The sequence below is a fragment of the Parapedobacter composti genome, assembly GCF_900112315.1.
GTDB classification, from domain to species: Bacteria; Bacteroidota; Bacteroidia; order Sphingobacteriales; family Sphingobacteriaceae; genus Parapedobacter; species Parapedobacter composti.
This window is the reverse complement of sequence record NZ_FOLL01000002.1, coordinates 115343-346028: the sequence shown is the minus strand read 5'-3', so window position 1 is coordinate 346028 and position 230686 is coordinate 115343. Positions and strand designations below refer to the sequence as shown.

General features: G+C 49.7%; 210 protein-coding genes, 6 tRNA genes and 1 pseudogene (2 of these 217 cut by a window edge). 113 read left to right on the top strand and 104 right to left on the bottom strand.

The window, feature by feature from the left end:
- Positions 1–503 carry the 5' portion of an L-threonylcarbamoyladenylate synthase gene (locus BM030_RS04570; protein WP_244518673.1) on the bottom strand. It extends 88 nt beyond the left edge of the window, so only the first 503 of its 591 coding nucleotides appear in the window; the start codon lies at positions 501–503; its stop codon lies off the left edge, out of view.
- A gap of 3 nt (positions 504–506) precedes the next feature.
- A complete protein-coding gene (locus BM030_RS04565; RefSeq protein WP_090971591.1) occupies positions 507–1325 on the bottom strand; it encodes a 2,3,4,5-tetrahydropyridine-2,6-dicarboxylate N-succinyltransferase in 819 nt (272 codons plus the stop codon).
- A 98-nt stretch (positions 1326–1423) separates the two neighbouring features.
- On the opposite strand from BM030_RS04565, the gene BM030_RS04560 reads away from it, so the two are divergent.
- Entirely contained in the window at positions 1424–1828 is a 405-nt protein-coding gene (locus tag BM030_RS04560; RefSeq protein ID WP_090971589.1) for an RNA-binding S4 domain-containing protein, read from the top strand.
- Here the strand turns inward: BM030_RS04560 and BM030_RS04555 are convergent.
- From BM030_RS04555 to BM030_RS04535, 4 genes are all read right to left on the bottom strand, one after another.
- Entirely contained in the window at positions 1825–2577 is a 753-nt protein-coding gene (locus BM030_RS04555) for a hypothetical protein (protein WP_090971587.1), read from the bottom strand. The two genes, BM030_RS04560 and BM030_RS04555, sit on opposite strands and share 4 nt — an antisense overlap.
- A gap of 314 nt (positions 2578–2891) precedes the next feature.
- On the bottom strand, positions 2892–3383 hold the full coding sequence (ribH, locus tag BM030_RS04545) for a 6,7-dimethyl-8-ribityllumazine synthase (protein WP_090971583.1): 492 nt from the start codon (positions 3381–3383) through the stop codon (positions 2892–2894).
- Between the two features lie 22 nt (positions 3384–3405).
- Positions 3406–4086, bottom strand: coding sequence for a tetratricopeptide repeat protein (locus BM030_RS04540; RefSeq protein ID WP_090971581.1), 681 nt, complete (start codon positions 4084–4086; stop codon positions 3406–3408).
- Between the two features lie 81 nt (positions 4087–4167).
- On the bottom strand, positions 4168–6087 hold the full coding sequence (locus tag BM030_RS04535) for a polysaccharide biosynthesis protein (protein WP_090971579.1): 1920 nt from the start codon (positions 6085–6087) through the stop codon (positions 4168–4170).
- Between the two features lie 166 nt (positions 6088–6253).
- Between BM030_RS04535 and BM030_RS04530 the strand changes: the two genes are divergently transcribed.
- The 3 genes from BM030_RS04530 (at position 6254) to BM030_RS04520 (ending at position 9431) form a co-directional block, all read left to right on the top strand.
- The gene (locus BM030_RS04530) at positions 6254–7465 is read left to right on the top strand and encodes an alanine dehydrogenase (RefSeq protein WP_090971577.1); all 1212 of its coding nucleotides are present in this window, start codon (positions 6254–6256) and stop codon (positions 7463–7465) included.
- A gap of 15 nt (positions 7466–7480) precedes the next feature.
- Complete coding sequence (locus BM030_RS04525; RefSeq protein ID WP_090971575.1) at positions 7481–8392, top strand: alpha/beta hydrolase; 912 nt, start codon at positions 7481–7483, stop codon at positions 8390–8392.
- A gap of 151 nt (positions 8393–8543) precedes the next feature.
- Positions 8544–9431, top strand: a complete 888-nt coding sequence (locus tag BM030_RS04520; RefSeq protein ID WP_090971573.1) for a glutamate--tRNA ligase family protein — start codon at positions 8544–8546, stop codon at positions 9429–9431.
- Position 9432: 1 nt separating this feature from the next.
- Here BM030_RS04520 and BM030_RS04515 read toward each other — a convergent pair whose 3' ends face one another.
- The 9 genes from BM030_RS04515 to BM030_RS04475 all read right to left on the bottom strand — a co-directional run bounded on the left by BM030_RS04515 (position 9433) and on the right by BM030_RS04475 (position 17206).
- Positions 9433–11004: a M28 family peptidase gene (locus tag BM030_RS04515; protein ID WP_090971571.1), complete on the bottom strand. Its 1572-nt coding sequence runs from the start codon at positions 11002–11004 to the stop codon at positions 9433–9435.
- 22 nt (positions 11005–11026) lie between these two features.
- Positions 11027–11467 (bottom strand): ribose 5-phosphate isomerase B, encoded by a 441-nt coding sequence (gene rpiB, locus BM030_RS04510; RefSeq protein WP_090971569.1) that lies wholly within the window; start codon positions 11465–11467, stop codon positions 11027–11029.
- Positions 11468–11478: 11 nt separating this feature from the next.
- On the bottom strand, positions 11479–12366 hold the full coding sequence (tatC, locus tag BM030_RS04505; RefSeq protein ID WP_090971567.1) for a twin-arginine translocase subunit TatC: 888 nt from the start codon (positions 12364–12366) through the stop codon (positions 11479–11481).
- A 70-nt stretch (positions 12367–12436) separates the two neighbouring features.
- Positions 12437–13777, bottom strand: coding sequence for an acetyl-CoA carboxylase biotin carboxylase subunit (accC, locus tag BM030_RS04500; RefSeq protein WP_090971565.1), 1341 nt, complete (start codon positions 13775–13777; stop codon positions 12437–12439).
- Between the two features lie 31 nt (positions 13778–13808).
- Positions 13809–14285 carry an acetyl-CoA carboxylase biotin carboxyl carrier protein gene (accB, locus tag BM030_RS04495; protein ID WP_090971563.1) on the bottom strand — a complete coding sequence of 159 codons (477 nt, stop codon included), beginning with the start codon at positions 14283–14285 and terminating at the stop codon, positions 13809–13811.
- An 80-nt stretch (positions 14286–14365) separates the two neighbouring features.
- Entirely contained in the window at positions 14366–15361 is a 996-nt protein-coding gene (locus BM030_RS04490; protein ID WP_090971561.1) for a beta-ketoacyl-ACP synthase III, read from the bottom strand.
- Between the two features lie 9 nt (positions 15362–15370).
- Positions 15371–16309, bottom strand: coding sequence for a phosphate acyltransferase PlsX (gene plsX, locus BM030_RS04485; protein ID WP_090971559.1), 939 nt, complete (start codon positions 16307–16309; stop codon positions 15371–15373).
- Between the two features lie 162 nt (positions 16310–16471).
- Positions 16472–16663 carry a 50S ribosomal protein L32 gene (rpmF, locus tag BM030_RS04480; RefSeq protein WP_090608039.1) on the bottom strand — a complete coding sequence of 64 codons (192 nt, stop codon included), beginning with the start codon at positions 16661–16663 and terminating at the stop codon, positions 16472–16474.
- A 9-nt stretch (positions 16664–16672) separates the two neighbouring features.
- Positions 16673–17206 carry a YceD family protein gene (locus BM030_RS04475; protein WP_090971557.1) on the bottom strand — a complete coding sequence of 178 codons (534 nt, stop codon included), beginning with the start codon at positions 17204–17206 and terminating at the stop codon, positions 16673–16675.
- 162 nt (positions 17207–17368) lie between these two features.
- Here BM030_RS04475 and BM030_RS04470 point away from each other — a divergent pair, with 162 nt between their 5' ends.
- Entirely contained in the window at positions 17369–18220 is an 852-nt protein-coding gene (locus tag BM030_RS04470; protein ID WP_090971555.1) for a dienelactone hydrolase family protein, read from the top strand.
- On the opposite strand, the gene BM030_RS04465 is transcribed toward BM030_RS04470, so the two are convergent.
- Positions 18201–18878 carry an epoxyqueuosine reductase QueH gene (locus BM030_RS04465; protein WP_090971553.1) on the bottom strand — a complete coding sequence of 226 codons (678 nt, stop codon included), beginning with the start codon at positions 18876–18878 and terminating at the stop codon, positions 18201–18203. The two genes, BM030_RS04470 and BM030_RS04465, sit on opposite strands and share 20 nt — an antisense overlap.
- Before the next feature lie 125 nt (positions 18879–19003).
- Between BM030_RS04465 and BM030_RS04460 the strand changes: the two genes are divergently transcribed.
- Positions 19004–20080, top strand: a complete 1077-nt coding sequence (locus BM030_RS04460; protein WP_139215811.1) for a PQQ-dependent sugar dehydrogenase family protein — start codon at positions 19004–19006, stop codon at positions 20078–20080.
- A gap of 13 nt (positions 20081–20093) precedes the next feature.
- Here the strand turns inward: BM030_RS04460 and BM030_RS04455 are convergent, their stop codons facing one another.
- Positions 20094–20948, bottom strand: coding sequence for a transglutaminase-like domain-containing protein (locus tag BM030_RS04455; protein ID WP_090971549.1), 855 nt, complete (start codon positions 20946–20948; stop codon positions 20094–20096).
- 75 nt (positions 20949–21023) lie between these two features.
- On the opposite strand from BM030_RS04455, the gene BM030_RS04450 reads away from it, so the two are divergent.
- From BM030_RS04450 to BM030_RS04420, 7 genes are all read left to right on the top strand, one after another.
- The gene (locus BM030_RS04450; RefSeq protein ID WP_090971547.1) at positions 21024–21503 is read left to right on the top strand and encodes a hypothetical protein; all 480 of its coding nucleotides are present in this window, start codon (positions 21024–21026) and stop codon (positions 21501–21503) included.
- Between the two features lie 113 nt (positions 21504–21616).
- Positions 21617–22546 carry an ATP-binding cassette domain-containing protein gene (locus BM030_RS04445; protein WP_090971545.1) on the top strand — a complete coding sequence of 310 codons (930 nt, stop codon included), beginning with the start codon at positions 21617–21619 and terminating at the stop codon, positions 22544–22546.
- Between the two features lie 10 nt (positions 22547–22556).
- Complete coding sequence (locus tag BM030_RS04440) at positions 22557–23279, top strand: ABC transporter permease subunit (RefSeq protein WP_090971543.1); 723 nt, start codon at positions 22557–22559, stop codon at positions 23277–23279.
- Complete coding sequence (locus BM030_RS04435; RefSeq protein WP_090971541.1) at positions 23276–24823, top strand: GldG family protein; 1548 nt, start codon at positions 23276–23278, stop codon at positions 24821–24823. The genes BM030_RS04440 and BM030_RS04435 overlap by 4 nt, the downstream gene beginning before the upstream one ends.
- Positions 24807–25739 (top strand): DUF4340 domain-containing protein, encoded by a 933-nt coding sequence (locus tag BM030_RS04430; protein ID WP_090971539.1) that lies wholly within the window; start codon positions 24807–24809, stop codon positions 25737–25739. The genes BM030_RS04435 and BM030_RS04430 overlap by 17 nt, the downstream gene beginning before the upstream one ends.
- Before the next feature lie 165 nt (positions 25740–25904).
- Positions 25905–28610, top strand: coding sequence for a zinc-dependent metalloprotease (locus BM030_RS04425; protein WP_090971537.1), 2706 nt, complete (start codon positions 25905–25907; stop codon positions 28608–28610).
- A gap of 409 nt (positions 28611–29019) precedes the next feature.
- Positions 29020–30456, top strand: a complete 1437-nt coding sequence (locus BM030_RS04420; protein WP_090971535.1) for a hypothetical protein — start codon at positions 29020–29022, stop codon at positions 30454–30456.
- Here the strand turns inward: BM030_RS04420 and BM030_RS04415 are convergent, their stop codons facing one another.
- Positions 30457–31611 (bottom strand): BamA/TamA family outer membrane protein, encoded by a 1155-nt coding sequence (locus tag BM030_RS04415; protein WP_090971533.1) that lies wholly within the window; start codon positions 31609–31611, stop codon positions 30457–30459. It lies immediately after the preceding gene.
- 211 nt (positions 31612–31822) lie between these two features.
- Here BM030_RS04415 and BM030_RS04410 point away from each other — a divergent pair.
- The 15 genes from BM030_RS04410 (at position 31823) to BM030_RS04340 (ending at position 46215) form a co-directional block, all read left to right on the top strand.
- Positions 31823–31895 (top strand) — tRNA-Thr (locus BM030_RS04410).
- Positions 31896–31902: 7 nt separating this feature from the next.
- Positions 31903–31986: transfer RNA gene (locus BM030_RS04405), tRNA-Tyr, on the top strand.
- A 77-nt stretch (positions 31987–32063) separates the two neighbouring features.
- A tRNA-Gly gene (locus BM030_RS04400) sits at positions 32064–32136 on the top strand.
- A gap of 79 nt (positions 32137–32215) precedes the next feature.
- Positions 32216–32287, top strand: a tRNA-Thr gene (locus BM030_RS04395).
- A 65-nt stretch (positions 32288–32352) separates the two neighbouring features.
- Positions 32353–33540 (top strand): elongation factor Tu, encoded by a 1188-nt coding sequence (gene tuf / locus BM030_RS04390; RefSeq protein ID WP_090971531.1) that lies wholly within the window; start codon positions 32353–32355, stop codon positions 33538–33540.
- A 79-nt stretch (positions 33541–33619) separates the two neighbouring features.
- Positions 33620–33690 (top strand) — tRNA-Trp (locus BM030_RS04385).
- A gap of 14 nt (positions 33691–33704) precedes the next feature.
- Positions 33705–33899 carry a preprotein translocase subunit SecE gene (secE, locus tag BM030_RS04380; RefSeq protein ID WP_090971529.1) on the top strand — a complete coding sequence of 65 codons (195 nt, stop codon included), beginning with the start codon at positions 33705–33707 and terminating at the stop codon, positions 33897–33899.
- 16 nt (positions 33900–33915) lie between these two features.
- Positions 33916–34461 (top strand): transcription termination/antitermination protein NusG, encoded by a 546-nt coding sequence (gene nusG / locus BM030_RS04375; RefSeq protein ID WP_090971527.1) that lies wholly within the window; start codon positions 33916–33918, stop codon positions 34459–34461.
- Between the two features lie 187 nt (positions 34462–34648).
- The gene (rplK, locus tag BM030_RS04370; protein WP_090971525.1) at positions 34649–35092 is read left to right on the top strand and encodes a 50S ribosomal protein L11; all 444 of its coding nucleotides are present in this window, start codon (positions 34649–34651) and stop codon (positions 35090–35092) included.
- Between the two features lie 22 nt (positions 35093–35114).
- Positions 35115–35813 carry a 50S ribosomal protein L1 gene (gene rplA, locus BM030_RS04365; protein ID WP_090971523.1) on the top strand — a complete coding sequence of 233 codons (699 nt, stop codon included), beginning with the start codon at positions 35115–35117 and terminating at the stop codon, positions 35811–35813.
- A gap of 2 nt (positions 35814–35815) precedes the next feature.
- Positions 35816–36337, top strand: coding sequence for a 50S ribosomal protein L10 (gene rplJ / locus BM030_RS04360; RefSeq protein ID WP_090971521.1), 522 nt, complete (start codon positions 35816–35818; stop codon positions 36335–36337).
- A gap of 75 nt (positions 36338–36412) precedes the next feature.
- Entirely contained in the window at positions 36413–36793 is a 381-nt protein-coding gene (gene rplL, locus BM030_RS04355) for a 50S ribosomal protein L7/L12 (protein WP_090971519.1), read from the top strand.
- A 171-nt stretch (positions 36794–36964) separates the two neighbouring features.
- On the top strand, positions 36965–40774 hold the full coding sequence (gene rpoB / locus BM030_RS04350) for a DNA-directed RNA polymerase subunit beta (RefSeq protein WP_090971516.1): 3810 nt from the start codon (positions 36965–36967) through the stop codon (positions 40772–40774).
- A 34-nt stretch (positions 40775–40808) separates the two neighbouring features.
- Positions 40809–45089, top strand: coding sequence for a DNA-directed RNA polymerase subunit beta' (rpoC, locus tag BM030_RS04345; protein ID WP_090971514.1), 4281 nt, complete (start codon positions 40809–40811; stop codon positions 45087–45089).
- 154 nt (positions 45090–45243) lie between these two features.
- A complete protein-coding gene (locus BM030_RS04340) occupies positions 45244–46215 on the top strand; it encodes a tRNA modification radical SAM protein MnmL/YtqA (RefSeq protein ID WP_090971512.1) in 972 nt (323 codons plus the stop codon).
- On the opposite strand, the gene BM030_RS04335 is transcribed toward BM030_RS04340, so the two are convergent.
- Positions 46179–46643, bottom strand: coding sequence for a pyrophosphohydrolase domain-containing protein (locus BM030_RS04335; protein ID WP_090971510.1), 465 nt, complete (start codon positions 46641–46643; stop codon positions 46179–46181). The genes BM030_RS04340 and BM030_RS04335 overlap by 37 nt on opposite strands.
- A gap of 60 nt (positions 46644–46703) precedes the next feature.
- Positions 46704–47438: pseudogene (locus tag BM030_RS04330) on the bottom strand (pseudouridine synthase); the annotation flags it as partial.
- Positions 47439–47934: 496 nt separating this feature from the next.
- On the opposite strand from BM030_RS04330, the gene BM030_RS04325 reads away from it, so the two are divergent.
- A complete protein-coding gene (locus tag BM030_RS04325) occupies positions 47935–48744 on the top strand; it encodes a lytic transglycosylase domain-containing protein (RefSeq protein ID WP_090971506.1) in 810 nt (269 codons plus the stop codon).
- 3 nt (positions 48745–48747) lie between these two features.
- On the opposite strand, the gene BM030_RS04320 is transcribed toward BM030_RS04325, so the two are convergent.
- Positions 48748–49410 (bottom strand): outer membrane lipoprotein periplasmic chaperone LolA1, encoded by a 663-nt coding sequence (locus tag BM030_RS04320; protein ID WP_090971504.1) that lies wholly within the window; start codon positions 49408–49410, stop codon positions 48748–48750.
- A gap of 16 nt (positions 49411–49426) precedes the next feature.
- Entirely contained in the window at positions 49427–52024 is a 2598-nt protein-coding gene (locus tag BM030_RS04315) for an FtsK/SpoIIIE family DNA translocase (protein ID WP_090971502.1), read from the bottom strand.
- Between the two features lie 166 nt (positions 52025–52190).
- Here BM030_RS04315 and BM030_RS04310 point away from each other — a divergent pair, with 166 nt between their 5' ends.
- Positions 52191–52928: a DUF4397 domain-containing protein gene (locus tag BM030_RS04310; RefSeq protein WP_170845631.1), complete on the top strand. Its 738-nt coding sequence runs from the start codon at positions 52191–52193 to the stop codon at positions 52926–52928.
- A gap of 175 nt (positions 52929–53103) precedes the next feature.
- Here BM030_RS04310 and tyrS read toward each other — a convergent pair whose 3' ends face one another.
- Positions 53104–54387, bottom strand: coding sequence for a tyrosine--tRNA ligase (gene tyrS / locus BM030_RS04305; protein ID WP_090971498.1), 1284 nt, complete (start codon positions 54385–54387; stop codon positions 53104–53106).
- 123 nt (positions 54388–54510) lie between these two features.
- Here tyrS and BM030_RS04300 point away from each other — a divergent pair, with 123 nt between their 5' ends.
- The 3 genes from BM030_RS04300 (at position 54511) to BM030_RS04290 (ending at position 57584) form a co-directional block, all read left to right on the top strand.
- Positions 54511–55194 carry a hypothetical protein gene (locus tag BM030_RS04300; protein WP_090971496.1) on the top strand — a complete coding sequence of 228 codons (684 nt, stop codon included), beginning with the start codon at positions 54511–54513 and terminating at the stop codon, positions 55192–55194.
- Between the two features lie 72 nt (positions 55195–55266).
- Entirely contained in the window at positions 55267–56973 is a 1707-nt protein-coding gene (locus BM030_RS04295; protein WP_090971494.1) for an amino acid permease, read from the top strand.
- A 215-nt stretch (positions 56974–57188) separates the two neighbouring features.
- Positions 57189–57584, top strand: coding sequence for a T9SS type A sorting domain-containing protein (locus BM030_RS04290; RefSeq protein ID WP_211657531.1), 396 nt, complete (start codon positions 57189–57191; stop codon positions 57582–57584).
- Between the two features lie 44 nt (positions 57585–57628).
- Here the strand turns inward: BM030_RS04290 and ispG are convergent, their stop codons facing one another.
- From ispG to BM030_RS04265, 5 genes are read right to left on the bottom strand one after another with little or no spacing between them, the layout of a single operon-like run.
- A complete protein-coding gene (ispG, locus tag BM030_RS04285) occupies positions 57629–59623 on the bottom strand; it encodes a (E)-4-hydroxy-3-methylbut-2-enyl-diphosphate synthase (RefSeq protein ID WP_090971490.1) in 1995 nt (664 codons plus the stop codon).
- A 36-nt stretch (positions 59624–59659) separates the two neighbouring features.
- Positions 59660–60277 (bottom strand): RDD family protein, encoded by a 618-nt coding sequence (locus tag BM030_RS04280; RefSeq protein WP_090971488.1) that lies wholly within the window; start codon positions 60275–60277, stop codon positions 59660–59662.
- 3 nt (positions 60278–60280) lie between these two features.
- Positions 60281–61228, bottom strand: a complete 948-nt coding sequence (locus BM030_RS04275; RefSeq protein ID WP_090971486.1) for a LiaF transmembrane domain-containing protein — start codon at positions 61226–61228, stop codon at positions 60281–60283.
- Positions 61229–61240: 12 nt separating this feature from the next.
- Positions 61241–61813, bottom strand: a complete 573-nt coding sequence (locus BM030_RS04270) for a PspC domain-containing protein (RefSeq protein WP_090971484.1) — start codon at positions 61811–61813, stop codon at positions 61241–61243.
- 11 nt (positions 61814–61824) lie between these two features.
- The gene (locus tag BM030_RS04265; protein WP_090971482.1) at positions 61825–62544 is read right to left on the bottom strand and encodes an SDR family oxidoreductase; all 720 of its coding nucleotides are present in this window, start codon (positions 62542–62544) and stop codon (positions 61825–61827) included.
- A gap of 147 nt (positions 62545–62691) precedes the next feature.
- On the opposite strand from BM030_RS04265, the gene BM030_RS04260 reads away from it, so the two are divergent.
- The 4 genes from BM030_RS04260 to BM030_RS04245 are packed head-to-tail and all read left to right on the top strand — an operon-like array spanning position 62692 to position 65525.
- On the top strand, positions 62692–63426 hold the full coding sequence (locus tag BM030_RS04260; protein WP_090971480.1) for an MlaE family ABC transporter permease: 735 nt from the start codon (positions 62692–62694) through the stop codon (positions 63424–63426).
- 19 nt (positions 63427–63445) lie between these two features.
- On the top strand, positions 63446–64198 hold the full coding sequence (locus BM030_RS04255; protein ID WP_090971478.1) for an ABC transporter ATP-binding protein: 753 nt from the start codon (positions 63446–63448) through the stop codon (positions 64196–64198).
- Between the two features lie 45 nt (positions 64199–64243).
- Positions 64244–65146: a class I SAM-dependent methyltransferase gene (locus tag BM030_RS04250; RefSeq protein ID WP_090971476.1), complete on the top strand. Its 903-nt coding sequence runs from the start codon at positions 64244–64246 to the stop codon at positions 65144–65146.
- A gap of 22 nt (positions 65147–65168) precedes the next feature.
- Positions 65169–65525, top strand: a complete 357-nt coding sequence (locus tag BM030_RS04245; RefSeq protein ID WP_090971474.1) for a cupin domain-containing protein — start codon at positions 65169–65171, stop codon at positions 65523–65525.
- Here the strand turns inward: BM030_RS04245 and purU are convergent.
- From purU to BM030_RS04230, 3 genes are all read right to left on the bottom strand, one after another.
- Complete coding sequence (purU, locus tag BM030_RS04240) at positions 65494–66336, bottom strand: formyltetrahydrofolate deformylase (RefSeq protein ID WP_090971472.1); 843 nt, start codon at positions 66334–66336, stop codon at positions 65494–65496. The two genes, BM030_RS04245 and purU, sit on opposite strands and share 32 nt — an antisense overlap.
- A gap of 7 nt (positions 66337–66343) precedes the next feature.
- Complete coding sequence (locus tag BM030_RS04235) at positions 66344–68224, bottom strand: DNA topoisomerase IV subunit B (RefSeq protein ID WP_090971470.1); 1881 nt, start codon at positions 68222–68224, stop codon at positions 66344–66346.
- A gap of 68 nt (positions 68225–68292) precedes the next feature.
- Positions 68293–74334 (bottom strand): alpha-2-macroglobulin family protein, encoded by a 6042-nt coding sequence (locus BM030_RS04230; RefSeq protein ID WP_090971468.1) that lies wholly within the window; start codon positions 74332–74334, stop codon positions 68293–68295.
- 369 nt (positions 74335–74703) lie between these two features.
- Between BM030_RS04230 and BM030_RS04225 the strand changes: the two genes are divergently transcribed.
- The 9 genes from BM030_RS04225 (at position 74704) to BM030_RS04185 (ending at position 87802) form a co-directional block, all read left to right on the top strand.
- The gene (locus BM030_RS04225) at positions 74704–75309 is read left to right on the top strand and encodes an RNA polymerase sigma factor (protein WP_090971467.1); all 606 of its coding nucleotides are present in this window, start codon (positions 74704–74706) and stop codon (positions 75307–75309) included.
- A gap of 94 nt (positions 75310–75403) precedes the next feature.
- On the top strand, positions 75404–76642 hold the full coding sequence (locus BM030_RS04220; RefSeq protein WP_090971464.1) for a FecR family protein: 1239 nt from the start codon (positions 75404–75406) through the stop codon (positions 76640–76642).
- Between the two features lie 267 nt (positions 76643–76909).
- Complete coding sequence (locus BM030_RS04215) at positions 76910–80245, top strand: TonB-dependent receptor (protein WP_211657530.1); 3336 nt, start codon at positions 76910–76912, stop codon at positions 80243–80245.
- A gap of 27 nt (positions 80246–80272) precedes the next feature.
- Positions 80273–81886, top strand: coding sequence for a RagB/SusD family nutrient uptake outer membrane protein (locus BM030_RS04210; protein WP_090971707.1), 1614 nt, complete (start codon positions 80273–80275; stop codon positions 81884–81886).
- A gap of 70 nt (positions 81887–81956) precedes the next feature.
- Positions 81957–83108, top strand: coding sequence for a SusE domain-containing protein (locus tag BM030_RS04205; RefSeq protein ID WP_211657528.1), 1152 nt, complete (start codon positions 81957–81959; stop codon positions 83106–83108).
- A gap of 23 nt (positions 83109–83131) precedes the next feature.
- The gene (locus tag BM030_RS04200) at positions 83132–84316 is read left to right on the top strand and encodes a glycoside hydrolase family 76 protein (protein ID WP_244518671.1); all 1185 of its coding nucleotides are present in this window, start codon (positions 83132–83134) and stop codon (positions 84314–84316) included.
- A gap of 25 nt (positions 84317–84341) precedes the next feature.
- On the top strand, positions 84342–85499 hold the full coding sequence (locus BM030_RS04195) for a glycoside hydrolase family 76 protein (protein ID WP_090971458.1): 1158 nt from the start codon (positions 84342–84344) through the stop codon (positions 85497–85499).
- Between the two features lie 41 nt (positions 85500–85540).
- Positions 85541–86074: a gluconate 2-dehydrogenase subunit 3 family protein gene (locus tag BM030_RS04190; protein ID WP_244518668.1), complete on the top strand. Its 534-nt coding sequence runs from the start codon at positions 85541–85543 to the stop codon at positions 86072–86074.
- Positions 86075–86086: 12 nt separating this feature from the next.
- Entirely contained in the window at positions 86087–87802 is a 1716-nt protein-coding gene (locus BM030_RS04185) for a GMC oxidoreductase (protein WP_090971457.1), read from the top strand.
- Positions 87803–87808: 6 nt separating this feature from the next.
- On the opposite strand, the gene BM030_RS04180 is transcribed toward BM030_RS04185, so the two are convergent.
- The 4 genes from BM030_RS04180 to BM030_RS04170 are packed head-to-tail and all read right to left on the bottom strand — an operon-like array spanning position 87809 to position 90862.
- Entirely contained in the window at positions 87809–88309 is a 501-nt protein-coding gene (locus BM030_RS04180; protein WP_090971455.1) for a cupin domain-containing protein, read from the bottom strand.
- A gap of 57 nt (positions 88310–88366) precedes the next feature.
- Positions 88367–88528, bottom strand: coding sequence for a FeoB-associated Cys-rich membrane protein (locus tag BM030_RS19620; protein WP_139215808.1), 162 nt, complete (start codon positions 88526–88528; stop codon positions 88367–88369).
- Positions 88529–88531: 3 nt separating this feature from the next.
- Positions 88532–90616, bottom strand: a complete 2085-nt coding sequence (gene feoB, locus BM030_RS04175) for a ferrous iron transport protein B (protein WP_090971453.1) — start codon at positions 90614–90616, stop codon at positions 88532–88534.
- Positions 90617–90619: 3 nt separating this feature from the next.
- A complete protein-coding gene (locus BM030_RS04170) occupies positions 90620–90862 on the bottom strand; it encodes a FeoA family protein (protein WP_090971449.1) in 243 nt (80 codons plus the stop codon).
- A gap of 179 nt (positions 90863–91041) precedes the next feature.
- Between BM030_RS04170 and BM030_RS04165 the strand changes: the two genes are divergently transcribed.
- A complete protein-coding gene (locus BM030_RS04165; protein WP_090971447.1) occupies positions 91042–92937 on the top strand; it encodes an ATP-dependent DNA helicase in 1896 nt (631 codons plus the stop codon).
- Between the two features lie 46 nt (positions 92938–92983).
- Positions 92984–95869: a DEAD/DEAH box helicase gene (locus tag BM030_RS04160; protein WP_090971445.1), complete on the top strand. Its 2886-nt coding sequence runs from the start codon at positions 92984–92986 to the stop codon at positions 95867–95869.
- Here the strand turns inward: BM030_RS04160 and gltX are convergent.
- Positions 95850–97382: a glutamate--tRNA ligase gene (gene gltX, locus BM030_RS04155; RefSeq protein ID WP_090971443.1), complete on the bottom strand. Its 1533-nt coding sequence runs from the start codon at positions 97380–97382 to the stop codon at positions 95850–95852. The genes BM030_RS04160 and gltX overlap by 20 nt on opposite strands.
- A gap of 91 nt (positions 97383–97473) precedes the next feature.
- Between gltX and BM030_RS04150 the strand changes: the two genes are divergently transcribed.
- The 4 genes from BM030_RS04150 (at position 97474) to BM030_RS04135 (ending at position 101843) form a co-directional block, all read left to right on the top strand.
- Positions 97474–98691 (top strand): sensor histidine kinase, encoded by a 1218-nt coding sequence (locus BM030_RS04150; RefSeq protein WP_090971441.1) that lies wholly within the window; start codon positions 97474–97476, stop codon positions 98689–98691.
- The gene (locus tag BM030_RS04145; RefSeq protein WP_090971439.1) at positions 98672–99178 is read left to right on the top strand and encodes a DinB family protein; all 507 of its coding nucleotides are present in this window, start codon (positions 98672–98674) and stop codon (positions 99176–99178) included. Before BM030_RS04150 ends, BM030_RS04145 begins: the two co-directional genes overlap by 20 nt.
- A gap of 332 nt (positions 99179–99510) precedes the next feature.
- Complete coding sequence (locus tag BM030_RS04140) at positions 99511–100788, top strand: sugar MFS transporter (protein WP_090971703.1); 1278 nt, start codon at positions 99511–99513, stop codon at positions 100786–100788.
- 203 nt (positions 100789–100991) lie between these two features.
- Positions 100992–101843, top strand: coding sequence for a DUF2911 domain-containing protein (locus tag BM030_RS04135; RefSeq protein ID WP_090971437.1), 852 nt, complete (start codon positions 100992–100994; stop codon positions 101841–101843).
- Between the two features lie 64 nt (positions 101844–101907).
- Here the strand turns inward: BM030_RS04135 and cdaA are convergent, their stop codons facing one another.
- The gene (cdaA, locus tag BM030_RS04130) at positions 101908–102690 is read right to left on the bottom strand and encodes a diadenylate cyclase CdaA (RefSeq protein WP_090971435.1); all 783 of its coding nucleotides are present in this window, start codon (positions 102688–102690) and stop codon (positions 101908–101910) included.
- A 53-nt stretch (positions 102691–102743) separates the two neighbouring features.
- Here cdaA and BM030_RS04125 point away from each other — a divergent pair, with 53 nt between their 5' ends.
- The gene (locus tag BM030_RS04125) at positions 102744–103469 is read left to right on the top strand and encodes a pyridoxine 5'-phosphate synthase (RefSeq protein ID WP_090971433.1); all 726 of its coding nucleotides are present in this window, start codon (positions 102744–102746) and stop codon (positions 103467–103469) included.
- Positions 103470–103474: 5 nt separating this feature from the next.
- Here the strand turns inward: BM030_RS04125 and lepB are convergent, their stop codons facing one another.
- The 5 genes from lepB to BM030_RS04100 all read right to left on the bottom strand — a co-directional run bounded on the left by lepB (position 103475) and on the right by BM030_RS04100 (position 108241).
- Complete coding sequence (gene lepB, locus BM030_RS04120; protein ID WP_090971431.1) at positions 103475–104899, bottom strand: signal peptidase I; 1425 nt, start codon at positions 104897–104899, stop codon at positions 103475–103477.
- Between the two features lie 32 nt (positions 104900–104931).
- Complete coding sequence (gene dapB, locus BM030_RS04115) at positions 104932–105681, bottom strand: 4-hydroxy-tetrahydrodipicolinate reductase (RefSeq protein ID WP_090971429.1); 750 nt, start codon at positions 105679–105681, stop codon at positions 104932–104934.
- Positions 105682–105770: 89 nt separating this feature from the next.
- The gene (locus BM030_RS04110; protein WP_090971428.1) at positions 105771–106517 is read right to left on the bottom strand and encodes a DUF5683 domain-containing protein; all 747 of its coding nucleotides are present in this window, start codon (positions 106515–106517) and stop codon (positions 105771–105773) included.
- Positions 106517–107437, bottom strand: coding sequence for a ParB/RepB/Spo0J family partition protein (locus BM030_RS04105; protein WP_090971425.1), 921 nt, complete (start codon positions 107435–107437; stop codon positions 106517–106519). Before BM030_RS04105 ends, BM030_RS04110 begins: the two co-directional genes overlap by 1 nt.
- A 6-nt stretch (positions 107438–107443) precedes the next feature.
- A complete protein-coding gene (locus tag BM030_RS04100) occupies positions 107444–108241 on the bottom strand; it encodes a ParA family protein (protein WP_090971423.1) in 798 nt (265 codons plus the stop codon).
- A 185-nt stretch (positions 108242–108426) separates the two neighbouring features.
- Here BM030_RS04100 and BM030_RS04095 point away from each other — a divergent pair, with 185 nt between their 5' ends.
- Positions 108427–108948: an NADPH-dependent FMN reductase gene (locus BM030_RS04095; RefSeq protein WP_090971420.1), complete on the top strand. Its 522-nt coding sequence runs from the start codon at positions 108427–108429 to the stop codon at positions 108946–108948.
- Positions 108949–108975: 27 nt separating this feature from the next.
- Here BM030_RS04095 and BM030_RS04090 read toward each other — a convergent pair whose 3' ends face one another.
- The 3 genes from BM030_RS04090 to BM030_RS04080 all read right to left on the bottom strand — a co-directional run bounded on the left by BM030_RS04090 (position 108976) and on the right by BM030_RS04080 (position 113017).
- On the bottom strand, positions 108976–111021 hold the full coding sequence (locus tag BM030_RS04090; protein WP_090971418.1) for a M16 family metallopeptidase: 2046 nt from the start codon (positions 111019–111021) through the stop codon (positions 108976–108978).
- Between the two features lie 31 nt (positions 111022–111052).
- Positions 111053–112390, bottom strand: a complete 1338-nt coding sequence (locus BM030_RS04085) for a M16 family metallopeptidase (protein ID WP_090971416.1) — start codon at positions 112388–112390, stop codon at positions 111053–111055.
- Positions 112391–112789: 399 nt separating this feature from the next.
- A complete protein-coding gene (locus BM030_RS04080; protein ID WP_244518666.1) occupies positions 112790–113017 on the bottom strand; it encodes a helix-turn-helix domain-containing protein in 228 nt (75 codons plus the stop codon).
- A 139-nt stretch (positions 113018–113156) separates the two neighbouring features.
- On the opposite strand from BM030_RS04080, the gene BM030_RS19810 reads away from it, so the two are divergent.
- Positions 113157–113324: a hypothetical protein gene (locus BM030_RS19810; RefSeq protein ID WP_170845629.1), complete on the top strand. Its 168-nt coding sequence runs from the start codon at positions 113157–113159 to the stop codon at positions 113322–113324.
- 118 nt (positions 113325–113442) lie between these two features.
- Positions 113443–114687: a dipeptidase gene (locus tag BM030_RS04070; protein WP_090971413.1), complete on the top strand. Its 1245-nt coding sequence runs from the start codon at positions 113443–113445 to the stop codon at positions 114685–114687.
- Here BM030_RS04070 and BM030_RS04065 read toward each other — a convergent pair.
- A complete protein-coding gene (locus BM030_RS04065) occupies positions 114684–116129 on the bottom strand; it encodes an arylsulfatase (RefSeq protein WP_090971411.1) in 1446 nt (481 codons plus the stop codon). The two genes, BM030_RS04070 and BM030_RS04065, sit on opposite strands and share 4 nt — an antisense overlap.
- Before the next feature lie 18 nt (positions 116130–116147).
- Positions 116148–117374, bottom strand: coding sequence for a glycosyltransferase family 4 protein (locus BM030_RS04060; RefSeq protein WP_139215807.1), 1227 nt, complete (start codon positions 117372–117374; stop codon positions 116148–116150).
- Between the two features lie 53 nt (positions 117375–117427).
- Here BM030_RS04060 and BM030_RS04055 point away from each other — a divergent pair, with 53 nt between their 5' ends.
- Positions 117428–117778 (top strand): hypothetical protein, encoded by a 351-nt coding sequence (locus BM030_RS04055; RefSeq protein ID WP_090971701.1) that lies wholly within the window; start codon positions 117428–117430, stop codon positions 117776–117778.
- 12 nt (positions 117779–117790) lie between these two features.
- Here BM030_RS04055 and BM030_RS04050 read toward each other — a convergent pair whose 3' ends face one another.
- Positions 117791–118558 (bottom strand): DeoR/GlpR family DNA-binding transcription regulator, encoded by a 768-nt coding sequence (locus BM030_RS04050; RefSeq protein WP_090971407.1) that lies wholly within the window; start codon positions 118556–118558, stop codon positions 117791–117793.
- Between the two features lie 334 nt (positions 118559–118892).
- Between BM030_RS04050 and BM030_RS04045 the strand changes: the two genes are divergently transcribed.
- The 17 genes from BM030_RS04045 to BM030_RS03970 all read left to right on the top strand — a co-directional run bounded on the left by BM030_RS04045 (position 118893) and on the right by BM030_RS03970 (position 137821).
- Positions 118893–122126 carry a SusC/RagA family TonB-linked outer membrane protein gene (locus BM030_RS04045; protein WP_090971405.1) on the top strand — a complete coding sequence of 1078 codons (3234 nt, stop codon included), beginning with the start codon at positions 118893–118895 and terminating at the stop codon, positions 122124–122126.
- Between the two features lie 13 nt (positions 122127–122139).
- A complete protein-coding gene (locus tag BM030_RS04040) occupies positions 122140–123927 on the top strand; it encodes a RagB/SusD family nutrient uptake outer membrane protein (RefSeq protein ID WP_090971699.1) in 1788 nt (595 codons plus the stop codon).
- A 40-nt stretch (positions 123928–123967) separates the two neighbouring features.
- Complete coding sequence (locus tag BM030_RS04035) at positions 123968–125224, top strand: BACON domain-containing protein (RefSeq protein ID WP_170845628.1); 1257 nt, start codon at positions 123968–123970, stop codon at positions 125222–125224.
- An 87-nt stretch (positions 125225–125311) separates the two neighbouring features.
- On the top strand, positions 125312–126871 hold the full coding sequence (locus BM030_RS04030) for a calcineurin-like phosphoesterase C-terminal domain-containing protein (RefSeq protein WP_170845627.1): 1560 nt from the start codon (positions 125312–125314) through the stop codon (positions 126869–126871).
- Between the two features lie 243 nt (positions 126872–127114).
- Positions 127115–128383, top strand: a complete 1269-nt coding sequence (locus tag BM030_RS04025; RefSeq protein ID WP_090971400.1) for an MFS transporter — start codon at positions 127115–127117, stop codon at positions 128381–128383.
- A 33-nt stretch (positions 128384–128416) separates the two neighbouring features.
- Entirely contained in the window at positions 128417–129427 is a 1011-nt protein-coding gene (locus BM030_RS04020; RefSeq protein WP_090971398.1) for a 2-hydroxyacid dehydrogenase, read from the top strand.
- 2 nt (positions 129428–129429) lie between these two features.
- Complete coding sequence (locus BM030_RS04015) at positions 129430–130875, top strand: FGGY-family carbohydrate kinase (protein ID WP_090971397.1); 1446 nt, start codon at positions 129430–129432, stop codon at positions 130873–130875.
- Positions 130876–130878: 3 nt separating this feature from the next.
- Positions 130879–132312 (top strand): FGGY-family carbohydrate kinase, encoded by a 1434-nt coding sequence (locus tag BM030_RS04010; RefSeq protein WP_090971395.1) that lies wholly within the window; start codon positions 130879–130881, stop codon positions 132310–132312.
- A gap of 2 nt (positions 132313–132314) precedes the next feature.
- Positions 132315–132911, top strand: coding sequence for a histidine phosphatase family protein (locus BM030_RS04005; RefSeq protein ID WP_090971393.1), 597 nt, complete (start codon positions 132315–132317; stop codon positions 132909–132911).
- A gap of 19 nt (positions 132912–132930) precedes the next feature.
- A complete protein-coding gene (locus BM030_RS04000; protein ID WP_211657527.1) occupies positions 132931–133818 on the top strand; it encodes a glycerophosphodiester phosphodiesterase family protein in 888 nt (295 codons plus the stop codon).
- A gap of 57 nt (positions 133819–133875) precedes the next feature.
- The gene (locus BM030_RS03995) at positions 133876–135207 is read left to right on the top strand and encodes a DEAD/DEAH box helicase (protein ID WP_090971391.1); all 1332 of its coding nucleotides are present in this window, start codon (positions 133876–133878) and stop codon (positions 135205–135207) included.
- Complete coding sequence (locus BM030_RS03990; protein WP_139215806.1) at positions 135204–135452, top strand: hypothetical protein; 249 nt, start codon at positions 135204–135206, stop codon at positions 135450–135452. Before BM030_RS03995 ends, BM030_RS03990 begins: the two co-directional genes overlap by 4 nt.
- Before the next feature lie 33 nt (positions 135453–135485).
- On the top strand, positions 135486–135836 hold the full coding sequence (gene gldC, locus BM030_RS03985) for a gliding motility protein GldC (protein WP_090971695.1): 351 nt from the start codon (positions 135486–135488) through the stop codon (positions 135834–135836).
- A gap of 52 nt (positions 135837–135888) precedes the next feature.
- Positions 135889–136296, top strand: coding sequence for an EVE domain-containing protein (locus tag BM030_RS03980; RefSeq protein ID WP_090971387.1), 408 nt, complete (start codon positions 135889–135891; stop codon positions 136294–136296).
- A 56-nt stretch (positions 136297–136352) separates the two neighbouring features.
- The gene (locus tag BM030_RS19615; RefSeq protein WP_170845626.1) at positions 136353–136526 is read left to right on the top strand and encodes an ATP-binding protein; all 174 of its coding nucleotides are present in this window, start codon (positions 136353–136355) and stop codon (positions 136524–136526) included.
- Positions 136527–136644: 118 nt separating this feature from the next.
- Positions 136645–137559: a 3-keto-disaccharide hydrolase gene (locus BM030_RS03975; protein WP_244518663.1), complete on the top strand. Its 915-nt coding sequence runs from the start codon at positions 136645–136647 to the stop codon at positions 137557–137559.
- A 49-nt stretch (positions 137560–137608) separates the two neighbouring features.
- Positions 137609–137821: a hypothetical protein gene (locus BM030_RS03970; RefSeq protein ID WP_090971385.1), complete on the top strand. Its 213-nt coding sequence runs from the start codon at positions 137609–137611 to the stop codon at positions 137819–137821.
- A 31-nt stretch (positions 137822–137852) separates the two neighbouring features.
- Here the strand turns inward: BM030_RS03970 and BM030_RS20150 are convergent, their stop codons facing one another.
- The 7 genes from BM030_RS20150 to BM030_RS03940 all read right to left on the bottom strand — a co-directional run bounded on the left by BM030_RS20150 (position 137853) and on the right by BM030_RS03940 (position 142865).
- Positions 137853–138785: an OmpA family protein gene (locus BM030_RS20150; protein WP_244518661.1), complete on the bottom strand. Its 933-nt coding sequence runs from the start codon at positions 138783–138785 to the stop codon at positions 137853–137855.
- A complete protein-coding gene (locus BM030_RS03960) occupies positions 138743–138952 on the bottom strand; it encodes a DUF11 domain-containing protein (protein WP_090971381.1) in 210 nt (69 codons plus the stop codon). Before BM030_RS03960 ends, BM030_RS20150 begins: the two co-directional genes overlap by 43 nt.
- 7 nt (positions 138953–138959) lie before the next feature.
- The gene (locus tag BM030_RS19800; RefSeq protein ID WP_170845625.1) at positions 138960–139097 is read right to left on the bottom strand and encodes a hypothetical protein; all 138 of its coding nucleotides are present in this window, start codon (positions 139095–139097) and stop codon (positions 138960–138962) included.
- Between the two features lie 256 nt (positions 139098–139353).
- Positions 139354–139878, bottom strand: a complete 525-nt coding sequence (locus BM030_RS03955; RefSeq protein ID WP_090971379.1) for an acyl-CoA thioesterase — start codon at positions 139876–139878, stop codon at positions 139354–139356.
- 16 nt (positions 139879–139894) lie between these two features.
- Complete coding sequence (locus tag BM030_RS03950) at positions 139895–140812, bottom strand: SDR family oxidoreductase (protein WP_090971377.1); 918 nt, start codon at positions 140810–140812, stop codon at positions 139895–139897.
- Between the two features lie 33 nt (positions 140813–140845).
- Entirely contained in the window at positions 140846–141799 is a 954-nt protein-coding gene (locus BM030_RS03945; RefSeq protein WP_090971374.1) for a M20/M25/M40 family metallo-hydrolase, read from the bottom strand.
- 61 nt (positions 141800–141860) lie between these two features.
- Positions 141861–142865: a glycoside hydrolase family 43 protein gene (locus BM030_RS03940; protein ID WP_090971372.1), complete on the bottom strand. Its 1005-nt coding sequence runs from the start codon at positions 142863–142865 to the stop codon at positions 141861–141863.
- Between the two features lie 140 nt (positions 142866–143005).
- Between BM030_RS03940 and gnd the strand changes: the two genes are divergently transcribed.
- Complete coding sequence (gene gnd, locus BM030_RS03935; RefSeq protein ID WP_090971370.1) at positions 143006–144460, top strand: decarboxylating NADP(+)-dependent phosphogluconate dehydrogenase; 1455 nt, start codon at positions 143006–143008, stop codon at positions 144458–144460.
- Between the two features lie 77 nt (positions 144461–144537).
- On the opposite strand, the gene BM030_RS03930 is transcribed toward gnd, so the two are convergent.
- From BM030_RS03930 to BM030_RS03915, 4 genes are all read right to left on the bottom strand, one after another.
- A complete protein-coding gene (locus BM030_RS03930) occupies positions 144538–145188 on the bottom strand; it encodes a lipoprotein signal peptidase (RefSeq protein WP_090971368.1) in 651 nt (216 codons plus the stop codon).
- Positions 145189–145194: 6 nt separating this feature from the next.
- Complete coding sequence (locus tag BM030_RS03925) at positions 145195–145581, bottom strand: TraR/DksA family transcriptional regulator (protein WP_090971366.1); 387 nt, start codon at positions 145579–145581, stop codon at positions 145195–145197.
- A gap of 4 nt (positions 145582–145585) precedes the next feature.
- Positions 145586–148999, bottom strand: a complete 3414-nt coding sequence (gene ileS, locus BM030_RS03920; RefSeq protein ID WP_090971364.1) for an isoleucine--tRNA ligase — start codon at positions 148997–148999, stop codon at positions 145586–145588.
- 185 nt (positions 149000–149184) lie between these two features.
- Positions 149185–149532: a HesB/IscA family protein gene (locus BM030_RS03915; RefSeq protein WP_090971362.1), complete on the bottom strand. Its 348-nt coding sequence runs from the start codon at positions 149530–149532 to the stop codon at positions 149185–149187.
- Between the two features lie 103 nt (positions 149533–149635).
- Between BM030_RS03915 and BM030_RS03910 the strand changes: the two genes are divergently transcribed.
- The 3 genes from BM030_RS03910 (at position 149636) to BM030_RS03900 (ending at position 152333) form a co-directional block, all read left to right on the top strand.
- A complete protein-coding gene (locus BM030_RS03910) occupies positions 149636–150172 on the top strand; it encodes a DUF7935 family protein (protein ID WP_244518659.1) in 537 nt (178 codons plus the stop codon).
- Between the two features lie 63 nt (positions 150173–150235).
- Positions 150236–151507, top strand: a complete 1272-nt coding sequence (gene glyA, locus BM030_RS03905; protein ID WP_090971361.1) for a serine hydroxymethyltransferase — start codon at positions 150236–150238, stop codon at positions 151505–151507.
- A 238-nt stretch (positions 151508–151745) separates the two neighbouring features.
- Positions 151746–152333, top strand: coding sequence for an RNA polymerase sigma factor (locus BM030_RS03900; protein WP_090971359.1), 588 nt, complete (start codon positions 151746–151748; stop codon positions 152331–152333).
- A 2-nt stretch (positions 152334–152335) separates the two neighbouring features.
- Here BM030_RS03900 and BM030_RS03895 read toward each other — a convergent pair whose 3' ends face one another.
- The 11 genes from BM030_RS03895 to BM030_RS19795 all read right to left on the bottom strand — a co-directional run bounded on the left by BM030_RS03895 (position 152336) and on the right by BM030_RS19795 (position 160412).
- Positions 152336–152944, bottom strand: a complete 609-nt coding sequence (locus tag BM030_RS03895; protein ID WP_090971357.1) for a 2'-5' RNA ligase family protein — start codon at positions 152942–152944, stop codon at positions 152336–152338.
- A gap of 109 nt (positions 152945–153053) precedes the next feature.
- The gene (locus BM030_RS03890; protein ID WP_090971355.1) at positions 153054–153599 is read right to left on the bottom strand and encodes a GNAT family N-acetyltransferase; all 546 of its coding nucleotides are present in this window, start codon (positions 153597–153599) and stop codon (positions 153054–153056) included.
- A 288-nt stretch (positions 153600–153887) separates the two neighbouring features.
- Entirely contained in the window at positions 153888–155219 is a 1332-nt protein-coding gene (locus tag BM030_RS03885; protein ID WP_211657526.1) for a retropepsin-like aspartic protease, read from the bottom strand.
- A 72-nt stretch (positions 155220–155291) separates the two neighbouring features.
- Positions 155292–155900 (bottom strand): Crp/Fnr family transcriptional regulator, encoded by a 609-nt coding sequence (locus BM030_RS03880; RefSeq protein WP_090971351.1) that lies wholly within the window; start codon positions 155898–155900, stop codon positions 155292–155294.
- 110 nt (positions 155901–156010) lie between these two features.
- Entirely contained in the window at positions 156011–156637 is a 627-nt protein-coding gene (locus tag BM030_RS03875; RefSeq protein ID WP_090971349.1) for an NAD(P)-dependent oxidoreductase, read from the bottom strand.
- 68 nt (positions 156638–156705) lie between these two features.
- Positions 156706–157464 (bottom strand): helix-turn-helix domain-containing protein, encoded by a 759-nt coding sequence (locus BM030_RS03870; protein ID WP_211657525.1) that lies wholly within the window; start codon positions 157462–157464, stop codon positions 156706–156708.
- Positions 157465–157471: 7 nt separating this feature from the next.
- On the bottom strand, positions 157472–157897 hold the full coding sequence (locus BM030_RS03865; protein ID WP_139215804.1) for a VOC family protein: 426 nt from the start codon (positions 157895–157897) through the stop codon (positions 157472–157474).
- A 210-nt stretch (positions 157898–158107) separates the two neighbouring features.
- The gene (locus tag BM030_RS03860) at positions 158108–159073 is read right to left on the bottom strand and encodes an extracellular catalytic domain type 1 short-chain-length polyhydroxyalkanoate depolymerase (protein WP_090971342.1); all 966 of its coding nucleotides are present in this window, start codon (positions 159071–159073) and stop codon (positions 158108–158110) included.
- Positions 159070–159444 (bottom strand): hypothetical protein, encoded by a 375-nt coding sequence (locus tag BM030_RS03855; RefSeq protein WP_139215803.1) that lies wholly within the window; start codon positions 159442–159444, stop codon positions 159070–159072. The genes BM030_RS03860 and BM030_RS03855 overlap by 4 nt, the downstream gene beginning before the upstream one ends.
- A 126-nt stretch (positions 159445–159570) precedes the next feature.
- Complete coding sequence (locus BM030_RS03850) at positions 159571–160131, bottom strand: DUF7010 family protein (protein ID WP_090971338.1); 561 nt, start codon at positions 160129–160131, stop codon at positions 159571–159573.
- Between the two features lie 137 nt (positions 160132–160268).
- Entirely contained in the window at positions 160269–160412 is a 144-nt protein-coding gene (locus tag BM030_RS19795) for a hypothetical protein (RefSeq protein WP_170845623.1), read from the bottom strand.
- A gap of 153 nt (positions 160413–160565) precedes the next feature.
- Here BM030_RS19795 and BM030_RS03845 point away from each other — a divergent pair, with 153 nt between their 5' ends.
- Positions 160566–161567, top strand: a complete 1002-nt coding sequence (locus BM030_RS03845; protein WP_090971336.1) for a sensor histidine kinase — start codon at positions 160566–160568, stop codon at positions 161565–161567.
- Positions 161564–162325, top strand: a complete 762-nt coding sequence (locus BM030_RS03840) for a LytR/AlgR family response regulator transcription factor (protein ID WP_090971333.1) — start codon at positions 161564–161566, stop codon at positions 162323–162325. The genes BM030_RS03845 and BM030_RS03840 overlap by 4 nt, the downstream gene beginning before the upstream one ends.
- Before the next feature lie 995 nt (positions 162326–163320).
- Here BM030_RS03840 and BM030_RS03830 read toward each other — a convergent pair.
- The 5 genes from BM030_RS03830 to BM030_RS03810 form a co-directional block, all read right to left on the bottom strand.
- Positions 163321–163394 (bottom strand) — tRNA-Asp (locus tag BM030_RS03830).
- Positions 163395–163463: 69 nt separating this feature from the next.
- Positions 163464–164537 carry a peptide chain release factor 1 gene (gene prfA, locus BM030_RS03825; protein WP_090971329.1) on the bottom strand — a complete coding sequence of 358 codons (1074 nt, stop codon included), beginning with the start codon at positions 164535–164537 and terminating at the stop codon, positions 163464–163466.
- A gap of 130 nt (positions 164538–164667) precedes the next feature.
- Positions 164668–164997 (bottom strand): DMT family transporter, encoded by a 330-nt coding sequence (locus tag BM030_RS03820; RefSeq protein WP_090971327.1) that lies wholly within the window; start codon positions 164995–164997, stop codon positions 164668–164670.
- A gap of 78 nt (positions 164998–165075) precedes the next feature.
- Positions 165076–165657, bottom strand: a complete 582-nt coding sequence (locus BM030_RS03815) for a Crp/Fnr family transcriptional regulator (protein WP_244518657.1) — start codon at positions 165655–165657, stop codon at positions 165076–165078.
- Positions 165639–166394, bottom strand: coding sequence for a UDP-2,3-diacylglucosamine diphosphatase (locus tag BM030_RS03810; RefSeq protein WP_090971323.1), 756 nt, complete (start codon positions 166392–166394; stop codon positions 165639–165641). Before BM030_RS03810 ends, BM030_RS03815 begins: the two co-directional genes overlap by 19 nt.
- A gap of 67 nt (positions 166395–166461) precedes the next feature.
- Between BM030_RS03810 and BM030_RS03805 the strand changes: the two genes are divergently transcribed.
- Both BM030_RS03805 and BM030_RS03800 read left to right on the top strand, forming a co-directional pair.
- Positions 166462–168618 (top strand): prolyl oligopeptidase family serine peptidase, encoded by a 2157-nt coding sequence (locus BM030_RS03805; protein ID WP_090971321.1) that lies wholly within the window; start codon positions 166462–166464, stop codon positions 168616–168618.
- A 9-nt stretch (positions 168619–168627) separates the two neighbouring features.
- Positions 168628–168915: a GNAT family N-acetyltransferase gene (locus BM030_RS03800; protein WP_244518655.1), complete on the top strand. Its 288-nt coding sequence runs from the start codon at positions 168628–168630 to the stop codon at positions 168913–168915.
- Between the two features lie 20 nt (positions 168916–168935).
- On the opposite strand, the gene BM030_RS03795 is transcribed toward BM030_RS03800, so the two are convergent.
- The 10 genes from BM030_RS03795 to BM030_RS03750 all read right to left on the bottom strand — a co-directional run bounded on the left by BM030_RS03795 (position 168936) and on the right by BM030_RS03750 (position 179229).
- The gene (locus BM030_RS03795) at positions 168936–169988 is read right to left on the bottom strand and encodes a TerC family protein (RefSeq protein ID WP_090971319.1); all 1053 of its coding nucleotides are present in this window, start codon (positions 169986–169988) and stop codon (positions 168936–168938) included.
- Between the two features lies 1 nt (position 169989).
- The gene (locus BM030_RS03790) at positions 169990–170961 is read right to left on the bottom strand and encodes a polyprenyl synthetase family protein (protein ID WP_090971317.1); all 972 of its coding nucleotides are present in this window, start codon (positions 170959–170961) and stop codon (positions 169990–169992) included.
- A 45-nt stretch (positions 170962–171006) separates the two neighbouring features.
- Positions 171007–171570, bottom strand: coding sequence for a DUF3109 family protein (locus tag BM030_RS03785; protein ID WP_090971687.1), 564 nt, complete (start codon positions 171568–171570; stop codon positions 171007–171009).
- Positions 171571–171579: 9 nt separating this feature from the next.
- On the bottom strand, positions 171580–172380 hold the full coding sequence (locus BM030_RS03780; RefSeq protein WP_090971315.1) for a DUF3108 domain-containing protein: 801 nt from the start codon (positions 172378–172380) through the stop codon (positions 171580–171582).
- A 2-nt stretch (positions 172381–172382) separates the two neighbouring features.
- On the bottom strand, positions 172383–172898 hold the full coding sequence (locus BM030_RS03775; protein WP_090971685.1) for a DUF2480 family protein: 516 nt from the start codon (positions 172896–172898) through the stop codon (positions 172383–172385).
- A gap of 71 nt (positions 172899–172969) precedes the next feature.
- A complete protein-coding gene (locus tag BM030_RS03770; protein ID WP_090971313.1) occupies positions 172970–175081 on the bottom strand; it encodes a peptidylprolyl isomerase in 2112 nt (703 codons plus the stop codon).
- A 170-nt stretch (positions 175082–175251) separates the two neighbouring features.
- A complete protein-coding gene (gene lptC, locus BM030_RS03765; protein WP_090971311.1) occupies positions 175252–175833 on the bottom strand; it encodes an LPS export ABC transporter periplasmic protein LptC in 582 nt (193 codons plus the stop codon).
- Between the two features lie 19 nt (positions 175834–175852).
- Entirely contained in the window at positions 175853–177184 is a 1332-nt protein-coding gene (locus BM030_RS03760; protein WP_090971309.1) for a BamG family beta-barrel-assembly machinery protein, read from the bottom strand.
- Between the two features lie 138 nt (positions 177185–177322).
- Entirely contained in the window at positions 177323–178303 is a 981-nt protein-coding gene (locus BM030_RS03755; RefSeq protein WP_090971307.1) for a DUF6427 family protein, read from the bottom strand.
- Positions 178304–178377: 74 nt separating this feature from the next.
- A complete protein-coding gene (locus BM030_RS03750) occupies positions 178378–179229 on the bottom strand; it encodes a UDP-2,3-diacylglucosamine diphosphatase (RefSeq protein WP_090971305.1) in 852 nt (283 codons plus the stop codon).
- Between the two features lie 136 nt (positions 179230–179365).
- On the opposite strand from BM030_RS03750, the gene BM030_RS03745 reads away from it, so the two are divergent.
- On the top strand, positions 179366–179533 hold the full coding sequence (locus tag BM030_RS03745) for a hypothetical protein (protein ID WP_211657524.1): 168 nt from the start codon (positions 179366–179368) through the stop codon (positions 179531–179533).
- 7 nt (positions 179534–179540) lie between these two features.
- Here the strand turns inward: BM030_RS03745 and BM030_RS03740 are convergent, their stop codons facing one another.
- Positions 179541–180323, bottom strand: a complete 783-nt coding sequence (locus tag BM030_RS03740) for an MBL fold metallo-hydrolase (protein WP_090971301.1) — start codon at positions 180321–180323, stop codon at positions 179541–179543.
- Between the two features lie 134 nt (positions 180324–180457).
- Between BM030_RS03740 and recJ the strand changes: the two genes are divergently transcribed.
- Genes recJ through BM030_RS03710 form a run of 6 tightly spaced genes read left to right on the top strand, consistent with a single transcriptional unit; the run spans position 180458 to position 188141 of the window.
- Entirely contained in the window at positions 180458–182158 is a 1701-nt protein-coding gene (gene recJ, locus BM030_RS03735; RefSeq protein ID WP_090971299.1) for a single-stranded-DNA-specific exonuclease RecJ, read from the top strand.
- 24 nt (positions 182159–182182) lie between these two features.
- Positions 182183–182917: an LPS export ABC transporter ATP-binding protein gene (gene lptB, locus BM030_RS03730; RefSeq protein WP_090971297.1), complete on the top strand. Its 735-nt coding sequence runs from the start codon at positions 182183–182185 to the stop codon at positions 182915–182917.
- Between the two features lie 5 nt (positions 182918–182922).
- Positions 182923–184437, top strand: coding sequence for a GH3 auxin-responsive promoter family protein (locus tag BM030_RS03725; RefSeq protein WP_090971294.1), 1515 nt, complete (start codon positions 182923–182925; stop codon positions 184435–184437).
- Between the two features lie 52 nt (positions 184438–184489).
- Complete coding sequence (der, locus tag BM030_RS03720; protein ID WP_090971291.1) at positions 184490–185791, top strand: ribosome biogenesis GTPase Der; 1302 nt, start codon at positions 184490–184492, stop codon at positions 185789–185791.
- 18 nt (positions 185792–185809) lie between these two features.
- Positions 185810–187273, top strand: coding sequence for a cysteine--tRNA ligase (gene cysS / locus BM030_RS03715; protein WP_090971289.1), 1464 nt, complete (start codon positions 185810–185812; stop codon positions 187271–187273).
- A 4-nt stretch (positions 187274–187277) separates the two neighbouring features.
- Positions 187278–188141: a Cif family virulence factor gene (locus tag BM030_RS03710; protein ID WP_090971287.1), complete on the top strand. Its 864-nt coding sequence runs from the start codon at positions 187278–187280 to the stop codon at positions 188139–188141.
- A gap of 59 nt (positions 188142–188200) precedes the next feature.
- Here BM030_RS03710 and BM030_RS03705 read toward each other — a convergent pair whose 3' ends face one another.
- Positions 188201–189568, bottom strand: coding sequence for a peptidylprolyl isomerase (locus BM030_RS03705; protein WP_090971285.1), 1368 nt, complete (start codon positions 189566–189568; stop codon positions 188201–188203).
- Positions 189569–190414, bottom strand: coding sequence for a hypothetical protein (locus BM030_RS03700; RefSeq protein ID WP_090971284.1), 846 nt, complete (start codon positions 190412–190414; stop codon positions 189569–189571).
- A gap of 282 nt (positions 190415–190696) precedes the next feature.
- Here BM030_RS03700 and BM030_RS03695 point away from each other — a divergent pair, with 282 nt between their 5' ends.
- From BM030_RS03695 to BM030_RS03685, 3 genes are read left to right on the top strand one after another with little or no spacing between them, the layout of a single operon-like run.
- Entirely contained in the window at positions 190697–191869 is a 1173-nt protein-coding gene (locus tag BM030_RS03695; protein WP_244518653.1) for a Gfo/Idh/MocA family protein, read from the top strand.
- A gap of 40 nt (positions 191870–191909) precedes the next feature.
- A complete protein-coding gene (locus BM030_RS03690; protein ID WP_090971282.1) occupies positions 191910–192965 on the top strand; it encodes a sugar phosphate isomerase/epimerase family protein in 1056 nt (351 codons plus the stop codon).
- A 4-nt stretch (positions 192966–192969) separates the two neighbouring features.
- Positions 192970–194082 (top strand): lactonase family protein, encoded by a 1113-nt coding sequence (locus BM030_RS03685; RefSeq protein ID WP_090971280.1) that lies wholly within the window; start codon positions 192970–192972, stop codon positions 194080–194082.
- Here the strand turns inward: BM030_RS03685 and mnhG are convergent.
- Genes mnhG through BM030_RS03650 form a run of 7 tightly spaced genes read right to left on the bottom strand, consistent with a single transcriptional unit; the run spans position 194079 to position 199831 of the window.
- Positions 194079–194480 carry a monovalent cation/H(+) antiporter subunit G gene (gene mnhG / locus BM030_RS03680; protein WP_090971278.1) on the bottom strand — a complete coding sequence of 134 codons (402 nt, stop codon included), beginning with the start codon at positions 194478–194480 and terminating at the stop codon, positions 194079–194081. The genes BM030_RS03685 and mnhG overlap by 4 nt on opposite strands.
- A complete protein-coding gene (locus BM030_RS03675) occupies positions 194477–194749 on the bottom strand; it encodes a cation:proton antiporter (protein ID WP_090971275.1) in 273 nt (90 codons plus the stop codon). The genes mnhG and BM030_RS03675 overlap by 4 nt, the downstream gene beginning before the upstream one ends.
- Positions 194746–195222 carry a Na+/H+ antiporter subunit E gene (locus tag BM030_RS03670; protein WP_090971273.1) on the bottom strand — a complete coding sequence of 159 codons (477 nt, stop codon included), beginning with the start codon at positions 195220–195222 and terminating at the stop codon, positions 194746–194748. Before BM030_RS03670 ends, BM030_RS03675 begins: the two co-directional genes overlap by 4 nt.
- Before the next feature lie 11 nt (positions 195223–195233).
- Positions 195234–196751, bottom strand: a complete 1518-nt coding sequence (locus tag BM030_RS03665; RefSeq protein ID WP_090971271.1) for a proton-conducting transporter transmembrane domain-containing protein — start codon at positions 196749–196751, stop codon at positions 195234–195236.
- Positions 196748–197104 carry a Na+/H+ antiporter subunit C gene (locus tag BM030_RS03660; protein ID WP_090971269.1) on the bottom strand — a complete coding sequence of 119 codons (357 nt, stop codon included), beginning with the start codon at positions 197102–197104 and terminating at the stop codon, positions 196748–196750. The genes BM030_RS03665 and BM030_RS03660 overlap by 4 nt, the downstream gene beginning before the upstream one ends.
- Position 197105: 1 nt before the next feature.
- Positions 197106–197519, bottom strand: a complete 414-nt coding sequence (locus BM030_RS03655; protein ID WP_090971267.1) for a Na+/H+ antiporter subunit B — start codon at positions 197517–197519, stop codon at positions 197106–197108.
- A 2-nt stretch (positions 197520–197521) separates the two neighbouring features.
- Positions 197522–199831 (bottom strand): putative monovalent cation/H+ antiporter subunit A, encoded by a 2310-nt coding sequence (locus BM030_RS03650; protein WP_090971681.1) that lies wholly within the window; start codon positions 199829–199831, stop codon positions 197522–197524.
- Positions 199832–199925: 94 nt separating this feature from the next.
- Between BM030_RS03650 and BM030_RS03645 the strand changes: the two genes are divergently transcribed.
- From BM030_RS03645 to BM030_RS03590, 12 genes are all read left to right on the top strand, one after another.
- Positions 199926–200885: a D-2-hydroxyacid dehydrogenase gene (locus tag BM030_RS03645; RefSeq protein WP_090971264.1), complete on the top strand. Its 960-nt coding sequence runs from the start codon at positions 199926–199928 to the stop codon at positions 200883–200885.
- A 30-nt stretch (positions 200886–200915) separates the two neighbouring features.
- Positions 200916–201998: a metallophosphoesterase gene (locus BM030_RS03640; RefSeq protein WP_090971262.1), complete on the top strand. Its 1083-nt coding sequence runs from the start codon at positions 200916–200918 to the stop codon at positions 201996–201998.
- Positions 201999–202112: 114 nt separating this feature from the next.
- On the top strand, positions 202113–202652 hold the full coding sequence (locus tag BM030_RS03635; RefSeq protein WP_090971260.1) for an RNA polymerase sigma-70 factor: 540 nt from the start codon (positions 202113–202115) through the stop codon (positions 202650–202652).
- Positions 202653–202754: 102 nt separating this feature from the next.
- A complete protein-coding gene (locus BM030_RS03630; RefSeq protein ID WP_139215801.1) occupies positions 202755–203288 on the top strand; it encodes a hypothetical protein in 534 nt (177 codons plus the stop codon).
- Between the two features lie 343 nt (positions 203289–203631).
- Entirely contained in the window at positions 203632–204801 is a 1170-nt protein-coding gene (locus BM030_RS03625; protein ID WP_090971255.1) for a FecR family protein, read from the top strand.
- A gap of 240 nt (positions 204802–205041) precedes the next feature.
- Complete coding sequence (locus tag BM030_RS03620; protein ID WP_244518651.1) at positions 205042–208641, top strand: SusC/RagA family TonB-linked outer membrane protein; 3600 nt, start codon at positions 205042–205044, stop codon at positions 208639–208641.
- An 8-nt stretch (positions 208642–208649) separates the two neighbouring features.
- Entirely contained in the window at positions 208650–210137 is a 1488-nt protein-coding gene (locus BM030_RS03615) for a RagB/SusD family nutrient uptake outer membrane protein (RefSeq protein WP_090971677.1), read from the top strand.
- 25 nt (positions 210138–210162) lie between these two features.
- Positions 210163–211020 (top strand): zinc-binding metallopeptidase, encoded by an 858-nt coding sequence (locus tag BM030_RS03610; protein ID WP_090971252.1) that lies wholly within the window; start codon positions 210163–210165, stop codon positions 211018–211020.
- A gap of 163 nt (positions 211021–211183) precedes the next feature.
- Entirely contained in the window at positions 211184–212455 is a 1272-nt protein-coding gene (locus BM030_RS03605) for a DUF4302 domain-containing protein (RefSeq protein ID WP_170845622.1), read from the top strand.
- Positions 212456–212471: 16 nt separating this feature from the next.
- A complete protein-coding gene (locus BM030_RS03600) occupies positions 212472–213785 on the top strand; it encodes a DUF4302 domain-containing protein (RefSeq protein ID WP_090971248.1) in 1314 nt (437 codons plus the stop codon).
- A gap of 80 nt (positions 213786–213865) precedes the next feature.
- Positions 213866–214177 (top strand): hypothetical protein, encoded by a 312-nt coding sequence (locus BM030_RS03595; protein WP_139215800.1) that lies wholly within the window; start codon positions 213866–213868, stop codon positions 214175–214177.
- A 26-nt stretch (positions 214178–214203) separates the two neighbouring features.
- The gene (locus tag BM030_RS03590; RefSeq protein WP_090971244.1) at positions 214204–214596 is read left to right on the top strand and encodes a hypothetical protein; all 393 of its coding nucleotides are present in this window, start codon (positions 214204–214206) and stop codon (positions 214594–214596) included.
- Positions 214597–214602: 6 nt separating this feature from the next.
- On the opposite strand, the gene acs is transcribed toward BM030_RS03590, so the two are convergent.
- Positions 214603–216522 carry an acetate--CoA ligase gene (gene acs / locus BM030_RS03585; RefSeq protein WP_090971242.1) on the bottom strand — a complete coding sequence of 640 codons (1920 nt, stop codon included), beginning with the start codon at positions 216520–216522 and terminating at the stop codon, positions 214603–214605.
- A gap of 106 nt (positions 216523–216628) precedes the next feature.
- Here acs and BM030_RS03580 point away from each other — a divergent pair, with 106 nt between their 5' ends.
- Positions 216629–217513, top strand: coding sequence for a UbiA family prenyltransferase (locus BM030_RS03580; RefSeq protein WP_090971240.1), 885 nt, complete (start codon positions 216629–216631; stop codon positions 217511–217513).
- On the opposite strand, the gene BM030_RS03575 is transcribed toward BM030_RS03580, so the two are convergent.
- Together BM030_RS03575 and rsmA are read right to left on the bottom strand one after the other, a co-directional pair.
- The gene (locus tag BM030_RS03575) at positions 217499–218464 is read right to left on the bottom strand and encodes an NAD(P)-dependent oxidoreductase (RefSeq protein ID WP_090971238.1); all 966 of its coding nucleotides are present in this window, start codon (positions 218462–218464) and stop codon (positions 217499–217501) included. The genes BM030_RS03580 and BM030_RS03575 overlap by 15 nt on opposite strands.
- Entirely contained in the window at positions 218461–219240 is a 780-nt protein-coding gene (gene rsmA, locus BM030_RS03570) for a 16S rRNA (adenine(1518)-N(6)/adenine(1519)-N(6))-dimethyltransferase RsmA (RefSeq protein WP_090971236.1), read from the bottom strand. The genes BM030_RS03575 and rsmA overlap by 4 nt, the downstream gene beginning before the upstream one ends.
- Positions 219241–219274: 34 nt before the next feature.
- Here rsmA and BM030_RS03565 point away from each other — a divergent pair, with 34 nt between their 5' ends.
- The 5 genes from BM030_RS03565 (at position 219275) to miaA (ending at position 223680) form a co-directional block, all read left to right on the top strand.
- On the top strand, positions 219275–219496 hold the full coding sequence (locus BM030_RS03565; protein ID WP_090971234.1) for a DUF2905 domain-containing protein: 222 nt from the start codon (positions 219275–219277) through the stop codon (positions 219494–219496).
- A 61-nt stretch (positions 219497–219557) separates the two neighbouring features.
- Entirely contained in the window at positions 219558–220613 is a 1056-nt protein-coding gene (gene pdxA / locus BM030_RS03560) for a 4-hydroxythreonine-4-phosphate dehydrogenase PdxA (RefSeq protein ID WP_090971232.1), read from the top strand.
- Positions 220614–220693: 80 nt separating this feature from the next.
- On the top strand, positions 220694–222100 hold the full coding sequence (locus BM030_RS03555) for a CCA tRNA nucleotidyltransferase (RefSeq protein ID WP_090971674.1): 1407 nt from the start codon (positions 220694–220696) through the stop codon (positions 222098–222100).
- A gap of 81 nt (positions 222101–222181) precedes the next feature.
- Positions 222182–222766, top strand: a complete 585-nt coding sequence (locus BM030_RS03550; protein WP_090971230.1) for an IS1096 element passenger TnpR family protein — start codon at positions 222182–222184, stop codon at positions 222764–222766.
- Positions 222767–222774: 8 nt separating this feature from the next.
- On the top strand, positions 222775–223680 hold the full coding sequence (gene miaA / locus BM030_RS03545; protein WP_090971227.1) for a tRNA (adenosine(37)-N6)-dimethylallyltransferase MiaA: 906 nt from the start codon (positions 222775–222777) through the stop codon (positions 223678–223680).
- Here miaA and BM030_RS03540 read toward each other — a convergent pair.
- The 3 genes from BM030_RS03540 to BM030_RS03530 form a co-directional block, all read right to left on the bottom strand.
- Entirely contained in the window at positions 223667–224737 is a 1071-nt protein-coding gene (locus BM030_RS03540) for a branched-chain amino acid aminotransferase (RefSeq protein WP_090971225.1), read from the bottom strand. The two genes, miaA and BM030_RS03540, sit on opposite strands and share 14 nt — an antisense overlap.
- 78 nt (positions 224738–224815) lie before the next feature.
- Positions 224816–225148: a YegP family protein gene (locus BM030_RS03535; protein WP_090971223.1), complete on the bottom strand. Its 333-nt coding sequence runs from the start codon at positions 225146–225148 to the stop codon at positions 224816–224818.
- 255 nt (positions 225149–225403) lie between these two features.
- Positions 225404–227671, bottom strand: coding sequence for a WG repeat-containing protein (locus BM030_RS03530; protein ID WP_170845621.1), 2268 nt, complete (start codon positions 227669–227671; stop codon positions 225404–225406).
- A 108-nt stretch (positions 227672–227779) separates the two neighbouring features.
- Here BM030_RS03530 and BM030_RS03525 point away from each other — a divergent pair, with 108 nt between their 5' ends.
- Positions 227780–228412, top strand: a complete 633-nt coding sequence (locus tag BM030_RS03525; RefSeq protein WP_090971218.1) for a hypothetical protein — start codon at positions 227780–227782, stop codon at positions 228410–228412.
- A gap of 13 nt (positions 228413–228425) precedes the next feature.
- Positions 228426–229016, top strand: coding sequence for a hypothetical protein (locus tag BM030_RS03520; RefSeq protein ID WP_090971216.1), 591 nt, complete (start codon positions 228426–228428; stop codon positions 229014–229016).
- Between the two features lie 5 nt (positions 229017–229021).
- Here BM030_RS03520 and BM030_RS03515 read toward each other — a convergent pair whose 3' ends face one another.
- The 3 genes from BM030_RS03515 to BM030_RS03505 form a co-directional block, all read right to left on the bottom strand.
- Positions 229022–229312 carry a hypothetical protein gene (locus tag BM030_RS03515; protein WP_090971214.1) on the bottom strand — a complete coding sequence of 97 codons (291 nt, stop codon included), beginning with the start codon at positions 229310–229312 and terminating at the stop codon, positions 229022–229024.
- Between the two features lie 10 nt (positions 229313–229322).
- Positions 229323–229859: a hypothetical protein gene (locus BM030_RS03510; RefSeq protein WP_079716443.1), complete on the bottom strand. Its 537-nt coding sequence runs from the start codon at positions 229857–229859 to the stop codon at positions 229323–229325.
- A gap of 116 nt (positions 229860–229975) precedes the next feature.
- Positions 229976–230386 carry a hypothetical protein gene (locus tag BM030_RS03505; RefSeq protein ID WP_079716442.1) on the bottom strand — a complete coding sequence of 137 codons (411 nt, stop codon included), beginning with the start codon at positions 230384–230386 and terminating at the stop codon, positions 229976–229978.
- A gap of 118 nt (positions 230387–230504) precedes the next feature.
- Here BM030_RS03505 and BM030_RS03500 point away from each other — a divergent pair, with 118 nt between their 5' ends.
- Positions 230505–230686 carry the start of a WG repeat-containing protein gene (locus BM030_RS03500; protein WP_090971212.1) on the top strand. The gene runs 2218 nt beyond the window's last position, so 182 of the gene's 2400 nt are visible here — the first part of the coding sequence; the start codon lies at positions 230505–230507; its stop codon lies off the right edge, out of view.

The following is a 230686-nucleotide window of genomic DNA, read 5'->3' as shown; positions in this document are numbered from 1 at the left end:
TGGGCGATGTAGTTTACCCCATTGGTGATCTCTTGGGCGATTTCGCTGAAGTTGCGGGGTGCTGGCTGCCCGCTTATGTTGGCGGATGTGGATACGATGGGCTTGCGGAAACGTTGCAATAGGGGCGTGCAAAAAGGGTGGTTAACAATGCGGATTCCTATACTTCCGTCGTCGGCCAGCAGGTTTGGCGCCAGGTTTTTGGCACCGGAATAAACAATGGTAAGCGGTCGCTCCGTGTATTCAATGAGCTGATACGCTACCTCGGGGACTTCACTTACATAGCTCTGCAGCTTGTTTTCACTGTCAAGCAGGACGATGAGGCTTTTGCTCTGCGCCCGGCCTTTCAATTGATACACCTTATCCACGGCCTCGGCGTTGGTTGCATCGCAGCCGATGCCCCATATGGTGTCTGTGGGATATAGGATAAGGCCCCCGGCATGCAGGATGTCAAGGGCTTTGTCAATGTCCGAACGTAGGGCGGTAGCGTGCATCTTGTTGTTCATCGGTTAAACCGCTACGTTATGTTCCCGCAGCGCGTCATTGAGTGATGTCTTTTTGTCGGTGGATTCTTTCCGTTTGCCGATAATCAGTGCGCAGGGTACCTGGTATTCGCCAGCGGGGAATTTCTTCGTGTATGAACCGGGGATAACTACCGACCGGGCAGGTACTACGCCCCGGTATTCCACGGGTTCCGGGCTGCTTACATCAATAATTTTGGTGGAGGCGGTGAGTACAACATTGGCGCCCAACACGGCTTCGGCCTCTACGTGTACACCTTCAACTACGATAGCCCGTGAACCAACGAATACATTGTCTTCGATGATTACGGGTGCTGCTTGCACGGGTTCCAGCACGCCGCCGATACCTACACCGCCGCTCAGGTGCACATGTTTGCCAATCTGAGCACATGACCCTACGGTGGCCCACGTATCAACCATGGTGCCTTCGTCTACATAAGCACCGATATTGACATATGACGGCATCATGATAACACCTTTGGCAAGGTAAGCGCCGTACCGTGCGATACCGTGGGGCACTACCCGTACACCCAATTCCTTGTAATTGGTCTTTAGCTTCATTTTGTCATGGAAGACAAATGGCCCTGTTTCTACCACTTCCATCTGCCGGATAGGGAAATAAAGAATAACGGCTTTCTTTATCCAGTCGTTTACGTGCCAGCGGGATCCAATGGGTTCTGCCACCCGGAGTTCGCCGCGGTCTAATTGCTGAATGACCGTTTCAATGGCCTCTTGGTATTCCTTGTATTCCAAAAACTGCCGGTTATCCCATGCAGCTTCAATGAGTTTCTGCAATTCCTTAATCATGTTTGATTGGCGTATTAAGATTATATGATAGCCGCAAAGAAAATAAATTTTGCCGACTTCTACCGGGTTAACGGGTGTAAAAATCCTAACTTTGCATCATGGCTGCCGATAGTGATAAACTGCGTATAGATAAATACCTTTGGGCTATCCGGATTTTTAAGACCCGGAGCTTGGCCACGGAGGCCTGTAAGGCGGGGCGGGTAAAACTCAACGGGCAAAGTGTTAAGCCCTCTGCAGTGGTGAAAATGGGGGATACCTATCACATACAGAAAGGTGTCGAAAAGAAAGTGGTGAAAGTAACGGGGTTGCTTGACAAACGGGTGGATGCGAAAACGGCAGCGGGTTTCTATGAAGACCTTACGCCCGTGGAAGATACGTATGGCTTTAAGGCGGCGTTCAACGCACCGGTACTTAAGCGGGACAGAGGTACGGGACGGCCGACGAAGAAAGAGCGCAGAGAAATTGATGGCTTACAGAGCGACTGGTGGGAGGAGGACGATTAGGGCCGCTCGAATTTTTGGTCTTCGATGTTGACAAGGGCCGCCGCAAGCGGATAGGTAACGCTTGCTGACGTATCGCTGCTGATAAAGCGGGTGGGCAACACTAGCCCTCCGCCGATATCCTTGAATCCATCGACAGAAAACTCGTTGGATGAGCCATTTGGCCTCCACTTTTGAATTTGCCCGGTTTGGGCATCCACATATAGCTGGCCTGCTACGCTGGCTGAAAAAACAGTTTTCGGGTTTTTGATATTGACCATGGTGAACCGCTGGGTGCCCACCAGCTTTTCATCGCCCACCTTTACCGAAACCTGATCGCCGTCAAGGGCTGTCGGTAGAAACAACAGGTAGGCATCGCGCTTGAATTCTTCTGCCGCTTCCTTGATAATATCTTCTGTGACGCGCGGATTGTTGAGCTGTACGCCGTTGATATAAGCGGTGCCTTCATGGGTACGGATATTGAACAAGGCAATTACGGTTTCGTCGTCAGTGGTGACACCCTCAAAACGGCAATTACCCGTCTGCTTATCCCAGAGGTACCGGCGTTCGCCTTGTACAAAAGAACCCTTTTGCCCGCCGGTACAGCTGAACATAAAATAACGGGCTTGCTGCCAGTTGTCTTGGCCGCCAATCGCTTCCCAGAGTTTGGTGGTTATCTCAGGTTGGCTGACTTGGCCATTGGCACATAGGGCGGCGGCTGTAAACAGCGCCACAAGCAGGTTTAGTTTGACTTTTATGGTACTGTGCATCATCGCTATCACGTTGTTTTCCGGTTAGCTGATAGGGCAGCTATACTGAAAAGGATAAAATATGCATGGTATCGCGGATTGACTGTTTGTATGTATAATAACAACTGTATACTAACAACTATCGGGCCCGTTTTGTTTTTGGATACGTATTGTACGCAGGACAGGTTTTTTTTGAACAGGACTGCATCGCTGCCATCGAAAGGATGAAAAAAGCAAGAGCGATTGTGAGCGTCCTTTTCATATTCGTTGTATTTGTTTTGCCGTCGATAATCGAACAAAGTTAGTGCCGAAAACGCCGCTATCCAAATTATCTGAACTTACTGGTTCTTAGCACTCAACGCGGCCATCTGGATAGCAGTAACCGCAGCTTCGGTGCCTTTATTCCCGTGTTTTCCCCCGGCCCGGTCTAACGCCTGTTGCAGGTCATCTGTTGTCAGAACGCCGAAGATGACCGGTTTATTGTGCTTCAGGGCTACTTGTGTAATGCCATTGGCTACCGCTGAACAGATGTAATCGAAATGTTTGGTTTCTCCCTGAATAACGCAGCCGAGGCAGATAACCGCGTCCCATGCCTGATTACGCAGCAGTATATCTGCGCCGCTGGTTAACTCATAGCTGCCCGGTACTTGCATTACATGGATATTCTCTTCGAGCGCTCCGTACTGCTTAAGTGCTGTGTAGGCACCATCCAATAGGTTGCCGGTTACGCTGGCGTTCCACTGGGATACGACAATGCCGAACCGGTAAGGTGCGGCCGATGCGACCTCCATGTGCGAGAAATCCGATAAGTTTTTATTGATACTGGCCATTCCGGTGCGCTTTACCGCTCAGTTATAGTTGTGCTTCGGCCCGGGCAATGTAGGTTTCTATAGACGTAGCTTCATGGCTTTCCGGGAAATCCGATTGAATACGTTTATACACCGCAAGTGCCTGTTTGTAATCATTCTGTGCTTCATACACCAACCCCAGCTTTTTGAGCAGTAATGGTGACGTGAAGGTGTTGGTGTTTTTATCTGCAGCTTTTTTGTAGTATGAGGCGGCTTTCTTGTAGTCTTTCAGTTCGGAGTAAGCATCGCCCAACATGCCGATAACCAACGGATCCAAGATGGTGCTGCCGGTATTGCTGTACTGCTCAAGCGCATTGATGGCTTCCTGGTATTTGCCCTGACGGAGGTATAAACCACCCAGATAAGCGTTAGCAATGTTAGCCGACTTCGTGTTCTGATATTCGGCGGCTATTTCTTTGAAGCCTGGATAAGAGCCATCTCCATCTATTGCCCGTTGCTGCAGGGAATCTATCGTAGCATACATTTCAGGCTTGAAGAGTTGATCGGCAGCGGCTTCGGCCCTCGGCGCCAGGTAAAACCGCTGGTAGCCGATATACAATAGCACCAATACCAAGATGCCCCCGACAATGAAAACCAGGCTTTTTTGGTTTTCCAGAATGAAGTTGCCGCTTCCCTGTGTTTTTACAGGGGCTTCAGCAGTTTTATGTTTTTGATCAGTTGACATTGCTGTTCTTAATTCGGATTGCAAAAATACACTTTTACATTTGATAAACAAGGTGGATACAGGCTTTTTTGCAACGCCTTTTCAGATAGCAATGTTTTTTTGCCGCGTTTCGTCCAATTCTTCGTAGATGGAGTTGTTGCTTTTGAATTCAGGTACCAATTGCTTCATTTTCAAGACGATTTCCCGTTGATTCTGATCCTTCGCTTTTTTTATTAATTGGTTGACTTCGGTTTCCACCTGCTCGAAATCGTATTCTCTTACTTGAGCGATCATAATCTTATGGTGGTGGGTGGGAAGGGTGTTTTCCAGATCATTGAGTAGCTCTTCGTAGAGCTTTTCGCCGGGCCGGAGGCCGGTATATTCAATGTTGATATCTTTGTTGGGGCTGAAGCCAGACAGCTTGATCATCTTTTTGGCCAATTCGGCAATTTTTACCGACTTGCCCATGTCGAAGACATAGATTTCGCCACCTTTGCCCATGGAACCGGCTTCCAGCACCAGTTGGCAGGCTTCCGGGATGGTCATAAAATAACGGGTTATCTCCGGATGGGTTACGGTGACCGGGCCGCCTTTTTCGATTTGGGCCTTGAACCGGGGGATGACCGAGCCGTTTGAGCCCAGTACATTGCCGAACCGGGTGGTGATAAAGCGGGTGTAGGATTTGCCGGAGCCTCGGCTTTGTTGGGCGAGGTGGTTGAAGTAGGTTTGTACGTAGATTTCGGCGATGCGCTTGGACGCACCCATGACATTGGTGGGATTAACGGCCTTGTCGGTTGAAATCATCACAAATTTCTCGACACCGTAAGCGACAGCCAACTGGGCGAGAAGCTGGGTGCCCATGATGTTGGTGCGTACGGCTTCTACAGGATGGTTTTCCATCATGGGCACATGTTTGTATGCAGCGGCGTGGTATACGTAATGGGGTTTGAACGTGCGGAATAGTGCTTCCATGCGTTCTTTGTCTCGAATATCGCCGATAAAGGCATGATAAACCTGATTTTTCTGTACGTCTTCTAGTTCCAATTGTAAGTCATGGAGCGGGGTTTCGGCTTGATCAGTCAAAATAATGAGCTGGGGGCCGTATTTCCCCAACTGGCGTGCAATCTCGCTGCCGATGGAACCCGCAGCTCCGGTAACCAATATGCGTTTACCGCTTAGCTGTTGACGGATGGATTGGTTGTCTATCTGAATGGGCTCCCGCTCCAGCAAATCTTCAATCCGCAATTTCTGAATTTGATCAGGTCTGATTTCTCCATTTATTAGGCGGTGTACCGGAGGCATGGTCAGCACCTTGATGTCATGTTCCAAGCAAATGTCTACAATGGCCGCCTTTTTATCAACGGGAATATTATGGGTGGATATAATCAGCTCGTCCACTTTGCCCTGAGCAATTAGCCGTTTAAGGTAATCAGTGCGGTAGATGCGGACGCCGTCAATGATTTTGCCTACCTTTTGCGGGTTGTCGTCAATGAAGCCGACAACCATGTTAATTGAGTTATGGTCGTGGTCCAGCGTCCGCTTGGCGGCGATACCCAAATCGCCGGCACCATAGATGATGGTCTGCTTCCGTGTCGTTTTCATGTTTTTGACATACAGGAAGAACAATTTGACCATCGAACGGTAAGTGATCAACAGCAAGAAATTCATCAAACCGTACGCCACCAGCAGCGAGTTGGATAGCAGTGGAATGCGATTGAAGGCAATCAGGATAGTATTCAGCAAGAACAGTATGGTCAGACAATGCAAAACAGATAAAAGAATGCGTATGGAATCAAGCGCACTGGTATACCGAACGATACCTGCAAACATCTTCAGCCGGAAAAAAACGGCAGCGCTTACTACCAATACCACCAGCAGCTTACGGCTGAAATCTGCCGAGCTTATTGCCGCGTAGGTAAAGCTGTTTAAGAGGAGGTAGGCAAAGAAAAGGGCCGCTGCACTGCAGCACAAATCGAGGGCAAAAATAATCCAGCGGGGAACGATGTTAAACCTGTCAAACATCCAGTGAGATTTATAACAACAACGGGCGGTGGCGCGAGCCAAATATACATGTTTTACATCAGTAATCAAGCCGTAGATGTCGAGAATACATTTTTTACCCCCGATATTATTAAAACTTTGATTATTTTCGCATGTTGAACCCAGATTTTAGAATAATGCGAGTGTCATGAGTGAGCTATCTAAATTGGCACGGCAGGCGCTGTTACAGCCACAGGAAGCCATGCTGGAGAGGGGGAAGAAAAAAAATAGCCTCTACATAGGGATACCGAAAGAAATCAGTTTTCAGGAAAACCGTGTGCCATTGACACCCCTTTCTGTGGCGCTGCTGATTGAAAATGGGCATGAAGTGGTGCTGGAGAGCGGTGCCGGCGATGCTGCCAATTTCCTCGACCACCATTACAGTGAGCAGGGCGCGCTTATTGTACATGACAAGGAAGAAGTTTATAAGGCCGATATCATCATCAAAATATCGCCGCCGACATTGGAAGAGATCAATATGATGCGCAGCGGCCAGGTGTTGCTGTCTTCGCAGCAGCCCTCACTGATGAGCCTTGACCACCTTCAGGCGCTGATGAAAAAGAAGGTAACAGCCCTGTCTTATGAATACCTGCGCGATGAAGGGAATACGCTTACCGTAGTACGCGCGATGAGTGAAATCGTGGGGGCGACTTCTGTGCTCATAGCTGCGGAGTACTTGAGCAATGTGTTTGATGGCAAGGGGCTGATGCTGGGAGGTGTTACAGGCGTGCCACCTACGGAGATGGTGATTCTGGGAGCCGGAACGGTGGGCGAGTTTGCGGCCCGGACAGCCATTGCACTGGGTGCCCAGGTAAAAGTGTTCGATAGCTCGATATACCGGCTTAGGCGCTTACAGAATAATGTGGGAAGCCGGGTATTTACGTCGGTTATCCAACCCATTGTGTTGCGGAAAGCGGTGGTGGGCTGCGATGTGGTTATCGGAGCCATCCGGGCCAAAAACGGGCGCAGCCCGTGCATCATCAGCGAAGAGACGGTGTCGAAAATGAAACCTAACTCCGTGCTCATTGATGTAAGCATTGACCAGGGAGGGTGCTTCGAAACTTCTGAGATCACCAATCACGAGCAGCCGGTATTCCGGAAATACGATGTTATCCATTATTGCGTGCCAAATATTGCTTCGAGAGTGGCGCGTACGGCGACATACGCGCTGACTAACATTTTTACCCCAATCCTGTTGGATATCGGAGAAATGGGGGGGATCATGAACCTGATTTGGGCCAAGCCAGGCATACGGAACGCCATCTACCTTTATCAAGGACATCTGACCAATAAAGACATTGCCAACAAATTCAATATGACACCAAAGGATTTGGATTTGTTGGTGGTTTCCAATCATTGATTAGCAATCGTAATTATGAATTATCTAAGCTGTTTATGTTGCGGGATAGTTATGGGAGTGGCCGTTCATGTAAATGGCCAAACGGTCATCAACCTATACGACGGGGAAGTGCCAAACAGCAAGCCGTTTCCGATGGAAGAGACGTCAACCACCGCTGACGACGGCCGGACAAGGGTAGCAGGTGTAACGGTGCCGACGCTTACGGCTTATTTTCCTCCCGAAGGTACAATCAATACGGGTAAAGCGGTAATTATCTGTCCGGGAGGCGGCTATAGCATTTTGGCGATCACGCACGAGGGCCATGACATTGCTAGACTGCTGGCTTCGCACGGTGTAGCTGCGTTTGTTTTGAAATACCGGCTGCCAAAAGATGAGATCATGAAGGATAAGCGTATCGGCCCGCTTCAGGACGCCCAGCGTGCCATCCAACTGGTGCGGGAACGGGCGGATGAGTGGGGGATAGCGGAAGATAAAATCGGTATTGCGGGGTCATCAGCCGGGGGGCACTTGGCTTCAACCCTTTCTACCCATTACCGGGAAGCGTATATTGAAAATTCCAAAGGTACATCGCTCCGCCCGGATTTCTCGCTTTTGCTGTACCCGGTTATCAGTATGCGCGAGGGGCTGACCCATAATGGTTCGCGGAATAATTTGTTGGGCAATGATCCGGCAGCGGCTGATGTTGCCCGTTTTTCAAACGAATTGCAGGTTACCGCAGACACACCGCCGGCGTTTCTGGTGCATGCGGAAGATGATAGGGTTGTACCTATTTCCAATAGCCGGTTATATGTAGAAGCGTTGAGTAAACACGGAATACCAGCAAAGCTGATAACATATCCCAATGGCGGGCACGGTTTCGGGTTGAATAACAAGACCACTGCTGATAAATGGTTTGACCATTTCCTGGAATGGTTGGGGGGTATCTGAGGAACCAGCTGGAAGCTGGCTGGTCGCGGGGAGCGGAGCCAGCTCCAGTGATTCACAAACACACATTATTTTTGAGAATTACTTATCTACCTGATAAGACGCACGGGCAGGCGAAACGTTGCATGCGATTAAAAAAAATAATGAATAGCTGATGGAGTATCCGCATTCTTTTCAGTGCACCCGGATTGCGCCGACACCCAGCGGTTATCTGCATCTGGGCAATGTATTGTCTTTTGCGCTTACGGTGGCCATTGCCCGGCGGACAGGTGCGCGTATATTCCTTCGTATTGATGATTTAGATCGCGAACGGATAAAGCGCGCATATGTGGAGGACATCTTTGAAACGCTGGATTATCTTGAGTTGCCTTGGGACGAGGGGCCGAAGAATTACCGGGAATATGAAGAGTCTTATTCGCAGATACACCGGATACCGGCATACCGGAAGGCATTGCAGCGGTTGCAGGACGGAGGTTCGGTATTTGCCTGTGACTGTTCACGCGCTTTGTTACTCAATCATCATCCGCAGGGTACGTATACCGGTACATGCAAGGACAGAGGGCTGCCATTGGAGCGAGCGGGGTGTAGCTGGCGCCTGCGCACCGACACGGTAGGCAATATGCTGGTTAAGGACTATCTGGAAGGAAGTACGCGTGTAACCTTTCCGCCGAAGATGCACTATTTTGTAGTGCGGAAAAAAGACGGTTTCCCCGCGTATCAATTGGCGTCATTGATTGATGATATTCATTTCGGCATAGATCTGATTATACGCGGGGCAGACCTATGGGAGTCTACCTTGGCGCAGATATACCTTGCGGATGTGTTGGGATGTAATGCTTTTCAGCAGGTTACTTTTTACCATCATGCATTGCTGCTGAAGTCAGATGGACGCACTAAATTGTCCAAATCAGCGGGCGCTACTTCAATCCAGTATCTTCGTAAACAAGGTAAAACCCGGGCAGACATCTACGAAATGATAAGCCGCATGCTTGGGTTGGAGCATACGGCTTATCATTGGGAGGATTTGACGGTTGTCCGTTGAATTATTCCTTATTTGAATCCACTATTAACCGCTTATCGCGGTTGGCAATCTCCCAGGCGGTATGGAACACGAGGCGTGCACGCTTGGCGAGCATCTCAAAATTGATTTTGTCTACGGTGTCTTCTGGGGTATGGTAGTGTGGATGCAAACCGCTGAAATAAAAGATCACTGGAATGCCATGTTTGGCGAAGTTATACTGATCGGACCGGTAATAAATGCGCATCGGATCCTTCGGATCATCATACATGTAATCCAGCTCCATGTGGGTATATTCGGCGTTGGCGTTTTCATTGATGGTTTTCAGTTCTGAGCTAAGCTTGTCCGATCCGATGGCATGGACATAGTTGTGATTACCGCGTAAATGCTTGTCGTCAATGCGGCCAATCATGTCCATATTCAGGTTAACCACGGTGTTCTCCAGAGGAAACACCGGATGACGGGAATAATAGTTTGAACCTAACAAGCCTTTTTCTTCGGCCGTGAAGCCAATGAAGAGGATGCTTCGCCGTGGACCATGGCCTTCGGCTTTGGCTTTGGCAAAGGCACGGGCGACTTCCAATACTCCGGTGGTGCCGGATCCATTGTCGTCTGCGCCGAAGAAGATGACGCCGTTCTGGTTACCCTCGTGATCATAATGTGCGGTAATGACTATCAATTCATTTTTCAGATCTGAGCCTTCCAGGTATCCCAGCACATTGTCAGAAGTAAACGGTTCAGTTACTGCACCGAATGTGGTGTTGAACCGGGTTTTGAGTGTTTGGCTTTGGCTTTTCTGGGAAGCATCGATTTTTGCCTTTAAGGCATTGACTGTTGTCTTAGCGGGGGCAAGGAGCAGATCGGCCATGTCCGTGCTGATGGTGGCCACGGGTGTGGCGCCGGGTGCAGGATCATCGGTGTCTTCTTGTAGGGCGATACGGGGCCGGGTAAGGCGGGTGCCAAATTGTTTCAGCGTTTCCTGCACAGATTCTGATGCCGCGATGACGAGCTTCGGCCCTTTGGCTACGATGTTCTGCAAACGCTGATTGCGGGAGGTTACCCATTCTGAAGGTTTATTTGTACCCGTGATCAGGGAGTGACCTTGGGCATTCTTTGGTTCGCCTTCGCTAAGCACCAGTACAACCTTGTCCTTGATGTCTATGCCTTTCAGGTCGTCATACTTGGCGTCGCTGATGCCGTAACCGACAAACACGATTTCCTTGGCGTTGATGCGGGTTTCCGGGCCGGCCCCGATGAAATAAAAATCGCTGCCGTTGGTGAATGATTTGCCTCCAATGGCGAATTCCTTGACATCGAAACGTGTGCGGATTAGCTTCACAGGCTGGAAATACGAGCCGTTTACCGGGCCGGTAAGGCCGAGGTTTTTAAATTCCTCTGCGAGGTAGGCTGCCGCCTTTTCGCCGCCGGGTTCGCCGGTGCCCCGCCCTTCGAATTCGGCGGAAGCGAGGATGGATAAATGCTTTTTCGCTGTTTCCGGACTGATTTCAGCGGCATAGCGCTGCTGTACCGGATCCTGGGCCATAATACACCCGTAAAAGGCCGGGATAAGGAAAAGTAACGAGAATGTCTGCTTCATTGTGCTATGTTTGTGTATTGAACTAACAGGATATCTTGCCAACGCGGGTGGCGTGACGTCCACCTTCAAAATCAGTTGTCAGAAACGTATTGACAATGGATTTGGCGGTTTCGATATCGATGAAACGGGCCGGGATACACGCGACGTTGGCATCATTGTGTTGGCGGGCAAGCGCGGCAAGCTCTTCTAGCCAGCAGATTGCTGCCCGGATACCTTGGTGTTTGTTTGCGGTGATGGCCACGCCATTGGCACTACCACAAATGAGTATCCCCTTATCAAATTCGCCGCGTTCCACCGCATCGGCCAGGGGATGTGCAAAATCGGGATAATCCACGGAATCTGGAGTGTCTGTGCCGAAGTCCTTCACGGTATACCCTTCATCAAGCAGAAACTGAACCAATGCTTGCTTGTATGTAAATCCGGCATGGTCTCCTCCGATGGCAATCGTTTTATGTGTGGTCATGGTATAATGTTTTATTTGGTTTCTTCACCGCGGTAAAAATCCAGATCGGCCTTCATTCGTTTTTTATGTACCCGCGAGGCCACAACAATACTCAATTCATAGAGCAGGAACATCGGGAAACTCACGGTAAGCATGGTGATCACATCGGCCGTGGGTGTAATGATGGCTGCAATGATCAGGATGATGACTACGGCGTATTGACGGGACTTACGCATGAACTGCGGAGTCATGATGCCGATTTTCGATAGAATGAAGATAATAACGGGTAATTCGAATACAATACCGCATCCGAGTGTCAACGTGGCTACAAAGGATAGGTAGTTGCTGATGGTGATCGTGTTGGCGATCGTTTCACTGATGGAATAATTGGCCAGAAAGTTTATGGAAAGCGGCACCACGATATAGTAACCGAACAATACACCCAGCGCAAACAGTATGCTGGCATAGAAGACAAATCCGCTAGCCGATTTCCGTTCCACATCAGTGAGGGCAGGCTTTATAAACAGCCAAACCTCATACAGCAGGTAAGGAAAACCGAGCATTACAGCGATAATAAGTGAAGAATTGATTTGCAGGATGAACTGCCCTGCCATCTGGGTGTTAATGATTGTTCCCGGAACCTCCGTAACGCAGAAGCCGGGTGTATTGAGCCATTCGCCGATCTTACACATCATGCGATAGGTCCAGAAATCCGGACTTTTGGGCCCCATGATGATGTCATCAAAAATAAAATCGTAAAATGAAAATGCAAGCAGCATGAAGATGACTACGGCGATGGCCGATCGAATCAAATGCCACCTCAATACCTCCAAGTGATCGAAAAATGACATTTCGGCTTCGAGATTTTTGCCTTTGTTCTTCAGGGTCTCGATCAGTTTCTTTCCGGATAGTTTGCTCATGACGACAATAAAAAGCAAAAATACCATTCTGTTTGATAAGAATGGTATTTTGCCGTGGGGTATATTACATTTATTCGCTTAAATCAAAAGTATCCATGAATTTGGTGGTGAAATTGCCCGCTCTGAAATTGGGGTCGCGCATGAGGCGCAGGTGTAGCGGAATGGTGGTTTTTACACCTTCGATGACAAATTCGCTCAACGCCCGCTCCATGGTACAGATTGCTTCTTCGCGGGTTTGGGCCACGCAAATGAGTTTGGCAATCATCGAGTCATAGTTAGGCGGAATAACATATCCTGAATATGCATGCGTATCTACCCGTACACCATGTCCGCCCGGGGAATGGAAGTTGGTAATTCTACCGGGCGATGGCCTGAACCCATTAAACGGATCTTCGGCATTTATACGGCATTCGATGGCGTGCATCGTTGGTTCATAGTTATTGCCCGAGATGGGGATACCGGCGGCTACTTTAATCTGTTCTTTGATAAGATCAAAGTTGATAACCTCTTCGGTAACGGGATGTTCCACCTGGATGCGGGTGTTCATTTCCATGAAATAGAAATTACGGTGTTTATCCACCAAAAATTCTATGGTGCCCGCTCCCTCATAGTTAACCGCTTTTGCACCTTTGATGGCAGCCTCGCCCATGGCTTTCCGTAATTCGGGTGTAATAAAGGGGGAAGGAGCCTCTTCGATGAGTTTTTGATGGCGCCGCTGGATGGAACAATCGCGCTCTGAAAGGTGGCATACGGTACCGTATTGATCGCCTACCACCTGTATCTCTATGTGCCTTGGGTCTTCCACGAATTTTTCGAGGTAGATGCCGTCATTGCCAAAAGCAGCACCTGCTTCCTGGCGGGCTGAATCCCATGCTGGCTCAAAATCTTCGTCTTTCCATACGATGCGCATGCCGCGCCCGCCTCCTCCGGCAGTGGCCTTAAGGATAACCGGATAACCAATCTCCTTGGCTATCTTGATACCTTCGGTTACGTCTTTTACCAGCCCGTCAGAACCCGGGATGGTAGGTACACCCGCTTTTTTCATGGTATCCTTGGCCGAAGACTTGTCGCCCATCTTTTCAATCTGGTCTGCAGTAGCCCCGATAAATTTGATGCCGTATTGCTTGCAAATCGATGAAAACCGGGCGTTTTCGGAAAGGAACCCATAACCGGGGTGTATAGCATCTGCATTGGTCAGTTCCGCTGCGGATATGATGTTGGGGATATTGAGGTAAGATTCTTTACTTGGGGGAGGGCCTATGCATACTGCCTCATCGGCAAAACGAACGTGCAGGCTATCGCGGTCGGCCGTGGAATATACCGCCACGCTTTTGATACCCATCTCGCGGCAGGTGCGGATGATGCGCAATGCGATTTCCCCACGGTTGGCTATTAGTATCTTTTTGAACATGTATGTTTAGCTATCGTCCTTTCTTCACAAATTACTTGGGCTCAACCAGAAACAGGGGTTGGTCATATTCCACCGGTTGGGCATCCTCTACCAATACCTTCACTATTTTTCCGGAAACTTCAGACTCAATCTCGTTAAACAGCTTCATTGCTTCCACAATGCATACCACTTTTCCGGCCGTGATGTCGTCTCCCACGTTTACGAATGCCGGTTTGTCAGGCGATGGTGAGCGGTAGAACGTACCGATCATGGGCGACTTGATAGTTACGTAATTTGACGTATCATCTGTCTTGGCAGGAGCAGCCTGAGGGGCCTCCACGGGTGCCGGTGCAGGAGCGGGAGCCGCGGGCTGCGGAGCCGTAACGGGAACGGTAGCCGTTACATAGGTGGGTTCCTGGTTTGTTTTTATGGTGATCTTGAAATCCTTTTCTTCAATAGATACTTCATTCACACCTGATTTCGCGACAAACTTAATCAGATCCTGAATCTGTTTGATATCCATGCTCATTGCTTAGTAGGTTTGCTAATTAAGAATCAAAAATATTAATCTAATCTGTTATATAACAATAATCGACGGCTTTTTTTTAACTATGCGCCGTAGGCCCATTTCAGGTATACCGACCCCCAGGTAAAGCCGCCGCCGAAAGCGGCGAGGATAAGATTATCTCCTTTTTTCAGTTTATCTTCCCATTCCCATAAGCATAGCGGGATGGTGCCGGCTGTCGTATTGCCATACTTTTGTATGTTAATCATCACCTTTTCTTCACCGACGCCCATGCGCTCTGCCGTGGCGTCGATGATACGCTTGTTGGCTTGGTGTGGCACCAGCCATGCAACGTCGTCAGCCGTAAGGTGGTTACGGTTCATGATTTCCGCGGCCACGTCGGCCATGTTGGTTACGGCAAACTTGAAGACGGCCCGTCCCTCCTGATAGGCATAGTGCCATCCGGCCTCTACGGTGGCGTGCGAGGCAGGGTGCAGCGACCCACCGGCTTTGATGTTCAGGTAAGTACAGCCTGATCCGTCGCTTTTGAGGATGGAATCGATCACCCCCAATCCTTCGTCATTCGGTTCCAGCAAAACAGCACCGCATCCATCGCCGAAGATAATGCAGGTGGTACGGTCGTTATAGTTGATAATGGACGACATCTTGTCTCCGCCGACCACCAGCACTTTTTTGTGCATGCCCGACTCAATGAACTGCGCGCCTGTGGCGAGTCCGTAAATAAAGCCCGAGCAGGCCGCCTGTAAATCAAACCCCCACGCATTTACCGCGCCTACTTTGTCGGCCAAGATATTGGCCGTTGCTGGAAAAGGCATGTCCGGTGTTACGGTACAAAAAATGATCAGGTCAATTTCAGCAGCGTCGATACCTCGTTTTTCGAGTAACCCTTTTACGGCAGGAACTGCCATGTCAGAAGTAGCCTTCCCTTCGCCCTTTAAGATTCGCCGTTCTTTAATGCCGGTACGAGTGGTAATCCATTCATCGTTGGTGTCTACCATGGTTTCGAGCTCCTGGTTGGTGAGGATATAGTCCGGTACGTACCCGTTGACAGCCGTGATAGCGGCGTGAATTTTTGACATAATGAATGCTTAGTTGAATGCAGATTTAATTTTTTCGATGATGTTGGATTCAATCATGTTTTTAGAGAGCAGTATCATGTTTTTGATAGCCTCAGGACTGGAGATGCCGTGGCCAATAATGACCGGGGCATTGATTCCCAGGATGGGGCTTCCGCCGTATTGTTCATAGTTGAAGCGGTCGAAAAACGCATCGTTAAATCCTTTTTTTCGGGTAAGCACGTAGAACGATTCGGCCAATTTTAATACCACATTGCCAACGAACCCGTCGCATACCATGACGTCGGCCTTATCGTCGAACAACTCGCGTCCTTCGATATTTCCCACAAACCGGATGCGGTCACTTGCTTTCAGTAGTGGGTATGCCGCCAGCGTAAGCATGTTGCCTTTCTCTTCTTCTTCACCGATATTAACTAAGCCTACGGAGGGGTGCTGGATGCCATAAATATGTTCGGCAAATAAGCTGCCGAGTAACCCGAACTGGGGAAGCATCTCCGGCTTACAGTCGGCATTCGCACCTACATCAAGCAGAATGCCGAAGCCGCTTTTTATTTTGGGAACGTTGGTGGCAATGGCCGGACGGATTACACCGGGGATGGTTTTTACGCTGAATACTGATCCAACCAGCATGGCGCCCGTATTTCCGGCAGAGGCAAAGGAATCAATGCCTCCTTCCTTCAATAATTGGAATCCACGGCTGATACTCGAATTGGGCTTCTGCGTAATGGCTTTGGTAGGGTGTTCGCCCATCCCAATGGTATCTGGGGCATGTACGTATTCAAAAAAAGCAGGGTCTTCCCCTGCTTGCTCGATATACTGCTTAGCAATGTCTTGGTTGCCTATGAGTACGATTTTCTGGCCTTCTGAAAGCAGTTTTGATGCGAGGATAGCCCCCTTCAGGGTTGCCTCAGGCGCAAAGTCACCACCCAATATGTCTAAACCAATCTTCATCCGTTATGGCTTTTCTTCCGCAAGTTTGCTTTTAATGCCCGTGCACGTGCCGTTAACACCGGTTTGTGCATTGTCCGAACAATAAGGTACAAAAACACCCCAAAGTAACGTATAAAAAACGTTACACGCTATGGGGATGTTCAATTTTTTTGAAAGATCAACTTAGGCGGAAGCTGCGTTTTCGATAATCAGTTTGCCGTTGTAATACAGGTTGCCGTCTACCAGATACGCACGGTGGGGTAGGTGCACAGCACCCGTTTCCTTGCAAGTTGCCAACGTGGGCCGTTCAGCTTTATAGTGTGTCCTTCTTTTGTCTCTCCGTGCTTTGGAGGTCTTACGTTTTGGATGTGCCATCTCGTATTGTTAATTTTTATTGTACGTTATATTTTTTAATGCGTCCCAACGGGGATCTGTTTGTTTCTCTTCTTGCTCCGGAGCCAGATCATTCAGTTTCTCCAGTACCGTTTCGTCACAGGAGATATTGTCACCTTGTTCGCTGCATTTGATGTAATGCGGCACGGATACGTTGATGTATTCATACAACAGCGGCGCAAGATCCAGTTCATGCTCGTGTTTGGCCAGTACCATGATTTCCTCGGAACTTTCGCCCATATCGTCTGACGTGAACTTCACAATGAGTTTTTCCTCAATGTTTGTCTTGGCCGGGAAGGCAGACAAGCAAACGTCACACGTAAGGGTTACCGTACCGGTAATACCGAAACGGAGCACCATCATGTTTTCTTGTTTGTGCAGGTTGACCAGCGCCTTGAGATTGCCGTCTTTTACTATTGAATAATCATAACAATCAAAGAACGCCTTGTCAATGTCAAACTCGAAGTCATGCGTACCCAAACTCAACCCCGAAAAGGGGATCCGATATTGCTTCAAATAATTCACCGTCCCACAATTGAGCCTGCAAAGGTAAATATAAATTATAAGATATGAAAGTTTTTTATCGAACGAACCATGATTAAACGAACGCCTGTCGGCGGCTTTGCCCCGTGGTTGTTTTCGGTTCGGTTTTTACCTAACTTTGGTTGACCAAGACACGAAAATTGTATGGATCAGCGAATCATTAGTCTTTATGACCAGTACACGCACAGTCAGCTCACACGGAAGGCGTTCATGAAGCGGTTAGCAATGCTTGCCGGCGGTACGGCGGCGGCAGCTGCGCTATTGCCGTTGTTACAGAACAATTATGCGGCGGCAACGCCTTTTCAAAGCGAGGATATCACCGTTGAAGACATCACCTATACCGGCGCGGACGGTGATGTGAAAGCGGTTCTTGCCAAGCCGAAGAACAAGGCATCTCTTGGCGGTGTGGTAGTCATCCATGAGAACCGCGGATTAAATCCGCATATTGTTGACGTGACCAAGCGGGTAGCCGCCGAAGGCTTCTTGGCCCTCGGAGTAGATGCCCTCTCTCCATTCGGCGGTACACCCGCCGACGAAGACAAGGGACGGGAGCTTATCGGTAAACTCGATATGGAAACGACCGTACAGAACTACCTAAACGGGTTGACATATCTTCGTGAGCACCGGGATGGCAACGGGAAGGTAGGATGCGTGGGCTTTTGCTGGGGTGGGGCTATGGCCGGCCGGCTGGCCGTAAACGACCCTCGATTGCAGGCATCCGTGGCCTATTACGGCGGGCAACCCAACGCGGGGGATGTGCCGAAAATAAAAGCCAGCGTAATGCTGCACTATGCGGAGTTGGATGAGCGCATTAACGCCGGAATACCGGCCTACGAAGAGGCGTTGAAAGCAAATGGTATCGATTACCAGTTATTTTTCTATGAAGGGGTAAATCATGCATTCAATAACGACACTTCACCCACAAGGTATAATCAGGCAGCAGCAAAACTGGCATGGGAGCGAACTATCAGCTTCTTTAAGAGCAGGCTGGTGTAGTACCCTCGTCCCCGTAATAGTTTTTGCCGATTTCAATCCGTTCGCGGCCATTCTGTAACCGCCAGTGATTCGTGTCGCGCAGGGAGTAGGCACAGCCGCAGTATTCCTGCATGTAAAAGTGCTCACGTTTGCTGATTTCCAACATGCGTGAAGATCCCCCTTTCTTACGCCAATTATATGTCCAATAGGTAATGCCGGGGTAATGACCCGCGGCACGGATGCCGCAGTCGTTGATTTGCTCGAAGTTTTTCCAGCGGGAGATGCCCAATGAACTGGTAATAACAGGGAATCCGTTTTCGTAGGCATACAAAGCCGTGCGTTCGAAGCGCATATCGAAGCACATTGTGCACCGAATGCCGCGCTCAGGTTCATGCTCCATCCCTTTGGCACGGGCAAACCAGTTATCCACATCATAGTCGGCATCTACGAACGGGATACCATGTTTTTCGGCAAACCGGATATTCTCATCCTTGCGCAGATCGTACTCCTTGCGCGGATGGATATTGGGGTTGTAAAAATAAATCGTAAAGTCAATATCCGAAGCAATCAGGGCTTCCATCACTTCACCGGAACACGGTGCGCAGCAAGAGTGCAGGAGTAGCTTTTTCTCGCCGTTCGGCAGTTCCAGTCGTTCTCGTTTGAATCCCGTATTATCCATCTTACCGTCAACTTGTTTACGGATGCAATATTACTCATAAAACGGGAGTGTTGCAAGCGAATAACGGTGCTTGCCATCCTTTTCGGGTCGTTAAAAATTCATATCTTTGTCCAAAATCCATGGTGATGAAGATGTCATTTGGTTGTCTGGTGGTCATTGCGGGTCTATTGTTGGCTTTTGGTGGTTGCATGCGCAACGACGATGAGCCGCTGCTGCCCACTCGGCCGATATCGCGGTTGTATATATCTTTTGAGGATGTTGCACAGAGCGACACGGAACCACCTGTGGATAACGTAGCGCTGATTGATCCGGCCGATGGAGGAACGATGACCATTGACTTCAATCATAACTCAGGTGCTGCCGGCGGTGCAGGCATCCACTTTAGTCCGAATGTGGGGCGTGCTTTCCAGTCGGGGCGTTATGATACACTGGTACGGGTAATGCAGGTAAATAATCTGGGACAGCTGGCCAATACAGGGAGACTGGGTAACAGCCGATTGAATCAGATGCGGGGGGTGGCGTTTCACCCGGCAACCCAGATGCTTTATGTTGCAAACACCGGCTCAACCTTTTCACATATCTATGGTTTTTACCAGCCGATGAACCGAAACGGTTATACCGTGCCTAATCGTGCCCTTCAATTAACAGAGGGGGTTCGGCCTTGGGGAATGGTGCTTTGGGGCGACAGCCTATTGGTCTCTGACGCTGCTGCTAATGGTGGTATTCAACTATATGGAAATCTATCCCAAGCTGATTCTGTTGAAGTGAACTTTCCAGCCATTTCAACCCTGCGGATTCCGGGCGCCCTAAGCATCAGGGGGATTGCATTCGTAGACTCGCTGGATGTGCTGGTAGCCGCTGATTACGGTGATCCCAATCAAAATATGGCGGGCAAGGTTTATATCATCCAAGGTATCAAAGAACACCTGACCCAACCATTGGTTACCGTGATGCCCACACGGGTGATTAGCGGGCCGCTTACTGGTCTTTCCGGCCCTATTGATGTGGCCATCGACCCGCGACCCCGTGCCGATGGGCAGCGGATTATTTATGTAGCAGATGCGGCCGAAAGGCCTGGCAAGGTATTGCGTTTCAAGCTTTCGGATAGCGGAAATGTAGCGCCGGAAGCAGAGGTGACCTTTAGTGCGCCTAATAGACGCCCATTCAGCATCTTCCTGGATGCCCGCGGGCAGGTGCAGTGATAAGATTTGTTGTTTAAGTCAGTATAGACAGCATTCGGTTAATTTCTTCGCTTTTGGCGGCGTTTCCTGCTTGGGCATAAGAGGTTATTAAATTGCGAAGTACACGGGTGATAATGTCCGGATTGCTGCATGGTAACACGAAGTTATCGCTGGGCGAAAGGTTAAGCTGCTTGAGAAAGGCCACCACATCATGCCGCCCGAAGATCTGCCCCCGGTTGAAAGCGTTGATATAGAACAGAATGCCGTGCTGGCTTTCAACGGGATTATGGCCCTCGGTATAAGCCAAAATAAAATGCTTAGGTAAGTTTACCCCATAAATTGGAATATCAAGCTTCTGTGCTACAATGCTATAGATGCACGCGAGCAGTATGGGGTTACCCCGGCGGGTTTCCAATACTTGACCAATGTAGGAATTTTGCGGATCATGATAGTTGCTGGTATTGCCTGAGAATCCGTATACATTGTAAATGATATTGTTAAGCAACCGCACTTTTTCCACCGCACTCATGCTATAAATCATTTCCAGCCAAGCATCGCGTTTGATGGCTTCTATCTGGTTGATAATTTTCTGTTCATCCGCATCGGGATATTGGTATTTGTTAACGATGATCAATCCTTGCAATAGGTCGAAAGAGCCGCTTAGCTTCCATAGTTCGAGTTCTTGCAGCACATCTTCGAATTGTATTTTATGGATGAGGTTCTCGATCCGGGTCTGCAACACAACATCGAACGATTGTTCCCATACCGACTCCAGCCGGGTAATGACTTCCGGCCCCATGGTAATCAGCTTTTGTTCCACATGCCGGAAGACCTCGGCGTCTGGATCGTCAAGTAATTTTATCAGTGAATCTAACTCTTTGTCGTTCATTATGACAAAATTACAAAAAACTATTGGAATTGTTTCGGGCTGCCAAGCGGATTGCCGGTTATCGCTATCTTTGGCATGATGGAAAGCATACGGTTCTATGTCGACTTTCTGGCGCATTATCTGAGGTCTCATAGCCGCCACGGCACACACTCGCCATTTGTGTATCGCTTGGTTGATGAAGTGATTTATGCGCCGAGGCGCGCAAGCGAATCGAAGGACAAGGTGAGGCGCTTGATACATCGCCTTATCGAAAGGTTTAAACCGGAGCACGTATATCGGGTGGGAACCGCGTGGTCCGAAGGGCAGTTGGACTTTGTTGTTGCATGGGGCGGTGGGGGCGATGCTTTGGAGCGGCAACTGGAACATTTGTGGCCGCAGCTTCATCGTCAGAGTGTGATCGTGATTACCGACATTCATCGGGGGAATGGCATGAGACAGTTATGGCAGACGATTAAATCCAAGCCAGAGGTGACCGTTACGGTCGACCTCTTTCACGCGGGGCTTGTGTTTTTCCATGCCGGACAGGCCAAGGAGGATTTCCGTATCCGGTTTTAGTGGAGATGCGCCACAAGATTGATTTTGTTTTTTTTCCGAAATCCAATAATTTCGCACCAACCATTGGCCGGAGATTCCGGTCAATCGACTAGACTCCAAAATTTTCTTGACTCGTGGACATACGTATTGAAAATCTATCCAAACGTTATGCTTCGCAACGGGCGGTCGACGGGATTTCCTTTGAGGTGAAAACGGGGGAAATCCTTGGTTTCCTTGGACCCAACGGGGCGGGCAAGAGTAGTACGATGAAGATGATTACGGGCTATATTGGTATCGATGGTGGCGATATCCTTATCGACGGTCGGTCGGTGAAGCGGGAAGGGCAATCGCTTAAACGATACATCGGGTACCTGCCGGAACATAATCCATTGTACTTAGATATGCCGGTGATTGACTACTTACAATTTTGTGCTGCACTCCAAGGCGTACCGAATGATCGGATCGAAGAGCGTACACGGATGATGATCCGGCTATGCGGCCTTAACGCTGAAAAGCACAAAAATATCGGTGAACTATCTAAAGGCTACCGGCAGCGGGTAGGACTGGCCCAAGCCATGATCCATGACCCGGAGATTCTTATTCTTGATGAACCCACCACAGGGCTTGACCCCAATCAAATTGTAGAAATACGCAGGCTTATCCGGGAGATTGGCAAGGCCAAAACTGTCATTCTCAGTACGCATATACTGCCGGAGGTGGAAGCTACGTGCGACCGTATACTGATCATTAACAAAGGGAAGATTGTGGCAGACGGTACGGCTGACACCTTGCGCCAGCAGGCATCCGGACAGGAAGTGGTGCATCTCCAACTGGAGGGCACCACGGCCCAGCACGCTGTGGAAGCGCTGTCGGCTTTGCCGCATGTAGCTGTAGTGAAGGCGGATGAAGGCGGGTCGTCGCGTTTCGAGGTAAAAAGCCGGGCAGGTCACTCATCGCGGCGCGACATCTTTAACCTGTGTGTGGCAAAAGGCTGGGTAATCACCGAGATGACGCCGGTTGAGACCCGCCTGGAGGATATTTTCAGAAATTTAACCGTAAACTAATCGGCATATTATGCAAGCAATTTGGGTAATCGCTAAACGCGAACTGCATTCGTATTTCGACTCCCTTATGGCCTACATCATGTTAGTGCTGTTCTTGGGCTTCAGTGGCTTTTTTACGTGGCTTTTTGGTTCGGATATCTTCATGGTGGGCCAGGTTAGTCTCGAAGCATTCTTCAATGTGGCTTTCTGGACGTTGTTTTTCTTTATTCCGGCGCTCACCATGCGCCTGCTCGCCGAAGAGAATAAAACCGGCACCATTGAATTGCTGCTTACCAAGGCGGTGACGGATCGGCAGGTGGTGGTGGGTAAATTCCTTTCGACGTTTTTGCTGGTGTCTATTGCATTAGCTTTCACGCTGCCGTATCCCATTACGTTGGCCAATATAGGAAATCTTGATGTAGGACAGGTAGTATGCGGGTATTTGGGCCTGTTGTTGCTGAGTGCGGCATACATCAGTATCGGGCTGTTTGCGAGCAGCATTACCAGCAATCAGATTGTGGCTTTCCTGACCGCGCTCTTCATCGGATTATTTTTCCACCTGATTTTCGATGTGCTGGCGGGGCAGTTCACGGGTGCTGTAGGACTGTTCTTCGACGCCCTGAGCCTGTCTCAGCATTTCGGGAGCATCTCCCGCGGTGTCGTAGACAGTACAGACGTGGTTTATTTCTTGTCTATCGTTTTTGTAGGATTGATGCTGGCCGAGGTTTCACTTGCTAAACGTACCATTCAATGACCATGAAGAGAAAGCTATATACTTCTGTGACCCTGCTGATTGGCATCGTGGTGATGGCTAATCTGCTGGCTTATGAGTTCCGTTTCCGACTGGACTTCACTGAAGGGCGTCAATATACCTTAAGCAAGGCTACGCGGGATATTCTCGCTGGCTTGGATGAGCCTGTAACGGTGCGGGCGTATTTTTCAGAAAATTTGCCGGCACATATCCAGAAGGCCCGAAAGGATTTTCAGGATATGCTCGTGGAGTTCGCCAGCCGGTCGCGCGGGCAGGTGATGTTTGAGTTCATCAACCCCAACACGGATGAAGCGAAGGAGCAGGAGGTTGCTCAAAAGGGTATTCGCCCGGTCATGATTAATGTACGCGAACGGGATCAAGTGAAGCAACAGCGGGCTTACTTGGGGGCTACCATCGATTACGGGGATAAACAGGAAGTTATCCCGTTTATCCAGCCGGGAGCTGCCATGGAATACGCACTGGCCACGTCCATTAAGAAGTTGACCATTGCCAGGAAACCCAAAATTGGTTTTCTGCAAGGACACGGCGAGCCGGCCCTATATGAGATGCCTCAGCTGAACCAGCAACTGCAAATCTTGTATGATGTGCAGGCTGTAACATTCAGCGATTCGACCAGTGTACCCGCAGATGTAGCCACATTGGCCATTATTAGGCCCACCGACAGCATCCCTGCCAATCACTTGGCGAAGTTGGATACCTTTTTGGGAAGGGGCGGACGGCTGGCAGTAGCATTAAACCGGGTGGATGGGAACCTGCAAAACGGCCAGGGCAACGAAGTAACCACCGGACTTGAAGGGTGGCTTGCCCAAAGAGGCATCATGGTGGATGCCGCGTTTGTGATTGATGCGCAATGCGCGACTATACCCATACAGCAGCAGCAAGGGTTCTTTATGCTGCAGACCAACGTGTCGTTTCCTTATCTGCCCATTCTTTCTACGTTTGCCAATCACCCGGTATCATCGGGACTGGAGCAGGTAGTAATGGAATTTGCGAGCCCGGTGCGCTTTACAGGTGATACCACACTACGTTTTACACCGTTGGCGTTTTCGTCTGCGCTTTCTGATACATTGCCTGCACCGGCCTTTTTCCAGATTAACAAAGATTGGAAACAGGACGACTTCAAGGCCCGTAACATCTGTGTAGCGGCAGCGGTGGAAGGGCCGATGGTTGCTGGGGGAACACCAACAAAAGTGGTATTGGTTTCTGATGGTGATTTCATTATCAACGGCCCGCCCCCCATGCAAGGGCAGCAGTCGCAGCAGCGGCAGGTTGAACCTGATAATGTGAATTTATTAGCGAATGCCATCGACTGGCTTTCGGACGATACGGGGCTTATCGAACTGCGGACCAAGGGCGTAACCTCAAGACCCATTGCAGAATTGTCCGATAGCGCGAAGGTAACAATTAAGTATTTGAATTTTTTGCTTCCGGTGGTATTGGCTATCCTATATGGTATATGGCGTGTCCGCCGTAACCGCAAGGTAAGACAACAACGAATGGCTGAAAACTATGATGAAGTTAAATAACAAAAAATTGACCATTGTCTTGGCTGTTCTGGTAATCGTTTACCTGGGGGCCAGATTTTTCCGTGCATCAAAACGTGAAAATACGCTGAATATTGAGTTGGCGGCCATTGATACCGCGTCTGTGCAGCAAATTAAATTGTATCCGGTCAGTGAACAGCGACAAGAGGTAGTGCTGAGCCGTACACCCCAAGGGTGGGTTGTTAGCCGTGAAGGGATGTCGGATCGGGCCGACAGTAATGCGGTGAAAGCCCTGATGGGTTCATTCGTGGATATGCGGGCGAACCGTATCGTCACGGGGCAGTCGTCAAAATGGGACGAATATCATGTGGGGGATACATCTGGCATCCGCATTGTAGTGCTCGGCGGTGGCGACATCAGGTTAGGGGAATGGTGGTTAGGAGATGCTCCAGCACAGGGGAACCCGTACGGTGGAGGGCAGTCGTATTTGCGGCTGGCTGATGCCGATAAGGTGTATGCGGTGGACGGCTATTTGTATTCTCAGTATAATAAACCGCTCAATGACTGGCGCGACAAAACATTTCTGCGGGTGACCAAAGATGATGTGATGTCAATAACGGCGTCCGGCGTATCGGCTTGGTCGCTCACTAAGGAAGGAACCTCCTGGTTGCTCGACGGGGCGACGGCTGACTCAGCTGCCGTGGAGCGCTATATCAGCCGAATGGCACTGATGAGCTTGCCGACGTTTGCAAACGGGTTTGAGCCTAAGGATGGGGCCGATGCATTGTTGACCGTTCACGGCCGATCTGGAGAGTTGGTGAGTGTACAGGCATGGAAGCAAGACACGGCACAATGGATCGTTCAATCATCGCAACGCCCTACCACGTATTTCCTTGTTGATGACAAGAAGTTTGCGGATGAAGTTATTCCACTGAAATCATCACTTGATGGAAGATAGTTGCCGTGGTTAAGTACAAGTGCTTGTGTAACAAAGAAGTTGCGCGGACTTTCCAGGCATTTGTGAGGAATGGTGTAACTTATCGGGGTTTTTGGCGTCTCATCATTATGGTGAGCGTTATGCTTGTTGAACCACCACATGAATGAATAATTATATCCAAACCTTATGAAGTACGTATTGACGTTCATTGCGGCGGGTAGCCTTTTTTTGGCGGTACCCGCATTCGGCTTCGGGGGGATCGTGTATTCCCTGCAGGACACCTCAAGTAAGCAGCAGCCCGACACGGCGAAGGTTGCACCGCCTGACAGTACAAAGAAAGCGGAAGCCGATTCGGTGAAGAAGAAAAAGGCCGACGAGCCTTCGATTTCGGACAAAGTGAAATCCAGCACAAAGATTGATGGGCTTTTTACACTGTACCGGGATACCGCCACGGCCAGCCTGCAACTTTACTTAACCAAAGACCAATTGGATAAAGACTTTATTTACCAGAGCTTTTCCATGGGAGGGCCTACGGCGCTGTACCTTAACCAGAACATGATCAGGGATACATGGCTGTTCAGTATTCGGAAAAAAAATGATCGGATAGAGTTTCTGCGAAAAAACACCTCGTTTTACTACGATCCGAACAATCCGGTGAGCAAGGCCGCTAATGCAGACGTAGCGGAAGCCATTTTCCATTCGGAGAAAATAGCGGCTCACGATAGTTCGGGCTATCTTATTCCTGTTGATGGTTTGTTCATCAGCAATAAACTGGATGCTGTGAAGCCGGTTATTCCGCCGGGGGTACCGCCTACGGCGGTATTCAATCTGGGAAATCTTAACACAGGGAAGTCCGGTTATGATACAGTAAGGTCGTTTCCGGGAAACACCGACGTGGTGGTCAGTTTGGCTTATGAAAACCCTGCCCCGCTGAACGGCGGTGGCAGGGATATTACGGATGCCCGCTACGTGACCATAAAAATGCAGCATTCGTTTTTGGAGGTACCCCAAAATAGTTACCGCCCGCGTAGAGACGACCCCCGGGTAGGCTATTTCGGTGCCCAGGTAGATGACCTTACGTCCGTTTCGCCCACCCCGTACCGGGATTTCATAAGCCGTTGGCATCTGGAAAAGAAAAACCCGAATGCTAAAATCAGTGAACCCGTAGAACCTATTGTGTTCTGGATTGAAAATACCACCCCGCTGGAATACCGCCCGATAATTAAAGAAGCAGGTGAAAAGTGGAATGAAGCGTTTGAGGCTGCAGGTTTCCGGAATGCGATTGTGATGAAAGAAATGCCCGATGATGCCGATTGGGATCCGGCGGATATTGCTTACAATGTTATCCGCTGGAAATCGTCAAGCAGTCCGAGCTACGGTGCCATCGGACCAAGTTTCTTTAACCCGTTGACCGGCCAGATTTTGGGTGCAGACATTACCGTGGAATGGAAGTCGGGCGCCGGAACTCCGGTGATGGACGACCTGTTCAATGGTGGCACCGGAACGCCGGCAGCGGCCCCGTGGGAAAATCCAGCGGAGGCCATTGCTCCCCAAGAGGTATATCTGCATCATTCGCAGGTTAACCGAATGGCGCTTTGCAACCTGTCCAATGAATTGAGCATGCAATTCCAGACGGGATTAGCGGTAGTGGAAACCCTCGACGCCGATATGGGGGAGGCCAGGAAAGCTGAAACGGTGCGTGAGATGCACAAGCAGTTTCTCTATTACCTGATCATGCATGAGATGGGACATACATTAGGACTGAACCACAACATGCGGGCGAGCCAGATGCTTAGCCCCGATCAATTGCATGATACTAAGCTGACCCGGAAAGTTGGCCTGCAAGGCTCAGTAATGGATTATCCGGCCATTAATGTGAGCCGCGACCGTAAGAAGCAAGGCGATTATTATACCACGAAAGCGGGGCCTTATGACATCTGGGCTATTGAATACGGTTATACCCCGTTTTCGCCTGAAGAGGAAGAAAAAGGGCTGAACCGGATCCTGAGCCGGAGTACTGAGCCCCAGTTGGCATTCGGTAATGATGCCGATGACATGCGCAGCCCCGGTAAGGCCATCGATCCACGCGTTAATGTGAATGACCATTCCAATGACATGATGGCTTATGGTGAAGAGCGCTTTTTATTGGTTAATGACATGATGCCGAAATTGAAAGATCGGTTTAGCAAACCGGACCAAAGCTATCAGGAACTGCTACAGCGATACGGGCAGCTTAACCGCCAACGGGCAGACATGGCTAACGCCATTAGTCGTTATATTGGCGGTGTGTATGTAGATCGCAGCTTTGTAGGGCAGAAAACGGACAGTAAACCTTATACACCCGTGCCGCTGGAAACACAGAAGAAAGCCATGGATTTACTGGGTAAATATATTTATGCCCCGGATGCGTTTGAAGTAGACTATCCGTTGTTCCCGTATCTACAGCCCCAGCGCCGTGGCTTTAATTTCTTCAACGGTACGGAAGACTATAAGCCACAGAATACCTTCCGTTCATTGCAGGTGAATACGCTGTCGCACATTCTGCATCCTACAACACTGTCAAGAATCAACAATAGCAGCTTATACGGAAATGAATATCCCGTAGCGGAGGTAATGCAGGATTTGACGGGCTATATTTTTGATGCTGACCTCAATGGCAGCGTCAATCTGGTTCGCCAAAACCTTCAAACGGATTACGTGGCCGCCTTGAGCGGTATCCTGGAAGCTAAAACCGGTTATGATTATGCGAGTAAGGCCGCAGCATTGGCCGCACTGACGGATGTTAAAACCAAACTAACCGGAGCGTCGTCCGGTTCGGATATCCAAACAACGGCACATCGCAGGAACTTACTGTTTTTAATCGAAAAAGCGCTATCTGTAAACAAGAGTTAACGATTACGGTAAAACAGAACTAGCAACACCCTGCCCATGCTGATGTATGGGCAGGGTTTTTCTTTAGTTGCCTGTTTTTAATTATTATTAAACCGTTGTTCTGTCTTAATATCTTAATTGTTATAATTTTTTACACTATTGTAAAAAATAGTTGATACTTATCGGGATAGGTTGATGATCATTACCTTGTCAGTCATATTTGTGTGAGACAACTGACCCCATTAGCTTCCTAAAACGCTTAACAGTAATAGTGTGGTAGTAGATCAATCGGGCGGGGAGCGACGGGTTCCCGGCTTTGTATGGTTTACTAATCGATATAACTGTTATGAAAACTTTACAATGTCTACTTCGTTCAATAGCTTGCATTATTTGGATAATTACCTTAATAGGTTGTAAGCGTGACGTTCCCATGGCCGCGTTCGATGACCTGCATACCGTTACTTTTAAGGTAGCGGGCTTTGAGACCGAAATTACCCCACTTGCAAAGACGCAGGCTGCCCGTTTGGCTCATGGAATGACGGACAGCGGCGTGCTGGCGCTAACGGGCGTGACACCGAGTACGGAACCGCAATACCTGTATTATTGGTCATTCAATAACGAGACGCTGACGCCGGATATCGCCGTGGACGAGACAGGGGCGGGCATTGTGTTTGAGGCAAAAACCACAGAACCCGGATTTGGAACCGGATTTGGTTTATCCCCCGTTGAAGCCGGTAAATCCCTGAGCCTTGAAGGGTTAAAGACACTTGAAATCACATTGCCCATGCAGGGTGTTGTCTCACTCACCGCTTTTGCCCTTGATGTTAGCAGCTCGAATACCGGGCCGAAGAGCTTTGTTTTGTCTTATTCGATCGATGAAGGGGAAACATACACGGATTTCAATGCCGATAATCAGTTCCAAAACATGAATCCGCAGGCGCGTAACCGATACGACTTCGACATGGGCGAGTTCTCGCAATTTATCGGTATCAGGGAATTGCGGCTAAAGCTTACGTTTCTGCCCGGCAACCGGGAAGGTGCCGGAGATTACAATGAAAATACAGGAGTGGTCAGACTTGACAACATCCGCCTCTCCGGGGTCTACAGTGGCGAAGGCAGTTCTGGTGACCCCGACATGCCTAGCGCATTGCGCTATTATATTTTTTCGGCGGACGACGGGCGTGTCGTGGCGCAACAGGAAGTGGCTATGGGTGCCGTGCTTGAGAACGGTAAACTGGATGTAAAATTGAACCCGGGGGTATATGATATCGTCTTTGTGGCTTATCGTACGCGCAAGGACGTACTGTTGCCAGCAGCAATTAGCAGTGCGAACGAGTTTTATTTCGGTCACCATTTTGACGACCACCAAGCCGTGACCTATGCCTCATCGATCCGAAACATGGAGGTGGGCAATGCGGATATGGAGGAGACCATTACGTTAAAGCGGTGTTATAGCCAGATAACATTTGATTTTACCGATTTTGCGGATGACTTACTTGCGGTGAAGAAAATTGTAATAACCAGGGAGCATCCAAACTACTTATATACGCCCTTCGGGATGCCCGATGCCCAGCCGCTATCCGATGTACAATCCGTCTCGTTCAGTGGCTTTACCGATTTGTCGGACTATCAGGTTTCTTTCCATCAGTTTTTAGGATTGCTTAACCATCCTGCGGAGGTGATTTATGAATTGACGGCTTACGGGGAAGACGGTGGGGTGTTGAATACCTTGATTTTAGCGGAACCTATCATAAATAACGTGCGTTTGCTTCTTAGGGGTCGGCTGCTCGGTAACACGGGAAGCGTTAACGGCTTTGCGGTGGTGGTCGATACCGAATGGGATCAATCTTTGGAGCGTGAATTCTGACTAAAAGGCTTCGCTGAGCGACAGGTAAAAACCGCCTTGCCTTTTTTCGCCCGGTCGTTTTTCGCCGACACCATATTCAAACCGGATGCTGCTGTTATGCTCTAGGTCGAAGAAGTACCTCAGTCCGCCACCATAAGACGGGACAAGGCGCATTGGCTGTTTTCGGGCTTGATAAGTTGATCCGGCACCCGCGAATGCGGCTAAACCGACCCGGGGGTGAAAGCGATAGCGAAGCTCGCTTTGTGCGGCAAGCAAGCTACGGTCGCGGTACCGCCCGCTGTAATATCCCCTCATCATCATATCACCCCCTAATTCGTTGTATACGTAAAAAGGGATACGGGGGCCGAATGTTGTGTGGTAACGTGTGTTCAAACCAAGGGTGAGTTCGCTCGTCAACGGGAAAAAAGCACGGAGGTCTATATCGACTTTGCTTCCTTTAAAATGGTCGCCTCCACCGAAGCCGGGTGAGTAAGCATATTTTGCTCGGACATAGTATCCATTGGTGGTATAGGTGTTGCTGTTACGTGTGTCGTATAGCTGTGAAAGACCGAATAACAGGTGCCATCCGCCTTCCTGTCCGAACGGCGGTTGCCGGTCAAAAATACCGCCGGCTTCTTGGTCTGAAAACAAAAAGTACTCATAGTTGAAATTGATGCCGGCATAATATTGGGGCGCTAACCTACGTTCGCCTTCAAACCGGACTCTGACCATTCGCATCAAGAGGATGTCTTTGTCATTTTGGGCCGTTTGGTTGCCGATCCCATAGAAGTTAAAGGGGAAATTACGGAAACGGAGTTCGCTGACATAATGGTAACGGTTGCCTGTGGTCCAAATATCGGATTCCAGCTTGATATTGGTCTGCCGTTCAGTGGTGAACGTGCCGACAAAGGTGATGTTGGAAGTGCGGATGGAGGTGTCGGCCTTATTGAAGTAAAAATTGTAAACCCCTGCCAAACCAAATTCCAGTCCGGTCTCCTGGGCATAACCCAAAGCCGGAACCACTACGAAGCCTGCCGATCGTGTGCTGTCTTTTTCCGGCGATATAAACCGCTGGATGAGCTTATGCTCCCAAAGGCTTTTTTTCTCTTGCGAAAAGGAAGGAAAGAAAACCATCTGCAGAAGCAAGCCGACTATACAATAGGCAATATGTTTCATAAGTGTAATCGCTGCAGCGAAGATACAGATAAGCAGTATAAAAGCCGCTACAAGGAGGAGGTTATGGCGAAGCGTTAGATTTTTTTAAATAATTTTTGTATTAAAACAAGTTTGTATATCTTTGCAGTCCCTAAAGGAAAAGGGGGTGTTTTTGTGGGTAGATTACCCCAAGAAAGCCAAATTGATACGTTGCGTTTTTTGAAATATTGACGCCTCCTTAGCTCAGCTGGTAGAGCAACTGACTTGTAATCAGTAGGTCGCTGGTTCGATCCCGGCAGGGGGCTCAGGTTTGGGGGGATTCCAGAGCGGTCAAATGGGACGGACTGTAAATCCGTTGCTTCGGCTTCGAAGGTTCGAATCCTTCTCCCCCCACCATTTTATTGTCGGTTTTTGGACTGGCGGTTTTTGTTTGGGTGGGCAGTGTGCGGCACGTCAATCCGGATTGTCAATAAGCGGAAGTAGCTCAATTGGTAGAGCGATAGCCTTCCAAGCTATAGGTTGCGGGTTCGAGACCCGTCTTCCGCTCATCATGTGTTTAACAGCGTCCCCTGTCAAGCCAATGGACTGGTAAGTTGACAGGGATTTGGATTGTAAAACACAAAAAGCCGATGTAGCTCAGCGGTAGAGCACTTCCTTGGTAAGGAAGAGGTCATGGGTTCAAGTCCCATCATTGGCTCGTAAGAGTAACATATAATATTTATATAATACACTAAAATTTTAAATTACTAATTCGCATAAAACATGGCAAAAGAGAAATTTGACCGCAGTAAGCCGCACTTAAACATTGGTACGATCGGTCACGTTGACCACGGTAAAACAACCACCACCGCTGCAATCACGAAGGTATTGGCGGACAAAGGTCTTTCTGAGGCCCGTTCTTTCGACTCAATTGACTCTGCTCCTGAAGAAAAAGAGCGCGGTATCACTATCAATACAGCGCACGTAGAATACCAAACAGCCAACCGTCACTATGCACACGTTGACTGCCCGGGCCACGCCGACTACGTGAAGAACATGGTGACGGGTGCTGCTCAAATGGACGGTGCCATTATCGTTGTGGCTGCTACTGACGGTCCGATGCCTCAAACCCGTGAGCACATCCTGTTGGCTCGCCAGGTTGGTGTACCTGCGCTGGTTGTGTTTATGAATAAAGTGGATTTGGTGGATGACCCTGAACTGTTGGATTTGGTTGAAATGGAAATCCGCGAGCTGCTCTCGTTCTATGAATACCCGGGTGACGATATTCCTGTGATTCGTGGTTCTGCACTTGGTGGTTTGAACGGTGAGCCTCAATGGGTAGAGAAGATTATGGAATTGATGGACGCTGTAGACAACTACATTCCTATTCCTCCGCGTTTGACGGATCTTCCGTTCCTGATGCCAATCGAAGACGTATTCTCCATCACTGGCCGTGGTACGGTAGCTACCGGACGTATCGAGCGTGGAGTGATCAACACTGGTGACCCTGTGGAAATCCTGGGTATGGGTGCTGAGAACTTGAAGTCTACTGTTACCGGTGTGGAAATGTTCCGTAAAATTTTGGATTACGGTGAAGCTGGTGATAACGTCGGGCTGTTGCTCCGCGGTATTGAGAAAACCGATATCCGTCGCGGTATGGTTATCTGTAAACCTGGTTCTGTTACTCCTCATACGGAGTTCAAGGCTGAGGTTTACGTTCTGTCCAAAGCAGAGGGAGGCCGCCATACACCGTTCTTTAACAAATACCGGCCGCAATTCTATTTCCGTACCACTGACGTGACCGGAGAGATTGCGCTTCCTGAAGGCGTTGAAATGGTGATGCCTGGTGATAACGTAACAATCACAGTTACGTTGATTAACGCTATCGCTATGGAAAAAGGTCTGCGGTTCGCTATCCGTGAAGGTGGCCGTACCGTAGGTGCAGGACAGGTAACTGAAATTATCAAGTAAGCAGTTGCTTGAAAACAATAGTTTGACAGATTAGCTAATCAGAATTCGCTGATTAGCTAATCTTGTCTAAAAAAATTACACGGGCATAGTTCAATGGTAGAATAGAGGTCTCCAAAACCTTTGATCTGGGTTCGAATCCTGGTGCCCGTGCAAAAATATAGGACATGGCAAACGTACTTGAATTTATAAAGGACTCTTATACCGAAATGAGCCAGAAAGTCACTTGGCCTACTTGGTCACAACTGCAAAGTTCTGCCGTGGTGGTGTTAGTGGCATCGATTATCATTGCGTTGATGATTTTCGCAATGGATAAGGCATCAAGTAACGTGCTGGAATTGTTCTATAATATCAGGTCTTAATTGTTGGGTAAGAGAAATGGCAGATCAAGCACTGAAATGGTACGTTGTACGGGCCGTAAGTGGTAAGGAAAAGAAGGTAAAGCAATATATTGAAGCTGAGGTGAACCGGTTGGGTATTAATCATCTGGTGCCTCAGGTGCTGATCCCGATGGAAAAGTACTATCAGATGCGCGACGGCAAAAAAGTGGCCAAGGAACGTAACTTTTACCCGGGCTATGTGCTGTTAGAAGCTGCGTTGGATGGTGAACTTGAACATGTTATCAAAAACATAAACAGTGTAGTAGGTTTTTTGGGCGATAAGGACGGGACTCCCATTCCACTGCGTCCGGCTGAAATCAACCGGATCCTGGGAAAGGTAGACGAAATGTCCGAACAGGGCGAACTGATGAATGTGCCGTTCTATGTTGGTGAGCTGGTCAAGGTTAATGATGGTCCGTTCAACGGTTTTACCGGAGAGATTGAAGAGGTGAATGAGGAGAAAAAGAAGCTGAAAGTAATGGTGAAGGTTTTTGGCCGGAAGACCCCATTAGAACTGAATTATATACAAGTAGAGAAAGAGTAAGAGGATAATACCCTGATTTAGGGGTATTATTTTTTCATTATGCTTGATATTTAAAATATTTTTGTACCTTTGCACTCCATTTTGGGGTGCTTCTACAGTTTAGCAGTAAGCGCTTCAAAATCTAAATGTTACGTTAAATGCTTCCACCTTACTAACAAACATTTATTAATTAATCAACATCGTAGAAATGGCAAAAGAAGTCAGTGCGTTAGTAAAATTACAAGTGAAGGGCGGCGCTGCAAACCCGTCACCTCCAGTAGGACCCGCATTGGGTGCAAAAGGGGTGAATATCATGGAGTTCTGCAAGCAGTTCAATGCACGTACCCAAGACAAGCCCGGCAAAGTATTGCCTGTTGTCATTACGGTGTATAGCGACAAGTCTTTCGATTTTATCATTAAGACCCCTCCGGTTGCCGTGCAACTGATTGAGGCTTCCGGTGTGAAAGGGGGCTCTGGTGAACCTAACCGCAAAAAGGTGGGTTCAGTTACTTGGGAACAAGTGGAAGCCATAGCAAAAGATAAAATGCCGGATTTGAACGCCTTTACACTGGAGTCAGCCATGCGGATGGTAGCCGGCACGGCGCGTAGTATGGGTATTACAGTGAACGGTAATGCGCCCTGGAACAATTAGTTAACGAAATCAATTTAAGAAAGTGGCAAGATTAACAAAAAATCAAAAAGCGGCACTATCCAAGATTGAAGTTGGTAAAGCGTATTCCTTACAGGAGGCTGCTGCCTTGGTAAAGGATATAACCACTACCAGGTTTGATGCTTCGGTGGATATTGATGTGCGCCTTGGCGTAGATCCCCGTAAAGCCAATCAAATGGTACGTGGTATTGCCACATTGCCACATGGTACGGGTAAAACCGTCCGCGTGTTGGTGCTTTGTACACCTGACAAGGAGGAAGAGGCCAAGGCTGCGGGAGCTGACTATGTGGGATTGGACGACTATATCAGTAAGATCGAGGGAGGATGGACCGATGTTGATATCATCATTACCATGCCCAGTGTGATGGCAAAGGTTGGGAAGCTTGGCCGTATTCTCGGTCCGCGCAACCTGATGCCAAACCCGAAGACCGGCACGGTGACCAGCGATATCGGTAAAGCCGTGGCCGACGTTAAGGCTGGTAAGATTGACTTCAAGGTAGATAAAACGGGAATTATTCATACTTCCATCGGCAAGGTGTCTTTCCCTCCGGAAAAGATTTACGAGAATGCCTTGGAAGTGTTGCAGACAATTTCCAAATTGAAACCTTCAGCGGCAAAAGGGACGTATTTCAAAAGTATATACCTCTCTTCAACCATGAGTCCCGGTATCCAAATTGAAACTAAATCAGTAGCAGGAATTTAATCATGAAAAGAGAAGAAAAGCAAGAAATTGTTAAAGCTTTAGCTGAGCAGATTAAATCTTACGGCAATTTTTACATTACCGATACTGCTGATTTGACCGTGGCCACCGTAAATGGTATTCGCAGAAAGTGTTACGATAGGGGTATTGCCATGCAAGTGGTTAAAAATACGTTGATAAAGAAAGCGCTTGTTGAAGCCGGCGTGGATTCGGAGGAATTGGTCGGTATACTCAAAGGTTCGTCAACGATGCTGTTTTCCGAAACAGGTAATGCTCCGGCTAAGTTGATTAAAGAGCTCCGGAAAGACGGTGACAAACCGGTACTGAAGGGCGCTTATATCGACGCTGCAGTATTTATCGGCGATAACCAGATCGACGCGCTGACCAAGCTTAAATCGAAGAACGAGCTTATCGGCGATATCATCGGATTGCTGCAATCCCCTGCCAAGAATGTGGTATCTGCCCTCCAGTCTGGTGGCAACACATTGGCCGGGTTGGTTAAAACTTTACAGGAACGAGGAGAGTAGGGCGTCTCCCAATCAAAATGCCCGAAGGATTGTTATTAAAATTATTAAACAGTAAATTCAAAAATTAAAAATAAAATGGCAGATTTAAAAGCGTTTGCTGAGCAGTTGGTAAACTTAACAGTAAAAGAAGTTAACGAGTTAGCTCAAATCTTGAAGGATGAGTATGGCATCGAACCTGCTGCCGCAGCGGTTGCTGTTGCTGGTCCTGCTGCGGGTGGCGATGCCCCTGCTGCTGCTGAAGAAAAGACCTCTTTCGATGTAATCCTGAAAGAAGCCGGCGGTCAGAAATTGGCCGTTGTGAAACTTGTTAAGGATTTGACAGGCCTTGGCCTGAAAGAAGCTAAGGACCTGGTTGATGGAGCACCTAAAGAATTGAAAACAGGTGTTGCTAAAGACGAAGCTGAAGCTTTGAAAAAGCAACTTGAAGAAGCAGGAGCTGTTGTTGAGATCAAGTAACGCTGATCATACAACATGCCTAAATGGGTTAGACTCTGACGTAAATTCGTCAGAGTCTATTCCTGTTTGTGACTTTACCTCCTTTCATGTTCGTGTTGTACATGATTTCGCAATGCAGCGGGCAAACAACACAAAATGCACAGTTTAATATTAAACTAAATTCTTATTCCCTTGGCAAACAAAAGTATTCAAAACGAAAGAATTAATTTCGCAAACAGTAAGAAGGTAATTGATTACCCTGATTTTCTGGATGTGCAATTGGAATCTTTCAGGGAGTTTTTTCAGCTTGAAACAACTTCCGACAACCGCCACCAAGAAGGGCTGTTCAAGGTATTTTCCGAAAACTTCCCCATTTCTGATTCAAGGAACATCTTTGTGCTTGAGTTTTTGGATTATTTCGTCGATCCCCCCCGTTATGGTATCCAGGAGTGTATCGAACGGGGATTGACCTATAGCGTCCCGCTCAAGGCAAAGCTTCGCCTTTCATGCAACGATGAGGAACATGAGGATTTCGAAACCATCGTACAGGACGTTTACCTGGGAACCATTCCCTACATGACCCCTAAGGGAACCTTTGTCATCAACGGCGCAGAGCGGGTGATCGTATCGCAGTTGCACCGTTCGCCGGGCGTTTTTTTCGGCCAGAGCCGGCATACTAACGGAACGAAACTTTACTCGGCCAGGGTTATCCCGTTTAAGGGTTCATGGATTGAATTCGCGACAGACGTGAACAACGTCATGTACGCATATATAGATCGTAAAAAGAAATTCCCGGTAACCACGTTGCTGAGGGCCATAGGCTATGATTCCGATAAGGATATTTTGGAATTGTTTGATTTGGCTGACGAGGTGAAAGTGAGCAAATCCGGGCTAAAGAAATATGTAGGCCGTAAGCTGGCCGCAAGGGTGCTAAAGAAATGGATTGAGGACTTTGTGGATGAGGATACAGGTGAAGTTGTATCCATTGACCGAAACGAAGTGGTGCTCGAACGTGAAACCATCTTGGAAGACGACCACATTGATTTGATTATCGATGCGGGAGTGAAATCGATCATTCTGACCAAGGAGGATACGGCCAATAATGCCGACTATTCCATCATTTACAATACCTTGCAGAAGGATACCTCAAACTCGGAAAAAGAAGCGGTGGAACATATCTACCGTCAATTGCGTAATGCCGAACCGCCTGATGAAGAGACGGCTCGTGGTATCATCGAGCGTTTGTTCTTTTCCGACAAACGATATGACCTTGGCGATGTGGGCCGTTACCGTATCAACCGCAAGCTTCAACTTGATACGCCGGATGATATTAAGGTACTTACCCGGGAAGATATTATCGCCATTGTTAAGTACTTGATTAACCTGATTAATTCAAAGGCTGAGGTGGATGATATAGATCACCTATCCAATCGCCGGGTACGTACCGTTGGCGAGCAGTTATATTCGCAGTTCGGCGTAGGGCTGTCGCGCATGGCGCGTACCATACGTGAGCGGATGAATATTCGCGACAATGAGGTGTTTACGCCTACGGATCTGATTAATGCACGGACGTTGTCGTCCGTTATTAATTCGTTTTTCGGTACCAACCAACTGTCGCAGTTCATGGATCAGACCAATCCGCTGGCTGAGATTACCCATAAACGCCGTTTATCGGCCCTTGGACCTGGTGGATTGTCTCGCGAACGTGCTGGTTTTGAGGTGCGTGACGTACACTATACCCATTATGGACGCCTTTGTACCATCGAAACACCGGAAGGCCCGAATATCGGTCTGATTTCGTCACTTTGCGTACATGCTAAGATCAATAACTTAGGATTTATTGAAACCCCTTATAGAAGGGTGGAAGACGGTAGAGTGGTTGTGGAGGAACCCGTTGTTTACCTGTCAGCAGAGGATGAAGACGGTAAAACTATCGCACAAGCCAATGCTGAATACGATGATAAAGGTAACTTTATCACACCAAGGGTTAAAGCAAGGTTTGAGGGTGACTTCCCTGTTATTGAGCCTGAGAAGCTGGACCTGATGGACGTTGCGCCTAACCAGATTACGTCAATTGCGGCGTCGTTAATTCCGTTTCTTGAACACGACGATGCTAACCGCGCGCTTATGGGTTCAAACATGCAGCGCCAAGCGGTACCTCTTTTGCGGCCGGAGGCGCCTATCGTGGGTACTGGCCTGGAAGGCCGTGTGGCACGCGACTCGCGTACGTTGATTAATGCTGAAGGCGATGGTGTGGTAGAGTACGTGGATGCCAATGAAATAAAAATCCGTTATGAGCGTACCGAAGATGAAAGGCTTGTGTCATTCGATGACGATGTGAAGACCTATAAGCTCATCAAGTTCAAGAAAACGAATCAGAGTACTTGTATTAACCTGAAACCTATCGTGAAAACGGGACAGCGGGTAGAGAAGGGACAGGTGCTTTGCGAAGGCTATGCGACTCAGGACGGAGAACTGGCTTTGGGACGTAACTTGAAAGTGGCATTCATGCCATGGCAAGGATTCAACTTTGAGGACGCCATCGTGATTTCAGAGCGTGTGGTGAGCCAGGATATTTTCACTTCGCTGCATATTGAGGAGTTCGAACTTGAAGTTCGGGATACCAAGCGAGGCGAGGAAGAACTTACTGCTGATATTCCCAACGTTTCCGAAGAGGCAACGAAAGATTTGGATGAAAACGGCATTATCCGAATCGGAGCCGAAGTACGTGAAGGTGATATCCTGATTGGTAAGATTACGCCTAAGGGCGAATCTGACCCCTCTCCGGAAGAAAAGCTGCTTCGTGCAATCTTTGGTGACAAGGCCGGTGACGTGAAAGATGCATCGTTGAAGACCCCACCGTCCATTAACGGGGTGGTTATCGATACCAAGTTATTTTCACGTGCCAAGAAGATGAATAAGGAAGAGGAGAAAAAGGCCCTCGACCAGTTGGATGCACAGCATACTAAGGCGCTAAAGGCGCTGAAAGATAAGTTAGTTGAGAAGCTGTTTGCGATTGTAAACGGCAAGACTTCCCAAGGTGTTTACAATGTGTATAAAGAGTTGTTGGTGCCGAAAGGGGCCAAGTTTACGCAAAAGATCCTCTCGGATCTGGAGTACAACAACGTGAATCCGACCGGGTGGACTACCGATGAAGATAAAAATGAGCTGATCAAACAGACGCTTCACTTCTATAACATTAAATTGAACGAAGAGCTCGGTGCCTATAAGCGAGACAAGTTTGCTATCAGTGTAGGTGACGAGTTGCCTTCGGGTATTGTGCAGATGGCGAAGGTGTTTATTGCCAAAAAGCGGAAGCTTAAAGTAGGTGATAAAATGGCTGGCCGCCACGGGAACAAGGGTATCGTTGCGAAGATTGTACGTGATGAAGACATGCCGTTCCTGGAAGATGGCACACCGGTAGACATCGTGCTGAACCCGCTAGGCGTACCTTCACGGATGAACTTAGGGCAGATTTACGAAACGGTACTGGGCTGGGCCGGACAGAAGCTCGGTGTAAAGTTTGCTACGCCGATTTTCGACGGGGCATCTACCGAAGAGGTGGAAGAATGGGTGGCCAAAGCCAGCCTTCCCGCTTCAGGCCGGACTTACTTGTACAACGGATTGACGGGAGAGCGCTTTGACCAGCCGACCACCGTGGGCGTGATTTATATGCTGAAATTAGGCCACATGGTTGACGACAAGATGCATGCCCGTTCCATCGGTCCGTACTCGCTCATTACGCAACAACCGCTTGGTGGTAAAGCCCAATTCGGTGGACAGCGTTTCGGTGAAATGGAGGTTTGGGCATTGGAGGCTTTCGGTGCTTCAAATATCCTGCAGGAAATCCTTACCGTTAAATCGGATGATGTAGTGGGTCGGGCGAAAACGTATGAGGCTATCGTCAAAGGTAATAACCTTCCGACACCATCCGTTCCTGAATCATTCAACGTGCTTGTGCACGAGTTACGTGGTTTGGGATTGGACATCACGTTGGATTAATCAAGCATAGCGCGTTAACTTTAGAAAGGAAAGTATGTCTTACAAAAAAGATAATAAAATTAAGAGCAACTTCACCTCGATTACCATCAGCCTGGCGTCTCCGGAGACCATTCTGGAGCGTTCAAGCGGGGAAGTTGTGAAACCGGAAACCATCAATTACCGGACGTACAAGCCCGAGCGCGATGGTCTGTTCTGCGAACGCATTTTCGGTCCGGTCAAGGATTATGAATGCCACTGCGGTAAATATAAGCGCATTCGCTACAAAGGCATCGTGTGCGACCGCTGTGGTGTTGAAGTGACGGAGAAAAAGGTACGCCGGGAGCGCATGGGGCATATCAGCTTAGTGGTTCCCGTGGCGCATATCTGGTACTTCCGTTCACTGCCAAATAAAATCGGTTACTTGTTGGGCTTGCCCACCAAGAAACTCGATATGATTATTTACTATGAGCGGTATGTGGTTATTCAGGCAGGGGTGAAGGAGGAGGATGGTATCCAGTATATGGATTTCCTTACCGAAGAAGAATACTTGGATATTCTGGATACGTTACCCAAGGAAAACCAGTTTTTGGATGATACTGATCCGCAGAAGTTTATCGCTAAGATGGGAGCGGAGGCACTGGAGGAACTGCTGAAGCGGCTTGACTTGGATCAGCTTTCCTATGACCTGCGCCATCAGGCAGCTAATGAAACTTCGCAGCAACGGAAAAACGAAGCCTTGAAACGGTTGCAAGTAGTTGAGGCTTTCCGCAGTTCCCGGGATCGCATAGAAAACCGTCCGGAATGGATGATTGTAAAGATTGTGCCGATTATCCCGCCGGAGTTGCGCCCCTTGGTGCCGCTGGAGGGCGGACGGTTTGCCACGTCTGACTTGAACGATTTATACCGAAGAGTAATTATACGGAACAACCGTTTGAAGCGCTTGATGGAGATTAAGGCGCCGGAAGTGATTTTGCGTAACGAAAAGCGGATGTTACAGGAAGCTGTAGACTCGTTATTTGACAATTCGCGGAAGGTGAACGCTGTGAAGACGGAGGGTAACCGGGCGCTGAAATCACTGTCTGACATCCTAAAGGGTAAACAAGGTCGTTTCCGCCAAAACCTGTTGGGTAAACGGGTAGACTACTCCGCCCGTTCGGTTATCGTGGTTGGGCCGAATCTGAAATTGCATGAATGCGGGTTGCCAAAAGACATGGCAGCCGAACTGTATAAACCGTTCATTATCCGCAAGATGATCGAACGGGGAATTGTAAAAACCGTAAAGTCTGCCAAAAAAATTGTAGACCGGAAGGACCCGGTGGTATGGGACATCCTGGAAAATGTATTGAAAGGGCATCCCGTATTGCTTAACCGTGCGCCTACACTGCACCGTTTGGGTATACAGGCATTCCAGCCTACTTTGGTTGAAGGCAAAGCTATTCAGTTGCACCCATTGGTGTGTACGGCATTCAACGCCGACTTTGACGGGGACCAGATGGCTGTGCACCTGCCCTTAGGCAATGCTGCTATATTGGAAGCCCAAATCCTTATGCTGGCTTCGCATAATATCCTCAACCCGGCAAATGGCACGCCTATTACCGTTCCTTCGCAGGACATGGTATTGGGCCTCTATTACATGACTAAAGGCCGTAAGACGGATGATACGCGTGTGATGAAGGGCGAAGGCATGACGTTCTACTCTCCTGAAGAAGTGATCATCGCACACAATGAGAAGAAAGTTGATCTGCACGCCTATATCAAGGTGAAAACCAAGGTGAGGGCAAAAGATGGCGGCATAGAAGACCGTATCATCGAAACCACGGTGGGGCGTGTACTGTTCAACCAAGTGGTTCCCGAAGAAATCGGTTACGTCAATGAACTGCTTACTAAGAAGTCGCTGCGCGATATCATCGGTGAAGTAGTAAAGATCACCGGTATGGCGCGCGCCGCTAAATTCCTGGATGATATCAAGGAATTAGGATTCCAGATGGCGTTCAAGGGAGGTCTTTCGTTTAACTTGCAGGATCTGAATATCCCGGACGCTAAAGCTGACTTAATCGAGCAGGCCACGAAAGAAGTGGAAGAGGTAATGAACAACTATAACATGGGTTTCATTACCAACAACGAGCGCTACAACCAAATCATTGACATCTGGACACGTATAAACAACCGGTTAACCGCGAATGTGATGGAAATCCTCTCTACGGACAACCAGGGCTTCAATTCGGTGTACATGATGCTCGATTCGGGTGCCCGGGGTTCCAAGGAGCAGATCCGCCAGCTTTGCGGCATGCGGGGGTTGATGGCCAAGCCGCAAAAATCCGGATCTTCCGGTGGGGAAATTATCGAAAACCCCATCCTCTCCAATTTTAAGGAAGGATTGTCGGTATTGGAATACTTTATCTCTACGCACGGTGCCCGTAAGGGTCTTGCGGATACGGCCTTGAAGACGGCGGACGCGGGTTATCTGACCCGTCGTTTGCACGACGTAGCGCAGGACATGATTGTAGTGGAGGATGACTGCGGTGGCTTGAGGGGCGTGTATACCACGGCCCTGAAAGATAATGAGGACATCATTGAGCCGCTGTACGATCGTATCCTTGGGCGTGTTTCGCTGCATGACGTCTATGATCCGGTAACCGGCGAACTGCTCGTTGCCGCCGATCAGGATATTGATGAGGAAATAGCAGCCAGGATAGAGAATTCTTCGGTAGAAGGACTTGAAATCCGTTCGGTATTGACCTGCGAAAGTAAGCGAGGTGTATGTGCCCTATGCTATGGTCGTAACTTGGCTACAGGTAAACGGGTGCAGAAAGGCGAGGCTGTGGGTGTTATCGCCGCACAGTCTATCGGTGAGCCGGGTACGCAGCTTACACTCCGTACGTTCCACGTAGGTGGTACGGCGTCGAACATTGCCGCTGAGTCTCAGATTCTTGCGAAATTCGACGGGGTTATCGAATTGGAGAACATCCGTTCTGTGCCGCATGAAGGAGAAGAAGGGCCCGACCAGGTGGTTATTGGCCGTTCAGGTGAATTCCGCATTATCGACCCCGAATCCAAAAAGGTATTGATGACCAACAATATTCCTTACGGGTCATACCTATATGTGAATGCTGGTGATAAGGTAACCAAAGGACAGCGTATCTGTTCTTGGGACCCCTATAATGCGGTTATCATTTCTGAGTTCGGTGGTAAGGTTGAGTTTGAATCCATCATCGAAGGTGTGACTTTCCGTGAAGAGTCTGACGAGCAAACCGGACACCGTGAGAAAGTAATCATTGATACTCGCGATAAAACAAAGAACCCGGCTATCAAAGTTCTGGATAGCAAAGGGGCCCTTATCCGTACGTATAACATTCCCGTCGGTGCCCACGTTTCGGTGAACGACGGCGCGGTGATTAAAGAGGGGGTGATTTTGGCTAAGATACCGCGCTCTACGGGTAAAACACGGGACATCACAGGCGGTCTGCCACGCGTTACGGAGTTGTTCGAGGCGCGTAATCCGTCGAACCCAGCCGTGGTAACCGAGATTGACGGTGTGGTAACCTTGGGCGGTGTGAAGCGTGGGAATCGGGAGATTTCCATCGAATCGCGTGACGGGCAAATCAAAAAATACCTGGTGCCGCTGTCTAAACATATCCTGGTACAGGATAACGACTTCGTAAAAGCCGGTATGCCTCTGTCGGATGGTTCGATTTCTCCCTCTGACATTCTGAATATCAAAGGCCCGTCTGCGGTACAGGAATACTTGGTGAACGGTATTCAGGAGGTTTACCGCCTGCAAGGGGTAAAGATCAACGACAAGCACTTTGAAACTATTGTGCATCAAATGATGCAGAAGGTTGAGATTGACGATCCGGGCGATACCCGTTTCTTGGAGAAAGAGGCCGTTAACAAATGGGATTTCATGGAAGAAAACGATGCTATTTACGACAAAAAAGTGGTCGTGGATGCGGGGGATTCCAATGAGTTGAAGCCCGGCCAGATTGTTTCCCTGCGTAAATTGCGGGATGTCAATTCCAGCTTGAAGCGCCGAGATTTGAAATTGGTTGAAGTACGTGACGCTATTCCGGCCACGTCCAGTCCGCTGTTGCAGGGGATTACCCGGGCATCCCTGGGAACCAAATCGTTCATCTCTGCGGCATCCTTCCAGGAAACCACTAAGGTGCTGAACGAAGCGGCCATTGCCGGCAAACGTGATGATTTGCTTGGTTTAAAGGAAAACGTTATTGTAGGCCACCTTATCCCTTCGGGAACAGGCTTGCGGGACTACGAACGTATTATCGTCGGTTCGCAGGAGGAATATGACCAATTGATGGCTTCCAAAGAGGAAGATTAGCGGTTGATAACTGGTGGATAGTGTTGGTGATGAACCGCCAGAAGAGAAGATTGAAAATACCGTCGGCGTTCAGCCGGCGGTATTTTTTTTCATTGCCCAGCAGCGCCTCCTGTCTCTTATCTGATGTCTCACAATAATCCCGTATCTTTGTACCATGGGTACCCTACTGGATATCGGACAAAAGCCGTACAATCACTATGGCGCATACTTGCGCACCAAATATGCCGGCCGGCGTGTGTTCAAGATTATCGTTGACGGCAATTTTACCTGTCCGAACCGGGATGGGAGCAAAGGATACGGAGGATGTGCATATTGTAATGTAGATTCGTTTACACCAGCGTCGGCCCGTAAACTGCCCTCCATCAAAGAACAGGTAGAAGAAGGGATCAGACGTGCCGTAAATGGTTATGGAGCCGAAAAATTTGTGATTTATTTTCAGCCCAATACCAATACATATGCGCCGGCACATTACCTGAAGGCCTTGTATGACGAGGCGTTAAGCGTAGCACCCGAGCACGTTGTGGGGCTGTCGGTGGGCACCCGTCCTGATTGTATCGATTTCGAGAAGGTTGCCTTGTTGGAGAGCTATACCGATCGGTATGACGTGGATTTGGAGATGGGTATGGAATCTATCTATAATGACACGCTCAACAGGATAAACCGTGGTTGTACGCACGAAGAACTGGTGAGCGCGCTTGACTTAGTAAAGGACAGTCCGCTGGACATCTGCGTGCATACCATTTTTGGATTCCCTTGGGAGTCGCGGGAGATGATGCTCCGCTATGCGGATGAGATCAACCGGTTTCCTCAAATCAAATTTGTAAAGCTCCACCATCTTCATATCGTCGAAGGATCAATCATGGGCGTGCAGTATAAACGAGAGCCCTTCCACGTGTTCAGCTTAGAGGAATATACCGATTTCCTCTGCGAATTTATCCCATTGCTGCGACCCGATATCGTCGTCCAGCGGTTGTTTGGATTGGCTGACCAAGAATTGCTGATAGCGCCCAATTGGGGATTGGGTAAATCGGCGATTCAGACGTACATTGACAAGGAATTGGAGCGCAGGGGGGCGTATCAAGCCCGCAATTACCCTAAAATACCCCTTAAGTCTGCAGGCGAATAGTAGACAGATTTGAGTGTTTTGCGATCTTCCGATCGGTAGACCAGGTAACGCCCATCAGCCTCTTCATAGAAGCAATCCACCCCTTTCTGTTGGTAGTGAGCTACAGTTTCCTCAGCTTCCTTAATGGTTTTACAAGCTTTGCTCATGTTTGAGCGTTGGACTTCATCAAACAATGCAGCAAACCTTTCCGCTAGTCCGAATTCCAGTACTGCTCCTGACAATACATATTGTAGATCACACAATGCATCGGCGATTTCCGTAATGTTATTGTCGGCTATGGCTTCCTCGAGTTCCTTAAGCTCCTCAGCCAGAAGTGCTAGGCGAAGGCGACAACGTTTTTCATCCGGAATTGTGGGGGTTGGAAGAATGGGATGTTTAAAAGTCTTATGGAATTCAGCAACAGCGGTCAGTGTCTTCGGATCGGTCATTTCTCAGTAGTTGGTATTAGTACTTAGTATATGGCACTTTTATTTAATCGTTGATTCTATTTACTTGATGAAATGTTTGAGTTGGATGATTTCCTTTTCTTCAAGGTAACGCCAGCGTCCACGTGGCAGATCCTTTTTCGTCAGATTAGCATAGACGACACGGTCCAATTTGACGACGTCGTAGCCTAAGTGCTCAAAAATACGTCTTACGATACGGTTTTTCCCGCTATGTATCTGGATGCCGATCTCGCGTTTGCTTCCTCCTTGAACATAATGTATAGCGTCTGGTTTTATGAGACCATCTTCAAGTTCAACGCCAAAGGATATCTTATTGAAATCACCCTGTGTCAGATTTTTGTTCAGTTCAACGTGGTAGATTTTGATCACATTGTTGCGGGGATGCGAAAGCTTTTCGGCCAGGCTGCCGTCGTTGGTCAGTAGAAGCAAGCCGGTAGTGTTACGGTCAAGCCGGCCTACCGGGTATATCCGTTCTCTTGTGGCGCTGGCAACCAAGTGCATTACCGTGCGCCGCTCCTGCGGATCGTCGGTGGTGGTAATATAATCTTTTGGTTTGTTGAGGAGCACATACACCATTTTTTCCCGTTTCAAGCGTTCTCCATTGTATCGGACTTCATCTTTTGCAGGATCTACTTTCGTTCCAAGTTCTGTAACCACATTGCCATTGACGGTGATGACGCCTGCCTGAATCAATTCATCGGCTTTGCGTCGGGAACAGACGCCGGAATTGGCGATATATCGGTTAAGTCTTACTAATCCGTTGTCGTCAGCGAAGGACGCTGCAACGGGTTTAGTTCGCTCCCGGCGTTTACCTCCACTGTATGGGCGCGTTTGCCCCTTTTTCTCATAACCAACACTGCTGTCCCGTTTTTCCCGGAAATCGTCGGTTGAGCCGGGGCGGTTATCCCGGGAAGGGTTCGTGCCACGCCTCCCGGGTTTATGATGGCCTGTGTTGGATATGTTGGAGGTTGATTTACCCGGACGTTTGGATTTGTCGTCTCGACTGTTCCTTTTGTTGCTGAACGGCATGATGATTACCTAAAAAATGTAAGTCACAAAGATAGGCAAAAATATGGGCTTATTAGGAAGGGACTTAACGTTTTCTCCATAAAACAGCTTCAAAATTTACGTTAAAAGTTGTTAAATGTCAAGCGTATTTTTATAACTATTTGTGAATTAACATTATAATTTTTATTTTTGCAGCCAGCTTTTTGGAATAAGTAATTTATGGCATAAGTATTGCTGTTTGCCATTCGTTACAGAAAGGTTATTAATGATAAAAAAACAACTGCTCTGTTGTGGTGTGGTTTTGTTTCTGGTGTTGTTTTCGAAGCTATATTCTTTTCATGTAGCGGCCAATACAGCGGCACCTTACGCACGACAACTGGATTCCCTATCTCAGGGAGCGCTGTTGCAAGATAATGACATTAGTGATATCCGCAACACCTCGTACTTTGCATCATTGAGTTTTGCTAATGAAAGCCTGCCACTGGGTGATCAGCAAATCGAACGTAAGATGATGCGTTATCTTAAAGCATACTCATATAAGGAGCGACGTTCTTATTTATTGCACAACCGTGCGAGAAAGGCGTTGCCACAAGTAGCAACAATTTTGCGAAAGTATGGTATTCCTGAGGATTTCAAATACATTCCTTTGGTGGAAAGTGGTTTCACCAGTGGTACGACGTCCCACCGCGGGGCATCTGGCTACTGGCAATTTATGCCGCATACCGCGCGCCAATTCGGATTGCGGGTAGACGGCGAGGTGGATGAACGCCAGCATATCGAGAAGTCTACCGTTGCTGCTGCCAAATACCTTCGGGCGCTATACCGCGAGTTCAACAGCTGGACATTGGTTGCTGCGGCCTTCAATATCGGCGAGGGAAATCTGCAGCGGGCTATCAGTAAGCAGCGGGAAGACAATTATTTCAAGCTGAAACTGAATAAAGAAACCGGGGCATACGTGTATAAATTGATTTCAGTAAAAGAAATCATCGAAAATCCTGATCGGCACGGTTACCGGAAGGGTCGGACGTTATTGGCCGATGCTGCCCCTGAGGCTGGAGATTCGGATAAGTTATAACCGCTACCGGAGGTCTACAATCTCCATCCCAGGAAAATCGCTTGGATTAAATACGAACTGATTCGCCGCGATTGGCACATTGCCTTTAGTGCTTTTGATGGTATAGCTGTATCTGGCCCCGCTTTTATCAAAAATGGTTACATCGTGTATCAGATGCGTCGCCTTATTGATACGTAGCTTTATTTTGAAATACGGCGTGTGCGTATTTTCGGGAGCCAATTCAACGACGTGCAACTGAATGTTTCCAGCCCGCTCGCTTGGCGCGGTAACGTATTTGTAACCTTTTTGATAGAACGTAAAAATGTTGGCTGGCGAGATGCTGGCTGACGAATGGTCAGCTGTTGTCACTTGTACTTCCTCTTCGTCCCGCAATACCGCCCACTGCGTTTTGCCGTCACTGATTAGCTCTTGGCCGCCAGTGGTTATGCGGTATTTTCCCGAAGCTGCCTGCATGTATATCGTACCTGATTCCGTATATTTCCCTGCTTGTTGCGGTTGCTGTACGGTGATGGTAAAATCTGCCTGGAGCGTTTTATAGCCCTGATACGTCTTACTTACCTGGGTTAAAATAGCCCCGGCAGCAGCATCCGTTTGGGGATACCCATGTAGAGCAGTAGCTGTCAGGAATAGCAGCAGTATTCGGCTGTTGGTTATTAATTTGTTCATGTCCCTACTGATCCTTTCAATCTTTCTTTAACCCTTCCAAAAACTGTTCCAATGAATACTCGTCAGGAAAAAGTACTTCACGGGCCTTACTGCCTTCAAACGGCCCTACAATACCTGCGGCTTCCAATTGGTCGATTATGCGTCCGGCACGGTTATACCCTAATTTGAGTTTGCGTTGGATGAGGGAGGTAGAGCCTTGCTGGTGCAATACCACCAGGCGGGCGGCTTCTTCAAACATGGCATCACGGTCGCTCAGATCAAAATCTTCCAAGCCACCTTCGCCGTCTTCCCCTACATATTCCGGGAGAAGCATGGCCGAAGGATAGCCCCGCTGGCTGCCGATGAAGTCAGATATTTCTTCTACTTCCGGCGTATCAACGAAAGCACATTGTATCCGTATCAGGTCGCTTCCTGTGGCCAGAAGCATATCCCCCCGTCCGATGAGCTGGTCGGCGCCACCTGAATCGAGGATAGTGCGCGAATCGACTTTGGAGAGAACCCTGAAAGCGAGCCGTGCTGGGAAGTTAGCTTTGATGGTACCTGTAATGATGTTAACCGACGGGCGTTGAGTGGCAATGACCAAGTGGATACCCACGGCCCGGGCCAATTGCGCCAGCCGGGCAATGGGGGTTTCCACCTCTTTGCCGGCGGTCATCATCAAGTCTGCAAACTCGTCAATGATCAGGACAATGAAAGGAAGGTAACGGTGGCCTTCTTCAGGATTGAGCCTACGATTGATGAACTTCGCATTGTATTCCTTTAGGTTACGCACCTGCGCATTCTTCAGCAGGTCGTAGCGTGCATCCATTTCAATACATAGCGAATTCAGCGTGTTGATAACCTTTTTTGTATCAGTAATGATAGCGTCTTCTTCGCCGGGTAATTTCGCCAGGAAGTGCCGTTCTATCTTTTTAAAGAGCGAGAGCTCCACTTTTTTCGGGTCTACAAGTACCAGCTTTAACTCAGCTGGATGTTTTTTATAGAGCAATGAGGTTAATATAGCATTGATGCCCACTGATTTACCTTGGCCAGTAGCTCCCGCCACCAATAGGTGGGGCATCTTGGCGAGGTCTGCAATATACACCTCGTTTGATATCGTCCGGCCCAGCGCTATGGGAAGATCCATGTCGGTATGCTGGAATTTCTCTGTGGCCAATACAGAGCGCATAGACACCATTTCTGGATGGCTGTTCGGCACTTCAATGCCGATGGTGCCTTTACCGGGCATCGGAGCAATGATGCGGATACCCAACGCGGCCAGACTGAGTGCGATGTCGTCTTCGAGATTTTTGATTTTAGAGATGCGCACACCCGGCTTCGGAATGATTTCATAAAGTGTAACCGTGGGGCCGATGGTTGCTTTGATCTTCGCTATCTCAATATTGTAGTTGCCCAGGGTCTCGACGATTTTATCCTTGTTGGCTTCCAGCTCATGGTTGTTGACCGTAATTTTACCTGAGCCATAGTCGCGCAACAAATCCAAAGTAGGGTACTGATAGCCGGATAAATCCAGTTTAGGATCATACTGCCCTACCCGCTCCACCAGTTCATCTGCGGTACTTGGTTTTTCCTCAATGATTTCAGATACAGCGAGCGGGGGCGATAACACCTCGTTCCTCGGTTTCTCTACCGGTTTTTCAATGGAGAAATCCAAGGCTTCCGTTTCGTCTCTCGGGGGTTCTGAGGGCTGTTTTGGAGCATTGGATAGATTTTGCGGCCGTTTTTCTTCCATTCCATCTGCCTGTACGGTAGGCGGCGTCCGTAGTCGGTTTGTGGCGCTTTCGTTCTCCTGCCCTTCGTTATTGCGGCCAAGGCTAAATTCCACCGGATCCACGCGGTACTCAGACTCGTGTGTATACCGCTCTCCGGCACGCACATTATTGGCTTTTTCTTCCGCTGAATCACCCGCAAAAACAGGTTTAGGGCTCTTGTTTCCCCACTTGAAATCAACATTGAAAAATACGATAAGGACGGTAAGGATGGTGAAAATGAGCAATCCGGCTACGCCAGGTGCTCCGATTTGCGCTTGCAGTAGGCGATTTGACCAATAACCGAATTCACCCTCCAGGAAATGAGGGTAGTCGGAGATGAAGCCATGAATAAAACCCAATGTTATGGAGAAAAAAACCAGTGCGAATACGGAGTAGCCAAAGACTTTCCAAATCGAGACGATTTTTACTTTGAACAACAACCGGTATCCAATAACGAAGAAGATAGCCACAAAGATGAAAGAAGCCACGCCAAACCACTTATAGATAAATTGATGTGCAAGCAGGGCGCCGAATTTGCCCATCCAGTTTTCCACCACCGGTGGATTGATGCCGGCGAGCTCCAGCTCTTCACGGGTTTTAAACAGCGTGTTCCATCCGCCGTTAGCCGCAGAGACATAGCTTTGATCTTCTTTCCATGTAAACAAGTAAGAAATAAAGGCGATGAGGAAATACACAGACAAGACGAGTGAAAATAACCCTGCAATTTTCACTGCCTTTCCACCCCAGGCCAGATGTAGATTCCGAACTGGTTTTGGCTTCTGCTCGCGTTTCCGGCGTGCCGTCGACCGTTCTTCTAAATCGTGTTGGACATTTTTCCTGAAAGAGTTCCCTTTTCCCGACATCTAACCGATACTTTTTGTTGAGACAAACTTACGGATTTTTTACAGATAATCGATTCTGACGGTGTAGCACATTGTAGGCTGTTTTCGTTATACCATCATCAAGTAAAAAATAGGTACAGTAATACTGTTGGATCATATTAAGTTTAAAAATATCATGGTGCGTAGCATGGAACGACTCAGAAAAAAAGTGTGTAAATGGGCATTTGCGGTAATGGTAGCCGCATTAAGCATGGTTATGTTCAGCGCATGCCTCAAGGACAGCGGTAATGAAGGATATCCGGTTGCTGCGGTAAGGGCGCTGAATGCTGTGCCGGGTTCCGAATTATTGGATATTGGGCTGGATCAAAACAAACTCAATTTCGACCAGGTATCTTGGCGGGCCGAAGATTTTGCATATGGAGACACTTTGCCATATAAGAACGCATGGCCTGGCAATCGGCTGGTGCGTGTGTTTGAGGCCGGCAGCCCCCAAGGAACCCAGCCTTTGGCGCGGCAGACCGTAACGTTTACACCAGGTCGGTTTTATTCACTTTACGTTGTAGGGCAGGATGACGATATGGAAATCCTCTCCATAGAGGACGATTTGACGGCGCCAGGCCAAGGAAAGGCAAAGCTGCGGTTTATCCACCTGAGTCCTGATGCGCCGTCGCTTGATTTTGGGGTTCATGGTGCGGATACGCTGATAGCCAGTGACAAGTCGTTCAAGGAAATAGAGGCGTTTTCGCTTATCGATGCAGGAGAAATATATACGTTTGACATCATCGGCCACAGTAGCGGTGATGTGTTGCACAGTTTTGATTTTGAGCCGAAGAACGGCATGATATATACGATATGGGCGAAAGGATTGACCGCGGATGGAGCCGATCCGGCGGTTGCGTTTGGCCATGGCATCCTCACTCATTAAGCACTCTCTTTTTCTCCATAAAGTTTAGGTTGATTGAAGATCCGTGGGCTAGCAGTTAGCCGACGGATGCCGCTCCCTCCCCGGGGGCGGTTTTTTATTTCGTAACAGAAACTGTTTGGTGTGGATGCTGCACGGCCTCATATCCAAGATGCCTGTCATAGCGATCACTGCGATACTACGCTGCGACGATTAAGTAATAGTTTTTTTTGCCGCGTTGAACGATTAGGTACCGTCCATTGATGAGGTGGCCGGAATCTAATTTCAGGTCTGCATCACCAACTTTGTTTTTGTTGATGGCTACGCCGCCTCCTTGTATCATCTTACGAGCTTCCCCTTTGGAAGAGAATACCGCGGTGGAGACTGCCAGCAGGTCCAATACGTTGATGCCCGAGGCCAGCTGTTCGGTGCTGATTTGGAATTGCGGTACGCCATCGAAAACATCTAAAACTGCTTGGTGAGACATGTCGTTAAGGAACTCAAGGGAACCGTTGCCGAACAAAAAGTCAGATGTCTTCACGGCGGTTTCGTAATCCGCTTCAGAGTGGGTGCGGATGGTGATATCTTTTGCCAGTGCCTTTTGCACGGTGCGCAGGTGCGGAGCAGCGTCATGCTCGGCAATGAGGTTATCGATTTCTTCTTTGGATTTTAACGTGAAAATTTTGATCCAATTTTTGGCATCCTCATCGCTTGCATTGAGCCAGAATTGGTAATAGCGGTAGGGTGATGTCTTGCTTGCATCCAGCCAAACAGCGCCGCTTTCGGTTTTGCCGAACTTGTTCCCGTCGGCCTTTTTTATCAGCTGGGTTGTCAGCGCAAAGGCCGATCCACCGTCTTTCCGGCGAATTAGTTCGGTGCCGGTCACAATGTTGCCCCATTGGTCGGATCCGCCCATCTGCAAAACACAGCCGTGGTTTTTCCAGAGGTAGTAAAAGTCATATCCCTGTATCAGCTGGTATGAAAATTCCGTGAATGACAGGCCGTTTTCGCCTTCCAATCTCTTTTTTACGGAATCTTTTGCCATCATATAGTTAACGGTAATGTGTTTGCCTACGTCACGTATAAACTCAAGAAAGCCAAAATCCTTAAACCAGTCGTAGTTGTTCACCATAATCGCCCCGGTACCCGTATCGGAGAAATCGAGAAATTTCGCTAACTGCTTTTCCAAGCAGGCGATGTTATGAAGCAACGTTTCTTCATCAAGGAGATTCCGCTCGGCCGATTTTCCCGAAGGGTCGCCCACCATGCCCGTTGCGCCGCCCACAAGGGCCACAGGTCTATGGCCCGCTCGTTGAAAGTGGATCAAGGTCATGATCTGTGTCAGGTGGCCCACATGCAGGGAGTCTCCTGTAGGGTCAAAACCAATGTATCCGGCAGTCTGTTCTTTAAGCAATTGTTCCTCTGTTCCGGGCATGATGTCATGCAACATGCCTCGCCAACGCAATTCATCAACAAAATTCATTTTTCAATTGAGCGCTAAAACGAAATTATAACGGCATGCAAAGATAGGAGAATATGCCGGAATTGTCGGCTAAATTCGTTATCTTGGCACAATAAGTGTTGAACGACGGAAAAGCGGGGTGACATGAATTTCCTTTCCCATTACTATTTTGAACGCTATAGCCATGATCCCGAGTTAGTGTTGGGGAGTGTACTGCCTGATCTTATCCGGAACGCTGATCGGAGTGTAAATATACTGCCTCAAAAGTATGAAGACCGTTTTGGGAACAATCCGAAAATGCAGAGCATTTACCGGGGGTGGGCCAGACATACGGAAACCGACAGGTATTTTCATAATTCCGATTTTTTCTACACCCATACGCACGAGCTCAAAATATTATTGGCGCCCACCGTGGAAGGTACTGAAATTAGGCCCTCTTTTTTATCGCACATCGGGCTTGAATTGCTGCTTGATCATTTGTTGCTTCATAACAATTGCATTCACGAAGCGGATTTTTATGAGTATTTAGCTATGGCTGATCGGGATACGGTGCATCGGTTCCTAAGTCTGTGCGCGGTAAAGGATACTGCTTTCTTTTTCGATTATTTCGATAATTTTCTGAAAGCACGATACGTGGGCGAATACCGGGACCACCGGAACCTGGTCACGGCGATGATCAATATTTGCCGCAGACTATGGGATGTGTCGCCCGTTCAGACGAAGCAAGAGCAGATGGTTGCCGCTATTGCGGACTATGCTGCGGCATTGGACGGCCATTTCCGCGGTATATTCGATGATATCCGGGCCCAATTGTTGCTGCTCCATTGACTTCGCGCAAAATCCGCCATGGAAAGCCAGACATCAGGATTTTTTTTTTAAGTTTGGCCGGGCAGATGACATATGGCAAGTAGACTTTTTCGTAAGAAAACCGTAGCACAGATTATCGATTCGTCGCAGTCGTCGCAGGGGGCGCTTGCCAAAGTATTGGGGGTGCGTGACTTAGTGTCGCTGGGTATCGCGGCCATTGTTGGTGCAGGGATTTTCAGCACCATAGGGTTGGCAAGCTTCAATGGCGGACCGGCGGTGTCTTTGTTGTTTGTATTTGTTGCCGTTGCCTGCGTGTTTACGGCATTGTCTTATGCCCAGTTTGCCAGTACTGTCCCTGTCTCGGGGAGTGCTTATACCTATGCATATGTGGCATTCGGGGAATTGTTTGCTTGGATTATCGGTTGGGCATTAATTCTTGAATATGCGGTTTCCAATATGGTGGTAGCCATTTCTTGGTCGCAATATTTTGTGAGTATGCTTCAGGGATTCGGTATCCATCTGCCCGGTTGGCTGACCATGGCGCCTGCTTATGCCTTAGAGGCCTATACCAAGCTGCAGGAGCAGGGGATGGCAGCCCTTTCCAAAGCGGATCTGGTGGCGGCGACGGCGTATGAGCATGCCCCCCGCATCGGTGACGTTCCCATTATCTTCGACTTACCTGCAGGCCTTATCACGGTTTTGGTCACCTGGTTGGTCTATATCGGTATCAAGGAGTCACGTACCGCAAGTAATATCATGGTGGCCATCAAGGTTGGCGTAATTCTGTTCGTCATTTTAGGCGGTGCTTTTTTTGTAAGGCCCGAGAATTGGACGCCGTTCGCGCCTAATGGGGTGGAAGGGGTGTTAACTGGTGTTGCAGCAGTGTTTTTCGCCTTTATTGGCTTCGATTCTATATCGACCACGGCAGAGGAGTGCCGGAATCCACAACGGGATTTGCCCAAAGCCATGATTTTATGTTTGCTTATCTGTGCAGTGCTCTATATCCTAATTACCTTGGTGTTGACGGGGATGGTTAATTATTCAGAATTGAATGTTAAAGATCCGTTGGCCTATGTTTTTCAATATATAGGGATGGATTATATGGCAGGAATCGTGTCAGTTACTTCTGTGGTGGCCATTACCAGCGCACTTCTTGTTTTTCAGCTTGCCCAACCCCGGATTTGGATGACCATGAGCCGAGATGGTTTGTTATGGAAGCGTTTTGCTACCATACATCCAAAACATAAAACTCCGTCGTTTGCCACTATCGTCACAGGGTTTATGGTAGCTATACCGGCGCTGTTCTTCAAGATGGATTTTTTTGTAGATCTGACCAGTGTGGGTACGTTTTTCGCCTTCATCTTGGTGTGCGCAGGGGTGCTGTATATGGATCATTCCGGGATATCGAAACAGTCAAGGTTTAAGGTGCCATACATCAATGGACGTTATCTGATTACCGTGGGATTGGTAATAGCCATAGGCTGCCTTTACTGGTTTGGACAGGATACCCTTGACGAATGGCGCCAGCTGTCATTTTCGGATATTTTGGAACATAAGCTGCTCACTGTAGTTTTTTGGCTGGTGTGGATTATTTTATGCGTGATGGGCTATGTTTACCGCTTTTCTTTATTGCCAGTGGCAGGCATTCTCGTGAACTTATACCTCATGTCGCAACTTGGTGCCAGCAACTGGCTTATTTTTCTGGTATGGTTGGCCCTTGGTCTGGTTGTGTATTTTGGTTATGGGTACAAACATTCAAAGCTTCGCAGCGTCACCGGAAATAAAGATACAATTGGTTAAAACCTGGTGTGTTAAAAATTGTTAAATCATAAAAAAGTTATACTTTTGGTTAGGTGTATTAAGCACTTTTATTCTACCTTTGTGATACATGACGGGTGCGGTATGCCCACGTCTCAATTGAACCGGAACGCTATATGAGGAAGAATTTACGTCACATTGTTGTCATACTGTCATTAAGTTGTTTCGCACTTGCAGGAAGTGCGAAGGCTACTTTGATGCCTGTAGCAATGGTTACGGCCGATAGCAGTAGCGTATCAAAGCGGCTCGATGAAAAGCGAATTCAGCGCTCGTTTTTTTTGTCATTTCGGAATATCCTGCCGTTCAGAACCAGTCCGGTAGAGAATGAGAAACTATTGAGCAACGTAAAGGTTTTTCCCAATCCCATTGCCGATCAGATTAATCTTTCCTTCCGGCTGGGCAACCAAAGTTCGGTATCAATCAAGGTGATGGATGCTTTGGGTAACGAGGTGATGACGTTGTTAAGCCAAGAGCTGGATGCAGGCACCCAAAACCACAGTTTTGACACGAACGGTAAACTGACAAACGGCTTCTACTTTATCCGGGTGTCGGCAGGTACCGAAACGGTTGTTAAGCGAATATCCGTTTTATAGCTTGCTTGGTGTAGCGGCAGTGCTGGTGCCGGCATGGCAATTTCTTATTCTGGGTCAATCCAGCGTCCGTCTTCCCGGATAATATCAATCAATTCGTCAAGCGCTTGGGCAGAATTTACATTACGCTTTACCACCTCTTTGCCGCGATATAGGGTGATTTTGCCAGGTCCAGCTCCCACGTAGCCATAATCTGCATCGGCCATTTCGCCAGGCCCATTTACTATGCAGCCCATGATGCCGATTTTCAGTCCTTTTAAGTGGTTTGTGCGGCTCCGTATCATCTGCGTCGTTTCCTGCAGGTCAAACAATGTGCGCCCGCAACTCGGGCAGGAGATGTATTCTGTTTTGGAGATGCGTGAGCGCGTAGCTTGCAAAATTCCGAATGATGCGGAAACCAGCTTACCGATAGGGGTGGCGGGTGAGTCTATCCAGATGCCATTGCCCATGCCGTCTATTAACAAGGCTCCAAAATCAGTTGCCGCGTATACCTGGATTTTTGATAGCGGCTCTTCGGGATCCATCAAGTTGCCTTCCGGACCGGAAAATTCCGTTGCTGGATAATGGCGCTTGATGATGATCGGGTTGTCCAGCCCAAGTGCAGAGAGCGTGGAAAAAAAAAGGCGCTGGTCTGCCATGCCATGCAGCGCGTTGGTCTCCAAGATAAATACGACAGTTTTGTCCAAGGGCAAGGCCTCAAAAAGTGCCGTTCCGACATCGGCGTAACAAACGCGCACGAGATTAAGATGTGGGTCGCGGGTGGTGGCCTCCACAAACTCCTGTAACGTATAGACTGGATGAACATTAGCTTTGTCAGGAATACAAAGCCACGTCCGGTAGTTGTATAACTGCTTAAGGTTACCCGGCATGGTGAAAGAAGGCCGTTCATCGGCTAAATATACGAAGTCGACCGATTGTTCCGCCATGTGGTATTTGTCAAACAGGATATCGTATTTATATCCTACATCGGTGAGCACAGATGGATCCTTTAGGTTGCAACGGGAAATATCAGCGACTACACGGGGCACCAATGCGCCTCCGATGAATGCGTTGGTTTCCGCCGCTATGTAGGGTTTCACTTCAGGCCGTTCAAAAGATAGTGGGGTGCGGCTCTGTTGCTGCGTGTCGCGGTAACGTTTGGCATAGCGGTTTACAAGGGCAATAGCCACTGGTGCTTCCAATTCGGGCTCTTCCGTGAGCGACACCCGTACGGTATCCCCTAAGCCATCTTCAAGCAGCGTACCGATGCCCACGGCAGATTTGATGCGGCCGTCTTCACCGTCACCCGCCTCGGTAACGCCCAGGTGCAGCGGATAATTCATCCCTTCAGCAACCATTTTTTCCGCTAAAAGGCGATAAGCGCGCACCATGACCTGCGGGTTGCTTGACTTCATCGAAATAACCAGGTTATGGTAGTCAAGATCTTCGCAAAACCGGATAAATTCCATAGCCGATTCTACCATGCCTTCCGGTGTATCTCCATAATGGCTCATAATGCGGTCAGAAAGCGAACCATGATTTGTTCCGATGCGCATGGCCGTGCCGTACTCTTTGCAAATTTTGACCAAGGGCGCAAATTTGTTGTATATCCGTTCCAATTCCGCTTGGTATTCGGCCTCAGTGTAGCTAAGCAGATCAAATTTCTTTTTATCGGCATAGTTACCCGGATTGATGCGTACTTTCTCCACGATGCGGGCGGCTACTTCTGCTGCATTGGGTGTAAAGTGAATGTCTGCCACCAAGGGAACGTTATATCCCCGTTTGCGCAGTTCTTTTTTGATCTCGGCAAGATTACTGGCCTCTTTTATGCTCGGAGCGGTAATACGCACATATTCACACCCCGCATCAACCATACGGATGACTTGTTCTACCGATCCGATAGTATCCATAGTATCCACGGTTGTCATGCTTTGGATACGGATGGGGTTATCGCCGCCCATAGGGATATCACCGATGGGAACTTCGCGGGTATGCCATCTCGAATATTCTGTCAATGAGTTACAGTAACCGCCGGGTAATGCGTTGCCGATTTTCGTATCCATAACCTTACAAAGTTAGGGATAATGATTTATATTATATCAGATCAGCCTGTCCTTTATGACTAAGGTGCCTGCTATCTTATCGTGGAGGCATTGCTGGCGGCGGTCAAAGAAGCCGGAAAAGAAGCCGAGGCCTAAGGTGGCTATACCTGCCAGCTTCGCCACGTTTCGGAGCAGTGCTTGGCCATAACCGATCGGGCGGCCATGGGTATCCGTCACTTTAACGCCGATAAGCATCTTACCGACGGACGCCTGCCTTTTTGATCCTTCTGTGGCTACACAAAGGATGAATTTGATAATGGGTACAAGCAGGAGTCCGGAAACCAGTATGGGCATACTGTCCCGCGCATCGTCGACACCCGCCAGGTAAACCACAGCGAACACCGCATACATGCAAAATGCGACGAAGTAATCAATAGCCGTGGAAAGCAGGCGCATGTCTAACGACGCGAAGTACTGCGGTTCCGTGGTTTGATGCTTGACGTTCAGCAACCGGCTCAATTCCGCGATTTCGCGAAGTTCCTTAAATTCCGGATAACCTACAGGCCTGACGAAGTCGGTAGGCCGCAGGTTCATTTCCCGTAGTTCGTCCAGGGTGAATGGGCCCTTAGGCTTTCCTTGGATGACCACTTCATACCGGTCGGCAGGTGTGTTCACGGGTTAGTCGTATCGTGTTACGGAGAAGGAACTCAATCCACCGTGTAAGTTAATGACAAACCGTTGATCTGCCTGCTCATAACCATCGGTTACGTAGGAACCGTCGTTCTGCTTGCTGAAACCCGGAAAGTCTTTGGAAGAAAGGCCTGACTTAACCACGATTCGGCAAGCAGCCGCTTTCGGGATTTCAATGGCGATACTTGCAACACCTGATTCAGCATTGACGATGGTTTCTTCCAGTGGCATACCCAATCTCGCTTCAAAGGATGCAGCACCGCCGTTAAACCGGAGGCTGCCCACCTTGTATTCCGTAAGGTCAAATTCGGCCGATCCGGCACCCATATCCAAAGCGATATGCCAGACCGGATTGCTGTTCAGCCGGATGTTGGCTTTATTTTCATTCCCCTTAAGCTGCCATTTCCCGTTTTTATTGCTTTTCATAAAGAAATTTAGATTCATGGTGTCGCCTGATTGGTTGGTTTCCAATACGTGCGAACCGATGGCACTGGATGTTTCGGCATGGAAAAGCTGTGGCACGGAGCCGCCTATTTCATATTCAACGGCACCGCCTTTGATGTTAAGCTTCGCCACCGCAATGGACGGGTCATAGTCGTGGGTAAACATACCTTTGGATGCTATCTCGTATCGCCTTCCATCCTCGCGATGTTCCGTGCTTTTTTCCTCGTAATTAAATGACCACCAGTTGCTATGTGGCGGAAAGGTGCCCCGATAAGCCACGAATGCGAGGGCGGCTATCGTAACCACAACAGACACGGCATTACCGATGCCTTGTTTTGGCATCAGCAGGTTGATGCCGATAACGATGAGGATGACCGGCCACATGCTGAAAACGGAGCGCCAATAGAAATTGATAATGTCTAAATTATCCAACAACAAGACCGCTCCCACAACGAGCAGGATGAGGCCCCAGCTTAATTTTTCTTTGTTCATGACCGTTAAGTATTATGATGTATGCGTGCGAGGTCCGTTATCATCCATTTGTTCCGGCTCTTGTGGTTTTTGATTGGAGAAAGCGCGCTTTTCCTTTTGGTTAAAGGAACCGAGAATAAGCGTTAACCCCATAATGATAATGAGCACGGGCCAATATCGGGCCAGATCACGCCAATAAAATACATTCAACTGATGGAGCAGAAAAAACAATCCCAAAACCAGCAGGATTAAGCCTGCGGTTGATCGATCTTTCGAATTTTTAGTTCGAGGGGGAGGTACGGCACCTGTATAACCTTGATAGGGGCTGTCTTTTTCAAACACCGGCGGCTGTTGGTACCCCGGTGTGCGGTAGTCTACGTCAAACGGATCTTGCTGCAACGAAAATGCTTTTACCGGAAGTACAATCCAGAGTACAATGTAAACAATAGGGCCAAGCAACCCAATACCCATATAGCCCGAAAAAAAGACACTTAAGATAAAGGCCAGCCTTACCCATGTTTTGTCTATATTGAAATAGGCTGCCAACCCAGCACATACGCCAGCTATTGCTCCCTCATGCGGTATCCGTTGAAGTTTCTTTTCCATGGTTTTCCCTGTTAAATATTGCCATACTTGGGCTTCACTATCATTTCGTCTACATTGGCTCCCGCGCTCATCCGCAGGCAGGTAAGGACAGCTTCGGCAATGTCCGAAGGCTGCACAAACTGCTCAGTGGGTATGGTGGTGCCTTCCCACGAGGAAGTCAATGTAGAACCGGGGATGATTTCCGTTACCTTTACCCCGTACGGCCGTAGCTCATCCCGTAATACATGGGTTAGACCCCTTACGGCAAATTTTGTTACAGTGTAAGTGCCTGCGGATGAAACCGGTTCCCGGCTGGCGATAGAGCTGATATTAATGATATGCCCCTTGCGGTTTTTCCGCATGTTCTGCCCTATCGCGCGCGACAGCAGGTGCGGCGTAAAATAGTTAACTTGCAGCTGAAGATTAAAATCTTCCGTGGTTTCGTCCAGTACGGATACCGGTCTGAAAATGCCGACGTTGTTTATCAATACATCTATGTGGGGGTGTTCCTGCGTTGCCCATTGGATAAAACTCGTCCGTTGTGCATCGTCCGAGAAATCACAGGCATAATAGAGGATGCTGATTTCCGGATGATTGGCCTGTAGTAAATGCTTAAGGGATGCCAAGGCACGGGCATCGCGGGCCGCAAGTATTACGTTGTAGCCGGCTTGGGCGAGTTTCTCTGCAGTGGTCCGCCCCATGCCTTTGGTGGCACCTGTTATTAAGGCTGTTTGGTTATTAAGCTGTTGCATATTGTTCGTTGAAGGTTTTCACCCAAAGGTAAGAAGTTTATCATCCGGATATACAAACAAAGGGATACATGTTTCGTTGATATCGCTAAAACACGTATCTTTAACGGGATATTGCATACTACTCAACGTTATATTTCGAGCTATTATATGTTTTTTACCTATTTTGGTCAGTATTTGTTGCTACTGAAATCCGTCTTTAAGCGACCGGAAAAATGGAGGATGTACTGGAAAGAAATTATTCATGAGATGAATGAGATAGGCGTAGGGTCGCTTGGTCTTATCGGTATCATTTCGACCTTTGTGGGCGCGGTAATGACCATGCAGATTGCTTTCCAATTGGTTTCTGATTTGATTCCTTCGTCTGTTATCGGGCAGATAAACCGTGATTCCAGCATTCTGGAGCTAAGCCCTACCATCACGGCCTTGGTATTGGCTGGCAAGGTAGGTTCCTCCATTTCATCCCAGATAGGCTCCATGCGGGTCACTGAACAGATAGATGCATTGGAAATTATGGGAATCAATGCGCCCGGTTACCTTATACTTCCCAAAATACTGGCTGGAATTACCATGATTCCGGCGTTGGTTGTCATTTCGATTTTTTTGGCCTTAACCGGCGGCCTGATAGGCGGGGCGCTTTCGGGTGCTGTTACGCCGGTTGATTACATTAATGGTATCACGGATGGGTTTATCGGGTACACGGTAGCGGTTGCCTTGGTCAAGGCGTTTGTTTTTGGGTTTATCATCACATCCGTATCAGCCTTTAAAGGGTTTTATGTGCGTGGCGGGGCGCTGGAAGTGGGGCAGGCCAGTACGCGGGGGGTGGTGATAAGCTGTATTGCCATTTTGGCGGTAGACTATGTGGTTACTTCCCTGATGCTTTAGCTAACGTTATCGAAGATACATGATTGAAATACAGAACATCCACAAGTCATTCGGCGACAACCATGTATTGCGTGGTATTGACGCAAAGTTTGAAGCAGGAAAGATTAGCCTCATCATCGGCGGTTCCGGTTCCGGCAAGAGTACGCTGCTGAAGTGTATGGTGGGGCTCCATGCACCTGAACAGGGTAAGGTGCTGTACCATGGGGAAGATTTTACGCGGATGAATTTCGAAGATCGGATCCCTATCCGGAAAGAAATCGGCATGTTGTTTCAAAATTCAGCCTTGTTTGATTCGATGACGGTCGAGCAAAACATTATCTTTCCGCTGGATATGTTTACCGAAATGAGCAGGAGTGAAAAGGTGGATCGGGCAAACTTCTGCCTGGAGCGTGTGAACCTCGCCGGCCGCAACAAGCTATATCCGGCTGAGTTGTCTGGAGGTATGAAAAAACGTGTAGGTATTGCGCGCGCCATCAGCATGAGTCCGAAGTACCTTTTCGTGGACGAACCTAATTCCGGCCTTGACCCTGAAACCGCTATTCTGATTGATGAGCTGATTGCCGAGTTAACCGCGGAGTACCAATGCACCACGGTAGTGGTCACCCATGATATGAACTCTGTGATGGGCATCGGTGATTATATCCTTTTCCTGTATAAAGGCCAGAAATGGTGGGAGGGGTCCAATAAAGATATTGCGCATACTGATGTAAAAGAACTGAACAATTTTGTTTTTGCAAGCCGGTTTATGAAGGCGGCCAAAGAACGGCTGTAGGGCCGTGTCTTATTTAATCCTTATCTTTGCCCCAAAAGCGCTTGTATCTTGGCAAACAGCATCCCACTTCTCACTCCGCAGCATTGGAAAGACTATGAACTCATCGACTGCGGCGATTTCGAAAAGCTCGAACGCTTTGGCGACCATGTGTTGATACGCCCCGAACCCCAAGCCGTCTGGCCAAAAGGGTTGACGGAGGAAGAATGGACAAAGCGGCACGACATCCGTTTTAAAGGGCGGTCCGCTACGAGCGGCGACTGGCTCAGGAAGCGCCCCGGGTTGCCTGACCGCTGGCACATCAACTACCGGAATGCCGACGTGTCCATCCGGTTCCGGCTTGGGCTTACTTCTTTCAAACATGTGGGGATTTTCCCCGAACAAGCGGTAAATTGGGATTATATTGCCGAAACGGTCAAGACATTCCGGACCAAGCGTCCCAAAGTACTCAATCTGTTTGCTTATACGGGGGGTGCCTCCCTGATAGCCCGTGCCGCGGGGGCGGACACCACACATGTAGATTCCATCAAGCAGGTGGTTACTTGGGCTAATGAAAACCAAGCGCTATCCGGTCTATCAGATATTCGTTGGGTGGTTGAAGACGCGCTAAAATTCGTAAAACGGGAGTTGAAGCGGGGCAACCGGTATAACGGTATTATCTTAGATCCCCCGGCTTACGGGCATGGGCCAAAAGGCGAAAAATGGAAACTGGAAGATCATATCGCCGGGATGATGAAGGACGTTGTTGGATTGCTCGATCCGCATGAACATTTCCTGATTCTCAATACTTATTCGCTCGGCTTTTCGTCAGTGATCGTCGAAAATCTGGTGCGCGCCGTTTATCCGCAGGCCGATAATCTTGAAACCGGCGAATTGTACCTGCAGGCTACTGCAGGAAGTAAACTGCCGCTGGGAGTGTTTGGGAAGTTCCGTAAAATCGGTCAACCGTGATGAATAGCATAAATAAATAACGATGGAACTATTTATTAGCGACAAACAACTTACCTGGGAAGAAATAGGTGGCGGTGTCAGCCGTAAGGTCATGTCATATAGCGGTGATCTGATGGTAGTGAAGGTACGTTTCCGACGTGGAAGTATCGGAGCCGATCACCAGCACCCGCATACCCAGATTAGCTATGTAGAGAGCGGGGTATTCCACTATACCATCGGGGGTAAGACCATGACGATGGAAGCTGGCGACACGTGCTTGATCCCGCCGGATACGGTACATGGATGCCGTTGTATCGCCGAAGGTGTGCTAATCGATGCATTTACGCCGGCGCGTCAGGATTTCATCGCTACTCAAACACCACTGTCCGGTTCCCAGTGATGATGACGCGATCTTCGATGACCAACGCAATAGCCTTACTCAACACCGATTTTTCCACTTCTTTTCCGGCGCGTACCATATCTTTGACTGTATAGCTGTGGTTCACAGGCTTGATGTCTTGTGCGATAATAGGCCCTTCGTCCAAATCATTGGTAACAAAATGAGCTGTCGCCCCGATAAGCTTGACACCGCGGTTGTGGGCCTGCTTATAGGGGTTGGCACCAATAAATGCCGGCAGAAAGGAGTGGTGAATGTTAATGATGCGTCCCGGATATACGGCAACGAACGCAGGCGATAGGATGCGCATGAATTTAGCCAGCACGAGGTAATCGGGCTGGTAAGGTGCTAAAGTCTCCACCAGTTCGGTTTCGAACGCCTCCTTGCTTTTCCCTTCGTGGCTAACATGATGGAACGGGATGTCAAATCGTTCGGTGAAAGCCCTCAGATTATCATAATTGCCTATCACGCAACAAACTTCCGCTCCCAATGTGCTGAAAAAGTGCCGCACAATGATGTCGCCAAGGCAGTGATGTTCCTTGGTTACCAAGACCGCCAGCCGCTTTTGTTGTGGTGGATTTACGGTTACCGTCGCCCCTGCAGGCAGTACGGAGGTAAGATCACCGGCAAGCTGCGCGTTGTCTTCGGCTTTACCGGCGCATACCACGCGGACGTAGAAACGATTGGCAGGTTCATCCACATATTCACGCATGGTCACGATATTGAGTCTATGATTGGCCACCGTATTGGCAATGCGGGCTACTAAGCCCACGGCATCGCGGCATTGAATGAGGATCAGCGTTTGATTCGTCATGTTTTCGTTAAGCCACCAATTCTTCTTGCACTGTTGTAGGTTGTTCCTTTATGGGCTCCTCTGCGATATCCACTTCTATCCGTAGGTTTTTCACAATATGCTGCTGCCTTTCGGGGGTATTCTTTCCCATGTAATATTCCAGCAATTGGACTATTTTTTGGTCTTTTGACAGGATGACCGGATCCAGTCGCATGTCCTTGCCGATAAACAATCCGAATTCGTCCGGCGAGATTTCCCCCAGCCCTTTGAAGCGGGTGATTTCTGGTTTACCTCCCAATTTTAAGATAGCGCGCTGTCGTTCTTCGTCGCTATAACAATAAATGGTTTCCTTCTTATTGCGCACTCGGAATAGGGGTGTTTGCAGGATGGATACATGGCCAGCCTTGACCAAGTCGGGGAAGAACTGCAGGAAGAACGTCATTAGTAAGAGCCGGATATGCATGCCGTCCACGTCAGCATCGGTAGCAATGACCACGTTGTTGTACCGCAGGCCGTCAAGGCCATCTTCAATATTAAGGGCGTGTTGCAACAGGTTGAACTCCTCGTTTTCATACACCACCTTTTTGGTGAGGCCAAATGCATTGAGCGGTTTTCCGCGTAGGCTGAATACAGCTTGTGTCATTACATCGCGTGATTTAGTGATGGAGCCGCTGGCCGAATCACCTTCCGTGATGAAGAGTGTTGTTTGCTGGGCCAGCTCGTGGTTATCACCATAGTGGACCTTGCAGTCGCGCAGTTTACGGTTGTGCAACGATGCTTTTTTCGCTCGCTCATTGGCCAGCTTTTTGATGCCGGCGATGTCTTTGCGCTCCCGTTCAGACTGGAGGATGCGTTTCAGCAGTGCGTCAGCGGTATCCGCATGTTTATGCAGGTAGTCATCCAGTGCCTTTTTGACGAAGTCGTTGATAAACGTACGTACGGTAGGACCTTCGGGGCCGATGTTTTGCGAGCCCAGTTTGGTTTTGGTCTGCGATTCAAACACCGGCTCTTGCACTTTGATGGCAATAGCCCCCACAATGGAAGCGCGGATATCCGATGCATCGAAGTCTTTCTTATAAAACTCGCGGACGGTCTTGACCACCGCTTCACGGAACGCCGCTTGATGCGTGCCCCCCTGTGTGGTATGCTGTCCGTTTACGAATGAATAATATTCTTCTCCGTATTGCTGTCCGTGGGTGAGGGCAATCTCAATGTCGTCGCCCCGCAGGTGTATAATGGGATACCGCATGGACTCGGTATCGATATTCCGCTCAAGCAGGTCCTTTAAACCATGCTCGGATACGTATTTCTTACCGTTAAAGTTGATGGTCAGGCCGGAGTTGAGGAAAACATAATTCCAGATCATGTTTTCTACAAATTCCGTACGGTAATGATAATGCCGGAAAATACTGTCATCCGGGTAGAATGTTACCGCTGTGCCATTGCGCTGGGTGGTAGGCTTTTCCTCGTCTTTCAGCAGTTCACCCTTGCTGAATTCGGCGATGCGCGTTTTTCCATCGCGGTACGATTGCACGGTGAACGATGAGGATAGCGCGTTTACCGCTTTCGTACCCACCCCATTGAGCCCCACCGATTTCTGGAAAGCTTTGCTGTCATACTTACCCCCCGTATTGATTTTAGACACCACGTCTACCACCGAACCGATTGGAATACCGCGTCCGTAGTCGCGCACCGATACCTTATGTTCATTTACCGTTACTTCAATGGTTTTGCCGGCACCCATCACAAATTCATCGATGGAATTATCTATCACTTCTTTCAGCAGCACATAAATGCCATCATCGTAAGCGGAACCATCCCCCAACTTACCGATGTACATCCCCGGCCGCAACCGGATGTGCTCTTTCCAATCCAGTGAACGTATGCTATCTTCGTTATATGCTGTCATGAGTCAATTCAAATGGACTTACGCATCGCAATAATACGAAAATTTGTTGATTCATTGTTCGGTGTGTATCACTCATCACCTGCTACCATTACCCGTATCCCTTCGCTGTGGCTGCTGAATTCCGGCGCGTACATGCTCTGGATGGTACTGATACCGTTTGAAAAGTCACCCGCTTGGGAGACGAACATCGGATATTCAAAGACGTAGGTTCCTTTGCGTAAATAATCGAAGAAGAAGTTGGTCGACACGTCGCGGGTACTTTCATAATATCCCAGTCCGCCCTGATAACGGTATCCGCTCAATACGTTAATGGGCTCAAAGCAAGCTGCCCGCATATCCTTGAGATGCACATATTCCATGTCGCGGTCCACACGGAGCTCAATGCGGACTTTTACCCTATCACCCACTTTCAGGGGATTTTCCATGGTAATTTCTTCCAATACCGGGCCGTTGGGGGTATTCCGTTCTATGTAAAGCCGCTTACGTAGACCAAGTGGTGTTTCAGCAGCGGTAATGTTGTCCAAATCTTCAAAATATTGCCAGTATACCGCGCCCCACGCAATTCCTTCATTAGCCATCTTATCTACCTTGGCAGCAATGCGTCCCATATCCGGCGTCACTTCCTCGCTATCGAAACGGTTCAAGAAATATCCGCTGCCAGCTTCCGTTTGGATATCGGTGGATTGGATGGTGTGTTTGCCAACGCGAATAGTTACGGCCGGTTCATTGGCCAGCCAGTCGCTGCCCTGCAATAGCAGCGCATATATGGCGTCGGCAGTCGCCTTGGTAGTGTTCCACGTTTGTGTCTGCTTCTGTTTGAGCAGCCACACTTTGAGATCATCTACCGCTCTCATATCCCCGGCCACGTCGGCAAACGTTTCGATAAGTAAAGCTTGAGCCTCGATAGGAGCTTCATGCCACCAATAGCCTTGTGGCATACCTTTCCAATACATACCTAACTCGGGGCTGTTGACCGCGGTTTCGCGGAGGGAAGCCACAATGGCCTCCGCTGTGGGGCGGTCGCCCATGCGGTGGTGAGCTAAAGCGAGCTGACCTTGGAGATAGGGGTTGAACTTGGTCCAATACTTTACCGCCTGTTGGCTGTAGTAGGTTACGGCTGCGTGCGGATTTCGAGGAATGGGTAGGATATCCTTGAGCAGGCTGCGCATATACAGGTACTGCACATGCAGCGGGGCGATGTGCTGTTGTTCCATCGCTTTGGGGTTGTCCTTGAGCTGGTTCACCAGCCTATCGTACTCTTCGTGCAACTCACGATCCAAGTAGTCCATAGCTTTGCGGAGTATGGTCATAGCCGTTTCCGAGTCGGCAACGCTGACGCCCAGTTTTTGCAGGCGGGCCATGCCCGTAACAATGTACTGCGTGATATAACGGTTACTGGCCATGCCCCGGAACCAAGGGAAGCTGCCATCAGAAAGCTGCGTTTGGGCCAATTTATGCAAGTTGGCCTGTAGGCCATCGGCCACTTTGGCCGTTTCGAACAGCAGGGCGATGCGCTGCTTGCGCTCACGCTCCGTCTGGGCTTCCATCACCCATGGGGTTTCTTCCAACAGGGCTGATTTGAGCTCTTGGTTTCTCTCCAGATTAGCTAACAATGCGGTAGTATCGCCTGTTTTCCACTGCTCAAGAATGGCCTTCACCCGTGGTGCTCGCGCTACGATATGCGCCGCCAGTGCATGGCCGTAAAACCGGTTGAAAATCTGTTCGGCACATTCATAAGGATATTCCATGAGGGAAGGCAGGGCTTGTACGGCGTACCAGGCCGGGTTACCTGTAAATTCTATGGTAAGCGTATGGTGGGTCAGCGTACTGCTTGCCGGATGCATAAGTTTTTTCAGTTCAAAAACTTTGGTTTCATTTCCGCGGACGGGCATCGGGAGCGTTTCAGTAACCAACATGCGGTTGGTCACCACCGGCAATGTATGCGCTTCACCGTCAGTGAAATTGTCGGCCTTCGCTGATACACGTACCGTCAGGGGTTCAAAGCGGTTGCCGGGAATGTGTAACAGCCAGTCTACCGAAGCGCTTTCTCCTGCGGGCGCACTGAAGTTTCTGGTGCCGGTCTCTTGGATAAGCCCCGCAATGGGCTCGCCTGTGGCTGGGTCAACCACTTCAAGATACGCCTGGCCTTGTTGCTTCGCGGCACTCAGGTTACTCACCTTCGCGCTGATGCGTATACGGTCACCCTGCCGGAAAAAGCGGGGTGCGTTGGGTGTTACCATCAGCTCTTTCTGGGTTTTGACACTGCCTTCCAGGTAACCTGTTTTCCAGTCGGCTGTGTGGGCAAAGGCCATGAATTTCCACTCCGTGAGCGCTTCTGGCATCGTGAATTTCAGCGAAACATTGCCTTCAGCATCCGTATGCAGTTGCGGAAAGAAGAAGGCCGTTTCCTGGAGGTTGGTGCGTATGGGTAGCGTTGCTGCCGGTTCATCTGCCGCAGGAACCGCGCCTGTAGGAGATTGCTTTTCCTGTTGCCCATAGCCAACCACGATCGTTTCATCCAGCGTAGCCTCTTCACGGGCCGCGGAAGCAGCAGCGTCTACCGCTACGCCAGCCACGCGGCCGGATAAACCCCGAACCATGAAATTTTGGCTTTTAGATAGCCACGTCGTGAGATAATTAAGCAATTGGTCATATTGTTTATCGTAACCCTCAGGTGTCAGGCCGTTGATGTTGTTTTTCCACGTATCGCCCATCAATGTGCCGAAACCCCAATTGGTCTGCCAATGCGATTGCAGTAAACGGTGAGGTGAAAGCCTGTCCCAGTGCCATGCATGGGGTTTTAGCGCATCCAGGGAAGCGTCATACATGCCGGCGAGCAGTTCCGCTGCTACAGCGTCTTTTTTATTTCCTTTGATGGTGAGTTGCCATTCCTCGGTTGCTCCTGGCAATAATTCATCACGGTGAGTTGCCCACTCCATCTGCAGGTCACGGTTGGACCAGGGGACGGCTACCTGGTGGCTGGCCGTATAGATCCGGTTATCATATACATAGAGCCAGGAATAGCCCAGCCCTCCGCGATCGTTTTCTGTAATGGCACGGTTCACGTGCCGCACTTCAGAAAAAGTGTTGAACTCCGGTGCGGTATCGGTGCTCATTTCCAGCACATACGTATCGTTAAACCCTGTTTTCACGGTCAACGCCAGTGCAGTACCCGGCTGGAGAGCCGTGTCCGGCGCGAGCACCAACAGCGGAATCTGCGGCTGCGCCTTTCCTGAAGGGTTGGCTACATAGGTATATTGCTTTTCGGTAATCGGATTGCCCCGCTGGTCGGTTGTCGCCAGTGTCACTACGTGCCAGCCCTCCTGTTTCCATATCGAGGGGGGTAGCTCAGTTGTTTGTTGCAGCCCGGTATTCAGGAGAGTCGACCACATTGTGTCGCCCACCGGCCAGTTCCGGTAGTCCGCTTCATCGGTATATTCGTCGTTGGGGAAAAGTTTACGGTATTCTGCTTCAGGTATCACATGGCGGTCCGGTTTTTCCCAAAGGCGCTGCCGGTACAGTTTCCCCGGAGATTTTAGCGGAGCAACCGAAACAGCCACGCTCGCCGGTACGTGCGTGTTGTTGAGGTTTTGGGTAGCGATGGCCAAGGTATGTGGTTTGCGTGCATCGAGCTGTGCCGCCACGATTGCCTGTAGCTGTAAGGATTGGTAACCTGCATTTATCGCTGTGCTGTTGCTTTGCGTTTCTCCGTTGATGTCCGTCACGTCAGCATACACCGTGTACGTAAATATCGGTAGCGTTTCGGGAGCGAGCAGTTTGTCCGGTATGGTATTAAAAGTGATTTCAAAGGAACCATCATTTGCCGTAACGGCTGTCCCGTTGGTGATTTCCATTTCCGGCGATTGCGGTTGGCCCCAGCGGTGAAACATCCAGAAATAGGGGAAACGCGCACGGCGTACCACACGATAGTTTACCGTTGCACCATCGATGTTATTGCCCGCATACGCCTGCGCGTGTCCCGTAAGGGTTACCGTATCATTCAACGCGATATCGGCTTTCAAGGTGTCAAAAACAACCCGGAATCGGGGCCGTTTATATTCTTCGACGGAAAAGTATACCTGCCCGTCTGTGGTCTCAATGCGCATAGACCCAGTTAATCCGCTACTGGGAGCGGTGAACTTACCAGTAAAAGAGCCGTATGCATTGGTTGTCAACTGCAAGGAGCTTATTCGTTGGTTATTTGCGTCGTAGAGGAATACCTCCGTTTTATGATTAGGGCGCACGGCATTGCGGTTTCCACTTTTATCACTTGTTACCATAATGCCTTTGAAGTGGATGGTCTGGCCTGGCCGATATAGGCTGCGGTCTGTAAAAAGGAATGTGTGCGCCGTAGTGTCCGGTTGGTTCTCATACCACCGTCCGTACGGGCCGAAATACCCATCGGCTCGTAATGTGTCACCATGTGCCGCTATCGTGATACGGTTGATCCGTTTTTTTTGCGGAACATCTACGGCCGCTTTTCCATCCTCGTCTGTACGTGTTTGACCGACCGTCCGGTAAATTTGTCTACGGCTTTCGCTATCCCATTGGTTTTCTTCAAAGGTGATATGGGCGCCCCGTATGGGCATTCCCGATTTGCGATGCAATGTAAACAACCATTGGCCATCTTGGTGGTTGTTCATCACCATACTCAGTTGAGAAACCTGAAACGGCACTGCATGCAACGCATTGCTGTCGGCTGCGAAATCAGCGGTTGCCGATGCAACCAATAGGTAGCGGCCAGAAGGCAGTGGGGAGATGTGAATTTCGGTGCGGTGGTCATATAGATCCTCCGCCCCGGGAAGTTCAGCTTGCCAGGCTCGTACCGGCGTGGATCGGAGCAATATTGCTCGCTGTTGCGCGTTAAAGTCGGGCGACCGATTTGTAAATGAACCCGACACGCGGTATATCCGAAGGAATACGCGGTTAAGATTCCGGTAGGTAACCAGTACTTTATGGTTTTCCGCTGGCAGCAACACAGCTTCGGACTGAACGTTCAACGACTTGCTGGTGATCGTGTGCCGTAATCGGACGGCGTTGCTTGCCCCCTCTGTGCCGGGGAAACGGGCAACCACCTCATCCAACTGCCTAAGCAGTGCCGTGCGGTCAAACGCATCCGTTTGGTTTTCGGCACGATTGAACTCGAACGCAAGCAGGGTATACAGCACCTGCGCCGTTGCCCGAACGTCCGGATACCGGTCGGCCAGCGATTGCAGGGCGTCGCGGTAAAGGCTGTCTTTCTCAGGGTGCACGGAATACCGGTGCACAAACGCCAGTCGGTGCAGGTCGGCATCGATAAGCGCATCCGGCCGTTTGTCTTCCAGGTGGAAAGCAAGCACCTGCTGGTACGTATGCAGTGCGCGGAAATGTAAGGCTTCCGGATGTAAAGGGTTTACTTTTACTTCGCTGAACCGATCTGCCGGTTCAAACCATAAGGTACCATCTATCTGGAACTGGTAGGCCGGCCGGATGATGTCTTTTTCGTCGTTCTGGAAGAATTCGATGGCCCGGAAAGCAAGGAAATCGTATAGTGTAGGCCGCAGGTGGCGGGTGTTTTTGCCGGTAATAAGCAACGGCGTATAGCGTTCTACGGGGATAGCCTTGAGCGAGTCGCTGTCGAGAATGGACGCTTGATAAAGGCTGCTGGCTTTATTGATAAAAGACGCGGCATCCCACATAGCAATGTCAGTGGGCGGCTCGCCTGCGACGGCTGTGCGGTTCAGGATTGACCAGCGGTTCTGCCGGTAGTATTCCCAATACAGCTCAGCATTGATGCTTTGCCATAACGCTTTTTCAGCCCCTTGGCTTACCTGTATGATAGAATCAATCCGTCGGATGTGGTAGGTTGTCGCTTGTTCTTGGTTGATTGAAACGGCATTTATGAGGAAGAGTTTCGCCTTAATCGCGTTGGCCGCATCGCCACGTGCTTGCGCGGCTACAAGGAGTTTTTCGGCAAGTTCGGCGGCTGATTTTGGGAGCCCCTTTTCCATCAGTTTTTCAATTTCTCCCCATTCTTGATGGAAAGTACCCTGTTTTTGTTGAGCCATAGCGAAAGTGATGCCCAGGGTGAATACCATAACCCATGCGGAAAAAACAGTTCGAATCGTCATGTCGCGTTATTTAAGCGTAAATGTCCAAGCGTAAGCAAACTTACCTAAATTGATTGAAATAAGTTATGCGGATAACGCTTGTTGGCACAAGGATGCTACAGTGCAGTATATTCCATAAATATTATTTTGGTATGCTTCGTCTTCGCAAGGTATCTTTCGGTTGTACACGGATTCTCTGTAGGGGCGTCCCTTTGAAATTTAGCGCTGGATTATACTTCTTAAAATTGGACGTGGGCACCTGTTGGAGACGTCGCTTATATCAGAAATCCCATTTGAATGGTACTGCGATTTTGCACCATGTTTGAATCCAAAGTAATTTGGGTTTACCCGTTATTGTATTTAACTTAGCTTCCAATAACTAAATTTATAATGCCTGAATTAAATGGATCTAAGGAAAGGGAGATGTTGCTTGCTTTAAAAGCAGGCAGTCATCAGGCATTTGAATACTTTTATCATCATTATAAACGTCGTGTTTATTATGGTCTTTACCGGTTGGTGCATCAGTCGGAAGTGGCTGAGGAACTGACCCACGATGTGTTTCTCAAAATATGGCAATTGCGAGATACAGTTGATGCCAATAAATCCTTCGGGGGATTTCTCAGGCGTATTGCAGGAAATCTGGCTGTAGATTTTTATAGGCGAGTCGCTTTGGACAGGCGTGCTGAGGAAGAATTAATTCACTTGGCTACTGCCCATCACGGGACGTTGGACGAGGAATTAGAATGGGGTGAGAACTTTAAGCGCATTCAGACTGCATTGAATAAATTACCCCAAAGGCGCCGCGAGATTTTTATTTTATGTAAACTCGAAGGTAAGCGTTATGCAGACGTCGCTAAATCGTTCGGTATCGGTGTCGGTACGGTAAACGACCATATCGTGAAAGCCACTAAATTTATTAAAAACGAGCTGGCCAAACACCCTGATGGCTATTTGTTATTGCTGCTCGTGGCGGCGTTTTCGTTTTTAAACGATTAATAATCAATGAATTTTAGATCTCGATCTAAAAAAATGGAAAACGGAGCATATGGAATAAGCCGGCTGTCCGTATATTCTCGTAAACCGATTATAAATGCGCGATTGGAACGAGCTTTACACCCGTTATTTGAATAAGCAGTGCAGTGAAGAAGAAGTACGTATGCTGTTGGAGCACTTCCGTTTAGAAGGAGCAGCGTCTGAGCTCTTATCGCGCATACAGACGGAATTGGCCCGAACCAACATCCCCGAGCGAGATACCCCCGAAGTTTCAGCCGCTTTTCGGCGTATCCATCATCAATTAACAAAACAAATCAACAGCGAAACCGACGAATCGCCCAAGGTGAGGCGATTCCGATGGATACCGTATGCAGCAGCTGTTATTTTGGCTGTTGGTGTCGGGATGCTGGGTTTGGAATATGGGCAGCGAAATCAACAGCATTTCTTCGATGCAACAGACATCGGCCCGGGTGGTAATAAGGCGACGCTCACGCTGGCCGATGGCCGGATAGTCAACTTAAGTCCGGGTCATGATGGAATTATCGTAGGTGATGAGGTGACATACGGAGACGGTAGGCTTGTAGTTGGCTTCGACAGTGGAATAACGGCAGGTGAGGCAAAGGGAACGGGTACCATACAGCCGTTGCTATTAACCACACCGAGAGGAGGGACATATAAGGTCGTTCTGTCGGATGGAACCAAAGTTTGGCTCAACTCGGCGAGTACGCTTCGGTATCCCAGTCGATTTGTAGGGAACGAGCGAGTGGTGGAGTTAGAAGGTGAAGCCTATTTTGAAGTGAGCAAGCAAACGCAACAAGCAACGAATGATTTGGCGATGCAAACCAAGCCGACGCAATCGCAGAATATGCCGTTTCGGGTGAAGAGCAAAGGACAGACAGTAGAAGTTCTCGGCACCCAGTTTAACGTTTCGGCTTATCCAGACGATAGGGAAATGAAGACAACATTGGTGGAAGGACATGTCCGTGTAATGTTGGCGTCCGACTCAAAATCGTCGTTCAGCCTCAGGCCTGGTCAGCAAACCATCGTTCGCGGCTCTGCTGTCGACATTCAGCACGTAGATGTGACGACTTTTGTGGCTTGGAAGGAAGGGCTGTTCAGCTTCAACGAAACCGAGCTCCAGACCGTGATGAACCAACTGAGCCGCTGGTATGATGTGGAAATAAACTATCACGGGGACATACCACCCACATACTATTACGGCGCCATCAGCCGTAACGAAAACCTTGCCAGTGTTCTTAACTTGTTAAAAGAAAGTGGCTTGAACTTCAAGGTGGCTAAAGAAAACGGAACCAATAAACTCGTCGTGCTCCCTTAAATGGGAAGAAGATAACCAACTATATTAAACCAAAGAAAGGAGGAATGATGCATACGCGATTACAAACCTGACACCCCACCGGCAATTTACGGAAAAGCCGGACAATGCTGCGAACATTATCCGGCAACCGTTGGCAATTCTTAGGACAATGCTGCGTTTAGCAGCGGGTGAACGTTAATCCATAAAAATACCAAACAAGACAAACATATGAATTTAAGTTCGTGTGTTAAAGGACGTTGTTGGCCTTTAACCTATCGATGCCTAATTATGACGAAGTTAGCGCTATTTTTTGCATGTGGACTGGTTCTACAGGTCTCCGCAGGCGTGTTTGGCCAACAAATCACATTGGAGGTCAACCATGCGCCGCTCAACCAAATTATGAAATCGGTACAGGAACAGAGCGGTTACCTGTATCTATTTAAGGGTAAGGCAGTTGCTCAGGCTACAATATCTGTAAACTTGCAGAGAGCCAATCTTGAAGAAGCCTTGGAACAGGTGCTTACCAGGAACGGGTTTGATTGGACAATCAACGGGAAGACCATTGTGATTCGAGCCAGTGATCGCCGCGTGGAAACAGCTACGCTCATTGAGAAGAAAAGCCAACAGGCAGTTAGCGGAACCGTAAAAGACGAATACGGCAATGCCATAGCAGGGGCTACAGTTGCTGTGAAAGGAACAAATCGGGCCACGTCTACAGACATGAATGGTGCATTTACTATCACGGTAGATCATCGTCAACAGCTGTTGGTAATCAGTGTTTTGGGGTTTGATCGACAGGAAGTGGTTGTGGGCGATGCTAAAACGATTGAAGTCGTCCTTAGTGGGGCAGTAAGCGACTTAGAGGAAGTCATCGTGATTGGCTACGGTACCACAACACGGAAGCGAGTGGCGGGCGCCGTTGATCAGGTAGACAATAGGCTAATCGAAAACCGTCCGGTAGCTAACATTACGCAGGCACTACAGGGAACGGCACCCAGCTTAACGATTCAGCAGCGTAGCATGAACCCTAATGATAATACCATGAATATCAACATAAGGGGCATTACTTCGATGAACAATAATGATCCGCTTATTGTTATCGACGGAATGATAATGAATGATGTTGGTTCTATGAACTTGTTAAACCCGAATGATATCGAAAGTGTATCGGTATTGAAAGATGCCGGAACATCGGCTATTTACGGATCACGCTCCGCCAATGGCGTTATTTTGATTACCACCAAAAGAGGTCGGTTGGACATGAAGCCCGTGATTACGCTGAATTCCACATTGGGTTCCCAGAATCCGGACATATTGCTTAAACCGGTAAAAGGTTATCAAAATGCATTGTTGCGTAATGATTCATACGTAAATGCTGGCTTAGCCCCGGTATATACAGCCGATGAGATCTTCGCTCTCGCACAGGGCGATAGCGAGTGGGGGTATAGCGCTATCTTGAAAAATGCGCTGCAACAAAGCCATAATTTGAGCGTACAGGGCGGATCTGCCAACACGTCTTACAATCTTTCTTTCGGGTATTACGACCAAGAAAGTAATTTCAAAGGCCAGGATTTTGGCATAAAACGCTATAATTTTCGAAGTAATCTGGTGTCAGACATCGGTCGTCTTAAATTGACCACGCTCTTGGCCTATAATCGGCAGGAAGGCCGCTCAGACCGGGGAGGGCTGTGGCTCTCTGACGCAATGCGAGTTCCTACTTACAACATGTATAGTCTTTATCCAGATGAGCAGGGTAGGTATTACAATAACAATATCACCAATATGGGCAATTATCTGGCCACATTGTATCACGGCGGTTTGACAACCACCGACAACGACCATTTTCAAGGTATTGTCTCTGGAGATTTGGATATCTGGAACGGGTTAACGGCTAAAGCGGTGATTGGTTATGACCTTCGACCTGAACACCGACTCATCAAGCGAGCTTACTATCCGGTGTATGATTATCAAAACCGAAATATCATCGTCAATGAAAGTGCTTCAAATGATTATAGCATTGAAGACTATAATGGTAAAATTACCATGCTGAACACCCAGTTTTTACTCGACTATAACCGGACGTTTGCCAATGTACATCAAGTGACAGGCATATTCGGGTTTACTACTGAGTCGTATCGTAGTGAACGCAACGAGATTAAGCGCTTTTTTGTAGATGATTTTTATCAGGATACTGATGAAACCGTTTATAGCACGGATAGCTATAATACACCGAACGGCTTCGGCGAGCGGGCACTGTATTCGTGGCTTGGGCGCATCGGTTATTCTTATGGCGAGAAATATTATGCTGAAGTTAGTGGACGGTACGACGGATCGTCAAGATTCGCAGATGGACGGCGTTGGGGTTTTTTTCCGTCCGTATCGTTGGGATGGTGGATAACGGAGGAAAATTTTTTCTCGTTTTGGAGAGACCGTATCGGAGATCTTAAAATTCGGGGATCGTATGGCGTATTGGGTAGTCAATCGGTAGATGATTACCAATTTTTGACTACCTATGAAATCTACCAAAACCAATATGGGTTCAATAATACATCTGTAACGGGCACGGGATATACATTCGGCAATGCGTTGCTGACATGGGAAAAAACCGCTACATTCAATATCGGAGTCGACGCTTCATTTTTTAAAAATACGTTGAATGTATCGTATGACTTTTTCAACAAGTATACGACAGACATTTTATTGACACCGCAAACTCCGAAAACTTTGGGGGGTGCCGTCCCGAAAGCCAACATTGGTGAGATGCGTAACCTGGGATGGGAGCTGTCTGTTAATTATCGTCTTCATCACGGAGATTTTACTCATTTATTTGGAGCTAATATCGGCGATTCTTTCAATAAGGTAATGAAGTATGGGGATCAGGAGATCGCTAAGTCGGATGAGATAGAACGTATCATCCGTGAGGGGGTGCCACTGTACAGTTATTTTGGTTTTCGTACAGCTGGATTGTTCCAAAACTACGAAGAGATCCGGAATGCGGCGTTGCCCATCGGTGCAAATGTGCATCCAGGTGATGTAAGGTATGTAGACCGCAACGGGGACGGGATTATCGACGACAATGACAGGTTTATTTTAGGTAACGCATTCCCTCGTTATGTTTTTGGCTTTAACTATTCGTTTGAGTGGAAAGGACTCGGGTTCAGTATGCTTTGGCAGGGGGTCGGCAAGCGCGATATGGCATTGCGTGGGGAGATGACTGAACCTTTCCATGGCGATTACTACCGGGTGATGTTCGAGCACCAATTGGATTATTGGCATCCCGGAAATACGGGAGCCAGCAGACCACGTCTGGTAAACAACGCTTCACCTTCCTATGCATATAATTATGGTCGGGCTTCTGACCTGAACGTCTATGATGCCGCCTATGCACGATTGAAGGATATCCAGATAGGTTATTCGCTTCCGACGTCGCTTGCAAATAGGCTCGGGGCGAGCCGAATTCGTGTTTATGCATCGGGTCAAAACCTGTTAACATTCACCAAAAACGGCTTCATTGATCCCGAATCGTCTGAATTTGGGAATAGCATGAACGCCGCGGGAGCAAACAGCGGCCGAAATTACCCGACGTTAAAGTATTACGGAGGGGGACTTGAATTGCAGTTCTAACGAGTAAGAATCTTAAATGCTATGTATATGAAGATATTTCTAAAAAGGGTTTCCGGTTATACCATGACCAGCTTGGTTGTGCTGGCATCCTGCGTAGGATTGGATGTAACCCCCACGGACAAATTTACCGATGAAACCTATTGGACGACGCCCGAGCGGGCTGCGTCTTTATTGAATATGGCTTATCGCCAGATGAATGACCCGGGACGCGTTTTCCGCGATGAGCGGCTAAGCGATAACTTGTATAATGGTTACGGCAATGATGATGTGCGGGTGATAGCCAATGGACAGGCTACCGCTTCAACCGCTTTATTCGATAATTTCTGGGGCGACGCTTACGCCGGAATCAAAACTACCCACACCTTTCTCGCTAACGTTGATCGGGTGGGCATGGATGAGGGACTGGCCTCGCGCATGAAGGCCGAAGCCCGTTTTATCCGTGCCTTTTTGTATTTTCAGTTGACCAACTGGTATGGCGACGTACCGTTCTTCACAGAAGACATTGACTTGGAAACCGCACGGACAATCAGGCCCACCCCGCAAGCTGAAATTATATCGTGGATACACAGTGAACTGGAAGAAATTGCCGAGATATTGCCAAGCAAGGAAGAGTATAGCGCTGCAGACCGTGGGCGGATTACTTCCGGTGCGGCTGTCGCTTTAAATGCCCGTGTGGCGTTGAATTTTAATGATTGGTCGCGTGTGAAGACGTATACGGAGAAGCTTATTAATACGAACGATTACGGACAGTATGCGTTATTCCCCAACTACGGAGAGTTGTTTTACAAGGTGAATGAATATAACGATGAAATCATCCTTGACATTCAGTATGTGCCGGTCGATCGTACGTGGAATGAAATCGCTGTATATGTGCCATTCAGCCTTCCGTTGGTGGAGTTTACCCTGGCTTCGCCTACACAGGGACTGGTAGATACGTACCTGATGAAAGACGGCAGCAAGTGGGATGAAACCAAACATGCTTATGAAAACCGTGACCCACGCATGGACATGACGATTGCACGGCACGGAAGCACCGTAAGAAGAAAAGACGGCTCCAGCTACACCATCAATGTGGATCCGAATGACCCTAATAATAATTCGCTTGACCGGATTGGAAGGGAAAATGGTGGGTACACAGGTTACTTTTACCGTAAATATTATGACCCCAACCCAGAGGCTTGGACAGCAGGCTCAACATGGTCATGTAATATTAACTTCATTACGCTTCGTTACGCGGATGTGTTGCTCATGTATGCAGAAGCCATGAATGAATTGGGCGAAATGGATGCAGCTGTATGGGATAAGACTATTCGCTTGCTCCGCCAACGGGCAGGACTTGACGATACCCCATTGGCATTGGATTTTCCCTCGGCTGGTGACCTGCGCCAGATTATCCGTGACGAACGCCGGGTTGAGCTAGCACTTGAAGGAACACGTGTTTACGATATCCGCCGATGGAAAATCGCTGAAACGGTAATGAATGCGCCATTCCGAGGAGCCAAATTTGACAGAAGCAGTGGTACATTGGATTATTTTTCTTATGAACACAATAGTTTCAATGCAGATCGCGATTACTTTTGGGCTATTCCTCGACAACAACTCACCATAAATAATAATTTAGGGCAGAACCCTGGGTATTGACCGTAATGCGTTTAAATAAAAAGCAATGGAGTAAATAATTATGAATCAAACAGTTGTAAATAATATAATTATGAAATGTCATATAGGAAGGCTGCCTTTGTTGGCGTTTATGTTAGCATTGATGCTTTTTGCCGGATGTGCTGAAAAAACCGAGTTTAGGAACGTTATGGTAACTGAAGTTCCGAATTTTTATGAGCCTGCGGACAATCGCTATTTGGTACTGCAACCTGTGGGTAATCTGTATTTTGAATGGGAACGGGCAAGTTCGGAAGATAATAGTATCGTCTATTACGACTTGTTATTTGACCGGCCAGAAGGGGATTTTTCGTCGCCTGTATATGTGGTGCCATCCGATAATCGAGGGATTGGTACAGGTGCTACGCTTTCCCATAGTACGTTGGATAGGATTGCAGCGATGATGGGTGTGGAGCCCGGCATGGAAGGAGCCTTCAAGTGGACGGTGCGATCTAGCCGAGGGCTTAACCAAGTCGTTGCTACCTCATACCGCACGATAACGGTTGTCCGGCTTACCAGTGTTCCCGCTCTTCAGGCTGGTGAATTACTCTATATTGCAGGTGAAGGAGCCGAGGAAGGCCAGCAGGTAAAAAGGCTTAGTGAGCATATTTATGAAATATATACTCATCTTGAGGCGGATAAACCTTATTATTTTTACTCGGAGCTTGGCGGCAATCGTCGGACGTTTACGGTGGTAAAAGAGGACAATACTTTCCGCGAAACATATGATGCCCCTGAAGGAAGTACGGTCTCCGCATCGGGCGAATACCGGCTTAAGCTGGACTTTGAAACGGCGGTGGTGACCATTCAGCGAGTCGATAAAGTCGAAATACGCGTGAGCTGGACATCCGCAAAAGAAGCTTTTCAATATGCGGGTAAAGGAATATGGGAATTGAAGGACTACAATGTAAGGCTCACGTCAACCGACTGGGGTTTTGACGAGCGGTACAAAATCATTTTTACAGTAAACGGAGTTGAAGAGGAATGGGGACAAGCGGGCACGTTCTATGACCCCCGGCCAAGTATAGATAGACCAGGATACCGCGATATGGCTCCTACTGAATCGGGGCAATGGGCCGGAGCACAATTCAAATTCCCTAATGAGCTATGCGATCCTGGCAACCTTAGCCGGTATTATACAGATGTTCGTATATCAATGACCGCTGAAAGGAATTATACGCACGACTTTTTAAATATCAGAGACTAACGATTTATGATATAAGGAACAAGATGATGAAGAAGCTGTTTTATGGAATTGCATGCGTAACGGTATGGGGCGCATGTGGTTCATACGAAGATGTCTATATCGAGACCAAGCTGTTTCCGGACTACAGCTGGATCGCAGCAGTCGATAGCAGTACTCCGGCATTCGTGTCGCGTTACTGGAACACAGAACACCATTGTTTTAATAACACGTTTAATGGCGAGGTAGTGTGGAATGACTATTGGCCCGAAGCTCATGGGCTGGATGTGCTGGTAGATGCTCACCTCCGAACTAACGATGAGCGATATAAGCAGGCCATTTTTGACTTTTATGAAGGGGTCCGGAGGAAGAATTGGTATAGCAACAATTGGGAGAATGAGTTTTACGACGATATGGGCTGGCACGGACTGGCCCATATGCGAGCATTGGAGGCTACGGGTGATGAGCGTTATGCAAACTCAGCTCGCGACTTATGGCACTGGATTGTCAAGGGGTGGACAGATTACCAAGGCGGAGGAATCCAATGGCGAAAGCGGTCCGATGAGTTGGGAGATGACAAGGGTATTCCCGCCAATGGCCCGGCGGCCATTATCGCAGCACGCCGCGCTCAACGCTATCCCGATGAAGTTGTAGACGGTTTGACAAACGTTGAATGGGCTCATCGTATTTACGACTGGATGAAGTACAACCGCACGGTATTGTCTACCGGGCGGGTTTTTGAGCATATTGACAACACCAATGGCGATTACTCCTACAATGTCGGTACGTTTATTGGCGCAGCCCTTGAATTATATGAAATAACTCAGGATAAAGTGTACCTGAATGACGCTATAAAAGTAGCCAACTATCACATATCAGCGAATATCAATACAGTAAATAGGGTGATGACTGATTTTGGCGAGCAACACGGAAATGGACACGGCCATGATGTGAATTTGTTTAAGGGAATATTTGTTCGGTACTTTACGCTGCTTATCCGGCATCCTGACTTGCCAGAAAGCGATCGGAGACGTTTCATTGCCTTTTTAGAAAACAACGCAAACTATCTGTGGACTTTCGGGACGCAAAAGGCACCTGCTATCAAATTCAGTTATCGTTGGTGGGAAATTCCTTCAGACAATGAGACATGGGGCGATTTACGCTCGGCAATCAGCGCAGCAACAACGATCGAAGCTATGGCTTTGCTGGAGCGGGAAGGATTCTTAAATTAAGTGTTTTAGGTAAGCCGTAAAAGAGATGAAATATTTGATTGGTTGGTTGGCATTCATGGTATGGACCGCGGTTGCAAATGCACAACAGCATCCGTCAATCGTACAAGCAAAAATAGTGTTGGATGCTGTATATACGCTGTATTCGACTGAAAATAGCCCCCTGCTCCGCGAAAACTTTCCTCATGACAACAACTACCGGGCAGATTACCTTGTTGCGGATGGAACAGGTTCATCCCCTAACCGATATGCTTACCTTTGGCCGTTTTCGGGCACCTTATCGGCGGCAAGTACCTTGTTTGCTTATACAAAAGACGCCCGCTACCTGACCTTGATAGACGAACGTATCCTGCCCGCCCTCCAACAATATTATGATGATAGCAGGACACCCGCCGCTTATGCCTCATACATCCGATCGGCTGGAGTTTCTGATCGGTTTTATGATGATAACATCTGGCTGGGTATTGATTTTGCCGAACTGTACCTGCACACCGGCAGGAAACAATACCTGGATAAGGCCAAGGAAATCTGGGCTTTTATATTGAGCGGGCAAGACCAGGTGCTGGGTGGGGGAATTTATTGGTGCGAACAGAAGAAAGAATCGAAAAACACCTGTTCCAATGCCCCAGCCGCCGTATTTGCGTTGCGCATGTTTGAGGCAACGAAAGACAGCGCATTTTTGGAACAGGGCAAAGTTTGGTATACTTGGACAAAGCAGCGCTTGCAGGATCCCGCAGACGGCCTCTATTGGGACAATGTGCGCGTCGATGGGCGTGTAGACCAACGGAAATATCCCTATAACAGTGGGCAGATGCTTCAAAGTGCGGCGTTACTATATGGTGTTACGGGGGATGCTACTTACCTGAACGATGCGCAACGTATCGCCAAAAGCGGCTACGACTACTTTTTTGACGATACAGGGCAGCCGTTTAGACGGTTAAAACGCAGCGATAACTGGTTTATCGCGGTCATGCTCAGGGGATATGTTGAGCTCTACCGTTTAGACGGCAACGGCACATATCTTGATGCGTTCAAGCAGAGCCTCGATGATGCCTGGAAAAGCGGCAGGGATGCAAATGGGCTGTTCGGTAAAAATTGGAAAAACAGCCCCAAAGAAGGGTCCCGCAAATGGCTGTTGGATCAGGTAGCCATGGTTGAGATGTATGCAAGAATGGCCGGATATTAAGTTTTTTTTTGTTATCTTAGCTCACCGTTTTGGTGTTGGAGATGATTGAAAAAAAAATAAACAGAAGAACCGCACTTCGTAACTTTCTTTTTATCGCCGGAGGGTCCTTGATCCTTCCGGCTTGTTTCCGCGAATCGGGAAAAGCCAGTATCGCCTTAAGTAATATCACCGTTAGTGAAAAAGACGAGGAGTTACTTGCAGCGCTGGTCGAGACGCTTATCCCTGCCACTGATACCCCGGGCGGCAGGGAGCTTTTATTACATCTTTTTGTACTGAAGATGGTGGATGACTGTCATAACCCCGACGAACAGCGGGCATTTTCGGAGGGGCTTTCCTCCTTTGCCGGCTGGTCTGTGCGGGAACTGGGAGGGGATTATGCCGATGCAGATCAGGAGAGGCGTCTGGCGTTGCTCAGCCGTGTAGAAGAGTCAGGAAATGGCGCTATCAAACAGTTTATGGGAATAACGAAACGCCGGACCATCCAAGGCTATATGAATTCTCAGTATGTAATGACCAACTTGGTAAAATATGAGCTCATACCGGGTCGGTATAATGGCTATGCGGCAGCTACCTAACGAATAATTAAAATGGCAAATATTGCAGTAGATAGTGTGAAGGAACGGACGTTCGACGCCATCGTCATTGGTTCCGGTGCCAGCGGTGGCTGGGCGGCCAAGGAGTTTACGGAAAAGGGCATGAAGACCCTGGTGCTGGAACGGGGGCGCGATGTAGCGCATGTGAAGGATTACCCTACCACCAATTTGTACCCCTATGAGTTGGAGCATCGGGGGGAAACGACCTATAAAGACAAACAGGCCAACCCTATTGCCAACCGATGCTATGCCTATAAGGAGGATACTGCTCATTTTTTTGTGAAAGACGATGAACATCCGTATATTCAGGAAACGGATTTCGATTGGATTAGAGGGTATCAAGTTGGGGGTAAGACGTTACTGTGGGCGCGGCAGACCCAGCGGTGGAGCGAGTATGACTTTGAAGGCCCCGCACGTGACGGGTTTGCGGTTGACTGGCCCATCCGCTATCGGGACATTGCGCCATGGTACAGCCATGTGGAGCGCTTTGTAGGCATTGCCGGCAACCGGGACGGCCTGACCACGCTTCCCGATGGCGAGTTCTTGCCAGCTTATCCGCTTAATGCGGCTGAAGATCATTTCAGACAGGCCGTAGCCAAGCATTATTCGGGTCGTCATGTAATCAGTGCGCGATGTGCTCACCTATCCAAACCCCAACCCATCCATATCCAACAGGGCAGGGTACAATGCCAGAACCGCACGCTGTGTCAGCGCGGATGTCCATTTGGTGGATATTTCAGCAGCAACGCGTCTACCATACCTTGGGCACAAAAAACAGGCAACCTAACACTTCGTCCGTTCTCCGTAGCGCATTCCATTCTGTATGATAAGGAAATAGGTAAGGCCACAGGCGTAAGGGTGGTGGATACCCGTACCAAAGAGACCATTGATTTCTTTGCCAAGGTAATCTTTGTGAATGCATCCACGCTGAACACTAATTTAATTCTGCTTAATTCGGTTTCCGACAGATTTCCCAACGGGTTGGGTAATGACAATGGGTTGCTCGGAAAATACATCGCCTTCCATAATTATACGGCGCGGATCAGTGCCGAATATGATGGATTGCTTCAGTACAAAACCGATGGCCGAAACCCGGCAGGGGGCGGTTATATCCCTAATTTCCGGAATGTGCAACGACAGGAAACCGGCTTTCTGCGTGGTTGGGCTGCTGCATTCGGAGCCAGCAGGCATGAGCAGCGCAACACAGAAGGAGCGGGGGTAGCGCTTAAAGAGGACCTGTTGAAGCCGACGTTGAGTAACTGGAGGATACACTCCCATATGATGGCGGAAACTATTCCCAAGGAAAGCAACCGTGTATGGTTGGACACCGATAAGAAAGACGCTTGGGGGGTTCCGTTGCTGCATATTGCCGTTGAATACGATGATAGCGACTGGGAACGTCGCCAGGATTATTACGATCAGATGCGCGAAATGTATGAAACGGCAGGTTTCACCAATATCAGAACGTCAGACGATAATCGCCGGCCGGGCAACGATATCCATGAAATGGGCGGTGTACGGATGGGACATGATCCCAAGACTTCCCTGTTGAACAAGTGGAATCAATTGCACCATTGCAAAAACGTATATGTGACCGACGGCGCGTGCATGACTTCAACGGCCACGCAAAACCCAACGCTTACCTATATGGCACTCACTGCCCGGGCCGTGGACCACGCTATGCAGGAGTTAAAAAAAGGCAATTTATAGCAACCCTTACCTGCCGAAGTCGTCCTGTACCCTCACGATGTCGTCTTCGTCTGAAGGGTTGTCGGCATCAGTATGCTGCCAGATTTCGGCAAGCACGCCCCACTCATCCAGTCCCACAAGGCGATGGCGCTCCCCTTGGTTAAGGCGGATAACATCACCCGGATTCAGGATTTGCAGTTCGTTCTCCTCGTCGGTGGCACTGGTAACCACTCCTACAATGCCGCGCACCACTTGCCAGATTTCGGCACGGCGGTGATGGTATTGCCAGGAGAGGCGCTTGCCTGGGGCGACGATGAGGATTTTGGGGCTGAGTTTACCCGCTATTTTGAGTTCCTGCACGTCAAGCCCGTTGAAATAAGTATTGGCAAACTGCTGTGCTTGTGATTCATCGATTACGAAGAAACCACCCCACGGACGGGTTTGGTCTTGCTGCACGATTTGGAATCCTTGGTCGCTAAGTATTCCTTCTATTTCCTTGAAAAGGTCTTCCTTTGCTTGGTAAGTCATTGGTTTATCTTTTGAAGCGGCTAATATATAGAAACCTAACAGGTTTTCAAACACCTGTTAGGTTTTCAACGGTTTTGTTTCACTGGTGAAGGCACAGCCACAATCCTTGGAGCAGGCTTTTCCGCCTTTGAATGAGCGCCTCGTGCGCCGTACCAAATAGCCTACTGCTATCAGGAATAACGTGCCGATGACAAGGTGTTGAATGACGATTGCTTCCATTGTTTATTTCAATAGTTGGTATGCGAGTAAAGCTGCAAGATACGCAAACCCGGTCATAAACGCCAACTGGATGAAGGTCCATTTCCATGAATTTGTCTCTTTCCTGACAATCGCTATGGTGCTCATGCATTGCATGGCGAATGCATAAAAAAGAAGCAGCGATATTCCGGAGGCAAAGTTATAAGCCGGGCGTCCGGTAGTGGGGTTGATTTCCGCGGCCATCCGTTCACGGATGGTCAGTTCATCATCCGTACTACCAAGGCTATAAACAGTTGCCATGGTGCTCACAAACACTTCCCGGGCGGCAAACGATGATATCAGGCCGATGCCCATTTTCCAATCATAACCTAACGGTTCGATGGCTGGTTCAATGAAACGGCCCAACGTGCCGAGAAACGAATATTCAAGCTTCTGGGATTGTACTTCATTTTCGAGTACTTCCTCGGTGATTCCTGGATTCTGGGCTCGTACAATAGCTTCGGCGTTGGTAAATTGCTCGCCGATACCGAAAGTGCCCAAGACCCACAGGATGATACTGATGGCCAGGATGATTTTTCCAGCTCCCAACACAAAACCCATCGTCTTATCCCATACGTTTAATGCCACATTTCTCACTACTGGATACTTATATGTTGGCATTTCAAGGATGAGGAAACTTTTGTAATTGGTTTTCATGAGTTGTTTCAGTACCCAGGCGCTCCCCAGCGCGGCCGCTATGCCTAAGATATACATGCCAAACAGCACAAGCCCCTGTAGATCGAGCCCTATTACCTGCTCCTGCGGAATGACAAGCCCGATGATAATAATATAGATGGGAAGCCGCGCGGAACACGTCATGAATGGGGTAACGAGAATGGTAATCAGCCGTTCTTTATCATTTTCGATCGTCCGTGCAGACATGACCGCGGGAATGGCACAGGCTGCGCCGGACATTAGCGGTACGGCACTTTTCCCACTGAGACCGAACGGCCGGAGCCATCGGTCCATAAGGTAGACAACACGGCTCATATAGCCGGATTCTTCCATGAGCGATATGAATATAAAAAGTATGGCAATTTGGGGAATGAAAATGACAATCCCGCCAATGCCGGCGATGATGCCGTCGGTCAGCAAGCCATTGAGGGGTCCGGCCGGTAACTGCTCACTCGCGCTGGCCGAAAGCCAGGCAAAGGCGTTGTCTATCGCATCCATGAACGGCCCGGACCAGGTATAGATGGCCTGGAAGATCAGCAGCAGCAGCACAAAGAACACTACGTATCCCCAGACGGGATGAATCAACAGCTTATCGAGACGTTCCGTAACATGTTCGCGTTTTTTTGCCGGATCCTTAATGATGTGGGTAAGCTGACCGTTCAATTTGGTGTGTCGGGCCAGCGTCTCCTGTATCTGCAAACGGTGGGGATTAATCTTGTTTTTCCGCTGGATGGCGGCAATGGCAGCGGCTTCTTTTTCAGCTAAATGGTTGTTGCGCCGTTGCGAAAGGTGCAGCCAAGCCATGTAATCGTTTTTTAAGCCCAGCAGCTCTTTTACTTGCTGCGCTGCATCGCTATATTCATCCGGAATGGAAAAAACGGGCTCATGATCGCCGGGCCGGTGCTGCAAAGACGTCTTCAGCGCTTCAATACCCTTACCTGAACGGGCATCGGTTAAGATGACTTTTGTGCCCAGCACTTTTTCCAGTTTATGGGCATCTATGGAAAGTCCAGCACGTTCGGCTTCATCCATCATGTTCACTACAAAGATGGCCGCAAGTCCCATTTCTCGGATCTGCTGGTAAAGCAATATTGCGCGCTTTAGGTTAAACGGCTCGCCGACAACGACGACCAGCTCCGGATGGTTCGGGTTGGCAGGATCTGCCAATACCTCATATACCACTTCTTCATCTAATGACGAAGGGTGTATACCATAAGCTCCGGGTAGATCAATGACCCGGTATCGGGCATGTCCATGTGAGAAATTTCCCGTTTTCTTTTCTACGGTTACTCCCGGATAATTACCTGCTTTTTGCCTTAATCCGGTTAATCTGTTGAATACGGTGGATTTTCCTACATTGGGGTTCCCAACCAAGGCAATCGTTGTTTCCGTCATGTTCTATGGTAAGGATTCAATTAAAATAAGATCCGCTTCAGCTGTACGCAATGCGATGGCATTCGGGTTGTCTTTTATATAAATGCAAATGGGGCCATTGAATGGCAACCGTTGTTTCATCGTCAATACAACACCCGGCAGTAGCCCCATTTCATACACTTTAATGGGCACTTCGTGCGAGCGGTAGCCGGTGATAACTGCTGATTCTCCCTTTCTTAAAAAACAGATGGATAGCGGTGGGGTCATGGTACTCCTATTTGCTTGCAAGCCCCAAAGGTACTAATTTATATTGAATCTAAACGAACGTAGGGAGTTTTGGCCTCCTGCTCCCAGCCTTGGATATGCAAGCGAGCTCCCGCTCGCATTTCCAAAGTTCGTTATATTCCTGTATCTTTGAAGGAGGTGCCGTATCTATTACCTAAGAAATGAGTGTTTTCGATACCCAAAATTCCACGTTCCAGCAAGCGCTGTCGTTTATCAATCATACCAACCGTAACTTGTTTTTGACCGGAAAAGCCGGCACAGGAAAGACCACGTTACTTAAGTATGTCCGTGAGCATTGCCACAAAAAGATGGCTGTGGCCGCCCCCACGGGTGTGGCGGCCATGAACGCAGGCGGAACCACGCTGCACGCGCTTTTCTGGTTGCCCTTTGGCTTGTATATCGAAGATTATGAATTAGCATGGAACGACGATGATAGCCACATTTATAACAAACGGCGCCTGTTTGGCAAGGTAAAGCTGACCAAGCAGCGCCGTGCCCTGCTGCAGGAGCTCGAGTTGCTGGTTATTGACGAGGTCTCTATGCTTCGGGCGGATACGTTGGATGCCATAGATGCCATTCTGAAGACGGTTAGGCGCGACGCAAGGCCTTTCGGTGGGTTACAGGTGTTATTCATAGGTGACTTATACCAACTGCCTCCGGTAGTGAAAGACACCACATGGGAGGTCATGAGCCGATATTATTCCAGTACATTCTTTTTTGACGCCAAGGTTTTACGCGAACATCCGCCGGTATTGCTGGAACTGAAAAAGATATATCGGCAGAGCGATCAAGCTTTTATTGATATGCTCAACAACATCCGGAACAATTGTTGCACACCGGAGCAGCTGGAAGCACTGAACCGCTACTACCAACCGGATTTCACGCCGTCCAAGGCCGAGCCTTATATAACGCTGACTACCCATAACCACCGGGCTGATGCCATAAATCGGAGGGAGCTGGATGCCCTGCCGGGAAAACACATAGTATTACGTGCAGCAATAAAGGACGATTTTCCTGAAAGTCTATATCCGGCCGACGCAGATTTGGCGCTGAAAATAGGGGCCCAGGTGATGTTCATCCGTAACGATAGTGGGGAGGACCGTCGTTATTATAATGGCAAGATCGGCTACGTTAAACATATCGATGCTTCCGGCGATGCCTTAATCGTGGACTTTACCGATGGCAGCGAGGCGGTGGAAGTGCGGCGCGAAGCTTGGGAAAACATCCGCTACCATTACGATAAGGTAGATGACCGGGTCAACGAAGAAGTACTTGGTACGTTTGCACAGTTTCCGTTACGGCTGGCATGGGCCATCACCATTCATAAAAGCCAGGGACTTACATTTGACAGGGCTATTGTAGACGTAGGCAATTCTTTCGCGGCCGGCCAGGTATATGTGGCGTTAAGCCGTTTGCGGACGCTGGATGGGTTGGTGCTGCTTTCACGGGTTTCTGCCCATAATATACGGACCGATGAACAGGTCGTCCGCTTTTCCAGCAACGCGTTGCCGGACGAACAGGTAGCACAACTATTGGAAGCATCGCGGCGGCATTATGTGGGGCTCCTGCTGCTTAAGGCTTTTGCGTGGGAACGGATAATGGACACGGTAACTGCACTGAATGCGTACAGGCCGGCACGTACCGCGGCACGGAAAGAAACCGCCGTATTTATTCAGGCGTTATACAAGGCTTGCGAGGCCTTGAAAGACGTAGCCAACAAATTCAGGAACCAACTCGATGGATTGCTCAATAAGTCTGAACATGCAGATTATAGGAAAATACATGAACGTACCACCAAGGCCGCCGAGTGGTTCCTGCCCCAGATAGATGAACAGCTGCTTGCTGTACTGCATCATCAAATTCAGGCAGGTAACACCAAAAAACGCGCGAAGAAATACCTCGGCGAACTCAACGCCCTACTGGCGGATGTTAAACATAAAAGAGAACAATTACGGCAGTGCGTGGCCATCACCGAGGCATTGGCTCAGGGGGATGCCTTGCAGGATATCATCGTTAAAGCCGATGGATTGGCTAAAAAGACTTTCGATATCGCCTAATTTCTGTATCTTTATCGCCCTTATTTCAGATACCACACGTTGTTAGATGCAGCAAATCGATACCACACAGCCCTATGAATTGGTTTATTCCCTTTGCGAACACCCGTACCTGGGCTATTTGATTGAGCCCCATGTGGTGCAGCTCAATCCGAATGGCGGCTATTCGCTGACGCATAGGCGGGTGTTTAGCAATACCTCGGCCGATTACGACAAGGTTTTAGACCATACTGATCATAAATTAATCAAGCTGCTGGAGGAGATAGAGCAAACCAACATCATCAAGCGGTACCACAAGAAGCCGGTGCGCCCGGTGGATTTTTTTACGAAAATTTTCGATCAGAAATTTTTTGATTATATCAGGCCAAAAATAGAACGGCGGTTACTGCAAGCGTTGGAGTTGCTACGCGATAAGCCGCTGTTCCTGATGGGCAAAGATGGTTATGCTGCCGAACAGCGGATTGAAATCGCTCCAAGGCCAGCATCGGTATTGTTCCATTTTAGGCGTAATGGCGAGGAAACCCGATATTTCCCCACCATTAAATATGATGGGCAGCGTATCGAGTTCATGTACAAGGATGCTCAGGTGGTTGTGAACCAGCAGGCTTGGTTGTTGCTTGAAAATGTGCTTTATCATTTTGATCAACCTTTGGAAGGGAAAAAGCTGTCGCCATTTTTACAGAAACGGTACATCTCCGTGGCTCGTAGCACTGAACGCAGGTACTTCGAAACGTTTGTCCGCGGACTTATTGAAAAATATCATGTTTATGCCGAGGGGTTTTCCATAGAAACCTATCAACACAATGCTGTACCGATTATCAAACTGCTGTATGTAGAGAATGGTGTTTCCCAGCTGCAGCTGAACTTCCGCTACGGTCCATATCTTTTTGCGTCGGGCGGTGAAAGCAAAGTAACCGTACGGATGCAGTATGACGAGACGGCCGATCACTATACGTTTCATCGCATCAAGCGCTCGCTGCAGTGGGAAGAAAACCGCTTGCAGGAACTGCTGGATATGGGATTGCACCGTGCCAATGCTCTTTTCAGTAATCTGGAGCCACGGGAGGATGCTGATGATGCACTATCCGTGATGGACTGGCTGCGCAATCATAATGAAGAGCTCCAGCGGCTGGGGTATGAAATTGTACAGGAAGATCCGAACAAGCGCTTTTTCTTCGGCCGTACAGAACTGGATCTTTCCATTGATGAAAGCAATGATTGGTTTGATGTGCAAGCCATTGCACGCTTCGGAGACTACGAGATTCCCTTTACTGAACTGCGCAATCATATCTTAAACGGTATCAAAGAATTTGTGTTGCCCAGCGGTGAGGTCGCCATTACCCCCGAAGAGTGGTTTGCCCGGTATAACCACCTGTTTCAGTTTTCGGACAACAAGAAGCATATCAGGCTAAGCAAATATCATATCGGATTGCTCCAAGACATCACCGAGCATACTGAACAGGTGATGGGAAGGCGACTGCAACGCTTAGCTGAATTTGAAGCTATTGAGGACATCGCAGAGCCAGCGCAGTTCAACGGATCGCTACGTCCCTACCAGAAGGCAGGTTATAACTGGTTCCACTTTTTGCAGCGATATCAGTTCGGCGGTTGTCTGGCCGATGATATGGGGTTGGGTAAGACAATCCAGACCCTGGCATTTCTCCAGAAGCAGAAAGAAATTCAAGCCGCTGCTGAAAAGCCTTCCACATCACTCATTATCATGCCCACGTCACTGGTTTACAATTGGCAGAACGAGGCAGACAAGTTTGTGCCTGACCTGCGCATATTGGTGCATACCGGTGTAGGGCGCTCAAAAGATCCGGCCGTGTTTGAAAACTACGATCTGGTCATTACCACTTATGGCATTGCCCGCAGCGATGAAGCATTATTGGGCGCGTTTTATTTCCATTATATTATTCTCGATGAAAGCCAGATTATCAAGAATCCGACATCGAAATCGTTCAAGGCTGTGCAGCGCCTGAAAAGTAAACATCGTCTGGTGCTTAGCGGTACGCCTGTGGAAAACTCCGTGGCTGACCTGTGGTCGCAAATGGCTTTCCTTAATCCCGGCCTGCTGGGCAGCTATCATTATTTCCAACAGGAATTCGTACAACCCATAGAGAAGAAAAAAGATGAGGAGAAGGCAAAACGCTTGCAGGCAATTATCAAGCCTTTTGTGTTGCGCCGTACGAAAAGCCAGGTGGCCACCGAACTTCCGCCCAAACTGGAGCAGGTATTTTACTGTACAATGGGAACCGAGCAGGCCGAACGATATGAGCGGGTAAAGTCTGAATACCGTAATGCCATCCTCGAAAATATGGGTGATGAAAAGGCCAAAGCCCCGCAAATAGCCTTGCTACAGGGATTGATGAAGCTACGGCAGTTGGCTAATCACCCGCGTATGGTGGACAGTTCGTTTAAAGGCGAATCCGGCAAATTCGAGAGCGTTATCCACACGCTGGAAACAGTATTGCAGCGCGGAAACAAAGTGCTGGTCTTTTCGCAGTTTGTGAAGCAATTGGTCATATTCAAGCAGTACTTTGATCGGCATGGCATCGGCTATGCGTACCTGGACGGCGCCACGAAAAACCGGGACGAGGAAGTGAAACAGTTCCGCGAAAACGAAGATACCCGGCTTTTCCTGATCTCAATCAAAGCGGGCGGGGTAGGGCTGAATCTCGTGGAGGCCGACTATGTATTTATCCTTGATCCATGGTGGAATCCTGCCGTTGAGCAGCAGGCCATAGACCGCACGCACCGTATCGGGCAAACCCGCAATGTCTTTATTTACAAGTTCATTACAAAAGACACCGTGGAAGAGAAAATACTGGCGTTGCAAAACCGGAAGAAAACCATCGCCGATACGCTCATTACCACCGAAGAAAGCTTTATCAAATCGCTTTCTCAAGACGATATCAAAGAGTTGCTCCGGTAAAAGCCGTTAACGCCTGCTTCATCCGGGATACCGTTTCTTCCCTGCCCAGCAGCGCGGCGATGTCAAACACATGCGGGCCGAATTTACCGCCCACCAACATAATACGGAAAGGGAGCATCAACTCGCCCATTTTCATGCCCGATGCATTGATGGCCAGCTTGTAGAAGCTTTCCAGTTCCGCACTGTGCCAAGGGTCGAAATTTTCCAGTTTATTAATCATGTCCAGGAAGAAGGCCGTTTTTTCTTCGTTCCATTTTGGTAGCACGGCCTGCAGATCGTAGTGTTCCGGGCGCCGGAAGAAAAACGATGCCTGGTCCCAGAAATCAACAAGCAGCGTCAAGCGATCTTTAACCAAATCGAGTACGTCAGCAAGGTAGTGCTCGTCGGTATCTGTGACACCATGGGCCGCAAGTATCGAGGCCGCATGCACGGCGAGTTCATGGGTTGCCGTCCGCCGTATCCATTCCTGGTTAAACCACTTCGCTTTCTCAAAATCAAATTTAGCCCCCGCTTTACTGATGCGGTCGACCGAAAATCTGGCTATCAATTCATCGAGTGAAAACAACTCCTGATCAGTACCGTCATTCCAGCCCAGTAGGGCAAGCATATTCACAAACGCCTCCGGCAGGAACCCCATTTCACGGAAGCCTTTGGTCAGGTCGCCCGATTTTGGATCCTGCCAATTCATGGCATATACCGGGAAGCCCAGGCGGTCGCCATCGCGCTTGCTGAGTTTGCCATGACCATCCGGTTTGAGGATAAGCGGTAGGTGCGCCCATTGCGGCATGTCCTGCCGCCATCCAAGGTACTCCCACAGCAGCAAATGTACCGGAGCGGAAGGGAGCCATTCTTCACCGCGGAACACATGGCTGATTGCCATTTGATAATCATCTACCACCACCGCAAGATGGTAAGTGGGCATGCCATCGGCCTTGAGCAATACCTTGTCGTCCACCAGTGAAGATTCAAAACTCACCACGCCACGGATCATGTCGTTAAAGCTGATGGTTTCGCCTGCAGGCATCTTGATCCGGATAACATGGGGATGGCCCTCCGCAAGCAGCCTTGCCGTTTCCTCGGGAGCCAAGCTAAGCGAATTACGGAGTTGTAATCGGTTTTCATGGCTATATTTGAAGTTGGGTTGTGTTGCCCGGAGTGCATCCAGTTCGGCTGCCGTATCGAACGCATAATAGGCATAACCATCAGCCACAAGCTGTTCTGCATACGCCCGGTAACGTTCTTTGCGTTCGCTTTGGCGGTATGGGCCATATTCGCCGCCATGTAAAGGGCTTTCGTCCGGCGCTATGCCGCACCATTTAAGGCATTCCTGGATATATTCTTCGGCACCCGGCACGAAACGGGCTTGGTCCGTGTCTTCAATGCGCAGCACTACCGCACCTTGGTGTTGCCGGGCAAATAGGTAGCCGAACAATGCTGTGCGTACACCTCCCAGATGCAACCCTCCCGTGGGGCTCGGCGCGAAACGCACCCTTACTTTCCTGTCTTGATCCATGAGGCAAAGATAAAAAATGCATGGGGTGAAACGGCCATTTAAAACTGAATTGTGTATTTTGGCGAAAATTTAGTAGGCAGTGAATCGGTAGATGAATCCTTATCAATATAACCAGCAACGGTGGAAATTCGCTTTATTGATATTTGCAGCCCTTATCGCGGCAGCATCGTTGCTTTATACCAATTACTTGGTAAGGAACCTGTCCAAATCAGAGCGGACAAAAGCAGAGGTGTTTGCCATGAGTACGCGCAGCATAATCACCATGCCCGATGTGGATGATGAAACCATTACGTTTATTTATGCGGTGCGCGATAGTCTTTCGCTGCCGGCCATCATTGCCGATGCACAGGACAGCATCATTTATTGGCGTGATTTAGACTCCGCTAAAACCAATATTCCGGGAGATGATGACGAAAACCTGGTGTATGATCCGGTGTATTTCAAGCGGCAATTGGCCATTATGAAGAAAAGCCACCCACCTATTGTGGTAGATCTGCCAAATGGAGGCCAATGGTTTGTCTATTACAAGGACTCCCTGCTTTTGAACCAGCTGCGTTTTTTCCCCTATGTCCAGCTTTCGCTGATTGCGATATTCCTGGGCATTGCGTATACCGTATTTAATTCTATCCGCAAGTCTGAGCAAAATCTCGTATGGGTGGGGATGGCGAAGGAGGCCGCCCACCAGCTGGGTACGCCGATATCGTCACTGATGGCTTGGCTGGAGTTGGTCCGCGCCAAGTTCGACGCGGAAAACGATCCGTTGATCGCCGAAATGGAAAACGATGTGAAGCGGCTCGAGGTGGTTGCCGACCGGTTCTCCAAAATCGGTTCTGCTCCTGTGCTGCAAAGTCAGGTGGTGTACAAAGTTGTGGTTGATTTCGTTAATTATTTCAAGGTCCGAACCAGTGATAAAATTGTCTTCAACGTATCCGGAGACACGCAAGTACAGGCAATGCTCAATGTGCCGCTATTCGATTGGGTACTCGAAAACCTGTTAAAAAACGCCGCAAATGCCATCGAATCTGCCGGGAGGATAGATATCGTTATTTCGGAAAATATTGCAAAAGAACAAATTTTTATAGACATTAGCGATACCGGTAAGGGAATACCCCGAACCAAGTTCGATGCGGTATTCCTTCCGGGGTTCACCACCCGGAAGCGGGGATGGGGGTTGGGATTGAGCCTGACCAAAAGGATGATCGAGTACCATAAAGGGCAGATTTTTGTAAAAGAATCGGAAATAGATAAAGGAACCACATTCAGAATAGTTTTACCAAGTAGCCAAACATATGAACCCGCTCAAATCTGACGAATATCCAGCCATTTATGCACCTTACATCGATACCGTTAAAGGTGAAGCACTTGCCGTTCTTGAAGAGCAGATAACATCGTTTCCGGAATTTCTGGCCGATATCCCCGCCGATAAATCGGAATATGCTTATGCGGAGGGTAAGTGGACTGTTAAAGAAATTGTCGGGCACATTATTGATACCGAACGTATCATGGCTTACCGTGCACTGCGGTTTGCACGTAATGATACAAAAGAATTGATCGGATTCGAACCCGAGGATTTCGTGGCTAATGCCAGGTTCAACGAGCGGTCGCTGGAGAGTTTTGCCGACGAATTTGTTTTGGTACGTAAATCCAATCTGGTACTTTTTCAGCAGTTTAATGACCACGAATTGGCGCGTAAAGGCTTGGCTTCCGAACGGCTCATCAGTGTAAGCGCCTTTATGTACATCATTGCCGGGCATCTCAATCATCACCGCAATATTATCCGTGAGCGGTATCTTTAGTCGAGTTAGTGGCTGGTTATTGGTGGTCCGAAACCCGAGGGTAAAAAATTAAAAAACATCAAAACCTTTTTCACGCACCGTTGTAATTAAAGTATCTACGAAACCATTCCATGGTTTTATGATACGGTTTAGGTGTAGGAAATGCCCTGGAATTTTTTCGGGGCGTTTCCTATTTTATCCTAATTGGCCCCGACCACCCGCCACCCATCACCGACCACCGACCACCCACCCCCGGCCCCCCAAAAGAGCAACCGTTTGCATGGATTTTTTCTTTCAATTGTTGATTTTATTTTATAGTCTTGTGGGTGCAAATTAATGTTAAACCCAACAGCATGAATTCAAACCCCACTGGCCCTAAATCGACGTTGGGCCCCATGATTATCATCGGTGCCTTGTTTTTTATTTTTGGCTTTGTCACCTGGCTAAATTCGGTACTTATACCGTACTTGAAGATTGCCTGTGAGCTTAACCATTTTCAGTCTTATTTGGTGACATTTGCGTTTTACATCGCTTACCTACTGATGGCTCCGGTGTCTACGGCTACGCTTCGCATATTCGGATTTAAAAACGGCATGGCCGTTGGATTGGTGGTGATGGCCGTCGGAGCATTGTTGTTCATCCCCGCAGCGACGAGCCGGACCTATTTACTGTTTTTGGTAGGCTTGTTTGTTCAGGGGGGCGGGTTGGCCATATTGCAGACCGCTTCTAATCCATACATCACCATCATAGGTCCGCCGGAGAGTGCGGCACAACGCATCAGTATTATGGGAATCTGCAATAAGTTTGCAGGTGGCTTGGCGCCGATTGTACTGGGCTTCTTTTTGCTTAGTGATGCTGATGGCCTGACAGCGCGGCTGAGCAGCCTCACCGAAGTGCAGCAGGCGGCCGAACTGGATGCCCTGGCGGCTAAAGTGATAGCGCCCTATATCTGTATTATTCTTGTGCTATGCGTATTGGCATTCGTTATTTTCAAGTCCCATTTGCCAGAAGTAGACACCGATGCGGAAGATGAGACGGTTGCGGCGTCCAATATGGGGAAAAAGAGCGTCTTTGACTTTCCTCATGTATTGCTGGGCGTACTCACACTCTTTCTATATGTGGGCGTTGAAGTAATAGCCGGGGATACCGTGGTCGCCTATGCGTCCTCACAGGGTATTTCGCTCACCCAAGCCAAGTTTTTTACCACGGCGACGATGATATCGATGGTTGTGGGTTATGTTATCGGTATTATCACGATTCCCAGGTTCATCAAGCAGGAGCATGCTTTTGTTATCTGCGCTATTTTAGGTTTACTGTTTTCCATCGGTACATTGGCCACAACCGGGGTTACGTCAGTTGCCTTCGTATCGCTGCTTGGATTGGCTAATTCCTTGATGTGGCCGGCAATATGGCCGTTGGCGCTCGCTGGTGTGGGCCGCTTTACCAAGGCCGCTTCGTCATTGCTTATCATGGGAATCGCCGGCGGAGCAGTTGTTCCGCTGATATATGGCGCATTAGCAGATCAATTTACGCCGCACCAAGCATATTGGATCACAGTCCCCTGTTACCTCTTTATTCTGTACTACGCCTTGAGTGGTCATAAAGTAGGCAAAAAGCGGGCAGCGGTTTAATTCACGAATCAGTTGTGCCTGATTTTCCTGCATCATGCACAGCATGACGCAGGAAAACAGGACTTTGTAGAATAATTTTATCTTAAAAACGGCTGCAATAGTGCCCGTATTATAGCCGAATTGTAATTTTTAGGTAATGTTGGGGAATTGCGGGCGATATTTCCTAAATTCGGGCTTTGGTAAACCATACGATAACAAGAAATATGAGGAAACGTTTTTTTACTTCGGCAGCATTTGCCGTTCTTGCCACAGCGTTACTTTGGCAGCCGGCGGCAGCACAGTTGCGTCTGCCCCCGGCAAGCAGCGCGCAGACGATTACCCAAGGACTGGGGATCAGCACGGTAACATTGAGTTATTTCCGCCCAAGCATGAATGGCCGGAAAATTTTCGGTGAGTTAGTGCCCTATAATGAAGTTTGGCGCACAGGTGCAAATAATATCCCCACGCTGACATTTGATGGTACAGTAACCATTGCCGGCACAGCGGTGCAACCCGGCACTTATGGATTGCTCACCATACCGGGAAAAACCGAATGGACGGTAATCCTTAGCAAAAATGCGCAGCAATGGGGGGCGTATGCATATAAAGAAGACGAAGATCTGCTGCGCTTTAAGGTGAAGCCTGAGAAGTTGAATAAACCCGTAGAAACGTTTACCATATCATTCTCAGACGTTGCTCCCCAAAGCGCACGATTGAATATTGCTTGGGAGAAAACCCAGGTCGGCTTCGACCTTACGGTCGAACAAGACGCCGAAATCATGGCGTCTATCGATGAGGCGATGAAAGGCGAGAAGAAGCCTTATTTCCCCGCAGCCCAGTACTATTACAAAAACGGAAAAGACATCGCCAAGGCGTTGGAATGGATTAATGAGGCTGAAAAGGCCAGTCCGCAAGCACCTCATGTCAAGTATTGGAAGGCGAGGATTCAGTTGAAGGCCGGTGATAAACAAGGCGCTATCGCTACCGCCCAGCAGGGGATAGCGTTGGCTGAGCAGGCCAATAATGCGGAATACGTGAAATTAAACGGACAGGTGATAGCTGAGGCCAAAAAGTAATTTGCAGCCCCATAATATAAAGCGGACAGGATGGTGCAGTCGATATAACCATCCTGTTTTCGTTTCAGAGTGAAGCGTTAAGCAGCTCCTCCAGTTCATCGTGGCTGATGTTCATGTTTACATTGCCATCCTTGGCAAAGGAAATTTCACCGGTTTCTTCAGATACCACCACGGCAACGGCATCACTTACTTCCGTTACGCCGATGGCTGCCCGGTGGCGCAGGCCGAAGTGCAGGGGCAAATCTTCGCTGTCCGAAAGCGGCAGTACGCAACTGGCAGTCTTTATCTTGAAATCTACGATAACCACAGCCCCATCATGCAGCGGGCTGTTTTTATGGAATATACTTTCGAGCAGCCGCTTTGAAAGCTGGGCATCAATATATTCGCCGCTGGTCTGGTAATATTCCTCGTCAAAGTACTTGGCAAACACCAACAGGGCACCCGTGTGGGTTTTGGACATGCTTCGGCAGGCATCAATGACCGGTTTAAGGTGGGCACGGTTGTCCCGCTCGGCCGCCTTTTTACTGACAAAAATAGACCAAAGGAAGTTTTTCCGTTTTACGGATATATTTTTGCCGATATGGATGAGAAAGCGCCTGATTTCCTGTTGGAATACAACCACTAAAGCTAACGATCCTACACTGATGAACCCGCCGAAAATACTGGTAAGCAGGTGCATGTTAAATTGTTTGACCAAAAGGAAGATGACATAAATCAGTCCCAATCCGATGAGGATATTAACTGCAATGGTACCCCGGATCAGGCTGTATACATAATAAAGGATAACGGCAACGAGGAAAATGTCAATGACATCCAGCAACCGGAAATTGAAGTCCAAGCTCTCCATAACCCACGCAATTTAACAATTTTATATTTATACCTTTGCAAAAAACGAGTTCCATGGCAAGGCTTTCTGTAAATATCAATAAAATCGCTACGCTCCGTAATTCGCGCGGGGGCAATAACCCCGATGTCCTTCAGGCAGCATTGGCCTGTGAGCGGTTCGGTGCTCAGGGCATCACCGTACATCCGCGCCCCGATGAGCGGCATATCCGGTACAAGGACGTATTTGATTTGAAGGCGCATATCCGCACGGAATTGAATATCGAAGGCAACAGCCGTGAAGAGAAATTCGTACGGCTTGTATTGGATACACTCCCTGCACAGGTGACGCTTGTGCCCGATGACCCCGGACAGCTCACCTCCAACCATGGGTGGGACACTATTAAGCATCGCGACTATCTGCGGGATATCTGCGCACTGTTCAAGGGAGAGGGGATCCGCGTGTCTATCTTTGTAGATCCTGATCCGAAAATGGTGGCTGCTGCTGCTGATACCGGTGCCGATCGTGTAGAGTTGTATACCGAGGGTTACGCGCGGGCATACCACGGCAACCGCGAACAAGCCATAGCTCCGTATGTTGAAGCAGCAAACGAGGCACTGGAAGCCGGTTTGGGCTTAAATGCCGGGCATGATTTAGATCTGCATAACCTTCGTTATTTTAACGAGCACATCCCCGGATTGCTGGAGGTAAGCATCGGCCATGCGCTGATTTCAGACGCACTGTATCTCGGGCTCGAAGAGACCGTCAAACGGTATTTGGCACAACTGACAGGCGGTGGTTAGCCAGCTTACTTTATACCCATGAACAACCTGTTCCAGCGGATTTTACTGAAGAAAGTACCGTCTTGGTCCCAGCTTAGCCATACAAACAGGGCTTTGCCCACGATATGATCTTCCGGCACGAAGCCCCATGTACGGGCGTCCTGTGAGTTATGGCGGTTGTCGCCCATCATCCAATAATAGTCCATCGTAAAGGTATAGCTGTCCGCTTTGACACCGTTGAGGTAAAAACCATCACTCCGGCTTTCCAGCTCATTGCCTTCATACACACGTATGGCCCGTTCATAAATCGGATAAGTCAGGCTGTCGAGCGATATTGTCCATCCCTTCTGCGGTACGATGACGGGTCCGAAATTATCGATGTTCCAATTATAAAGCTGACTGTTCGGGAATGTCCCTGGTTCCCGTGCGTCTTGGTGGCTGATATTAGGTACGATTTTCGTTACGTTTGCCCAGCTTTTGACTTCCTGATATGCCTCCTCAGTAAGGAAAAGCCTGTACGGTTCCCGTGCCCTGCTATCATAGTCGATGCGCATATCAAGCAGCCGTTGGGGGTTTAATCCGGAACCGTCTGTATATACGTAATAGTCCAGTTGCCCGTGCGGCGGCTCAAAACCTTTCTGCCCGTTTACGTAAAGCACCGCTCCCCGAAGCGATATGGTATCTCCCGGAATACCCACGGCGCGTTTGATGTAATTTTCACGCTTGTCAATCGGGCGGTTGAATGGAGGGTCGGCCTCCATGGGATAGTTGAATACCACCACATCGTTACGTTTGATCTGCTGAAACCCCGGCAGGCGTTTGTAGTCCAGCTGGATGCCTTCCCAATATGCTTTGCCACCCGTTAACGGCATGGTATGATGGGCAAAGGGAAACGCAACGGGCGTCATGGGCACCCTCGGTCCGTAATTCAGTTTGCTTACGAACAGAAAGTCGCCCACCATAAGGCTCTTTTCCATAGAGCCCGTCGGGATCATATACGCTTCAATGAGGAAGCTCCTGATCAAGGTAGCCGCTACCACCGCGAAAACAATGGCATCTGCCCATTCACGTGCTACTGATTTTTTGTAGGGGTATTTCTCTTTGAACTCCGGCGTAAAAGATTGGCCGAGGTACACCACTTTCGGATCGTTGCCCCACCAGGGAAGTACCACAAAGGGCACCAAGATGGTTGCCGCATACTCCCAGAACCGGCGCTTGCCAAAACTCTTGACCAGGTCGAGGTGCAAGCCGAAGAAGATAAAGATATTAACGATGGGGATAAGCAATAACGCAATCCACCAGCCGGGGTGCCCGGTAATGTGTTTAGCGATAACAAACTCCCTGTATAGCGGTATCAATGATTCCCATCCCTTGCGTCCGGCTTTAATAAATAGCTTCCATAGGCCAATATGGACGAAAATAAGAAGAATGGTGAAAACGATATATCCCATGGTTGGAACGGTATGTTAAAATTTACTGTTATTTATGACGACTGGCCAAAGTTAAACATTTCAGTTACTTGGTAAAATCCTGTTTTTCCGGACAGCCACTCTGCGGCAATCACCGCGCCAAGCGCAAATCCCGCACGGCTATGGGCGGTATGTTTAAACTCAATCTGGTCTACCTCAGAACTATAGAGTACCGTATGCGTGCCCGGCACATCGTCAATCCGATGGCTTTCAATCAGGAGCTGGTTTGCTTTTGGTATCTGTTCCTCACCTTCGCCAATAAGGTTGTTAATCCACTCAGACTTCGTGTCTGTATGCGCGATTATCCCCTCGGCGATGGTGATGGCCGTACCGCTCGGTGCATCCAGTTTCTGGGTGTGATGTATTTCTTCTACCTGCACGTCATATTGCTTGTACGGATTCATTACGGCTGCCAGCAGTTTGTTGATGTGAAAAAAGATATTCACGCCGATACTGAAGTTAGAGCCATACAGCATGGATTTGTTACCGTCAAGGCATTTTTTTCTCACTTCAGCCAATTGTTCGTACCAGCCCGTGGTGCCCACTACAATGGGTACACTGGCCTCAAAACATAGGTCGATATTCGCTACCGCCGCTTCCGGCCTGCTGAAATCTATCGCAATATCAGCGCCTTCCATATCGGTCACGCCGATGTTGCTGCGGTTATTTTCGTCCACGATGAGGTGGATGTGATGGCCGCGCTGCAGGGCAAATCGCTCAATAAGCTGCCCCATTTTACCGTATCCGAGTAATGCAATGTTCATGAATATGTTATAACGCTAAAGTCAAAAATCTAAAAGGTTGTCCAAAATCGTAAAACTAATTGGTAAATCTAACATCTGATGCCGTAATTTTAAAATTGAAGCCCGATTTTGAATCCGACGGCATAAGGCTGTTTGTAAGCAAATGCATTTACTGGTTGCGAGATTAGGGTAGGGGTAACCTTAAACCCCAGGTCGTCGCTAACGTCCCACCGGTACTTAAGCATGGAATTGACGTAGGCCTCCACCACTTGCAGGCCCCACCAGCCGGCAGTTACCAGCACGGTAAGGTCACGGTTTCTGCGGTAATAGTCTTTTGCGGAAATCATGCGCTCGGTAGCCCAGCTTTCGGCCGGAAGGTGCGGATACCGGGTGTTAGGTGGTTGGGCATGGTTGTTTTCCACGCGGTATTGTACTTCGCGTAAGATCTCACGGTAATACCGGTTATTAAATTCAAAGACCAATCCCGCACTCACAAAGCCGCCGTAAATCACAGGTACTTTAATCCACCATAAACCGCCATTGGTATATTGCCCCCAGCCCGGAATCACCAGTGAGCGTTTCCAGGCTTTCGCCGAAAGCGCTTCGAGCACCAGCCTTGCGGAGTCTTTGAAAATTACCTCTTCCTGTGCTTTCGCTTCCTTTTCTTGCCGTTCACGTTGCCTTCGTTCCCGGCGCGTTTCCGCGGTATCGGCAGTACTGGTTACCGGGAGGCTGTCCTGCTGTACGGTGTCGGCCATTGCCGGAACCGTGCCCCGCCGCAGGCTGTCCGGCTCCTGCGCCCAAAGGGTTGCAGTTATCCCGAAGGCCAGCAGCAGGATAAGGATAACGCGATTCATCACCAGTCTAATAATTCCAGGATTCTGTTCAGGTCGTCTTCAGAATGGAAAGGAATTTCAATGGCACCGCTGCCTTTTTTGCCGGAAACTTTCAGCTTCACCCGGGTGGCGAACTTGGAAGCCAGATCATCTTCTACCTTCTGGTACTGAAAAGAAAGCGGGGTTTTCTGTGGTTTGTTGGTTTGCCGGTTGGCATGCTGCTGCACCTCGCGCACAAGTTCTTCCGTTTTCCGGACAGATAGGTCCCGTTTAACGACTTCCCGGAAAATATAAAGCTGCTTGTCAATTTCCGGCACGTTAATTAAAGCCCGGGCATGGCCCATGGAGATCTGCCCATCGCGGATAGCAGCCTGGATAACGGGCGGCAGCTTCAGCAACCGCAGGTAGTTGGTTACCGTTGAACGGTTCTTGCTCACCCGTTCGCCCAGTTCTTCCTGCTTAAGGTTGCATTCCTCAATCATCCGCTGGAAGCTCAGCGCCACCTCGATGGCGTTCAGGTTTTCCCGTTGGATATTTTCAATAAGTGCCATTTCCAGCATCTGCTGGTCGTCGGCTGTACGGATATATGCTGGAATTTCGGTGAGTCCTGCCAGTTTGGCGGCCCGCAGCCGCCGTTCACCGCTAATCAGCTGGTAAGTGCCATCGGCGGCTTGGCGAACGGTGATGGGTTGTATAAGCCCCTGCAGTCTGATGGAGTCTGCCAATTCGCGCAACGCTTCCTCATCGAAGTCCGTTCGCGGCTGGAACGGATTGATGGCAATCCGCGAAATACTGACCGCACTGATGGTGCCCGCGGTTTTCTGGGTAGGTACATCACCTACCGGTTTTTGTTCTGCCGGGCGCTTTATTACTTCCTCCGAATCGTCGAGCAGTGCACTTAATCCCTTACCCAAACCTATTTTCCGTTGTTGTGCTGCCATGTCGTACTATACGCTAACTTGTTCTTTTTCTTCTTTACTAAGGTTGTTTTTCTGTAGAATTTCCCGGGCCAGATTGAGGTAGTTAATGGCACCTTTGCTGTTGGCATCATGCATGATGACGGATATACCGAAGCTCGGTGCCTCGCTTAGCCGGGTATTGCGCTGGATGATGGTGTCGAAGACCAGTTCGGTGAAATGCGACTTGACCTCTTCCACTACCTGATTGGACAAGCGGAGCCGTACGTCATACATCGTCAGTAAAATACCCTCAATTTCAAGGGCAGTGTTAAGCCGGTTCTGCACAATCTTGATCGTATTGAGCAATTTGCCCAGCCCCTCAAGCGCGAAATATTCACACTGCACCGGAATGATAACCGAGTTTGATGCAGAGAGCGCATTTATGGTGATCAGGCCCAGTGAAGGTGAACAGTCAATGACAATAAAGTCGTACTCATTCTTTACCTGGTCCAGCACATGCCGCATTTTGTATTCCCGTTCATGCAGGTTTATCATTTCGATTTCTGCGCCTACGAGGTCGATATGTGCCGGCAGCAAATCGAGGTTTGGCGTTTCCGTGTGCTGGATAGCCTCATGCGGGTCAAGGCCGTTTATCAAGCATTCGTATACGCTGGATTTAATGGCCCGCGGGTCAAACCCGATTCCGGAGGTCGAGTTGGCTTGCGGATCGGCGTCTACCAGCAGCGTCTTGTATTCCAGTACCGCCAAGCTGGCCGCCAGGTTAATGGATGTGGTGGTCTTGCCTACTCCCCCTTTTTGATTGGCTATTGCAATGATTTTACCCATGGATGAAGATAAAAATAATCTACATGAAAACGTGCTAACCTACGTAAACATTGCCTGTTATGCATCCAAAAGTGGATGTTAATTCGTACTTTTGGGGCATTTCAACAGGTCAGAATACGAGGGGCTAAGATACGAACAATTACGTGTTTTTGTGCAGAAACCTGTGTTTTTAAATTCATGTTGCCATGGTTACAATCATATCCGGGACAAACCGACCGCATAGTAATACGCTGAAACTTTCCCGTTATTATCAGTACAAACTGAAGGAACGGGGCGTGGCAGCGCATATCCTTTCGCTCGCGGAACTGTCTGCCGATTTCATCTCGGCAGACATGTATAAAAACCGGAGCGATGCGTTCCAACCTTATCAGGAACGGATTCTGGCTACGGAGAAGTTCATCTTCGTGATTCCGGAATACAACGGAAGCTTTCCCGGCATTTTAAAGACATTTGTGGATGCCTGTAAGTTTCCCGACAGTTTTTTCAACAAAAAAGCTGCCCTGGTGGGATTGTCCAGTGGGAGGTATGGAAACATCCGTGGTATTGACCATTTTACGGGCGTTTGCCACTATGTGCGCCTGAACGTATTACCGCTGCGCATCCACATTCCCTATATCGTCAATGAATTCGATACCGATGGCAACCTATACAAAGAAGACACGGTCCGGTTTACGGGCGAGCAGATAGAAGAATTTATCAGGTTTTGATGTTGATAGCCCCCCGCCCCCTCCGGGCTACTTCAGTTCTTCATCTGCAATGGTGCCGTTAATGACCACCTCCTTGGTTATCGCTTTCAGTGGCATGGGTATCATCTGGTTGGCCACGGTAACGGCAGCCGGCATCTGGATACCGTCGTAAGCGGTGTATTTATCCACGGTGGTTTCGCCGGATAGCGGGCTTTCCGTTTTCAGTTTCAGGCCGGAGGCCACGCTGAAGTACTCCACGGATGTCGTTTCACCTTGGGTTACCTTCACTTTGTAGGCGTCCTCGCCGTTCACTTGGCCGATGCCATCCAACGCCAGCGTTACACGGCGTTCTTCGTAGGTCAGTTCAGGAAAAATATCCAGCAATGCCTGATAGGCCGAAGCCGCTTCAGCAGGCAACTCTTGCGTTTGGCCCTGAGCAGATACGGTTACCTTATCCGGAGTTACAAGCACCTTGGACAACGTTTGATCGCCGAGTTTGGTGTTTTGAACGGCGCGGCCTTTTTCTTTATCCACCAATTGTTCGATCGTGATGGTCATTCCCTGTATTTCGGCTTCGCTGATAAGCTTCAAGGTGTTCACGGCCATCAGATTTTCGCGGCCGCCTATGGCGTCAATATATTTCGCTATAATACGTTCCGCCGTGATATCCGTGTCGGTAATTTCTTTTTTCACCTCAGGGTCGCCCGTTACGGTATAAAACTGTACATCCCCGAAGCGTTCCATTTTGCCGGCAAAATCATCCGTTTTCCCCACGATGGTGATTTGCAGATTATCTCCCTGAACATATTTGGCGGCGATGTTGTTGACCTGTTCGAGGGTGATGGCATCGAGGTTTTTCAGGTAATTTTTATAGTAATCTTTGGGAAGCTTTTGCAGCTCCGTGTTGATGGCGAAGTTGGCGATGGTTGCCGGCTGTTCGAGGGATCGTCCGAAACTGCCTGCTAAGGCCGCTTTGGCCAAATCGAGCTCCTCCTGCGTAATGGTTTTTTCACTCAGCCTTTTCAGTTCATGGATAAACTCCTGCGTGGCGCTGTCAGTCACGGCGGTGCCCACGCTGGCGCTGGTATTGATGGTGCCCACCAGTTTTCCGGGGTTAATACCGCCATAAGCTCCATAGGTGTATCCCTTATCTTCACGCAGGTTGAGGAATAGGCGGCCCGATGAGCCGCCCCCAAGTACACGGCTCACCACGCTGGCAGCGATTACGTCAGGATTGTTCGGCTTCAAATCAAGCGGATACCCCACGTTGATGACTGACTGGGCACTCGCCGGACGGTTAACCAACACCACTTTATTTCCCGCCGGCGCTTTGGGCGCAGGCCATTCATGCGTGGGCACTTCGCCCTTCTGCCAGTTTTCGAAGTGTTTATTTACCAAATCTTTAGCTTCGGATACCGTGATGTCGCCCACGATGGCTAAATAAGCAATGTTGGGCCTGAAATACGTTTGATAATACTGCTTGAAATCTTCCACATTCAGGTTCTCCACGGTCTCTTCAGTTTCGGTTTCCCCATAAGGATGGTCTTTGCCATACATCGCGGCATTCCGCACTACGCTTACAATGCTATTCGGGTCTTCCTTGGCCGCAGCGAGCGACGAGATCGTTTGCTTTTTGAGCTTGTCAAGCTCCGCTTGGGGGAATGCCGGATTAAACAGTACATCGGCAAACAGTTCGAGCAGCTGGCCATTGTATTTCTTCAGAGACGAAGCACTGGCCGAAGTCGACGAGGCGTTGATGCGCGCGCCGATACGATCGATGGCCTCGTCGAGTTCGTCTTTGCTACGGGAGGCCGTGCCTCCGAGGAGCATGTCGCCCATGAGCGATGTCAGGCCCGCTTTATCACCCTCCAGAATAGGATCGCGGTCTAACACGAGCGAGTAGGTGACGCGTGGGAGTTTATGGTTTTCCACAACAAATACCTTCAGGCCATTAGCCAAAGTAAATGTGGCCGGATCGCCGATATTAATCTGCGGGGCCGGTCCCGGGTCAGGGTATTTGCTTCGATCTACCTGCGCGATGGCCGCAGCGCAGGTACCAATAAAAGTCAGTAAATATATGCTGATTTTCTTCATGTCGTTGATTCTTTAGCGTGCAACTAAACGGTTATTGTTTCGGTTCCTCTGATTTCGGCAGGTAGTACAGCACAACGCGTCCGTCTTTGCCAAGATACTGTTTGGCAACCCGCTGAATGTCCTGGCGGGTCACCTCATTGTACTTGTCCATAGCCCTGTTTACTTCATCAGCATCACCATAGAAGGTTTTGGCTTCTGCCAGACTTTGGGCAATACCCGCCACGGAAGCATGGCGGCTTACCACCGAATTTTCAATTTGCGCTTTAAGTTTTTGGAAGTCAGCTTCGGAAATTCCGTTAGCAATAACATTATTGACTTGCTCGTCAATAGCGTGTTCCAGACTGTCTGCGGCAATCCCCATATTCGCCACCCCAAACATCAGGAACAGTCCGCCGTCTTCCAAATCCAAAGGGAATGCTTGGATGACTACCGCTTTCTGCTGTTTATCTACGACCTCCTTGGTAAGGAGCGAGCTTTTACCACCGGTAAGGTAGGTGGAGAGCATAGCCAGCGCAGGGCTATCCTTGTGTTTCTTGGGCGGCAGGTTATAGGCTTGGATGACTGCCGGAAGCTGGATGTTATCATACACCACGTCGCGGATCTCCTGGGTACGCTTAGGCTCGGTTACATTCGGGCGGTTGATGGTACCGGTACCTTTAGGTATTTCGGAGAAGTACGTTCTTATCCATGCTTCTGTTTGCGCATAATCAATGTCGCCAGCAATGGACAGTACAGCGTTGTTGGGTACATAATAGGTGCGGTAAAACTGCATAAATTCATCCAGCGTAGCGGCATCCAGGTGCTCTGTAGAACCGATTACCGTCCAGTTGTATGGATGCACTTGGTGCGTGCGCTTGAAGGTTTCCTGCAAAATGGTGCCATAAGGCCGGTTGTCGTAGGATTGCTTCTTTTCTTCTTTGATGACGCTCCGTTGGGTAGCAATGCCAGTGGAATCTATCTTGGCGTGCAGCATACGCTCACTTTCCATATAGAGGGCGGTTTCGAGATAATTGGAGGGCACCACTTCATAGTAATAGGTGACGTCATTCGATGTAAATGCATTGAGCGTGCCCCCGATAGACTCGATTTTCTTCATGTACTCACCGCGGCCGATATTTTCCGTGCCTTCAAAGAGCAGATGCTCAAAGAAGTGTGCAAATCCGGTGCGGTCTGGTCTTTCATTTTTGGAGCCCACATGGTACATTACAGATACCGCTACAATCGGAGTGGTGTTGTCGCGGTGCATCAGTACCGTTAGGCCGTTGTCAAGCTTGAACTCCTTGAATTCAATGCGGTTTTGGGCATTTGCCACAGAGCCGGTGGAAACCAGCAGGCCAATCCATGCCGTTAAGGATAACAGTTTATTCATTTATGCAATTGTGAGGGTTAAAGAACGGTTGTTGATCAATCACTAGTTGCGCAAGTTTACTAATCTTCGACGGAAAAACGTGTGTGATGTTACAATAATTTGTATAACCACGGTTTTAACCGTTGGCGATTAATGGACTACTTGCCGCTGTCTTTGCATCATTGTGGCCGAATGTCGGTTTAGTCACCTCTGATCCACGTATAATCCACGTATAATCCACCTATCTGCCACGTTTCTGTAAGCTTCGCCGCTTGGGGCATGGGCGGGTTATCCCTGCCGAAAAGGCGGGTGATTAACGATATGAGGTATTGCTGTTACGGGCAGTTGCCCTGTTTATCCGTTTGGTGTACCACCATTTGCGAATGCGGTGTACCAACGGAGCAAGGAGGTAATCACCCATCACATCGCTTGCGAGGCCTCGGGCAATAGGTCATAAATACTCAAACTGAGGTACGCGGCAATTTTGTAAAGCTGGCTTGCCTTCACTTCGGTTTCACCCCGTTCGATTTTGGAATAGGCGGGTTGAGACATGCCTAATGCAAACGCCACAGCTTGCTGCGATATTTCTAGCTCTTCTCGTTTCGCTCGTATGTATTCGCCCAAGTGCGCGCTGTTTTTCCATATCACAAGATGTGGTATTCGTTAATGGCCTAAAAGATAGCAAATTTATTGGTTAAAACCTGTGGTTGTAGGACGGCCTGCATCTATGCATCACTTTTGCCCCTAATCTCCGCTATTGGAGGGAATGTCTTTAATACAAGTTATTATGAAAAGGAAATTTGCTTTTAAGAAACAGGAAATGGTGTTACCCGCCCAAACAGTGTTGCTTGACATACAAGAGCAAGAGGGCGTCAATGGGGGGAGCAGGAAAGACCCTAAACAAGCGGGTTGGTTTCAGAAGTTACTTGATTTCGTTACGGGAGGAAGCATATGACCCTACTATTTCATGCACGCAACCGGCTGGCGCATCCACATTTTTGTAAAAAATAGGGCATAACTGGTGCGTTTTGCTTAGTTTAGGGGCTTAATTTTAAACCACAGACAAAAAATTCATGAGAAAAAGAGCTTCGTTCGTTATTATGAGTGGCCTCCTATCGGTTCTATCGTTATTTTTCCATCGCTGCAGCAACACGGAGTCGGACCTTAAGGCGAAAGCCGAAGCCATCCACGCGGCCGCCTTGACATTGGATACGCATTGCGACCTGCCCATGCTTATGCACGCACGCCCTGATTTCGATCTGACCGAAGAACACGACCCGCATACCTCCGGATCCAAGGTGGATTTTCCACGCATAAAGAAGGGAGGAATGGACGCCATGTTCTTCGCGGTATATCTCGGGCAGGGACCGCGGACGCCGGAAGGCTACGCGGATGCTAAGCGCCGGGCCTTAGCGCTTTTTGATATTGTGCACGGAATAGCAAATGATTACCCCGATATCGCCGGACTGGCGACCACACCCGAAGACGCCGTCGCATTGGAACAGGCAGGTAAATTTTCGGTGTTTACCGCCGTGGAAAACGGCTGGGCTATCGGTAAAGACCTTTCGTTATTGCAGACGTATTATGACCTCGGCGCCCGGTATATGACCCTGTGCCATACGAGCAACAATGACATCTGCGATTCATCGACTGACCCTGAAGGGCCGGAACATGGTGGGCTCAGCCCTTTCGGCATGGAGGTGGTAAAAGAGATGAACCGCCTGGGGATGCTCATCGATGTGTCGCATGTCTCGGATGAGACGGTATGGGATTGCCTGGAGCTTTCGAAAGCTCCGATTGTGGCCACTCACAGTTCGGCGAGGGCGTTGTATGATCATCCACGCAATTTGACCGACGAACAGATTCGCGCGATAGCGGCCAAAGGCGGGGTCGTGCAGATGAATATGTTGAGCGGCTACCTGAAAGACGGCAATCCCGAACGGGCGAAGGCGATGCAGGCATTACGCGAGAAGTACCCGCGCGGCGTGGAGCTGACAGAAGCGCAGCAGGCCGAACGGACTGCGGCCCTGAAGGAGATTAATGAGCGCTATCCTGAAGACCTGGCTACGTTGGAGCAAGTGGTAGACCATATTGATCATATTGTGAAACTGGTGGGGGTGGATTATGTCGGTATCGGGCCTGACCTCGACGGCGGAGGCGGTGTTGACGGCATGTTTGACGTTAGCGAGATGGGAAATATCACCTATGAACTTGTGAAACGCGGGTACAGCGAAGAGGACATCAAGAAAATATGGAGCGGCAACTTTTTCCGGGCGATGAAAGAAGCACAGCGTGTGGCGGAAACGCTGTCGCTTTAGTGTTTGTCTTTATTCGTTCCGGAAAACAGGGGAAACACGGTACTCTCCTGATGCGCTTCGTCCATGGCTTGTTGGAGCTGCGCAACGATGTCCGGATGTTGGTCGGCTACATTATGGCGTTCGGCCATGTCGTTGGAGAGGTCGTAAAGTTCAAGCGGCGTGTGGGGATTTTCCTTCACTTGCAGACGCACCCCTTTCCATTTCCCCATGCGCACGGCCTGTTTACCGCCTCCCTCATGGAATTCCCAATACAGGTACCGGTGCCGCTGCTGGGTGTTCTGGCCGAGCAGGGTCGGCAGGAACGATAGTCCGTCCGTATACCGGGGCAGGGGCGCGCCGGCGATTTCTACCAGCGTGGGCATGACATCCCAGAACGCGCCCGCATGCTCAGATATGCTGCCGGCAGCCACTTTTCCCGGCCATCTTACGAGGAAAGGTGTGCGGATGCCACCCTCATAAAGGTCGCGTTTAACGCCGCGCAACCCGCCCGCGCTGCGGAAGAATTGCGGGTCGGCTCCGCCTTCGGTGTGGGGTCCGTTATCGCTGCCGAACATCACGATCGTGTTTTCCGCGAGTCCAAGTTCATCCAGTTTGCGCAATACCTCTCCCACATAGCCATCAAGACGGCTTACCATGGCAGCATAAGTAGCTCTGGGCTTATCCACAGAAGCATAACCACCCACCGTAGCACCTGGGCCGTAGCCATTGCCTTTATGCGGGGTTTCCTCAAATGCGCCGTCATACAGGCGGTAATATTCATCTTCCGGTCCTTGAAGTTCGGCATGGGGCAATACGATGGGCATGAAGAGGAAAAATGGTTTATTCCGGTGCTGTTCAATAAAGGCCAATGTTTTTTCCTGGATGATGGCCGGTGCATAGTGAATTTTCTGGGTCAGGTCGTTGCCTTCCAGCACGATTCTGTTGGCATTATGCCAGAGGTGAGTGGGGTAATAGCGATGCGATTGCCGCTGGCAATTGTAACCGAAGAACTCGTCGAAGCCCTTGCGGTTCGGGTCGCCGGCCGTGCCCACCATGCCCAGGCCCCATTTGCCGAAGGCGCCGGTTACATATCCGGCTTTTTGCAGCAACTGGGCGAACGTCTGTACCGAATCGGCCAAGGGTTCCTGCCCTTCCGGCTGCATTTCCTTATTTCCGCGGATGTAGGTGTGGCCGGTATGCTGTCCGGTTAGCAGGGCCGAACGTGACGGTGCACACACGGTGGCGCCGGTGTAGAATTGCGTAAAGCGCATGCCTTCAGATGCCAGGCGGTCCAGGTGCGGGGTCTTGATGATGTGCTGGCCGTAACACCCCAAATCGCCGTAACCGAGATCATCTGCCAGGATGAACACAATATTGGGGCGGTTTTCCCCGCGGCGGAAAGCGGATGATTGGGAATGGCAGCCTAAAGTTATCCATAGGATGACAAGGCAGAGAAATTTCATCGGTATATTCATATCATGTTATGCTTGATGCTGTAGTTTCTTTTTTTTGGCAGATTGCATTGCCGATACGTAAATCTCCAGCAACTGGGTTCTGTTTTTAGCTGCTGTATAATGCCGTTCATATTCTTCTCGCGCTTGGCCCTCCATGTACGCCCGTCCGGCGGCGTCCAGTTGCGTCCATTGATATACTTTCTCGCGTAATGCACGTGCATCTCCCGGCGCGAAAAGGTATCCCGTTTGTCCGTCCGTTACCATAACCTGCATGGCGCCCAAATCACTGGCAATGACCGGAGTGCCGCCGGAAAATGCCTCCAGCAGCGTTATCGGCATGCCTTCGTACCAGACGGACGGAAATACCAGAGCGGTGCAGGACAACAGTTCCCGGCGGATTTCCGCGTGATCAAGCGAACCCAGGTAGTTAATGTTGGCGTTTTTTGCCACCGCGTCCGCAACCAACCGGCGCAGGGGACCATCCCCCGCAATACGCAGCGGACAGTCCGTGCCGGCAAAGGCATCCAGCAGTACTTCCACGCCCTTTTCAGGGGAAAGCCTGCCGACAAACAGGAAATGCTTGCCGCGCGATGGCACTGCGGTATCAGGAGGCATGACAAAATTGGGTTTTACGGCGAGTTTTTCTGCGGGTAGCCCCAGTGCAGATCCGGCAAGCAACTGCCGGGCAAAAACCGTTAACACGATATATCGGTCTACCATTAGCCAGGTGCCCAGCCGTTTGTGCAGCCAGGTGGTGGCGGCAAGCCACCATGTCTTGACAACGGAATGGCTGTGCACGCCCAAACGTACCGCTTTCCAGGGAAATGCCGCATGAACGCTGTCGGTAAACAAACGGCCATTATGGAACAACGTGGCTGAAGGGCATAATAGGCGGTAATTATGCAGCGTCATCACTACCGGAAGGCCGCATCTTTTGGCAATGCGTATGGCAATGGGGCCAATGGCGTAGTGCAGGTTATGGATATGGACGATGTCCGGCCGGTAGTTGCGGATGGCCCGTTTCACCCGGTTGCCCGCCCATACATTCCAGGGCGACCATAGCGTCTGCCATGCGCCCCGCCATCCCTTCCGGTTCCGGAAAGTCAGCGGAAAAACTTCCTCCGTGGTGGCTAACAATGCTTTCTCATGCCTGAAAACAGCGTCCTCTCCGCCGGGATCCTGGTAGTGGGTATGTATAATCAGTATGCGCATGGATAGCGGGTGATGGAGCAAAGCTATGAAAAATGCATGCAAAGTCTTATTTTTATCGCATCATCTTATACGCTGTCAGACAAAAACATCCTGTTATGGAAAGAAAATGTTTGGATTGCGGAGCGCAGCTTGTTGGGCGTGCCGATAAGAAATTCTGTGATGATGCTTGCCGCAACAATTACAACAACCGGCGTAACAGTGCGGAAAACAGTTATCTCCGTAAAGTAAACGCCATTCTAAAACGTAACCGGAAAATCTTGGAAACCCTTAACCCCGGAGGCAAGACGAAAGTAAAGTGGCGGAAGCTGGTGGGCGAAGGGTTTAACTTTGATTACATTACAGACATTTACGAAACCGCTAGCGGGGCGCAGTACCGGTTTTGTTATGAATACGGATACCTGCTCCTCGAAAATGACGATGTGTTGCTGGTGAAACGCAAATATTGAAAGCCCTGCAGGTTATTTGGCAACGATGACCTTCAGCCCGCGTTCTTCCAGCTCTTTGACGAAGGTTTCAGAGACACCATTATCCGTTACAATGTATTGGACCTGTTCCAGTTCGCATATCTTTCCGATGCCGCGCTTGCCGAATTTGGTGCTGTCGGCCAACACCACTACCACCTGTGATGTATTGATCATCTTCTGGTTGATGTTGGCTTCCGTTAGATTGCTGATGGAAAATCCGAAGTCAAGATCGATGCCATCGACACCGATGAAAAGAACGCCGCACGATACGCGGTCGAGCATATACTCGGCATAGGAGCCGGCCACAGACGATGAGTTAGGCCGGATAAGCCCACCCAATTGGAGCACTTCAACGTTTGGCCGGTTGCAGAGTTCCATCGTCACTCTCACCGCGGGGGTGATCACCGTCAATGGGGTTGCCGGATGCAGTTGGTGGGCAAATTCAAACGCGGTGGTGCCGGAGCCTATAATAATGGCATCATTCTGGCCGATTAGTTTGACAGCAGCCTGTGCAATTCTCTTTTTCTGCTCCGCATTGATGGTGGCCTTTTCATAGATGGGCCTGTCAATGGTATATGGGTTTGTGAGCGACGCTCCGCCGCGGGTGATAAAGATAAGCCCCTTGTCTTCCAAGAATTTTAAGTCCTTGCGAATCGTGACGCCCGATACTTCCGTAAGGTCAATGAGCTCCGGTATGGTAATCTGTCCTTTGTCTTTGAGCCGTTCCAGAATGAACTGGTGCCGCTTGGTGATGTTCTTCATAATCTTCCAGAAATGAATTGCTATGGCAATGTTACTGGATTTTGCGAATAAAGGGAAATTAAAAAGGAAAGAATAGTTAACTTTTTGAAACGATGTTCGGCATTCAACAGGTTTTATGTTAATTAATGTTTAAATGTATATTATATTTTGTTTATTTTATTTAAATTTCTTGTTTTATAAAATTTTATTTTGTTAAATTTGTCTTACATTATAAACCTTAAAAGTAAGCAAATGAAAGTGAATTGCCATGTAGCGTTGAGGCCGCTTGTTGAGGTGGGGTGCTTTAGCTCGCGCCTAATAAAATTATTCATTTAATATAATTATATCATAAACAATGGCGAAGCAGATTTACTATTTAATGATGTTTTGTTTGCTGACGAGTGCCACAGTACTGGCCCAGCAAACGGCCCGGGTCACCGGGTATGTGACAGACAATGGCGGACGGCCTTTGCAGGGTGTTACCGTTACCAGGGGCGGATCTGGACCGGGGGCGGTGACAGCTGCGGATGGAGCCTTTTCCTTGGATATAGCCCGGGGAGATGAACTCTCGTTTACCCTTGTAGGCTATCAATCACAGAAAATCGTTTACGATGGGCAGCCTTCGGTGCAGGTTCAGTTGTCGCCCGAAGAGCGCAGTCTGGAAGAGGTCGTGGTGGTCGGGTATGGAACGATGAAACGCCGAGATTTGGTGGGCGCGGTTGATCAAATCAGCGGCGACCGGCTGCAGAACAGAGGAAACATGAACATTTCAAGGTCCCTGCAGGGCATGATGCCGGGCTTGAATATTACCATGCGTGACGGCAAGCCGTCTCGGGGAGCCACGCTGAATCTTCGTGGCACGGGCAGTATCGGGGCCGGTGGAGGAGCACTTATCCTGATTGACGGTGTGGAAGGCGATATGACGACGGTGAACCCCGATGATGTAGAAAGTGTCAGTATCCTGAAAGATGCCTCCTCGGCAGCTGTTTACGGTGCGCGCGGCGCTTTTGGTGTGGTGCTGATTACCACCAAGAAGGCGGCCGAAGGTAAACCTAAAATTACGTACAGCGGTGGCCTTTCTCGTCATCAGCGACTTGTTAAAATGGAAGACAATATAATATCAAACGGTCTTCAATGGACGGATGGCTGGTATAAGGCATACATGGAAGGCATGGATCTGGGGACACCGCCCGGCGGCATTAACAATGTTTTCAAATACAGTACGGAATGGTATAATGAACTGCGCAAGCGCGATGCTGACCCGACGCTGGAGAAGATTAGGGTTAACAGCGCCGGTGAATACGAATACTTCGGCAATACCAACTGGTTCGATGTTGTTTATCGCGATTACAACCTTTCTACCGAACATAATTTGAGCCTTTCTGGCGGCACAGATCGCGCTAAATATTACTTGTCTGGGCGTTATTTCAATCAGGAAGGCATATATAATGCTGGCAATGAGGATTACAACCAGTATAATGTGCGCGCCAAAGGGCAAATCCAATTGACCCCTAAGCTGGTACTTGACAATAATATGGATTTTATCCGCCGGCACATCCATCAACCTATGGTAATGTACGACCGGCAACTCCTTCCGCGGATGCTTGAGCACCAAGCTTATCCGATGACCATGGTTCGCAATCTGGATGGCACTTGGACCGAAACCGCGGTATATACCGGCTGGGCCGGCTTTGTTGAAGGAACATCCTACCAGAAAAATCAAAAATTCGACTTGCGGAATATTACCGGATTAACCTATACCGCAATCCCTGAGCAATTGATATTTAAGGGCGAGTTTACTTATCTTTTCAATCATTCGGAGCGCCAGCGCGTGGAAAACATGTACGACTTTTACACCGGGCCTTCTATTAAGAAAACACGTCATACGTTCAGCTCTTTAGAGCATTACTCGTATGACAATCAATATATGGTGCTCAACGCCACCGCCAATTACATCCCTAAATTTTCGGGGACCGACCATCGCCTGAACCTGTTGGCCGGATGGAACATGGAAGAGCGCCGATCACGCGATATCCGGACATACCGCCGGGGATTATTGTATCCTACAAAGCCTAGTTTTGCCTTGATGGACGGTGATTATTACATCAATGACCAAGCGGGCTACGAGTGGGCGTATGCGGGACTCTTTTTCCGTGGCAATTATAACTATAAGGATAAATACCTGGTCGAAGTCAGCGGGCGCTACGACGGTACGTCGAAATTCCCTTCTAACCAGCAGTGGGGATTTTTCCCTTCTGCATCGCTTGCATGGCGGATTAATGAAGAGCGGTTCATGCAGCCGACAGCAGGATGGCTGAATGACCTCAAGCTTCGCCTTTCGGTGGGCGGCTTGGGTAACGGTAACGTTGATCCCTACCTTTATCTGCCCACCATGCCCATTAACCGGAGCTCACTCATTATTGATGATCTGTTGCAAACCTATACGTATGCGCCGGCCAATATCCCGAGAAGCCTGACGTGGGAAAAGGCAACAACATATGACATCGGATTGGATTTTACGGTCTTGAACAACAGGCTTAGTGTGATATTGGATTATTACGAGCGCCATACGACAGATATGTTCACTGTCGGACCGGAAGTGCCTCATGTGTTCGGTGCCGCTATCCCGAGAGGCAATAATGCTGACCTCAAAACCAAGGGCTGGGAGGCATCGGTGGAGTGGCGCGACCAGGGAAGCTTAGCAGACAAGCCTTTCCAATACAGTGTTAAAGCGATGCTTTGGGATAGCCGCAGTTGGGTAACGAAATACAATAACCCCAATAAGCTGTTATCGACATATTATGAAGGGATGGAAATCGGCGAAATCTGGGGATACCGTATATTAGGGTTGTTCCGGGATCAGGAGGATATTGATAATCATGTTGATCAATCGCGCATCATTGTGTCCGGCAGCAACATTTTGAAGCCGGGAGATCTTAAATTTGCCGATTTGAATGGAGATCAGGCCATCACTCCAGGTGCGAATACTGTCGATGATCCGGGTGATCGTACGATTATCGGCAATACTACCCCCCGTTATCAGTTCGGGGTAAATTTAGGATTTTCTTGGAACCGCATAGGGCTGAACGCCTTCATTCAAGGCGTGGGGCAGCGCCATTGGTATCCCGCTAAGGAATCGGCTTATTTCTGGGGGCAATATAACCGGCCCTACGGCTATATGCTCAACATGCACACGGGCGATAATGTGTGGACTGAAGAGAACCAAAATGTAGACGCCTATTGGCCACGTTATCGTGGATACTTGGCGCTAAACGCCAATCGCAGCATGACAGTGACCAATGACCGGTATCTGCAAAATGCAGCCTATGTAAGATTGAAAAATTTGCAAATCAGCTATGCCTTCAGTCCGCGTATTTGCTCCAAACTGGGAATGCAGGCGTTAAACGTTTACTTGGCCGGAGAGAATTTATATACGTGGTCGCCTATGTTCCGTGTCACTAAAAATTTCGATCCCGAGGTAATACATGCCGGCGATACGGATTTCCGGGCAACTTCGGGAACTGATGGCGATGGTTACGGTTACCCAATGTTGAACACCTATACGCTGGGTATTAATCTGACATTTTAAAATGAAAGGTCTTATGAAACAGCTATTTATTTTGTTATCCGCATTTCTTTTGGCGTCTTGCCAGGAGTTTTTAACCAGGGATCCTGAAAACGAAATAGGGTCAGAGGAGTTTATGCGAACCGAAAATGACCTGGTGCTATATACCAATGGATTTTTGCAGCGGCATATGCCAGATGAAGAGACGTTGGCTTGGGGAGATCAATACAGCGATAACATCGCGACCCGCACATCCACCCAATTCCTGATCGGTGATAACTGGGGGCCTGACGAACAAGGCGGCTGGGGTGGCGGCGCCAGTGGAAAATGGTCGGAGTTGCGCAATGTGAACTATTTTCTTGATAATCTGCCTAAAGCAAGATCGAACGTGTCCGACGCTACCTATCGCCATTATGAAGGTGTGGGAAGGTTCTGGCGGGCTTATTTTTATTATAGTATGGTTCGTACGTTCGGGGATGTTCCTTGGTACGACAGCGAAATTGACATCGCCGATGCAGACCAGTTATATAAGCCGAGGGATTCCCGTGAATTCGTGATGGACAAGATATTGGAGGACTTGAATTTCGCTGCGGAAAACTGCTCAGCGGAAGATCGTTATGTCCGTTCGTCTACACTGATTAATAAATGGGTTGTTTTGGCGTTCAAATCGAGGGTGTGCTTGTTTGAAGGTACATATCGGAATTATCATGAAGAATTGGGGCTTAAAGCGTCCGCTCCGAAATTTTTACGGGAAGCGGTAAGCGCGGCAGAGGAACTGATGACCACAGGTCCTTATCGGTTAGTGAATAATCCCGCTAATGTGGCAACGCAATACCGATCGCTGTTTACTTCGGAAAACTTGAATACAACGGAGGTTATATTAGGGTTGTCGTTCAGGACCGATGTGCGTATGCATTCGATCACTTGGAAACTCTTCTCGGCATCATTCGGTAATAACTGGTCACTCACCCAGCCATTTGTAAACCAATACCTGATGCTTGACGGGAGCCGCTTTACCGACCTTCCGGGATATGAACAGAAAACTTATCGGGAGGTGTTTGAAAACCGGGATCGGCGATTGGAACAGACCGTTATATCACCTTCCTATACGCGCAGGATTAGTGGCGCCGTGCGGCGGGATGCACCGAATTTCGCCCTGACGTCAACAGGTTACCAGCCCATCAAATGGGCGCTCGATGATGATGTGCATGTGGGTTTGGCTACCGCAAATAATTCAATCCCTATGTTTCGTTACGCCGAGGTGCTGCTGAACTACGCTGAAGCCAAAGCTGAATTGGGGGAAATGGATGTGCCCGAATGGGACCGGTCAATACGGTTGCTGCGGGAGCGGGCTGGAGTGAATGGTGCACCGCCTGCAGCGTACGATCCTTATTTGGCTGCTTATTACCAGCACCAGACCACCGATAAGTGGATTTTGGAAGTGCGGCGCGAAAGGGGTGTGGAACTAGTGTTTGAAAACGTTCGGTACGACGATATTATGCGCTGGCGCATGGGCGAACTGCTGGAGAAAACCTGGCAGGGAATATATATTCCCCAAAAAGGCGAGGTTTATGATCTGAATGGAGATGGCGCCCCAGATCTTAGCGTGGTGGATGCCGAGCCACCTGCGAATCAGCGGATTCCAGGGGTTGCTTATGTAGTGCTGGGTTCGGTTTACCGTCTTTCGGAAGGTGATAGGGGTAACTTGGAGTTTGGCTTCAGCCAGGGGCGGCGTTGGTTGGACAAAAAATACCTGCGTCCGATACCTACCAGTGCCAGACAGGTCAATCCTGCACTTGGTCAGAATCCCGGATGGGAAAGATAGCTTTCTAAATCAAAACATGCATGTAAATCGGATAATCAACATGAAAAATCTGTTTGGTAAAAATTTATTGGTCGTTATTTTGGCTTGCTGCGTTTCTTGTTCAAAGACCGACCTGCCTTTTGTACTCCGCAGCACGGATAATTTGACTTTTGGTTATGCAGCTTCCAGCCAAACGTTTACGATATGTACGAATGGGAACTGGACGGTGTCGGGCGAGGAAAGCGATTGGATAGATGTGAGTCCAGCTTCAGGGGTCGGGGACGGCGAGACAAGGGAAGTGGTCACGGTAACGGTAGCCCGTAACGTCGGCGATCAGCGTACGGGTCGGTTAACAATCCAAGCGGCTAACGATAACATCTATATTGATGTCGTCCAAGCCGAGGGCCGTATGATTCTGGGCAATTTGTCGTTAAGCAAAACGCTGATAAAAGGGGAACCGCTGGAAGACGTGTCTGTGGTTGTTCCATTCAATAAAGGGATAGTCGGCGAGCAACTGGATGTGTCTGTCACACTTAGCGGCCCGGGAGCCGAGGGATTAACCGCTTCGGGGGTAACCGTTGAACTTAATGGAGAAACCGGGACGTTTGAAATCCCCATTACCGGAACCCCGTTGGCTGAGGGATCACTTAATATCGCCGTAAGTGTTATGGGCACTTCCGCTTCCCTCAATGCGACGGTGTTCGAAACGGATCCAGGCAGCATGATTTATCTTGAGCAGTATTTTGACTTGCTTGTGCTTGGTGGCGACCATGTCGGAAAGGCTGCCGGGCTACACCTTGTAGGAAATTGGCCAACAATCGATGGTAAACGTGTGCTTCCCGAGAATCCCCAATTTGCAATTAGTGGAACAGCGAATACCGACGGTACAGGCGACTACTTCAATACCATGCACCCTTCTTTTGTGGCTGATAGGGGATTGGCCGGCTGGACAGGAATGCGCGTATACGAGCGGCCGGGATACGTGAAAATCGGTACTGCCGGAAGCACAGACGGTTATATCGCTACACCGCCGTTAAGCACTATAGAAGGAACGGACGATGTGAAGGTAACGTTTAAAGTGGCCCGCTGGAGCGAGAATGCTTCGGCCGACCAAAATGCCAAACTGGTCATTCAGGTGGCGAACGGCGGGATAGCGGAAATTGCCGGAACCGAAATTGATCTGACTCCCGAATGGCAGGAAATGTCTTTCATCATACGGGATGCGACTCCCGAAACCGTGATTGCATTCCGGGCGAAATCGGTAGCCAACAATCGTTTTTTGTTAGACGATGTCGTCATATCGAGGTCTGTCGAATAACAAATAATTGCATGGCGATCGTACAACCGTCGCCATGCAACGTTGAATTCCATTTACAACCCTATGAATATGTTGCAGGTAAAAAAGATGTATTTACACCAGTGGGTGCGAAGCGCCATAGGTAAGTATGGCTGTGTATTCTTTATTGCTTTACTAATCCACTGCGGAGGCAAGACAGAAACACCGGCGATTGATGATCCACACGACCCGGGAGTGGTAACGATTGAACCGGAATCCGGAAATGATTTATATGGACTTATTTTGGATGATGGCGGTCAACCCGTACAGGGCGTGGTGGTCAGTGATGGTTATACCTGCGTCCAGACGGATGAAGAAGGGGTCTATCAACTGAAAAGGAATGCCAACGCACGGTTTGTTTTCTATGTCACCCCTGCGGATTATGCCATCAACGTGGAAACTTCGTCTCGCAATATCCCCAGTTTTTACAAACCGATCAACGCTGCAGCCGGAGCGGCTGTAAGGGCCGATTTTCAGTTGACGAAACTGCCGCGCAAAGAGTCGGATTTTACGCTTTTCTGTATCGGGGATCCGCAGGTTACTAACCAAGGTGAAGTCACGCGTTTCCAACAGGAAACCATCAATGACCTGAAAATGACGCTAAGCACGCTTAGTACGCCGGCATACGGGCTGTCGATGGGGGATGTGGTAGGTGATCAACAAGGATTGCTCAACAGCATGAAAAACATATTAGGGAGCACCTCGATGCCTGTATTTACTACCATTGGCAACCATGACAAATTTTCATCGGCTCCCGCCCCCCGCACGGGAGATTTCTTTAGTAACATCTATGGCCCCTTGAATTACTCGTTCAACCGTGGCGATGTGCATTTTATCTGCCTGGATAATGTTGTATTTACAGACCATACAAATTATACAGGAGCATTCAGCGAAGAACAGTTAACGTGGCTTGAACAGGATTTAAGCTACGTTCCTAAAGACAAGATGATCATTCTGTATTACCATATCCCCATACGAGGGGCTAACATGGCGAATAAAGACAAGTTGCTGAAACTGTTTGAGGGATACGCCGAAGTTCACTTCATGAGCGGCCATACGCATTACAATCAGAATTACATACACACATCCGTCTCGCCGCATATTTATGAACATATCCATGGCGCAGCATGTGGTGCATGGTGGCGTTCTACCATCAACGGCGATGGTACGCCCAATGGCTATGCCGTGTATAGAGTCACTGGGAACACCATAACAGAATGGTACTACAAAGCCACTAATTATGACAAGGATTTCCAGATACGGCTGCATTGGGGAGATGCTTCGTTCGGGGGGCAATATGGGTATTTTTCTTATAGTCTTCCCGGTAACACTCTTGTAGCCAATGTATGGAATGCCGACGACGAGTGGGTTATTGAGGTGTATGAAGACGGCGTTAAAACAGGTAATATGGCGCCGGCAGCCGTAAATCGAGACGCATGGAGCTTAGGTTACCATATTGGTGTATTGAACCGTAATCCGGCCAATTATAGTCAGCTTTGTACCCACTTGTACACTTATGCCCCCGAAAATCCTAGGGCCGATATCAAGGTGTTGGCTACTGATCGCTTCGGAAATGTATATGAACAACACCAACTGACTACGGATTTCAATGCCGCCAGATCGTATTGAACCTTTGGTAGCTTGGCTGACGCGGCACTGCTCCAAGAAAAGCGATTGATAAACATGGATATTAAATTTAAAACACGACAACCAACTGCTTCCTTCGAGTTTGCTCAGACCGGTTATACGATATCATCTCCGAAAAGACGAAAAGCTTATTTTAAACACTTAAATTTTGTTTAAAAATATTTAATAATATTAAATTTTATTATATTTGGTCGGCTTTAAAAACTAACAACCAATTGTAATATCATGAATGTACAAGAAAAACCAGAATTGTTAGATAAAATCGGCCTGCCAAAACCGCTGGCTTGGGGTTACCTGGGCATTATTATTTTTATGATGGGCGATGGTGTCGAGCAGGGCTGGCTAAGCCCTTACTTGTTGGAGCACGGGATGTCTATTCAGCAATCGGCTTCTCTCTTTACTGCATATGGTATCACGATAGCCATCTCTTCTTGGTTTTCCGGCGTGCTGGCAGAAGGGTATGGCCCGCGAAAGGCCATGTTGATGGGGTTGCTGCTTTATATTATTGGCACCATCGGATTCGTCGGCTTAGGCATGGCTAAACTGGATTTTCCGGTAATGCTGGTAACCTATGCAATCCGTGGCTTTGGGTATCCGCTTTTTGCTTATTCCTTTTTGGTATGGGTAACCTATCGTACGCCGAAGGATAGGCTGGGCCGTGCCGTGGGCTGGTTCTGGTTTGTTTTTACGGGTGGGCTGAACGTCTTCGGCGCTTATTACTCAAGCTGGGCTATCGATTTCATGGGATATCAAAATACGCTGTGGAGTTCAATTTTCTGGGTGTTAGTGGGCGCCTTCTTTGCGCTTGTACTCAATAAAGATCGCTTTGTCCCTTCGGGTGATGCGGGGTCAAAAACGAGGGAAATGCTAAAAGGGCTCACTATTGTGCGTGAGGAACCGAAAGTACTGCTGGGTGGCATCGTGCGGGTTATCAATACCACGGCCCAGTTTGCTTTTCCGGTTTTCTTGCCGATATACATGGCTACCCATGGATTCAGTACCAAGGAATGGCTGCAGATATGGGGTACAATTTTTACCAGTAATATCGCTTTTAACCTGATATTCGGTTTTGTGGGCGACCGGCTTGGCTGGCGCACCACGATTATGTGGTTTGGCGGGGTGGGCTGTGGGCTTACCACGCTGCTCTTTTTCTATTCGCCCGTATGGTTCGGTGGCGATTTCTGGGCCGTCCTGTTCAGCGGGGTCCTTTGGGGCGGCTTGCTGGCGGGGTATGTACCGCTGTCGGCGTTGGTGCCATCATTGGTCAAAAAAGATAAAGGGGCGGCCATGGCCATCCTGAACCTGGGCGCCGGCCTGCCGGTATTCGTGGGGCCGGCCATTGTGGGTGGGCTGATTGCTACGATTGGCGATGAAGGAGTGATATGGGTGCTCGCGGGATTATACTTCCTGAGTGCATTCCTTACCTTGTTCATCACCTTACCTAAATACGCCCAAGCGGTACAGGCACCGGCCACGGAGACGGCCACGGAGTAATTGATAATGCAATATACCAAACACTAACATTTTATGAGGATACTGGTTACCGCGCCTTACCATGAAAAGGGTAGAGCAGAACTGGCGCAACTATTTGGAGAGGTGGTTTACAAATCTTGGAAACAGCACGGAAGGGGCTACAAACCGGATGAACTCATCACGCTGCTGGCCGACTCACGGGCAGATGCGCTCATAACCGAGCACGATGAGGTCACCGCGGAAGTTATCCAGGCATATCCGGGGCTGAAATTTATCGGTGTATGCCGCGGAACACCGTCGAATATAGCTGTACAGCAGGCCACAGAACAGGGTATACCGGTGTTTAATACACCGGCTCGAAATGCCCAGGCCGTCGCCGAACTTTTTATCGCGAATATCATTACCTTTATGCGCCATACGCGGGAGAGCATCGAATGGCTGGAAAATGGCCGGTGGGGCGTGGGTGCGCATACGTCTTACCTGCAATTTAAGGGAAACGAGCTGGCAGGGAAGCAGGTGGGCATGGTTGGCTTTGGTGCGGTGGGGCAAACCATCGCGCAGATCCTGAAGGCATTTCCGTGCAGGATCGGGTATTACGATCCGTTTTATACGGCGGATGACGAAGCTTATGCCAAGCTGTCGCTGGAAGAGTTGTTCCGTACCAGTGATATTGTGGGCATTCACCTGCCCGTTACTGAGGAAACCAAAGGGATGATCGGTGAGCGGTTGTTTTCACTGATGAAACCCAACGCGGTTTTCGTCAACACGGCAAGGGCCGTGGTGGTCGACCGCATGGCATTGCTTGACGTTATCGAAAACGGCCGTATTGGCGGCGCTATTCTTGATGTATTCGACCACGAACCCCCGGATGAAACGGACTACCGGCTTATCCGGCATCCGCGGGTGCTGGCAACGCCGCATATCGCCGGGGCCACCCATGAGGTGGAGGACCATCATGTGGCCATCATGAACCGGAGTTTGAAGCAATATTTCAAGGAAAACAACCGGGATGTCCGGCAATGGGTTAATAAAGAATCGCTTACCATCAATGTAACTTCGTCTTAGTTATGAGTGCAGTGCAGGCTTATTTGGTGGTGGATATCGGCACGGGTAATGCGCGGACGGCTGTGGTGGCCACCTCCGGTGAGATCCTGGCCCTCCGCCGTGAAAACGTGCAGTATGAAAAGGATGCCGACTACCCGGATGCTATTTATTTTGAACCCGGCAGGCTGTGGGACCAGATTAAACGGTTGACCATGCATGCATTGGCTGACGCCGGTCCGGTACGCATATGTGCGGTTACGGCAACCAGCCAACGGGAAGGCATTGTTGTGCTGGACGCTTCGGGCAAGCCGTTGATCGGCATGTCTAACCACGATAACCGGGGCCGGGAATGGGAAGGGATGATTGCCGATAAAGAGCGGATGTACACGCTTACCGGACGGTATCCCACGGCCTTGTTTTCGGCATTGAAACTCGTAGGACTACGCGAACGGAAACGCGATTTGTGGAGCAGTGCCGCAACGTTTACCAGCATCAGCGATTGGGTGCAATTCCAGTTTTCGGGCGTGCTGGGCTATGAACATTCCCAGGCTTCGGAAACCCTGCTTTACGATGTGCAGGCGAAAAGCTGGTCGGATGAGCTGTGCAACGTGTTTAAACTGGCGCCCGCATTGCTGCCCCCGTTGAAACCGTCGGGTACGATACTCGGCACGCTGTTGCCGGAAATCGCAAGCGAGTTGAGGATTGCGTCTGAGGCCGTGGTGGTAGTCGGCGGAGCGGATACCCAACTGGCGGTGCGGAGCATCCAGCCGGATACCCATGATGTGATCATCGTGTCGGGCACTACCACACCTATCGTTAATCTGGTGGAGGCGTACGTTACCGATACCCGCCAGCGCACATGGACGGGGCGCCATATCGATGCTGATCGTTTTATGCTGGAGGCCAACGCCGGGGTAACCGGACTTAACTACCAGCGCCTTAAAGAAATTTTTTATCCCAATGAAAGCTACGAGGTGATCGAGCGGGAGCTGGACGAAACCTCGTATTCGCAATGCGTGGCATCGCTGGGCTCGCTGGTGGCTGATGAGGATGCGCCCTTGACCAAGGGCGGTTTTATCTTTAATGCGCCGGTATCGCACCAGCTTACGCGCGGGGGGTTCGTGTTTGCTATCCTGTGGGACATTGCTTGCAGCATTTATGAGAACTATAAGACGCTATGCAGTGTATCGCAGCATGACCGCGACTATATCTGGGCGTGCGGAGGTGGTGTGCAGAGCCGGAAGCTCCGGCAGTTTATTGCTAACCTGACCAATAAGAAGGTGCGTATCTGCAATACTTACCGCCAATCGTCGGTGTTGGGCGGGGCGTTTATCTGTGCCGACGCGCTTGGCCTGGCCGGGGCGGTCCCTGAGGTGCAGGAGGAGGTGCAACCGGACAACCGTGAGCGCTTCCTGGAGCTTTATGAGGAATGGAAACGGGTGCGGCATACATTCAGCCAAATCAGGTAAGGGATGGGGAAAAGCTTTATTGGAATAGATGTAGGGACGCAGGGAATACGGGCCGCGATGGTGACGGACACGGGCCAGGTGCTGGGCGAAGCTTCACGCCGCTTTAAATTGACGGCGGATTCCCGGATGGAGCAGTCGCCGGATGATTGGTGGCAATGCACGTTAGACGTAATGGACGAATTATTTGGCATCCTGCCCCCAAACGTCGACAGGGAAGCGGTACAAGCCATCGGGGTGGATTCCACTTCCGGCACGGTTATCCCGCTGGATGGAGCCAACCGGCCGTTGCATCCGGCAATCATGTACAGCGACCCCCGTTCTGCAGAGGCCGGCCGCCAATGCAAGGCTTTTGCCGAGCGGTTCATGCCTTCGGGTTATACGGGTTTCAATGCGTCGAGCGGGCTTTCCAAGATGGTTTGGTTTATGCAAGCCTATTCCCGGCAGGTGCCTGCCATCCGGAAATGGATACACGCTTCGGATTACATTACCGGGATGCTCAGTGGCCGTTTTGATGTGACTGATTACACCAATGCGCTTAAATCGGGATACGATGTGGCAAACCGCCAATGGCCGGATTACCTGATGGAGCACTTGGCGCTGAAGTCAGCATGGCTGCAGGAAGTGCTGCCTTCCGGCACGCCCATTGGGCCGTTGCGCCGGGCGCTCGCCAACCGGTGGAAACTGCATCATGCGGAAGTGGTTGTGGGGATGACGGATGGCTGCGCCTCGCAGTTAGCGTCAGGTGCAGTCAGGCCAGGCGAGTGGAATACCACCATTGGCACAACGCTGGTTATCAAAGGGGTCACGGAGCAGGCCGTTAACGACCCCGAAGGCCGTTTGTATAGCCATCGCCATCCCGATGGTTATTGGATGCCCGGCGGCGCCAGTAATACGGGGGCTGATTGGGTGGCGATGGACTTCGGTACGGATGTACAGCAGTTGGACAAGGAAGCGGCGGCCCTGATTCCTACGGGTCTGGCCGCCTGGCCCTTGAAGCAGCGGGGCGAACGGTTCCCGTTCATTGCGCCAGACGCCGAGGGATTCATGCCTGTGGGGACGGCTCCTTCCATGCGGTTCGCGGCGTGCCTGGAAGGGGTAGCCTATATCGAAAGGCTTGCTTATGAACTTATTGAGCAGCTTTCAGGTGAACAGGTGGCCGCTGTGTTTACCGCCGGCGGTGGCAGCAATAGCGATACCTGGCTGAATATCCGCGCCAACGTGCTGAATCGCCCGGTTTTTAAATGCAGGGAAGCCAGCGGCGCGGTGGGTGCCGCTATTGCGGCGGCGTCGAAAACGTATTTCAGTTCCGTGGCTGAAGCTGCGGGGCGGATGACGGCTATCGAACGCGAAATCCACCCTCAGGTTGGTTTGGTGAGAAGCTATGAAGCAGGCTACCACCGGTTTATGGACGAGTTAAAAAGACGGAATTATATTTGAAGATGCTGAACGTGTATTTGCTACGACATGGAGAAACCCATTATAATGCAGACGGAAACCGCTATTGCGGAAGGATAGATGCTGAACTGACGGAAACGGGCTTGGCACAGGCCCGGCGGGTGGCCGGTGTGTTGCGTGATAAGGTGATTGATGCGGTTTACGCCTCGCCTTTGCAGCGTGCATACCGCACGGCGGAAATTGCCTGTGGAAACGGGTTGCCGGTGGTGCGGGATAATCGCTTGATAGAACTGGATTTCGGTACATGGGAAGGTAAGACGCGCGCAGCGTTTGTGGCCGAAAATCCTGCCCTTTGGGACGACTGGAACGCGTCGCCTGACCATGTGCGTGCTGGGGGAACGGGAGATACCGGACTGGAAGCGGTGCAACGGATGGACGACTTCTTTTCGGAGATGATGGTCCGGCACGACGGCCAGTCAATATTGGTGGTGGCTCATAATGGTATCAACCGCCTGTACCTGGCCTGGAAACTGGGCATGCCGCTGAAACATTACCGCAGAATCGTCCAGGAAAACTCGGCCATCACGGTGATACGTCTCGGGGGGGAAGAGGAATTTTCATTACTGAAACTGAACAGCTGACATTAACTATATGATGACGATGCAATTAAAACAATATTGGTGCCTGGCGGTACTGTGCTTTGGTGCCGCCGCTGGCTCGGCCAACGCCCAGCAGCTTCATACACTGGAATTTAAATCTCCTAAAGAACTGCACCGTTTTTTTCGCTACGAAAAGGGCAAAACCATCATCAGTGGCCACCGGGGTTCCATCGAGGCCGGACTTCCCGAAAATTCCATTGCTGCGTTTGAAAAGGTATTGGAGCATACGCCGGCTTTTTTCGAAATCGACCCGCGGCTTACCAAAGACAGTGTCATAATCCTCATGCACGATGCCACGCTGGACCGCACCACCAATGGCCGGGGAAAAGTGGCTGATTTTACATGGGAGGAACTGAAGCAACTGCGGCTTAAAGACAAGGACGGCAACCTGACTCCGCACCGTATTCCGACGTTGGCTGAGGTAATCGAATGGGCAAGGGGGAAAACCATATTGAACCTCGACCGGAAGGATGTGCCTTTGGAAATGACGGCCGACCTCATCCGGGAGCTGGACGCCTACGCTTTTGTGATGGTAACCGTGCATTCGCCCGAACAAGCCCGCTTTTATTTGGATAAGAACAAGCATCAGATGCTCTCTGCACACATCCAAACCGAAGCTAAGCTGGAGGCTTACCAAAAGGCAAAAATCCCGTTCAACCGGATGATCGCTTATATCGGCCCGGATATCAAGCCCGGAAACCGGACCATGTACCGGCTCTTGAACGCCAGGGGCACGATGTGCATGATTTCGGCGGCACCAACCTACGATAAGCTGCCCACGGCCGCGGCACGCGCTGAAGCCTACCGGGCCATCATTGCCGATGGGGCGTCTATCCTCGAATCGGACCTGCCCATTGAAGTCGCGAAGGCGCTGGCGCTGCACCGTTGATTCCGGCATTGAGGAGCAACAGCCAGAATTATACCTTCCTTTTCTTATCTTTGCCGAATGGAGCGGAATACCTTTGCGGATTTCAAGTTCAACAGGCAAATCCTGAATGCCATCGAAGAGGCGGGGTATACGGTACCGACTCCCATTCAGCAGAAGGCCATTCCACCGATACTGGCCGGTCAGGATGTAATGGGTATAGCCCAGACCGGAACAGGCAAGACGGCCGCCTTCGTGCTGCCCATCCTCATGAAACTCAAGTATGCGCAAGGCAATGACGCCCGCGCACTTATCCTGTCGCCCACGCGTGAGCTGGCTATGCAAATCGAAGAGAATATCCGGTTGTTTGCAAAATATACGGATTTACGTACCGTGGTACTGTACGGTGGGCTGGGGCCGAAGGCGCAGATCGCTGAGCTGGAAAAAGGTGTAGACATCATCGTGGCCACCCCGGGGCGTTTCCTTGACCTTTACCTTGAAGGCCATATCGTAACGAAGTCCCTGAATGTGCTCGTGATGGATGAGGCCGATAAGATGATGGACATGGGTTTCATCAGCAAGCTGCACCGTATCCTCGAAGTGGTGCCCCGTAAACGGCAGAACCTGCTGTTTTCGGCTACCATGAGCGAACTTGTGCACAAAATTGCAGGCGATTTCCTGGCGTTTCCGACCGTGGTGGAGGTCAGCGAACAAGCCACCCCAGCGCAAACGGTGACGCAGGCACTTTATTATGTGCCGAACCTGAAAACCAAAATCAACCTGCTACAGCACCTGCTCAAAGATGATGAAACGTTGCACAGGCTTATTGTCTTCTGCAAAACCAAGGCCGTGGCAGATAATGTGTTCAGCTTCCTGGAACGCAAATATGGATCGGAAAACGTCAGGGTAATCCATGCCAACAAGGGGCAGAACACCCGGATTAATTCCATCAATGCCTTTAAAGAAGGCACTGTACGGATTTTGGTGGCCACGGATGTGGCAGCCCGCGGACTGGACGTGAGCAACGTGAGCCACGTTATCAATTTTGACGTGCCCATCGTCATCGAGGATTATGTGCATCGTATCGGCCGCACGGGCCGGGCTTTCAATACGGGCGATGCCATCACCTTCTGTAATCCCGCTGAGGAGTATTACATCCGCAAAATCGAAAAACTCATCCGGCAGCAAATTCCTGTGGCGCCCATCCCTGAAGAAGTGACGGTCACTGAAACCGGTTTTGAGGAGCGGCAGGCCATTGCCCGTGAAATCGATGCACAGAAACGCAAGGAAAACCCAGAATTTAAGGGGGCCTTCCATGAAAAAAAGGCCGACAACCAGCTGACAGCTAAACCCCGGCAGAAAAATAAGTACGGCGGCCCTTCCGGTAAATCCAAATCCCGGAAAAAGCGATGAAACAGTTGCGGATTACCCCGTTGAACATTGCGTCTGCGTTATTGGTCACCTGGATGTTATGGCAGATCATGGACGAAGCGATTGGTATGGGTATCATTGGCTGGTTTTTGTTACTTTTGCTGGTATTGGTGGGGGCCGATCAGTTTTTCAGGCTGATGCTGGGGAGCCTTAAACGGGTTTGGATGGCGGAGGGCGTCTTTCTATTATTCGTGGTGCTGGCAATATGGATACTGAATGTGTGGTAACTGCATCCACGCCGTCCGATAAACGATATGAACATGAAGAAAGCAGAAATAAAATTAACCATTGAGCTGGACGAAAATAACGTGCCGGACAAAATCAACTGGGAGTCTACGGACGGGGAAAACAAGGAGGCCCTGCCAGCCAAGGCGATGTTCCTGGCGCTGTGGGACCATCACTATAAAAATTCCCTGCGCATCGATTTGTGGACGAAAGATATGCCGCTGGACGAGATGAAGCGGTTTTTTTACGAAACCCTGCAAACGCTGGGGGATACTTTTATCCGCGCTTCAGGTGATGATGCGCTGGCCAAAGCCGTCATTGGCGATCTGCGTGACTACTGCGAGCATTTTGCGGAAAAGATGGAGGTGACACCAAAGCAAAATTAACCGATACACACTGCCGCCTTAAGCAGGCGCACAAGATATAAACCGGAATACCATGAACTACTTTTTAGTCAAGTCAGAACCTTTTAAGTACAGCTGGGAGCAATTCCTCAAAGACAAGCAGACCTTTTGGGACGGTGTGCGCAACTACCAGGCGCGTAACAATTTGCAGGCGATGAAAGAAGGCGACTTGGTGCTGTTCTACCACAGCAATGAGGGGAAAGAGGTGGTCGGCATAGCCAAGGTGATAAAAGAACACTACCCTGATCCGACCACTACCGACGAGCGTTGGGTGGTCGTTGATCTGGCTCCGATAGAAACGCTTAAGAAGCCGGTCACGCTTGAAACCATCAAAGCTGATCCGCAGTTGCAGCACATGGCCCTGGTGCGGCAGGGGCGTTTATCGGTAATGACGGTCACGCGCGAAGAATTTGACCGCATTGTAGCCCTGGGATCGGAATAATAAAAACCGCAACATCATCCACAACGCGATAAAGCACATGCCTGAAGACGGGCAACTTGGAAGGCATTCCCGGACAGCAGCAGTCAGCCAAGCGTGGTTCAGGCCTGGCATTGATCATCTGCCACGAGATGATTACGGCCATGAACGGTAAGTTATGGGCGGCGAACAATGAAGACGGCGGAGCCAGTTTCCACTATCGCCTTCCAGCGGCTTCCGCACGCGACAATTAAATTTGCGGTACCGCATCATAGCGTTTATATTTGGCGGGTTAACTTGTAAATGGATTTTGGTATGTATAGACGAATTGTTGGTTTAGCCTTGGCGATGCCATTTGGTATAGCCTGCGCAATGATGTTATTGACAATGGCGCTGCCCGTTCCGGCACATTCCCAGGAAGTGCGTGGCAAAGCACTCATCGGGCGCTGGGATATTACCGTTGACCGCGATGGTACGCCCGCGCCATCGTGGCTGGAAGTAAAGCTTTCGGGTTTTGAAACCCTGGTGGGCAGCTATGTGAGTACCGAAGGCAGCGCCCGGCCGGTTTCCGAGGTGGTCTTCAACGACGGTACGTTCAGCTTCCGTATTCCGAAACAATGGGAGCAGGGCAACAATGATCTGGTCGTGTCCGGTGCGTTGGCCGGGGAGCGTATCGAAGGGACGGTAACCACCCCCGAGGGGAAAACATACCGCTGGAAAGGGGTAAGAGCTCCCGAACTTAAGCGTTCCGGCGAGCCCGTGTGGGGCGATCCCATCGCATTGTTCAATGGCCGGGATCTCACCGGTTGGCAGGCCACCGGCGAAAACCAGTGGCAGGTAAAGGACGGTATCCTCATTAACCCGCGTGCGGGTGCCAATCTCATATCCGAGCGGAAATTTGAAGATTTCAAGCTGCATCTTGAATTCCGGTACCCTAAGGGCAGCAACAGCGGCGTATACCTGAGGGGCCGTCACGAAGTGCAGATCATGGATACATCCCCAGATGAACATCCCTCCAGTGTGCTGTACGGCGGTGTTTATGGTTTTCTTACTCCCAGCGAGATAGCGGCCAAAGATCCGGGCGAATGGCAAACCTTCGATATCACCTTGGTGGGCCGGATGGTAACCATCGTAGCTAATGGAAAGACGGTTATCTGTAACCAGGAGATACCAGGCATTACCGGCGGTGCTTTGGATAGCAATGAGGGCGAGCCGGGTCCGATCTATATCCAGGGCGATCACGGACCTGTGGAGTTCAGGAAAGTCATCATCACGCCTGCCCGGTAACCAAAACATTTTCCGGTGGTCTTTGTTAGCTTCCTAAAACAACAACCGTATGGCAAAGACAATTGGAATTATCCTGGTTATTGTTGGCATCGTAATGCTGGTATGGACGGGGTTCTCGTTCACCCGCAAGGAAAAGGTAGTAGACATCGGCTCCCTGGAAATCTCCGCGGATCAGAAGGAGCGGGTCAACTGGCCCCCGTACGTCGGCGGCGTAATACTCGTAGCCGGCGTGGTGCTGCTCATCGTACCGAGGAAAAGGTAACCCCGCACCACACCCAGCCGCAGTTGGCGCATTAATAGGCCAATACTGTAATTTCGGTACGCCTGTTGGCCTGATGTTCGGCTTCCGAACAAGCTGTGCCGTTCGTACAGCGGTTTACCAGGCGCTCCTCGCCGTAACCCTTGGCGACCATCCGCTCACGCGCAATGCCCCGGCTTACCAGGTAATCTACTGCCGCTTGTGCACGGCGCTGTGATAAGGCCAGGTTGTAGGCATCGTTCCCGCGGCTGTCTGTATGGCTGGATAGTTCGATTTTCAGGGTCGGGTGTTCCTGCAGGGTCTTTACCAGCTCATCCAGAATCACGGCCGCATCAGCCCTGATGTGGTGTTGGTCGAAATCGTAATGGATGTTTTCCAGCACGAAGGTTTGCCCCAAGTCGGTCGGATCACCCGTATCGACCACAGCAGTGGCAATAGCGATGTTATTGCTTACATCCGGGTCTAGTCCCACATGTGTTAGCGCAGCCACACTTCGATATTCGTCAGGCACGCCCGTAGGCGTATTTACGGTCGCTGTAATCGTGAGTGAGCGAGAAAAATTGCTGTAGGTGTCTGGACTACCAAGATCCCAAATGCCGGTTGACGGATCGTATGTTCCTGTGCCGTTTGTATTGGAACTGACATACGTAAATCCAGGCGGCAATTTATCTATAACTTGGAGGGATACAGTGTTTCCTCCGCTGACTTTCGATAATGTGATAGTAAAAGTTACAGTTTCCCCTACATTGGGTGCAGTATTGTTTAACGATTTCGATAAGCGCAGATCATGCGCATTGTAGCCGGGATTACTGGTCGTTGCAGTCGTGTTATTGTTTATGTTTGGATCGGGTTGGTCGGAAGACACAATGCTTGATGATACACTTCGGCTCTCGTAGCCGGAAAAATTACGATGGACTTTGAGTGTTAAAACAGCGGCCCCCCATTGGGAATGAAAGGAACGCCCCATGTGAGATTCCGATTGTCCGTGCTTGACCATGATAGGGCGCCATGCGACACAACGTGATTGGCTGTGGGATTATGGAACGACCAGTCGTTTGACAGGTTACTGGCTACTACGACATTGGTGGCCGCCTCGGGTCCATTATTGCGGACAGTAATCACAAAGACGCTCATCGAAGGTTCATTTCCATGATGGTGTACAACTTTGTGTTACAGCTACATCAGCCTGCCCCAAGGCGCTGCCCGCACTGCCCATAAACAGCAGTAGCAGCGTGATCCGGAAGCGGAACGGGTTGGGCGACTGATTTTGCTTTTCCATTGTTCAAAACGTGTGCGCTGGTACAGTTGGCTTACTCCTTTCTGGTTAGCGTCTGCCATACCCATCGGAGCATCAACTTAACCTGCTGCCATTAATTCATAATCCGCAGCTGTTTATTCAGCGCGCAAAGCTAAAGCGGATAAAGGAAAGTTTTGGGGCTAAACGATTGGTTTGTAGTTGTATGACTACAACAGGCGGGGGGTATTTTTTATTTTGTAGTAATCCAACTACGGTTCCGGGGAACGGAAGGTGTTGGTCACTCTTTTACAACTTCCTTGAACAGGTTCTGGAGCTCTTTGGCATCTTTGGGTTTCAGCTTGCCGCCCAGCACCAGTCGTAGTTCCCGCCGTTGGAGTGCTTCGTTATACAACCGTTTTTCTTCGTCTGTTTCGGGGATCAGTTGCGGAACCGTGATGGTGCGGCCGTTCTGGTCGATGGCCACGAAGGTATAAAACGCTTCGTTAGAGCGTACCCGGGTACCCGAGGGGATGTTTTGGGCCCAGACCACCAAGCGTACTTCCACCGAGGTGTTGAATGCCCGTGTTACCTGCGCCTCGATGCTGATGACGTCGCCCAGTTTTACCGGATGCTTGAACGATACATTGTCTACCGAAGCGGTCACAACAATGCGGTTGCAATGTTTCTGGGCCGATATGGCTGCTGCGATATCCATCCAGTGGAGCAGCCTGCCTCCCATGAGGTTGTTCAGTGTATTGGTGTCATTGGGCAACACCAATTCATTCATAATGGTAAACGACTCGCGGGCATATTTTTGGGTCATGCTGCAAAGATGGGGATTATTTTTTGGTTTTTAACTGTGCGTCCACCATGGCCAGTCCGTCGGAAAAGCTGTGCGGCTCATAACCCAATACGGATATGGCCTTATCCAGGATAAATCCTGTACGTTTGGGGCGGGGGGCGGCCTGGTTTAGCGTGGAAGAGCTTACTTCTTGGATGAGCGATTTATCAAGCCCCCAGAAATCGGCCACGGCGGCTACTAACTCGTGGATGGCGAACATGTCTTTACCGGAAATATGGTAAATGCCCTGGGCGGCCCGGGTAACGGCGAGTAAACATGCCCGGGCCAGATCTTCGGCCAATGTAGGCATGCGCCATTGGTCGTTCACCACATGGAGCGGCTGACCTTTTTCCAATGCTCCCTTGGCCCATAAAACAATATTGCTGCGGCTCATGTCGGCTACCACACCATATACCAGTATGGTGCGGAGGACAGCCCATTTGCAAGCGGAACGTTGGATGATCTGCTCGGCATCCAGCTTGCTCTGGCCGTAGAGGCTCAACGGATTGGGCCGGGCATCTTCGGCGTAGGGGCCGTCTTCGCCATCGAAGATGAAATCGGTAGACAGGTGGATCAACTGGCTGCCGAATTCTTCGCATAGCGCCACCAGTTGCGCTACGGCTTCGACGTTCAGTTTCCGGCAGCCTTCGGGGTCGTGTTCGCAAGCGTCTACATTGGTCATGGCCGCTGTATTGATGATGGCATCCGGCCGGTGGCTGGCCACCGCGTGGCGGAGCTGATCGCCATCAAGCATATCCAAATCCAGGTAGGTGTAGCCTGTTTTCACGGGGTGGCGGTTTTCGCCGCGGGAAGAGGCAATCAGTTCAATGTGCGTGCCGGCAAGGACCAAATCCGTGATTTTCTGGCCCAGCAGACCGTTGCTTCCTGTGACGAGTATTTTTTTTGCGGTTGGCATGGGTATAGTAGACATGGTTTTGCGATGTAAGGGTCAGTCCGTTGGGCTGAATGTAAGCTTGCCCTGTTTCATGGCATGTTCAATAAGTTGGATTTCCAGATCAATAATACCGGCCAGGGCCGGATAATTGATTTTATCGGGGTCGTCTCCCGGTCTATGATAGTCGGGGTGCCCGCCGGTATGGAAAAACAATACCGGAATCCCTTTCCGGTAGAAGACATGGTGGTCGGATCCGCCACTTCCGGCGTTGTCCGTAAAAAACTTGGTATCGGTTTCCACGGCACTGAATACTTCCGGCCATGCGGGGCTGGTGCCGTAGCCCCCGATGCCGATTCCTCTTTCCGGATGGTAGCGCCCAATCATGTCCATGTTGAGCATGAAATGAACCTGTTCCAGGGGCAGGGTAGGGTGATCCGTGAAGTGGCGGGATCCCTGTAGCCCAAGCTCTTCGGCAGCGAATGCGATAAAAAGAAAGTTATAGGGTTCCTTGCGGCCGTTCTGGCTGAAATGGCGGGCAAGTTCCAGCAGTCCGGCAACACCGGACGCATTATCATCGGCACCGTTATGGATTTTACCCTGCGGCAGCGAATCCAATGAACCGCCCTGTTGCCCGGTGCCCAAATGGTCGTAATGCGCACCCACAATGATGGTATGGGGGGCGCCGTTATCCAGAAAGCCGATGATGTTGTCGGCTTTGCGTATGCTGTCGGCCACCGTAACCCGCCGTACGGTGGCGGTAAAGGCCTGCCTGTACCCTTCGGTGCCCAACGGCTGGAGCCTGTATTTCTTGAAGTGCTTTTCAATATACCGGGCAGCACGCTCCAGCTCCGGGCTCCCTGCACCGCGGCCTTTCATCTTGTCTGATGCCAGCCGGTGTACATGTTTAAGCACCACCGGCTCTTTGGCATACTGGGCGTGGGCGTACGGGCCGTGAAGAAATACGGTTAACAGTAACAGAAAAAAAACCACTGGTGGTCTAAGATGCATAGCGAGTCGGATATAGCCCGGGCCAAAGATAACCATAGTTTCCGGAATGTATGACCATTGTTTAATGGGACGTTAGTTCGGCATTATGTTGTTCCAACGGGTAACGCACCCCGGTGTGTGTCATCTTTACCGGCAGGATGTAGCCGTTTTCGTCAAAATGCATTTCGTCGACGCAGGTAACCCGTTCATTGGCGCCCGTTTTACCCAGGGGGCGGCGATGGTACACGATGTACCATTGGTCTTTTCCGGGTATCTGGATGACGGAATGATGCCCCGCCCCCGTAGCGATTTCCGGATCCTGTTCAAGGACAGTGGCTATCCGTTTGAACGGCCCGAAGGGAGAGTCTGCAATGGCATAGGCTACTTTGTAGTCGGGGCCGCCCCAGCCGCCTTCAGACCACATGAAATAGTATTTGCCCTCCCGAATGAACATAAACGGCCCTTCCACATAACCTTCGGGAGTTACCTCTTTATAGATTTCACCGTCATCGAACGGTACCAGTCCGGTGAAGTCGTCGTTCAGTTTTACGATATTGCAATGCCGCCAGCCGCCGTAGTACATATAGTAGGTGCCGTCTTTGTCTTTGAAAACGAACTGATCGATGGGCTGTGCACCGTTCACTATTTCGTTGATAAGCGGTTTGCCCAGCAGATCCTTGAACGGGCCTTCGGGCTTATCGGCTACGGCTACGCCGATGCCGCCTATTTCGCCTTCATGCACGTCATTTGCGGCGAAGAAAAAGTAATATTTGCCGTCCTTCTCCAATACGCCGGGCGCCCACATTGCCCGCTTGGCCCATTTCACTTCCGCGGTGTCGATGATACGCGGATGCTTCGTCCAGTTGACCAGATCAGGAGAAGAAAATGCATCAAAAAATACTTGCTCTTCGTACCGTGCGGAGTAGGTGGGGTAAATCCAGAAGCGGTTGCCGTATACGATGCCTTCGGGGTCGGCATACCAGCCGGGGAACACGGGGTTCTGCTGGGCCGCCGCAAGCCGTGGGAAAAATGCGATGCAAAGTATCAGGAGGGCTTTTCCGGGCTGGATATTCAGTGAATTCGTCATCTCAATCGGATTGTTTGGGGCTAAAATACGATTTTTCTTTTTTTTGTCTTTTTTACTGTTGGGTAAAGTATAACTTTGGGGACGCTATCCATAGTTTGATTTATATGGTTATTTTTGTTTAACTACACGAAATATTTTATATGCAAGAAAAATCCGATATAGGCGTCATTGGTATCGCTGTCATGGGGGAAAACCTTATCCTGAACATGGAAAGCAAGGGGTTCCATGTAACGGCTTATAACCGTACGGTGGATAAGGTGGAGCGTTTCGTCAACGGCCGGGCAAAAGGCAAGAATATTTATGGAGCTACCTCAATCGAAGATTTGATCGGTTCGCTGAAGCGGCCGCGGAAAATCATGCTGATGGTGAAAGCGGGGCAGCCGGTAGACGATTTTATTGAATTGCTTATTCCCCACCTTGAGCCGGGAGACATCATCATTGATGGGGGCAACTCCCATTTCCCGGATACGGAACGGCGCGCGAAATATGTGGAAAGCAAAGGGCTGCTGTATGTCGGCACCGGTGTATCGGGGGGCGAAGAGGGCGCATTGCTTGGCCCGTCTATCATGCCGGGGGGCTCAGCGGCGGCATGGCCGGCCGTGAAGCCGATTTTCCAGGGCATAGCCGCCAAGGTAGCGGATGGAACGCCCTGCTGCGACTGGGTAGGCGACGGTGGTGCGGGACATTTCGTTAAGATGGTGCACAACGGCATCGAGTACGGCGATATGCAGTTGATTAACGAAACTTACCACATTATGAAGGAAGTGCTGGGGATGACGCCGGACGAAATGCATGAGGTGTTCAAGGACTGGAACGAAGGCGAACTGGACAGCTACCTGATTGAAATCACACGCGATATCCTTGCTTTTAAGGATGAGGATGGCATGCCGCTGGTGGATAAGATACTGGATACAGCCGGACAGAAGGGAACGGGTAAATGGACGGGAACCGTGGCACTGGAATTGGGTGTGCCGCTCACGCTCATCGCCGAATCGGTGTTTGCCCGCTGCCTCTCGGCACTGAAAGACGAACGGGTAGCCGCATCAAAGGTATTGCAAGGGCCTGTTCCGGTTTTTGAAGGTGACAGAAAAGCGTTTATCGACAACCTGCGGGATGCGTTGTATGCGGCAAAAGTGATTTCCTATGCACAGGGATTCCAGATGATGGCTGTGGCCGCCAAGGAATACGGCTGGGAACTGAACTACGGCAGCATTGCGCTGATGTGGCGTGAGGGCTGTATTATCCGTTCTGCTTTTCTCGGTAAAATCAAAGACGCGTTTGATAAGAACCCCGGTTTGCCGAACCTAATCCTGGATGATTTCTTCCGTGAGAAAATACAGGCTGCGCAGCACGGCTGGCGAAACGTGGTGGCGGCAGCGGTAACCAACGGTATACCTATTCCCTGCCTCAGCGCAGGCCTGATTTATTACGATGGCTACCGTTGCGAGCGTTTGCCGGCCAACCTGTTGCAGGCGCAGCGCGACTACTTTGGTGCGCACACCTATGAACGGATTGATAAACCACGCGGGGAATTTTTCCATACGAATTGGACGGGACGCGGCGGGGAGACCTCTTCCACCACTTACGATGTCTGATAGTAAGGTTGCGACGTAAAAAGCGGGCTGATTCAGGAAAAGTCAGCCCGCTTTTTTGCGTCAGCCTCTTTAGTCTTCTAATCTTCCACCACTTCGCTGTTGTAGCTCTCGGGTTCTACAACTTCCTCCTTGAAATAGCGCTTTTGGTAAATCAGGATAAGGGCCACGCCTACGGTAATGGCCGAATCGGCAATATTGAATACGGGGCGGAAAAAGAGAAAATCTTCACCACCCCAGATGGGGAACCAAGCAGGAAATTCGCCCTTGATGATAGGGAAATACAGCATATCCACTACCTTACCGTGGAGGAAACTGGAATAACCCCCTTCGGCAGGGAAAAGCTTGGCCCGCTCAAACCAGGTGCTTTCGCTGAAGATCATGCCGTAAAACGTGGAATCGATGATGTTACCCAATGCCCCTGCAAATATCAGCGACACGTTAAGGATGAACCCACGGTGGTACTTATGCTTGACCATATAATGCAAGCCGTATCCGATCGCGGTCACCGCAGCGATACGGAACAGCGATAGGGCCAGCTTGCCGGCCTCACCACCGAACTCCAGACCGAACGCCATGCCATTGTTTTCCGTAAAATGGATGATAAACCAGTCGCCCAGGATTTTGTACTCCTGGCCAAGCGTCATGTTGAGTTTGATCCACAGCTTAGACAGCTGATCGATCAAAAGCACGGACACGACTAATATAAAAGGTTTGGTATAGCCTTTCATGGCCCCTTAATATTGTTTCATTTTGGCTTCCATGCTGAGCGTCGTATGCGGAACGGCGCGCAGCCTTTCTTTTGGTATCAACTTACCGGTTTCCCGGCAAATACCATAAGTTTTGTTTTCAATACGGACCAATGCCGCTTCCAGGTTATCGATGAATTTCTTCTGGCGGGCAGCCAGTTGGTTGGTCTGCTCTTTCTCCAGTGTGGCTGATCCATCTTCCAACGTCTTAAAAGTGCCTGCCGTATCGTCAGTGCCGTTGGCATTGCTGGCATTCAATGACTTGGTCAATGCAGACAATTCTTCCTTGGCTATACGGAGTTTTTCCAGGATGATTTCCTTGAATTCTTGCAACTCTGCATCACTATACCGTGTTTTTTCGCTGTTATTTGCCATATTATTACACTTTTTCGATTAGTACGTTCAACTCTTTTTCTGCAATTTCGATGGTATCGCCCTTGTCAAGGCTATCCTCGAATATCAAAGAGTCTGCCAATATCTCGGTGCGAATATAAGATAAATTACATTGTGCCGCCTCGGTAATGTCCGGGACGTTGCTTAAGCTTACCCTGATCCGGTCGGTTACTTCCAGTCCATGTTCCTTGCGGAGGTTCTGGATACGGTTTACCAATTCGCGGGAAATTCCCTCATTTTTCAGCTCGGGGGTGATGTTAATATCCAGCGCTACGGTCAGTTTGCCTAAATTGGCCACCTGCCATCCGGCAACATCTTCGGCGATGATTTCCACGTCGGTCAGCAGCACGGTGTACGGAGTACCCGGCAACTCGATTTGGCCTTGGGTCTCCAGGGTGGCGATGTCGCCCGGCGTAAACGCCTGGATGGCGTTGGCAACCCGTTTCATGTCTTTTCCGACTTTGGGACCGAGGGCCTTGAAATTCGGTTTGATTTTCTTCCGGATAATGCCGGAGGTATCCGTGATAAACTCGATTTCCTTGATGTTGGTTTCAGAAAGAATCAAGTCCTTTACGCGCTCCACCTTATCGCGGAAGCCATTGTCCAGTACGGGGAGCAAGATTTTGTTCAGCGGCTGCCGTACGTTGATGCCGGTCTTCTTGCGGAGCGAGAGCGTAAGCGACGAGATGTCCTGAGCCAAGGCCATCCGTTCTTCGAGGGCGGAGTCTACCAGCGCTTGCTGGTAAGCAGGGAAGTCAGCTAAATGCACCGATTCGGCCTGCTCCCTGCCTGTAACTTCGTTGAGGTCAAGATACAGCCGGTCGCTGAAGAACGGTGCAATGGGCGACATCAGCTTCGCCACGGTGACGAGGCAGGTATACAGCGTCTGGTACGCGGAAATTTTATCATCGGTATAGTCGCCTTTCCAGAAACGCCGCCTGCTTAGCCGCACATACCAGTTGCTCAAATGCTCGTCTACAAACGTCTGGATAGCCCGGGCCGCCTTCGTCGGTTCGAAATCAGCATAATAGCCGTCTACCTCCAGGGTAAGGCTGTTCAGCAAGGAGATGATCCATCGGTCTATTTCCGGACGCATTTCAATGGGCAGATCATCTTCCCGGTAAGAAAATTTATCGATATTGGCATACAGGGCAAAGAACGCGTACGTGTTGTAGAGCGTACCGAAAAACTTGCGCCGCACCTCGTCGAGCCCCTCTTCATTGAATTTCAGGTTATCCCACGGCGCCGCATTGCTGATCATGTACCAACGTGTAGCATCGGCACTGTACTGCTCGATGGTTGCAAACGGATCCACGGCATTGCCCAGTCTTTTGGACATCTTGTTGCCGTTTTTATCCAGTACCAGGCCATTGGATACCACGTTTTTGAAAGCTATCGAATGCCTGAGCATCGTGGAAATGGCATGCAGGGTGAAGAACCAGCCCCGGGTTTGGTCGACTCCTTCCGCAATGAAGTCTGCCGGGTAAGCCCCGTCGAACCCGTCCTTGAACGGCATATCGCTGCCCGCGGCCAGTTTTCCCTTGTCCAGCCCCCATTGGGCAAACGGCATGGCCCCACTATCAAACCAAACGTCGATAAGATCCGGTTCGCGGTAGAGTTTCTGGCCGGCATCGGAAACCAGAACAACATCATCAACGTACGGACGATGCAAGTCCAATGCGTCGGTGCCGAACTTGCTCAAGTATTCCCGGAGCTTATTTTTCTCATCGTCGTTGAGTACATCAGTGGCCAGGCTATGCTCGATACGGCTTTTCAATTCATCGATGGAGCCGATGCAGATTTCCTCGTTTTCATCTTCGCTGCGCCAGATGGGCAGGGGGGTGCCCCAGTAGCGCGAACGCGAAAGGTTCCAGTCGACCAAATTTTCCAGCCAGTTGCCGAAGCGGCCCGTCCCTGTGGCCTCGGGCTTCCAGTTGATGGTTTTATTGAGCGCTACCAACTCATCTTTTACCGCTGTGGTACGAATAAACCAGCTGTTCAGCGGATAATACAGTACGGGCTTGTCCGTCCGCCAGCAATGGGGGTAGCTGTGCTCGTATTTCTTGACTTCGAAAGCCTTGTTTTCTTCTTTCAGCTTGATGGCAATCAATACATCGGTGGGTTTGAAGCCTTCAGCGGCACGCTCCGCTTCGCTGTAAAATTCTTCCTTGACAAAACGGCCACCGAACTCGCCGATTTCTTTTACGAAGCGGCCCTGTTTATCCACGATGGGTACATCCCTTCCGTTTTCGTCCTTTACAAAAACGCCGGGCACATCGTTCTCCTTGCTCACCCGGAAGTCATCGGCGCCGAACGTTGCAGACGAGTGCACAATACCGGTACCATCTTCGGTCGTCACAAAGTCACCGGCAATGACACGGAACGCCTTTTGCTCCAATTCATCATTGGTGACATAAGGAAGCAACTGGTGATAACGGAGGTTCACCAATTCAGCCCCCTGAAACTCGCCCCGGATCTCCCAGGGGATGGTTTTGTCGCCTTGTTGATAGTCTTTCAACGGGATGTCTTGCCCTTCAGGCTTGAAGTACCGGCCTATCAGGTCTTTGGCCAGCACCACACTTACCGGCTCATGCGTATATTGGTTGAACGTGCGGATTTTGACGTACCGGATGTCTTTGCCGACCACCAGCGCGCTGTTTGCCGGTAATGTCCAAGGCGTGGTTGTCCAGGCCAGGAAAGCCGTGTCTTCATGCTCTTCTTCAAAAAGTGCGGGAATGACGGGATGTACCTGATCCTTCCGGATACGGAATTCCGCAACAATGGTGGTATCCTTGATTTGCTTGTAAGTGCCGGGCTGGTTCAGCTCATGCGAACTCAGTCCGGTGCCCGCGGCGGGCGAATACGGCTGGATGGTATAACCTTTGTAAAGCAATCCCTTTTTGTAGAGTTCTTTCAGTATCCACCAGAGCGTTTCAATGTATTCGGTTTCGTAAGTGATGTATGGGTTATCCAAATCAACCCAATACCCCATTTTTTCCGTAAGGTCGTTCCATACATCCGTGTATTTCATCACCTCGCGGCGGCACGCTGCGTTATAGTCGGCCACGGATATGGTCTTGCCGATATCCTCCTTGGTGATGCCCAGGGTTTTTTCAACGGCAAGCTCAATAGGAAGTCCGTGCGTATCCCATCCCCCTTTACGTTTCACCTGATACCCTTTGAGCGTTTTGTAGCGGCAAAAGATATCCTTGATGGCGCGCGCCATCACGTGATGTATGCCCGGCATGCCGTTGGCCGACGGCGGCCCTTCATAGAATGTATAGGGCTTGTCGGCAGGCCGCTGGCTGATGCTTTTTTCAAAAATGTTTTCTGCTTGCCAGCGGGCCAGTATTTCCTTACCGATATCGGATAAATTGAGCTGCTTATATTCCTTGTACATCAATCGTTTGTGCTGAAAAAATGAGGATGCAAAGATAGGGAAATAATGTGAAAGGAAGAAAGGGGGGCTTGCGAGCGGTTTCCTTGCTTGGTTTACAAGGACGTGGGGAACGAGGTGTACGGAACAAGCCCCCGAGCGATTTGCCCGAGGGCATTTCCATAAATCATTACCCGTTATGCCGAAAATTATGCCGAAAACGACGACCCGCAGCCGCAGGTGCTGGTGGCATTGGGATTATTGAAAGTGAAACCGCGCGCATCCAGGCCGTTTTTGAAGTCGATTTCCATTCCGGCAAGGTATAAGCCATGCGCTTTATTCATGAACACCCGGATGCCTTCGATGTCGTATTCGTTATCACCTTCTTTTTTCTGGTCAAACCCCAGAATATAGTTCATTCCGGCACATCCGCCACCTTCAACGCCTATCCGCAATCCGAAATCATCTGCTATTTCCTGCTGTTCTTTGAGCTTTTTGAGCTCCTTGATGGCGCCCGGTGTCAATGTCAGCGGTGCTGTTGATGCAAGCGTTTCCATACCTATCTCCTAAACATTAAATCAATGAATCATACAAAAATAAGTAAAATTCGCCACTTTTGCAGGGGAGTACGGATTTTTACGTTATACAAACATAAGCTAAATGGTATCCATTGACATTATTTCGTTTTTCATAGATGTGCTTAAATACACATTAGCCGGCTGTGCGGTGGTGGGTGTGGCCAACCTGATATTCTGGCCCAAGTACAACAACCAGGTTTTCCGGCTTAAAGTGCTGGACGCCCGGCATGCTTCCCAGAAGGAGGTACTGCCGCTCCGTTTACAGGCTTATGAACGCCTGGTGCTCTTTGTAGAGCGTATTAACCCGTCCAATCTGCTGGTCCGGCTGCACGAACCGGGGCTGAAGGCCGTTGATTTCCAACATATGCTGCTCAATGAAATCCGGGCGGAGTATCAGCATAACATTACGCAGCAGCTTTATGTCAGCGATACGGCATGGGCCGTCACCAAGCAGCTTAAAGACCAAACCATCGCGCTTATCCGCAATGCGGTGGCCGGGCTGCCTGATACGGCCAGCGCAAAGGAACTCAGTACCGTACTCTTAAACCACGTGGCCGCCATGGAAGAAAATCCCTACAGCCTCGCCCTCAAAACCATCAAAAATGAATTGGCGGGTTGAATATTATTTCCAAAGTCATATCTTTGCGCAACTTTTTAACATTCAATTATTTGGTACATCATAATGAAAAGAGACGAAACCATATTTGATTTAATCAACCAGGAACGCAAACGGCAGGAAGAAGGTATTGAGCTGATAGCCTCGGAAAACTTTGTCAGCAAACAGGTGATGGAGGCTGCCGGGTCTGTCCTTACCAATAAATATGCAGAAGGTTTGCCGGGTAAACGTTATTATGGCGGTTGCGAAGTGGTTGATGAGGTGGAAACCATCGCTATTGAGCGCGCAAAAAAGCTCTTCAATGCTGAATGGGTGAATGTACAACCGCATTCTGGCGCCCAGGCCAATGCTGCCGTGTTTCTGGCGTTGCTGCAGCCGGGTGATAAAATCCTTGGTTTCGATCTCTCCCATGGCGGACACCTCACGCACGGTTCTCCCGTTAACTTTTCCGGCAAATTGTACCAGCCCCTATTTTACGGGGTAGATAAGGAAACGGGGCTTATCGACTATAAACAACTGGAAGAAATCGCCCTGCAGGAAAAACCTAAGGTGATTATCTGCGGTGCTTCTGCATATTCCCGGGATTGGGACTACGCTTTCATCCGCAAGGTGGCCGACGAAATCGGCGCCCTGGTGGTGGCCGACATCTCGCACCCGGCGGGCCTTATCGCCCGGGGGCTGCTCAGCGATCCGCTGCCCCATTGCCATGTGGTAACCACCACCACCCATAAAACGTTGCGCGGACCCCGGGGCGGTCTTATCATGGTGGGCAAAGACTTTGAAAACCCATGGGGCATCAAAACCCCGAAAGGCGAAATCCGAAGCATCACGTCGCTGCTGGATCTTGCCGTTTTTCCCGGCACGCAGGGCGGTCCGCTGGAACACATCATCGCGGCCAAAGCCATCGCTTTCGGCGAGGCGCTCAGCGATGACTATATGGAATATATTATCCAGGTCAAGAAAAATGCCGCGGTACTGGCGGAAGCTTTCGTCAAAAAGGATTACAACATCATTTCGGGCGGAACCGATAATCATTTGATGTTGATTGATCTCCGCAATAAAGGAATCAGCGGCAAGGCGGCAGAGGCTGCCCTGGGCAAAGCCGGTATCACCATCAACAAGAACATGGTGCCGTTTGATGACCGCTCACCGTTCGTCACGTCGGGTATCCGCCTGGGTACTGCTGCTATCACCACGCGGGGGCTTAAGGAAGCGCAGATGACAGAGATTGCCGAGATGATCGATGTAGCCCTGATTAAGCACGATGATGACGCTGCGTTGGATAAAATCCACCATAAAGTGAAGGCCCTGATGGCCGAATATCCGTTGTACGGATAATACACCGGAAAGACGATGCCGCCCTGCTTCCCGTGTCGGGAGCAGGGCTTTTTGTTACAATCCTTGTAAAGGAATGCCGTTGAAAACGGAAAATCAACAAACACTTTGATTTTCTGAAAATTTTGCTTTTTTTTGAAAACCTAATTTTACTATTAACAGGAGAACAGCTTATCGAAGATACGACTACACGGAGAGATTACTTATTTTATTGAGAAAGTAAAAACGAGAGTAGCGTATTATGAAGCTTGAACAAAGGACAGACCAGGAACTTGTCCGTCTTTACGTTTCTGGAGATGAGGCAGGTTTAGAGGCGTTGATTGACCGATATAAATCTAAAATATATACATCCATTTATTTGCTGGTGAAGGACGAATATCTTGCTGAAGATATCTTCCAGGATACCTTTATTAAGGTTATCAACACCCTTCGTAGCGGGCGGTATAACGAGGAGGGCAAGTTCTTGCCCTGGGTTGTACGTATCGCGCACAACTTGGTAATAGACTATTACCGTAAAGAGCGGCGCACGCCGGTGGTTGTGAATAGCGATGGCTTTGATATTTTTGACGTGCTTCACTTCGCTGACGAGAGCGCGGAAACGCGCATGATCCGGGAGCAGACCCACAGCGACCTGCGGAAAATGATCCGGCTTTTGCCAGACGATCAAAAGGAAGTGCTTATCATGCGTCACTATGGCGAAATGAGCTTCAAGGAGATAGCTGATGTTACCGAAGTAAGCATCAATACCGCCTTGGGTAGGATGCGTTATGCGCTCAATAACTTGCGGAAGATGATGTATGGTAAGGAGCTGGCCTTAAAAATCGGTTGATATTAGGCAAATAGCTTTCCTTGCGTAAACCGGGGGATTAATCCCAGAAAGTTGAATTTATCCACAACGGAATAGGCGCGCGAACCTACCGGGCGTTTCAGCAGCACCATTTGCCGGGCACGGAATGAGCCGCAGTATCTGGTCCGGTTCCATATGGGCCATATCGTTTCGGTTTGCGTAGGGGTGAGGTTACGGGCAATTGTAACATGGGGCTTGGTAACAAAGTACGGATCGAAGCCTTCCGCACGTAACAGCGATCGGAGTTCGCGGCGCCGCAAGGTTACCAGTTCGCGGATGGGACCGGTGGATTTTACGTCAACAAACAAGGTGTGGCCGAAATTGCCGAATCCCTGTAACGTGATGTCAAACGGCATGATTCCAGCGGCAAGTCGCTGGAATTCGCGGATAATGGGTTTTTCATAACTGTCGTATTGAACGAATTTCATCAGCGTGATGTGCCCTTTTGACACAATGGCATTGGGATAACGGCAGCTTCTGATAAAATACTGCTTGAAAGCTCGTATTTGCTTCTGTACAGGATCAGTGGGTTCAATGATTAGTAGGTATTCGCACAGCTGGAACCCATACATTTGTTGAATTGATGTTTCCATTTGTTTTGCTATTATATTTAGCAAAAATATGAAATCGAATTTTTCATGTCAAGTTAATTTTTAGTTTTTACTAAAAAATTTGGTACAAATTGCGATTCGCCGTTCCAAGTTAGAGGGGCTTAATCCAAATCATCGAACTGTTTGTCTTTCCGGCTACTTTGAATCCCATTTTTTCAGTAAGTCGGATGGCTTTGACGTTGGCTGCGGGGGTTGTGCACTTCAATGCTGTTACGCCATAGTTCTTTTTTACGAAAGGTATAATTAACGAGAAAACCGGCGTCATGAATCCGCGTCGCCGGTATTCAGGAAGCAGGGCGGCATTGAACTCCATTTCGCGGGTTTCTTTGTTCCATCGATGCAGGGCGCATTCACCGATAATCCTGCCGGGATCACTCGCGGAACGGATAGTCCATATCATCTCAAAGACAGAAACGATCCGTTGCGCGAAGCTGCTTGGGGTGTCGGCGGGAATAGGAGTAGTTTTGGCATCGTTCCATGCCACCAGTCGAGTATGGATGTCAAAGAAGGGGGTGGTGTCTGGTTGGCTCAATACCCGTAACACAATCCGGTTGTTGGTAAGGTCAGGTTTTTCCTCATAACCTTCCGTTGCGCTGGACTTGTGTGCGTATAACAGGCGGTCAATAACAAATAGCATGGTTAACTGATTATAGCGGTGCCTTCATTTTCAGCGACGTTATGCCTGCTGTATGGATACCTCGTTCATCCATGCAAACATACGTCCGAAATTCATCAGACGGGATGGGAAGACACGACAATATGCGGGGGAAATGCGACAACTTGCCGTGGAAGCTGTGGGTTAGACAAGCATGGCGCTAAGTCGGCGTGCAGGTCCGGCACACATCAGGTTGTCGATCCAATGCGTCGGTTCTCGTATGTTTTGGGCTGCATGCATCGTAATTACCGGTTAGGTTGGAGGTTTTTTTTATTCGAACCACAAGGAACTTGTTTCAAAGTTTATAGCAAACCCACCGAACAATCCGATGAAATCCTGGCCAAGATTGCCGAATATCCCCCTTTTCTCCGTATACCGTTCGTCTACAATAAGGGCGATATTGTCAAGTTGACCATATTTATCCCCCAGTTCAAGATCGAGCGCGACGTTTTCTACGCCTGTGAATTCCTGAACACCTCCTGCGCCACCGAAGGCGATGCTGGTGATGGTATACAGGGTGTCGATCGCACGCTGGTACTTTTCGTAGAACTTGGGGTATAGATGCGTTGTGCTGGCTCCGCTGTCGAATGAAAACGCTAATGTATCGCCGCCGTGGCGGGCCGCAATTATAGGCATAAGGCCATCGAAATACAAGTTCTGCGGTTGCCCAGCAGTGGGCCTGGCCGGTACGGTGAGGATATTGTCCTTGCTGATCCTAATCTCGCGCAGCGAACGGATTTCCGGAAATCCCAGTATTCCGTAGATATGGTAATCGATTTGAGGAATGGTTAGTGAGTTATCATCGAATACGAGGAAGACCACGTTATGCCAGGTAATGCTGCCCATGTGAATCTGCGGCGCCACAGCTAACCTGCTCTTCACTTGCTCTCCGGTGATGGTACCCACCAGGAAATCGGTCTCCATGATTTTCAATCCCGCTTTTTCCGCTACCGACCGTCTTATAACGGAGAAATTGGCACCGGTATCAAATATGAAGTCCACGGAATCGCTGCCGAATCGTACCGTTGTGTTTTTGAGTCCGGCCTTGTCCAACGTCAACAGCAAACGATGGTCGGTATTAACGGAAGCTTTCACAGCCGGTACCTTCTCAAGTGCCTTCCAAATATTCAGTTCGTTGCGTATATCGGATAACGTCGCGGAGTCCAGGTACGCGGTGTAATTGCCGAGGATTAACCGGCTTACCCGGGCGGCATTCCGGTAGTCGAGCCGTTTGATATAGTTGCTTAGCTGCAACTGCCAAAGTGCAGAACGGGTACTGTCTGTTATCTTTTTCCCGAAGCGTTGTTCGAGTTCTGCAATAGCCGACAGCGACTCGCCCGGTTCATTGAAAAGATTCTTCAATACGCTGCCGTAGTAAAGCTTTTCATATTCCGACAGTCTGCTTTCCAGGCCGTCATAACTGGTTTTCATGCGGAAAAAATCTTTCGCGTGATACAATGAATCAAGTATTTTGCCGTTTTCGGTTGCGGTAGATCCGACAGGAACCGGCCTGCATGAACTGATACACAGGTTCAGTCCAATCAGCGGTAAAACGATGTATTTTCGGATTATTTGGTAACCAAGGATTTGAAGTAGATTCATCACACAAAGAAACATGTTTTCCTGTTGTTTTTACTTGATTTCAATCACAGTCGGGCCGGGTGTTCACCCGACTTACCCCGCCCGCCTGGACATCGCTGATCGGCAGCGGCTGATCGTTTCCCGGGTCACGTAAAGGTATTTAGCCAGTTCCGTCAAGTTTATCTGCTGCAGTAGCTGCGGCCGGTGGTTAACCACGTAGGTGTAGCGATCAAGAGGGGCCTTCATCGAGATGATCGACGTATGTTCAGCCCTTCGGAAGAGGATAGCTTGCGTAAGCATTGTCCCCAGTTCCATGAGTTCCGCATATCGCCTGCATAGCTCTTCCAGCGCGGTATTTTCGAAAACCAGCAACCGGCAAGCGCACGCCGGGATGATCTCATATTCGGATGGTGCCCGTTTGTTATGGCTTTCGCAGTTTGCGGCAAAGTCGCCGACCTCCAGCAACTCGATAATCCTTTCTGTCCCGTCTGTATCGTACCAGACCGATTTCAGCAGTCCGGAAAGCACAAAGGCCGACCGCAGCGATCGTTCGCCAAGACGCAAAAAGCGTTCTCCTGGTTGGTAAACCCTGAATCGCGCGATAGCCATAAGTGCAGCGAAGGCCTCGTCATTCAATTGCTTGTAGCAAGAAATAATTGTATTCGCTTCCTTTGTCATGCGGTTTGCTCCGATCGCGTTCATAACTTTTGTGTTTATCCGCCTAAGATACACCAATCCGTGGTGAAACGGTAGGGGCAATCCGGACAAGTTGCTGGGTACAAACGGCCAAAGGGATGCGTTTCACCGGCATATCAATTGGATATACTTACCGCTTTTTTTACATACTCCGCACGATGTAGTTGCTGCAACATAAAATCAGCCACATCTGCTCTCGAAATTTTCAGTGTCAGGGGTTTATGGTCGCCGTCAAACCCGACGTTATAGCTTCTGGTGACACGGCCGTCGGTAAAAGCGCTCGGGCGAACGATGGTGTAATCCAGTCCGCTCTCCATCAATTGTTTTTCCTGCACCTCGTGATCATGGAATGCTTTTCTGAGCAAAAAGCCGAACATGATGTGCCGCCAGAAAAAGTTGAGGTTGCCCCAGCTTTCTCCTAAACCCAGCGTCGTTTGGCAGATTAGCCGGTTTACACCCATTTTTTTCATTGCGGCGATGATGTTTCTTGTGCCCGCTGCCCTGACCTTGCCTTTGTTGCCGTCGCCGATGGCACATAATACGGCGTCTTGCTGCCTGACAGCCTGTTCAACATCCGGATAATTCAGGATATCTCCCTGGACAACGGTCAATCCCGCGTGGTTCAAGGGCGATAGCTTTACCGGGTTTCGGGTAAAAGCCGTTACGGCGTGTCCTTGCTGCAAGGCTTGTTGCACGAGATGCATACCAATGCTTCCTGTAGATCCAAAAATGACTATCTTCATAATAGAAAAGATTTATGTCGCAAAATTGCATGGGTATTAAAGCTTAGAATAGAAAAAAACCGTCAATGCTATTCTTTCAAGAATTCTTTGGGCGTCCTTCCTGTGAAGACCTTGAATACCTTGATGAAGTGGGATTGGTCTGCGTAGCCGTTCCGGTATACGATATCCGTCAGCTTGTTATAGTCTTTTACAGACAACTGTTCGAGCGAAGATTGGAACTGGATGATTTTGGCAAACTGCTTGGGGGATAGCCCGGTTTCGCTGAGAAACCGGCGTTCCAGTGTTCTTTCGCTCATCCTGATGTCTCTGCACAGATCTTTGATGGCCAGCAGTCCTCTATTGTCAATTATCCGTTGCAGCGCCTGTTTGAGTTTCACGTCAAGAGCCTGCTTTCTGGTGGAGAATAGTGAAAGGAGAAAATCGGTAATGGTTGCAATCCATCCCTCAGTGGTGTCGTCGTGCTGTAACTTCCGGAAAACAGTTTCTGTATTCGAATCTGTTGATGTCAACAAATCAAAGCAATCATCATTGACCGTTTTCGGGGCTATCCCAAAGAAACTGTTTAAGATGAACGGATAGAATTGGAAGACCACCATCCTATAACTGCCATGGAACATCAGCTCTATCGGGTTCAGGGTTTGTCCATAGATGAAAAAAGCGGACATGGTTTTGTTGTGTGGGTAAACAGTAAGCGCTTTCTTCGCTTTATAAAATATCAACCCCGGATAACCGTCTGCAAAAAACGGAAGAACTGTCCGCTGCTCATCGTGCGACTCGTCAAATACCCATATATTGCTTACGAACAGTGCTACAGTCTTATTCGGCATGACGCGTTTAGCGTTCATTGTCTACTTGCAAATCCGTCAGAATTTCCAGCCCATGTCCTGAAGGGCAAACCACATACAATCCTTTCTTACCATCCTCTTCATAGCATTCGAAAGGCTTTTCCATGCGCGGGTCGGCCCAAAAATCCCGTGTTTCGCGTTTCAGCTTATTCAAAAGGGTTTCGAAGTGTTCTCCGGTTACTTTAAAGGCGTAATGCCCTGCCGGGTGCTCTTTCGACTCAGCGATGAGTACCGTCACGTCATTATCAAACCGGATGCAACAGAAGAATCCGGGGACAGGGCCGTCAGCGGCTGTTGCATCGTCCAAATCCAGCAGTTCCGTGATAAAATCTGCTGTTTTGCGCTTGTCTTTAGCCAAAATCACTAAATGATTCAGTGCTACGTTGAATGAGCTCCTTTTTGAACCTGTCATCATCGTAATATCCTTGTCAGCGCATATTGAGAAGTTTTCCGCTCCGGCTCATTGCCTTGTCGGTCGAAGTTTCCATTGCCAACCAAGCCGCAACCAGGATGACAAAAACCTTTCTCAATTTTCTGTAGGTGAGCTTCATAGCCAATAGGTGTTATGCAAAAGTCTGGTTTTGTCATTTACTAAGCTTTGATTTGGATCACAAAGTACATCAGATTATGGAAGGTGGAAGCGCTGGAAAAAGCCCCATATCAGTTCATTGCCATTGATTGCTGCTGATGGCGGCGCAGCACCGGGCCGTACCTGCTCTCCACCCGGCCAAGAGTGGCCGCCATCCTCGGTGAGATAGTGCACCATAAATGGGCAGTCCAATTCATCTACCCATTGTTTCACCGTGTAACCCGCTCCCTCCGTTACCTGTGGGTCGGGCAAGCAGCCGTTACGCGCTGCCCATACGTTCAGTATCGAATCAACAGGCGGAAAATGATAGCCCAGCGAATTGGTGCCGCCGTTGTAGGGAATAATCTCATCCAACACGGAGTGCAGGTGGATGATCGGTACCGGGCGGGGCTGGTCAGCAGGTGGGTCGAACACCATCGTGCAGCTCACGGGCGCTATCGCGGCTATCTTTTGAGGAATCTCCGCGGCGAGGCGGTACGTAAGCATCCCGCCGTTGGACATGCCTGTCACATAGACGCGCTTTGGATCGATTCGATACGATTCAAGCAATCTGTCGATGAGTTCGCTGATGAAGCGGACATCATCGACGTTTTCCCGCATGGCAAAATCACAGCATGTTCCAGCATTCCATGTCCGTATGCCGAAGCGCCCGTCACTTCTTACACCATTGGGGTACACCGCGACGAAGCCCTCCCGGTCGGCTTTCCCGGAGAAATGGTAGTGACGGTCAAACTGCACGGCACTGCCGCCCAGCCCATGCAGGCCAATGACCAACGGGAACGTGTCGGCCCCTTCTTCATACTGGGGCGGCAGGTGCACGTTGAACGTGCGTGCCCGGCCATCAACCATCAGCGTGTCCCAGTTGACAAGGCGTTCCCAATCCAGCCAGTTTTCCCATGGAAAACGGGGAGCCGGATGGGGTGCCTCGCCTGCACATCCACCAAACGAAAAAAGTGTCAGCACGGCCAGCAGTGCCAAACGGATGTGTCTTTTTGGTTTCATGATTTCCTTCGGCTCTTTATTTCACTTTTCATTTCGTTCTGCATCGCCTTGTAACGTTTGTACTGTTCTTTGTCCAGTATCCTTTTCATTTCTTCGTCGCGCGTCTCGCTGAGTGCCCGGAATTGCTTGAGCTTCGACAGCCTCGAGCCGCGTGACGCTTTGAGAGCCGCCAGCCCCTCGAAGTATGTGGTGTTGATGGCTTTCATTCTTTCCTGTTGCTCTTCCGACAGATTAAGCTCAGCCCGGTAGGTTTTCATTTTAGCTGCTAACTCTTTCTTTTGCTCTTCGGTAAGTTTGGACTGTGCAAATACACCGTGGGCTATTCCCAACACGGATAGCGTCAATACGCATTTCAAAACGTTCAATTTCATTTTCATTTTCATTTTCATCATACGCTGATTTGTACCTGCAAAGTACCGGCGAATCCGAACAAGTATGGGGTAAAATTACCATGAAGCGGACAAATTGCCGGATGACGTGCCTGTTTCGCCATACGGTTATTGATTGCCATTATGCTTTCGGTTCAAATCAGCATATAAGCAAACCGCCAGTAGCACGAGCGACATACAAACGAAAAGGGGTATTGCATACAGGTGGTCATCGGCGGCAGTAATCGTGATCAGCAACGCACCGGCCGGGATAACACCGGCAAAAATTGCGTACCATTTTGTTCTGTACAGCCAAGCGAAGGGAAAAAAGTGGCCCCCTGTGATAATAGCGAATGCCGTGATAAAGCACTCGGGGAGTCTGAGCAATACCAACGCCAGCATCGGCATATAGAAGAGCTGGGCAACGTTAAACCATAACGCAAGCGGTTGCAGCGGATTACTGCTGTTCTTCCAGTTCGTCTTTAGTAGCCTGGAAAAGAGCCAAGCCAGGGGAAACAGCAGTCCGGTAGCGAACAGTACCAATACCGCTTTGGTATACGGCGTGAAATCGAGCGACCAGATCCGGGTTGAAAGCCCCCACACCACCACCCCGGCAAAAATGAAGTCCAAGCCGTTCCCACTGCTTATAGACAGATCGGTTTGCCATCTGTTAATGCATTCTTTCTTCATTGAACAAGTCTGATAGCGAACAAGTCTGATAGCGGCTCACCCTGTCAGGCTGCCGCCGTTTTTTCGCAAACATGAAGAAAGCAAACCAGAAGGGCCGTGATTTCAATCACAAACGCAAGCGATTGGCCGCGTCAACTTTATGCGCCGGCTTTTTCTTCCCGGAAGCAGTCGGGCGAACGCGGAACGGGCCTGCTACACAAGGTCGTTGGCGTCCAGTAATGTAGGTGTACCTGCAGCATGTAGTCGGCACACATGCCGACGATGGTTCTGTACCCGCCCATTCATTAAGGTAAGCACAAATTACTTCATCATTGCAGTCAAGGCAAGGCTATCCGATTTTATCACGCCCGGGAAGTAGGACCGTCCATCATGCCATTTGTCCGTTTGATGGGTACGCAACGCCATCCTGTACGGTAAATCGGTACTTTTGTGTTATGAAACGGTTTTACCCGCTTACCGGACTCGTTATTTCGCTTTTTGTTGCACTTCTTGGTTATGTGCTGCGCAGCTACCGTGAGGAGGCGATAGCGTCTTTGCTTACGTTTGCAGGGGCTTTTGCCAACGCCTTCCTGAATTGGTTGCTGGTCCAGTGGGTCATCCAATTGACCGTCCCCCGGCATTATGGATGGAAGAGCGTTGTTGCCATCACCGGTTGTATGGTCATTTCGTTGGTACTGTTTTATGGCCTCCGTGACGTTTCGGAAGTCCGCGAGCGGGTAGTAGTGCTGCCGCGAGGTATGCACGCAGTACATTTTCTTCTGCTCATGCGCGGTATGGTTATCGGCGGGTTCCTTTTTTTCATCGCCTATTTGCTGCGGATGGCGGCTATGAGCCAGCAATCCAAGCTCGAAAACGAACGATTGAAGAAAGAAAATCTGCAAGCACGGCTGACCCTGCTGCAGGAGCAGGTGCATCCGCATTTCCTGTTTAACTCGTTAGGTACCTTGCGAAGTATGGTGAGCGAGCCAGTTCCCCGCCAGTTCATTCAGCGCTTAGCCGAAGTGTACCGTTACCTGCTGAACAGCAGGCAGGCGGATCTGGTAACCCTACGCGAAGAACTGGACTTCACCGAAGCCTATTTGCATATTCTGAAAGAGCGGTTTGAGGATGCGTTGGTGATAGGCATTGATGTAAATGAAGCGTGTTATGCCAGAAAACTACCGCCGATGACCTTGCAATTGTTGATTGAGAATGCCGTGAAACACAATACGGTAGCGGATACCGCTCCGCTTACCATCAATATTTATACTATTGGAGCAAACTGGTTAGCTGTGAGTAACTCGCTGAACCGGAAACGATTCGTGCCTATTGGCACAGGAACAGGGCTGAGTAACATCCGTGAGCGGTATCGCCTATTGGCCGGCTTAGAAGTCCGTGTCCGGCAATTAGAAGATCGCTTCACGGTTGCCGTACCCTTAATAATAAACGGATCATGAATATTCTAATCATTGAGGATGAAGTTAAGACAGCCAAGGAGCTAAAGGCGATGGTGGAGCGATTGGATGATAGGTTGCGTGTCGTAGCCATCTTATCATCGATTAATGCTTCCATCGAATGGTTGCAACACCATCCTGTTCCGGATCTGATTTTTTCAGACATCCAGCTTGCCGATGGGCTGAGTTTTGATATTTTTCATGTGGCAGATGCGGGGTGCCCCGTAATATTCTGCACTGCGTTTGATAGCTATGCAATCAGGGCTTTTGAAGCCAACGGCATCGATTACCTTTTGAAGCCCATTGACGAGGGCAAACTGGAGAAAAGCCTGCGGAAGTATGAGCGCCTGAAACATGTTATGGGTGGCGAACCAGAAATGCGGCGACAGATGGCAGCGCTGCTGAAATGTATCCAACCCAATTACAAAAACAGCCTTTTGGTTTATAGAAACGAAAAAATCATTCCATTGAAGACATCGGAGGTAGCCTTTATCCATTCCGCTGGTGGTACGGTAAGCGCATATACCAAAGGTGGGCGGTGCTATATCATTAGGGAAGTTCTTGACGATTTAGCACCTTTATTGGACCCTTACCGGTTTTTCAAGGCCAACCGACAATTCATTATCAACCGGGATGTGCTCGTTATGGCTGAACATTACTTTAACAGGCGTCTGGTGTTAAAATTAAGCGTCGAAGTCCCAGAACGTGTCATTGTCAGCAAGCTGAAAGCTCCCGAATTCCTGAAGTGGATGGAATTGTAATCTGCCGTAACGTATGCACCTTACGAACTACATGTTTAATTTTTGAACCCTAATCTTATCGCATGCCAACAGCACCTTAACTACCCCCTTTCTTCTGACCAAATCCCCCCGTCTCCCGCGGTCCGCTTTGGGCTGGTCCACGGCGTGTCCACAAAATTCCAAAGAAAAAGCAAAGCAGGGGCAAAGCAATCCCAAAGATACGGCGGGAAATAGTGGGGAGAAAGTCAGTAAAAAGTCGGGAGAAATCTACCAAGACTTCAGGTTCCGACGACGTCCCTGCCCAGCCAGCCGCATTCATCGATGCATGTTTACCAAAAGTACAAAAAACGTTTTCCTGTACCACTCCGCGATTGTACCGGCATTGAGCCATATCCCCTTCACCCGACAAGCCAGATCATCAGCTCCAGAGGGCCCCGGTTCTTGTCGTTGATAAGGAAGTCTCTGAACACGATCCGCCCATCTTAATCAATAAGGTAATTCGTGGGCGCCGCTTCAGCGATCAAATTCCCCCGTTCATCTGGGAAATCTTTCATCGTATCCGCCCTACGAACTACATGTTTGATTCTGAACCATATTTTTATAGTTCTGCGGATAGAGGACCTTTAAGTTTTTATGGTTTATGGCCATGATGTTTTCCAGTGTATATTTCAGCCAGTGGAATGGGTTGACTTCGTGTTTTTTGCAGATGGCGAAGAATGAATAGATCATGGCGGCACGCTGTTAATAATGAGCTCTTATCTTAAATATTATAAGCTCAAATAATCGGTTTTGTGAGCTTAAATAGTACAAGTGGTGAGCTTATATGCTCATGCGACAAAGTAACAAACTTAAACTGCGTCTACCATCTGGGTGCAAAAATTAGATTATTTATGGAAGACCGCCGTAAAGCAGCCCTCCAACCATTAAAACATATTGTTATGGAAGAAACCAAAGAGCAGCAGGGGCTTGTTAGATTATACAAAAAAGCGGGAGAATTTTTCAATTCCCCCGCTCAGCGGTCTGGACGGGACTCGAACCCGCGACCCCATGCGTGACAGGCATGTATTCTAACCAGCTGAACTACCAGACCTGCTTCCCGTCGTTTGGGACTGCAAATATAGCGTGTTTTCTCTATTTGCAAATATTTTTTTAAAAATATTTATGCGGTTGCTCCTTCTTTCATTTTCTCGGCATTTTCAGCGAACTGAAGGGCGTCGATAATTTCCTGAATATCACCGTCCATGATGGCCGGAAGGTTGTAAAGGGTCAATCCGATGCGGTGCTCGGTTACCCGCCCCTGTGGGTAATTATAGGTCCGGATCTTGGCGGAACGGTCGCCCGTTGAAACCATGGTTTTCCGCTTGGCGGCGATATCGCCATGCTTTTTTTGCACCTCCAGCTCATACAGCTTGGAGCGCAGCATCTCCATGGCTAATTCGCGGTTAGCCAATTGGGAGCGCTCCACTTGGCATACGACCACAATGCCCGTAGGCTTGTGGGTCAACTGTACCTTGGTTTCTACCTTGTTCACGTTCTGGCCGCCGGCACCGCCGGACCGGGAGGTCTGCATCTCAATATCGGCGGGATTGATCTCCACGTCCACCTCCTCGGCTTCTGGCAATACGGCCACCGAGGCGGCTGAGGTATGTACCCTGCCTTGCGTCTCCGTGTCGGGCACACGTTGTACGCGGTGCACGCCTGATTCGTATTTCAACTGGCCGTACACATCTTCGCCTGTTACCTTCAGGATCACCTCCTTGTAACCGCCCGCCGTGCCTTCGGTCACATCCATCACTTCAGCTCTCCAGCCTTTCTGTTCAAAATAGCGGGTATACATCCGGTAAAGATCGCCCGCGAACAATGCTGCTTCATCACCGCCCGTACCTCCCCGGATTTCCAGAATGGCGTTTTTGGAGTCTTCGGGATCTTTCGGAATGAGCATCAACCGGATTTCTTCCTCTTTCGTTTCTTTTTGTTCCAGCAGGATGTCCAGTTCTTCTTTGGCCATTTCCCGCAGTTCCTGATCTTTTTCGTTGGCCAGGATATCCCTGTTGGTTTCGATGTTGCTGACCATATTTTTGTATATATGGTACTGTTCGACGATTTTGCCCAAATCTTTATACTCTTTGTTGAGCTGGGCAAACCGTTTCATGTCGTTGATGGTTTCAGGATTGCTCAGCTCGCGCTCCACTTCTTCCCAACGATCTTTTATGGCTTTCAGCTTTTCTAACATACGTGTTGTTTTTTATGCATGCACCTTCCAAAGTATTGTCTCAAGGACTATCATCGGCGAAGGCGAAACATATGATTGCCCACAAAAATACGTATTTTATGGTTTCCCAAGATGTGAAATCGCGTGGGTATCAGTATGGAGAAACGGTTTTCAGTCCGATAATTGAACCGATGAGTGTGGTAATGAAGATGATCCGCCATAGTGTGGCGGGTTCTTTGAAGAAAATAATGCCCACCAGTACGGTACCTACGGCTCCGATACCGGTCCATACGGCGTAGGCCGTGCCAAGTGGGAGGGTCTGCGTGGCTTTTATCAGCAGTGTCATACTCAGGGTGAGGCATACGGCAAAACTGCCGTACCACAGGATTGATTCCGTACCGGTGGTCGTCTTCGCCTTACCAAGACTTGCGGTAAACCCTACCTCAAACAAGCCCGCAATGATGAGGATAATCCAATTCATAGCAAATTCAATAAAAATAGCGCTGCAAAGATCGGCATTGCATCGGCGCTATCTTTTTACAAATGCTAAAAAATAAGATTACTTCACTTGGGCCCGGATGCGGCTCAGCGTGACCTGGCTGATGCCGAGATAGGAGGCGATGTGCCCAAGCTGCACGCGATGCAATAGTTTTGGCTGATGATGGAGCAGCTCCCGGTAACGTTCGGCTGCAGTCTTGAACTGGCGCGACATTAACCGTTCTTCGGTTTTGATAAGTTCCTTTTCAGCTAATTTCCTTCCCCAGTTGGCGATGTGGATATCTTCGGCATACAACTGGTGGAGTTCTTTCATTGTCAGCCGATAGAGTTGGCTATCTTCCAGAAGCTCCACGTTTTCGTAGCCGGGGCGGTGCTGAATATAGCTGTTCAGTGAGATCAACACCTCGCCTTCTGTACCGAAGGCCAACGTTACGTCGACCGCATCGTCATAGTAATATACGCGGGCCACCCCCTGAGCTATCAGGTAGAGGTGGTGTTCCAGCTTGCCGGCATGAAAGAGCATGCTGCCCTTTTTAAGTTGGACGGGATGCATAATGGCAGCCAGCCGCATCATGGAGCTGGGTTCCAATGCGCTGATATTATTTATGATGGCCTGAATATCCATCAGCACTGAGATTCCCACCGGCGCAGTGTTAACTCGTCACCGTCAAATACCGCATAAGTATCGGAATGGATCCATTCTCCCAGATTAACGTACCGGCTGCCGTTGGGCAGGGCCACGTCCAGCGGAAGATGCCGGTGGCCGAAAATGAAGTAATCGTAATGCCTGTCTTGAAGAACCTCTTTGGCATATATCACCAGCCATTCCTTATCTTCACCTTGGAATAGCTCCCGGCTGCCGGATGCAATACGGCTATGGGCCGACCACCGTTGTGCAATGCCGATGCCCAGGTTGGGATGCAGCCTGGCGAACAGCCATTGGCAAAACCGGCTCCGGAATATTTTCTTCAGCAGTTTATACTTGTGGTCGCCCGGTCCGAGCCCGTCGCCGTGGTGAAGGAAGAAAGTTTTGCCGCCGCGTTCGATGACCAGTTCGTTGTCGACAATCGTTGCACCCAACTGGTCCCGCAGGTAGCCGAACATCCACATGTCGTGGTTGCCTTTGAATAAGGTGATTTTTACACCGGCGTCGGCGAGCGCTGCCAGCTTGCCCAAGAAACGGATATATCCTTTTGGCACCACCGTGGCATATTCAAACCAGAAGTCGAAGACATCGCCTACCAGGTAAAGCTCGGCGGCATCGGCTTTGATGGCGTCCAGCCAGCTGACAATCCGCAATTCCCGTTCCCGCACCGTCGAACGGGGATGGGCTCCCAAATGAAAATCGGAAGCAAAATAAATCTTGTCGCGTACTGTCATCGCGGTGCTAAAATAGCGAAAAACTTGTTAGCTTTGTTTCACAAACTAACCCTTAGTGCACAAGGACATGAATAAAAATGTAAATCTTTTTGTATTGGCTACACTGATTACGGCCTGTCAACAGCAAAAGGCCATCAACCCGGCACCGGACATTACTTTGTTGCCGTATCCGGAAACAAAAAGAGGAAACGTTGTCGACCAGTATTTCGGTACCGCGGTGCCCGACCCGTATCGCTGGCTGGAAAACGATACGGCTGCAGACACCAAGGCCTGGGTGAAAGCTCAGAATAAGGTAACCAACAATTACCTGGAACAAATCCCGTTTCGTGAGGCGATTTACAAGCGGCTGGAAAAGTTGTGGAATTACGAGAAGTTTTCTGCTCCGTTTAAGGAAGGTGAATATACTTATTTTTATAAGAATGATGGCCTGCAGAACCAGAGCGTGCTGTACCGCCAGCGGGGGGATGACGGTGAGGTGGAAGTTTTTCTTGATCCTAATAAGTTTTCTGACGACGGCACAACTTCACTGGCCGGCATAGCCTTCAGCAAGGATGGCAGCTTGGTGGCTTACCAGATTTCTGAGGGTGGCTCTGACTGGCGAAAGGTGGTGGTGATCCGGGCGGACGATAAGTCCCGTGTGGGCGATACGTTGGTGGACGTTAAATTTAGTGGTCTGGCCTGGCGTGGCAATGAAGGTTTTTATTACAGCAGCTACGATAAACCCAAAGCGGGCAGTGCGCTCTCAGGGGTAACGGATCAGCATAAATTGTATTTCCACAAACTCAACACGCCGCAGAGCGCGGATCAACTGGTATTCGGTGGTCCCGATAAACCGCGCCGTTACATCGGTGGGTATCTCACCGAAGATGAGCGGTTTCTGGTTATTTCTGCGGCAAATACCACGAGTGGGGGTGAACTATATATCCGGGATTTGACCAAACCTGATAGTCCCATCGTAAACGTGGTGGACAATTTTGACAAAGACCACAGTGTCATAGACAACGATGGCGGAAAGCTCTATATTTATACAAACCTGAATGCGCCCAACGGCAGAATCGTAACGGTTGACGCCAGCAATCCCAAACCGGAAAACTGGGTTGATCTGATACCGGAAACTGAACATGTGCTGAACCCGGGTACCGGTGGCGGCCGTATTTTTGCACACTACCTCAAAGATGCAACGTCTATGGTGTTGCAATACAACCGGGCAGGTGAGCTGGAACGAACCATTGAGCTACCAGGTGTAGGGTCGGCAAGTGGGTTCGGGGCCAAAGCCGAAGATAGGGAGCTATACTATTCGTTTACCAATTATGTTTATCCGCCCACGATTTTCAAATATGACATCGTTTCCGGAACATCGGAAGTGTATAAAAAATCAGGAGTGGACTTCGATCCTTCGAATTACGAGTCTAAGCAGGTGTTCTATACATCGAAGGATGGGACGAAGGTGCCTATGATTATCACCCATAAAAAGGGAATCAAGCTGGACGGCAGCAATCCGGCATTGCTGTATGGTTACGGGGGGTTCAACATTAGCCTTACTCCCTCATTCAGCACATCCAACATTATTTTACTGGAACAAGGGGGCATATATGCAGTGGCCAATTTACGGGGAGGCGGAGAATATGGCGAGAAATGGCATCTGGCAGGCACGAAAATGCAAAAGCAGAATGTGTTTGACGACTTTATCGCGGCAGCTGAATACTTGATAAATGAGAATTATACCACTGCTGAAAAGCTGGGTATTGCTGGTGGTTCCAACGGTGGGTTGCTGGTGGGCGCCGCCATGACCCAACGTCCTGAATTGTTCAGGGTGGCTTTCCCGGCAGTGGGCGTATTGGATATGCTGCGCTACCATAAGTTTACGGCGGGTGCCGGGTGGGCCTACGATTATGGTACGGCAGACGACAACGAAGAAATGTTTAACTACCTGCACGCTTATTCACCATACCACGCCCTGAAGCCAGGTACGGCTTATCCGGCCACCATGGTTACCACGGCCGATCATGACGACCGCGTGGTGCCTGCGCATTCGTTTAAGTTTGCCGCGCGTTTGCAGGAGTACCACAGGGGGCCGAATCCGGTGCTGATCCGTATCGAGACCAAAGCTGGACATGGTGCCGGTAAACCCACGGCGATGATCATCGCTGAACAGGCGGATAAATGGGCGTTCCTTTTCCAGCATACCGGAACCCCTTATTTGACAGCGGCTGATAGCCAGTAAAACGACAAAATGATGGAAATTCTGAGAGATGACAATGGCAAAAAAGGACAGTTCACTGCGACAATTAATGGTGAACAGGCTGGCTTGATGACCTATACGTGGGCGGGCGACAACCGGTTCATTATCGACCATACCGAGGCGAACCCCGCGTTTTCGGGACAAGGGGTAGGCAAGGGGCTGGTTATGGCGGCGGTGGATTTTGCCCGGGAAAACCAGTTTAAGATTCTGCCGCTATGTCCCTATGCCAAAACGGTATTCGAGCGGAACGCCGATATCAGGGACGTACTGTTCCGGTAGGTTTTATGCGTTTTCCTTTTTTAGGCGTTGGTTTTTTCCTGCTTGGGAAATAGCAACGACGCTACCACGCTGATGGCCAGAATCGAGACGATGATTATCAACGAATGGGATGTCGTGAATCCCCACGCGTGCAGCCAGTCGTGCAGCAGCATCTTGGCTCCGATGAACACCAGCAAAAACGACAGTCCGGTTTTGAGGTAATGGAACTTGTGGATGATGTTAACCAGCAGGAAAAACATGGAACGCAGGCCCAGAATAGCGAAAATATTGGAAAAAAATACAATATACGGATCTTTGGTTACGGCGAAGATGGCAGGGATGGAATCGACCGCAAAAATCAAGTCCGTAAACTCGATGACCAGCAATACCAGAAACAGCGGCGTAACGTACTTCTTCCCATTTTCGACATGGAAAAATCGCCCGCCGACAAATGTGGGATAAACGGAAAAGTATTTCGAAGCGAACTTGACCACCTTATGATTTTGCGGATCTATCTCCTCCTCGTCGTTGCGGTGCACAAACATCATGATGCCCGTATAGACTAAAAAGAATCCAAAAAGGTAGAGAATCCAGCCGAACTTCGCGATAAGTGCCGCTCCGATGAAGATAAACAGGAAACGTAATACGATGGCCCCGATGATGCCCCATACCAATACCTTATGGTAATATTGGGGAGGGACACCGAAGGATGTGAAGATTAATACCATCACAAAGATATTGTCTACGGATAGGGCATATTCTACCACGTAACCTGTTATGTACTCCAGCGCAAGATTCTGGCGGTACCGTTCCAAACTTGCGGCAAAGTCATCTGGTATTAGCCGGATATTATGCAGGTGCTTCTTAGTGACCTCTGCGAGCTGGGCGAAGTCTTGGATGTCGTGCAGCTCGTGGCCCCATATACGCAATACCACGTAAAACAGCAGGGCAAAGGTAACCCATACAGCACTCATGATGGCGGCCTGGGTAAAGCTGACGGCTTTGTTGCTCTTGCTGAAAAGTCCTAAGTCAATGGCCAGCATCAACACGATGAAAAGTAGAAAACCGCCAAAGAATAATAATTCGTGACTCATGTTATTTGTTGCGTTCAGTTGTATAACGTACCAGTTGCTCCAGTCCATCCCGGTATTCGCTGGATGGGAACTGGGCCAGGATGTCAAATGCCTCTTGCTGGTAAGCCAGCATCTGTGATGTGGCATATTCCATTCCGCCATTGGCCTTGACGAAGGCAATCACTTCGTTAACCTTGTTGCGGTCTTCATGGTGGTTTTTCACCAGATTGATGATGCGCCTTTTTTCCGGTCGGCTAACCTGTTTCAGCGCATATATCAGTGGCAGCGTGAGCTTCTTTTCTTTGATGTCATTCCCCAGCGGTTTACCAACATCATCGATACCGAAGTCGAAAAGATCGTCTTTAATCTGGAAGGCGATGCCTACCTTTTCTCCGAAGAGGTGCATTTGTTTGATGGTTGTTTGATCGCCTCCCGCAGAGGCTGCTCCGCATGCGCAGCACGAGGCGATTAGCGAGGCGGTTTTCTGCCGGATAACTTCGAAATATATCGACTCCTCGATGTCCATACGCCGGGCTTTTTCCAATTGCAGCAATTCTCCTTCGATGATTTGCTGAACCGCATCACTCACAATCTTGAGCATGCCAAAGTCGTCATTCGCCAAAGATAGCTGCATGCCCTTAGCCAGCAGGAAATCGCCCACCAACACAGCCACCTTGTTTTTCCAAAGGGCGTTTACCGAGAAGAAGCCCCGTCGTACATTGGCGTTGTCTACCACGTCGTCATGCACCAGGGTGGCAGTGTGTAAAAGTTCCACCAGGGCTGCTCCACGATGGGTGGCGTCGTTGATGGTGCCGCATAATCCCGCCGAGAAGAAGACAAACATCGGACGCATTTGTTTGCCTTTGCGTTTTACGATGTAATGGGTTATGCGGTCGAGCAATGGAACCGAGCTCTGCATCGAAGCTTTGAACTTGTCTTCGAATAGCGCCAATTCACGGGCAATGGGTTGTTGTATTTCGCTTAGCTTGAGCATTCGGAATAAAATCGGCGCAAGATACTAATATATTTTATAATTAACCTACAGCATGCGTACCGATTCTTCGAGATCGGCATACCACTCCGCGCCGTACTTGCGGATGAGGGGCTCCTTCAGGAAGGTATATACGGGAACCTTCAGTTCCCTGCCGAGCGAGCAAGCCGAATGGCAGATGTGCCAGCGGTCGTAGTGCAGCACGTCAAAGGCTGGGTATGCCGTGGTGCGTATCGGATAAAGGTGGCAGGAGAGGGGCTTTTTCCAATTGATGGCGCCCGCTTCATAGGCTTTTTCGATGGCACATTTGGTAATGCCGTTTTCCCAGGTTACGTATGCACACTCTTTATGCCCATCTACACAGGGCGTGGTCAGGTCGCCGTCGGCATCGGTTACATGGGTGCCCGAGGCTTCCACCGTTGCGATGCCTTTCTTGGTCATATACGGCTTTACTTGCGGGTAAACAGACGCCAGTATGGCAAGCTCATCCCGTTGCAATGGTGCTCCAGCATCGCCTTCTACACAGCACGCGCCCTGGCACTTGCCAAGGTTACACACAAACTCTTCCCTGATCAGTTCTTCACTTACCAACACATTACCTACTTCGATCATCATGGTTGACTATTTTGATACCCCTTCCAATCGTTTCCCCAAAGGGTGTTTAAGTCCTTTCGCATTCGTCAGTTCCAAGGTAACCGAGCCGATGAGTATTTCTACGTGGGCTCTTACGGGAATTCGGTTGCCGTCATTGGTTACCCAAAGGTACAGCCGGCTGTCTTTCCGGAAGATTCGGCCCGGGGCTATTTCTGGACTGAATTTCAGGCACTCCAGCGTTCCCAGGGGTGTTTTTATCTGTTCGATGCCGATGTATTCAATGCCCAAGGTGGCAATCTCATCGTTAAGGAAATACGTCAGTTTAAACGAGTGCCCCGGCTTGATGTTTGATAAATCGAGGTTGCGCGCAAAATAATAGGCGGATAGCAGATCAAACGTCTGTGCCGACTCACTTTTAAACGTGCCCTTGTTGCCCTGAACCGTCCGTTTCGGATGGTTAAACCGAACAATGTCCGTCCGCCGGTAGTTCCCTTCACGGATGTTTTCTGTGTAATAGTGGGGCAAGAACGTCCGTGAATCGATGTATGAATCGTAGCGGTTGTCCACCGTGTAGAAAATGCTGAACGTGCCGGAGGTGCTTCCGCGGGCCGACAAGTGATAACTATGCGGACTGCTGAATTTTATCTTGGAGTCTTCTACTTTCAATACTCCGGTGGCGGCCGATACAACGCCATAACGCAGGCGGTAATGCAATTCCTCACCGGCCTTAAAGGAAGGTTCCTTCAGGTAAGGAAGCGGTTGCCCCACCGCTACCAGTGCCAGACCGAACAGGCTGCACAAAAGCGTGATAGATGTTTTGATAATCATGGTTATGCCTTCCGTTTGAAAATGGGAACGGTGGAACAAGGCTCGCCATACATGATGCTTTTGGCTACTTTGCTGAGCATGGCTGTAAACTTGACGAAGGCCGATTCAGGAACCGGAATATCGCCACATCCTTTCACTACAACACGTTGGTCACGGTATGTTTCGATATCCAATTTTTCCAATGCCCTTTCGAACAGCACGGTTTCCAAGGTGCTGGGGTCGCCAAACACGATGTCTTTGGCATACGGCTGCAGCCGGTTGGCCAACAGCATGTACGCCCAGGTGGGTACTATAGCATCTGCTGTACAGGTGATAGCAACAAACTTTCCGGTATATTGCTGCCAGTCATGTTCCTTGACGAAATCCCTGAAATCCTTTTCTTTCAGGATAAGGCCGTGGAATAAATTGTCTTTAATATCATATATGACGCGTTCACCCTGGGGGGCAAACTGGGCGAGGTCTACCGTAACCAGGCCACTTTGGGCAACTTTGTTTACGATTGTTTCTTGTATTTCCATAACAAAAAATCCGGACAGCTTAAGGCCATCCGGATACAAAGTTACGTAAAATATCCTTTGGTGTCAGCCCGTTAAAAGAAACGGGCCCGGTTATCCACAATATCGGCTTTGTCCTGTAAAGCGCGGAAGGCAAGCGACCACGACCGCTGTGCCAGCGACTGGGCCATTTGCCGTTTCTGTCCGTTGAGGTCGGTAGGAGCAGGCGGGTTTACAAAACCGGTCACTTCTACGATATATACGCCCTGTGATCCGCTTACCGGTTTTGACGGTTGCTTCGGTTGAAGGCCAAAAGCGGTGCCTACCACGGCATTTTCCTGGGCCACGCCGGGGATTACGGGGTTGGCAAAAACGATGTTTTCTGCCAGTACCGGAGTTTTTCCGAGCTTCTGGCCGATTTGCGCCAGCGTGTTGGCCCCCTTGGCAGCTTCGGTAGCCTGAGCTATCAGTTTTTTGGCTTTGACCCGGTTGCGAACCACGCTTTCGATATCGGCTTTTACTGCCTCCAACGGCAATTGGCCCTTCTTACGGATGCCGGTTAACCGGGCTACAACGTATTTATTGTCAGACTCGTAGATTTGATCGGTAATATCGCCCTTGTCGGCCTCGAAAGCCCATCGTACCAGCTCACGCGGTACTTCTGTGCCCATCAACATGGTTTCCAAAGCGGTAATGTTGTCGGCCTTCAATACTGAAAGACCCTGCTGGGTCGCCGTTTCCTGGAAGTTGCCCTTATTAAGGGCGCCGAAGAATTCGGTCGCTTTATTATAGGCAGCATCCATGGTTTCTCGGCCACTTGTTACTTGTTTGTCCACAATAGCTGCCTTGACCACCCGCGATGAGCCGATTTGATCCGCTACTTTGATGATATGCACGCCGAACTGCGATGTTGCGACAACGACATCGCCTTTCCTGGCATCAAAAGCGGCATCTTCAAATGCCGGTACCATTCTGCCCCGCCCGAAGGTGCCGAGTTCGCCTCCGTTTATTTTGCTGCCTTCATCTGTGCTGAATTGTACGGCCAACGCTGCGAAACTTTCGCCCTTTTCAACCAACCGCTTGATGGAGTCGGCCTTCGCTTGGGCTTTATCCATACCGCCTTCTGTAGCGGGGTTAAGCAAGATGTGACTGGCCTTAACCGAGTCAGGCCCCACTTTGCTGCTGACCACTTTGGCGATTTCAAAGCGGCCATTGGAAAGTACCGGCCCAACGGTGGTGCCTACGGGTACATTGAATACCAATGAATCCAACGCCGGACTAAATTCTCCTTTTTTACGGTAAATGTAAGGGTATTTGGTATCAGAATTGACCGCAGCAAAAAGGGAGTCGGTGGTCGACTCTGCCAGCTGCGCTTTCAGCTCTCCGATGGCAGTACGCACGTTTGCGGTGTCCTGCGCCGTTGGACTCGCATCAAATACCACGAACTCCAGGCTCCGCGTTTCCTCAGGGTTCTTGAACACCCCTTTATTTTCGTTGTAATATTCCTTGTAATCCTGCTCGGTGATGGTGATCGCACTGTCTGGAACCGTATTGTAGTCCAGCAGGACATATTCGAAATTGGCCAGTTTGTTCCGTTGATTATATTCTTCGGTGGCTTCGAGCGAGGTTACGTAAATGCTGTTGTTGATCAGGTTAGTGTATTTGGCGCTTAGCTGTTCATCAATAATGTTCTGCAGCAACGCCTCCCATTGGTTGCGGGCTTCGTGGTTCCTGGGCAGGGTACCTACCTGGGCAATAAAGCTATTGAGCTGGTCGCGGTCAAACTGGCCGGTTTGCGGATTGCGGAATGCTTGCTGGATCTGCATGGAAGGGTTATCGCCCTGTACCAGATCGTTCAATTCCGTTTTGCCCACCGTAAGGCCGATTTGTTCAACTTCGCTTTTCAGCAGTTCGCGATTCAGGTATTGGCCCCACACCTGCTGTACGGCCCATGACTTCATCTGGGGGCTGAGGGTTCCTCCACCCATTTGCTGGCGGAACATCTCCGATGTCTGCTCTACCTGTGCATTAAATGTCGTGATGTCGATGGATTCGCCATTGATGCTACCCACCTGGTTCTGGTGGCGGGCCCAAACAGGTGTACCATAGCTAATCACGTCCCCCAAAAGAAACGCAAAAATTGCGAAACCGATAATAACAACGATAATCACTCCCGCACGGTTCCGCAAAAAGTTCATTAATCCCATAGCGTGTATAAAACTGTTTTTTTTAAGCTGTTATTGTAAATCTTAAACCCTTGTTTGCAGGTGGTTTCTATACCTTTTTTAAAATGAGGCGCAAGATACGACTTTTATCAAAAAAAGAATAGTTGCATGGTTAAATTATGTGCAATATACCGATTTGCCTGCTGTAAGCCCTAAAATCCGGGCGATTGTCCCTCTTCTAAGACATATAAGGCGGTTGAGTTCTGTACCACGATATCCTGGAAGTCGCCATCCGAGGTAAAAGATGACCCCATGTAGTTGTTTTGTCCGTCATGTGAATATACCGCAATCGGTACATGGTTGTAAAAGGTGTTCGCTTTCTGGTCATGAATAAGTTCCTCCGTCTTTATCACGGTGCCATCTGCCCGTGTGATGACCACATTGTCCCTGAATTCCGTCAGTTCTTCCTTTTCTTTCTGTATGGCATAATTGGCGGTGATGCGCTGTGTCTCTGAGCCGTTTTCATCATAAAAAATGATGGTTATGCCTTTCTGAAATTCGTAATAAGGGTTTTCAACATGGTAGAGCCGCATTTCAGGGGCGGTCAGCCTGGCTTTCACCTCGGCAGAATCGCTGTAAATGACAGTCACATCGAGGGAAACATCCACCGGTTCTTCCGCCTGAATGGCGGCGATGCGATCTACCTCTTTCAGATCCGTTTCACAGGAAGCCAGTGCGGCTATGCCGAATAATACCCATGCGAGGTAACTCCATTTTCTGCCCAGCATATCCATAGCACTTCATTACGTACAGTTAATCATATCGGGTCCGCCTGAACCAGCGTTCGTTGAGCGTAAACCCTAAATGGAAATTAATATACCGTTCGCGCACCAGGTTGTTTGATAGCGTGCCCATCTGGCCCAATTCGGTAGAGAAATTGATTTTGTAGAAAGATCCACCGAATAATGAGGGTAGCGGAAAGCCGAAACCTACCGTCAGTGCCATCTGGTTGATGTCCTGGTTGTCAATGTTGATGTATGACTTATTGTATTTGAATCCCAGCCGATAGTCCACTACATTAAAATACCTGACCGATGTAATGTCAGGGGTAATTTGCCCGCCAAAGGCGAAACCATAACTATCTGTCAGGGCGGGGTTATGTCCGGCTATCCGGTAACTGCTCCATTTGGCGTAGTTCACGTCGCCGCCGAGCATCCATTTGCCACCTTTTGCCAACGTAAAGCCCACACTGTGTTTCATGGGCATTGTTATCTGTTGTTGTTGGCCTTGATAGGTAGCCACCGTGTCTACAGGCAGGTTTTCGTAATCATCTTCCACGCTGGTGGGCGTGCGGGTCACCACCCGTGATGCCTGGGTGTTCAGGGGGCCGCCGGCAGCTCCCGAGTAGCCGATGGTAAGGCTCACGTTATTGCCCAATGGCTGAAAATACTGTGCGCCATAATCAAAGCTGAATCCGTTGACATATTGGCTACTGTCTACCCGGATGTTCAACGCGCCGATATCATTCGGAAATTCTACTGACCGGATGTTGTTTAGCGTGCCGAATAAGTAGGATACGTTGGCACCCACGCTGAAATTTTTATTGATCTGCACCCCGTATCCCAGATAGGCCTTGGTTGTTCCCCCTGCTCCGGCATAAACCGTCCGGATTTGCGTCGTGTCAATTGTGCCGGAGATGGCATGGCTGAACCCCACGTCCGAAAAGGGCATGATACCAAAGCTGATTCCTCCCGGCCGGCCCAGCGGAATGCCGAAATTGATGTGGCCCAACGAAAAGTTATATGAATTTTCGGAAAGCTGATTTCTGCTGAGTTGCGTAATGTTGCCGAACACGCCGATATCGACGGTCGTCAGCGTTAACGCTGAATAGGAGGCAGGGTTGCTTACGTTGATATTGCTGTACCCCCCCAGGTAGCGCACCCCGGTAGCGATACCGCCCATGGCGCGGGTTTGCGGTAATAAATCCCCCCGGAGTTCGCCGATGCCAAATCGTGAGTACGGCGAACTGGTGGTCGACCGTTGTGCATGTACCAGGGTACTTGCCAAAAGGAGCGTAAGAAACACAAAAGCTTGCTGGAAGCGATGCCTGTGACGATATGGGAACTTCGGCGTGCGGTACTGCATTTGCTGAGTAGAACTGTTATGATAATTCAGAGCGAACGATAATCAAGTTAACAAAAACGATTGCAAAGCTATCTAATTTTTAATTGAAGCGGGTTATTCTTTTTGTTAAAAAAGGTTAAAACGCTGTTTTTAAATTGCTTAGAAAAATTGAAAATAAATGATGGTGGCCAGTAGTAGGGCAAACGCACCTTCATATAGCCACCGCAGGGTGGCGTAGTTAAAATAATAGGTCATGTATATGGCTATCGGAGGCACACATAACAGAAAATGGTTAATGGCTAAATCGGCGTTCAGGTAAAACGAGGCGACAGACAGCACAGCCATGCAAAATAGGAGCTGGAACGACTTACGGATGTGTACCACGCTTTTCAGAAGGTTCTGTCTTAACGTAAAGAAAAACAGGATGAGAATGACCACAACCGGGAACAGCACCAGATAATCATAAGTTTCCATGTGGATGGAGGTTGGAAGCGGATAGGCAAAAGGCAGCCATATCTCGTAAAATTCGTCCATCCGATCAAACCACAGGTAAACGACGCTTAACAGAAAATAAACGCTGACAAAACCGATGGGGGCGGCCAGCCACTCTCGCCAGTTGAATGCCCGGAAGATCATCAAGCTACACCACAGCAACAGTAGCATCATGATAAAGGGGAAATATACCAGGCTGCCCAGGGCAACAATCATCCCCAGATCAAACATTAACGACTTGATTTCCGTACGTCTGTAAATGTTGAGGAGTTTGCTGAGCATCCAGATAGCCAGGAAATTGCAAATCAGTATGGGAGACAGGACCAAAAAAGGTAGTACTAAGCTGGCAAGTGTCACGTACATCAAGGCAGCCAAAAAGCTGGGGCGGCCCACTAAGTTAAATTGATTGACCACCCGGTTTATCATCAACGCTTGCGCGATGGTAAGGGCCAATGTAATAACGACATTTGTTTCGGGTGAGATGTTCTGAGGCGACAATTTTCCCGTAAAATTGCTGATGGCCGGCTCGAAGAATACCGGCATCAGGTTTTCCGGAAGGTGCGTGAATACGCCCAGGCATAGCAAAAGCCCAATCAACGAAAGCAAGACTATGTTTAACGGCGTATATTTCCGGAACTGATCAATCATATTGCATGTGCCGCAATGGCACTACAATAATAGCGGTTAATTAACAATTGGCAAAACAAGCCTGAAGGTTATCTTCATACCGCCGGCTCGGACTTAAGTAAATCCAATAGCCGTCTAATGTCGAGCTTATCGCTTAGGTCGTCATTCTCAGACGTGTCAAGTTCCAGATCGGCCGAGATATAGTCTTTGGCGTGGTATCGGTAGATGCTCCATGCGCCGTCATGATATTCCAGTGCGGTAAGATTTTCCACCCAGTCGCCAGAATTAAGATAAGTCACGGCCCCTTTGTCGGTTTCGATTTGGCGGATTTCGGGCTGGTGGATGTGGCCGCAGATAACATACTGATAACCTTTTTCGATGGCCAGCGTGGCCGCCGTCACCTCAAAGTCGTTAATGAACTTCACCGCATTTTTGATGCTGTTCTTGATTTTTTTTGAGAGACTCATCTTTTCCCGCCCCAGCTTCGTGAGCATCCAGTTGACCATGCTGTTTAGCAGAATTAGGCTATCGTAACCAATCGCACCCAACCGTGCAAGCCATTTGGAGTGCTGCATGGTCACGTCAAAAATGTCGCCGTGGAATACCCACGCTTGCTTTTTACCCACACGCAGGGAAAGCTTGTTTGTGAGGGTCAGTGATCCCAGCCGGAAATCGGCAAACTTGCGGAGCATTTCGTCGTGGTTGCCTGTTAGGTAAGTCACAGGAACCCCTTCGGCCACAAATTTGAGGATTTTCCGCACCACCTTCATGTGGGATTCTGGCCAATACCGTTTGCTGAATTGCCAGATGTCAATGATGTCGCCATTGAGGAGGATTTGTCTTGGCCGGATACTTTTGAGGTAGCGAAGCAGTTCCTTGGCATGGCATCCATAAGTACCCAAGTGTACGTCCGAAATCACAACTAAGTCTACATCCCGTTTACTCATAAGCTGATGTTAGTAGTCTTCCCTGTCTTCAAACCTTACATCGATGTATTTCACAAATAAATAAGATACCGCAATCAAGCAAAGGATGGAGATGCAAACGGCTATTTCTAACAGGTATACCATATTGCACACAAATGTGAAGAAGGGAAATTACTTGAGTGTTAGGGGAGTATTAAGTTATTGCGTGATCGACTATATTTTTTATCGGCCGCAGACGGCTATGGAAGTGCTTGAACACCATGTGGTTGCTGAAACCTATGCTTCAGACCACAGGCCTGTTGTGGCGGTGTTGGGGCTGCTTTGACGAAAGGCTATCCCCCTGTGGCATCTACCAGGCGGTAGCCTCCGGTTTCTTTTGGTTCGGGCCGCCCGATAGCGATGTTGGTAGAATGGTACATCAGAAACACCCAGCCTTCGGCACACCCCTGTTCAAAGTACTGTTGACGCAGGGTCATGGATTTCCGCCCATCATAGTCATATTTCGCCGCAAATTGGCGGAAAAACTGTTCAGGCTCCGGGGCTTCGTCGCCCCCGAAAAAGTAATGCTCGCCCCCTGTGCGGATATGGAATACCTGATGATGGGGTGTGTGGCCTCCTGAAACTTCATAGCTGACTTCGTTGTTCAGTATGCCGTCGCCATCTATCAACAACAAGTTGCCGCTTCGTTGCAGCACATCGAACAGCTCTGTTTTGTAGGAGTCTGACTTGCCGCTATAAGCGTCTTCCCATTCGCCTCGCTGGATGACATATTCGGCGTCTGGAAATGCCAGCCGCAATTGTCCGTCTTGTTCCAGCACCATGCCGCTTGCATGATCTTTATGCAGGTGCGACAGCAGTACGTATCGGATGTCGCTTGGTTCAAAACCGGCTTTGCGTATATTATTATGCAATTGCAGCGTACCATCAGGCAGCGTGTGGCCAATGCCGGTATCGAGCAGCAGCAGTCCGGCCGCCGATTCAATTAGAAATGGATGCACGTGGATAAATAGCGACCCCGGGCGGTCTTTCTTATTGTCTTTGCTGGCGTCAAATGGAATGAACTTTTTGGATGAATCGACGGAAAATGAACCTTCGAATAAAGAATGTGCTTGCATGTTTTTATCTTTACAGCTTCGTAGGATACAAACTTAGGTAAAATTGCTTTTTATGCAAGTGCCTGCGTTTGCATAAGAGGCAGATTTATCGATCTCTCGGCTGCCATTGAGGACAGCTTATATAGAGGAAACATATGCAGAAAAGATGGGCTATCGCTTCATGCCATAATCCCGCGGCTTCACAAAAGCTCCGTGATGAACTTGGTATCAGCATGATTTTGGCAGATCTGCTGGTTAGCAGGGGTATTGGGTGTTTCGAGGATGCTAAGCGGTTTTTCCGTCCGGACCTATCCGCGCTTCACGACCCCTTTCTGATGCGCGATATGGATAAGGCCATTGCGCGTATCGAACGGGCGATCGGCAATAACGAGAAAGTGCTCATCTACGGTGACTACGATGTGGACGGCACCACGGCCGTGGCCACGGTGTACAGCTTCTTCCGGCAGTTCCATTCACGGCTCGAGTTTTATTTGCCCGACCGCTATACAGAAGGGTATGGGATATCCATTCAAGGCATTGACTATGCTGCTGATCAAGGCTTTTCGTTGGTTATCGCGTTGGACTGCGGTATCAAGGCTGTCGATAAAATCGCATACGCCCGGCAACGCGGCGTCGATTTCATCATCGGCGATCACCACCTGCCGGGCGACCGGTTACCGGATGCTGTAGCGGTTCTGGATCCCAAGCGTGCCGACTGCCCTTATCCTTATAAGGAGCTGCCGGGCTGTGCCATTGGTTTCAAAATCATCCAAGCGTTTATCCTGAAAAATAACATGGATGTCAACCAATGTTACCAATACCTGGATCTGGTTGCCGTGGGCATCGCGTCGGATATGGTACCCATTACGGGCGAAAACCGCGTGCTTACGCATTTCGGGCTTCAAAAGTTAAACAGCAATCCCTGCTGCGGCCTGCAATCGCTGATTGATTTGTCTACCCATAAAACGGGCAACTTTACCGTAAACGACATTGTATTCCAGATTGGCCCCCGCATCAACGCCGCGGGGCGGATAGATCATGCGAAGGATGCGGTTAAATTATTGGTTTCGAAATCCATGCAGGAGGCATCCGTATATAGCAGCAGCATTGATGTGCAGAATGCCCAGCGCAAGGATTTCGATGTGCGGATTACCGAAGAGGCATTGGCTATGATTGATGGCGACGAGGCCCTGCAGGAACGGAAAAGTACCGTGGTGTTCCGGCCGGACTGGCATAAAGGGGTTATCGGTATCGTGGCTACACGGCTTACCGAGAAATATTACCGGCCTACCGTGGTGCTTACGCAAACGAACGGACATGTGACTGGATCGGCGCGATCTGTAATGGGCTTTGATTTGTATGAAGCGCTTAATGCCTGCAGCGACCTGCTTGATCAGTTCGGGGGGCATAAATACGCCGCCGGGTTGACCATGAAGCCTGAAAACATCCCGCTGTTCCAGCAGCGGTTCGAAGAGGTGGTGTCGGCTAATATCCTCCCGGATATGCTGCAACGGGAGATTCTGATCGATGCCGTGTTGGACATGTCGGCCATTGATGCCAAGTTTTTCCGTATTTTGCGGCAGTTTGAGCCATTCGGGCCGCAGAACGAGACACCTCTGTTCCTCAGTAAGGGGGTCGGGGTTTGTGGTCCCGCGGCGGTTGTGGGCGGCAGCCACCTCAAAATGACGGTGATGCAGCCGGGCACGGCCGCGTTTGATTGTATAGGTTTTGGGCTGGGAGGGTATGCGGAGGCGATTAACCGGGGCAGTGTATTCGATATGTGTTATACCATCGAGGAAAACGTTTGGCGAAGCAAAAGAAACATCCAATTGAATATAAAGGACATCCGGATTTAGTTAAAGCCGGTTAGGCACTACGAAATGATACTAAGAGCAGAACACCTTATCAAGAAATACAGGCAGCGCACGGTGGTAAACGATGTGTCGTTTGAAGTGTCGCAGGGAGAAATTGTGGGGCTGCTGGGACCCAACGGGGCGGGCAAAACCACATCGTTTTACATGATAGTGGGCCTTATCAAGCCTAATGAAGGCCATGTTTACCTGGACGACGAGGAAATTACCGAAGACCCGATGTACCGCAGGGCACAGAAGGGGATCGGTTACCTGGCACAGGAAGCCTCGGTGTTCAGGAAACTATCGGTGGAACATAATATCATGGCCGTGTTGGAAATCCATTACCAGGATAAAGCGGAGCGGCAGGAAAAACTGGAGGAATTGCTGGCAGAATTCAGCTTGAATCGTGTCCGCAAAAATCGGGGCGACTTGCTCTCGGGAGGCGAGCGCCGCCGTACAGAAATTGCCCGTGCTTTGGCGGCAAATCCTAATTTTATCTTGCTTGACGAGCCTTTTGCCGGTGTTGACCCCATCGCCGTAGAGGAAATCCAGACGATAGTTTCTAAACTCAAACACCGTAACATTGGTATCTTGATTACCGACCATAACGTGCAGGAAACGCTGTCCATTACCGACAGGGCATACTTGCTTACCGAAGGTAAGATTATGCTTGCCGGCACGCCCGAAGAAATCTCGGTCAATGAAATGGCCCGTAAGTTTTACCTGGGCCGCAACTTTGAGCTGCGTAGAAAAAAGCTATAACACCTATGGCCCTCATCAATTCAATATTCACTTGGATCATGAAAAAGCGGATTCACCAAATCGAGCTTTTCATGAAATATCCGCACGAGGTGCAGGACGAATGGTTCCAAAGCCTCATCTCCGCGGCTGAAGCCACGGAATGGGGTAAGAAATACGGCTACAGCTCTATACTGACTGCTGAAACTTACAAGGAACGGGTGCCTTTACAGGACTATAACAGCCTGAAGCCTTATATCGACCGCATGATTAAAGGGGAGCAGAATATCTTATGGCCTTCGGATATCAAGTGGTTTGCCAAATCGTCGGGTACCACGGCAGATCGCAGTAAGTTTATTCCCGTCAGCGAAGAGGCACTGGAAGACTGCCATTTCCAAGGCGGTAAAGACATGCTGTCTGTGTATTGCCACAACCGCCCGGACACGAAAATACTGACCGGGAAAGCGGTGGTGCTGGGGGGTAGCTCGCAAATCAACAGCTTCAATTCAGATTCCTATTATGGCGATCTTTCGTCCATCATTATCCGTAACCTGCCGTTCTGGGCAGAATTAAACCGTACCCCCGATGTCGAAACGACACTGAACCCCAACTTCGAAGAGAAGATCGAAAATGTGGCTCAATTGACGATTCTTGAGAATGTAACCAACCTGTCGGGCGTGCCCACTTGGAATGTGGTGCTGGCCAAGCGTATCCTGGAGATAACGGGTAAGGCAAACTTGCTGGAAGTATGGCCCAACTTGGAATTTTACAGCCACGGCGGGGTGAGCTTCAAACCATACCGCGAGCAATTCAAAAAGCTGATTCCTTCTGACCGGATGTATTACCTGGAGAATTACAATGCCTCGGAAGGGTATTTTGCCTTGCAGGACCAGTCGGATTCAGAAGATTTGTTGCTCATGCTTGATTACGGCATCTATTATGAGTTTCTGCCGGTGGAAAACCTGCATGATGAACAGCCGAAGACATTGGGCTTGCATGAGGTGGAATTGGGGAAAAATTATGCGTTGGTGATTTCTACCAACGCAGGCTTATGGCGTTACATCGTGGGCGATACGATCAAATTCGTCAATCTCCATCCTTACCGTATCCAGATTACCGGACGCACCAAGCAGTATATCAATACGTTTGGGGAGGAGGTTATCGTGGATAATGCGGACGAAGCGCTGCGGCGGGCCTGCGCGGAAACGGGGGCGGCCATCCGTGATTATACTGCCGGGCCGGTTTATTTCCAGGGGGAGGAGGCAGGTGCGCACGAGTGGATCATTGAATTTGATGAACAACCCAACGATTTTGATACGTTCTGCAGGGTGCTGGATACCACGTTGCGTGAAGTCAACTCGGATTATGATGCGAAGCGCTTCAACGATCTGGCGTTGCGTTTCCCCATCATCCACAATGCTCCAGACGGTACGTTCTATCGCTGGATGAAAGCTCGGGGCAAACTCGGCGGACAGAACAAGGTACCTCGGCTGGCAAATGATCGGACTTACTTAGACGATGTGTTAACGTTGCTCCGATCGTAGTTAGTTCATAAATGCCCGATAAACCATTCGTTATCCTTACCTTTGCAGTCTTATGGCAAATATCATCGCAATAGTAGGCCGGCCGAATGTCGGGAAATCGACCCTGTATAACCGGCTGACCGAGAGCCGCAGGGCCATTGTAGACGACTTCAGTGGTGTTACCCGCGACCGGCATTACGGCCAAGCCGAATGGACGGGCAAGAACTTTACGGTTGTTGATACGGGCGGGTACGTACATGGGTCTGACGATGTGTTTGAGGCAGCCATCCGCGAACAGGTGCTTATTGCCATTGAAGAGGCGTCCGTCATCCTGTTTATGGTGGATGTTATCACCGGAATAACTGATCTGGACGATGCCATTGCCGATGTGCTCCGCCGCAGCAAGAAGCCGGTCTTTGTGGTGGTCAATAAGGTAGATCATCCGTTGTTGCAGCAAGAAGCCACTGTATTCTACAGTTTCGGGCTGGGAGAAATTTATCCAATCTCGTCCATTACAGGCTCGGGCACGGGAGAATTGCTGGACGAAGTGGTGCAGCATTTCGGGCAGGAAGATCCGGAAGCGGACGAACGTCCGAAATACACTATTGTGGGCCGGCCAAATGTGGGCAAATCGTCCCTTATCAATGCCCTCGTAGGTAAAGAGCGGAACATTGTTACGCCCGTTGCCGGCACGACGAGAGACTCCATCCGGATTCATTACAACCAATTCGGGCACGACTTCGTTCTCATCGACACCGCAGGGCTGCGCCGTAAGGCGAAAGTGAAGGAAAACATCGAGTTTTACTCGGTGATGCGCACCATCAAAGCGTTGGAAGAGTCGGATGTCGTCATATTGATGCTGGACGCTACGGAGGGGATTGAAGCGCAAGATATCAATATTTTTCATTTGGCCGAAAAAAACCGCAAAGGGGTGGTTATCCTTGTAAATAAATGGGACCTAATCGAGAAAAATAACAAGACCACCAAGGTGTTCGAAGATCTCATCCGGGAAAAGATCGCTCCTTTTACCGATGTACCGATTGTTTTTACCTCCGTGGTCGAAAAGCAGCGGATTTTCAAGGCCATAGAAGCGGCCGCCAAGGTTTATGAGAATAAAGTCAAGAAAATACCCACGTCGAAGTTGAACGATGTGATGCTACCCATCATCGAAAGCTATCCTCCGCCTGCGGTAAAGGGCAAATACGTCAAAATCAAATACGTTACCCAGCTGCCCGGAAAATCCCCTATGTTTGCCTTTTTCTGTAACTTACCGCAATACATCAAAGAACCTTACAGTCGTTTTATTGAAAACAAACTGCGGGAACATTTTGATTTTGAGGGGGTGCCCATCCAAGTGTATTTCCGGCAGAAATAAATTCGTATTTTCGCGCCCATGGATAACCAATTGGTTCTTTACAATACCATAACAAGGAAGAAGGAAAAGTTTGAGCCGCTGAATCCCCCCTTTGTGGGCATGTATGTCTGTGGCCCCACGGTATATAGCGACGTGCATCTTGGCAACTGCCGCACATTTGTGTCTTTCGACCTGATTTTCCGCTACCTGCTGCACCTGGGTTATAAGGTACGTTACGTGCGCAACATCACCGATGCCGGCCACCTGGAAGGGGATAACGATGAGGGAGACGACAAGTTTTCCAAAAAGGCCAAACTGGAGCGGCTGGAACCGATGGAGATTGTACAGAAGTATACCTTGGGCTTCCATGAGGTGATGCGGCTCTTCAATACCTTGCCTCCGAGCATTGAACCCACGGCAACGGGCCATATTTCGGAGCAGATCGAAATGGTCAAGAAAATCATTGCGCATGGATATGCCTATGAAGTAAACGGCACGGTATATTTCGATGTGGAAAAGTATGTGCAGGATCATGATTATACCATCCTGACCAATCGCAAGCTGGACGACCTGCTCAACAATACGCGTGAGCTAAACGGGCAGGATGAAAAGCGCGGCCGGTTGGATTTTGCCTTGTGGATCAAGGCCAAGCCGGAACATATCATGCGGTGGCCTTCGCCATGGAGCGTCGGCTTCCCGGGTTGGCATATCGAATGCTCGGCCATGAGCAGCAAGTACCTGGGCGAACAGTTCGATATCCACGGTGGGGGGATGGATCTGGCGGCTACGCATCATACCAACGAGATTGCGCAGTCGCAGGCCTGCAACCACACGCAACCTGCGAAATATTGGATGCATACCAACATGCTTACGGTAAACGGCGCACGCATGTCCAAGTCGGCCGGCAACGGCTTTTTGCCGCATGAACTGTTCAGTGGAAGCCATCTCTTGCTGAACCGTGGCTACTCGCCCATGGCCGTCCGCTTTTTTATGCTTCAGGCGCACTACCGGAGCACGCTCGACTTTTCCAACGAGGCGCTTGACGCCGCAGACAAGGGATATAAACGGCTGATGAACGCCATGGCTCTGCTGCCGAAATTGAAAGCCACGGCCCAGAAAGCCGATGTGGATATTGAAGGGTTGCGGCAACGGTGCTACGCGGCCATGAACGATGACTTTAATAGCCCCATCCTGATTGCTGAACTGTTTGAGGCGGTACGTATCATCAATAGCAGCTATGACGGCAAGCTTGCGATTGATGCGGCTTCCCTTGAGCAATTGAGGGTATTGATGCAGCAGTTTGTTTACGATGTGCTCGGTCTGGTTGACGACAATACCGGTTCAGACGATTTCGATAAATTGATGGCGGTGGTCATTGCCTTGCGCAACGAAGCCAAGCAGAATAAAGACTATGCGATGTCCGACCGCATCCGGGAGGGGCTCAGCGCCATGGGCATCCAGCTCAAAGACAGTAAAGAAGGGACGCTTTGGAATAAGATTTGATAACATGGTATACATGCTCCGCTTTAGCATACTTGGCTGCTTACTCACCCTGTTCATTCCTTCATCTGCCCAATTATTGGGTAAAGTGGGAAGTTTGCTCGCTGCAGATCGCACAGCGGCAAGGTTGTCGGCCACAGTGGGGCCGCATGCTGCGCTGCTTTCGGTGGTTGATGAAAACACCATTTTTTTTGTGCCGTCTCCGGTGGAGGCCCGGAGCTACCTGAATAACCGGCCCAATATTCCGGATGTGCTGACGTGGAAACCTACATTTGCCGCGGTAGCGAAAAGCATGGAATGGGGGGTGACGGCCGGCCCGATGTCATTCCAGCGGGTAGGTGCCGTAAAGCGGTACGGTGAATACTTGGCGGTATGGCGGCGCGACCGTAAAGGCAATTGGAAGATAGACCTTCGGGCAACAGTAGAACACCATGGGCGAAAGGAAGAACCCGATCTCCAGTATATTGAGCCGGACGATAAGGACTATACCCGCTTCAGGACCAAAGAGCGGATACAGCAACGGAAAGAGATTGTCTTACAGAATGACCAGTTATTGTCTGCGGTATTAAAGTCAAACGCTGAAGTGGCCTATGGCGAATTCGTGGCGGAGGATGCCCGTTTTTATTTCCCCTGGCATACGCCGATTGTAGGGAAGAAGAATATCCTTGCTTTCGTTGATAAACAAGATATCGCCATTGAAGCGGAGTCGTTGGTGGCCAGTCGCTCTTATAGCGGGGAACTGGCCTATTCCTACGGTACGGCCAAGGTAGCTACCGCAACTGACCAAATCATGTGCAATTACGTGCGGATATGGCAACTCCAGCCCGATTTCCAGTGGCGCGTGGTTATTGAAATGCTATTTGAACGCTAACCGTCCACCATCCACCGACCACCCATCACCGACCACCCATCACCAACCACCCATCACCACTACTGTTCTTCCCCCGTCAACCAGATTTTCAGTTCATCGCATTGACGATACGCCTCATTGATGGAGATAAACGTCACCTTACGACGGCTTTCGAACCATTCGCTCAGTCGGCGGTTAATCTTGTCGTCAAGGGCAGCTTCCTTGATTTTCGCGAAATCCTGCTCCAGGTTAGCCTGGTGGGGCGGTGTCCTCGATTTCAGGTAGGTAAACCGGTATCCGGTCTTGCCGGTATGGTCGGTAAATTGCGCGGGGCGCGAATACTGCCCCGGTTGTAAGGTGTCAATGGCCGTGAAGATTGAGGCATCCAGTTTTTCGATGGGGATCAATGTTGTCCGGCCTTGCTGGTTTTCCATGTTAAGCAACATCCCGCCGTTGTACTTGGTTTCCTTGTTGTCAGAATAAAGCGTTGCAGCGGTATAAAAATCGAGTTTTTTATCGACCACCTGTCCATAGATGCTGTCGATATGCGCTTTGGCCCTGTCCAGGCTCGCTGAGGTGGGCTTGATTTGGATCAATATATGGCGGGTATGAACTTCCTCGCCCCGCCGTTCCAGCACTTGCAGGAAATGGAAACCAAACTCCGATTCAAATACCGGAGAGATTTCGCCGGGCTTCAAGCGGAAGGCCACTGCGGTAAATTCCTTCACCATCATGTCACGGGTGTGAAACCCAAGGTCACCTCCATACGCGGCCGATCCTTTATCCTCGGAATACAGCCGGGCTACCGTTGCAAAATCAGCACCTTCTACCACTTGTTTCCGGAGTTCCTCCGCACGGTCGCGGAACCGTTGCTTCTCTTCTCGTGTAAGTTGTGGGTATACCACAACTTCGCCCACCTCCACCTCGGTGCTGAAATAAGGTAAACTGTCTTTTTCCAGCGATTCAAAATACCGCTTTACCTCCAGTGGCGTCACATCGATGCCCGAAACGATGTTTTGCCGCATTTTGCCGGCTTTCATCTGTTCGTATATGCTGGGGCGCATCTCTTCTTTGTATTGGAGCAACGACCGGTTCAGGAACCGTTCAAGGCGCTCCTGCCCACCCGCCTGGTTCGCCATATAGCGCAAACGCGCATTGATCTGGTCGTCAACCTCGCTTTCACTCACTTCGATGGAGTCAATGGCAGCTTGCTGGGCCAGCAGTTTTTGCGTGAGTTGTTGCTGGAGAATATAGCATTTAAAATCCTCGTCAGCCTTATTGCCTTGGGCCAGGTATTGGGCATATTGCATTTCGATTTCCGATTGCAGGATGATGTTAGAACCCACTACCGCTACCACCTTATCAATAACCCGCGATTCTTGGCCTATGGCCAAGTTGGTGGCTCCTACGATTGCCAAAACCAGAAAAATGCAGTTATGTCTACTCATTTAGTTATATATTTCGATATCGTTCTTTTTGCGGGCATCGCTCACGATGCTTTTTTGCATTTGGTCTATCAATTCAATTTTGCGTTTGTTCAGAATCAGGTTGCGGATGTCATGCCTGACCAGCGACATCGGCGAACGGGTATCCCTGAATTTTGAATCGTGCAAAATTATCAGATATAATTCATTATTTTTAATTATTTCAAAAATTCGGCCTGTTTGCCCGTATTGTGCCTCACTGATCTCCGACAAGGGGATTTTCCGCTGCAGTTCATCCACGTAATGCCACGAGGTATCGTGTAGCGCATACTGGGTAGCATACATGGCGCAGTATTTTTCCAGCAAATCCCGCTCCTTGAAATCCGTGGACCCAAACCAGCGTTTTACCCGATCAAGTTCCGGTGCATCCTTCTTCAGCTGTATATACGATACCTTCAGGATAGGCTGTTTAAGGATGAACAGTTCCTTGCGCGTTTGATAAAAATCCTGGACCTGCTGATCGGTTACCACCGTATCCAGTTTTTGGCCAACCAAGGCCTGTTCATATTCATAGACAATGAGCCCGTTTCTATATTCTTCCACTTGCCGCTCCAGGCGATTCGTGTTGATGTTGACGTTGCGCTGGGCATGATGTAGCAACGCCTGCTGCCGTAACCACTGTTCTATATAAGCCCGCGCCAACTGGATGCTGTCATCGCCTGTAACGCCCTCGGGTACCACCCCTTGCAAATCTGCCGGATAGAGGTATTTATCATATGATCGTGCCACCGGCTGCGGCTTCACGCCGTGGCGGCATGCCGCAACCAGCGATGTAAAGACGACAATAGCCAACAGACATACCTTAACCATTCCGTATTGCAAGAAACATAATGCGCCAAACGCCGCTGTTCTGCGGGCTAATGTACATAATTTGATAGCAACCGTGCCGCTATTTAACCAAATTTAACACATTTTCACGATTATGAGGGTTGACTTTCAACGGTGTGCGGTGGGGCGGTGAACGATTCGCCACGCTAAAAATAGTTGACGGAAAGTCCTCCTTATTTGGCCAAGAGTGCTATTTTTGTGGAGATGGTTAACCAACGATGTGCCAACGATAACATTCCGTTTTAATAGTTAAATTCTCATATTATGATCAACAACAGTATCAATCGTAAACTTCGGATGGGCATGGTAGGCGGCGGAAAAGGCGCCTTCATCGGTGAAATACACCGCATAGCCGCTAACATGGACGGATTGATTGAATTGGTTTGCGGAGCGTTCAGTTCAGATCCCGGACGGTCTAAGGAAAGCGGCGAAGCGCTTTTTCTGCCCGAGCACCGTGTATACGGGAGCTATCAGGAAATGATAGCACAGGAACGCCAGCTGCCAGAAGGGGAGCGCATGGACTTTGTGAGTATTGTTACGCCCAATCATGTGCATTTCGAACCGGCCATGATGGCCCTGGAAAACGGCTTTCATGTGGTACTGGATAAGCCGATGACTTTTGATCTGGATGAAGCCAAACAATTGCAGCAGAAAGCAGCGGAAACGGGACTCTTGTTTTTGCTTACGCATACCTATTCGGGTTACCCCATGGTACGGCAGGCGAGGAAGCTCGTGCGTGACGGTGCCTTGGGTAAAATCCGTAAGGTGTATGTCGAGTATCCGCAGGGATGGCTCAGCAGGTCGTCAGAACAGGACGGCAACAAGCAGGCATCATGGCGTACGGATCCCGCCAAATCTGGAAAGAGCGGCTGTATGGGCGATATCGGTACGCATGCACTGCACCTCGCGGAGTTCATTTCGGGGCAGCGTACCACGCACCTCTGCGCAGCGCTGTATACTTATGTAGCGGGCCGGAAGTTGGAAGACGACGGCAATATCCTGCTGCGATTCGATGGTGGTGCGAGCGGCGTGTTAATCGCCTCGCAGGTGGCCGCAGGTGAAGAAAATGCCTTGAAAATACGTGTTTATGGCGAGAACGGCGGATTGGAATGGAGCCAGCAGGAACCCAACAGTTTGCTGGTGAAGTGGCTGGATCAGCCAACACAGATTTTCCGCGCGGCAGCCGGGGGCATGTCGCCCGAGGTAGCGGCGTTCTGCCGTACGCCGGGAGGCCATCCTGAAGGTTACCTGGAAGCGTTTGGCAACCTGTATAAAAGCTTTGCCTGGGCGTTAGGAGCGAAATTGGCCGGAAAAGAGTGGCAGGCCGGAGAATATGATTTTCCGTCGGTGGCGGATGGCGTAAGGGGAATGGCATTCCTTGACTGCGTTATCCGGAGCAATGAAAGCGACGAGAAATGGACGCCTTTTACGGTATAAGTACAACTATTCACTGATATTCAAAACAAGACGATACGCTATGCAAACAATTAAGGGACCGGGCATCTTTCTGGCGCAATTTTTAGGCGATACTCCCCCATTTGATACGCTGGAATCCATCTGCCGGTGGGCAAAAGATTTGGGATTCAAAGGAATACAGATCCCAACGTGGGCAACTAATTATTTTGATCTCCAGAAGGCGGCCGAAAGCCAAACCTATGCCGATGATGTTAAAGGCATGATCAACGAAATCGGTTTGGAAATTACCGAACTGTCTACGCACCTGCAAGGGCAGCTGGTCGCTGTGCATCCAGCATATGACCAACTGTTCGACGGGTTTGCTCCGGCGCAATACCACAACAATCCGAAGGCGCGTACCGAATGGGCCGTGCAGCAACTGAAATACGCCGCTCAGGCTTCCCGTAACCTCGGCCTGGATGCCCATGCCACGTTCAGCGGCGCATTGCTTTGGCATACCGTTTATCCCTGGCCACAGCGCCCGCAGGGACTGGTGGATACCGGCTTTACGGAACTGGCCAGACGCTGGCGCCCCATATTGGATGTGTTTGACGAACATGGTGTTGACGTATGTTACGAGATTCACCCGGGGGAGGACCTGCACGATGGTGTTAGCTATGAGCGCTTTCTGGAAAAGGTGGATAACCACCCCAGGGCTTGCCTGCTGTATGATCCTTCGCATTTCGTGCTGCAATGCCTGGATTACCTGGCGTATATCGACCATTACCATGAGCGCATCAAGATGTTCCATGTGAAGGATGCCGAGTTTAACCCAACGGGTAAGCAGGGCGTTTATGGTGGCTATTCGGGTTGGGTGGAGCGCGCGGGCAGGTTCCGATCGTTGGGCGACGGGCAAGTGGACTTCAAGGCGATATTCAGTAAACTGACTGCCTATGATTTCAAGGGCTGGGCCGTGATGGAATGGGAGTGTGCCCTCAAACATCCTGAGGATGGCGCCCGCGAAGGGGCTGTGTTCATCAACGATCACATTATCCGTGTCACGGAGAAAACATTCGATGATTTCGCAGGAGGAAAGGCCGATGAAGAGAGTAATAAGCGGTTGTTGGGGTTAGGATAAGTTCATGAAAACACTGGCAGTATTTGGTTTGTTAACATTACCGATGACACTTTTTGCCCAACAACAACTTAATTTGCTCATCGGTACGTATACCAACACCGGTAAGAGCCAGGGGATTTACGCTTATACGTTTGATGCGGCCACCGGACAGGCTACGCCTAAAAATTCGGTTGCCGCAGACAACCCTTCTTTTCTTGCCCTTAGTGCCGATCGCCTGTACGTCTATGCCGCAAACGAAAATGGCGGCGGGCAGGGAGCGGTAAGTGCGTACCGTTATGACGAAGCGTCCGGAACACTGACATTGGTGAACCAACAGCTTACGCAGGGCGATCATCCCTGTCACGTGGCTACCGATAGGCAAGGCACCCATGTGATTGTTTCCAACTATTCAGGGGGAAGCATCAGCGTTTTCCCCATCCAGGCGGACGGCCGCTTGGGGAAGCTGAAGCAGTTGGTCCAGCACAAGGGCAGCGGTCCTGACCCTGATAGGCAGCAGGGACCGCACGTTCACTCCGCCTTTTTCAGTCCAGATGAAAAACAGGTATACGTGCAGGATTTAGGGACGGATAAGATTCAGGTATACGACTACCGGCCCGAAAGCCCGGATAAGCCGTTGGTTCCTGCGGGACAACCCTTCGTCAAGGGAACACCGGGCGGCGGACCCCGCCACGTCGCGCTATCCGCTGATGGCCGGTTTATCTATTTGGTAGAGGAGATGGCTGGCCAAATACGGGTGTTTCAGCAACAAAACGGAATATGGGAGGCTATCCAGGAAGCCGACATCAACGCGCGCGATTTTTCAGGAGAAGATGGTGCTGCCGATGTTAAATTATCGCCGGATGGCAGGTTCCTGTATGCATCAAACAGGGGCGACGCAAACACCATCGCCATTTACGCCGTGGATTCCGATACGGGAAAGTTGACCAAGGTGAGTAACCAGTCCGTGCTTGGCGTCGGCCCCCGGAACCTGGTCATTTCGCCGGACGGCCGGCATTTGCTGGTGGCCAACCAGCAGTCAGATGAGGTGGTCATCTTTGCACGGGATGCCGCAACGGGCCTGTTGAACGATACCGGCCACCGCATTGCCGTGGGGGCTCCGGTATGTTTGGTGTTTTAACTGGCCGGCGGGACTTCATGGCCCCCGTTTTCCTCGGCGTTCTCGCCACTACCCGGTTCGGTGGAATCTTTGTGGTACATGCCGGTCAGATCATCCCTTATGGTCCCTTTCCACTGTTCGGTGCCGATGACATACGCTGTGCGGCCGATGAGGTGAGCCGCAACCGGCCCGGTTAAAATCAAGAAAAAGATAATAGCCAGCGCCTTGGTGGTTACCGAAACTTCGTCGGTGAAATAAACTGCCGCGGCAGAAAGGAGCAATCCGCCACCCAAGGTGGCGGCTTTTACCGTGACAGAAAGCCGCAGGTAAAAATCAGGCATACGTAAGATACCCACGGCGGCGATAAGGATGGTAAGTGCACCAAGTGTGCACAGGATACCGATAATAATGTCAGTCATTTTCTCCCCCTTTTTTCCAAGTAATACGAAAAAGCAATGGTGCCCAAAAAAGCGATCAGGGCTAATATCATCCCCACATCGATAAAAGTCGACTCCTGCGTACTGATGCTGTATACGGTAATGACGCTTACGCCGACGGTGATGAGCAAATCAAGGGCAATAACCCGGTCGACGATATTCGGTCCCTTAAACAGCCGGACAAATGTCAATAACAACGACAAACCCAAGATGGGTAGAATCACATAATCGATATAACCGCTTAGCGTCATCGTATCACCTCCAATAATCTACGTTCAAAACCATCCTTAATCTGACGGATAAACTGCTCCTTGTCCCTGAGGTACATCACATGGATATACAACACTTTACGGTCTTCACTGACATCGATGATCAATGTGCCCGGCGTCAATGAAATGACCGTGGAAAGCATATTGATTTCGAAGTCAGTTTTGGCATTCATCGGATATTTGACGATGCCCGGTTTCATAAAATACTTTGGCGTAATCACGTCGTACGCAACTTGTATATTCGCCTTCACCATTTCATACACGAAGTACAGGAAAAAGCCGATAACCTTCGGTACGCGGGTAAAGTAGCGGTCGTCTGTTCCGCCGCGGTTCATCACCCACATCAGGAAAAAACCCACACCGAAGCCAAACAGGAAATTCGAGTAATAAAGTGCACCGGTCAGGGCTACCCAGATAAAGGCAAGCAGCAGGTTCATCAAAAATTGTTTAGCCATGACGTTTCATTTTATGGTGATACATGCATTTCCAAAACCGCTTGGATATAAGGCGAGGTATCTTTCATTTCCCTGACAATATGGTTAACTACCGTAACAATATGTTCAGCCCCCAAGCCGATAAACAAGGTAATGGCCGCCAGAAAAACAATGGGCCCCACCAGCAACGATCTCCGGAAATTGCTCATGGGCCGGAATCCGTCCTCCACACCTGCTATGCCTTCCGGTTGGCTTTTCCAGAACACCTTTGCCCACATTTTAGCGATTACGTATAACGTGGCGAAGCTGCCGATGATAATTGCGGCCACCAAAGCATAATGGTGGTCCATGAAACCGGCTTCAAACAAATAGATTTTAGGCCAGAATCCAGAAAGGGGCGGAATGCCCACCAACGAGAACAGGACAACGGCCATCAGCAACGACAACAATGGGTACTCCGCATACAGTCCGCCGATTTTATCCATGTTCATGGTGCCCCGCAGTTTCCGTATCAATCCGGCGATGAGGAAAATATTAGTCTTCACCATCATGTCGTGAAACAGGTAAAACAACGCCCCAGCAAGGGCCACTTCCGAATACATGCCCAATCCGCCAACCATAAAGCCGATATGGCAGACAATCAGGTACGAGAGCAGGCGGCGGATATTGTTCTTAATAACCGCCCCGAACGTGCCGGTAAGAACGGTAAGTACGGCAAGTACAATCAACAAATTGCTCAGGAAATCATCCGGTACAAAAATCAGCGTGAAAATACGGAACAGCGCATAGATGCCCACCTTGGTCAATAATCCACCGAATATGGCCGCTACGGCCGATGGCGGCGTATGGTATGACGACGGAAGCCAGAAATACAGCGGGAAAACGGCCGATTTGATACCGAATCCCACGATAAAGAAAATAGCGGTCATGTCTACCAGCTTACGGTTTTCCATGGCGCCCACCTTCAGCGACAAGTCGGCGATATTCAGCGAGCCTGTGATACCATAGAGGATGCCGATACCGGTAAGGAAAAAGGTAGACGCCAGAATATTCATGGCCATATATTTGACCGAACCTTCAATCTGGGCTTTCCGCCCGCCGAGGCTCATCAGTACAAACGATGCGATGATGATGACCTCAAACCAGACGTAAAGGTTGAAAATATCGCCGGTGAGGTAAGCCCCGTTGAGACCCATCAACAGGAAATGGAACATAGGGAAATACCCAAAAAGCATGCGGCCGCGTGATATGCCTGTGGCAGAATAGACGGCAACAGCAAGCCCCGAAAACGAAGTAAGCAACACCATGCTGCTGCTGAATACATCGGCCACAAACGAAATACCGAAAGGTGCAGCCCACCCAGCGGCCTGCATGGTGAGAATACCGTCATTCCATACAGATGAAAACAGGCCGATAGCGACCGTCAGTGCGAGCGTACTACCCATCACGCTGATGATTCGCTGAGCGACGGTTTTGCGCCAGAAAAAAAGCAGCAGGATGGCCGTAAACAAGTGGACTATAAAAGGTAAAACAACAGCGTTGGAGGTCATATATCTTCTTCTTCCGGTGTGTTTAAATCATCCAAATCATCTGAATTGACCAGTACATAAACCCGCTTCAACAGGACAATGGCGAACGCCTGCAACCCAAAGCTGATGACAATGGCGGTCAGGATCAGCGCCTGCGGGATGGGGTCGGCGTAAATGTCGGTAAACACCCTGGCGGCATCGCCGATAACCGGCGGTTTTCCCTTAGTAATCCCACCCAGCAAAAATATCAACAGGTTCGCACCGTTACCCAAAAGAGCGATGCCAATCAGCAGCCTTACCATGCTTCTGCGGAGCAGCATAAAAATCCCGCCCGCATACAGTACCCCGATTAATATGACGAAAACGAGTTCCATATTATTCGCTATATTGAGAAATGGTAAACAAAACGGTTAACACCACGCCGATGACCACCAGGTATACCCCCAAATCGAAAACCAAAGCCGAGCCGATCAGGCCGATGACCGGTACGGGTTCGTCAAACCACAGGCCCGTCATCACCGGCAGCCCACCCAGAAACGGAACAAACATGCTCAGGGCAGACACCCCCAGCCCCACGGGAATCAATGCTCGGGGATGGATGCGAAGCAATTGCAGGGTGGCTTCCGTGTCATGCGTGAAGCTATGAAGCACAAAGGCAATTGAGGCAATAAGCCCCCCTACAAACCCGCCCCCCGGAAGGTAGTGGCCCCGCAACAGGATGAATATCGAAAAAAGCAGCAAGATGGGCAACAAATAACTGGATGCGGTTTTTAATATCGTACTCTTCATGGTTAATCTTTATCCGAGGCGCGCAGCCGTAATTTCAACAAACTATAAACCCCAATGGCCGCGATGCTCAGCACCACGATTTCAAACATGGTATCCATTCCCCTGAAATCCACTAAAATGACGTTGACCACATTTTTCCCCTTCGCAAGCAGATAGGCATTGTCGCCATAATATTGGCTAACCGTCTTGTCGGTCGGTTCATTCAGTACCTGGATGGCGATGAGCGAAATGATTGCGCCAAAACAGGTAGCTACCACACCGTCGCGTATACGCACGCTGCGGTTGGCAAAGTTCAGGAAAGGGGGGAGCTTGAACAATACCAGCACAAACAACACCACGGTGAGCGTATCAATGGTAAACTGGGTCATCGCCAGATCCGGGGCGCTGTAGAATACAAACAGAAGGCAGATGCAATAGCCGATAACACCGATAGCCGCAATGGCCGCCAACCTCGAAGGGGTGGTCACCGTAAGGTACATGGCTCCGATAAGGATGCCTGCCACAATAAGTTCATAACTGGTCACGGGCCCCAGTTCATTAATCGTCCACTGCACCGGCCCGCCCGTGAACAGCCGGAATGCAAGCAGCCCAATCGCAAACAGGATAATACACAACAGGTATACCCGCAGGTAGCCATTATGCAACGTTTTGGTGTAGACGGCTGCGCTTTTTGCCGCGTACTGCACGGTACGGCCCATGATATGTTTCGGAGAAATATGATCAAACCGCGCCATCCAGGTAACGGATGCGGCCGATGGTTTGCGCATGAGGTACAATACCGCACCCAATACGAGTGTAGTACCGCTGAGGAGCAACACCAGGTTGAACCCATGCCAGATTTTTAGCGGCGAATCGATCGATTCATTGATCATCGCTGCCGCTGCAGGATTCAGTAGGGCCGTATCCGCAAGCGCAGGGAAAGCGCCGAAGGCGATGCCCAGCAGCGCCAATAGTACCGGGGGCGTCCACATCAACCAATGCGGCAGATGTATGTCGGCGAACGACGACGGCAGACTGCCGGTAAAGGGCTTTAAGCCCGCCAAAAGGCCGGCATATAACAACAAGATGTTGGTGATGACGGCAAGCGAGGTCAAGATAACCGGCATCGCGCCGCCCGTATTCAGTGTGGCTTCGTAGATGAGGTCTTTACCGATGAAGCCAAACGTATAGGGCAGCCCTGCACTGGATAGACCTGCCAGCAAACCCGCCACGGCAAGGGGCATGAGCACCAGCCGCAGGCCCGACAGCTTCGTCACATCGCGTGTTCCGGTTTCGTGGTCAATAACCCCCGTGGTCAGGAACAGCGATGCTTTATACAGGGCGTGCACCAGGATGAACACCGCAGCTGCGAGGAGCGCTTGTGTCGTGCCGATGCCGATAAGAAATACCAGGATGCCCAGCGCCGATATGGTTGAGTATGCCAGAATGCCCTTCAGGTCTGTGCGGAAGATGGAATGGAAAGCACTGTAAAGCATCGTAATCCCGCCCACCACGATCAGCGGATACGTCCACCAATCGGTGCCGCCCAATACTGGATACAGCCGGGCCAGCAGGTAGATACCCGCTTTTACCATGGTTGCCGAATGCAGGTAGGCCGACACGGGCGTGGGGGCTTTCATGGCCCCCGGCAGCCAGAAATGGAAGGGAAACTGGGCCGATTTGGTAAATGCTCCCATGAATACCAAGGCCAGTATCAGCGGATACAGTGCGTGCGCTTTCAGGAACTCATTGGAGGCAAACATTTCGCGGATGGAATAGGTGCCGGATAGGTGGCCCATCAATACCAGCCCCCCCATCAGCAGGAACCCGCCGCCGCCCGTCACTGCCAGTGCCATTAACGAATTTTTGCGGGATGCTGCATCATCATTGTTGAAGCCGATAAGGAAAAACGAGCTGATGCTGGTCAGCTCCCAGAAGACAAAAAGCAGCAACACGTTGTCCGACAGCACCACACCCAGCATTGCCGCCATAAACAGGCATAAATATGCGTAAAAGCGGCCGAGGTACGGATGCCCTTTGAGGTAAGCCGAAGCATACAGGAAAATCAGCGATCCGATACCGGTAATCAGGAGGCTGAACAGCAAGGAAAGCCCATCCAGCCGGAAATCCAGGTTAACCCCCATGGAAGGTATCCAGGGATACTGGAAAACCTGGGCGTTTCCGGCACTCACGGCCGGGATAAAGCTACAGAAATAAGCGAATAACCCGATGGGCAGCAGGGCTGCCACGACAGCCAACCGCCCCTTAAGGTACTTACCGAAAGGGATATACAGCAACGAAAAGAGGAGGCCCGACAATACAGCAATCAGCATCAATTGTATATGTTTAGTCCGGAAAGCCCCGAAAATATATAAAATTTGCCAATAATACTTCACGGTGGTCGAAAAAGATGGTTAAATTGGCCCCATGAAGCTCGTAATAGTAGACGGATATGCACTTAACCCCGGCGACCTGAGCTGGTCGGCATTGGAAGCCCTGGGCGAAGTCATGTATTATGACCGGACGGCCAAGTCCGAAATCGTGGCACGCGCAGCCGACGCAGAAGCCATCCTTACGAACAAAGTAGCGCTGGACAGGCAGACGCTGGAACAATTGCCCGAATTGAAATATATTGGCGTAACGGCCACGGGCTATAACATCATTGATGTTGACTACGCCCGGCAGCGCGGCATCGTGGTTACCAACGTACCCGGCTACAGCACCCCCTCCGTGGCACAACTCACGTTTGCGCTACTGCTTGAACACTGCCACCACGTGCAGCAGCACAGCGACAGCGTGCTGGAAGGCAACTGGTCGCGTTCCCCCGATTTCAGTTTCTGGGATTACCCGTTGGTTGAACTCTCCGGAAAAAAGCTCGGCATTATCGGTTTTGGCGATATCGGCCAGCAGGTAGCCGATATCGCGGCTGCATTCGGGATGAGCATCCTGGCGCATAGCCGTACCCAAACCGACCAGTCCCACCGGAAAAATTTCCGTTGGGTCGAGCTGGACGAACTGCTGGAGCAGGCCGATGTGGTGAGTCTTCACTGCCCGCTTACACCGCAGACCCAAGGCATGATCAACCGCGTGGCCTTAGCGAAGATGAAGCCTACGGCTTTCCTGGTAAACACGTCACGGGGTCCGTTGATTGTAGAAGAAGACCTTGCCGCCGCATTAAACGGCGGTCAGATCGCCGGCGCAGGATTAGACGTGCTGTCAACCGAGCCCCCAGCATCCGGCAATCCGCTGTTTGCTGCCAAAAACTGCTTCATTACCCCGCACATCGGCTGGGCGACCCAAGAAGCCCGTGCGCGGTTGATGGATCAGGTGGTGGCAAATTTGAAGGACTACCTGGCGGGCAACCCGTCCAATATAGTGAATAAATAACCCATAATCGTTAACCAATCAGATACTATTATGCAATATCATCTATTCCGTTTCCTTATCGTATTATCCTTTGCCTTTTCCGTAACTGCCCTCCGGGCCCAGGAGCAAGCCTACCAACCTCCCAAACTCAGCGACCCGCAGTCATGGTCCATGGTACTTATCCCCGATCCGCAGAGCTATGTCAAGTTTGAACGCAATCAGGGTATCCTGGAGCTGATGACGGGGTGGATAAGCGAACAAATCGATCCGCTGAATATCCAGCTGGTGCTCTGCACCGGCGATATGGTAGAGCATAACGACTGGCTTAACCCCAACGGTACACAAGGCAACCAGCCCGGCAAGCAGCAATGGGAAGCCGTGGCGCGCGCTTTCGGGCGGCTGGACGGTAAGGTGCCCTATGTGGCCGGCACCGGCAACCATGATTACGGCGTGAAAAACATCGAATACCGCCGTACGAATTTCGACCGTTATTTCCCTGTTGACAAAAATCCGTTGTCGCAGAAAATGCTCCGCGACGTAGGCATCGATGCCGATGGCTATCCCTCGTTGACCAACGCTACCTACGAATTCACGTCGCCCCACGGACGGAAATTCCTCGTGATGGTGCTTGAATTTGCCCCGCGCGACACGGTGCTCCGCTGGGCCAAGCAAACCGTCGATCAAGAACGATACGCCGATCATACCGTCATCCTGCTCACGCACTCATACCTCAACGCCGCGAGCGAGCATATCGTTAAAGAAGGTTATCCCATTACCGACGGCAACTATGGCGCTGCGATATGGGAGAAGCTGGTAAAGCCATCCAAGAACATCGAATTGGTGTTCAGCGGCCACATCGGTAAGCCCGATGACGTATTGGGCCATATCGGTTTCCGTACCGACACCAACGCCGCCGGTAAGCGCGTGCAGCAAATGGTTTTCAACGCGCAGGCACTGGGCGGTGGCTGGCATGGCAATGGCGGCGACGGCTGGCTGCGCTATATGGAATTCATGCCCGATGGTAAAACCGTTAAGGTAAAGACATTCTCACCACTTTTTGCCATATCGCCGTCCACCCGGCAGCTCGCATGGCGCACCGAACCGTATGATGAATTTACGTTTGAACTTAATTGATTTTGCTTTTTAATTTGGATAATTCGATGAGTTTTCCAATATTTGGGTACCAATTGCAAACACGCATAAATTGAGGCAAGAGGGATATGGTTTGGCATTCCCTAACGCACCTAAATGGAAAAACTTTACGAACTATCCGCAGAAAGGCTATTCAAGCGTTATTATGCACGGCTGTGTCATTTTGCCTGGCAGTTTCTTGGCGACCAGGAACACGCTGAAGACATTGTGCAAGATGCATTTATGGCCTATTGGGATCACAAGGCGCATATTGCATCCCATGAAGACGCGGTAAAGAATTTTCTGTACTCGTCCGTCAGAAACGGTTGCCTCAACGCGGTGCGGCGCGGCAAGGTTGCCGATCGCTATGCATCGCGGATCGCCGGGCAAAGTTTTGAAGAAGCCCAGGTGCTGGCCCGCATCATCCGTTCGGAGGTGATGGACGAAGTAAACCGGATTATGCAAGGCATGCCCCTGGGATGTAAAGAAGTGTTCCGCTTGGGCTATCTTGAAGGGCTCAGTAATTCCCAAATTGCCGAACAGTTGCAGATCAGTATCAATACCGTAAAGACACAAAAGCAGCGCGGACTCAAACTGCTACGAGCGAAGTTAAATCCGGAGTTTTTCGCGTTAATCGCAGCCCTGTACGTTGCTTAACTTTCCGGCTTTCCCGCTCTCCGTTTTCACCCTCGCCAGCCGCTTAGTTGCGCCACAAAGGCGACAAAACCGCCAATTCCGTCAAAGCCGTCGATTCCGGCATTGAATATCGACACCTCGATATATCGGGATATGCGTCCGGAAATCCCGCTAAACCGTCCACTTCCGGCGGAAATCCGTACGGCGATGCGGTATTGCCGTATGGTATTGCAATGGCACCGTACGGTTGGTGCATATAGGCATACGGTTATAGGCCAATACCGTACGGAAATGCGCTATTTCCATACGGAAGAGCGCGATTTCCATACGGAAAAGCTTTACTACCGTACGGAAACGCCCTCCTTCCGTACGCCGGAGCGTTGGCGTAAAACGGTTTCAGGCAGGCACCATACGGAACGATGCCGCAACCGTATGGTACGAGCGTATATCCGTACGGCAATGGGCTGGATGCGTACGCCAATAAACAGATACCGTACGCCTATCGCCCATTTCCGTACGGTTTGGACGGCAAACCGTACGGTTTTGCGGCGGAATAATATGGTTTTAACCCAAAACCATACGGAAACGGAGCGTTTCCGTATGGAAATGGAGCGTTTCCATATGGAAATGGGCTGCCGGCATCCGGTAGCGCGTTAAAACCATATGGTTCTGCCGTGTTGCAAAACGGTGCCGCGGCATTTCAGGACGGTTATAGCGTGTTTCAGAACGGTTATAGGACATTTCAGGACGGTTATAGGACATTTCAGGACGGTTTCAGGGTATTTCCGGCTTGCGAACGCCCTGCGGGCGAAAGAAACCTGGAAGCTATCGGATTTAACTCCGTGAGCTCCTTATTTCGTCTCCTTACCAAGTATAAATAGTAAGCGAAGCTTTTTTTTCATTTCGCTGTCACCCACTTTTAAACTTTAGGTTTCTTTAATATTAAGAAGCAAACACACCGCCTGATAACAGGAAAAGGGCAAGCAAAAGACGAATATTAATGAAGCCAGAAGCGTACCAGATTGCCGAGCTTATAGGAAAATACCTCCGCCAGAATATTTCTGCCGAAGAAATGACGGCCCTCCGGGCATGGTTGGATGAGCGGGAAGAAAACCGTGCACTTTTGGAGTCGTTCCGCGATACGGACAAAGCCCAGGGTGATATTGACTTTCTGAACGCAATAGATGTAGATGCAGCTTGGCAGACCATGCGTAACCGCAAGCATAGGCAATGGGATACGCGTATGATGCGGTATGCGGGGTATGCCGCAGCAGTGATTTTGGTTTTTTTTATCTCCCGAACCTGGTGGCAGCGAGTTCCGGTAAACGATGATAGGGTCGTACCGGCACTCAGCAGCCATTATAAAAACGATGTGTTACCGGGGGGCAACCGGGCACAATTACAGCTTTCAGACGGGCGCAGCGTAGACCTTGAAGAAGAGATGGACGAGCTCAATGAGCGCGACGGCACGGTAATTTCAGGTAGAGATGGTGAAATCACGTACGCTAAACCCGGCCAGCAGCCTAACCATGAACCTATATTCAACACCCTGGTGGTTCCCAAGGCAGGCACATACCGCATTGTCTTGTCAGACGGCACCAAAGTGTGGGTTAATGCGCTGTCGGAGCTCCGCTTTCCGGTACACTTCGGCGATGAAGAACGCCGTGTATCCGTAAAAGGCGAGGCGTATTTTGAGGTGGCGCATGATGCACAACGGCCGTTTAAAGTGATGGTGAATGACACCGAGATAGAAGTATTGGGTACGCACTTCAATGTCCATGCCTATACATCTGCGGTAACCACCACGTTGGTTGAAGGCGCGGTGAGGGTCACCGCCGGACGGCAGCAATACCGATTGTCGCCGGGCCAGCAATCTTTTTTCAACGGAAAAAACATCACCATCCGCCAAGCGAATATTGCCAAAGCAACAGCTTGGAAGAACGGCGAATTCCTGTTCAAGAGCGACAATATCAAAGACATCATGCAGCAGCTTGCGCGTTGGTACGATTTGGAGGTGGAATATGAAGGCAGGGTACCTTTGCAGGTGGGGTATAGCGGCCAGATTAGCCGCCATGTAAACCTAACCGAAGTATTGGAAATGCTGCATTATCTCAGCAAAGCGGAATTTGACATCAATGGGCGAAAGGTCCGCGTAATATTCAATAATTAACCACTTAACGAAAAGGAGGCAAAAGTATGAGAAACCATTACCCCTAAACAACGGCATATAGACCAAAAAGCAACGGGGATGCGCCAACACCCCCGTAGTAGTCAAGGTCGTAAAAACCCGTGTTTCAAGCAAATAAGTTTTAACTAACCTTAATGATTCAAATGTATGAATTACTTACCAATTGGCAAAGGCCATGGGCATAATCTACGTGCACTGGTTTTTGACAAAGCTTGGCTAATCATGAAAATTTCGATTTTTCTGCTGTTGGTGTTCGTAACGGCGGGGCATGCTAAGAGCATGGCACAGAAAATATCTCTGTCGTTGAAGGATACAAATCTGGAGACGGTTTTTTCGGCTATTACTTCGCAAACGAAACATCGCTTCCTCTATAGTGACGACGTGGTGAAAAAAGCAGGAACGGTCAATGTTGAACTCCGGGAGGCCTCTATCGAGGAAGCGTTGGATCAGGTGCTCAAAAACCGGCGACTAACCTATAGGATAATTGCGGAAACGGTAATTATCAATGAAGAAGGGGCTGTTGGTGTAGAAAATATCCTACTCGCACAACAAACCGTGTCGGGCGTAGTTCGTGACGCCAATGGGCAAACGTTAAGTGGCGTAACGGTGAGCATCAAGGGACAACCGGGTTCTGTAGCCACAACCAATGCCGCTGGCGGATTCAGGGTGGCGGTGCCGACTGACGCGGTTTTGGTGTTCACTTACATCGGCTATCAGACACGTGAAATCAATGTGGCTGGTAACACGGTATTCAATGTTGTTATGGAGGAGGCAGTCAGGGCATTGGAGGAAGTTGTTACCACAGGCTATCAAAATATCAATCGAAGAAAGTTCACGGGAGCTGCTACCACCCTGAAAGCAGACGATGCCCAACGGGCCGGTATACCTGATGTCAGTCGGATGTTGGAAGGACAGGTGGCTGGTGTTGCGGTACAAAATGTCTCTGGCACTTTTGGTGCTGCTCCAAAAATCAGAATCAGGGGGGCGACTTCCATTACCGGCGAAAATAAACCGTTGTGGGTTGTAGATGGGATTATATTGGAAGATGTGGTAAACGTTTCCAACGATCAGTTGTCTACGGGCGATGCGACGACATTATTAGGGTCGTCTGTTGCGGGTATCAATCCGGATGACATCGAATCTTTCCAGATACTCAAAGATGCAGCGGCAACGTCACTATATGGTGCAAGAGCGATGAACGGGGTTATTCTGATTACAACCAAAAGAGGGCGCGCCGGAGTCGCTCCGGTCATTTCGTATACGGCCAACTTGACATCGTTCCTGAAGCCCTCCTATAGCCAATTTGACATTGTAAATTCTTATGACCAGATGTCCATCTATGCAGAATTGGAACGTAAAGGTGCTATTAACTACACGTCATTGATTAATGCAGCGAAAGGCGGAGCGTATACAAAATTGGCACAAGGGCTGGTTTCTTGGAATCCTGATGGCACTCCGGCGGTGATGAATACGCCAAGCAGCCGGAGGGAATTTCTTGAGCAATATGTCTATGCCAATACGAATTGGTTCGATGCGCTCTTCAAAAATTCATTGCAACAGGAGCACTCGTTAAGTGTGACTTCAGGAACGGAGAAGACCCAAATGTATTACTCAACTTCGTACCTGCAAGACAATGGCTGGACCGTAGGAAACCGGGTTCAGCGTTTTACTGGAAACATTAGGGGCGATTTTCAAGTAAACGATAAATTGTCTTTCGGTTTGATTACTACGGGATCGATTAGGGACCAGAATGCTCCCGGAACGTTGGAACAGGATAGCAATCCGGTGACAGGAGAAGTTTCTCGCGATTTCGACATTAACCCGTTCAGCTACGCGCTCAATACCAGCCGCATTATCAGACCATATGATAATAATGGGAATTATGAATTCTTCACCATGAACTATGCACCGTTCAACATTTTGCATGAGCTTCAGAACAATAGTATTGAACTGAACATGGTGGATTTAAAGATTCAGGGGGAAGTAAATTATAAGCTGCCTAAAAATATCAAATATAACTTTCTTGGGGCTTATCGTTACGTAAATACGGGAACGGATCATAAAATTACCGAAAATTCCAATTTAGCGCATGCTTACCGCGCAGGAACCACCTATGGGGTTACCGGCAGGGAAAATAGCACCGTCGCGCAAGCGAACCGGTTTTTATATACCAATCCGGATGATCCGGACGGTTTGCCGATTACGGTGTTGCCTTATGGAGGAATGTATTTGACCCGTGATAACAGCTTAAAAAGCTATTATCTGAGGAATAGCTTTAATTGGGATGCAACATTGGGGGATGCCCACTATGTCACCGCGTTTTTGACCCAAGAGTTAAGGTATTTGGATAGGATGCAGAAGTCCTTCACCGGCTACGGTTACCAGTTTAACAAGGGAGGGGTGCCGTTTTTGGATCCCCGTGTAATTCGGCGTGACGTGGAGGCAAATCAGGTCTATTATGCAGTAAATTTATTTCAGGACCGTTACGTCGCTTTTGCTGCAAACTCAACGTATTCTTACAAGGGGAAATACCAGTTGACAGGCACACTCCGGTATGATGGATCAAATCAACTGGGTGAGTCGCGTACTGCGCGGTGGTTGCCTACCTGGAATCTGAGCGGATCATGGAATATTGATGAAGAGGCTTTTATGAAAAGGCAATCGTTCTTTGATGCTTTGACGGTTCGTGGAACATACGGTCTGACAGCCAGTATGGGCGATGCGACCAACTCCAGCTTGGTAGTGCGAAGTGCAAATACTACGAGGCCTTATCTGCCCGAAATCGAGCCGGTGTTGAATATCGAGAATTTGGCAAATAGCGACCTCACCTGGGAAAAGCAATATGAGGCTAATGTCGGCGTGGACGCACAGTTATGGAGCCGAAGGTTACAGGTTACGGTAGATTTGTATAATCGGAATGCATTTGATTTAATCGGGGGCTTGATTACTCCCGGTATCGGCGGTGAACAGGTTAAATTCGCCAATTATGCCGATATGAAATCAAGAGGAATTGAACTTTTGGTCAGGGCAGAAGTGATTAAAGGCGCGAACTGGAATTGGAAAACGCAATTAACCAATGCTTTTAATAAGGCTGAAATCACCCGCTTAAGTAACCGGCCAATGATATGGGATTTGGTCAGCAACATAGGAGGAGCTAAAGTTGGTTTCCCGCATCGGGGTTTGTTTTCCATAGACTTTGAACGGTTGAATGAAGAGCAGGGCGTTCCGCAATACGTAAACGAAGACGGAACAATTTCCAATAATGTGTACCTGCAAAGTACGATGACAGACTATTTGCGTTATGAAGGGCCGGTTGATCCGACGTTTAACGGCGGATTTTTCAATACGGTACGGTACAAAAATTTCAATGCTTCGGTGCTGCTTACATATAGTATGGGCAATAAGGTGAGACTGAATCCAATCTACAAAAATTCATACAGTGATTTGGACGCGATGTCTTATGATTTCTTAAGTAGGTTTGTATTGCCTTATGAGAATCTGGCACCCGGTATTGCTGATTTACGTACAGAGTCAAGACTACCGGGAGACCAGGTTTACAATGCTTATAATTATTCCAATGCCCGCGTCGCAGACGGCGGCTTCGCCCGATTGAAACAGGTAACGGTTGGGTATGAGTTTCCGAAGCGTGTCCTAAAAGATGCTTGGTTCAAGAATCTTTCAGTCACCTTAGTCGCCAATAACCTTTGGTTGATCTATTCAGATCCGGCCCTCAATGGGCAGGATCCGGAATTTTACGGTTCTGGTGGGGTTGCTTTGCCAATTCCCAGGCAGTTTACCTTATCATTAAAAGCTAATTTATAATGACCGCAATGAAGACGAAAACAAAAATAGGATGGACAGCAACTTTCCTTGTCTTTTTTTCAGTGATAGGCTGTCAGAAGTTTCTGGAAACGCCGCCGGATATGCGTACAGTAATAGATGACCCGCAGAAGGTAAGCGAACTATTGACCTCGGCTTATCCAAGGGCTAATTATATCACGTTCATGGAATCCTTGTCAGATAACACCGGAGATAAAGGGCCTTCTGCCGGCGCGGGAACAGCAGTTAACCGAGACCCTTGGATGTTTCAGGATGTGCAGAATGTGTCTACGGATTCGCCGGTGAATTATTGGTATGCTTGTTATAGGGCAATTGCCGCGGCAAATCAGGCACTAAAGGTAATTGCAGAAGCGGATAATCCGGCAGATTACGTATCGCAAAAAGGTGAGGCGTTGGTTGCCCGGGCGTATGCACATTTCATGCTGGTTACTTTATTTGCGCGGGCGTACGATCCATTGACTGCCGATACAGATCCGGGAATACCCTATGTAACGGAGCCTGAAGACGCGGTACTAAAAAAGTATGAACGCCATACTGTTTCTTATGTGTATGACCAGATCGAAAGGGATTTGGTTGAGGGATTGCCCCTAATCGATGATACCAGATACCGCGTCCCTAAATACCATTTTACGCGGGCTGCCGCAAATGCGTTTGCGACTCGTTTCTATTTGTTTAAGCAAGAGTATGAAAAAGTGATTGAACATGCTAACAATGTGTTCTCCGGTGTCAGCATTGTCTCGTTGATTCGGACGGTCAATACCGCTGCCTTCCGCTCCATGGAATACTATGCCAAACAGCAATGGCATACGCATTTCGAAAATCCGGCGAATTTGCTGCTTGTGGAAGCTGGAAGCATATGGGGGCGGAGTTATGCTTCGTACCGATATGGCATAACAACCCCGCTTTTAGGTGAGTTGTTCTTTGGAGCAAATGTAACTGGTGGTACATATGCTTATATGGTCTATGGTGGTACGGAGCTGGTATATAACATCCCCAAATTCAGGGAGCACTTCGTGACGACCACGATCAACGCTGAATATGGCAATCCCTATAACATGATTCCGCTGTTTTCGGGCGATGAAGTGTTGCTGAATCGGGCTGAGGCGTATGCACAAATGGGTGATTTCGACCGTTCAATCGAAGACCTCAACACTTTTGCCAGTCAAAAGGTTTACGTGAGTCAAAATAACCCCGTTTATAATCCGGCACAACACACGATAACGAGAGCGAAGTTGCGCAGCTTTTATGGGAGTGACAACCTGAAGCAAAACCTGATTGACGCAACGCTGGATTTCAAGCGCCGTGAATTTGTGCATGAAGGGTTAAGGTGGTTTGATATTCTTCGGCATAAACTGCCGGTAATCCATCAGACTGCTGACAGACGAGAAACGTATGTATTGGGACCTAACGACCCGCAACGGTTATTGCAACTTCCTGAAGAGGTCGTCTTGGCAGGTATCCAAGCAAATCCGCGTTAGTTGGTGACTTCTAAAATATGTGAATATGAAAAAGATAATTTTAATCGTACAGGTACTGATTGTATTCAGTGTTCTCTCCTGTCAGAAATCGGACGAATTACCGACTGATCCAATAATCGGATTAGGGGGTGATGTCTGGGTGCCTGGGGAAATCGATGCGTTTATCGAGGATAATTTTATTAAAACTTATAATATCGAAGTAAAGTATAAATGGGATCCTTACGAGGTAAACTATAATCGCACCTTAGTTCCTCCGGACGAGGAGCGCGTGATACCGGTGCTGGAAGCTGTGCGGGATATCTGGATGAAACCCTACGAAAAATTGGGAGGTGGCGGGTTTCTGAAGACTTATGCATTATCCAAGTTTGTATTGGTAGGAAGTGCGGAATACCAAAGCAATGGAACGATAATCCTTGGGACTGCGGAAGGTGGAACAAAAATCACATTGTTTGTGGTAAATGATTTTGAACCTACCAATCGAGCGGAGGTCATCCGCATGCTGCATACCATCCATCATGAGTTTGCGCATATCTTGCACCAAACGATAGACTATCCGCAAGCTTGGCGAGGGCTTAGTTCGCAGTGGTATACGGCAACCTGGTTTAACTCTACCAATGCGCAAGCTAATGCACAGGGACTTATTACGGCTTATGCGAAGGCAGCGGAACGGGAAGACTTTGTAGAAACCATCGCCTTTTTATTGGTAGAAGGACAAGCTGCTTTTGACGCTGTTGTGGCGGCAAATCCTGATGTGGCGAATATATTCAGGACCAAAGAGGAATTGGTGGTCTCGTACTACAGGGATGTTCTAAATATTGATTTCAGAGAATTGCAGGCCGAGGTAAGTGCAGCAATCCAGTCCATCACTGCGCCACAAAGCTGATGTATCGATGAGGCCAGTTACAGTACGTTCATATACGCGGTTAATGTGTGGGCCTTTTGGAGCTATTTATTAGGTGTTAATTTATGATGAACTTACATGAACTATTGCTGCAATAAATGCATAGCGGTTCATGCAAGCTTCGATGCTACTAAATAATTTAAGGATGAAAAAGATAATAGGTTACGGGCTGCTGTTACTGACTGCCACCGCTTGCAAGAAACAAGAAGTGGCATGGGAGCGGCCGGACAAGAAGCTGGGAGAGCTGATAGCACAATATGAAACCCAACTGACAACAGCCCCCAACGGGTGGATTGGATACTTGTTTCCGGAAGGCGGAGGTGGATATACCTTTAAGTTCGTATTTACGCCGGATAATCGTGTCCGAACCCAGGCTGCCATGAATGCTGCCTATGCTACAACGGCAAAGGAAAGTTCATATCGTCTCAAAGCGACTCAAGTGATCAGTTTATATTTTGACAGCTATTCGTATTTACATGAACTGAGCGATCCTGACCCCGCAAAAAGTGGAGGAGCGGCCGGGCAGGGGTTGGTGTCCGATTTTGAATTTTCCATTTTAAACGTGTCGCCTGATACGCTCCGGCTCAAAGGCAACCTCAACGGGAGCGAACTGCTCTTGGTCCGGGCTAATGCTAATCAGGGCGCGGACTATATTGAGCGGGCTTTCCTGTATAATCAGTATGTGAATGAAGTTAATGGATTTTCGAATTATTTTAATAAAATCGAAATCGCCGATAGAACATACGGTATTACTATTAATACCGAGATCAATACCGTTAGCTTTTATTATGGTAGCGATGACGATTTTAAGCGATTTAATACCGAATATGCAGTAGCCGATGACGGGATAATTTTACGGACACCTTTTAATGATGGTGCACTAACCATCACATCGTTAAATGATTTTGATATCGAACCGGACGAATATCGGGCCACGTTAAAAGTAAATGATGAAATCGATGCCGTTATTTTGAATTTACCGGAACCGTTTATCATTGACCGCGATGCGCCACGACGGATGTATATAGAGTCGTACGTCTATAGCTCAAGCACGGGCGTTAACTTTAGTGGCACGTTTGACATCTTTGATGTGCGATCGATACCTGGATTTGTCCGCATGGTTTATGAGCCCCGTTATTATGTAGATAACTATGACATACTATTCACGGTTTTCAATAATGGTGCTAATACCGTTGGCCCGGTGTTTAGAACCGCATTCAACAGCGAGGGGATAATGGATTTCTCCAATTACCTTGGACTGTCCGGTACGAATCCGGGAGCAGCACACCTTCCAAAAATTCAGAATACCGCTGCTATCTGGACCGATCCAGAGGGCTTCTATGCCTATCAGACAGGGAAAAATGCGTATGATTTGGTTTCAGTATCCGATGGACGGATATGGATTCGCTTTCGTTAAATTAAGATAACTAATAATGAAGAATATATTTTTTTATGCAATTGGATGCCTTCTTCTCGTAATTGGGGGATGTGCGAAAAATCGGCTGGAACCGATAGCCGTAGAAAATGTTTACGGGGATCCCGATGAGAATTTACGCCTATATACCGACCTCATTGCTGGTCACGCAGCGGGATGGGAGTATGTATTGCAACCCAAACGGTTAGGGCTATATTACGGATTTTTTGATTTTTTGGATAGCCAAACAACGTATTTTTTCAATGATGCCCGGGAAGATATGCAAGAGGGAACGCAGGTAGGATTCCGGTTCAAAGTGGATAAGTCGCTACCTGTTTTGTCTTTTGAGCAGACATCAGCATTCGCAAACTTTGCACTGACAACACCGGGGGCGGATACCGCGTTTACATTTAAAAAGATAGTTGGGGATACCATTATTCTGGAGGGAAATCTCAACGCCAGTATCCTCAAATTATACAGGGCGGATGCGGCTGTCCGTAATTTTTTTGTGGAGGGCAATTTCGCCGAACAATTGGCCACCATCAGCACTTATTTGGCAAATAATCCTTATCTATCCTTTGAGAGCCTATCAACACCCGGAGAACACATAGAGGTCAGCTTTTCGATGGATGCGCCTGAGCGGCGTATTTCGCTATCTTGGTTAAATGAAGAGAAAAGTGATGCCGAAACAGATAGTAGATTTTATGCCTATTCAAAAGATGGTTTGCAGCTAATTTCACCATTTCGGGTAGGTGGCGTGGATTTCGTCGGTTTAAAGTGGGATGAAAATTTAGATCAACTTTTTCTGGTAACCACTACCGGCGCGCTGGTACCCCTTAGTGCCAGTCAAACTCCAGCGCTTCCACTGGCTGCACTTTTAGGGTCGAGATATAGTGCGGTAGTTGTGCCAAATGCAACCAACTATCCTGGGTGGGGGAGCGATTTTGTTGTTCGGAGAGCTGCTGCTGTTGCAGGCGTGTCACGTTGGAGCATCGGTCAGGTGCCATTGAATATGCAAACAATTACATTTAATTTTAGCGCAGGTGGCGCTTTGACAGTGGCTATTTTTGCACCCCATGCTTCCGCATTCACATTAACTTACAATTATAGTTATAGTAAAACTTCGGATGGGCAATTCAAGTTTAATTACGGAACAACACAAGGGGGTAACGAGAATTTAATTGCTAATGATTTAGCGCCGCTATTGGCACAGCGGATTAATACGGATACTTTTACAGTAGATTATTTCGTGCATCCTGAAACGGGCAACTTATTGGCCCAGTTCAGTAGCCATGAACACCCTGGCTTTACGTTTACTGGTTTATTAAGATGACGAATCCGACGGCGCGAGACAAAGCATGCCGCGGCATTATTGGGCAGAACAAAATTTTGAACAAACAAAAAAGAGGAGTAATGAGTAAATATCTTTTAACAATAGTATTCTCGGCCTACACCATGCTGTTGTTGGCTCAGACAACCGCCGAAAAATCGAAACTGCCTTTTGAATTTACCGTTTCTGCTGGCGGCGAAATCCATAGCTTCAGCGGACTGAATACGCGGTTAGAAGCACTGGATGCAGCTAAGGCGAAAACTTTTCTCTTCAGTGCAGGACTTGGAGTGGCCTACCGGTTCAACCATGTGCTGATTGGATTGGGCGTGAACGGCGGAAGTTCGGGGTTCGACTGGCTAGGATGTATAGCGTTTTTCGGTAATACATCGTCTTGAATAGGACACTAATTTACCAGTAAATTATGAAAAAACCTATTTTCCTGGCAGCTATGTCCGTTATCCTGCCTGCTATGTTCTCCTGTAACAAGGAAAATCTTGGTGAAGTAAGCGACGAAACCATACACTTAAGTCTCTTTGAAGAGATATCCGAAACAGGCGACCGCAATTTACAGTTCAGGTTAAGGACAGCCAAGATCTGCGTAAACTTTCCTCTTGATATGTCCGTAACGTTCGAGAATGGCGGGATGCAGAGCGTGATACGAGGAGTAAATGAGGTAGACATGTGTCTTACAGCGCTCGGACCGGCAGGGGGTGTTATATACTGGCAGCAGCCTGCCAACGGCGCCTTGGCAGATGATCTTAGCGGTAAACAAAAAGCGGCTCCAACAGGTGAGCCGCTTTTTGTTTACCTTTAAAATAACTTACCCCCTTAGTTTCTCGGCACCTTCCTTGATTTCGTCTACCACAGCGGGGTCGAGCAGCGTAGTCGTATCTCCCAGGTTGGACGTATCGCCCTCGGCAATCTTCCGCAGGATGCGCCGCATGATTTTTCCGGAGCGTGTTTTGGGCAGGCCGCTCACAAACTGAATTTTGTCGGGCTTGGCAATGGCGCCGATGATGCGGCTCACCGTCTGGTTGATGTCCTGCCGGGTCAGGTCCTCATCGGTATGGTGCTGGCTGGCGATGACAAAGGCATAAATGCCTTGTCCTTTAACAGGGTGTGGATAACCTACCACGGCCGACTCAATGACATCGCTGTGCATGTTGATGGCGTTTTCCACCTCGGCGGTGCCGATGCGGTGGCCTGATACGTTGAGCACATCATCCACGCGGCCGGTAATCCGGTAATAACCGTTTTCATCCCGCAAGCAGCCGTCGCCCGTGAAATACAGGTTTTCATATACGGAGAAATAGGTTTGGCGGCACCGCTCATGGTCGCCATACGTGGTGCGTATCATGCCCGGCCAGGGGTACTTGATGCATAGGTTGCCGCTTACACCGTTGCCTTCGATTTCCTGCCCGTTTTCGTCTACCAATATCGGCTGTACGCCCGGTAGGGGCAACATGGCGTAGCCCGGTACGGTGGGGGTAACACCGGCAATGGGTGAAATGAGGAAACCACCGGTTTCGGTTTGCCACCAGGTGTCAACAATCGGTGCCTTGCCCTTGCCGATTTTCTGGTCGTACCAATGCCAGGCTTCTTCATTGATGGGTTCGCCCACGGTGCCGAGCTTGGTGATGGTGCTGAGGTCTTTGCCTTCTACGTATTGGTCGCCCGCAGCCATCAACGAACGGATCGCGGTAGGCGCTGTGTACAGGATGTTGACTTTGTGTTTCTCTACGATATCCCACAGGCGGCCGGCATCGGGCCAGTTGGGTACGCCTTCAAACATCAGCGATGTAGCGCCTTGCGACAGTGGGCCGTAGATGATGTAAGAGTGGCCGGTAATCCAGCCGATATCTGCCGTACAGAAATAGACTTCATCTGGCTGGTACTGGAAGGCGTTGGTGAACGTGTAGCCCGTATAGACCATGTAGCCCGCGCAGGTGTGTACCACGCCTTTGGGCTTACCGGTGGATCCGGAGGTATACAGGATGAACAGCAGGTCTTCGGCGTTCATTTCTTCGGCGGGGCAGGGCGGGTTGCCTTGGGTTTCTACTTTCTTGATTTCATCTTCCCACCAGACATCGCGTCCCTTTATCATGGATACCGGGGTGCGGGTGCGGGTGAGCACGATGACCCGTTCTACCGACTTGCATTGCACCAGCGCGTCGTCTACGATGCTTTTCAGCGCTATCTGCTTGGTGCCGCGGAAGCCGCCATCGGCAGTGATCACCAGGCGGCAGTCCGCATCATTGATGCGGTCGGCGATAGACTGTGCCGAAAAGCCGCCGAAAACTACGGAATGGATAGCGCCGATGCGGGCACAGGCCAGCACGGCAATGACCAGTTCGGGAACCATGGGGAGGTAAATACATACGCGGTCGCCTTTCCGGATGCCGTTGTTTTTCAGTACATTTGAAAATTGCTCTACCTTGTCAAGCAACTGCTTGTAGGTGAGTACACGGTGCGCTTCGTTCGGGTCGTTGGGTTCCCAGATGATGGCCGGCTTGTCGCCCAGCTTATATACATGCCTATCCAGGCAGTTTTCCGTGATGTTGAGCCGGGCACCTTCGAACCACTTGATGTTCGGTTCCTTGAAGTTCCATTCCAGCACCTTGTTCCACTTGCGCCGCCAGTAGAAATGCTCGGCTATCTCCGCCCAGAACTCTTCCGGCTTTTCCACGCTGTATTGGTAAATCCGCTGATATTCTTCGAATGATTTGATTTGTAAGTCCATGTTTAGTTTATTTTTATGCTATTTTGCCGGATAACACGGGCGTATAGTTGGTTTTTAACGATGGCTAATTTACACACTTTTTGATAAAAAGAGAATTTTCTGCCAAATGCAATTAAATTATATACGCAAATTGCTGGACACATTGCTGTTTAGCAACGTCTTTATCGCTTGTTGTGCTGTTGCCCAAGGGCTGCTGACTTACCGTTTGCTGGGTATTCCGGTCAACCAAAGCATCTTGGTTATCTTGGGTTGTGCGACCTTGGCGTTATATAACTTCAGCATGATATTGGCCAGGCCCAGGCATCCCGGGCGTTCGCCTTACCGGCGGGTGCGCTGGGTGTTCCGGCATGAGCGTTCGCTTTGGGGGTGGACAGCGGCGGCACTGGTGGTGTTGCTGCTGCTCGGTTTCCGGCTCCACCTGCCGTCTTTCTTGCTGCTGGGGATAATGGGCATGTTGGGGCTCGCGTATAACTTGCCGTTTATCCGTATCGCCGGAGCGGAGCGGTCGGCCGGATTGCGGCAGATTACCGGGGTCAAGTTGTTTTACATCGGTGCCATGTGGGCCATGAGTGCCGTGTTGTTGCCGGTGGCCGAGGCCTATCATGACGGCTTTCCCACCAATTGGCCGGGAGTATTGCAACTGATGGCATGGGTGTTCCTATTTGTGGTGGCCATCACCATTCCGTTCGACGTCCGAGATATTTACCAGGATCGGCACTATGGTCTCAAAACCATCCCGATATTGGTTGGCGAACGGAAGGCCCTGGCATTATCCGGCGGATTGCTGTTACTGCACGCGGGGTGGGTATGGTTCAGTGGTTATCCATTGACGGTGAGGCTTTCCTTGGTAGCAACGTCTGTACTATGCCTGCTGGTCATTTGGTTCCCGCCCGTTAAGAAGAACGAGTATTACTATTTTCTGCTGCTGGATGGGATGATGCTCTTGCAGTGGCTGGCCGTGTATGGCTGCTCGGCACTACGTTTTCTGTGAAACAGCGGTGATTTCATCCAAAAACTTGATCACCTTATCTGAAAGGATGTCCGCTATCTTGAAATAGCTTTCCACGCTCCATCCGGCCACGTGCGGACTCACCATCACCTTATCATGGTTAATCAGCGGCTGAAACCATGGCTGCTCAGCCAGTTGAGGGAACTTTTCTACCGGAAGCACATCAAAGGCCGCACCCAGCACGGCACCGGTACCGAGGGCGTCCAGCACTGCGGGGATATCCACGATTTCGCCGCGTGCGCCATTGAGGAAGAAAATCGGTTTGTTGAACCGGGCGAGGTAGGCATCGTTTACCATGCCGCGGGTCTCACTGGTGAGCGGGATATGCAGGCTCAGCACGTCGGCCCGTTGGGTCACCTCTTCCATGGTGGCTTCGGTGGCGTAGGCGTCGCTGAAGCCCGTACGGTATTTGTCATAGGCAATCACCTCGACGCCAAACCCCGATAACTTCCGTGCCATGGCCTGTCCGTTGTTGCCATAGCCCACGAGGGCTACCGTGCGCCCGCCCAGCTCCAGTCCGCGGTTCGCTTCGCGCCGCCACTGGCCGTTTTTCACTTCAAAATTGGCTCGGTAAAGGTTGTTCATCAGCCCCAGCAGCATGCCCACCATGTGCTCGCCCACGGCATCCCGGTTTCCTTCCGGCGCGTTAAGCAATGTAATGCCCTTTTCCAGCGCATAGTGTTCATCGATGTTGTCCATACCTGCGCCGCCGCGTGCTATGAATGCGAGTTGCGGGGCGGCATCGATGAACGGGGCATCCACCCGGAATTTGGAGCGGATGACCAGCCCCGTATAGTCTGTGATGACGCGCACTGCGTCAGCTTTGCTAAATTCCGGTTGGTAATCGTACGGGATGTGCCGGGCTTCCAGTTTCTCCAGAAACACGGGATGGATGTCATCAACGATGAGTAGTTTGGTAGGGATGTTGGTCATAGTTGTTGTGAAATGTCGTTGGTTAATTGCACAAAATCAGCCACGGATAGCCGTTCTGCGCGCAGGTCATATAGCGGATTTTCACCCATCCGGTCTTTGGGAACGATGACGGCTAAGGCATTGCGCAGGGTTTTTCGACGCTGGTTGAAGGCGGCTTTCACAACGCGCCAGAACAGCTTTTCATCGCAGCCCAGCGTCTCATTGGCATTGCGGGTGAGCCGGATGACGCCGGACAGGACCTTGGGTGGTGGGTTGAACGCACCAGCCTTTACCGTGAACAGGTACTCCACGTGGTAGTAGGCCTGGACAAGCACACTCAGGATACCGTATTCTTTGCCTCCCGGCGGGGCAGCGCAGCGCTCGGCCACCTCTTTCTGGAACATGCCCACCACCTCCGGCACGCGGTCGCGTTCTTCCAATACCTTAAACAGAATTTGGGACGAGATGTTGTAAGGAAAATTACCGATAATGGCCAGTTTGCCGGGGAAGTGGACGGAAAAATCGAGATTGAGGAAGTCGCCGTGAATAAGCCTGCCGCCCAATTGTGGGTAGTTGTCTTTCAGGTATTGTACAGACTCGGCATCGATATCGATGAGCCAGGTTTGGTAGTCGGTATGGCGGAGCAGGAGTTCTGAAAGGACACCCATGCCGGGGCCGACTTCCAAGACCGTGTCATACCCCAGCGCAGGGCGTAGGGCACCTACGATTCTGGCGGCAGCATGCCTGTCTGTCAGGAAATGCTGGCCCAGGTGCTTTTTGGCGCGGACATTGCTCATCGTAAATTAGCTTTGCGGCAAAGATAGCTAAACCATGAAAGACATTGCCAAAATATTGATTTTCGGAGGTGGCCTGCTGCTGCTCGTCGGGCTGACGGTTTATTTTGCCGGCGATAAGCTGAGGTGGTTCGGTAACCTGCCGGGCGATATCCGGGTAGAGCGGCCAGGCTTCAGCTTCTATATGCCGTTGGCCAGCATGTTGTTGGCAAGCGTGGTGCTCAGCGTGGTGGTCTGGCTGGTAAGAAAGTTGTTTTGACCAACGGATTACAGGTGAATTTTTTCTACTTTTGGTAGCCCAAAGAAAGGATAACTACAACATGAGCGACAAACTGAAAATAGGGATTTCCATCGGCGACGTTAACGGCATTGGGTTAGAGGTGATTATCAAAACCTTGTTGGATAACCGGATACTGGAATACTTCACGCCAATCGTGTATGGAAACACCAAGGTCGCTTCGTTTCATCGGAAAGCATTGGGGATTAATGATTTTAGTTTTCATGTTATCCAGTCGCCGGAGCAGGCGCATGGCAAACGCCCCAACATGATCAATGTCTGGCAGGAGGAGGTCAAGATAACACTGGGGGAAGAAAACGAGGTGGGGGGAAAATATGCGTTCCTCTCGCTGCAACATGCGGTGGATGATCTGATGGACGGCAAAATCGATGCTTTGGTTACCGCGCCGATAAATAAACACAATATCCAGCAGGAGGGGTTCGATTTTCCCGGGCATACGGAATACCTGCAATCCCGTACGGGAAGTGGGGATGTGCTGATGTTTATGATCAGCGATGAGCTGCGCATCGGCGTGGTGACGGGCCATATTCCTGTAAAGGATATCGCAGCCAGCCTGTCCGTTGACCGCATCGTCTCCAAGCTTGCGGTGATGAACGAAAGCCTCAAGCGGGATTTCTGGATTCAAAAACCGAAAATCGCGGTGCTGGGTTTGAATCCGCATGCCGGCGACAAAGGACTTATCGGCACGGAAGATGAACAGCTGGTCATCCCTGCCATCGAACAGGCTAAATCAACCGGCGTGTTCTGTTTCGGCCCTTATGCGGCCGACGGTTTTTTCGCGTCGGATGCGTATACCAAGTTTGATGCGGTGTTGGCCATGTATCACGATCAAGGACTTATCCCGTTCAAGCATATCGCTTCCAGGAGCGGCGTAAACTTTACCGCCGGATTACCGGTGGTGCGCACGTCGCCGGACCACGGTACCGGCTATGATATCGCGGGGAAAAATATAGCGGACGAAACCTCATTCCGGGAAGCTATATTCGCGGCCACCCACATCGTGGAACGCCGGATGGAGCAGGAGGAGTTGACGGCAAATCCATTGGTCATCAGACGTTTGTCAAGGGATAGGGACTGATTCCGTCAGCCCATGCGGCGATTATCAACTGAATGTGTATTTTTGCCGGCCGCCATGCGCTAATGAAGCCGGATACCGTCATGAGAGAGTTTTTACAACACCCGATATTTACAGTGCTGAGCGATATCGCTGCGGAGTCGCAGGTGGAATGCTATGTTGTAGGCGGGTATGTGAGGGACCGGCTCATGGGGCGCGATTTTAAGAACGATATTGATGTGGTGGTGGTGGGAAGTGGTATCGATTTTGCGATGCGGGTGGGAAACCGCCTGGATACCAAAGTGGCGGTTTATAAAAACTTCGGTACCGCCATGCTGAACCATGGGGAGCTGCAACTGGAGTTTGTGGGGGCGCGCAGGGAATCGTACAGGAGGGATTCCCGGAAACCTATCGTAGAAGATGGCAGTTTGGAAGACGACCAGAACCGACGCGACTTTACCATTAATGCGATGGCGCTTTCGCTGAATAAGTCTGATTTCGGCAGGCTGCTCGACCCTTTCGGTGGGTTGGAGGATATCCGCCAACGCGTCATCCGTACGCCGTTGAGCCCGGGCGAAACGTTCTCGGACGACCCGCTGCGGATGATGCGGGCCGTACGCTTCGCTACCCAACTGAATTTTAAGATAGATATCCGCGCCATCAACGCCATTAAAGATAATCGTGAGCGCATACGGATCATTTCCAAGGAACGCATCATCGATGAACTGAATAAAATCGTGTTGGCCGCGAAACCTTCTTTCGGGTTCAGGTATTTGTTTGACACGGGTTTGCTGCATATTGTTTTTCCGGCGATGGCCAACCTCCACGGTGTGGACGTGATTGATGGCAAAGGGCATAAGGATAATTTTTACCATACCCTTGAAGTACTGGATAATGTGGCCGAACTCGGGGGCGATCTGTGGCTCCGCTGGGCGGCCATCATGCACGACATCGCCAAGCCGGCGACGAAACGTTTCGATAAGCGGCATGGCTGGACATTCCACGGGCATGAAGATAAGGGGGCCAGGATGGTGCCGAAGTTGTTTGCAGAGCTGAAATTGCCGCTTAACGACAGGATGAAGTTTGTGCAGAAACTCGTGCTCCTGCACCTGCGGCCCATCGTGCTGGCGCAAGATACGGTGACCGATTCGGCGGTGAGACGCTTGCTGTTTGAAGCGGGCGACGATATCGATAGCCTGATGATGCTTTGCCACGCTGATGTGACCACCAAGAACGAGTATAAAAAGAAAAAATACCGCCAGAATTTTGAGCTGGTCAAACAAAAACTCAAAGACGTGGAGGAGCGCGACCAAATCCGGAACTGGCAACCGCCCGTTACGGGAGAGGATATTATGGCTGCGTTCCGACTGAAACCGGGTAGGGAAGTGGGGGCGATAAAAAATGCCATCCGAGAGGCAATATTGGAAGGCGATATCCCCAATAATCGGGAAGAGGCCTACCGGTATATGCTCGAAAAAGGAAAGGAAATGGGGCTGGCACCCATAAACTGACCGCCGTATTTCGTATCTCGTATATAAATTAGGATATTCGCATAAAATTCACGTAAGGTAAAGTTAACATAAAGGAGCGCCATGGCTATCTACCGGTTCAGGATTTCGTTCGAGGATTATGATGATGTGATCCGTGAAATCGATGTCTTGCCTAAGCAGACGTTTTTGGATTTGCACAATGCATTGCACGCGGCTACAGGGTACAATCCTGAGGTGCCGTCTTCATTCTATGTGAGCAATGACCGCTGGAAAAAGGGGGACGAAATTGCCTACATGCCCGATAAGCAGAAGCTGGAACGGGGCGTGGCGTTGATGGAACAGTCGCGGCTGAGCAAATTCATTGACGACCCGCACCAGAAGTTCTATTACGTCTATAACTTTGACCGCCCATTCGATTTCCATGTGCAGCTCGTCAAAATTTTGAAGGAAGAGGAGGGCAAGGAATATCCGGCGTTGTTTAAGAGTGTAGGCCAGGTTCCGAAATTGCCGGGCACACCGATTGTGCCGACGGAATCGGCCGCGAAGAAGGAGGGCGATGAATATGATTTCTTGCAGGAGACGGAATACGGCATCAATGAGGAAGAAGATTTGGATATGCTCGATGGGGAGGAGCAGGAAGGTGCAGGGGAAGAAGCCGACAACAGCCGGGACGAAGAGGAATATTGATTGAGCGCGTGAGAAAGAAGACGCTTGTCTGCATCGTAGGCCCTACGGCCATCGGAAAGACGGCTGTGGGTATCCGGATTGCTCAGCATTACCAAACCGTTATCCTATCAGCCGACTCCCGCCAGTTTTACCGGGAACTGACCATCGGAACAGCCAAGCCGTCTGCTGAAGAATTGGCGGCTATACCGCATTTTTTTATTGATTCGCATAGCATTGAGGACGATTACTCCGCGGGCGATTACGAGCGGGATGCGTTGGCCTTGCTCGACAGCTTGTTTACCCGGCACGACCGGGTGTTGTTGGTGGGCGGCTCAGGCTTGTTTGTGGACGCGGTGTGCCGTGGGCTGGACAACCTGCCCAAGCCGCTGCCCGGCATGCGCGACCGGCTTAATGCAATTTATAAAGATCAAGGACTGCCTTATCTTCAGCAATGGCTGGAAAAGGTGGATCCGGTTTATTACCGTGAAGTAGACATCCAGAATCCTCAACGGGTGATCCGGGCGCTTGAGGTGTATGAAAGCACCGGGACTCCGTTTTCACATTTCAGGCGGCAACAACTCGCTGCGCGATCCTTCAGCGTACTGAAAATCGGGCTGAATGCCGATAGGGGGCTACTTCACCAGCGCATCAACACACGGGTGGACGCGATGATGGAGGCGGGATTGCTGGACGAAGTGAAAGCCTTACTCCCTCACCGTGCTAAGCCGCCATTGCAGACGGTGGGCTATACGGAATTGTTTGATTACCTGGACGGGAAGTTGACCCTCGAACAGGCCGTGGAGCAAATCAAGCAGCATACCCGTCAATACGCCAAACGGCAACTGACCTGGTTCCGGAAAGATAAGGAGACAGTATGGTTTGCGCCCGAAGAAACCGGCCGCATCATCGCTCATATCGATGCTACCCTACAATGAAATTCCAACCGAACTCGTCCGCAATGCGTCCGTAACGCAAATCATTGAGGTATTGCAGTACCCGGTTTGAGAACTCCCGTTGAGCCGGGTCCGGCAGTCTATAAATCTGGCCTTCGTAACCGATTTCCGAGATGGGTGTGAGCGTCGCTGCCGTACCGGCGGCAAAGGCTTCCGTCACACTGCCGTTTTCAATGCCGTCTATGAGTTCCTTGACGGATACCTTGCGCTCCTCCGCTTGGTAACCCCAATGTTTGGCGATTTCGATGATGGTACGGCGTGTAATGCCGTGCAATATGGTGTCAGAAGAAGGGGTGATGATCGTGTCGCCTACCCGGAACACGAGGTTGGCCGTACCGGCTTCTTCAACGTATTTGTGCTCAATGGCATCGGTCCACATCAACTGATCGAACCCTTCTTCCTGGGCCAGCCGTGTGGGATGTAGCGACAGCGCATAATTGCCCGCATTTTTGGAAAATCCCACACCACCCTCGGCGGCACGGGTAAAATGGGTTTCTACCTTTAGCCGCAGCGGCTTGTTATAGTAGGCACCTACCGGGCCGGTAATGATAATGAATTTATACGAATCGGAAGGATGTACACCCAATGCCGCTTCGGTACCGAACATAAACGGACGGATATACAACGATGCACCCACGGTGCCTGGCACCCAGCCACGGTCGATATCCAGCAGCGCTTTCAGGCCGCCGATGAAAATCTCTTCGGGAACTTCGGGCATTTCCAGCCGCAGTGCCGATTTGTTGAACCGCTCAAGGTTCTTGTCCGGCCGGAAGACACTGATGGTTCCATCCGCGAATTTATACGCTTTCAGACCTTCAAAGATAGCTTGGCCGTAATGTAGGGCCGATGTGGCGGGACTCAATGACAGGTTCCCATAAGGCACAATGCTCACCGTGTCCCAATGCCCGTCGACATAGTCGGCGACAAGCATATGGTCAGATAGAACCTGACCGAATTTCAGGTTGCTGAAATCGACTTGCGGGAGCCGTGGCTGTTGCGTGTGCTCCACCCGGATTGCTGTTGTTGCTGCCTCGTTCATGACTGTAATTACTTGGCACGCAAGTTAGCAAAAAAAGCGGATTGGAAGAAACCCTTTTCTCCCAATCCGTATGATGGTTTATGCTGTTTGGTCGTCTACAACGGCATCAGGGGCATTGCGTTTTACCGATTCGATTCCTTTGTCGCGGCCGGCAGAACTTTCATACATTTCGCTTGAACCGATAACTTGCCCGTTGCCTGCTTTCAGGTTAAAGAAAAACTTACCATTTTTTGCTTCTTTCCGCTCATAGCGGGCATCATTAGCGGCATTTTTCTTCACGGATTCAATTCCGTTAAGGCAGGAAGCCTTGGCGGTATAGCCTTCGCTGGCCAGAATGACCTCGCCATTACCAGCCTTAAGGTTGAATTGGAATTCACCGTTTTTGCGTGTTGTGATGACAAACTTTCCCATGTTTTTACAGATTTTTGATGTGAAGAGTTATAAATTATAAATGGTTATTTTCTGTACTAATATAGTAACTATTCGTTAAATCGCAAATGCTTCTTGCTGCGTGAAAACTTTAACATTTCTTAACACCGCCAATTCAATGCGTTTTTTCTAAATCCGTATCTTTGTACCATAAAATTTGTCTTTTCATAATTTAGGTTTATAATTGGTTAGTTTGAAAGCCCTGATCCTCCCCGTTTCAGGGCTTTTTTATGACAATCAGCGCATATCTTCCTTGGTTTCCGCGATGGCCGCTTCCCGGGCTTGGATAGTCGCTTCATCCGGATAAACCCGTTTCCCCGCGCGGTCGACGAATAGCTCCTCGCCGTTTAGTTTGACCTTGGCCATGCCGTGGATAAAGATGTCCCCGTCATCGTAGATGATGGGAATGCAAACCTGATAGGCTGAATCCAGGTATCCGATTTTTCCGTCATTGACCACCCAGGCCATCCCATCGGCTTTAAAAGGGCCTATCCGGTCGTAGATGGGTGGACACAGCTCCCGGAAGAGGTAGTCCACAACACCGGTTTTTCCGTTTTTCCGTACGGTGGCGCGGTTGGCATGGAAGGCAGATACCCTGTCGTATTGCCGGTCATGGAGCAGGTACCCATGCCGGTCGAATATCCGCGCGCCGAGGCTGTCGGTTGCGATGATGCGGTTGTTCGCATAGTCGATGTCCACTGCATCGTAGTCGAGCGGTATGACGACGCGCCCTGCGGTGTCCAGCACGCCGCGCCGGCCATTGCGTATGGCCACGGTGACCGGATAACGGAAATAGGAAAACTTTTCGTAATGCAACGGCAGGATTTCGCGGCCGAGCCGGTCCACAAACCCTTCGCCGGTATCGCTGACTACCCGGGCACGGTTGTGGTGAAACGTTTCGACCGTCCGGTAACGCAATGGGATCACTACGGCCATGGAAGTGTCGATCAGTCCCGACAGTTGATCCCGGGTGGCGTGAAACAGGTCATCAGGCATATACGATGATCGGTACATGTTATCATACGGATAATCCGTGATCTTCCCTGTGCGGCGGTCGACCAGCAGCGACCGCTTCGGCCGGTCGGTATACCAGTATCGGGCATTAAAAATCTTGGGAGGTTGAAAGCCCAGGCTGTCGATGATTTCGCCCGCGGTGTTGATGGTGTGGTAGGACGGTATGTCGTAAGGGGACTTCGTTACCCAGCCGATGCCATACGTATTGAAGGCGCTGCCGCCGGTATACATCAACGGAATACGTACCGCTCCCAACGTGTCTACGTAGCCAATGCGACCGGATTGATCCACCACCAAGGCGCGATTGCAAGTAAACGGAAGGGCAGATGGGTAGTCGGTTAAGGCAACGGTATGCCCAGACCGGTCGATGAGCGCGGTCATCCCGCCTTTCCGTACCCAGGCCCGGTTGCTGCTGAACCGCATCCGCGCATAATGCCGGTTGTCAAAGGCATCGAATTGGAAGGGAATCGCCAATCGGCCGGCGGTGTCGATGTATCCCCATTTACCATCTTTTTTAACGGCTGCGAGTCCTTCGCTGAATGTGCCGGCATCTTCAAATGCCAGTTCATATAACAGGTGGCCGGTGGAGTCTGCGTATACATAATGGTTGTTATTTTGGTGGCAGAGGTATATCCCTTCACCGGCGTCATAAATGGCGTCAAAGACGACGGGTAAAATCAACCGCCGCTGATTCAGATGGAATAGGCCCACTTTTCCCGAATGGTTCTCGATGGAATAATTCCCGTCGTCCCGGAGCTGAACCCGGCGGTATCGCGCATTGACCAGCAGCCGCCCGTTTGCGTCGGCCAGTCCAACGCCATCCTTTCCCGTGAGGCGATAGTCCCCTCCGGCAAGCGGTTCAATGGCGGTATACACCAATGGCAGCACCTCCACGCCATGGGTATCGATCAGCCCGAAATGTCCGTTTTTCCGCACCCTGGCCAGCCCATTTCGGAATGGCGTGGCATCCTCGTATTCCAACCGGGTTACCCGGTTGCCTGTGCGATCGATGAAACCATAGTGCAGCCCATCGGCCACTACGGCGCGGCCTTCCTGAAACGGCAGCGCGTAGTCATACCGGGGGCGGACAACCCACTTCCGCCTTGCATCCAGGTAGCCATACTTACCGCGGATTTTTACCGGGGCTACCCCATCGGAAAAATGGCCGGCCCGTTGATACTTGAGCCGTCCCCAACGTACCCCTGTTGACGTAATGAACCCGGCGCGGCCGCCGCGCTGCACCACGGCAAAGCCGTCATGGAAATCGTCTCCCCAATCAAACCGAGGTGTGATGAACCGTTTTGACGATGTGTGGATATAACCCCAGCGCGTGCCCTGACGGATGCGCTGCCAACCGCAGGAACGATCGCCGATATAGTCCAATGTGGCGGGTTGGATTTCTATAGCGGTAGCCAGCCGTTTTGTGGTGCATGACGACCATAGGACAGCTGCCAGGCCGATTAACGGAAGTAAGGAGGAGTTGCTTGTCATCGTTTTCAAAATTAAGCGGCGAAGCTCGGCAGATAAATCCATGTTTTCAGGGATTTTTTCATTTGAACGAGGTAACGACCTTTGTCGTAGTACCAATAATGAAAAATCATGCAACAGCTATGGAAACAAAGCCGCAAGATCACGCTGCTCCTTATCGTGGCAGCGCTGGGTGTCGGCGGATGTTCAAAAGACGACGATGAAGGAATTGAACCGGACATCAACCCAACCAACAGCCTCGTATATAAGGGGCACACCTACCGCCTTAACGACGCTGGCTATAGCGACTACGGTTTCGATGGGTCGCATTACAACCAGGAATTTTACTTGTTTCAATTTGCCGAGGATGACGACGACAATGTACCGGTACACCTGTTTTTAGACCTGTACTCGGCAAGTGAGCAAACGTTCCGGCAGGGCATTTTTAGTTTCGCCGACTACGAGGCAGAAGATGTAACAGGCAAACATTATTTCGACGACGGATACCTTATCTTGAACATGCGGATAAGCAGTGAGGATGCTGATGAAATCGCCTTCATTTCAGGGGGCACCGTCAAAGTGGCCGGGAGTGGAAACAACTATAAGATTGAATTCGACCTGATGATGAACAATGGCGAGTCCGTGAAGGGCAGCTATGGCGGCACCTTTGAGCGTGTGGCACCCCACGCTGCGCAATCGGGCGTGCAGGGCAAAGTCAGCCAATGGATGCAAAAAGCGGGACCGGTCAGTAGATTGTTTAACTAATTATAATTACACCATGAATCGCATAGCTATTATCACGCTATTTGCCGTGTTGCTGCTGTTCCAGCGCCACGTGGTCGCGCAGGATAGTGAAGAAGACGATACACCTGTCGCTTTCGAGCTGCCCGCCCCAGCGCCGGATAAGGCATTGGTGATTTTTACGCGCCCGCCATTGGAAGCGCCGGTTATCCAGTTTCAGTATTACGACGGCGGCCAATACCTCGGTAAAATCGGACCGGGCAGTTACCTGGTCTATGAATGCGATCCCGGCAGCCACGTCCTTTGGGGTAAATCCGAAAACATGAGTTTTATCGAAGCAGACCTGGAAGCGGGCCGGGTATACCTGGTCAACACGCGGGTCACGTCAGGGCTGACCCGCGCCCGCGTCGATCTGGTTCCGTATGATCCCACGCAGAAGAATGCCGAAAGACTTAAAAACCGGTTGCTGAGGCGGATCAGTAAACGTGAGGAAATCCGGGTGCAAGCCGGGGCATTGGATGCGTCTGACCATGCAAAGCAGGCGGCGCGTGGTCTGGAACGGTATGAGCAGCTGAAAGCAAAGGAAACCAAGCTCGAAACAATGGCCCCGGATATGTACGTGCAGTAACTGCGCTAGCAGATTACGCACATGTTGCGAAGCGCGATGATCAAGATCACGTGAAAGGCGATGACCAGTACCGACAGCACGACGCATACCACGACGCTGACCGTTCGTTTCGTAGCGACACCGATTCCACCGAGGATGGCTGCGATGGCTGCCGCTAGGACGGCCAACGAAATACCAATATCCGGATGGACGTCCATGAACGTCCACGAGAGCGTCGAAAGAACGGCCAATGCCAGGAACAACCACGACCAGGTAGTAAGTACTTGCTTTTTTTTCGATGGATAAGCATTGCTCATAACAGTGATATTAAAAACCTATTTTCATATTATGGAAGGCAGCAATGTTTACTTCCAGCGATATGCGGTGCTGCCCGATATGAGCGAACTGCTGTGGATTACCGTACAGGTGACGGGCGTAATACAAACGGATTACCGAACCGGCCGTAAAACCGGCCTTCGGCGAAAATCGCCAAGTACCTTGTGAGAAATCGGTATGCCATCCCGCATCAATTCCGCCACCGAAGGTCAGCGCCTCTATAATGTCGAACCCGATATCAGCGTTCACCTTAGGGACTAATATCAACTGATTAGCGAAGACAGCTTCGGAGCCAAGCGAAACATCGAAGAAATGCGTCAGCTGGCGACCAAAGAGGAGATTGTATGCGCCGAAACCAAGGTCTACGCCAACGGCTTTCTGATACGATACGCCCAGCCTATTGAGGGGCATAAAACCGGTTGCACGTTGCGCGCGAACGGGGGAGATGCCGACACAGACGATTAAGGCACCTATAAACAGCGTGTGAAAAAAGTTGGATTTCATCGGGATATTTTCTTTCATCGTCATGGCAATCACTTTTTTAAAGCTATTAACGACACAATACCCAGGCAATAGCCGAAATCCGTGATTTTTTCGGTAGATGAACCTGTCGCCGCATGTCCATGGTGCTGTTAAATGATCTATCATGTGCCGGTCTCATCAGTTAAGTTTTGCCAGTCATGAATGTCATCCAGCTTGATTTCACGTTCCACTGTTGTCCACAACTGTTTTTCCCGATAACGAATCGATTCATTTTCAAATCTGACCGAAAAAATACGTCTCATATCCACCTTTGGTATTTGCGCCAATTTCATTTCCTGAAGATCGATTAAGGTCAGCGCTGTTACGACACCTAAGTGAGCCCCCGTTTTGAGCCATTCTTGCAAGGCTACCATGCGGGAATTTGGCTGCCACAGGCAGTAATCCCCAAATATTCTTTCGGAAATGGGCATACCGTCTAGCTTAACGGTGTAAAACTCAGGTCCAAAACGGATCTCACCTTCGTACGTAAACGTCAGGCGATGTTTCTGATCAGGTGATGTATATGTATTCATCCGTTGGCTTTGTAAACAAAGTTAGTCGTCAGGCTCGGCATTTAAAACCCCTGAAATCCGGTATTTATACCCGGAACAACAAAGGCTATTTTTGCAGGGTTAAGATTAGTGATTTATCATGTTCCGATTCGTTTACTTCATCGCTGTTACACTGCTTGGCAGTGTGGTCTTTTTATCAGCCCCTTTGTCGGCTACACCCGCCATTCACCATCTGCCGACTGATACGCTCCATGCCGATGCGCTTGGCCCGTTCAAGGGCGACTTTGCGGAAATACGGGTGGCCGGAAAATCCCGGTACCT

Bases quoted from the DNA above. Each gene is read 5' to 3' on its own strand.
- BM030_RS04565 (WP_090971591.1), bottom strand. From the start codon at position 1,325: ATGATTAAGGAATTGCAGAAACTCATTGAAGCTGCATGGGATAACCGG.
- BM030_RS04560 (WP_090971589.1), top strand. From the start codon at position 1,424: ATGGCTGCCGATAGTGATAAACTGCGTATAGATAAATACCTTTGGGCT.
- BM030_RS04555 (WP_090971587.1), bottom strand. From the start codon at position 2,577: ATGATGCACAGTACCATAAAAGTCAAACTAAACCTGCTTGTGGCGCTG.
- ribH (WP_090971583.1), bottom strand. From the start codon at position 3,383: ATGGCCAGTATCAATAAAAACTTATCGGATTTCTCGCACATGGAGGTC.
- BM030_RS04540 (WP_090971581.1), bottom strand. From the start codon at position 4,086: ATGTCAACTGATCAAAAACATAAAACTGCTGAAGCCCCTGTAAAAACA.
- BM030_RS04535 (WP_090971579.1), bottom strand. From the start codon at position 6,087: ATGTTTGACAGGTTTAACATCGTTCCCCGCTGGATTATTTTTGCCCTC.
- BM030_RS04530 (WP_090971577.1), top strand. From the start codon at position 6,254: ATGAGTGAGCTATCTAAATTGGCACGGCAGGCGCTGTTACAGCCACAG.
- BM030_RS04525 (WP_090971575.1), top strand. From the start codon at position 7,481: ATGAATTATCTAAGCTGTTTATGTTGCGGGATAGTTATGGGAGTGGCC.
- BM030_RS04520 (WP_090971573.1), top strand. From the start codon at position 8,544: ATGGAGTATCCGCATTCTTTTCAGTGCACCCGGATTGCGCCGACACCC.
- BM030_RS04515 (WP_090971571.1), bottom strand. From the start codon at position 11,004: ATGAAGCAGACATTCTCGTTACTTTTCCTTATCCCGGCCTTTTACGGG.
- rpiB (WP_090971569.1), bottom strand. From the start codon at position 11,467: ATGACCACACATAAAACGATTGCCATCGGAGGAGACCATGCCGGATTT.
- tatC (WP_090971567.1), bottom strand. From the start codon at position 12,366: ATGAGCAAACTATCCGGAAAGAAACTGATCGAGACCCTGAAGAACAAA.
- accC (WP_090971565.1), bottom strand. From the start codon at position 13,777: ATGTTCAAAAAGATACTAATAGCCAACCGTGGGGAAATCGCATTGCGC.
- accB (WP_090971563.1), bottom strand. From the start codon at position 14,285: ATGAGCATGGATATCAAACAGATTCAGGATCTGATTAAGTTTGTCGCG.
- BM030_RS04490 (WP_090971561.1), bottom strand. From the start codon at position 15,361: ATGTCAAAAATTCACGCCGCTATCACGGCTGTCAACGGGTACGTACCG.
- plsX (WP_090971559.1), bottom strand. From the start codon at position 16,309: ATGAAGATTGGTTTAGACATATTGGGTGGTGACTTTGCGCCTGAGGCA.
- rpmF (WP_090608039.1), bottom strand. From the start codon at position 16,663: ATGGCACATCCAAAACGTAAGACCTCCAAAGCACGGAGAGACAAAAGA.
- BM030_RS04470 (WP_090971555.1), top strand. From the start codon at position 17,369: ATGGATCAGCGAATCATTAGTCTTTATGACCAGTACACGCACAGTCAG.
- BM030_RS04465 (WP_090971553.1), bottom strand. From the start codon at position 18,878: ATGGATAATACGGGATTCAAACGAGAACGACTGGAACTGCCGAACGGC.
- BM030_RS04460 (WP_139215811.1), top strand. From the start codon at position 19,004: ATGAAGATGTCATTTGGTTGTCTGGTGGTCATTGCGGGTCTATTGTTG.
- BM030_RS04455 (WP_090971549.1), bottom strand. From the start codon at position 20,948: ATGAACGACAAAGAGTTAGATTCACTGATAAAATTACTTGACGATCCA.
- BM030_RS04450 (WP_090971547.1), top strand. From the start codon at position 21,024: ATGATGGAAAGCATACGGTTCTATGTCGACTTTCTGGCGCATTATCTG.
- BM030_RS04440 (WP_090971543.1), top strand. From the start codon at position 22,557: ATGCAAGCAATTTGGGTAATCGCTAAACGCGAACTGCATTCGTATTTC.
- BM030_RS04435 (WP_090971541.1), top strand. From the start codon at position 23,276: ATGACCATGAAGAGAAAGCTATATACTTCTGTGACCCTGCTGATTGGC.
- BM030_RS04430 (WP_090971539.1), top strand. From the start codon at position 24,807: ATGATGAAGTTAAATAACAAAAAATTGACCATTGTCTTGGCTGTTCTG.
- BM030_RS04425 (WP_090971537.1), top strand. From the start codon at position 25,905: ATGAAGTACGTATTGACGTTCATTGCGGCGGGTAGCCTTTTTTTGGCG.
- BM030_RS04420 (WP_090971535.1), top strand. From the start codon at position 29,020: ATGGCCGCGTTCGATGACCTGCATACCGTTACTTTTAAGGTAGCGGGC.
- BM030_RS04415 (WP_090971533.1), bottom strand. From the start codon at position 31,611: ATGAAACATATTGCCTATTGTATAGTCGGCTTGCTTCTGCAGATGGTT.
- tuf (WP_090971531.1), top strand. From the start codon at position 32,353: ATGGCAAAAGAGAAATTTGACCGCAGTAAGCCGCACTTAAACATTGGT.
- secE (WP_090971529.1), top strand. From the start codon at position 33,705: ATGGCAAACGTACTTGAATTTATAAAGGACTCTTATACCGAAATGAGC.
- nusG (WP_090971527.1), top strand. From the start codon at position 33,916: ATGGCAGATCAAGCACTGAAATGGTACGTTGTACGGGCCGTAAGTGGT.
- rplK (WP_090971525.1), top strand. From the start codon at position 34,649: ATGGCAAAAGAAGTCAGTGCGTTAGTAAAATTACAAGTGAAGGGCGGC.
- rplJ (WP_090971521.1), top strand. From the start codon at position 35,816: ATGAAAAGAGAAGAAAAGCAAGAAATTGTTAAAGCTTTAGCTGAGCAG.
- rplL (WP_090971519.1), top strand. From the start codon at position 36,413: ATGGCAGATTTAAAAGCGTTTGCTGAGCAGTTGGTAAACTTAACAGTA.
- rpoC (WP_090971514.1), top strand. From the start codon at position 40,809: ATGTCTTACAAAAAAGATAATAAAATTAAGAGCAACTTCACCTCGATT.
- BM030_RS04340 (WP_090971512.1), top strand. From the start codon at position 45,244: ATGGGTACCCTACTGGATATCGGACAAAAGCCGTACAATCACTATGGC.
- BM030_RS04335 (WP_090971510.1), bottom strand. From the start codon at position 46,643: ATGACCGATCCGAAGACACTGACCGCTGTTGCTGAATTCCATAAGACT.
- BM030_RS04325 (WP_090971506.1), top strand. From the start codon at position 47,935: ATGATAAAAAAACAACTGCTCTGTTGTGGTGTGGTTTTGTTTCTGGTG.
- BM030_RS04320 (WP_090971504.1), bottom strand. From the start codon at position 49,410: ATGAACAAATTAATAACCAACAGCCGAATACTGCTGCTATTCCTGACA.
- BM030_RS04315 (WP_090971502.1), bottom strand. From the start codon at position 52,024: ATGTCGGGAAAAGGGAACTCTTTCAGGAAAAATGTCCAACACGATTTA.
- BM030_RS04310 (WP_170845631.1), top strand. From the start codon at position 52,191: ATGGAACGACTCAGAAAAAAAGTGTGTAAATGGGCATTTGCGGTAATG.
- tyrS (WP_090971498.1), bottom strand. From the start codon at position 54,387: ATGAATTTTGTTGATGAATTGCGTTGGCGAGGCATGTTGCATGACATC.
- BM030_RS04300 (WP_090971496.1), top strand. From the start codon at position 54,511: ATGAATTTCCTTTCCCATTACTATTTTGAACGCTATAGCCATGATCCC.
- BM030_RS04295 (WP_090971494.1), top strand. From the start codon at position 55,267: ATGGCAAGTAGACTTTTTCGTAAGAAAACCGTAGCACAGATTATCGAT.
- BM030_RS04290 (WP_211657531.1), top strand. From the start codon at position 57,189: ATGCCTGTAGCAATGGTTACGGCCGATAGCAGTAGCGTATCAAAGCGG.
- ispG (WP_090971490.1), bottom strand. From the start codon at position 59,623: ATGGATACGAAAATCGGCAACGCATTACCCGGCGGTTACTGTAACTCA.
- BM030_RS04275 (WP_090971486.1), bottom strand. From the start codon at position 61,228: ATGAACAAAGAAAAATTAAGCTGGGGCCTCATCCTGCTCGTTGTGGGA.
- BM030_RS04270 (WP_090971484.1), bottom strand. From the start codon at position 61,813: ATGGAAAAGAAACTTCAACGGATACCGCATGAGGGAGCAATAGCTGGC.
- BM030_RS04265 (WP_090971482.1), bottom strand. From the start codon at position 62,544: ATGCAACAGCTTAATAACCAAACAGCCTTAATAACAGGTGCCACCAAA.
- BM030_RS04260 (WP_090971480.1), top strand. From the start codon at position 62,692: ATGTTTTTTACCTATTTTGGTCAGTATTTGTTGCTACTGAAATCCGTC.
- BM030_RS04255 (WP_090971478.1), top strand. From the start codon at position 63,446: ATGATTGAAATACAGAACATCCACAAGTCATTCGGCGACAACCATGTA.
- BM030_RS04245 (WP_090971474.1), top strand. From the start codon at position 65,169: ATGGAACTATTTATTAGCGACAAACAACTTACCTGGGAAGAAATAGGT.
- purU (WP_090971472.1), bottom strand. From the start codon at position 66,336: ATGACGAATCAAACGCTGATCCTCATTCAATGCCGCGATGCCGTGGGC.
- BM030_RS04235 (WP_090971470.1), bottom strand. From the start codon at position 68,224: ATGACAGCATATAACGAAGATAGCATACGTTCACTGGATTGGAAAGAG.
- BM030_RS04230 (WP_090971468.1), bottom strand. From the start codon at position 74,334: ATGACGATTCGAACTGTTTTTTCCGCATGGGTTATGGTATTCACCCTG.
- BM030_RS04225 (WP_090971467.1), top strand. From the start codon at position 74,704: ATGCCTGAATTAAATGGATCTAAGGAAAGGGAGATGTTGCTTGCTTTA.
- BM030_RS04220 (WP_090971464.1), top strand. From the start codon at position 75,404: ATGCGCGATTGGAACGAGCTTTACACCCGTTATTTGAATAAGCAGTGC.
- BM030_RS04215 (WP_211657530.1), top strand. From the start codon at position 76,910: ATGACGAAGTTAGCGCTATTTTTTGCATGTGGACTGGTTCTACAGGTC.
- BM030_RS04210 (WP_090971707.1), top strand. From the start codon at position 80,273: ATGAAGATATTTCTAAAAAGGGTTTCCGGTTATACCATGACCAGCTTG.
- BM030_RS04205 (WP_211657528.1), top strand. From the start codon at position 81,957: ATGAAATGTCATATAGGAAGGCTGCCTTTGTTGGCGTTTATGTTAGCA.
- BM030_RS04200 (WP_244518671.1), top strand. From the start codon at position 83,132: ATGATGAAGAAGCTGTTTTATGGAATTGCATGCGTAACGGTATGGGGC.
- BM030_RS04195 (WP_090971458.1), top strand. From the start codon at position 84,342: ATGAAATATTTGATTGGTTGGTTGGCATTCATGGTATGGACCGCGGTT.
- BM030_RS04190 (WP_244518668.1), top strand. From the start codon at position 85,541: ATGATTGAAAAAAAAATAAACAGAAGAACCGCACTTCGTAACTTTCTT.
- BM030_RS04185 (WP_090971457.1), top strand. From the start codon at position 86,087: ATGGCAAATATTGCAGTAGATAGTGTGAAGGAACGGACGTTCGACGCC.
- BM030_RS04180 (WP_090971455.1), bottom strand. From the start codon at position 88,309: ATGACTTACCAAGCAAAGGAAGACCTTTTCAAGGAAATAGAAGGAATA.
- BM030_RS19620 (WP_139215808.1), bottom strand. From the start codon at position 88,528: ATGGAAGCAATCGTCATTCAACACCTTGTCATCGGCACGTTATTCCTG.
- feoB (WP_090971453.1), bottom strand. From the start codon at position 90,616: ATGACGGAAACAACGATTGCCTTGGTTGGGAACCCCAATGTAGGAAAA.
- BM030_RS04170 (WP_090971449.1), bottom strand. From the start codon at position 90,862: ATGACCCCACCGCTATCCATCTGTTTTTTAAGAAAGGGAGAATCAGCA.
- BM030_RS04165 (WP_090971447.1), top strand. From the start codon at position 91,042: ATGAGTGTTTTCGATACCCAAAATTCCACGTTCCAGCAAGCGCTGTCG.
- BM030_RS04160 (WP_090971445.1), top strand. From the start codon at position 92,984: ATGCAGCAAATCGATACCACACAGCCCTATGAATTGGTTTATTCCCTT.
- gltX (WP_090971443.1), bottom strand. From the start codon at position 97,382: ATGGATCAAGACAGGAAAGTAAGGGTGCGTTTCGCGCCGAGCCCCACG.
- BM030_RS04150 (WP_090971441.1), top strand. From the start codon at position 97,474: ATGAATCCTTATCAATATAACCAGCAACGGTGGAAATTCGCTTTATTG.
- BM030_RS04145 (WP_090971439.1), top strand. From the start codon at position 98,672: ATGAACCCGCTCAAATCTGACGAATATCCAGCCATTTATGCACCTTAC.
- BM030_RS04140 (WP_090971703.1), top strand. From the start codon at position 99,511: ATGAATTCAAACCCCACTGGCCCTAAATCGACGTTGGGCCCCATGATT.
- BM030_RS04135 (WP_090971437.1), top strand. From the start codon at position 100,992: ATGAGGAAACGTTTTTTTACTTCGGCAGCATTTGCCGTTCTTGCCACA.
- cdaA (WP_090971435.1), bottom strand. From the start codon at position 102,690: ATGGAGAGCTTGGACTTCAATTTCCGGTTGCTGGATGTCATTGACATT.
- BM030_RS04125 (WP_090971433.1), top strand. From the start codon at position 102,744: ATGGCAAGGCTTTCTGTAAATATCAATAAAATCGCTACGCTCCGTAAT.
- lepB (WP_090971431.1), bottom strand. From the start codon at position 104,899: ATGGGATATATCGTTTTCACCATTCTTCTTATTTTCGTCCATATTGGC.
- dapB (WP_090971429.1), bottom strand. From the start codon at position 105,681: ATGAACATTGCATTACTCGGATACGGTAAAATGGGGCAGCTTATTGAG.
- BM030_RS04110 (WP_090971428.1), bottom strand. From the start codon at position 106,517: ATGAATCGCGTTATCCTTATCCTGCTGCTGGCCTTCGGGATAACTGCA.
- BM030_RS04105 (WP_090971425.1), bottom strand. From the start codon at position 107,437: ATGGCAGCACAACAACGGAAAATAGGTTTGGGTAAGGGATTAAGTGCA.
- BM030_RS04100 (WP_090971423.1), bottom strand. From the start codon at position 108,241: ATGGGTAAAATCATTGCAATAGCCAATCAAAAAGGGGGAGTAGGCAAG.
- BM030_RS04095 (WP_090971420.1), top strand. From the start codon at position 108,427: ATGGTTACAATCATATCCGGGACAAACCGACCGCATAGTAATACGCTG.
- BM030_RS04090 (WP_090971418.1), bottom strand. From the start codon at position 111,021: ATGAAGAAAATCAGCATATATTTACTGACTTTTATTGGTACCTGCGCT.
- BM030_RS04085 (WP_090971416.1), bottom strand. From the start codon at position 112,390: ATGAATAAACTGTTATCCTTAACGGCATGGATTGGCCTGCTGGTTTCC.
- BM030_RS19810 (WP_170845629.1), top strand. From the start codon at position 113,157: ATGAAAAGGAAATTTGCTTTTAAGAAACAGGAAATGGTGTTACCCGCC.
- BM030_RS04070 (WP_090971413.1), top strand. From the start codon at position 113,443: ATGAGAAAAAGAGCTTCGTTCGTTATTATGAGTGGCCTCCTATCGGTT.
- BM030_RS04065 (WP_090971411.1), bottom strand. From the start codon at position 116,129: ATGAAATTTCTCTGCCTTGTCATCCTATGGATAACTTTAGGCTGCCAT.
- BM030_RS04055 (WP_090971701.1), top strand. From the start codon at position 117,428: ATGGAAAGAAAATGTTTGGATTGCGGAGCGCAGCTTGTTGGGCGTGCC.
- BM030_RS04050 (WP_090971407.1), bottom strand. From the start codon at position 118,558: ATGAAGAACATCACCAAGCGGCACCAGTTCATTCTGGAACGGCTCAAA.
- BM030_RS04045 (WP_090971405.1), top strand. From the start codon at position 118,893: ATGGCGAAGCAGATTTACTATTTAATGATGTTTTGTTTGCTGACGAGT.
- BM030_RS04040 (WP_090971699.1), top strand. From the start codon at position 122,140: ATGAAACAGCTATTTATTTTGTTATCCGCATTTCTTTTGGCGTCTTGC.
- BM030_RS04035 (WP_170845628.1), top strand. From the start codon at position 123,968: ATGAAAAATCTGTTTGGTAAAAATTTATTGGTCGTTATTTTGGCTTGC.
- BM030_RS04030 (WP_170845627.1), top strand. From the start codon at position 125,312: ATGTATTTACACCAGTGGGTGCGAAGCGCCATAGGTAAGTATGGCTGT.
- BM030_RS04025 (WP_090971400.1), top strand. From the start codon at position 127,115: ATGAATGTACAAGAAAAACCAGAATTGTTAGATAAAATCGGCCTGCCA.
- BM030_RS04020 (WP_090971398.1), top strand. From the start codon at position 128,417: ATGAGGATACTGGTTACCGCGCCTTACCATGAAAAGGGTAGAGCAGAA.
- BM030_RS04015 (WP_090971397.1), top strand. From the start codon at position 129,430: ATGAGTGCAGTGCAGGCTTATTTGGTGGTGGATATCGGCACGGGTAAT.
- BM030_RS04010 (WP_090971395.1), top strand. From the start codon at position 130,879: ATGGGGAAAAGCTTTATTGGAATAGATGTAGGGACGCAGGGAATACGG.
- BM030_RS04005 (WP_090971393.1), top strand. From the start codon at position 132,315: ATGCTGAACGTGTATTTGCTACGACATGGAGAAACCCATTATAATGCA.
- BM030_RS04000 (WP_211657527.1), top strand. From the start codon at position 132,931: ATGCAATTAAAACAATATTGGTGCCTGGCGGTACTGTGCTTTGGTGCC.
- BM030_RS03995 (WP_090971391.1), top strand. From the start codon at position 133,876: ATGGAGCGGAATACCTTTGCGGATTTCAAGTTCAACAGGCAAATCCTG.
- BM030_RS03990 (WP_139215806.1), top strand. From the start codon at position 135,204: ATGAAACAGTTGCGGATTACCCCGTTGAACATTGCGTCTGCGTTATTG.
- gldC (WP_090971695.1), top strand. From the start codon at position 135,486: ATGAAGAAAGCAGAAATAAAATTAACCATTGAGCTGGACGAAAATAAC.
- BM030_RS03980 (WP_090971387.1), top strand. From the start codon at position 135,889: ATGAACTACTTTTTAGTCAAGTCAGAACCTTTTAAGTACAGCTGGGAG.
- BM030_RS03975 (WP_244518663.1), top strand. From the start codon at position 136,645: ATGATGTTATTGACAATGGCGCTGCCCGTTCCGGCACATTCCCAGGAA.
- BM030_RS03970 (WP_090971385.1), top strand. From the start codon at position 137,609: ATGGCAAAGACAATTGGAATTATCCTGGTTATTGTTGGCATCGTAATG.
- BM030_RS20150 (WP_244518661.1), bottom strand. From the start codon at position 138,785: ATGGGGCGTTCCTTTCATTCCCAATGGGGGGCCGCTGTTTTAACACTC.
- BM030_RS03960 (WP_090971381.1), bottom strand. From the start codon at position 138,952: ATGAGCGTCTTTGTGATTACTGTCCGCAATAATGGACCCGAGGCGGCC.
- BM030_RS19800 (WP_170845625.1), bottom strand. From the start codon at position 139,097: ATGGAAAAGCAAAATCAGTCGCCCAACCCGTTCCGCTTCCGGATCACG.
- BM030_RS03955 (WP_090971379.1), bottom strand. From the start codon at position 139,878: ATGACCCAAAAATATGCCCGCGAGTCGTTTACCATTATGAATGAATTG.
- BM030_RS03950 (WP_090971377.1), bottom strand. From the start codon at position 140,812: ATGCCAACCGCAAAAAAAATACTCGTCACAGGAAGCAACGGTCTGCTG.
- BM030_RS03945 (WP_090971374.1), bottom strand. From the start codon at position 141,799: ATGCATCTTAGACCACCAGTGGTTTTTTTTCTGTTACTGTTAACCGTA.
- BM030_RS03940 (WP_090971372.1), bottom strand. From the start codon at position 142,865: ATGACGAATTCACTGAATATCCAGCCCGGAAAAGCCCTCCTGATACTT.
- gnd (WP_090971370.1), top strand. From the start codon at position 143,006: ATGCAAGAAAAATCCGATATAGGCGTCATTGGTATCGCTGTCATGGGG.
- BM030_RS03930 (WP_090971368.1), bottom strand. From the start codon at position 145,188: ATGAAAGGCTATACCAAACCTTTTATATTAGTCGTGTCCGTGCTTTTG.
- BM030_RS03925 (WP_090971366.1), bottom strand. From the start codon at position 145,581: ATGGCAAATAACAGCGAAAAAACACGGTATAGTGATGCAGAGTTGCAA.
- ileS (WP_090971364.1), bottom strand. From the start codon at position 148,999: ATGTACAAGGAATATAAGCAGCTCAATTTATCCGATATCGGTAAGGAA.
- BM030_RS03915 (WP_090971362.1), bottom strand. From the start codon at position 149,532: ATGGAAACGCTTGCATCAACAGCACCGCTGACATTGACACCGGGCGCC.
- BM030_RS03910 (WP_244518659.1), top strand. From the start codon at position 149,636: ATGGTATCCATTGACATTATTTCGTTTTTCATAGATGTGCTTAAATAC.
- glyA (WP_090971361.1), top strand. From the start codon at position 150,236: ATGAAAAGAGACGAAACCATATTTGATTTAATCAACCAGGAACGCAAA.
- BM030_RS03900 (WP_090971359.1), top strand. From the start codon at position 151,746: ATGAAGCTTGAACAAAGGACAGACCAGGAACTTGTCCGTCTTTACGTT.
- BM030_RS03895 (WP_090971357.1), bottom strand. From the start codon at position 152,944: ATGGAAACATCAATTCAACAAATGTATGGGTTCCAGCTGTGCGAATAC.
- BM030_RS03890 (WP_090971355.1), bottom strand. From the start codon at position 153,599: ATGCTATTTGTTATTGACCGCCTGTTATACGCACACAAGTCCAGCGCA.
- BM030_RS03885 (WP_211657526.1), bottom strand. From the start codon at position 155,219: ATGAATCTACTTCAAATCCTTGGTTACCAAATAATCCGAAAATACATC.
- BM030_RS03880 (WP_090971351.1), bottom strand. From the start codon at position 155,900: ATGAACGCGATCGGAGCAAACCGCATGACAAAGGAAGCGAATACAATT.
- BM030_RS03875 (WP_090971349.1), bottom strand. From the start codon at position 156,637: ATGAAGATAGTCATTTTTGGATCTACAGGAAGCATTGGTATGCATCTC.
- BM030_RS03870 (WP_211657525.1), bottom strand. From the start codon at position 157,464: ATGCCGAATAAGACTGTAGCACTGTTCGTAAGCAATATATGGGTATTT.
- BM030_RS03865 (WP_139215804.1), bottom strand. From the start codon at position 157,897: ATGATGACAGGTTCAAAAAGGAGCTCATTCAACGTAGCACTGAATCAT.
- BM030_RS03860 (WP_090971342.1), bottom strand. From the start codon at position 159,073: ATGAAACCAAAAAGACACATCCGTTTGGCACTGCTGGCCGTGCTGACA.
- BM030_RS03855 (WP_139215803.1), bottom strand. From the start codon at position 159,444: ATGAAATTGAACGTTTTGAAATGCGTATTGACGCTATCCGTGTTGGGA.
- BM030_RS03850 (WP_090971338.1), bottom strand. From the start codon at position 160,131: ATGAAGAAAGAATGCATTAACAGATGGCAAACCGATCTGTCTATAAGC.
- BM030_RS19795 (WP_170845623.1), bottom strand. From the start codon at position 160,412: ATGGGCGGGTACAGAACCATCGTCGGCATGTGTGCCGACTACATGCTG.
- BM030_RS03845 (WP_090971336.1), top strand. From the start codon at position 160,566: ATGAAACGGTTTTACCCGCTTACCGGACTCGTTATTTCGCTTTTTGTT.
- BM030_RS03840 (WP_090971333.1), top strand. From the start codon at position 161,564: ATGAATATTCTAATCATTGAGGATGAAGTTAAGACAGCCAAGGAGCTA.
- prfA (WP_090971329.1), bottom strand. From the start codon at position 164,537: ATGTTAGAAAAGCTGAAAGCCATAAAAGATCGTTGGGAAGAAGTGGAG.
- BM030_RS03820 (WP_090971327.1), bottom strand. From the start codon at position 164,997: ATGAATTGGATTATCCTCATCATTGCGGGCTTGTTTGAGGTAGGGTTT.
- BM030_RS03810 (WP_090971323.1), bottom strand. From the start codon at position 166,394: ATGACAGTACGCGACAAGATTTATTTTGCTTCCGATTTTCATTTGGGA.
- BM030_RS03805 (WP_090971321.1), top strand. From the start codon at position 166,462: ATGAATAAAAATGTAAATCTTTTTGTATTGGCTACACTGATTACGGCC.
- BM030_RS03800 (WP_244518655.1), top strand. From the start codon at position 168,628: ATGATGGAAATTCTGAGAGATGACAATGGCAAAAAAGGACAGTTCACT.
- BM030_RS03795 (WP_090971319.1), bottom strand. From the start codon at position 169,988: ATGAGTCACGAATTATTATTCTTTGGCGGTTTTCTACTTTTCATCGTG.
- BM030_RS03790 (WP_090971317.1), bottom strand. From the start codon at position 170,961: ATGCTCAAGCTAAGCGAAATACAACAACCCATTGCCCGTGAATTGGCG.
- BM030_RS03785 (WP_090971687.1), bottom strand. From the start codon at position 171,570: ATGATCGAAGTAGGTAATGTGTTGGTAAGTGAAGAACTGATCAGGGAA.
- BM030_RS03780 (WP_090971315.1), bottom strand. From the start codon at position 172,380: ATGATTATCAAAACATCTATCACGCTTTTGTGCAGCCTGTTCGGTCTG.
- BM030_RS03775 (WP_090971685.1), bottom strand. From the start codon at position 172,898: ATGGAAATACAAGAAACAATCGTAAACAAAGTTGCCCAAAGTGGCCTG.
- BM030_RS03770 (WP_090971313.1), bottom strand. From the start codon at position 175,081: ATGGGATTAATGAACTTTTTGCGGAACCGTGCGGGAGTGATTATCGTT.
- lptC (WP_090971311.1), bottom strand. From the start codon at position 175,833: ATGGATATGCTGGGCAGAAAATGGAGTTACCTCGCATGGGTATTATTC.
- BM030_RS03760 (WP_090971309.1), bottom strand. From the start codon at position 177,184: ATGCAGTACCGCACGCCGAAGTTCCCATATCGTCACAGGCATCGCTTC.
- BM030_RS03755 (WP_090971307.1), bottom strand. From the start codon at position 178,303: ATGATTGATCAGTTCCGGAAATATACGCCGTTAAACATAGTCTTGCTT.
- BM030_RS03750 (WP_090971305.1), bottom strand. From the start codon at position 179,229: ATGAGTAAACGGGATGTAGACTTAGTTGTGATTTCGGACGTACACTTG.
- BM030_RS03740 (WP_090971301.1), bottom strand. From the start codon at position 180,323: ATGCAAGCACATTCTTTATTCGAAGGTTCATTTTCCGTCGATTCATCC.
- recJ (WP_090971299.1), top strand. From the start codon at position 180,458: ATGCAGAAAAGATGGGCTATCGCTTCATGCCATAATCCCGCGGCTTCA.
- lptB (WP_090971297.1), top strand. From the start codon at position 182,183: ATGATACTAAGAGCAGAACACCTTATCAAGAAATACAGGCAGCGCACG.
- BM030_RS03725 (WP_090971294.1), top strand. From the start codon at position 182,923: ATGGCCCTCATCAATTCAATATTCACTTGGATCATGAAAAAGCGGATT.
- der (WP_090971291.1), top strand. From the start codon at position 184,490: ATGGCAAATATCATCGCAATAGTAGGCCGGCCGAATGTCGGGAAATCG.
- cysS (WP_090971289.1), top strand. From the start codon at position 185,810: ATGGATAACCAATTGGTTCTTTACAATACCATAACAAGGAAGAAGGAA.
- BM030_RS03710 (WP_090971287.1), top strand. From the start codon at position 187,278: ATGGTATACATGCTCCGCTTTAGCATACTTGGCTGCTTACTCACCCTG.
- BM030_RS03705 (WP_090971285.1), bottom strand. From the start codon at position 189,568: ATGAGTAGACATAACTGCATTTTTCTGGTTTTGGCAATCGTAGGAGCC.
- BM030_RS03700 (WP_090971284.1), bottom strand. From the start codon at position 190,414: ATGGTTAAGGTATGTCTGTTGGCTATTGTCGTCTTTACATCGCTGGTT.
- BM030_RS03695 (WP_244518653.1), top strand. From the start codon at position 190,697: ATGATCAACAACAGTATCAATCGTAAACTTCGGATGGGCATGGTAGGC.
- BM030_RS03690 (WP_090971282.1), top strand. From the start codon at position 191,910: ATGCAAACAATTAAGGGACCGGGCATCTTTCTGGCGCAATTTTTAGGC.
- BM030_RS03685 (WP_090971280.1), top strand. From the start codon at position 192,970: ATGAAAACACTGGCAGTATTTGGTTTGTTAACATTACCGATGACACTT.
- mnhG (WP_090971278.1), bottom strand. From the start codon at position 194,480: ATGACTGACATTATTATCGGTATCCTGTGCACACTTGGTGCACTTACC.
- BM030_RS03675 (WP_090971275.1), bottom strand. From the start codon at position 194,749: ATGACGCTAAGCGGTTATATCGATTATGTGATTCTACCCATCTTGGGT.
- BM030_RS03670 (WP_090971273.1), bottom strand. From the start codon at position 195,222: ATGGCTAAACAATTTTTGATGAACCTGCTGCTTGCCTTTATCTGGGTA.
- BM030_RS03665 (WP_090971271.1), bottom strand. From the start codon at position 196,751: ATGACCTCCAACGCTGTTGTTTTACCTTTTATAGTCCACTTGTTTACG.
- BM030_RS03660 (WP_090971269.1), bottom strand. From the start codon at position 197,104: ATGGAACTCGTTTTCGTCATATTAATCGGGGTACTGTATGCGGGCGGG.
- BM030_RS03655 (WP_090971267.1), bottom strand. From the start codon at position 197,519: ATGAAGAGTACGATATTAAAAACCGCATCCAGTTATTTGTTGCCCATC.
- BM030_RS03650 (WP_090971681.1), bottom strand. From the start codon at position 199,831: ATGCTGATTGCTGTATTGTCGGGCCTCCTCTTTTCGTTGCTGTATATC.
- BM030_RS03645 (WP_090971264.1), top strand. From the start codon at position 199,926: ATGAAGCTCGTAATAGTAGACGGATATGCACTTAACCCCGGCGACCTG.
- BM030_RS03640 (WP_090971262.1), top strand. From the start codon at position 200,916: ATGCAATATCATCTATTCCGTTTCCTTATCGTATTATCCTTTGCCTTT.
- BM030_RS03635 (WP_090971260.1), top strand. From the start codon at position 202,113: ATGGAAAAACTTTACGAACTATCCGCAGAAAGGCTATTCAAGCGTTAT.
- BM030_RS03625 (WP_090971255.1), top strand. From the start codon at position 203,632: ATGAAGCCAGAAGCGTACCAGATTGCCGAGCTTATAGGAAAATACCTC.
- BM030_RS03620 (WP_244518651.1), top strand. From the start codon at position 205,042: ATGAAAATTTCGATTTTTCTGCTGTTGGTGTTCGTAACGGCGGGGCAT.
- BM030_RS03615 (WP_090971677.1), top strand. From the start codon at position 208,650: ATGAAGACGAAAACAAAAATAGGATGGACAGCAACTTTCCTTGTCTTT.
- BM030_RS03610 (WP_090971252.1), top strand. From the start codon at position 210,163: ATGAAAAAGATAATTTTAATCGTACAGGTACTGATTGTATTCAGTGTT.
- BM030_RS03605 (WP_170845622.1), top strand. From the start codon at position 211,184: ATGAAAAAGATAATAGGTTACGGGCTGCTGTTACTGACTGCCACCGCT.
- BM030_RS03600 (WP_090971248.1), top strand. From the start codon at position 212,472: ATGAAGAATATATTTTTTTATGCAATTGGATGCCTTCTTCTCGTAATT.
- BM030_RS03595 (WP_139215800.1), top strand. From the start codon at position 213,866: ATGAGTAAATATCTTTTAACAATAGTATTCTCGGCCTACACCATGCTG.
- BM030_RS03590 (WP_090971244.1), top strand. From the start codon at position 214,204: ATGAAAAAACCTATTTTCCTGGCAGCTATGTCCGTTATCCTGCCTGCT.
- acs (WP_090971242.1), bottom strand. From the start codon at position 216,522: ATGGACTTACAAATCAAATCATTCGAAGAATATCAGCGGATTTACCAA.
- BM030_RS03580 (WP_090971240.1), top strand. From the start codon at position 216,629: ATGCAATTAAATTATATACGCAAATTGCTGGACACATTGCTGTTTAGC.
- BM030_RS03575 (WP_090971238.1), bottom strand. From the start codon at position 218,464: ATGACCAACATCCCTACCAAACTACTCATCGTTGATGACATCCATCCC.
- rsmA (WP_090971236.1), bottom strand. From the start codon at position 219,240: ATGAGCAATGTCCGCGCCAAAAAGCACCTGGGCCAGCATTTCCTGACA.
- BM030_RS03565 (WP_090971234.1), top strand. From the start codon at position 219,275: ATGAAAGACATTGCCAAAATATTGATTTTCGGAGGTGGCCTGCTGCTG.
- pdxA (WP_090971232.1), top strand. From the start codon at position 219,558: ATGAGCGACAAACTGAAAATAGGGATTTCCATCGGCGACGTTAACGGC.
- BM030_RS03555 (WP_090971674.1), top strand. From the start codon at position 220,694: ATGAGAGAGTTTTTACAACACCCGATATTTACAGTGCTGAGCGATATC.
- BM030_RS03550 (WP_090971230.1), top strand. From the start codon at position 222,182: ATGGCTATCTACCGGTTCAGGATTTCGTTCGAGGATTATGATGATGTG.
- BM030_RS03540 (WP_090971225.1), bottom strand. From the start codon at position 224,737: ATGAACGAGGCAGCAACAACAGCAATCCGGGTGGAGCACACGCAACAG.
- BM030_RS03535 (WP_090971223.1), bottom strand. From the start codon at position 225,148: ATGGGAAAGTTTGTCATCACAACACGCAAAAACGGTGAATTCCAATTC.
- BM030_RS03530 (WP_170845621.1), bottom strand. From the start codon at position 227,671: ATGACAAGCAACTCCTCCTTACTTCCGTTAATCGGCCTGGCAGCTGTC.
- BM030_RS03525 (WP_090971218.1), top strand. From the start codon at position 227,780: ATGCAACAGCTATGGAAACAAAGCCGCAAGATCACGCTGCTCCTTATC.
- BM030_RS03520 (WP_090971216.1), top strand. From the start codon at position 228,426: ATGAATCGCATAGCTATTATCACGCTATTTGCCGTGTTGCTGCTGTTC.
- BM030_RS03515 (WP_090971214.1), bottom strand. From the start codon at position 229,312: ATGAGCAATGCTTATCCATCGAAAAAAAAGCAAGTACTTACTACCTGG.
- BM030_RS03510 (WP_079716443.1), bottom strand. From the start codon at position 229,859: ATGACGATGAAAGAAAATATCCCGATGAAATCCAACTTTTTTCACACG.
- BM030_RS03505 (WP_079716442.1), bottom strand. From the start codon at position 230,386: ATGAATACATATACATCACCTGATCAGAAACATCGCCTGACGTTTACG.